Origin of the sequence: Pseudomonas sp. PDM01 (assembly GCF_014852325.1) — a bacterium.
Lineage (GTDB): Bacteria > Pseudomonadota > Gammaproteobacteria > Pseudomonadales > Pseudomonadaceae > Aquipseudomonas > Aquipseudomonas migulae.
On the sequence record NZ_JACVBK010000004.1, the window covers coordinates 56554 to 287239 of the forward strand.

Annotated in this window: 211 protein-coding genes, 5 tRNA genes, 3 pseudogenes and 1 riboswitch (2 of these 220 running past the window's edge); of the genes and pseudogenes, 90 read left to right on the forward strand and 129 right to left on the reverse strand. The window is 58.9% G+C overall.

The features are described from left to right. Together IB246_RS11075 and IB246_RS11080 are read right to left on the reverse strand one after the other, a co-directional pair. Window positions 1-336, reverse strand: partial view of a CaiB/BaiF CoA transferase family protein gene (locus tag IB246_RS11075; protein ID WP_008041751.1) — the beginning only. 846 nt of this gene lie to the left of the window's left edge; the window shows 336 of its 1182 coding nt (coding positions 1-336); the start codon lies at window positions 334-336; its stop codon lies beyond the left edge, outside the window. Between the two features lie 144 nt (window positions 337-480). Then, window positions 481-1815 carry a dicarboxylate/amino acid:cation symporter gene (locus IB246_RS11080; protein WP_008029353.1) on the reverse strand — a complete coding sequence of 445 codons (1335 nt, stop codon included), beginning with the start codon at window positions 1813-1815 and terminating at the stop codon, window positions 481-483. A gap of 338 nt (window positions 1816-2153) precedes the next feature. Here IB246_RS11080 and IB246_RS11085 point away from each other — a divergent pair, with 338 nt between their 5' ends. Then, window positions 2154-3152 (forward strand): AraC family transcriptional regulator, encoded by a 999-nt coding sequence (locus IB246_RS11085; RefSeq protein WP_008041753.1) that lies wholly within the window; start codon window positions 2154-2156, stop codon window positions 3150-3152. A gap of 122 nt (window positions 3153-3274) precedes the next feature. Here the strand turns inward: IB246_RS11085 and IB246_RS11090 are convergent, their stop codons facing one another. The 3 genes from IB246_RS11090 to IB246_RS11100 are packed head-to-tail and all read right to left on the reverse strand — an operon-like array spanning window position 3275 to window position 5649. Next, entirely contained in the window at window positions 3275-4621 is a 1347-nt protein-coding gene (locus IB246_RS11090) for an ATP-binding protein (RefSeq protein WP_008041754.1), read from the reverse strand. After that, a complete protein-coding gene (locus tag IB246_RS11095) occupies window positions 4618-5295 on the reverse strand; it encodes a response regulator (RefSeq protein ID WP_008029360.1) in 678 nt (225 codons plus the stop codon). The genes IB246_RS11090 and IB246_RS11095 overlap by 4 nt, the downstream gene beginning before the upstream one ends. Before the next feature lie 48 nt (window positions 5296-5343). Then, window positions 5344-5649, reverse strand: coding sequence for a hypothetical protein (locus IB246_RS11100; RefSeq protein ID WP_008029361.1), 306 nt, complete (start codon window positions 5647-5649; stop codon window positions 5344-5346). A 144-nt stretch (window positions 5650-5793) separates the two neighbouring features. Between IB246_RS11100 and IB246_RS11105 the strand changes: the two genes are divergently transcribed. Together IB246_RS11105 and IB246_RS11110 are read left to right on the forward strand one after the other, a co-directional pair. After that, window positions 5794-6585, forward strand: a complete 792-nt coding sequence (locus IB246_RS11105) for a dienelactone hydrolase family protein (protein ID WP_008041756.1) — start codon at window positions 5794-5796, stop codon at window positions 6583-6585. Between the two features lie 153 nt (window positions 6586-6738). Next, window positions 6739-7464, forward strand: a complete 726-nt coding sequence (locus IB246_RS11110) for a 4'-phosphopantetheinyl transferase family protein (protein WP_202949196.1) — start codon at window positions 6739-6741, stop codon at window positions 7462-7464. 127 nt (window positions 7465-7591) lie between these two features. Here IB246_RS11110 and IB246_RS11115 read toward each other — a convergent pair whose 3' ends face one another. Then, window positions 7592-9202 (reverse strand): ATP-binding protein, encoded by a 1611-nt coding sequence (locus tag IB246_RS11115; RefSeq protein WP_008041763.1) that lies wholly within the window; start codon window positions 9200-9202, stop codon window positions 7592-7594. Further along, a complete protein-coding gene (locus tag IB246_RS11120; protein ID WP_008041764.1) occupies window positions 9199-9921 on the reverse strand; it encodes a response regulator in 723 nt (240 codons plus the stop codon). The genes IB246_RS11115 and IB246_RS11120 overlap by 4 nt, the downstream gene beginning before the upstream one ends. Before the next feature lie 737 nt (window positions 9922-10658). On the opposite strand from IB246_RS11120, the gene IB246_RS11125 reads away from it, so the two are divergent. After that, window positions 10659-13553, forward strand: coding sequence for a ribonucleoside-diphosphate reductase subunit alpha (locus IB246_RS11125; RefSeq protein WP_008029373.1), 2895 nt, complete (start codon window positions 10659-10661; stop codon window positions 13551-13553). A gap of 267 nt (window positions 13554-13820) precedes the next feature. Here the strand turns inward: IB246_RS11125 and flgE are convergent, their stop codons facing one another. The 6 genes from flgE to IB246_RS11155 form a co-directional block, all read right to left on the reverse strand. Continuing rightward, window positions 13821-15140, reverse strand: coding sequence for a flagellar hook protein FlgE (flgE, locus tag IB246_RS11130; RefSeq protein ID WP_008041765.1), 1320 nt, complete (start codon window positions 15138-15140; stop codon window positions 13821-13823). 31 nt (window positions 15141-15171) lie between these two features. Continuing rightward, window positions 15172-15894: a flagellar hook assembly protein FlgD gene (gene flgD, locus IB246_RS11135; RefSeq protein ID WP_008041766.1), complete on the reverse strand. Its 723-nt coding sequence runs from the start codon at window positions 15892-15894 to the stop codon at window positions 15172-15174. 15 nt (window positions 15895-15909) lie between these two features. Continuing rightward, window positions 15910-16353, reverse strand: coding sequence for a flagellar basal body rod protein FlgC (flgC, locus tag IB246_RS11140; RefSeq protein ID WP_007937507.1), 444 nt, complete (start codon window positions 16351-16353; stop codon window positions 15910-15912). Between the two features lie 3 nt (window positions 16354-16356). After that, on the reverse strand, window positions 16357-16764 hold the full coding sequence (flgB, locus tag IB246_RS11145; RefSeq protein ID WP_008041767.1) for a flagellar basal body rod protein FlgB: 408 nt from the start codon (window positions 16762-16764) through the stop codon (window positions 16357-16359). 1292 nt (window positions 16765-18056) lie between these two features. Beyond that, entirely contained in the window at window positions 18057-18884 is an 828-nt protein-coding gene (gene cheR / locus IB246_RS11150) for a protein-glutamate O-methyltransferase CheR (RefSeq protein WP_008033047.1), read from the reverse strand. A gap of 46 nt (window positions 18885-18930) precedes the next feature. Further along, window positions 18931-19863, reverse strand: coding sequence for a chemotaxis protein CheV (locus IB246_RS11155; protein WP_008033048.1), 933 nt, complete (start codon window positions 19861-19863; stop codon window positions 18931-18933). 81 nt (window positions 19864-19944) lie between these two features. On the opposite strand from IB246_RS11155, the gene flgA reads away from it, so the two are divergent. The 4 genes from flgA to IB246_RS11175 all read left to right on the forward strand — a co-directional run bounded on the left by flgA (window position 19945) and on the right by IB246_RS11175 (window position 22555). Beyond that, on the forward strand, window positions 19945-20706 hold the full coding sequence (gene flgA, locus IB246_RS11160) for a flagellar basal body P-ring formation chaperone FlgA (protein ID WP_032832449.1): 762 nt from the start codon (window positions 19945-19947) through the stop codon (window positions 20704-20706). A 167-nt stretch (window positions 20707-20873) separates the two neighbouring features. Beyond that, window positions 20874-21200 carry a flagellar biosynthesis anti-sigma factor FlgM gene (gene flgM, locus IB246_RS11165; RefSeq protein ID WP_008033053.1) on the forward strand — a complete coding sequence of 109 codons (327 nt, stop codon included), beginning with the start codon at window positions 20874-20876 and terminating at the stop codon, window positions 21198-21200. A gap of 48 nt (window positions 21201-21248) precedes the next feature. Continuing rightward, window positions 21249-21716 (forward strand): flagella synthesis protein FlgN, encoded by a 468-nt coding sequence (locus IB246_RS11170; RefSeq protein WP_008038443.1) that lies wholly within the window; start codon window positions 21249-21251, stop codon window positions 21714-21716. A gap of 92 nt (window positions 21717-21808) precedes the next feature. Continuing rightward, window positions 21809-22555, forward strand: a complete 747-nt coding sequence (locus IB246_RS11175; RefSeq protein WP_008038444.1) for a flagellar brake protein — start codon at window positions 21809-21811, stop codon at window positions 22553-22555. 63 nt (window positions 22556-22618) lie between these two features. Here IB246_RS11175 and IB246_RS11180 read toward each other — a convergent pair whose 3' ends face one another. The 4 genes from IB246_RS11180 to IB246_RS11195 form a co-directional block, all read right to left on the reverse strand. Further along, entirely contained in the window at window positions 22619-23989 is a 1371-nt protein-coding gene (locus IB246_RS11180; RefSeq protein ID WP_008038445.1) for an MFS transporter, read from the reverse strand. Between the two features lie 69 nt (window positions 23990-24058). Then, on the reverse strand, window positions 24059-25300 hold the full coding sequence (locus IB246_RS11185) for a glutamine synthetase family protein (RefSeq protein ID WP_177318167.1): 1242 nt from the start codon (window positions 25298-25300) through the stop codon (window positions 24059-24061). 328 nt (window positions 25301-25628) lie between these two features. Further along, window positions 25629-26321 carry a sensor histidine kinase gene (locus IB246_RS11190; protein ID WP_008038447.1) on the reverse strand — a complete coding sequence of 231 codons (693 nt, stop codon included), beginning with the start codon at window positions 26319-26321 and terminating at the stop codon, window positions 25629-25631. Continuing rightward, complete coding sequence (locus IB246_RS11195; protein WP_008033066.1) at window positions 26318-27922, reverse strand: tetratricopeptide repeat-containing response regulator; 1605 nt, start codon at window positions 27920-27922, stop codon at window positions 26318-26320. The genes IB246_RS11190 and IB246_RS11195 overlap by 4 nt, the downstream gene beginning before the upstream one ends. Before the next feature lie 243 nt (window positions 27923-28165). Between IB246_RS11195 and IB246_RS11200 the strand changes: the two genes are divergently transcribed. Next, complete coding sequence (locus IB246_RS11200; RefSeq protein WP_008038448.1) at window positions 28166-32299, forward strand: CheR family methyltransferase; 4134 nt, start codon at window positions 28166-28168, stop codon at window positions 32297-32299. Window positions 32300-32306: 7 nt separating this feature from the next. Here the strand turns inward: IB246_RS11200 and IB246_RS11205 are convergent, their stop codons facing one another. Beyond that, window positions 32307-32846, reverse strand: coding sequence for a hypothetical protein (locus tag IB246_RS11205; protein WP_008038449.1), 540 nt, complete (start codon window positions 32844-32846; stop codon window positions 32307-32309). A 148-nt stretch (window positions 32847-32994) separates the two neighbouring features. Next, a tRNA-Arg gene (locus IB246_RS11210) sits at window positions 32995-33071 on the reverse strand. A 292-nt stretch (window positions 33072-33363) separates the two neighbouring features. Between IB246_RS11210 and IB246_RS11215 the strand changes: the two genes are divergently transcribed. Both IB246_RS11215 and IB246_RS11220 read left to right on the forward strand, forming a co-directional pair. After that, window positions 33364-33597, forward strand: a complete 234-nt coding sequence (locus IB246_RS11215; protein WP_008038450.1) for a hypothetical protein — start codon at window positions 33364-33366, stop codon at window positions 33595-33597. 21 nt (window positions 33598-33618) lie between these two features. After that, window positions 33619-33798 carry a PA3371 family protein gene (locus tag IB246_RS11220; protein WP_008038451.1) on the forward strand — a complete coding sequence of 60 codons (180 nt, stop codon included), beginning with the start codon at window positions 33619-33621 and terminating at the stop codon, window positions 33796-33798. Here the strand turns inward: IB246_RS11220 and phnN are convergent. Then, on the reverse strand, window positions 33773-34345 hold the full coding sequence (gene phnN, locus IB246_RS11225; RefSeq protein WP_008038452.1) for a phosphonate metabolism protein/1,5-bisphosphokinase (PRPP-forming) PhnN: 573 nt from the start codon (window positions 34343-34345) through the stop codon (window positions 33773-33775). The two genes, IB246_RS11220 and phnN, sit on opposite strands and share 26 nt — an antisense overlap. A 388-nt stretch (window positions 34346-34733) precedes the next feature. On the opposite strand from phnN, the gene IB246_RS11230 reads away from it, so the two are divergent. Continuing rightward, on the forward strand, window positions 34734-35060 hold the full coding sequence (locus IB246_RS11230) for an Arc family DNA-binding protein (RefSeq protein ID WP_003178899.1): 327 nt from the start codon (window positions 34734-34736) through the stop codon (window positions 35058-35060). 193 nt (window positions 35061-35253) lie between these two features. Here the strand turns inward: IB246_RS11230 and mgtE are convergent, their stop codons facing one another. Next, a complete protein-coding gene (gene mgtE / locus IB246_RS11235; protein ID WP_008033095.1) occupies window positions 35254-36696 on the reverse strand; it encodes a magnesium transporter in 1443 nt (480 codons plus the stop codon). A gap of 320 nt (window positions 36697-37016) precedes the next feature. Here mgtE and IB246_RS11240 point away from each other — a divergent pair, with 320 nt between their 5' ends. Beyond that, the gene (locus tag IB246_RS11240) at window positions 37017-37535 is read left to right on the forward strand and encodes a hypothetical protein (RefSeq protein WP_008038454.1); all 519 of its coding nucleotides are present in this window, start codon (window positions 37017-37019) and stop codon (window positions 37533-37535) included. Between the two features lie 19 nt (window positions 37536-37554). Here the strand turns inward: IB246_RS11240 and IB246_RS11245 are convergent. The 7 genes from IB246_RS11245 to ltaE all read right to left on the reverse strand — a co-directional run bounded on the left by IB246_RS11245 (window position 37555) and on the right by ltaE (window position 43520). Continuing rightward, window positions 37555-37631 (reverse strand) — tRNA-Arg (locus IB246_RS11245). 72 nt (window positions 37632-37703) lie between these two features. Beyond that, window positions 37704-37780 (reverse strand) — tRNA-Arg (locus tag IB246_RS11250). 108 nt (window positions 37781-37888) lie between these two features. Further along, a tRNA-Ser gene (locus tag IB246_RS11255) sits at window positions 37889-37979 on the reverse strand. A 62-nt stretch (window positions 37980-38041) separates the two neighbouring features. Next, window positions 38042-38230, reverse strand: coding sequence for a carbon storage regulator CsrA (gene csrA, locus IB246_RS11260; RefSeq protein WP_002554426.1), 189 nt, complete (start codon window positions 38228-38230; stop codon window positions 38042-38044). A 187-nt stretch (window positions 38231-38417) separates the two neighbouring features. Beyond that, window positions 38418-39659, reverse strand: a complete 1242-nt coding sequence (locus IB246_RS11265; protein ID WP_008033100.1) for an aspartate kinase — start codon at window positions 39657-39659, stop codon at window positions 38418-38420. Between the two features lie 91 nt (window positions 39660-39750). Beyond that, complete coding sequence (gene alaS / locus IB246_RS11270) at window positions 39751-42369, reverse strand: alanine--tRNA ligase (RefSeq protein ID WP_008038457.1); 2619 nt, start codon at window positions 42367-42369, stop codon at window positions 39751-39753. A 146-nt stretch (window positions 42370-42515) separates the two neighbouring features. Next, complete coding sequence (gene ltaE, locus IB246_RS11275; protein ID WP_008038459.1) at window positions 42516-43520, reverse strand: low-specificity L-threonine aldolase; 1005 nt, start codon at window positions 43518-43520, stop codon at window positions 42516-42518. Window positions 43521-43717: 197 nt separating this feature from the next. Beyond that, a riboswitch (FMN riboswitch) is annotated at window positions 43718-43889 on the forward strand. A gap of 102 nt (window positions 43890-43991) precedes the next feature. Here ltaE and IB246_RS11280 point away from each other — a divergent pair. Continuing rightward, window positions 43992-44501, forward strand: coding sequence for a 6,7-dimethyl-8-ribityllumazine synthase (locus tag IB246_RS11280; protein WP_008033105.1), 510 nt, complete (start codon window positions 43992-43994; stop codon window positions 44499-44501). Between the two features lie 121 nt (window positions 44502-44622). On the opposite strand, the gene astE is transcribed toward IB246_RS11280, so the two are convergent. From astE to IB246_RS11315, 7 genes are all read right to left on the reverse strand, one after another. Further along, complete coding sequence (gene astE, locus IB246_RS11285; protein ID WP_008038461.1) at window positions 44623-45633, reverse strand: succinylglutamate desuccinylase; 1011 nt, start codon at window positions 45631-45633, stop codon at window positions 44623-44625. 12 nt (window positions 45634-45645) lie between these two features. After that, the gene (locus tag IB246_RS11290; RefSeq protein ID WP_008033108.1) at window positions 45646-45933 is read right to left on the reverse strand and encodes a hypothetical protein; all 288 of its coding nucleotides are present in this window, start codon (window positions 45931-45933) and stop codon (window positions 45646-45648) included. 20 nt (window positions 45934-45953) lie between these two features. Further along, complete coding sequence (gene astB, locus IB246_RS11295; protein WP_008033110.1) at window positions 45954-47300, reverse strand: N-succinylarginine dihydrolase; 1347 nt, start codon at window positions 47298-47300, stop codon at window positions 45954-45956. Window positions 47301-47462: 162 nt separating this feature from the next. Further along, window positions 47463-48932, reverse strand: coding sequence for a succinylglutamate-semialdehyde dehydrogenase (gene astD / locus IB246_RS11300; protein ID WP_177318168.1), 1470 nt, complete (start codon window positions 48930-48932; stop codon window positions 47463-47465). Next, window positions 48929-49954, reverse strand: coding sequence for an arginine N-succinyltransferase (gene astA / locus IB246_RS11305; RefSeq protein ID WP_008033114.1), 1026 nt, complete (start codon window positions 49952-49954; stop codon window positions 48929-48931). The genes astD and astA overlap by 4 nt, the downstream gene beginning before the upstream one ends. Window positions 49955-50024: 70 nt before the next feature. Then, window positions 50025-51044 carry an arginine/ornithine succinyltransferase subunit alpha gene (aruF, locus tag IB246_RS11310; protein ID WP_008033116.1) on the reverse strand — a complete coding sequence of 340 codons (1020 nt, stop codon included), beginning with the start codon at window positions 51042-51044 and terminating at the stop codon, window positions 50025-50027. A 196-nt stretch (window positions 51045-51240) separates the two neighbouring features. Then, window positions 51241-52461 (reverse strand): aspartate aminotransferase family protein, encoded by a 1221-nt coding sequence (locus IB246_RS11315; protein ID WP_008033117.1) that lies wholly within the window; start codon window positions 52459-52461, stop codon window positions 51241-51243. A gap of 287 nt (window positions 52462-52748) precedes the next feature. On the opposite strand from IB246_RS11315, the gene IB246_RS11320 reads away from it, so the two are divergent. Next, on the forward strand, window positions 52749-57464 hold the full coding sequence (locus IB246_RS11320; RefSeq protein ID WP_008038468.1) for a dermonecrotic toxin domain-containing protein: 4716 nt from the start codon (window positions 52749-52751) through the stop codon (window positions 57462-57464). A 1-nt stretch (window position 57465) separates the two neighbouring features. Here IB246_RS11320 and argR read toward each other — a convergent pair whose 3' ends face one another. The 7 genes from argR to acs all read right to left on the reverse strand — a co-directional run bounded on the left by argR (window position 57466) and on the right by acs (window position 65483). Beyond that, entirely contained in the window at window positions 57466-58446 is a 981-nt protein-coding gene (argR, locus tag IB246_RS11325) for a transcriptional regulator ArgR (protein WP_008033121.1), read from the reverse strand. A gap of 246 nt (window positions 58447-58692) precedes the next feature. Further along, window positions 58693-59457: an ABC transporter ATP-binding protein gene (locus tag IB246_RS11330; RefSeq protein ID WP_008034888.1), complete on the reverse strand. Its 765-nt coding sequence runs from the start codon at window positions 59455-59457 to the stop codon at window positions 58693-58695. Window positions 59458-59484: 27 nt separating this feature from the next. Then, window positions 59485-60597, reverse strand: a complete 1113-nt coding sequence (locus IB246_RS11335; RefSeq protein ID WP_008038470.1) for a M14 family metallopeptidase — start codon at window positions 60595-60597, stop codon at window positions 59485-59487. Between the two features lies 1 nt (window position 60598). Continuing rightward, window positions 60599-61297, reverse strand: coding sequence for an ABC transporter permease (locus IB246_RS11340; RefSeq protein ID WP_008034884.1), 699 nt, complete (start codon window positions 61295-61297; stop codon window positions 60599-60601). Further along, window positions 61294-61983: an ABC transporter permease gene (locus IB246_RS11345; protein WP_007951063.1), complete on the reverse strand. Its 690-nt coding sequence runs from the start codon at window positions 61981-61983 to the stop codon at window positions 61294-61296. The genes IB246_RS11340 and IB246_RS11345 overlap by 4 nt, the downstream gene beginning before the upstream one ends. Window positions 61984-62073: 90 nt before the next feature. Beyond that, window positions 62074-62847, reverse strand: a complete 774-nt coding sequence (locus IB246_RS11350) for an ABC transporter substrate-binding protein (RefSeq protein ID WP_008034882.1) — start codon at window positions 62845-62847, stop codon at window positions 62074-62076. A gap of 680 nt (window positions 62848-63527) precedes the next feature. Further along, window positions 63528-65483, reverse strand: a complete 1956-nt coding sequence (gene acs / locus IB246_RS11355; protein ID WP_008034880.1) for an acetate--CoA ligase — start codon at window positions 65481-65483, stop codon at window positions 63528-63530. A gap of 487 nt (window positions 65484-65970) precedes the next feature. Here acs and IB246_RS11360 point away from each other — a divergent pair, with 487 nt between their 5' ends. The 9 genes from IB246_RS11360 to IB246_RS11395 all read left to right on the forward strand — a co-directional run bounded on the left by IB246_RS11360 (window position 65971) and on the right by IB246_RS11395 (window position 74831). Beyond that, window positions 65971-66234, forward strand: a complete 264-nt coding sequence (locus tag IB246_RS11360; RefSeq protein ID WP_008038474.1) for a DUF2790 domain-containing protein — start codon at window positions 65971-65973, stop codon at window positions 66232-66234. Between the two features lie 238 nt (window positions 66235-66472). Continuing rightward, entirely contained in the window at window positions 66473-66787 is a 315-nt protein-coding gene (locus tag IB246_RS11365; RefSeq protein ID WP_008038476.1) for a hypothetical protein, read from the forward strand. 516 nt (window positions 66788-67303) lie between these two features. Further along, window positions 67304-68554 carry a ribonucleotide-diphosphate reductase subunit beta gene (locus IB246_RS11370; RefSeq protein ID WP_008034875.1) on the forward strand — a complete coding sequence of 417 codons (1251 nt, stop codon included), beginning with the start codon at window positions 67304-67306 and terminating at the stop codon, window positions 68552-68554. 263 nt (window positions 68555-68817) lie between these two features. After that, window positions 68818-68982 (forward strand): hypothetical protein, encoded by a 165-nt coding sequence (locus IB246_RS29045; protein ID WP_008038478.1) that lies wholly within the window; start codon window positions 68818-68820, stop codon window positions 68980-68982. Further along, window positions 68979-70484, forward strand: coding sequence for a DNA cytosine methyltransferase (locus tag IB246_RS11375; RefSeq protein WP_008038480.1), 1506 nt, complete (start codon window positions 68979-68981; stop codon window positions 70482-70484). The genes IB246_RS29045 and IB246_RS11375 overlap by 4 nt, the downstream gene beginning before the upstream one ends. Beyond that, entirely contained in the window at window positions 70450-72129 is a 1680-nt protein-coding gene (locus IB246_RS11380; RefSeq protein WP_008038481.1) for an McrB family protein, read from the forward strand. The genes IB246_RS11375 and IB246_RS11380 overlap by 35 nt, the downstream gene beginning before the upstream one ends. 2 nt (window positions 72130-72131) lie before the next feature. Then, window positions 72132-73790 (forward strand): DUF2357 domain-containing protein, encoded by a 1659-nt coding sequence (locus IB246_RS11385; RefSeq protein WP_032832450.1) that lies wholly within the window; start codon window positions 72132-72134, stop codon window positions 73788-73790. Continuing rightward, complete coding sequence (locus tag IB246_RS11390; RefSeq protein WP_081500191.1) at window positions 73790-74272, forward strand: very short patch repair endonuclease; 483 nt, start codon at window positions 73790-73792, stop codon at window positions 74270-74272. The genes IB246_RS11385 and IB246_RS11390 overlap by 1 nt, the downstream gene beginning before the upstream one ends. Then, window positions 74253-74831, forward strand: a complete 579-nt coding sequence (locus tag IB246_RS11395; RefSeq protein WP_008038483.1) for a hypothetical protein — start codon at window positions 74253-74255, stop codon at window positions 74829-74831. The genes IB246_RS11390 and IB246_RS11395 overlap by 20 nt, the downstream gene beginning before the upstream one ends. 87 nt (window positions 74832-74918) lie before the next feature. On the opposite strand, the gene IB246_RS11400 is transcribed toward IB246_RS11395, so the two are convergent. The 4 genes from IB246_RS11400 to IB246_RS11415 are packed head-to-tail and all read right to left on the reverse strand — an operon-like array spanning window position 74919 to window position 78581. Then, complete coding sequence (locus tag IB246_RS11400) at window positions 74919-75662, reverse strand: hypothetical protein (protein ID WP_008038484.1); 744 nt, start codon at window positions 75660-75662, stop codon at window positions 74919-74921. Beyond that, window positions 75649-76407 (reverse strand): hypothetical protein, encoded by a 759-nt coding sequence (locus tag IB246_RS11405; protein WP_008038485.1) that lies wholly within the window; start codon window positions 76405-76407, stop codon window positions 75649-75651. Before IB246_RS11405 ends, IB246_RS11400 begins: the two co-directional genes overlap by 14 nt. Then, complete coding sequence (locus IB246_RS11410; RefSeq protein ID WP_008038487.1) at window positions 76382-78343, reverse strand: hypothetical protein; 1962 nt, start codon at window positions 78341-78343, stop codon at window positions 76382-76384. Before IB246_RS11410 ends, IB246_RS11405 begins: the two co-directional genes overlap by 26 nt. Continuing rightward, on the reverse strand, window positions 78318-78581 hold the full coding sequence (locus tag IB246_RS11415) for a hypothetical protein (protein WP_008038488.1): 264 nt from the start codon (window positions 78579-78581) through the stop codon (window positions 78318-78320). Before IB246_RS11415 ends, IB246_RS11410 begins: the two co-directional genes overlap by 26 nt. A gap of 421 nt (window positions 78582-79002) precedes the next feature. Between IB246_RS11415 and IB246_RS11420 the strand changes: the two genes are divergently transcribed. Together IB246_RS11420 and IB246_RS11425 are read left to right on the forward strand one after the other, a co-directional pair. After that, window positions 79003-79611, forward strand: coding sequence for a Bro-N domain-containing protein (locus IB246_RS11420; RefSeq protein ID WP_008038493.1), 609 nt, complete (start codon window positions 79003-79005; stop codon window positions 79609-79611). Between the two features lie 32 nt (window positions 79612-79643). Continuing rightward, entirely contained in the window at window positions 79644-80633 is a 990-nt protein-coding gene (locus IB246_RS11425) for a hypothetical protein (protein ID WP_008038500.1), read from the forward strand. 7 nt (window positions 80634-80640) lie between these two features. Here the strand turns inward: IB246_RS11425 and IB246_RS11430 are convergent, their stop codons facing one another. Together IB246_RS11430 and IB246_RS11435 are read right to left on the reverse strand one after the other, a co-directional pair. After that, window positions 80641-81813 carry a hypothetical protein gene (locus IB246_RS11430; protein ID WP_008038502.1) on the reverse strand — a complete coding sequence of 391 codons (1173 nt, stop codon included), beginning with the start codon at window positions 81811-81813 and terminating at the stop codon, window positions 80641-80643. A gap of 99 nt (window positions 81814-81912) precedes the next feature. Then, window positions 81913-82728 carry a sulfite exporter TauE/SafE family protein gene (locus IB246_RS11435; RefSeq protein WP_008038504.1) on the reverse strand — a complete coding sequence of 272 codons (816 nt, stop codon included), beginning with the start codon at window positions 82726-82728 and terminating at the stop codon, window positions 81913-81915. A 112-nt stretch (window positions 82729-82840) separates the two neighbouring features. On the opposite strand from IB246_RS11435, the gene IB246_RS11440 reads away from it, so the two are divergent. Then, complete coding sequence (locus IB246_RS11440) at window positions 82841-83608, forward strand: AraC family transcriptional regulator (RefSeq protein ID WP_008038505.1); 768 nt, start codon at window positions 82841-82843, stop codon at window positions 83606-83608. Between the two features lie 93 nt (window positions 83609-83701). Beyond that, window positions 83702-84019 carry a hypothetical protein gene (locus IB246_RS11445; protein ID WP_008038506.1) on the forward strand — a complete coding sequence of 106 codons (318 nt, stop codon included), beginning with the start codon at window positions 83702-83704 and terminating at the stop codon, window positions 84017-84019. A 48-nt stretch (window positions 84020-84067) separates the two neighbouring features. On the opposite strand, the gene IB246_RS11450 is transcribed toward IB246_RS11445, so the two are convergent. Then, complete coding sequence (locus IB246_RS11450; RefSeq protein ID WP_008038508.1) at window positions 84068-85114, reverse strand: MBL fold metallo-hydrolase; 1047 nt, start codon at window positions 85112-85114, stop codon at window positions 84068-84070. A 213-nt stretch (window positions 85115-85327) separates the two neighbouring features. On the opposite strand from IB246_RS11450, the gene IB246_RS11455 reads away from it, so the two are divergent. After that, the gene (locus tag IB246_RS11455) at window positions 85328-85936 is read left to right on the forward strand and encodes a TetR/AcrR family transcriptional regulator (protein WP_008038510.1); all 609 of its coding nucleotides are present in this window, start codon (window positions 85328-85330) and stop codon (window positions 85934-85936) included. Between the two features lie 18 nt (window positions 85937-85954). Here the strand turns inward: IB246_RS11455 and IB246_RS11460 are convergent, their stop codons facing one another. After that, entirely contained in the window at window positions 85955-86896 is a 942-nt protein-coding gene (locus IB246_RS11460) for a LysR family transcriptional regulator (protein ID WP_081500192.1), read from the reverse strand. A 15-nt stretch (window positions 86897-86911) separates the two neighbouring features. Between IB246_RS11460 and IB246_RS11465 the strand changes: the two genes are divergently transcribed. Together IB246_RS11465 and IB246_RS11470 are read left to right on the forward strand one after the other, a co-directional pair. Then, window positions 86912-87619, forward strand: a complete 708-nt coding sequence (locus tag IB246_RS11465; RefSeq protein ID WP_008038516.1) for a CTP synthase — start codon at window positions 86912-86914, stop codon at window positions 87617-87619. After that, window positions 87616-87939 carry an antibiotic biosynthesis monooxygenase family protein gene (locus tag IB246_RS11470; RefSeq protein WP_008038518.1) on the forward strand — a complete coding sequence of 108 codons (324 nt, stop codon included), beginning with the start codon at window positions 87616-87618 and terminating at the stop codon, window positions 87937-87939. Before IB246_RS11465 ends, IB246_RS11470 begins: the two co-directional genes overlap by 4 nt. A 125-nt stretch (window positions 87940-88064) precedes the next feature. On the opposite strand, the gene IB246_RS11475 is transcribed toward IB246_RS11470, so the two are convergent. After that, entirely contained in the window at window positions 88065-88391 is a 327-nt protein-coding gene (locus IB246_RS11475; protein ID WP_008032544.1) for a DUF2025 family protein, read from the reverse strand. A 221-nt stretch (window positions 88392-88612) separates the two neighbouring features. On the opposite strand from IB246_RS11475, the gene IB246_RS11480 reads away from it, so the two are divergent. Both IB246_RS11480 and IB246_RS11485 read left to right on the forward strand, forming a co-directional pair. Then, window positions 88613-89740 (forward strand): glycerophosphodiester phosphodiesterase, encoded by a 1128-nt coding sequence (locus IB246_RS11480; RefSeq protein WP_008038520.1) that lies wholly within the window; start codon window positions 88613-88615, stop codon window positions 89738-89740. 185 nt (window positions 89741-89925) lie between these two features. Continuing rightward, a complete protein-coding gene (locus IB246_RS11485) occupies window positions 89926-90231 on the forward strand; it encodes a PepSY domain-containing protein (RefSeq protein WP_008032547.1) in 306 nt (101 codons plus the stop codon). Window positions 90232-90289: 58 nt separating this feature from the next. Here IB246_RS11485 and IB246_RS11490 read toward each other — a convergent pair whose 3' ends face one another. Beyond that, the gene (locus tag IB246_RS11490) at window positions 90290-90721 is read right to left on the reverse strand and encodes a hypothetical protein (protein ID WP_008032550.1); all 432 of its coding nucleotides are present in this window, start codon (window positions 90719-90721) and stop codon (window positions 90290-90292) included. 111 nt (window positions 90722-90832) lie between these two features. Then, complete coding sequence (locus IB246_RS11495) at window positions 90833-92458, reverse strand: methyl-accepting chemotaxis protein (protein ID WP_192230037.1); 1626 nt, start codon at window positions 92456-92458, stop codon at window positions 90833-90835. A gap of 360 nt (window positions 92459-92818) precedes the next feature. On the opposite strand from IB246_RS11495, the gene IB246_RS11500 reads away from it, so the two are divergent. The 3 genes from IB246_RS11500 (at window position 92819) to IB246_RS11510 (ending at window position 95686) form a co-directional block, all read left to right on the forward strand. Next, window positions 92819-93841, forward strand: coding sequence for a transporter (locus tag IB246_RS11500; RefSeq protein ID WP_008032555.1), 1023 nt, complete (start codon window positions 92819-92821; stop codon window positions 93839-93841). A 259-nt stretch (window positions 93842-94100) separates the two neighbouring features. Further along, the gene (locus tag IB246_RS11505; protein ID WP_008038531.1) at window positions 94101-94967 is read left to right on the forward strand and encodes a hypothetical protein; all 867 of its coding nucleotides are present in this window, start codon (window positions 94101-94103) and stop codon (window positions 94965-94967) included. Continuing rightward, window positions 94964-95686: a TylF/MycF/NovP-related O-methyltransferase gene (locus IB246_RS11510; protein WP_008038533.1), complete on the forward strand. Its 723-nt coding sequence runs from the start codon at window positions 94964-94966 to the stop codon at window positions 95684-95686. Before IB246_RS11505 ends, IB246_RS11510 begins: the two co-directional genes overlap by 4 nt. 104 nt (window positions 95687-95790) lie before the next feature. Here the strand turns inward: IB246_RS11510 and IB246_RS11515 are convergent, their stop codons facing one another. Next, on the reverse strand, window positions 95791-96228 hold the full coding sequence (locus tag IB246_RS11515) for a multidrug/biocide efflux PACE transporter (protein WP_008038536.1): 438 nt from the start codon (window positions 96226-96228) through the stop codon (window positions 95791-95793). A 90-nt stretch (window positions 96229-96318) separates the two neighbouring features. Here IB246_RS11515 and IB246_RS11520 point away from each other — a divergent pair, with 90 nt between their 5' ends. Continuing rightward, window positions 96319-97173 (forward strand): LysR family transcriptional regulator, encoded by an 855-nt coding sequence (locus IB246_RS11520; RefSeq protein WP_008032563.1) that lies wholly within the window; start codon window positions 96319-96321, stop codon window positions 97171-97173. 118 nt (window positions 97174-97291) lie between these two features. Here the strand turns inward: IB246_RS11520 and IB246_RS11525 are convergent, their stop codons facing one another. The 3 genes from IB246_RS11525 to IB246_RS11535 all read right to left on the reverse strand — a co-directional run bounded on the left by IB246_RS11525 (window position 97292) and on the right by IB246_RS11535 (window position 99413). Continuing rightward, a complete protein-coding gene (locus tag IB246_RS11525) occupies window positions 97292-98527 on the reverse strand; it encodes an RNA polymerase sigma factor (RefSeq protein ID WP_008038539.1) in 1236 nt (411 codons plus the stop codon). Between the two features lie 48 nt (window positions 98528-98575). Further along, window positions 98576-98920 carry a YciI family protein gene (locus IB246_RS11530; protein ID WP_008032567.1) on the reverse strand — a complete coding sequence of 115 codons (345 nt, stop codon included), beginning with the start codon at window positions 98918-98920 and terminating at the stop codon, window positions 98576-98578. 67 nt (window positions 98921-98987) lie between these two features. Next, window positions 98988-99413 (reverse strand): YybH family protein, encoded by a 426-nt coding sequence (locus tag IB246_RS11535; RefSeq protein ID WP_008038540.1) that lies wholly within the window; start codon window positions 99411-99413, stop codon window positions 98988-98990. 141 nt (window positions 99414-99554) lie between these two features. Here IB246_RS11535 and IB246_RS11540 point away from each other — a divergent pair, with 141 nt between their 5' ends. Next, on the forward strand, window positions 99555-100040 hold the full coding sequence (locus IB246_RS11540) for a GNAT family N-acetyltransferase (protein WP_008038541.1): 486 nt from the start codon (window positions 99555-99557) through the stop codon (window positions 100038-100040). Window positions 100041-100047: 7 nt separating this feature from the next. Beyond that, entirely contained in the window at window positions 100048-100653 is a 606-nt protein-coding gene (locus tag IB246_RS11545) for a pyridoxamine 5'-phosphate oxidase family protein (RefSeq protein ID WP_008038543.1), read from the forward strand. A gap of 133 nt (window positions 100654-100786) precedes the next feature. On the opposite strand, the gene IB246_RS11550 is transcribed toward IB246_RS11545, so the two are convergent. The 3 genes from IB246_RS11550 to IB246_RS11560 form a co-directional block, all read right to left on the reverse strand. Further along, complete coding sequence (locus IB246_RS11550; protein ID WP_008038545.1) at window positions 100787-101275, reverse strand: GNAT family N-acetyltransferase; 489 nt, start codon at window positions 101273-101275, stop codon at window positions 100787-100789. Between the two features lie 96 nt (window positions 101276-101371). Next, entirely contained in the window at window positions 101372-101857 is a 486-nt protein-coding gene (locus IB246_RS11555) for a GyrI-like domain-containing protein (protein ID WP_008038547.1), read from the reverse strand. Between the two features lie 66 nt (window positions 101858-101923). Next, the gene (locus tag IB246_RS11560; RefSeq protein WP_008038549.1) at window positions 101924-102586 is read right to left on the reverse strand and encodes a LysE family translocator; all 663 of its coding nucleotides are present in this window, start codon (window positions 102584-102586) and stop codon (window positions 101924-101926) included. 140 nt (window positions 102587-102726) lie between these two features. On the opposite strand from IB246_RS11560, the gene alaC reads away from it, so the two are divergent. Further along, window positions 102727-103944 carry an alanine transaminase gene (alaC, locus tag IB246_RS11565; protein ID WP_008038550.1) on the forward strand — a complete coding sequence of 406 codons (1218 nt, stop codon included), beginning with the start codon at window positions 102727-102729 and terminating at the stop codon, window positions 103942-103944. Window positions 103945-104042: 98 nt separating this feature from the next. Here the strand turns inward: alaC and IB246_RS11570 are convergent, their stop codons facing one another. The 3 genes from IB246_RS11570 to IB246_RS11580 form a co-directional block, all read right to left on the reverse strand. Then, a complete protein-coding gene (locus tag IB246_RS11570) occupies window positions 104043-104330 on the reverse strand; it encodes an Ig-like domain-containing protein (protein ID WP_008038552.1) in 288 nt (95 codons plus the stop codon). Between the two features lie 352 nt (window positions 104331-104682). Next, window positions 104683-106035, reverse strand: coding sequence for a GntP family permease (locus IB246_RS11575; protein WP_008038555.1), 1353 nt, complete (start codon window positions 106033-106035; stop codon window positions 104683-104685). An 82-nt stretch (window positions 106036-106117) separates the two neighbouring features. Then, window positions 106118-106651 (reverse strand): gluconokinase, encoded by a 534-nt coding sequence (locus IB246_RS11580; RefSeq protein WP_008038557.1) that lies wholly within the window; start codon window positions 106649-106651, stop codon window positions 106118-106120. A gap of 215 nt (window positions 106652-106866) precedes the next feature. On the opposite strand from IB246_RS11580, the gene IB246_RS11585 reads away from it, so the two are divergent. The 3 genes from IB246_RS11585 (at window position 106867) to IB246_RS11595 (ending at window position 109410) form a co-directional block, all read left to right on the forward strand. Further along, window positions 106867-107898: a LacI family DNA-binding transcriptional regulator gene (locus IB246_RS11585; protein ID WP_008038559.1), complete on the forward strand. Its 1032-nt coding sequence runs from the start codon at window positions 106867-106869 to the stop codon at window positions 107896-107898. 157 nt (window positions 107899-108055) lie between these two features. Next, a complete protein-coding gene (locus tag IB246_RS11590) occupies window positions 108056-108688 on the forward strand; it encodes a glutathione S-transferase family protein (RefSeq protein ID WP_008038561.1) in 633 nt (210 codons plus the stop codon). 158 nt (window positions 108689-108846) lie between these two features. Then, window positions 108847-109410, forward strand: a complete 564-nt coding sequence (locus IB246_RS11595) for a hypothetical protein (protein ID WP_008038562.1) — start codon at window positions 108847-108849, stop codon at window positions 109408-109410. Between the two features lie 161 nt (window positions 109411-109571). Here IB246_RS11595 and IB246_RS29050 read toward each other — a convergent pair whose 3' ends face one another. The 3 genes and pseudogenes from IB246_RS29050 to IB246_RS11605 all read right to left on the reverse strand — a co-directional run bounded on the left by IB246_RS29050 (window position 109572) and on the right by IB246_RS11605 (window position 112171). Next, complete coding sequence (locus IB246_RS29050) at window positions 109572-110141, reverse strand: methyl-accepting chemotaxis protein (protein WP_268945229.1); 570 nt, start codon at window positions 110139-110141, stop codon at window positions 109572-109574. Continuing rightward, window positions 110115-110891, reverse strand: a pseudogene (locus IB246_RS29055) (PAS domain-containing protein); the annotation flags it as partial. The gene IB246_RS29050 and the pseudogene IB246_RS29055, both read right to left, overlap by 27 nt. A gap of 407 nt (window positions 110892-111298) precedes the next feature. Continuing rightward, window positions 111299-112171 (reverse strand): LysR family transcriptional regulator, encoded by an 873-nt coding sequence (locus IB246_RS11605; protein ID WP_008038570.1) that lies wholly within the window; start codon window positions 112169-112171, stop codon window positions 111299-111301. A gap of 99 nt (window positions 112172-112270) precedes the next feature. On the opposite strand from IB246_RS11605, the gene gstA reads away from it, so the two are divergent. Next, window positions 112271-112873 carry a glutathione transferase GstA gene (gstA, locus tag IB246_RS11610; RefSeq protein WP_008038572.1) on the forward strand — a complete coding sequence of 201 codons (603 nt, stop codon included), beginning with the start codon at window positions 112271-112273 and terminating at the stop codon, window positions 112871-112873. Window positions 112874-112976: 103 nt separating this feature from the next. Here the strand turns inward: gstA and IB246_RS11615 are convergent, their stop codons facing one another. The 4 genes from IB246_RS11615 to IB246_RS11630 form a co-directional block, all read right to left on the reverse strand. After that, window positions 112977-113990: an ABC transporter substrate-binding protein gene (locus tag IB246_RS11615; RefSeq protein ID WP_008038574.1), complete on the reverse strand. Its 1014-nt coding sequence runs from the start codon at window positions 113988-113990 to the stop codon at window positions 112977-112979. Continuing rightward, window positions 113987-114520 carry a sigma-70 family RNA polymerase sigma factor gene (locus IB246_RS11620; protein WP_008038576.1) on the reverse strand — a complete coding sequence of 178 codons (534 nt, stop codon included), beginning with the start codon at window positions 114518-114520 and terminating at the stop codon, window positions 113987-113989. Before IB246_RS11620 ends, IB246_RS11615 begins: the two co-directional genes overlap by 4 nt. 233 nt (window positions 114521-114753) lie before the next feature. Next, window positions 114754-115545, reverse strand: a complete 792-nt coding sequence (locus tag IB246_RS11625) for a phosphate/phosphite/phosphonate ABC transporter substrate-binding protein (RefSeq protein ID WP_032832457.1) — start codon at window positions 115543-115545, stop codon at window positions 114754-114756. A 135-nt stretch (window positions 115546-115680) separates the two neighbouring features. After that, window positions 115681-116622, reverse strand: a complete 942-nt coding sequence (locus tag IB246_RS11630) for a fatty acid desaturase (protein ID WP_008038579.1) — start codon at window positions 116620-116622, stop codon at window positions 115681-115683. Between the two features lie 405 nt (window positions 116623-117027). Between IB246_RS11630 and IB246_RS11635 the strand changes: the two genes are divergently transcribed. Continuing rightward, window positions 117028-117444, forward strand: a complete 417-nt coding sequence (locus IB246_RS11635) for a GNAT family N-acetyltransferase (RefSeq protein WP_008038582.1) — start codon at window positions 117028-117030, stop codon at window positions 117442-117444. Window positions 117445-117566: 122 nt separating this feature from the next. On the opposite strand, the gene def is transcribed toward IB246_RS11635, so the two are convergent. Next, entirely contained in the window at window positions 117567-118106 is a 540-nt protein-coding gene (gene def / locus IB246_RS11640) for a peptide deformylase (RefSeq protein ID WP_008032999.1), read from the reverse strand. Beyond that, window positions 118103-119065, reverse strand: a complete 963-nt coding sequence (locus IB246_RS11645) for a YihY/virulence factor BrkB family protein (RefSeq protein WP_008032998.1) — start codon at window positions 119063-119065, stop codon at window positions 118103-118105. The genes def and IB246_RS11645 overlap by 4 nt, the downstream gene beginning before the upstream one ends. Window positions 119066-119300: 235 nt before the next feature. Between IB246_RS11645 and IB246_RS11650 the strand changes: the two genes are divergently transcribed. Continuing rightward, window positions 119301-119678 (forward strand): hypothetical protein, encoded by a 378-nt coding sequence (locus IB246_RS11650; RefSeq protein ID WP_008032995.1) that lies wholly within the window; start codon window positions 119301-119303, stop codon window positions 119676-119678. Between the two features lie 146 nt (window positions 119679-119824). Here IB246_RS11650 and fadD1 read toward each other — a convergent pair whose 3' ends face one another. Together fadD1 and fadD2 are read right to left on the reverse strand one after the other, a co-directional pair. Beyond that, complete coding sequence (gene fadD1 / locus IB246_RS11655; RefSeq protein WP_008038583.1) at window positions 119825-121525, reverse strand: long-chain-fatty-acid--CoA ligase FadD1; 1701 nt, start codon at window positions 121523-121525, stop codon at window positions 119825-119827. A 383-nt stretch (window positions 121526-121908) separates the two neighbouring features. After that, window positions 121909-123597 (reverse strand): long-chain-fatty-acid--CoA ligase FadD2, encoded by a 1689-nt coding sequence (gene fadD2, locus IB246_RS11660; protein WP_008032992.1) that lies wholly within the window; start codon window positions 123595-123597, stop codon window positions 121909-121911. Between the two features lie 215 nt (window positions 123598-123812). Between fadD2 and IB246_RS11665 the strand changes: the two genes are divergently transcribed. Then, window positions 123813-124757 (forward strand): alpha/beta hydrolase, encoded by a 945-nt coding sequence (locus tag IB246_RS11665; protein WP_008038585.1) that lies wholly within the window; start codon window positions 123813-123815, stop codon window positions 124755-124757. A 41-nt stretch (window positions 124758-124798) separates the two neighbouring features. Further along, window positions 124799-125269 (forward strand): MaoC family dehydratase, encoded by a 471-nt coding sequence (locus tag IB246_RS11670; RefSeq protein ID WP_008032990.1) that lies wholly within the window; start codon window positions 124799-124801, stop codon window positions 125267-125269. A 115-nt stretch (window positions 125270-125384) separates the two neighbouring features. Here the strand turns inward: IB246_RS11670 and IB246_RS11675 are convergent, their stop codons facing one another. From IB246_RS11675 to IB246_RS11690, 4 genes are all read right to left on the reverse strand, one after another. Then, the gene (locus IB246_RS11675; protein ID WP_008038587.1) at window positions 125385-126248 is read right to left on the reverse strand and encodes an HlyD family secretion protein; all 864 of its coding nucleotides are present in this window, start codon (window positions 126246-126248) and stop codon (window positions 125385-125387) included. 10 nt (window positions 126249-126258) lie between these two features. Beyond that, on the reverse strand, window positions 126259-126465 hold the full coding sequence (locus IB246_RS11680) for a DUF1656 domain-containing protein (RefSeq protein WP_008032988.1): 207 nt from the start codon (window positions 126463-126465) through the stop codon (window positions 126259-126261). Beyond that, window positions 126452-128440 carry an FUSC family protein gene (locus tag IB246_RS11685; protein WP_008038589.1) on the reverse strand — a complete coding sequence of 663 codons (1989 nt, stop codon included), beginning with the start codon at window positions 128438-128440 and terminating at the stop codon, window positions 126452-126454. Before IB246_RS11685 ends, IB246_RS11680 begins: the two co-directional genes overlap by 14 nt. A 157-nt stretch (window positions 128441-128597) precedes the next feature. Further along, window positions 128598-129065 carry a ferritin-like domain-containing protein gene (locus IB246_RS11690; RefSeq protein ID WP_008038590.1) on the reverse strand — a complete coding sequence of 156 codons (468 nt, stop codon included), beginning with the start codon at window positions 129063-129065 and terminating at the stop codon, window positions 128598-128600. A gap of 204 nt (window positions 129066-129269) precedes the next feature. Between IB246_RS11690 and IB246_RS11695 the strand changes: the two genes are divergently transcribed. Both IB246_RS11695 and IB246_RS11700 read left to right on the forward strand, forming a co-directional pair. Further along, a complete protein-coding gene (locus IB246_RS11695; RefSeq protein WP_003213031.1) occupies window positions 129270-129506 on the forward strand; it encodes a DUF3820 family protein in 237 nt (78 codons plus the stop codon). Between the two features lie 9 nt (window positions 129507-129515). Then, complete coding sequence (locus IB246_RS11700) at window positions 129516-130697, forward strand: aminotransferase class V-fold PLP-dependent enzyme (RefSeq protein WP_008038591.1); 1182 nt, start codon at window positions 129516-129518, stop codon at window positions 130695-130697. A 2-nt stretch (window positions 130698-130699) separates the two neighbouring features. On the opposite strand, the gene IB246_RS11705 is transcribed toward IB246_RS11700, so the two are convergent. The 4 genes from IB246_RS11705 to zwf all read right to left on the reverse strand — a co-directional run bounded on the left by IB246_RS11705 (window position 130700) and on the right by zwf (window position 134543). Beyond that, window positions 130700-131425 (reverse strand): intradiol ring-cleavage dioxygenase, encoded by a 726-nt coding sequence (locus IB246_RS11705; protein WP_008038592.1) that lies wholly within the window; start codon window positions 131423-131425, stop codon window positions 130700-130702. A 265-nt stretch (window positions 131426-131690) separates the two neighbouring features. Further along, window positions 131691-132356: a bifunctional 4-hydroxy-2-oxoglutarate aldolase/2-dehydro-3-deoxy-phosphogluconate aldolase gene (locus tag IB246_RS11710; protein ID WP_008038593.1), complete on the reverse strand. Its 666-nt coding sequence runs from the start codon at window positions 132354-132356 to the stop codon at window positions 131691-131693. 17 nt (window positions 132357-132373) lie between these two features. Then, window positions 132374-133087: a 6-phosphogluconolactonase gene (pgl, locus tag IB246_RS11715; protein WP_008038595.1), complete on the reverse strand. Its 714-nt coding sequence runs from the start codon at window positions 133085-133087 to the stop codon at window positions 132374-132376. Next, a complete protein-coding gene (gene zwf, locus IB246_RS11720; protein ID WP_008032976.1) occupies window positions 133074-134543 on the reverse strand; it encodes a glucose-6-phosphate dehydrogenase in 1470 nt (489 codons plus the stop codon). The genes pgl and zwf overlap by 14 nt, the downstream gene beginning before the upstream one ends. A 242-nt stretch (window positions 134544-134785) precedes the next feature. Here zwf and IB246_RS11725 point away from each other — a divergent pair, with 242 nt between their 5' ends. Continuing rightward, complete coding sequence (locus IB246_RS11725) at window positions 134786-135646, forward strand: MurR/RpiR family transcriptional regulator (RefSeq protein ID WP_177318169.1); 861 nt, start codon at window positions 134786-134788, stop codon at window positions 135644-135646. A 130-nt stretch (window positions 135647-135776) separates the two neighbouring features. Here the strand turns inward: IB246_RS11725 and IB246_RS11730 are convergent, their stop codons facing one another. The 11 genes from IB246_RS11730 to edd form a co-directional block, all read right to left on the reverse strand. Beyond that, window positions 135777-136631 (reverse strand): D-hexose-6-phosphate mutarotase, encoded by an 855-nt coding sequence (locus IB246_RS11730; protein ID WP_008038602.1) that lies wholly within the window; start codon window positions 136629-136631, stop codon window positions 135777-135779. Window positions 136632-136745: 114 nt separating this feature from the next. Then, window positions 136746-138092, reverse strand: coding sequence for a carbohydrate porin (locus IB246_RS11735; RefSeq protein ID WP_008038605.1), 1347 nt, complete (start codon window positions 138090-138092; stop codon window positions 136746-136748). Window positions 138093-138265: 173 nt separating this feature from the next. Next, window positions 138266-139426 carry an ABC transporter ATP-binding protein gene (locus IB246_RS11740; protein WP_008038607.1) on the reverse strand — a complete coding sequence of 387 codons (1161 nt, stop codon included), beginning with the start codon at window positions 139424-139426 and terminating at the stop codon, window positions 138266-138268. Between the two features lie 4 nt (window positions 139427-139430). Further along, window positions 139431-140276, reverse strand: coding sequence for a carbohydrate ABC transporter permease (locus IB246_RS11745; RefSeq protein ID WP_008032971.1), 846 nt, complete (start codon window positions 140274-140276; stop codon window positions 139431-139433). Then, window positions 140269-141177 (reverse strand): carbohydrate ABC transporter permease, encoded by a 909-nt coding sequence (locus tag IB246_RS11750; protein WP_008032969.1) that lies wholly within the window; start codon window positions 141175-141177, stop codon window positions 140269-140271. Before IB246_RS11750 ends, IB246_RS11745 begins: the two co-directional genes overlap by 8 nt. Window positions 141178-141348: 171 nt before the next feature. Next, window positions 141349-142656, reverse strand: a complete 1308-nt coding sequence (locus tag IB246_RS11755) for an ABC transporter substrate-binding protein (RefSeq protein WP_008032967.1) — start codon at window positions 142654-142656, stop codon at window positions 141349-141351. 117 nt (window positions 142657-142773) lie between these two features. Next, window positions 142774-144033, reverse strand: a complete 1260-nt coding sequence (locus IB246_RS11760; RefSeq protein ID WP_008038609.1) for an AGE family epimerase/isomerase — start codon at window positions 144031-144033, stop codon at window positions 142774-142776. Between the two features lie 183 nt (window positions 144034-144216). Then, the gene (locus IB246_RS11765; protein ID WP_008038610.1) at window positions 144217-145686 is read right to left on the reverse strand and encodes an ATP-binding protein; all 1470 of its coding nucleotides are present in this window, start codon (window positions 145684-145686) and stop codon (window positions 144217-144219) included. Further along, on the reverse strand, window positions 145676-146407 hold the full coding sequence (locus IB246_RS11770) for a response regulator (RefSeq protein WP_008031015.1): 732 nt from the start codon (window positions 146405-146407) through the stop codon (window positions 145676-145678). The genes IB246_RS11765 and IB246_RS11770 overlap by 11 nt, the downstream gene beginning before the upstream one ends. Window positions 146408-146584: 177 nt before the next feature. Then, a complete protein-coding gene (locus IB246_RS11775; protein ID WP_008038611.1) occupies window positions 146585-147544 on the reverse strand; it encodes a glucokinase in 960 nt (319 codons plus the stop codon). Beyond that, entirely contained in the window at window positions 147541-149367 is a 1827-nt protein-coding gene (gene edd, locus IB246_RS11780) for a phosphogluconate dehydratase (RefSeq protein WP_008038612.1), read from the reverse strand. The genes IB246_RS11775 and edd overlap by 4 nt, the downstream gene beginning before the upstream one ends. 220 nt (window positions 149368-149587) lie before the next feature. Here edd and gap point away from each other — a divergent pair, with 220 nt between their 5' ends. From gap to IB246_RS11825, 10 genes and pseudogenes are all read left to right on the forward strand, one after another. Beyond that, window positions 149588-150589 (forward strand): type I glyceraldehyde-3-phosphate dehydrogenase, encoded by a 1002-nt coding sequence (gene gap / locus IB246_RS11785; protein ID WP_008031008.1) that lies wholly within the window; start codon window positions 149588-149590, stop codon window positions 150587-150589. Window positions 150590-150772: 183 nt separating this feature from the next. Beyond that, complete coding sequence (locus tag IB246_RS11790) at window positions 150773-151237, forward strand: methylglyoxal synthase (protein ID WP_008038633.1); 465 nt, start codon at window positions 150773-150775, stop codon at window positions 151235-151237. Window positions 151238-151314: 77 nt separating this feature from the next. Further along, on the forward strand, window positions 151315-151833 hold the full coding sequence (locus tag IB246_RS11795; protein WP_008038635.1) for an RNA polymerase sigma factor: 519 nt from the start codon (window positions 151315-151317) through the stop codon (window positions 151831-151833). 81 nt (window positions 151834-151914) lie between these two features. Beyond that, window positions 151915-152880, forward strand: coding sequence for a FecR family protein (locus tag IB246_RS11800; RefSeq protein WP_008038637.1), 966 nt, complete (start codon window positions 151915-151917; stop codon window positions 152878-152880). A gap of 122 nt (window positions 152881-153002) precedes the next feature. After that, entirely contained in the window at window positions 153003-155594 is a 2592-nt protein-coding gene (locus IB246_RS11805; RefSeq protein ID WP_008038639.1) for a TonB-dependent receptor, read from the forward strand. 114 nt (window positions 155595-155708) lie between these two features. Then, window positions 155709-156317 (forward strand): biliverdin-producing heme oxygenase, encoded by a 609-nt coding sequence (locus IB246_RS11810; RefSeq protein ID WP_008038642.1) that lies wholly within the window; start codon window positions 155709-155711, stop codon window positions 156315-156317. 119 nt (window positions 156318-156436) lie between these two features. Beyond that, window positions 156437-156829, forward strand: a complete 393-nt coding sequence (locus tag IB246_RS11815) for a YbaN family protein (RefSeq protein ID WP_008038644.1) — start codon at window positions 156437-156439, stop codon at window positions 156827-156829. A 465-nt stretch (window positions 156830-157294) separates the two neighbouring features. Continuing rightward, window positions 157295-158263: pseudogene (locus IB246_RS29060) on the forward strand (chemotaxis protein); the annotation flags it as partial. 378 nt (window positions 158264-158641) lie between these two features. Next, window positions 158642-159169 (forward strand): annotated as a pseudogene (locus tag IB246_RS29065) (methyl-accepting chemotaxis protein); the annotation flags it as partial. 166 nt (window positions 159170-159335) lie between these two features. Further along, window positions 159336-160667, forward strand: a complete 1332-nt coding sequence (locus IB246_RS11825) for a CoA transferase (protein WP_008038647.1) — start codon at window positions 159336-159338, stop codon at window positions 160665-160667. Between the two features lie 68 nt (window positions 160668-160735). Here IB246_RS11825 and IB246_RS11830 read toward each other — a convergent pair whose 3' ends face one another. Further along, window positions 160736-161599, reverse strand: a complete 864-nt coding sequence (locus IB246_RS11830; protein WP_008038649.1) for a DNA-3-methyladenine glycosylase family protein — start codon at window positions 161597-161599, stop codon at window positions 160736-160738. Next, on the reverse strand, window positions 161596-163023 hold the full coding sequence (gene arcD / locus IB246_RS11835; RefSeq protein WP_008027826.1) for an arginine-ornithine antiporter: 1428 nt from the start codon (window positions 163021-163023) through the stop codon (window positions 161596-161598). Before arcD (IB246_RS11835) ends, IB246_RS11830 begins: the two co-directional genes overlap by 4 nt. A 458-nt stretch (window positions 163024-163481) precedes the next feature. Between arcD (IB246_RS11835) and arcD (IB246_RS11840) the strand changes: the two genes are divergently transcribed. The 12 genes from arcD (IB246_RS11840) to IB246_RS11895 all read left to right on the forward strand — a co-directional run bounded on the left by arcD (IB246_RS11840) (window position 163482) and on the right by IB246_RS11895 (window position 178033). Further along, window positions 163482-164909: an arginine-ornithine antiporter gene (gene arcD, locus IB246_RS11840; protein ID WP_008038651.1), complete on the forward strand. Its 1428-nt coding sequence runs from the start codon at window positions 163482-163484 to the stop codon at window positions 164907-164909. A 35-nt stretch (window positions 164910-164944) separates the two neighbouring features. Continuing rightward, window positions 164945-166201, forward strand: coding sequence for an arginine deiminase (gene arcA / locus IB246_RS11845; RefSeq protein ID WP_008027822.1), 1257 nt, complete (start codon window positions 164945-164947; stop codon window positions 166199-166201). Window positions 166202-166270: 69 nt separating this feature from the next. Continuing rightward, window positions 166271-167281, forward strand: a complete 1011-nt coding sequence (locus IB246_RS11850; protein ID WP_008027820.1) for an ornithine carbamoyltransferase — start codon at window positions 166271-166273, stop codon at window positions 167279-167281. Window positions 167282-167424: 143 nt separating this feature from the next. Continuing rightward, a complete protein-coding gene (gene arcC / locus IB246_RS11855) occupies window positions 167425-168354 on the forward strand; it encodes a carbamate kinase (RefSeq protein WP_008027818.1) in 930 nt (309 codons plus the stop codon). 12 nt (window positions 168355-168366) lie between these two features. Next, window positions 168367-168729: a DUF5064 family protein gene (locus IB246_RS11860; RefSeq protein ID WP_008027817.1), complete on the forward strand. Its 363-nt coding sequence runs from the start codon at window positions 168367-168369 to the stop codon at window positions 168727-168729. Window positions 168730-168930: 201 nt separating this feature from the next. Further along, entirely contained in the window at window positions 168931-170439 is a 1509-nt protein-coding gene (locus IB246_RS11865) for a sigma-54-dependent transcriptional regulator (protein ID WP_008027814.1), read from the forward strand. A 452-nt stretch (window positions 170440-170891) separates the two neighbouring features. Then, window positions 170892-171275: a glycine cleavage system protein GcvH gene (gene gcvH / locus IB246_RS11870; protein WP_008027813.1), complete on the forward strand. Its 384-nt coding sequence runs from the start codon at window positions 170892-170894 to the stop codon at window positions 171273-171275. A gap of 11 nt (window positions 171276-171286) precedes the next feature. Then, a complete protein-coding gene (gene gcvP / locus IB246_RS11875) occupies window positions 171287-174139 on the forward strand; it encodes an aminomethyl-transferring glycine dehydrogenase (RefSeq protein ID WP_008038654.1) in 2853 nt (950 codons plus the stop codon). A 162-nt stretch (window positions 174140-174301) separates the two neighbouring features. Further along, window positions 174302-175678, forward strand: a complete 1377-nt coding sequence (locus IB246_RS11880) for an L-serine ammonia-lyase (protein ID WP_008038656.1) — start codon at window positions 174302-174304, stop codon at window positions 175676-175678. 41 nt (window positions 175679-175719) lie between these two features. Then, window positions 175720-176844 carry a glycine cleavage system aminomethyltransferase GcvT gene (gcvT, locus tag IB246_RS11885; RefSeq protein ID WP_008038659.1) on the forward strand — a complete coding sequence of 375 codons (1125 nt, stop codon included), beginning with the start codon at window positions 175720-175722 and terminating at the stop codon, window positions 176842-176844. A 391-nt stretch (window positions 176845-177235) separates the two neighbouring features. Further along, the gene (locus IB246_RS11890) at window positions 177236-177448 is read left to right on the forward strand and encodes a cold-shock protein (RefSeq protein ID WP_007977299.1); all 213 of its coding nucleotides are present in this window, start codon (window positions 177236-177238) and stop codon (window positions 177446-177448) included. Window positions 177449-177544: 96 nt separating this feature from the next. Next, on the forward strand, window positions 177545-178033 hold the full coding sequence (locus tag IB246_RS11895) for an RDD family protein (protein ID WP_008038661.1): 489 nt from the start codon (window positions 177545-177547) through the stop codon (window positions 178031-178033). Between the two features lie 134 nt (window positions 178034-178167). Here the strand turns inward: IB246_RS11895 and nadA are convergent, their stop codons facing one another. From nadA to IB246_RS12000, 21 genes are all read right to left on the reverse strand, one after another. Further along, window positions 178168-179226: a quinolinate synthase NadA gene (gene nadA, locus IB246_RS11900; RefSeq protein ID WP_008038662.1), complete on the reverse strand. Its 1059-nt coding sequence runs from the start codon at window positions 179224-179226 to the stop codon at window positions 178168-178170. Between the two features lie 285 nt (window positions 179227-179511). Beyond that, window positions 179512-181110, reverse strand: coding sequence for a hypothetical protein (locus IB246_RS11905; RefSeq protein WP_008038666.1), 1599 nt, complete (start codon window positions 181108-181110; stop codon window positions 179512-179514). A 142-nt stretch (window positions 181111-181252) separates the two neighbouring features. Continuing rightward, the gene (gene rffA, locus IB246_RS11910; RefSeq protein ID WP_008038669.1) at window positions 181253-182392 is read right to left on the reverse strand and encodes a dTDP-4-amino-4,6-dideoxygalactose transaminase; all 1140 of its coding nucleotides are present in this window, start codon (window positions 182390-182392) and stop codon (window positions 181253-181255) included. A gap of 358 nt (window positions 182393-182750) precedes the next feature. Then, window positions 182751-182826 (reverse strand) — tRNA-Lys (locus IB246_RS11915). A gap of 63 nt (window positions 182827-182889) precedes the next feature. Beyond that, window positions 182890-183582: a 7-cyano-7-deazaguanine synthase QueC gene (gene queC, locus IB246_RS11920; RefSeq protein ID WP_008038671.1), complete on the reverse strand. Its 693-nt coding sequence runs from the start codon at window positions 183580-183582 to the stop codon at window positions 182890-182892. A gap of 1 nt (window position 183583) precedes the next feature. Beyond that, window positions 183584-184231, reverse strand: coding sequence for a 7-carboxy-7-deazaguanine synthase QueE (gene queE, locus IB246_RS11925; RefSeq protein ID WP_008038673.1), 648 nt, complete (start codon window positions 184229-184231; stop codon window positions 183584-183586). Window positions 184232-184396: 165 nt separating this feature from the next. After that, window positions 184397-185230 carry a tol-pal system protein YbgF gene (gene ybgF / locus IB246_RS11930; RefSeq protein ID WP_008038675.1) on the reverse strand — a complete coding sequence of 278 codons (834 nt, stop codon included), beginning with the start codon at window positions 185228-185230 and terminating at the stop codon, window positions 184397-184399. Window positions 185231-185236: 6 nt separating this feature from the next. Then, a complete protein-coding gene (gene pal, locus IB246_RS11935) occupies window positions 185237-185734 on the reverse strand; it encodes a peptidoglycan-associated lipoprotein Pal (RefSeq protein ID WP_008027793.1) in 498 nt (165 codons plus the stop codon). A gap of 52 nt (window positions 185735-185786) precedes the next feature. Then, window positions 185787-187088, reverse strand: a complete 1302-nt coding sequence (tolB, locus tag IB246_RS11940) for a Tol-Pal system beta propeller repeat protein TolB (protein WP_032832453.1) — start codon at window positions 187086-187088, stop codon at window positions 185787-185789. Beyond that, window positions 187085-188164, reverse strand: a complete 1080-nt coding sequence (tolA, locus tag IB246_RS11945; RefSeq protein WP_008038679.1) for a cell envelope integrity protein TolA — start codon at window positions 188162-188164, stop codon at window positions 187085-187087. Before tolA ends, tolB begins: the two co-directional genes overlap by 4 nt. After that, window positions 188164-188616: a protein TolR gene (gene tolR, locus IB246_RS11950; protein WP_161806672.1), complete on the reverse strand. Its 453-nt coding sequence runs from the start codon at window positions 188614-188616 to the stop codon at window positions 188164-188166. The genes tolA and tolR overlap by 1 nt, the downstream gene beginning before the upstream one ends. A gap of 23 nt (window positions 188617-188639) precedes the next feature. Then, window positions 188640-189335 (reverse strand): protein TolQ, encoded by a 696-nt coding sequence (tolQ, locus tag IB246_RS11955; protein WP_008027789.1) that lies wholly within the window; start codon window positions 189333-189335, stop codon window positions 188640-188642. Continuing rightward, a complete protein-coding gene (gene ybgC / locus IB246_RS11960) occupies window positions 189325-189792 on the reverse strand; it encodes a tol-pal system-associated acyl-CoA thioesterase (RefSeq protein WP_008027788.1) in 468 nt (155 codons plus the stop codon). The genes tolQ and ybgC overlap by 11 nt, the downstream gene beginning before the upstream one ends. 127 nt (window positions 189793-189919) lie before the next feature. Further along, a complete protein-coding gene (gene ruvB, locus IB246_RS11965) occupies window positions 189920-190981 on the reverse strand; it encodes a Holliday junction branch migration DNA helicase RuvB (protein WP_008038681.1) in 1062 nt (353 codons plus the stop codon). Further along, complete coding sequence (gene ruvA, locus IB246_RS11970) at window positions 190982-191596, reverse strand: Holliday junction branch migration protein RuvA (RefSeq protein ID WP_008027783.1); 615 nt, start codon at window positions 191594-191596, stop codon at window positions 190982-190984. Between the two features lie 115 nt (window positions 191597-191711). Next, window positions 191712-192236 (reverse strand): crossover junction endodeoxyribonuclease RuvC, encoded by a 525-nt coding sequence (gene ruvC, locus IB246_RS11975; RefSeq protein WP_019693260.1) that lies wholly within the window; start codon window positions 192234-192236, stop codon window positions 191712-191714. Between the two features lie 155 nt (window positions 192237-192391). Beyond that, window positions 192392-193138, reverse strand: coding sequence for a YebC/PmpR family DNA-binding transcriptional regulator (locus IB246_RS11980; RefSeq protein ID WP_008043322.1), 747 nt, complete (start codon window positions 193136-193138; stop codon window positions 192392-192394). Between the two features lie 120 nt (window positions 193139-193258). Next, the gene (gene aspS / locus IB246_RS11985) at window positions 193259-195034 is read right to left on the reverse strand and encodes an aspartate--tRNA ligase (protein WP_008029229.1); all 1776 of its coding nucleotides are present in this window, start codon (window positions 195032-195034) and stop codon (window positions 193259-193261) included. Window positions 195035-195134: 100 nt separating this feature from the next. Further along, window positions 195135-195356 (reverse strand): FmdB family zinc ribbon protein, encoded by a 222-nt coding sequence (locus IB246_RS11990; protein WP_010457489.1) that lies wholly within the window; start codon window positions 195354-195356, stop codon window positions 195135-195137. A gap of 136 nt (window positions 195357-195492) precedes the next feature. Further along, window positions 195493-195831, reverse strand: coding sequence for a ribbon-helix-helix domain-containing protein (locus IB246_RS11995; protein WP_008043323.1), 339 nt, complete (start codon window positions 195829-195831; stop codon window positions 195493-195495). Between the two features lie 259 nt (window positions 195832-196090). Beyond that, window positions 196091-196561, reverse strand: coding sequence for a Dps family protein (locus tag IB246_RS12000; protein ID WP_008029233.1), 471 nt, complete (start codon window positions 196559-196561; stop codon window positions 196091-196093). Between the two features lie 308 nt (window positions 196562-196869). Between IB246_RS12000 and IB246_RS28910 the strand changes: the two genes are divergently transcribed. After that, a complete protein-coding gene (locus tag IB246_RS28910; protein ID WP_008029235.1) occupies window positions 196870-197472 on the forward strand; it encodes a cold-shock protein in 603 nt (200 codons plus the stop codon). Between the two features lie 61 nt (window positions 197473-197533). Here IB246_RS28910 and IB246_RS12010 read toward each other — a convergent pair whose 3' ends face one another. Further along, a complete protein-coding gene (locus IB246_RS12010) occupies window positions 197534-197740 on the reverse strand; it encodes a SlyX family protein (RefSeq protein ID WP_008029236.1) in 207 nt (68 codons plus the stop codon). 3 nt (window positions 197741-197743) lie between these two features. After that, window positions 197744-198169: an HIT domain-containing protein gene (locus IB246_RS12015; RefSeq protein ID WP_008029239.1), complete on the reverse strand. Its 426-nt coding sequence runs from the start codon at window positions 198167-198169 to the stop codon at window positions 197744-197746. 916 nt (window positions 198170-199085) lie between these two features. Between IB246_RS12015 and IB246_RS12020 the strand changes: the two genes are divergently transcribed. Next, window positions 199086-200432, forward strand: coding sequence for an OprD family porin (locus IB246_RS12020; RefSeq protein ID WP_008043324.1), 1347 nt, complete (start codon window positions 199086-199088; stop codon window positions 200430-200432). Window positions 200433-200508: 76 nt separating this feature from the next. Here the strand turns inward: IB246_RS12020 and IB246_RS12025 are convergent, their stop codons facing one another. Further along, window positions 200509-201351, reverse strand: coding sequence for a mechanosensitive ion channel family protein (locus IB246_RS12025; RefSeq protein WP_008043325.1), 843 nt, complete (start codon window positions 201349-201351; stop codon window positions 200509-200511). A gap of 138 nt (window positions 201352-201489) precedes the next feature. After that, entirely contained in the window at window positions 201490-201975 is a 486-nt protein-coding gene (locus tag IB246_RS12030) for a YajQ family cyclic di-GMP-binding protein (RefSeq protein ID WP_007906601.1), read from the reverse strand. Between the two features lie 140 nt (window positions 201976-202115). Between IB246_RS12030 and IB246_RS12035 the strand changes: the two genes are divergently transcribed. The 3 genes from IB246_RS12035 to IB246_RS12045 are packed head-to-tail and all read left to right on the forward strand — an operon-like array spanning window position 202116 to window position 205699. Further along, complete coding sequence (locus IB246_RS12035) at window positions 202116-203033, forward strand: putative 2-dehydropantoate 2-reductase (RefSeq protein WP_032832794.1); 918 nt, start codon at window positions 202116-202118, stop codon at window positions 203031-203033. Between the two features lie 45 nt (window positions 203034-203078). After that, window positions 203079-205115: an ATP-binding protein gene (locus tag IB246_RS12040; protein WP_008043327.1), complete on the forward strand. Its 2037-nt coding sequence runs from the start codon at window positions 203079-203081 to the stop codon at window positions 205113-205115. Window positions 205116-205117: 2 nt separating this feature from the next. Continuing rightward, entirely contained in the window at window positions 205118-205699 is a 582-nt protein-coding gene (locus tag IB246_RS12045; RefSeq protein WP_008043328.1) for a cob(I)yrinic acid a,c-diamide adenosyltransferase, read from the forward strand. A 97-nt stretch (window positions 205700-205796) separates the two neighbouring features. On the opposite strand, the gene IB246_RS12050 is transcribed toward IB246_RS12045, so the two are convergent. The 4 genes from IB246_RS12050 to secA form a co-directional block, all read right to left on the reverse strand. Further along, window positions 205797-206747, reverse strand: coding sequence for a Nudix family hydrolase (locus IB246_RS12050; protein WP_008043329.1), 951 nt, complete (start codon window positions 206745-206747; stop codon window positions 205797-205799). Next, complete coding sequence (locus IB246_RS12055) at window positions 206744-207376, reverse strand: glutathione S-transferase family protein (protein WP_008043330.1); 633 nt, start codon at window positions 207374-207376, stop codon at window positions 206744-206746. Before IB246_RS12055 ends, IB246_RS12050 begins: the two co-directional genes overlap by 4 nt. Window positions 207377-207512: 136 nt before the next feature. Further along, on the reverse strand, window positions 207513-208730 hold the full coding sequence (argJ, locus tag IB246_RS12060) for a bifunctional glutamate N-acetyltransferase/amino-acid acetyltransferase ArgJ (protein WP_008029257.1): 1218 nt from the start codon (window positions 208728-208730) through the stop codon (window positions 207513-207515). 122 nt (window positions 208731-208852) lie between these two features. Beyond that, on the reverse strand, window positions 208853-211588 hold the full coding sequence (secA, locus tag IB246_RS12065) for a preprotein translocase subunit SecA (protein ID WP_032832795.1): 2736 nt from the start codon (window positions 211586-211588) through the stop codon (window positions 208853-208855). Window positions 211589-211895: 307 nt separating this feature from the next. On the opposite strand from secA, the gene IB246_RS12070 reads away from it, so the two are divergent. After that, the gene (locus IB246_RS12070) at window positions 211896-212351 is read left to right on the forward strand and encodes a DUF721 domain-containing protein (RefSeq protein ID WP_008029261.1); all 456 of its coding nucleotides are present in this window, start codon (window positions 211896-211898) and stop codon (window positions 212349-212351) included. A 105-nt stretch (window positions 212352-212456) separates the two neighbouring features. Here the strand turns inward: IB246_RS12070 and IB246_RS12075 are convergent, their stop codons facing one another. Then, entirely contained in the window at window positions 212457-213944 is a 1488-nt protein-coding gene (locus IB246_RS12075) for a helicase HerA-like domain-containing protein (protein ID WP_032832797.1), read from the reverse strand. A 174-nt stretch (window positions 213945-214118) separates the two neighbouring features. Here IB246_RS12075 and IB246_RS12080 point away from each other — a divergent pair, with 174 nt between their 5' ends. From IB246_RS12080 to IB246_RS12095, 4 genes are all read left to right on the forward strand, one after another. Continuing rightward, window positions 214119-216008 (forward strand): methyl-accepting chemotaxis protein, encoded by a 1890-nt coding sequence (locus IB246_RS12080; protein ID WP_192230039.1) that lies wholly within the window; start codon window positions 214119-214121, stop codon window positions 216006-216008. 183 nt (window positions 216009-216191) lie between these two features. Further along, window positions 216192-217313 (forward strand): glycosyltransferase family 4 protein, encoded by a 1122-nt coding sequence (locus tag IB246_RS12085; protein ID WP_008043334.1) that lies wholly within the window; start codon window positions 216192-216194, stop codon window positions 217311-217313. Beyond that, window positions 217306-218082, forward strand: a complete 777-nt coding sequence (locus tag IB246_RS12090) for a DUF2334 domain-containing protein (protein WP_008043335.1) — start codon at window positions 217306-217308, stop codon at window positions 218080-218082. The genes IB246_RS12085 and IB246_RS12090 overlap by 8 nt, the downstream gene beginning before the upstream one ends. After that, window positions 218079-219074 (forward strand): lysylphosphatidylglycerol synthase transmembrane domain-containing protein, encoded by a 996-nt coding sequence (locus IB246_RS12095; RefSeq protein WP_008043336.1) that lies wholly within the window; start codon window positions 218079-218081, stop codon window positions 219072-219074. The genes IB246_RS12090 and IB246_RS12095 overlap by 4 nt, the downstream gene beginning before the upstream one ends. 953 nt (window positions 219075-220027) lie before the next feature. On the opposite strand, the gene IB246_RS12100 is transcribed toward IB246_RS12095, so the two are convergent. Then, window positions 220028-220219, reverse strand: coding sequence for a hypothetical protein (locus tag IB246_RS12100; RefSeq protein WP_008041931.1), 192 nt, complete (start codon window positions 220217-220219; stop codon window positions 220028-220030). An 86-nt stretch (window positions 220220-220305) separates the two neighbouring features. Beyond that, on the reverse strand, window positions 220306-221154 hold the full coding sequence (gene purU / locus IB246_RS12105; RefSeq protein ID WP_192230042.1) for a formyltetrahydrofolate deformylase: 849 nt from the start codon (window positions 221152-221154) through the stop codon (window positions 220306-220308). Between the two features lie 339 nt (window positions 221155-221493). On the opposite strand from purU, the gene mvaT reads away from it, so the two are divergent. Next, a complete protein-coding gene (gene mvaT, locus IB246_RS12110; protein WP_007933316.1) occupies window positions 221494-221871 on the forward strand; it encodes a histone-like nucleoid-structuring protein MvaT in 378 nt (125 codons plus the stop codon). 99 nt (window positions 221872-221970) lie between these two features. Here mvaT and sbcB read toward each other — a convergent pair whose 3' ends face one another. Then, window positions 221971-223401 (reverse strand): exodeoxyribonuclease I, encoded by a 1431-nt coding sequence (sbcB, locus tag IB246_RS12115; RefSeq protein WP_008041932.1) that lies wholly within the window; start codon window positions 223399-223401, stop codon window positions 221971-221973. Window positions 223402-223585: 184 nt separating this feature from the next. On the opposite strand from sbcB, the gene IB246_RS12120 reads away from it, so the two are divergent. The 6 genes from IB246_RS12120 to IB246_RS12145 are packed head-to-tail and all read left to right on the forward strand — an operon-like array spanning window position 223586 to window position 230305. Then, entirely contained in the window at window positions 223586-224311 is a 726-nt protein-coding gene (locus tag IB246_RS12120) for an RDD family protein (RefSeq protein ID WP_008041935.1), read from the forward strand. Then, entirely contained in the window at window positions 224308-225285 is a 978-nt protein-coding gene (locus IB246_RS12125) for a stage II sporulation protein M (RefSeq protein ID WP_008041937.1), read from the forward strand. The genes IB246_RS12120 and IB246_RS12125 overlap by 4 nt, the downstream gene beginning before the upstream one ends. Then, window positions 225272-226819, forward strand: coding sequence for a DUF4129 domain-containing protein (locus IB246_RS12130; RefSeq protein ID WP_008041939.1), 1548 nt, complete (start codon window positions 225272-225274; stop codon window positions 226817-226819). The genes IB246_RS12125 and IB246_RS12130 overlap by 14 nt, the downstream gene beginning before the upstream one ends. Further along, complete coding sequence (locus IB246_RS12135) at window positions 226816-227979, forward strand: DUF4350 domain-containing protein (RefSeq protein ID WP_008041950.1); 1164 nt, start codon at window positions 226816-226818, stop codon at window positions 227977-227979. The genes IB246_RS12130 and IB246_RS12135 overlap by 4 nt, the downstream gene beginning before the upstream one ends. Further along, window positions 227976-228977, forward strand: a complete 1002-nt coding sequence (locus tag IB246_RS12140) for an AAA family ATPase (protein ID WP_008041951.1) — start codon at window positions 227976-227978, stop codon at window positions 228975-228977. Before IB246_RS12135 ends, IB246_RS12140 begins: the two co-directional genes overlap by 4 nt. Continuing rightward, on the forward strand, window positions 228974-230305 hold the full coding sequence (locus IB246_RS12145) for a DUF58 domain-containing protein (protein WP_008041952.1): 1332 nt from the start codon (window positions 228974-228976) through the stop codon (window positions 230303-230305). Before IB246_RS12140 ends, IB246_RS12145 begins: the two co-directional genes overlap by 4 nt. 66 nt (window positions 230306-230371) lie before the next feature. Here the strand turns inward: IB246_RS12145 and IB246_RS12150 are convergent, their stop codons facing one another. Beyond that, window positions 230372-230686, reverse strand: partial view of a hypothetical protein gene (locus IB246_RS12150; RefSeq protein WP_008041953.1) — the 3' portion only. Its footprint extends 225 nt past the window's final position; only the last 315 of its 540 coding nucleotides appear in the window; its start codon lies beyond the right edge, outside the window; it ends in the stop codon at window positions 230372-230374.

The window sequence follows — 230686 nt, forward strand, 5'->3', positions numbered from 1 at the left end:
TTTCAACGCTTCATACCCCAGGCCCAATCGTTCCATGACACCAGGGCGGAATTGCTCCAGGACGATGTCGTAGTCCTGCACCAGTTGCTTGATCACCGCCAGCGCCTCGGGCTGCTTGAGGTCCAGCGCCAGGCTGCGCTTGTTGCGATTGAGGTATGCGTGGCTGGCCGACACGCCTTGGTCATGGGGCGGCAGCACGCGCAACAGGTCCATGCGGGTCGGCGATTCGATGCGCAAGACCTCGGCGCCCATGTCAGCCAATAACAGCGAGGCGAACGGCCCCGGCAACAGTGTCGAGAAATCCAGAACCTTGAGTGATGCCAATGGGCCGGGCATGAGCGATCTCCGTATTCGATGCCTCCAGCCTAGGCAGCCAATCGCGTTGCAGCAATCACCTGATGTGTCAGCAACTGTGACCGTTACGCTCAAATTCCAGGCATGAAAAAACCCGCGAAGCGGGTTTTTTCATGACAACGCGTGTTACTTGACGTTGCTTGGGGTTGGGCCTTCGGCCACACCCAGGTCGTCTACTTCACGTTCATCGGAGATACCGCGACCGCCGGAAGCCAGCTCGACTTGCAGCTTGTCTTCGTCCAGCTCTTTCACCCACTTGGCCACGACCAGGGTCGCAACAGCATTACCAACGAGGTTGGTCAGCGCACGGGCTTCGGACATGAAGCGGTCGATACCGAGGATCAGCGCCAGGCCGGCTACTGGCAGAGTACCCACGGCCGACAGGGTGGCTGCCAGCACGATGAAACCACTACCGGTCACACCTGCCGCACCTTTGGAGGACAACAGCAGCACCAGCAGCAAGGTGATCTGGTGAGTGAGGTCCATCGGCGTATCAGTCGCCTGAGCGATAAACACAGCCGCCATGGTCAGGTAGATCGAAGTACCGTCGAGGTTGAAGGAGTAACCAGTCGGGATCACCAGACCCACTACCGATTTATCCGCACCCAGGCGTTCCATTTTGATCAGCATGCGTGGCAGAGCCGATTCCGACGAGGAAGTGCCCAGTACGATCAGCAGTTCTTCACGGATGTAGCGGATCAGCTTGAGTACGCTGAAACCATGCGCGCGGCAGATGGCGCCCAATACCAGAACCACAAACAGGATGCAGGTGATGTAGAAGCAGATCATCAGCTGACCAAGCTGTACCAGCGAGCCAACACCGTAAGCACCAATGGTGAAGGCCATGGCACCGAAGGCACCGACAGGCGCGAGCTTCATGATCATGTTGATGATGTTGAACATCACGTGGGCGAAGCGATCGATAAAGTCCAGGACCGGCTTGCCGTACGCACCCAGGCGATGCAGGGCGAAACCGAAGATCACCGAGAACATCAGAACTTGCAGGATATCGCCGTTGGCGAAAGCGCCGACGATGGTGTTCGGGATCACATTGAGGATAAAGGCGACGATGCTCTGGTCTTTACCGGCCGAGATGAAGCCAGCGATTTTGCTGGTGTCCAGAGTCGTTACGTCGATGTGCATGCCGGCGCCCGGTTGCACGACGTTGACCACGACCAGACCGATCAGCAAGGCAATAGTGGAAACGATTTCGAAGTACAGCAGCGCATAACCGCCGGTCTTGCCGACCGATTTCATGTTCTGCATGCCGGCGATACCGCTGACGACCGTACAGAAGATGATTGGCGCGATGACCATTTTGATCAGTTTGATGAACCCGTCACCCAGCGGCTTGAGGGCCACACCGGTCTGCGGGTAGAAGTGACCAAGCAGGATGCCGATGGCGATGGCAACGATCACCTGGAAATACAGGGATTTGTACAGTGGCTGACGAGTCGTCATTGCAAAGTTCCTCAAGAGTGCGCGCTAACAACATCCATCTGTTGCCCACGACACCTGAATTGCGAACCCTCCTGCACTGGAGGGATTTGTTTTTTCGAGCTGCACGACGGCAGGCATCTGCTCGTTGTATCGCAAGCGGCGTGCCACTTTTGCAAAACCCGCTGCGAGCCTTTTGACATCAGGGGTTACAGGTTTAACGTGCCTTGGATGCGCTACAAAACAGTGGCGGATTTCCGCCCATCCGCCAAACCTCGTCCTGCAATTTGGCGGATATCCGCCTTGTCCATTGCCTGGCCCGACGACTACCATCCGTCGTTCAATAGACGGACCTGCCTTCTATGCGCGAACGTACCATCGCCAGCCATTTCGCCCGCGCCGCCCTCGGTGGCGCGCGTCGGCTGGGTCATGACTGTTCAAACCTGCTGCAACAACTCGGCATCAGCCCCGAGCTGCTGGAAGAACCGCGTGCGCGGATTGCGCCTGAGCAGTTCACCCGTTTGATCCAGGGATTGTGGCTGGCACTCGACGACGAGTACCTGGGCTTCGGGCCGGTCCCGAGTAAAACCGGCAGTTTCGCGATGATGTGCCACGCGGTGATTCACTGCCGCAATCTCGACAAGGCACTGCATCGCGGCTTGTTGTTTTATAGCCTGTTCCCCGGCGGCCCGCGCCTGACCCTGACCCGCGAAAACGAAATGATCCGCCTGAGCCTGGACGATTCGCAGTTTCAGGACCCGGACCATTTCCTCACCGAGAGCCAGTTGATGGTCTGGCATCGCCTCGGCAGTTGGCTGATCGGCCAGCGCATCCGCCTGGAACAAGCGACGTTCAGCTACCCGAGGCCCGAGCACGGCGCCGAATACGAGTTGCTGTTCCCCTGCCCGATGGAGTTTTCAGCGGCGCAGAGCAGCCTGCTGTTCCACAGTCGCTACCTGAACATGCCGTTGCTGCAGGACGAGCGGACCCTCAAGCATTTCCTCGAACACTCCCCCGCCGACCTGTTGTCGCGCCCGGATGACGGCGACAGCCTTAGCAGCCAGTTGCGCCGTTTGCTCAGCCGCGACAGTGCGCGCTGGCCGGACCTGGAAGCGGTGGCCGCGCACCTGCACATCAGCCCGCAGACACTACGCCGGCATTTGCGCGAAGAGGGTTCGAGTTTTCAGGAGTTGAAGGATCAGTTGCGCCGGGACATTGCGATTTATCACTTGGGGCGCGCGGACCTGTCGTTGCAACAGATTGCCGAGCAGCTGGGGTTTTCCGAGCCTTCGGCGTTTCATCGGGCGTTCAAGAAATGGACCGGGCTTACACCCGGTGCTTACCGCGCGCAGGAGAATTGATTGTTGCGGTGAATTCACCGGCCCCTTCGCGGGCAAGCCTCGCTCCTACAGGAAAGCGCTTTCCCTCGTAGGAGCGAGGCTTGCCCGCGAAGAGGCCCGATTGAGCACCTTCAAACTCCCGGTCAAACCACCGGAAAATGAATCCGGAACGCCGCGCCGCCCATCGGCGAATCGCCCAGCGTCAGTTTCGCGTTGTAACTCTCGATGATGTCCTTGACCACCGCCAACCCGATCCCCTGCCCCGGGTGCTGACGGTCCAGCCGTTCGCCGCGCTGCAGAATCCGCGCGCGCTGATCCGGTGGTACACCCGGCCCGTCGTCCTCGACGCACAATTCGACCCCGCTCAAGGTCTCGCGCACGCTGATGCGCACTTCGCCCAGGCACAGGCGATAGGCGTTTTCCAGCAGGTTGCCCATCATTTCCAGCAAGGCGCCCTGCTCGATCGGCACGTAGCATTGCTCCGGCAGATCGAAGGCCACCCGTACACGTTTGTCGCGGTAGACCTTGTCCAGCGTGTCGCAGAGGCTTTGCAGCACCGGCCGCAACCGCACCTGATGGCGCACCAGGCCGCTTTTGCGCAGGCTGGCGCGCTGCAATTGATAGCTGATCTGCTGGCTCATGCGCTCGATCTGGGTTTGCAGCACCCAGGCCTGATCGCGATCCGCCGGGCGTTGCGCCATGTCTTCGCTGACGCCTTGCAGCACGGTCAACGGGGTTTTCAGGCTGTGCGCCAGGTCGCCGAGAGAATCGCGATAGCGGCTGCGCTGTTCGCGCTCGCTGTGCAGCAAGCGGTTGAGCGAGCCGGTCAGGCGCAGCAATTCACGCGGGTGCTGTTCGCTGAGGCTTTCGCGGGTGCCGCTTTCGATTTCGTCGAGCTCCTGACTGAGTCGGCGCAACGCCTGCAAACCCCAGGTCAGGCCGATCCACAGCAACGCCAGCAGCACCAACAAAGCGGCGCCGAAACCCAGATAGAGATTTTCCCGCAGGCCTTCGAGGGTGTCTTCGTACTCGCGCACCGGTTGCAGCGCGACGATGCTGAACGCCGCGCTTTTGCCGCCAAGCAGTTTGACTTCGACGTCATAGACGAAGAATTCCTGGCCATTGGCTTCGCTGATCCTCGCGAACTCGTTACCGCGCCCGTCGTAACGCGGTTTGTAGTTGATGTCCTCTTCCTGAGTGCCCTTCGAGCGCCAGACCAGGTGACCTTCACGGTCATAGATGTAGCCGAGCAAACGGCTGTCGGTGAGGTTGAAACGCTCGTCCGGCAACTGCGCCGGCATCTGCAAGTGGTTGCCCTCGACCCGGGCGGCGGAAATCAGCGTGGTGACGTCCGACGCCAGGCGCTGCTCGATGGAATCCTGCAGCGCCAGGCTGAACGCGCCCTGCATCGCCGGCAGCAACGCCAGCATGAACAACACCGCCAGGATCGTGGCGGCGAGCATCAAACGGACACGAAGCGAACGAATCAAGTGCAGCGCTCATTGAACAGGTAGCCGAGGCCCCGCACGGTGTCGATCGGCTTGAAGCCAGCCGGGCCTTCGAGTTTGCGGCGCAAGCGGCCGACCAGCACTTCGATCACGTTCGGATCGCGCTCGTCGTCATCCGGGTAGAGCTGCTCCATCAAGCGGTCCTTGGCCACCACTTGCTGGTGATGGCGCATCAGGTATTCGAGGATCCGGTACTCGTAGGCAGTCAGCGCCAGCGGTTGTTCATCGAGGGACGCCTGCTTGCGATTGAGGTCGAGCAGCAGCGGCCCGGCGACGATGGTCGACTGGGTGAAACCGCTGGAGCGACGCAGCAAGGCATTCAGGCGCGCATCCAGCTCTTCGAACTGGAACGGCTTGACCACGTAATCGTCGGCGCCGGCAGCGAGGCCTTCGACCTTGTCCTGCCAGTTGCCGCGCGCGGTGAGGATCAGGATCGGGAAGGTCTTGCCCCGCGAGCGCAGCTGACGGATCAGGTCGAGCCCGCCCATGCCGGGCAGGCCGAGGTCGATCACCGCCAGGTCATGGTTGAATTGCTCGGTCTGGTACAGCGCCTCCTCGGCGTTGGCCACGGACTCGACCACGTGGCCACTGTCCGTCAGGCGGGTTTGCAGGTGATGGCGCAACAGCGCTTCATCTTCGACGACCAGCAATTTCATAACGCTCTCCCGGGCAATTCAACCTCTCCAGAGGTGCAACGGCGTATTTCAAGACAGATCATAGCGGCCCATGAGGTTCTCCTGACGGAGTTTAATGCCATTGTGAAAGACCGACACGTTCGCGTAAGCAGCGCAGTAATCGGCCTGAGGGTTCGGGCGGCCCAACTGCGCGCCCCAGGCACTGTCATGACTGACCACGCCGTTCGTGCCGATGCTGTGCAGGGTGAGGGACTTTTTGGGTCGCTCGCCGGTCTTCCCAAGAGCAAGGCTGGCGACATTATCGTCGGAAGCGAACGCCGCGGTGCTCGCGCTCAAAACGGTGAATGCCAGCAGCAGGTTTTTAAAGCCAGTCATAGGAAAATGTCCTCATGCGCAGATGCTTTGGGTACGGCGCTACATTACGCACCGGCCCCTGAACTCCCCCTGAACGCACTCTGAACCCGAGCTGAACCAGATCGACTAGTCTGTGTTGACGACTTTTTTGCAGGAGATCCGACCATGCGTATATTCCTTGCCCTGTTCTTGCTGGCCGTGAGCGGGCTCAGCCAGGCGGCCATCAAGACCCAGGAAATCCCCTATCAAAGCCCCGACGGCACCAAGCTGATCGGGTATTACGCTTACGACGACGCGGTTAAAGGCCCCCGCCCTGGCGTTGTGGTGGTTCACGAGTGGTGGGGGCTCAATGACTACGCCAAGCGCCGCGCCCGTGACCTCGCCGGCCTGGGCTACAGCGCCCTGGCCATCGACATGTATGGCGACGGCAAAAACACCGAACACCCCAAGGACGCCATGACGTTCATGCAAGCGGCGATCAAGGACAGCGCCGCTGCCAGTGCGCGGTTTCAGGCCGGGCTGGATCTGTTGAAGAAACAGCCGCAAACCGATCCGGATAAAATTGCTGCGATTGGCTACTGCTTCGGCGGCAGCGTGGTGCTGAATGCGGCACGTCAGGGCTTGCCGCTGGCGGGTGTGGTGAGTTTCCACGGGGCGCTGGCAACCAAAGCACCTGCAACACCGGGCAGCGTGAAGGCGAAAATCCTCGTGGAGCATGGCGCGCTGGACAGCATGGTGACGGCGGAAAACGTTGCGGCGTTCAAGGCGGAGATGGACAAGGCCGGGGCCGATTATCAATTCGTCAACCTTGAGGGCGCCAAGCATGGGTTCAGTAATCCGGACGCGGATCGCTTGAGCCATGGTGATCATGGCGGGCCGGATATTGGTTACAACAAGGCGGCGGATGAGAAATCGTGGGCGGATATGCAGGCATTCTTCAAGAAGATATTTGGTTGAGCAGGTAGACCGCGGCGCGGCCTTCGCGGGCAAGCCTCGCTCCTACAGGTTAGCGTTGTTCCCTGTAGGAGCGAGGCTTGCCCGCGAATGGCCGCACTCGGTTCTGAACCTTTGCACTACCCAGCATCAAGGCAACCCGGCAAAATGCCCGACATGAATCCCGTCCCCGCCCTGCCCGCCTGCTGCACCCCACTCGATGCCCATTGGCCGCTGCCGTTCGTGTTGCCCGATACGGTGCTGCTGAGCACGCACTTCAACACCTCGCAACTGGCCGCCGATGACTTTCAGCGCAGCGCCATCGAGCCGCCCGCGACCATCCAGCGTTCGGTGGCCAAGCGTCAGGCCGAGTTTCTCGCCGGCCGGGTTTGCGCTCGCGCCGCGTTGCAGCGCTTGGAAGGGCTGAATTTTACCCCGGCCATTGGCGAAGACCGGGCGCCGGTCTGGCCCGCGCACATCTGCGGCTCGATCACCCACAGCACCGGCCGCGCAGCGGCGATTGTCGCGCAGAAAACCCACTGGCGCGGCCTGGGAATGGACCTGGAAAACCTGCTCAACCCTGAACGGGCCGAGCGCCTGGCCGGGGAAATTCTCACCCCGCCGGAGTTACAACGCATGGCGGCAGGCCATCGCGATCAACTGGCGCTGCTGGTGACGCTGACGTTTTCGGTGAAGGAGAGTCTGTTCAAGGCGCTGTATCCGATTGTTCAGCAGCGCTTCTACTTCGAGCATGCCGAGGTGTTGGAGTGGTCCGAAGCGGGTGAGGTGCGGTTGCGATTGTTGACGGATCTTTCCAGTGAATGGCGCCATGGCACCGAGCTGGATGCGCAGTTCGGGGTTAAGGATGGGCAGTTGTTGAGTTTGGTGAGTATCAAGGCCTGAGGATTTACGGCGTCGGTTCGGGCCTCATCGCGAGCAGGCTCGCTCCCACACTGGATCTATGCCACACCGAAAATCCCCTGTGGGAGCGAGCCTGCTCGCGATGGCGGCAGATCATTCACCGCCATTCTCAACGCTTCTCCTGATTGCGCGGCCAACTCAAACTGAAACACGCCCCACCCAGGCTCTTGCTCTTGCTGATCAACGCTCGCCCGTCATGCCAATGGATGATCCGCCGCACGATCGACAGCCCCAACCCATGCCCGCCCGAAGCACGGGTTCGGCTGTCATCGAGACGCAGGAACGGCGTAAATATTTTCTCCCACGCGGATTCCGGCACACCCGGCCCGTCATCCTCGATGTCCACCCGACAACGCTGCTGCCCGACCTGATAGCTGACGGTCACCCGCGATGAGGCATGGCGCATGGCGTTGCTCACCAGGTTCTGGATCGCCCGGTGCAGGTAACGGGGTTCGGCCTCGACCCAGGCATCATCGCAATCGGCGGCCGAGAGGCACAGACCGCGCTGCACCGTGACGTCGGCGCGCAAGGGCGCCAATTCTTCGATCACTTGATTAACCAACGCATCCAGGTCGATCCGCTGGAAATTCAGCGCGGGCGAACCCTGTTCCAGCCGCGCGTAAGTGAGCATCTCGTCCACCAGCCGATCAAGGTCTTCAATGTCATGATCCATGCCCTCGCGGTACTTCTCCAGCGCCTGCGGCGTGGTGGCCGAGCCGATCATCTCCAGGCCGAAACGCAGCCGCGCCACCGGCGTGCGCAATTCGTGGGACACCGCGCGTACCAGTTCACGCTGGATCGCCAGCAACTGCTGCAAGTGCTCGGCCATGCCGTTGAACGCCGAGGCCAGGCGTCCCACCGAGTCGGCACCGCGCGCCGGCACGCGGGTTTCCAGGCTGCCTTTGGCGATGCGCGTGGCGGCCGCTTCGAGCCCGCGCAAACGACGCTCCAGTTGCCGCACCAAGAGATAGACGATCAACCCGATCAGGCTCAAGCCCAGCGCCGCGATCAGCACCAGCCACTCCGGCGGGTAAGGATTCATCTGATACAGCGGACCGATTTCCAGCACCCACGGCGTGCCGACCATGCCGGCAAACACCCGGATCGAATCGCCGCCCTTGCCCAGCGCCATTACCGTATCGCCTTCGGCCACCCGACGGCTCTGGTCTTCGTCCATGTCCGCTTCGCCGACCGTGACCAGCCGCAAGTCGAAACCAAACCCCTTGTCTTCTTTCAACTGCGCCAGTCGCTTGGGCTGCTCGGCCACCGGCACGCGCACCAGCTCATCGGCGAGCAGGTAAATAGTCGCGCGGGCCAGTTGCTCGCTGATCTGCTGCACCTCCCCCGTGAGCACCAACTGCTCCTTGTCGCTGATCAGCCGATAGACCTTCGCCGCATGCGGACCGGTCTGCTCCACCAGCGCCTGACCGCGCAGCACGCGGGTGCGCTGAGTCAGGTCGAGGTCGGTCTGGGCGAAGGTCTTCAGCGCCAACGGAATCCCGAGCAGGCGTTCCCACACCAGCAAGGCGCGGTGACGCTGGGTTTCGTTCATCGGTTGCAGGTTGTCGGCCATCAGCGAGAACGTGCCATGGGCCAGGCGCTCGCGGTATTGCTCGCTGCGCACCTGGTTGAGCATGTGCAACGCCAGCACGCCGAGCACCGCCACCAGAATCAGCGCCGCGCACATGCCGCCATAGATGCGCAGGAAGATCGAATTCACAGCGACGGGTCTACGCAGGCTTCCGGCACAAACAGGTAGCCCTTGCTGCGGATGGTTTTGATCAGGCGCGGATGATCCGGGTCATCGCCGATCTTCGGCCGGATGCGCGAAATGCGCACGTCGATGGAGCGGTCCTGGCCGTCATAGCCGATGCCGCGCAGTGCGGTGAAAATCTCTTCACGAGAGAGGATGCGCCCGGCATTGGCCACCAACAGCCACAACAGGTCGAACTCGGCGCTGGTCAGCTCGATGCCGTTGTCGTGCAGCCAGGCTTCACGCAAGGCGTTGTCCACCACCAGCGGGCCGAATTGCAGGCGCCGCTGTTTTTCCGGGACGGGTTCAGGCGCTTCACTGCGCCGCAACAAGGCCTGGATGCGGGCCAGCAGCAGGCGTGGGCGAACCGGTTTGCAGACGTAGTCGTCGGCGCCCAGGTCGAGGCCGAGGATTTGATCGGTGTCGTCGGTACGCGCGGTGAGCATCAGGATCGGCCCGTCGTACTTGTCGCGGACCTTGCGGCAAATACTCAGGCCGTCTTCGCCCGGCAGCATCAGGTCGAGGATCACCAGGTCCGGTTTCTCCTTGATGATGCGCGCGGCCGCCAGGGCGCCGTTGCCTTCGATCGACACACGCAGGCCATTGGCCTCCAGGTATTCGCGGGTCAGTTCGGCCAGACGCTGGTCGTCTTCCACTATCAATACCTGCCAGGCTTCTTGCTCCACGGTGACCTCTGCTTGCCAACAACACTAATAAGGAAGGATCCGCCCGTCTTTTTGTAATGATTGGGGAGGATAAGAATGCGTAACCATCGGCCGATTGTATAAACGTCGCCCGCCGAGAACACAAGCCGGCAAATGCGTTCGGACAACCCGGTTTTTTGTGATAGGGTTCGCGCCCTTAAAAATCCGAATGACTGTTTTCAATCGCTGAAAATCAGCGAAAAACAGTCCGCTCCAGCTAGGTCGCGGCCTACACGCTCGTTCCACCTTTCACACACAATTTACGCACAGGTTTATCCACAGGTAGTACGTTGCAACACCCTCCGAAACGCATTATCTTGTACCCCGGCGCGAAAAAAACCCTACATGTAGGGTTTTACGCCAAAAACCAAACACAAACCGGACACCGATTTCAAGCGCTTTTATTGCCTCTTTCCGGTTGAACCAAACGTATTTTCGAAAGACCAAACCGCGCGTGCGGATGGCTACTGTTTTTGAGCCGGAAACGGCGTTAACGGTACGGGTGTTGCAGTCGATTACTGTCACCCAAAAGGATCCTGGTGTCAGGCTCAAGGCCTGGGACCAAAGACTTCGGCATGGAAGCGGCGCCCCAACAGCCCCCTTCCTGATCTGTCCCGAAGTTGGTATGCCCGGCCCAGCCGGTTGTAGTGCTTCAGGACGGAACGGTGGGCACCGTGATGGTGCCCAAACAAACATAGAGAATGTGGAGACAACCCCCCATGCAAACCGACACAACTCGCGAGAACCCGCAGGGCACTTTGCCGCAGGCCGCTGATTCGACTTCGGATCTGTCCGCCACCGCGCCTGGCCAACTGCGCGTGATCAAGCGTAACGGCACTGTCGTTCCTTACACCGATGACAAGATCACCGTCGCGATCACCAAAGCGTTTCTCGCAGTTGAAGGCGGCACCGCTGCCGCTTCGTCGCGAATCCATGACACCGTGGCCCGCCTGACCGAACAGGTCACCGCGACCTTCAAGCGTCGCATGCCGTCGGGCGGCACCATCCACATCGAAGAAATCCAGGACCAGGTCGAACTGGCCCTGATGCGTGCCGGTGAGCAGAAAGTGGCTCGCGACTACGTGATCTACCGCGACGGTCGTTCGAAACAACGCGCTGCCCACGCTCCGGCAGAAGAAGCGGTCAACGCTCACCCGTCGATCCGCATCACCCGCGCCGACGGCACTTTTGCACCGCTGGACATGGGTCGCCTGAACACCATCGTCACCGAAGCGTGCGAAGGCCTGGAAGAAGTCGACGGCGACCTGATCCAGCGCGAAACCCTGAAAAACCTGTACGACGGCGTGGCCCTGACCGACGTCAACACCGCTCTGGTGATGACCGCTCGTACCCTGGTCGAGCGTGAGCCGAACTACTCGTTCGTGACCGCCCGCCTGCTGATGGACACCCTGCGTGCCGAAGGCCTGAGCTTCCTGAACGTTGCCGAAAGCGCGACCCACCACGAAATGGTCGACCTGTACGCCAAGGCATTGCCTGCGTACATCGCCAAGGGTATCGAATTCGAATTGCTGAACCCGGTCCTGGCCACCTTCGACCTGGAAAAACTCGGCAAGGCGATCAACCACGAGCGCGATCAGCAGTTCACCTACCTGGGCCTGCAAACCCTGTACGACCGTTACTTCATCCACAAGGACGGTATCCGCTTCGAACTGCCGCAAATCTTCTTCATGCGCGTGGCCATGGGCCTGGCGATCGAAGAGAAGCAGAAAGAAGACCGTGCGATCGAGTTCTACAACCTGTTGTCGTCCTTCGACTACATGTCGTCGACTCCGACCCTGTTCAACGCCGGTACCCTGCGTCCACAGCTGTCCAGCTGCTACCTGACCACCGTGCCGGATGACCTGTCGGGCATCTACCACGCGATCCACGACAACGCCATGTTGTCGAAATTCGCCGGTGGCCTGGGCAACGACTGGACCCCGGTTCGTGCACTCGGTTCGTACATCAAGGGCACCAACGGCAAATCCCAGGGCGTGGTTCCGTTCCTGAAAGTGGTGAACGACACCGCCGTTGCCGTTAACCAGGGTGGCAAGCGCAAAGGCGCTGTGTGTGCCTACCTGGAAACCTGGCACATGGACATCGAGGAGTTCATCGAACTCCGCAAGAACACCGGTGATGATCGTCGTCGTACCCACGACATGAACACCGCCAACTGGATCCCTGACCTGTTCATGAAGCGCGTCTTCGATGACGGCAAGTGGACCCTGTTCTCGCCGTCCGAAGTACCGGACCTGCACGACCTGACCGGCAAGGCTTTCGAAGAGCGTTACGAGTACTACGAAGCCCTGACCGAGTACCCGGGCAAGGTCAAGCTGTTCAAGACCATCCAGGCCAAAGACCTGTGGCGCAAAATGCTGTCCATGCTGTTTGAAACCGGCCACCCATGGCTGACCTTCAAAGACCCGTGCAACCTGCGCAGCCCGCAGCAGCACGTTGGCGTGGTCCACAGCTCGAACCTGTGCACCGAGATCACCTTGAACACCAACAAGGACGAGATCGCCGTTTGCAACCTGGGCTCGATCAACCTGCCGAACCACATCGTCAACGGCAAGCTGGACACCGCCAAGCTGGAACGCACCGTGAACACCGCTGTTCGCATGCTCGATAACGTTATCGACATCAACTACTACTCGGTGCCACAAGCGAAGAACTCCAACTTCAAGCACCGTCCGGTCGGCCTGGGCATCATGGGCTTCCAGGACGCTTTGTACCTGCAGCACATTCCTTACGGTTCCGACGCTGCCGTCGAGTTCGCCGACAAGTCGATGGAAGCGGTCAGCTACTACGCGATCCAGGCGTCCTGCGACCTGGCCGACGAGCGCGGCGCGTACGAGACGTTCCAGGGTTCGCTGTGGTCCAAAGGCATCCTGCCGCTGGATTCGCAACAGATCCTGATCGAGCAGCGCGGCCAGAAGTACATCGACGTTGACCTGAACGAATCCCTGGACTGGGCACCGGTTCGCGCCCGTGTACAGAAAGGCATTCGTAACTCCAACATCATGGCCATCGCACCGACCGCGACCATCGCCAACATCACTGGCGTCTCGCAGTCGATCGAACCGACCTACCAGAACCTCTACGTGAAATCGAACCTGTCGGGCGAATTCACCGTGATCAACCCGTACCTGGTTCGCGACCTGAAGGCTCGCGGTCTGTGGGACTCGGTCATGATCAACGACCTGAAGTACTACGACGGTTCGGTGCAGCAGATCGAGCGCATCCCGCAAGAACTCAAAGAGCTCTACGCGACTGCCTTCGAAGTGGACACCAAGTGGATCGTCGACGCGGCAAGCCGTCGTCAGAAGTGGATCGACCAGGCTCAGTCGCTGAACCTGTACATCGCTGGCGCCTCGGGCAAGAAGCTGGACGTGACCTACCGCATGGCCTGGTACCGTGGCCTGAAAACCACTTACTACCTCCGTGCCCTGGCCGCGACCAGCACCGAGAAGTCGACCATCAACACCGGCAAGCTGAACGCTGTTTCCAGCGGCGGCAACCATGGTGAAGATTCGGTCCTGGCAGCTCCTGCCGGTCCTGCTCCAGTGCCGAAGGCTTGCGCCATCGACGAGCCGGATTGCGAAGCTTGCCAATAAGCTGAGCCGGTAGGCGCTGAAAGGCGCTTACTCGACAACCCCCGATCGGTCCTCTGGATTGGTCGGGGGTTTTCTTTTGCCCATGGAAATGTGGTGACTGGTATGACGCCTTCGCGGGCAAGCCTCGCTCCTACAAGTTCGATGTTGTTCGCAATTAAACCTGTAGGAGCGAGGCTTGCCCGCGAAGAGGCCCTCCCTGACAACACAAAATCCCGGCCATAAAAAAACCCCTCTTACGAGGGGCTTTTTATGCAGCGCTATCCAGCATCAGGTCATCTGAATGATGGTCTGCATGATGGTGCTTTGAGTCGAGATGGTCTTGGCGTTCGCCTGGTAGTTGCTCTGCGCCTTGATCAGGTCGACCAGTTCGCTGGTCAGGTTGACGTTGGACTCTTCCAGGGAGTTGGAGTGGATCTCGCCCAAGGTGCCGGTGTTCGGCGCATCGTAGCCCGGGATACCCGACGCGTAGGTTTCTTTCCAGCTGGTGCCGCCTACTGGCTGCAGACCTTGCTCGTTGGTGAAGCTGGCGAGCGAGATCTGGCCGATGGCCTTGGTCTGGCTGTTGCTGAAGTTGGCCAGCATGATACCGCTACCATCGATGGTCAGGTTGGTGATCTGGCCGGTGGCGTAGCCGTTCTGCGTAGGAATCGAACGTGCGGTGTCAGCATTGTATTGCGAGGTTTTGGCCATGGAGACCGTAACGACGCCGGAAGTAGCGCCGTTGGCCGTCCACACGCCATTTTTCACGTCACCGGGAATCCAGCCGGTGACCCTCAGGTCAGGGCTGACGATCGGCGTCGGAACGGCCGGAGTGGTAACCGAAACCAGATTGCCCGAGGTATCGAACACCATGGTCGAAGCGACCGGCAGGTTCAACGGAACCGCGGTAGGACTAGGGTCGGTGCCATTCGGGTTGCGACCATCAATCAGGGTGTAGGTTTTCCAGGTGTTCGCCCCGGTCTTGACCATGTATTGGTCCATGACGTGCTTGTTACCCTGAGTGTCATAAATCGGGGTACTGAACTGTTTGGTGAAGGTGGCTTCTTTGGTCGAATCAAACGGGGTGGCAACCTGATCGATAACCGGTGCGGTGGAGTTCAGGTTGATCGTCGACGACACCGTGGAGGTGTTTTTTGGCGCCAGGTTCGAAGTATCGATACGCAGGTCGGTCAACACGCCGTTGATGATCTTGCCGTTGGCGTCCACGCCGTAACCTTGCAGACGCGAAGTGCCGTCGGTGTTGGTGACGTAACCGTCCTTGTCGACCTTGAACGTACCGGCACGGGTGTAGGACAGCGAGCCGTTGTCGTTCAGCACGAAGAAGCCGGAACCGTTGATGCCCATGTCCAGCACGTTGCCGGTGTTGTTGACGTCGCCCTGGGTGAACTGCTGGGAAACGTTGGCCAGGCGCACGCCGTTACCAATGGTTTTGCTACCGGAACCCAGCTTGGTGGCCGAGTAAACGTCCGAGAATTCCGCACGGGACGATTTGAAACCGGTGGTCGCGACGTTGGCGATGTTGTTGCCGGTCACGTCCAGTTGTTTGTTGGCTGCATAGAGACCGCTAAGGCCGATATTGAAAGACATATTCCACTCCTTTGTGCCGTGTTAGTCGGCTCTACATACCAATTGTTTGTACTTTGGACAGGGCGATGCTGCCCCCACCGGCGAGATTGAGCATCAACTCACCACCGGTCTGGCTGATGGTCACGCTGCTGACAGTCGCCGGCAGGTACGTCACCAGCGAAGTCGCCTTGCCGTCGTAAGTTGCGGTGGCGCCGAAGGTGTACGTACCCGCCTTGGCCACTTCGCCTGCATCGTTCTTGCCGTCCCAGATGAAACTGGCGCTGCCGGCTTTTTGGCTGCCCAGGTCGATGGTGCGGATGACCTTGCCATCGGCGTCGGTAATCTTCACTTTCACCGGGTCCACCGAGGCCGGAACCGCGACGGTCCCGTTGAAGCTCTTGGAGGTATCGACCACGGCCTTCTCGCTCGGCGCGATGACCGAACGCCCGACCAGCGACGAAGCCTGCAGGGCCTGGGACGAGTTGTAATTGCTGGCCAGGCCACTCACGGTGGTGTTGAGCGTGGTGATGCCTTCCAGGCTGCTGAACTGCGCCAGCTGGGCAACGAACTCGCCGTTGTCCTGCGGCTCCAGCGGGTTCTGGTTCTTCAGCTGTGTCACCAGCAACTGCAGGAACGCGTCCTTGCCCAGGGCCTTTTTGCCGGTGGCGCTGTTCGTGGCGGACGCCAGGCCGTCGGCACTGGTGTTGGTCTTGATCGAAGAGTTGGCCAGGATGTCTTTGAGGCTAATGCCGCTGGTGGTATCGGTAACACTCATCTGAGTCGCCCCTTATCACTGACCGAGGGTCAGGACCTTCTGCATCATGGTTTTGGCGGTGTTCATCATTTCGGCGTTGGTCTGGAACGAACGGCTCGCGGAAATCATGTCGGCCATTTCTTCAACCACGTTGACGTTCGGGTAGTAGACGTAGCCCTTGGCGTCGGCCGCCGGGTGGTTTGGCTCATAGCGCGCTTCCAGATTGCTCTGGTCTTCGACCACGCCCAGCACTTGCACGCCCTGACCGGCCGCGTCCTGGTTCTGGAACAACGAATCGCTGCCGCCGCTCTGCCCACCCTGGAACATGGTGGCGAACACTGGATGACGTGCGCGATAGGTCTGGTCGATGCTCGACGAGACGGTCTCGGCGTTGGCGATGTTCGAGGCCACGGTGTTCAAGCGCGTGGTTTGCGCGCTCATGCCGCTACCGGCAATGTTGAAAACACTGGATAGAGACATGACTTACTCTCCGCGAATGGCTGACATCAGCCCTTTGAATTTGCTGTTGAGCAGGGTGAAGCTGGCCTGGAAGTTGATCGCGTTTTCCGCGTAGTTCGACTGTTCCAGTTGGGCATCCACGGTGTTCTGGTCAATCGACGGTTGCATCGGCGTGCGATACAGCAGCGACTCGTCGCCATTGCCCATGCCTTCGGCTTCGATATGACGGTTGTTGGTCATGTTCAAGGCGAATGTGCCGCTCTTGGTTTTCTCGTTCTGCTCGGCGAGCACTTTCGAGAAGTCCAGATCCCGAGCCTTGTAGTTCGGGGTGTCGGCGTTGGCGATGTTGTTGGCCAGGACTTCGGCACGCTGGGCGCGGAAGCCCAGGGCTTGTTCGTGGATACCGAGCGCTTTATCGAAGCTGATGCTCATGTCGGGAAACCTTCGGGTGACCTGATTTTTCGTACGATGGATATAGCAAGCGGCGTGCCAATTCAAAAAAGCCCGTAAACCGGGGCTTTGCGGGCAGGGGGCGAAGCGGCAATGCCAGAAAAGCGGCAACGGGTTTCCGCCGTCTGCCGCTTTTCTGCCGCTTTCGGTTTTGGGCTCTTGGGTTGTGGGTTTGTGTACATATCCGTTTTGGGGGTAACGGCGGCTATTGGTTTCGCCCTTACGGCGAGTCACTTTGGAAAAGCCCCAAAGTAACCAAAGGGCTCTTGCCCCTTTCGTTCGGTGCCTCGCTAATGCTCGGCATGCCCTCGCTCCGGTCCTGCTCCGTGGGCCCGCCGCCATCGGCCATCCATGGCCGGGGGCGGCTAACCCGGCATCCATGCCGGGTTGCCCACTGCGCAGAACCTCCACTCGGCCTCTCGAGGGGGCGACCACCGCCACAGCCGCCGAGGCGGCCTGAAAGCCGACCTGGCTCTCAGTCGTGCGCGCTCTCCTTCTCTACTGCGCTCACTCGTTCCGGACTTGAACACCGACCCCCTGTAGGAGCCGGCTTGCTGGCGATGGCGTCCGTCCAGCCAATACATGCGTCGACTGATCCACCGCTATCGCCAGCAAGCCGGCTCCTACAATGGATTGGGTTCACACGATTCAAAACTGTAGGAGCTGGCTTGCCAGCGATGGAGGTTAACGATAACGCGGGCTGTCTGAATGAACGCGCTGCCCCGACGATTTTCGCCGGCAAGCCGGCTCCTACAGGGGATTGGGTTCACACGATTCAAAACTGTAGGAGCTGGCTTGCCAGCGATGGAGGTCAACGATAACGCGGGCTGTCTGAATGAACGCGGTGTCCAGACGATTTTCGCCGGCAAGCCGGCTCCTACAGGGGGCACGTACGCTTTTGATTCCCACCACTCATCAGGCCGAGCGTTAGCTCGCCTTCAGCTTTTGATCTGAGCGCCCCCTCGAGAGGCCGAGCGCAGGTTCTGCGCAGTGGGCAACCCGGCATGGATGCCGGGTTAGCCGCCCCCGGCCATGGATGGCCGATGGCGGCGGGCCCACGGAGCAGGACCGGAGCGAGGGCATGCCGAGCCACAGCGAGGCACCGAACGAAAGGGGCAAGAGCCCTTGGTTACTTGGGGCTCTTCCAAGTGACTCGCCGTAAGGGCGAAACCGCCAGCCGCCATAACCCCAGAAACGGATATACACACCAACACAGCAGACAAAAAAAACGGGAGCCCCTGAGGACTCCCGTCGTTCAAACCACCACCAACCCATCACTTAGCCTGGTAAATGATCCCCGGGCTGCACTGAACCATCTGGTAATGATCCGGCAACCCGTTCAGCGCTTCAGACGCGCCAAGGAACAGATAACCGCCAGGCTTCAACGTGCTGTGGATGCGCAACAGGATGTCTTTCTTCACCTCGGCGGAGAAGTAGATCAGCACGTTGCGGCAGAACACGATGTCGAATTTGCCGAGGCTCGCGTAGCTGTCCAGCAGGTTGAACGAGCGAAACTCCACCCGACTCTTGATCGGCGCCTTGATGGCCCAGCGCCCCGGCCCTTTCGGGTCGAAATAACGTTGAAGACGCTCGGGCGACAACCCGCGGCCGATGGCCAGGCTGTCGTACTCGCCAGTCTTGCAGTTGGTCAGCATGGAGCCGGACAGGTCAGTGGCAACGATCTGCACACCCATCTTCAACTGGCCCATGTTGACCCGCTCGAACTCGTCGATGGACATCGACAGCGAATACGGTTCCTGACCCGACGAGCAGGCCGCCGACCAGATTCGCAAGCGTTGCCCCGGAGCCGCCTTGATCGCTTCGGGCAGTACCTTGTTCTTCAAGACTTCAAACGGATAGGTGTCACGAAACCACAGGGTTTCGTTGGTCGTCATGGCATCGACCACCAACTCGCGCAAACCGCTGCGCGGCTGGGTCTGGATGCGCTGAACCAGCTCACCCAGGGACTTGATGCCTTGCTGTTCCATCAGTTTGTTGAGACGGCTCGAGACCAGGTACTGCTTGTTTTCACCGAGCAAAATGCCACAGGCTTTTTCCAGGAAGACCCGGAACTGTTCGAAATCCAAATTACCCGTAGACAAAGATGCCGCCTCTTAAATCGTGTTAACCACCAAGGGCAAAAGGCCCCTAGCTGATGTCTGCTGCTTTGATCCGGTCAACTACCCGGGATGCCAGGTCATCAGGACGGAATTTGGCCAGGAAGTCATCGGCACCGACTTTCTTGACCATCGCCTGATTGAACACACCCGACAACGAAGTATGCAGGATGATATGAAGCTTTTGCATGCGAGGGTCGTTGCGGATCTCGGCCGTCAGGGTGTACCCGTCCATCTCCGGCATCTCGATGTCGGAGATCATCATCAGGAACTCTTCTTCCGGCTTCTTACCCTCGTCGGCCAGTTTGCGCAGGTAATCCAGCGCTTGCCGTCCGTCGTTCAACGCCACCACTTCGACACCGACCGTTTGCAGGCAACGCGTGACCTGCTTACGCGCCACCGACGAGTCATCGACCGTCAGCACCCGCAGCGACAGCGCCTTGTGCTGGGTTTCGACATCGACCACGCCGACGGAAATCGCTTCCGGTGTCGGCGCCACTTCCGCCAGGATCTTCTCGACGTCGATGATTTCGACTAACTGATTGTCGACCCGAGTCACAGCCGTCAGGTAATGATCGCGTCCGGTGCCCTTGGGAGGCGGATGAATCTCCTCCCAGTTCATGTTGACGATGCGTTCCACCGAGCGCACCAGGAAACCCTGGGTCTTGGTGTTGTACTCCGTGATGATCACGAAAGGATTGCTTTGATCTTTAAGCGCCCCGGAACCGGTCGCCATTGCCAGATCAAGGATCGGAATGGTCGCCCCCCGGATATTTGCCACACCGCACACGACAGGACTGGACTTGGGCATCAGGGTCAGCTTGGGGCATTGCAGCACCTCGCGAACCTTGAACACGTTGATCCCGTACAGCTGCTGGCCGTCGAGACGGAACAACAACAGCTCCAGGCGATTCTGCCCTACCAGTTGCGTGCGCTGGTTTACCGAATCCATTACACCAGCCATGCCCAGACTCCTACACCAACGCTAAGTGTGTTGCGACGCACATTCATCACTAAACGGCACGGCGCTTGCTTTTTAACTTTTATGAACACAGAACCGACATTTTTCCGACGCCTGACATCACCTATCCGCAGATTGCTCTGTGCAGTGTCGGCCGTTTGCCTGTTCAACGCTGGCAGCCCTGCCTTTGCTGACGCAGTTACCTTGCCTGACATGCTTATCGGCGTCACCCAGGGCTTTCTTGAATTCACCGTAGAAGACTATCTGGCTACCAGTCAAACGGAAGGTCGCTACGAAATCCAGGTCAACCAGCTCGACCAGCGACTGCGCATGCCCATGTGCGACAAGGAATTGACAGCCAGCCTCGAGAGTCCGGCCAAGCCGCTGGGCCGGGTCACGGTCAAGGTTCGCTGCGAGGGGGCATCACCCTGGACAGTCTTCGTACCCGCTCAAGTCCGCCTGTTTCGCGACGTTGTGACCGTCACCCGGCCCCTGCGCCGCGCAGGGATTGTCGAGCCCGATGACGTGACGCTGCGCGAGCGTGACGTCAGTCTGATCGGCCAGGGCTACTTCACATCCGTAGACCAGGCGATCGGCCAGCGACTTACCCGACCAATGGTCACCGACCAGGTGATTACCCTGGTTCATCTCGAACAGGCGGAAGTCATTAGCAAAGGCGATCAGGTGGTGATTACCGCCCGCAGTGGTACGCTCAGCGTGCGAATGCCCGGCGAGGCCCTGTCCAACGGCGGCATGGCCGAGCAGATACGGGTGAAAAACCTCAATTCCAAACGGGTCATCAAGGCGCAGGTTACCGCGCCAGGTCAGGTGGAAGTGTCCATGTAGGATTCTCTGTTCGTGAAGATGTGGCGTTGCCCGAGGCTGTTCCCTAAACTGTGCCGCATGCAGGAGAAGTGCTGGCGCATGCGGGCCCATTTGATAAATGGGTCTAAAGTTTTCACAGGGAGAGCCGAAAACATGGCAAGCGTCCAAATACTCAGAGGTTTTTTACCATGGTCATCGATTTCAGCCGTTTGAACAGCTCCTCGCCACTTACGGGCAGTACACGTACCAGCGTTGCCAAGGAAACTGCCGATGCTGGCAAATCCGCGCCGCTGAATACCCCGGCCGAACAGGCCACTGCCATCAAAAGCGGGGAATCGGTACACCTCAGCAATGAGGCTCAACAGTTGCAACAGGTCACTGACAAGCTGCGCGATCAGCCTGCCGTCGACAACGCCCGTGTGGCCGAGTTGAAAGCAGCGATTGCCGATGGCAGCTATAAAGTCGACAGCAGCCGTGTAGCCAGCAAACTGCTCAACTTCGAAGCCCAGCGCTAGGCTACGGCCCGCGCCGGGCTTTTGGACGCTTAAAACCCAAGGCCAGCCATGCAAGACACTAATTTACTGCAACTGATCACCGACGACTTTGCTCCAGCGCAACACTTGCTTGAGTTACTGCAAACCGAGTCCCTCGCCTTGCACGGTCGGGACATGCCACTGCTCGAAGAGATTCTGGCGCAGAAACAGGCATTGATCATTCTGCTTGAACAGCATGGCCGCAAGCGCAGCGAAATCCTCGCCAGCCTCAACCTGCCGACCAATCGCAACGGCCTGGAGCAACTCGCCAGCCATTCGAGCATTGGCGAGCAGTTGCTGGCCCAGAGCGATGTGCTGACCGATCTACTGGCTCAATGCCAGGCGGCGAACGCCAATAATGGCCAGTCCATCCTGGTCCAGCAGGCCGCCACGGCCAATCAGCTGAAAATCCTGACCGGCGGTGAACCGCCAGCGCTTTATGACGCCCGCGGATCAACCGCCAAGCTTGCGAAGCCGCGCCCGCTCAGTCAGGCTTGAGCCCGCAAATGACCGCGCCCTATCAAGACTCGCAACATGCTGGCAATATACTGGCCAGCCGTAGTCATATTTTGTCTGGAGATTGATGAACCGTGTCCAATGCCTTAACCGCGGAAGATGCCCCGCAGCCACCCAAGGTGCTTACCACACCGTTGGAAATCTCCGGCAACCTGCGCCAACTGCAAGAAAGTCATGATCCGCTGATCATCACGTTCCATGAGCGCACCCAGCGCTTCCAGAGCTATCTGGTGGACGTGGACCGCGAGCGCGGGACCATCGCGCTCGACGAAATGATCCCGCGTGACGGTGAGCGCTTCATGCTGGCCGGCGAACCGTTCAAGGTCGAAGGCTTTCACGAAGGCGTGCGCATTGCCTGGGAAAGCAACGGTCAACTGACCATCGACGAGTCCGGTGACAGCCGCTGCTATCGTGGACCGCTGCCGGATGAAGTGGTTTATCACCAGCGCCGCAATGCCTTCCGCGCGGCCTTGAAACTGGCCCAACTGGTCAACGTCGATCTGGACGGTGAAAAGCTCAAGGCGCCGATCAGCGGCAAGCTGTTGGACATCTCCGCCACCGGCTGCAAGTTACGCTTTGAAGGCGACATCACCGGCAGCCTGCAATTGGGTCAGGTCTACGACCGCTTCGCCGCCGCCCTGCCCTTTGGCAAAATGACGGCACCGGTCGAACTGCGTTACCTGCACTTCGAAGAAAGAATCTCCACCACCTTCGCCGGCATCCGCTTTCATAACATGAGCGGCCTGGTGCAGCGCCAGGTCGAGCGCTTCGTCTATCAGCTTCAGCGCGAAGCACGACGTTTCGACAAAGACGACCTGTAATTCAAGCACCCATAAAAAACGGGCAGTCCCTTGCGGTGACTGCCCGTTTTTTTATGCCCGGGTTTAAGGCCTGGCCTCGGTGAAGCTTTGCTCACGACCTGTGTCAGGGTCCTCCGGAGGTGGAGTGGTGGGTGTCTCGGCCTCCGACTCAGGAGCCGGATCAGGATTGGCCGGGGTCTGCATCTGGTCCTGCACCACTTGTTCATCGACACGTGGATCAAGGCAAGCCACCAGCGGCGAACTCGACATGCTGTCCGGCATGGCGACGTGATGCAGCGGCGCGTCGTCGACCTGATGCAGGTTGGTCACCGCTTTCGGGCGGATCCGCCACACCAGCACCAACGCAAAGAAACTGAAGAAGGCGTAGAGCATCTGACTGCCGAACATCTTCATCAGTACCCCGGCGACCAACGGTCCGATACTCGCGCCGACACCGTAGGTCACCAGCAACATCGCCGTCAGTGACACCCGTCGATCAGCCTCGACGTGGTCATTGGAAAACGCGACCGCCAGCGGGTACAGGCAAAACTTCACCAGCGAGCAGATAAAACCGGTGATGAACAACACCTCCAGCGGCACCTGCTTCATGATCGCCAGCGGCAACGCGGCGAGGGCCAGTACCAGCGCAAAACAGCGGATCAACAGTGCACGGTCATAACGGTCGGACAACCAGCCCAACGGCCACTGCACCAACAGGCCGGCAAAAATGCAGCTACCCATGAACAGACCGACCTGCTCCGTGGACAACCCTTGCTGCGAGGCATACAGCGGCGCCAGACCGTAGAACGAGCCGATGATCAGCCCCGCCCCCAGCACCGTACTCAACGACTGCGGCACGCGCTTGATAAAGAAGCGCGGCTCCATCGGCGCCGGATGCAGCGGCGCCGGGTGAATCCGCCGTGTCAGGGCCACCGGCACCAGGCACAGGGCAAAGCACAGGGCGACCAGCATCAGCAGCTCCAGACCGAGGCCCGGGTGCATGACCAGAATCAGCTGCCCCAGCACCAGGCCAAGATAAGAAGCGATCATGTAACCGCTGAACACCGTGCCGCGCTGCGAGGCTTCGGCCTGCTCATTGAGCCAGCTTTCGATGACCATGTACTGGCACATCATGCCGAGACCGACGATGACCCGCAGGAATATCCACGCCGGCAGCCAGTCCACCAGACCATGGCCCAGCACCGCCGCGCCGACAATCCCGGCGCAGGCCGAATAAGCCCGGATATGCCCGACCCGGGCAATCAACCGGTGACCGATCTTGCCCCCCAGCACGAGGCCGAAATAGTTGGCCGCCATCAACGCACCGACCCACAGGCTGTCGACATGGTCGGCCGCCAGGCGCAAGCCCAGGTAAGTACTCAGCAAGCCGGAGCCGATCAACATCATCAGCGAGGCGAAATACAGCGCTCGAAAGGGTTTCCAGATTTGGCGCATCGGCGTTCCGAGCGGCTCCTTGCGGTAAGAAACGGGCTATCCGAAAGATAGCCCGAAGACGAAGGTTCGTCAGGCCTGGGCGGCTAAAACACGGCGCTCCCAGGGCGTAATTTCATCAAAGAAGCTGGTCAACTCCATGGTCTTCGAAGCGACGTAGCCTTCGATGAACTCCTTGCCGAACAGTTCCTTCGCCAATTGGCTACGTTTCAGACGCTCGAGCGCGGCATGCAAGGTACACGGCAACGAAAGATTATCCGGCACCTCGAATTCGCCCTGGATCGCTTCACTCGGCTCCAACCTGTTTTCAATGCCATACAACCCTGCCGCCAGGCTCGCTGCAATCGCCAGATACGGGTTGGCATCAGCCCCCGGCAGGCGATTTTCCACCCGACGCGCCACTGGCGAGCTGGCCGGGATGCGCAAACCGGCCGCCCGATTGTCGTGGGACCAGCAGGCATTATTCGGTGATGCGAACGGATGGCACAAGCGCTGATAGGAGTTAACGTTCGGTGCAAATAATGCCGTGAAATCCGCCATGCCGGCCTGCTGGCCACCGATGAAGTGACGGAAGGTCGCAGTCGGCTCACCGGCCTCGTCGCTGAAGACGTTACGCCCGGTGGCGATCTCGACGATGCTCTGGTGAATATGCATCGAACTGCCCGGCGTGTGCGCCAGTGGCTTGGCCATGCAGACCACCGTCAGCCCATGCTTGAGTGCCACTTCTTTAAGCAAATGCTTGAACAGCAATGTCTGGTCGGCCAGCAACAAGGGATCGCCGTGCAGCAGGTTGATCTCGAACTGACTGACGCCCATCTCGTGCATGAACGTATCGCGCGGCAAACTGAGGGCCGCCATGCACTCATAGACTTCACTGAAAAACGGCCGCAAGCCGTTATTGGAACTGACACTGAACGCCGAATGACCGTCCTCGCGCCGCCCGTCCAGGCCTACCGGCGGCTGGAACGGTTGCGTCGGGTCGGTGTTGGGCGCGAAGACGAAAAACTCAAGCTCGGTGGCCACCACCGGCGCCAGCCCAAGGGCCGCGTAACGGGCGATAACTGCTTTGAGTTGACCACGAGTCGACAGAGGGGAGCTTTCGCCGGTCAGTTCGTCCGCATCGCAAATGGCCAAGGCACGCGGCTGTTTGCTCCAGGGCAAGCGATGGATCTGCGCAGGGTCGGGCACCAGCGCCAGGTCGCCGTCATCGCTGCCGTAAAAACGCGCTGGCGGATATCCGCCCATGATGCATTGCAGCAGCACACCCCGCGCCATCTGCAAACGCCGCCCCTCGTGAAAGCCTTCGGCCGTCATGACCTTGCCACGAGGCACGCCGTTCAAATCCGGCGTAACACATTCAATCTCATCAATGCCCGTCAATCGCTGCGCGAGTGAGCGCTGGCCACCGGTTGTCATGACGCAATCCTTTGTAGTTGTGCAAGCCGCGAACGGCGACCGTACAAAATAGGCTCCGCGTGTTCGGAATATCAAGCAGCGACGTACAAATACACCCTCACGGATCACGCCCACTCCCTGTAGGAGCGAGGCTTGCCCGCGAAGGCGTTGTACCAGCCAATACTTGAATTAACTGACACATCGCCTTCGCGGGCAAGCCTCGCTCCTACAGGGGGATGCGGGGTATTCAGGGGAGATAGAGGCTGAACACTCCACCGCCCAACGGGCCGCCGTTGCTGATTTCTGTGCGCCCACCGATGCCGTTGCGCTGATGCAACGCGGCAATCCGTCCGGCGAAATACAGGCCCAGGCCGGTGCTGCCGCTGCTGTGGTTGATGCCCTGCACGTAATCGGCCTGACGCTCGATCATCTCGGCCGGATAACCCTCGCCATCGTCGTTGATGGTCAACACCAATTGCCCGGCCTCGTCGCTCACCGTGATCAACAATGCGTGACGGGCGTAACGGATGGCGTTGTTGATGCTGTTGGCCAGCACCGACGCAATCAGCTCACGGTCGAAAAAACCCAGCGGGCTCAGCGGATCCACTTCATAGGTCGCCATGATGCCGCGACTGGCGAACACGTCCTGATGGCAGGCCAGTTGCGCTTCGATGAAGTCATCCAGTTCGTGGTAAGCCGGCTGCAACGGCATCTGGTTGACCCCGAGCTTGTACAGCCCCAGCAACTGCACCAGCATGCCGTTGAGGTGGGCGAACTCGAACTCGATCACGCCCTGCTCCGGGGTGTGCCGCTCCGGGTCGGGCAAGCGCGCCAGCCATTGGCTGTGTGCCTGCATCAGCATCGCCAGAGAGTTCTTCATGTCGTGCACGGTGGAAGCAATCACCGTGGAGAAATCCAGTGCCGGGTTGTCTTGGTTCATCCGCTGAACGCCTTGATTTTCAGTTTCTGATAACGCGCATATCGCGCATCGGTGTCGGGCATCAGGCCGACCGTTTTCAGGCAGGCGCGACATTCTTCAAGCTCCGCCGATGGCGCGCTGGTGTCGGTGCCATGCAGCAGCGATTGCGCCATGTTCAACGCAATACTGATGTTCTTCGGTTGCAACGCCAGGGCTTTGCGGAACACCGCCCGCGCCTCCACCAGGTTGCCGGTCTTGTACACCCGCACGCCTTGACGGTTGAGTTCCGCCGCATCGTTGCCGGAGTTGAGGATGCTCGGGTCGTCGGTCAGCTTGGCGATACCCTGCATCACCGTCGGATCGTCACCGTAGATTTCTGCGCAGTTTTTCAGCATCGACTTACCGGCGTCAGCCTGCCCAAGCATTTGCAGTTGCTTGGCCACCAGCAGCGCGGCTTCGGCACTCATGAATTGCTCCATGCCATCGAGGCGCAACATCGCTTGCTCGGTGAGCTTTTCCGCGGTTTCGGCGTCGTTGAGCAACAGGCTGGTGGCCTTCATCAGCCGCGCACGAATCTGCAGGCCCGGGTCGGAAGGGTTTTCCTTGGCCACGGCACTCAGCGTGGTGTTGATTTCCAGCCGGGTCCGGGTGTCCAGGCCCTTTTCGCTGCCCTTGCTGATCAACGCATGGGCGAGGCCGAGGTTGCTTTCGGCGTCCTTGAAACGTGACTGGGCACCTTGGCTGACGGCCTGACGGTAAGCTTTGGACGCGGTATCGAAATCTTCGTTGGTCATCGCCAGCTTACCCAGCAGCGCTTGCCGGCGTACGGCCAGCGGCGACAAACGAATCGCCTCCTCCAACACCTGTTGCGCAGCCTTGGTGTCGCCCTCGGCGACCAGCACATCGGCCATGCCGTCATAGAGCGCCGGCATCATCGGAAACACTTTCAACGCTTTTTCGTAGATGCCCTTGGCCTGGCTGACCTGACCCCGCTTGAACAGCAACTGGCCCAGCCCGGCAAACGCCCATGGCAAAGGCCGGTCGGCAATGATGCTGTCGTAGAGTCGCTCCAGCGCTTCGTTCTGGTTCAAGTCGCGCAAGGCATCGGCGCGGTAGCGCAAACACAGCGGCGAGTAGCGGATGTCCTGCTTGCACAAGGCGATGCAGGCATTGAGCACTTCAACCGGTTTACCGCGATCGAGCGCCTGCAGGATCGGCTTGAGCAAGGTCTTGCGCTGCTCCAGACGCTCCAGGCGCTGGGCCAGGCCGGAACGGTTGAAGGGTTTGGTCAGGTAAGCATCGGGCTCGTGCTCCAGGGCGCTGAGCACCATCGCCTGGCTGGTCTCGGCGGTGACCATGACGAACACGGCTTCATGGCTGATCAGCTTCTCGACCATCAGGTCTTCGAGAACCTGCTGACCGTTCTTCTTGCCATCGCCGAGGTGGAAATCCTGGAGGATGAAATCGTAGGACTTCTGCGAACACATGCGCAGCGCCTGCTCGCCGGTGTCGGCGGTGTCCACGTCCTTGACGCCCAGCTCACGCAGCATGGACCTGACGGAACTGCGGAAATCCGAGAAATCATCGACGATCAAAAAACGCTTTTGGTGATACGACAGCATCGAAGATTTCCAGGCAATTTTAAGAAGAAGATCATGACTGTCCGGGTTATCGGCCAGCAGGGCCATTCACTTGAAGAATTGGAATGCATTTGCGCCGCTGGAGTCCAAATTTAAAAGGGCCGCGAATGCGGGCTAAATATTTGAAGGCGTTATTGAAAAACGGGATTATCCTGATTTATTGCAACGCGTCTGCTACCCCTCTTTCAGACCCAGACGCTCCCGTCGTCGGCACAGGCAAAAGTTATGACCACCACTCCCAATCGCTCAGCGAATTCCAATGAGCGAAAGACCCTGATCCCCAGTACCCTGGATTTTCCGGTGGTGGGAATTGGCGCGTCGGCGGGTGGGCTGCAAGCCATCAAGCTGTTCTTCGAAAACATGCCGCAGGACAACGGCATGGCGTTCGTGATCATTCTTCACCTCTCCCCCGATCACCAGAGCATTGCCGACAGGATCGTCCAGGAATCGACCGCGATGCCGGTTCTGCAAGTCACTGAAAGGGTGTCCATCGAGAAAAACCATGTGTACGTCATTTCACCGGCACAACGCCTGTCGATGAACGATGGTTTTCTTGAGGTCAGTACCAGCGATACACGGGAATCCCGGCACGCCTCGATCGATCTGTTCTTCCGCGACCTGGCCGATGTCCATCGGGAACGAGCGTTCTGCCTGGTGTTGTCGGGCACCGGCTCCGACGGTGCCGTCGGTCTTTCGCGCATCAAGGAACAGGGCGGCGTCACGCTGGCGCAGGCACCGGAAGACGCCGAGTTCGACGGCATGCCCCGCGCCGCCATCGATACCCGCATGGTTGACCTGGTTCTGCCGGTCGTTGAAATGCCGCAAAAACTGCTGGAGCTGTGGCGTAACTCTCAGGAAATCAGCTTGCCCATCGCCAACGACCCCGAACCGCAGACCATTGTCGCCATCTCCGAACGCGAAGCGCTGGTCGCGGAGCAAATGCTGCACGACATTCTGATCCAGCTGCGTACCGGCACCGGCCATGATTTCAAACACTACAAACGCGCCACCGTGTTGCGCCGGATCGAACGGCGGATGCAGGTCACGTCTCAACCGGATCTGGCGTCCTATTTCCATTACCTGCAAAACAATCCCGAAGAAACCAAGGCCCTGCTCGGCGACATGCTGATCGGCGTGACCAACTTCTTCCGCGATCGCGAGGCCTTCGAAGCGCTGGAGCGCGATGTCCTGCCGCAACTGGTCAGTGCCGCCGTGTCAGCGCAGCCCGAGAAAGAAGAAATTCGCGTCTGGTCTGCGGGTTGTTCCACCGGCGAAGAAGCCTACAGCCTGGCGATGTTGCTCAGCGATCAGTTGCAACTGGACGCCAGTGCGGCATCGCTGCAACTGTTTGCCACTGACATTGACGAGCGCGCCATCAGCGTCGGCCGGGCCGGGCTGTACCCGCAAGCCATCGTGACCGACGTGCCGCCGACGCGACTGCGACATTACTTCCTCAAGGAAGATGACCATTACCGGATTCGCAAGGAAATCCGCGAAAAAGTCCTGTTCGCCAAACACAGCCTGCTGTCCGATCCGCCGTTCTCGCAGATCGACCTGATCGTGTGCCGTAACCTGCTGATCTATCTCGATCGCGAAGTGCAGCGCGAAATCCTGCAAATGTTCCACTTTGCCCTGCGCCCCGGCGGGTTCCTGTTTCTCGGCTCCTCCGAGAGCGCGGACGCGTGCCACGAACTGTTCGCCCCGGTGGACAAACGCAACCGGATCTTCCGCGCCAAAACCGGTACGGCCAACAGCCGTCGCACGCCGACCATGCCGCGTGGAGGCTACGTGCGGACCAACATTTCCCAGCAGCCGACGCACAGCGGTGTACAGCGCAAAACCTCTTTCGCCGATATCCATCAACGCGCCCTCGAACAGTCGGCGCCACCGAGCGTGATCGTCGACGCCAACGCCGACATTCTGCACATGAGTGAAAGTGCCGGGCGTTTCCTGCGGCACGTCGGTGGTGAGATGTCGCGCAATTTACTGACATTGATCCTTCCAGAGCTGCGCCTGGAACTGCGCACCACGTTGTTCCAGGTTCAGCAGAGCAGCCTGTCGGTCAAATCCCGCGAGGTGTCGATCAAGCGTGATGAGCGGCGTTATCTGATTGATCTGGTCGCTCATCCCTACAAGGATGAAGGCTCGGACAGCGAGTACGTGCTGGTGATTTTCGAGGAGGTCGAAGTCGATCCTTCAGAACTGGCGGCGACCACCGTGCTGCAGAACGAAAACCAGGTGCTGTCCAACCTCGAACGCGAACTGCAACGCACCAAGCTGCATTTGCAGGACACCATCGAACAATCGGAAGTCTCCAGCGAAGAGCTCAAGGCCTCCAACGAAGAAATGCAGGCGATCAACGAAGAACTGCGCTCGGCCACCGAAGAGCTGGAGACCAGTAAAGAAGAGCTGCAATCCATCAACGAAGAGTTGCTGACGGTCAATTTCGAGCTGAAAACCAAGGTCGAAGAAACCGACAAGATCAACGACTACCTGACCAACCTGATCGCCTCCACCGACATCGCCACGGTGTTTGTCGACCGCAGCATGCGCATCAAGTGGTTCACCCCGCGCGCCACCGACATTTTCAGCATGCTGCCGGTGGACACCGGGCGCTCCCTGCTCGACATCACCCACCGCCTGCATTACGACAACCTGGCCGGTGATGCGGCGCTGGTGTTCGAATCGCTGAACATGATCGAGCGCGAAGTCAGCAGCACCGACAATCGCTGGTACATCGCCCGCCTGCTGCCCTACCGCTCCAGCGAAGACCACATCGACGGCACCGTGTTGACCTTCATCGACATCACCAAGCGCCGGGCGGCCGAAGAAGAGCTGCGCCTGGGCGAGGAGCGCATGCGCCTGGTCGCTGAAAGCACCCGCGACTACGCGATCATCACGCTCGATGAACAAGGTGTGATCACCACTTGGAACAAAGGCGCGGAGTTGATCTTCGGATACAGCAAGGCCGAGGCCGAGGGCGCCTACTATGACTTCATCTTCTCTGCGGAGGACCGCGCGGCGGGCGTGCCGGAAAACGAGCTGCTGACGGTGCGCAACCACGGCCGCAGCGACGATGAACGCTGGCATTTGCGCAAGGATGGCAGCCGCTTCTTTTGCAGCGGCGAAGTGACTCTGCTCAGCGGCGATAACCTGCAGGGCTACGTGAAAATTGCCCGTGACCTGACCGGCCATAAACGCCAGCACGAAGAACAGAGCCAGGAACTGGCCGAGACTCGTAACACCAACAACCTCAAGGACGAGTTCTTTGCGGTCATGTCCCACGAGCTCAAGCATCCGCTGAACCTGATCCAGCTCAACGCAGAATTGCTGCGGCGCTTGCCGGTGACCAAGTCGCTGGCACCGGCGGCCAGGGCGGTGAACACCATCTGCGACGCGGTCACCAGCCAGGCGCGGATCATCGACGATCTGCTGGATGTGGCCCGGGTCCGCACCGGCAAGCTCAAGCTGCAAACGGTCGCCGTCGACCTCGCCAGTGTGCTGCGCGATGTCCACACTGTCGTGCTCAATGACCAGCATGACGTCACCGTCGAACTGCTGGTGCCGTCCGATGCATTGATGGTCCAGGCCGACCCGACACGGCTGGAACAAATCATCTGGAACCTGGTGAACAATGCACTGAAATTCACCCCGACCAAGGGGCGTGTGCAATTGATCGCCAGCCAGGCCGGGGACATGGCGCGGCTCGACATCAAGGACAATGGCGTCGGCATTGCCCCGGAAAACCTCGATCACGTGTTCGACCTGTTCGGCCAGGCTGAAAAACAACATGCCACCCATAACCGTGAAGGGCTCGGGATTGGTTTGTCGCTGGTCCGTCAGTTGACCGAGGCGCAACGCGGTGCAGTCGAGGTGAGTTCTGCCGGTGTAGGCACAGGCTGCACGTTCACCGTCTATCTGCCATTGGCCAAAACCGCCGGCGAAGCGCAAGCCGCTGCCCAGACCGAAGAGGCCTGCGGCAGACTGAGCGGACTGACGATTCTGTTGGTGGACGATTCCGCGGACGTGCTGGAAACCCTGAAAATGCTGCTGGAGATGGAAGATGCGCAAGTGATTGCCTTTGACCGCCCGGTGGCGGCGCTGGACGCGGCAAAAAGCACTCGATTCGACCTGATCATTTCCGACCTCGGCATGCCAGTCATGAACGGCCACGAGTTGATGAGCGCACTGCGTGAATTGCCGCTCGCGAAGGATGTACCGGCCATCGCCCTGACCGGCTACGGGGCGCACAGCGACATTCAGAAATCACGACAGTCAGGCTTTGACCAGCATGTTGGCAAACCGGTGTCCTACGATGATCTGATCCTGACCATCGAGACGCTGCGCAACCAGCGCTGAAGCGCGCTCAGTTCAGATAGTCGCGCTGCACGCAGGCGCGCCGATCGATCGCCTGCCTGAGCCGCTCCTTGTGATCGGCCCAGACCATAGGGTCAACCTTGGTGGAGCGCATCAAGACGAGCATGGCCTCCTTGGCGTCCAGGTACTCTGACCAGGCATCGGCAGACCTGAGCTTCAAGCGTTCACGCTCAGTCATCTCCATCCGGCGCAACGCGACGACCGACTCATCGGTAATCACCGGACTCAACGTCAATTGCACCCGGTGCGGCGCGACGAACTCCTGAGTGTCCGCCACAATCTCCCTCGCCCGCTGGGTACCCCACTTCAATGCGGCGCAGTAATGCTCACCCGCCTTGAGGTCATGATGCTCCTCGCAAATCGGCCAGCCATCAGCGCCGTAGACACCTACAAAAATCTGGGTAACCCCTTCAACACTGATCCGCGCATGCACCTCGATTTGCACGCCACTGCCCAGCACTTCTTCGTGGGTGTGCAGAGGCAATCGCGTGTTGGTCCACAACCAGAATTGGGCGCCCCTGCGTCGCATCGATTTCGCTCCCTGTGTGGTCTTTGGAGTAAGGCACAGCAATGCGCGTCTATCAAATGTTGGTCGTCAGGTGATCGCACACGAAAAAGCCCCGCCGGATGCGAGATCCTGGCGGGGCTTTTTTGACAGCCACAGGGCTGGAAATTGATGGTGTCCCAGGGCAGGTTCGAACTGCCAACCTTCCCCTTAGGAGGGGGATGCTCTATCCAATTGAGCTACTGAGACACAAGTCGCACGCGAGAAATGCGATGCGATGGACGGCGTGCATGTTAACGGGCGGGTCTGATTTTGTCATGTCGTCCGTAGGCTTTTTAAGTGTAGGCAGACGCCCCTCTACAGCACGGGATTTGTTAACCGTGCAAATTGCATCACCGCAAAAAGCCATCATTGCAAATTGCAATGAGACCACCTTGCACGATTATCTTAATTCTTTGTTTTTAAAGGATTTAATAGCCGTTAGACTCTTGGCACGTCGGCTGCTTCAGCTGTTCTCAAAGAACAACGGAGGTCAGCCCTCATGAACCGCGCCCTTTTACTCTCGAACGCGATCGCTCTGGCGATTTTTTTGGGTTTTCATTTTGCCCCGCAGAGCGGTGCCGAGCCGGTTGCCCAACGAATGCCTCATTACCTCCAGGTACAGAAGGCACCTCAATTGGCGGTGTTGGGTAATCAGCAGGGTTTTGTCGGTCAAGAAGTGAGTCAGGAAAATGTCCTGCTGCCAGCGCAGTCTTCAGAACGCCTGGTATTTTGAACAACCCATCAGGAGCACAGCATGTCCAAATCAGCCGCAGGATTTTTCGTCCTCGCCCTGCTCAGCGGCATTCTTCATTTATCACTGGTAGAGGACGCAGTCGTCACCCTGCCGTTGATTGCCTGCGGCGTTTTCAGTGCTTTGTTTGTGCTGGCGCTGGTTGCTGGCCGCAAGATCAAGTTTGATCCGGTGTTGCGCTGACTTGTAGCAGCTTCAACAGCTCGGCCACTGTGTCCGAAAGTTCGCCTGAATTGTCGAGTTGGTGGATAAGCGTCTCACCGACTGAGGCGTCCGCCGTGAACAGTTCATTTCTGCGCAATCTCGCCTCAATCTCCGCCAGACTTTCACGCCCCCGCCGCAGCAAGCGCTCTCGCAGCACGTCCTCCTTGACCGTCAACAGAATCGGCACCAGCGCCGGATAACGGCGTAGCGCCTGGGCCAAGTGCCCGCGGGAGCCGTTGATCAGGACATCCCGGCCCTCCTTGAGCCATTGATCGATCACGACGGGAATACCGTAATCCAGGCCATTGGCATGCCAGCACAGCGCGAAGTCGCCCTCTTCTTTGCGGCGCGCGAACTCTTCACGGGAAACACCGATCGCATCCTCACCCAAGGATTCGGCTGAACGCGTAATGACCCGACGCACCACTTCGCAGTTGATTGTCTGCAAAGGCGCACGAGCGGCCTCGATGAGACTGTCCTTGCCGGACCCGGAAGGCCCCATCAGGTAAATCAGTCTGCCATCCATCCTGAATTAGCCCCCCATGTCGTGGTTGCCACTAGTAAATCGGCCAATTGCCACTATTCTGTACGAAGTAAGGAATCGTGATCGAAATCCGCACAGCATGCACCTTCAGGTGTCTCAGGACATCTCTTGTTGTGCAATAGGACGCGGCCAGCGATACGGACATGGGTAGTCTTTTCAAACCAGTCCGCATTTCTGATAATTGGTGCTGGCATAACGCCTTTATCCAGTTCAATATTTGTCACAGAATTGACGCCAATGATCTGGCTTCTTTGAGGCATGATGCGAGCCTCTATCAATTCAGGTTGAACATTTGGCCAGAGTCCTTGTCCTATCAGACATCGCGCGGCCAATCCCGAGAACCGCTCCCCTGAACTAACCGGTTAAATATATGCGCCCATTGAAACAGGCAATTTATTCCAGCCGTACGGCTGACAAGTTCGTCGTACGTCTGCCAGACGGAATGCGTGAACGCATTGCCGAGGTGGCTCGCAATCATCATCGCAGCATGAACTCCGAAATCATTGCGCGCCTTGAGCAGAGTCTCATTCAGGAAGGCGCACTGGGTGAAGAGTTGAGCATGCGACTGGACAGCCCGGAGCTGTCACTGCACGAACGCGAACTGCTGCAGCGCTTCCGCCAACTCTCCCACCGTCAGCAGAACGCACTCGTTTCGCTGATTGCCCACGACGCCGAAATGGCCGCAGACGCCTCCTGATTCATCCGAACGCTCAAGCCAGCTTAATCGCTGGCTTTTTTTTGCCTGAAATTCAGCCACAAAAAAACCCGCCGATTGGCGGGTTAATTGCTCTCGTAGGAGCCTGGCTTGCCGGCGAAGGCGGCCCTGAGATCGCCTTCGCCGGCAAGCCTGGCTCCTACGAGCTGATTCGCGGGTTGCAGGCAGATGGCAATCAAAGCAGGAAGATGGTCGCCAGCCCGAGGAAAATGAAGAAACCACCGCTGTCGGTCATGGCCGTAATCATCACGCTGGCGCCCATCGCCGGATCGCGACCCATCTTCGCCAGGGTCATGGGGATCAACACCCCCATCAACGCCGCGAGCAACAGGTTGAGCGTCATGGCAGCGGTCATCACCACACCAAGGGACCAACTGCCGTAAAGCAGGTAGGCGACCGCACCAATCACCCCACCCCACACCAAACCGTTGATCAAACCGACGGCCAGCTCCTTGCGCATCAGACGCGAAGTATTGCCGGTACTCACCTGGTCCAGCGCCATGGCGCGAACGATCATGGTGATGGTCTGGTTACCCGAGTTGCCACCGATGCCCGCCACGATCGGCATCAATGCCGCGAGCGCCACCAGCTTCTCGATCGAACCTTCGAACAATCCGATCACGCGAGAGGCAATAAAGGCGGTAATCAGGTTGATTGCCAGCCAGGCCCAGCGGTTGCGCAGGGATTTCCAGACTGACGCGAAAATATCTTCCTCTTCACGCAGACCCGCCATGTTGAGAACTTCGTTTTCGCTCTCTTCACGAATCAGGTCGACCATTTCATCGATGGTCAGACGGCCGATCAGCTTGCCGTTCTTGTCGACCACCGGGGCCGAGATCAAGTCGTAACGTTCGAACGCTTGTGCGGCATCGTAGGCGTCTTCGTCCGGGTGAAAACTCACCGGGTCGCTGGCCATGACTTCCGATACTTGTTTTTCCGGGTCGTTGACCAGCAAACGCTTGATCGGCAGCACGCCCTTGAGCACGCCGTCGTAATCGACCACAAACAGTTTGTCGGTATGGCCCGGTAGCTCCTTGAGCCGACGCAGGTAACGCAACACCACTTCAAGACTGACATCCTCACGGATCGTCACCATCTCGAAGTCCATCAGCGCACCGACCTGCTCCTCGTCATAGGACAACGCGGAGCGAACGCGCTCACGCTGTTGACCGTCGAGGGTTTCCATCAGCTCGTGGACGACGTCTCGCGGCAGCTCGGAGGCCAGGTCAGCCAGTTCGTCGGCATCCATGTCCTTGGCCGCTGCCAGGAGCTCGTGATCGTCCATGTCGGCGATCAGGGTTTCACGTACCGAGTCGGACACTTCGAGCAGGATGTCGCCGTCGCGGTCAGCCTTGACCAATTGCCAGAGCGTCAGACGGTCGTCCAGCGGCAAGGCTTCAAGGATGTAGGCAACGTCGGCGGAGTGCAGGTCGTCGAGCTTGCGCTGCAGCTCGACGAGGTTTTGCCGGTGAACCAGGTTTTCGACCCGGTCGTGATGCGGACCTTCCTGGCGATGAGTCAGGTCTTCGACCACCCGCTGACGCTGCAACAGCTCAATCACTTGAGCGAGGCGGTCCTGCAGGCTTTCTTGCGTTTTCTTTACTTCAACTTCGGACATAGGCGAACTCCACTCCCAGCAGCGGGGCACGCCGGAAGGATCAATCAGTCAATTCATGATTGGAAAAGCGGTTTACTGAATTACTACTGGGTAAGTCCATGGAGGTATTCCACAAGCCCCGGCGGGGCTGACGGGCGCAATGATACACCGCCCAACGGTTTTAAATGTTAAAAAATCGCGGCTGAAACAAGCGCTTGCGAGACAAACCTGAGCGCCGTCCTGATCCGTGAAAATGCGACGACTCATTCTGAAAAGAAAACACACCAGCGCTGAAAAATGTAGCGGCTACCCTTGAGTCAGACCGTCATGGAGGACGTTTGATGCCATTGAATGCCTGTTATTTTCTGCTGATCGCCCTGCTCTGCCTGCCGCCCGTGGCACTTGCCTCAACCGTTCACCGCTGCGAGGCAGCAAACGGCCGCATCACCTTCACCACGCTGAGTTGTACGGCCGGAGAAAGCCTTTCGCTCCAGGAAGTGCGCACGTTTACCCCCGGCAGCACGGTGTCACTGATGCCGGAAGCGGACTTTCGTGAAACATCACGTATGAATATCAAAAGGAGGGAGCCAACGGTCGTCGGCCAGACAGAAGACAACTGTGGAAACCAGATCGATGCCCGGGAACGCAGGGAAGCAATCATCAATCAACGGATTGTCGCCGGCATGACCCGGCAAGACGTCGAAAGCGCCCTCGGCAAGCCAGACAAGATCAGTATTCGGAATTCGGCCACGAGTTACCGATACGACACCAAGCGAGGTCGTAGCGCACACGTCGAATTCGATGAGAGAGGATGTACCAGAGGAAAAGCCAAATCCCAGACGGCAAAAAGCCCGCGTTAAACGCGGGCTTTTTGTTGTTTGGTGCACTCGACAGGATTCGAACCTGTGACCGCTCGGTTCGTAGCCGAGTACTCTATCCAGCTGAGCTACGAGTGCAATTTGTGTTTTTAGACCAGATCACAACTGGTTGAAACAGAGTAGCTCACATCACTGCAAACAACTCTTAAATGGTGCACTCGACAGGATTCGAACCTGTGACCGCTCGGTTCGTAGCCGAGTACTCTATCCAGCTGAGCTACGAGTGCATTTGTTGCCGCGCATTATAGGCCGTCGAATCTTTTTGTAAAGCGCTTTTTTCTAGTAATTTCAACAACTTACCGAAGAAGCCAGATTACAACGTACTACGCAAATAATGGCGGAGAACGGGGGATTCGAACCCCCGACACCCTTTTGAGGTGTACTCCCTTAGCAGGGGAGCGCCTTCGGCCACTCGGCCAGCTCTCCGCAACACGGGGCGTATATTAACCAGCTTCTTCCCCGTTTGCAAACATAAAAAACGATAAAAATTAATGGCTTGGTTCTTCGTCCTTCTCTTTCTTTATACGCAGGTAAATTTCCTCACGGTGGACCGCAACCTCTTTCGGGGCGTTGACACCGATACGCACTTGATTTCCTTTAACGCCGAGCACGGTCACGGTGATTTCTCCATCACCAATAATCAGGCTTTCTGCGCACCGACGAGTCAGAATCAGCATACCTTTCTCCTCACGCATTTCATTTCAGGGACAACAGTCTGCAAAAAAAAGGCACTCGACCTACAACCTGAAAGATCGCAGCCCTACATGCCTGAGTATTGACCAGCGCGGGCAAAAGAACAGCTTCGGGCCGCACCATTCAAAAAAACAAAAGGGCGCGGTCAGACCGCGCCCTTCGGCAAACGCATCACTCGCCCGTTCGGGCCGGCGCGTCCAGTTCGAAAGCCGTGTGCAGGGCGCGCACAGCCAGTTCCAGGTACTTCTCTTCGATCACCACGGAAACCTTGATTTCCGAAGTCGAGATCATCTGGATGTTGATGCTTTCTTTCGCCAGGGATTCGAACATGCGGCTGGCCACACCTGCGTGGGAGCGCATGCCGACACCAACGATCGAGACCTTGGCGATCTTGATGTCGCCAACGACTTCACGGGCACCGATCTCGCGAGCGGTGTTTTCCAGCACGGTTTGCGCGGCCTGGAAGTCGTTGCGGTGTACGGTGAAGGTGAAGTCGGTGGTGTTATCGTGCGCAACGTTCTGCACGATCATGTCGACTTCGATGTTCGCGGCGCTGATCGGGCCGAGAATCTTGAATGCAACGCCCGGGGTGTCTGGCACGCCACGGATGGTCAGCTTGGCTTCATCGCGGTTGAAAGCGATGCCGGAAATGATCGGCTGTTCCATGGTTTCCTCTTCATCAATAGTAATGAGGGTGCCCGGACCCTCCTTGAAGCTGTGCAGTACGCGCAGCGGAACGTTGTACTTGCCGGCGAATTCCACCGCACGGATCTGCAACACCTTGGAACCGAGGCTGGCCATTTCCAGCATCTCTTCGAAGGTAATCTTGTCCAGGCGCTGGGCCACGGACACCACACGCGGGTCGGTGGTGTAGACGCCGTCGACATCGGTGTAGATCTGGCATTCGTCAGCCTTCAAGGCTGCCGCCAGCGCCACGCCGGTGGTGTCGGAACCACCACGACCGAGGGTGGTGATGTTGCCGTGCTCGTCGACGCCCTGGAAACCGGCGACAACCACCACACGACCTGCTTTCAGATCACCGCGAATCTTCTGGTCATCAATCTGCAAGATACGCGCTTTATTGTGCGCGCTATCCGTCAGAATCCGTACCTGGTTGCCGGTGTAGGACACCGCTGGCACGCCGCGCTTGATCAGCGCCATGGCCAACAGGGCAATCGTCACCTGCTCACCGGTGGAGACGATCACATCCAGCTCACGCGGAACCGGCTGGCCGTCGCCACTGATTTGCTTGGCCAGATCGATCAGACGGTTGGTTTCGCCGCTCATTGCAGACAGCACAACCACCAGGTCATCGCCGGCATCGCGGAATTTCTTAACCTTGTCGGCGACCTGCTCGATTCTCTCGACAGTGCCGACCGAGGTGCCTCCAAATTTCTGTACGATCAAAGCCATTTCAAAGCCGCCTCTGCCCATGAAGGGCGCCCAAATAATCACTCAAACAGCGTTCCGGCCCACCACTAGACTGTGGGCCGGACACACTGCCTTATAAACCCTGCTCTACAAATGGAACAGTCAGGGCCAATGCCGCATCCAGTGCGCCAGCGTCAGTACCACCGCCCTGCGCCATGTCTGGACGACCACCGCCCTTCCCGCCCACTGCCGCAGCGGCTTGCTTCATCAAATCACCGGCTTTGAGTTGGCCAGTCAGGTCTTTGGTTACGCCTGCAACCAGAACGACCTTTTCCTCATGGACACTGCCGAGCAGGATCACTGCGCGGCCGAGTTTGTTTTTCAGTTGATCGACCAGCGCCAGCAGCGCCTTGCCATCCTGACCGTCCAGACGCACGGCCAGTACTTTCACGCCTTTGACGTCCAGGGCGGAAGCCGACAGATCGTCGCCCGCCGCGCTGGCAGCCTTGGCCTGCAACTGCTCGAGTTGCTTCTCCAGCAGACGGTTGCGCTCCAGCACAGCCGACAGCTTGTCGATCAGGTTGTCGCGGCTGCCCTTGACCAGGTTGGCCGCTTCCTTGAGTTGTTCTTCGGCAGCGTTCAAGTATGCCAGTGCCGCAGCGCCGGTGACCGCTTCGATACGACGCACACCGGAAGCCACACCGCCTTCGCTGATGATTTTCAGCAGGCCGATGTCGCCGGTACGGTTGGCGTGGATCCCGCCGCACAGCTCGACGGAGAAATCGCCGCCCATGCTCAGTACGCGCACGTTGTCGCCGTACTTCTCGCCAAACAGCGCCATGGCGCCTTTTTGCTTGGCGGTTTCGATATCGGTTTCTTCGGTTTCAACAGCCGTGTTCTTGCGAATCTCGGCGTTGACGATGTCTTCCAGCGCCTTCAGTTGCTCAGGCTTGATGGCTTCGAAGTGGCTGAAGTCAAAGCGCAGGCGCTGACTGTCGACCAACGAACCTTTCTGCTGAACGTGATCGCCCAGCACCTGACGCAATGCCGCGTGCAGCAAGTGAGTGGCCGAGTGGTTCAGCGAAGTCGCGTGGCGCACGTCGGCTTCGACGTGGGTCTCGACCGGCGAACCGATAGTCAGGCTGCCCAATGCCTGCACACCGTGGTGCAGGAACGCGCCACCGGTCTTGGTGGTGTCGCGCACGTCGAAACGGCCGATGTTCGATTGCAGGTAACCGCAGTCGCCAACCTGACCGCCGGATTCAGCGTAGAACGGGGTCTGATCGAGAACGATCACGCCCTCTTCGCCTTCACTCAAGACGTCGACGGACTTGCCTTCTTTATAGATGGCGACAATTTTCGCCGAACCACTGGTGGCCTTGTAGCCGGTGAATTCGGTGGCCACGTCAACCTTGACCAGCGTGTTGTAGTCCAGACCGAACGAACTGGCGGAACGGGCACGGACGCGCTGGGCTTCCATTTCGCGTTCGAAGCCGGCTTCGTCGACGGTCAGGTTGCGCTCGCGGGCGATGTCCGCGGTCAGGTCCATCGGGAAACCGTAGGTGTCGTAGAGTTTGAACACTACGTCGCCCGGCACCACGGTGCCTTTGAGTTCCAGCAGATCCTGCTCGAGAATCTTCAGGCCGTGCTCCAGGGTCTTGGAGAACTGCTCTTCTTCAGCCTTGAGCACGCGCTCGATGTTGGCTTGTTGCTTCTGCAGTTCCGGGAACGCTTCGCCCATCTCGGCAACCAGCGCCGCGACGATCTTGTAGAAGAAGCTGCCGGTCGCGCCCAGCTTGTTACCGTGACGGCACGCACGACGAATGATCCGGCGCAGCACGTAACCACGACCTTCGTTGGACGGCAGCACGCCGTCGGCAATCAGGAAACCGCACGAACGGATGTGATCGGACACAACCTTCAGCGAAGACTGATCGTCATTGGTGCAGCCAATGGCCTTGGCCGATGCGCTCAGCAGGTTCTTGAACAGGTCGATTTCATAGTTGGAATGAACGTGCTGCATCACCGCACTGATCCGCTCCAGGCCCATGCCGGTGTCGACCGACGGTGCTGGCAGCGGATGCAACACGCCATCGGCGGTGCGGTTGAACTGCATGAACACGTTGTTCCAGATCTCGATGTAACGGTCGCCGTCTTCTTCCGGCGAGCCCGGTGGGCCGCCCCAGATGTCGGCGCCGTGATCGTAGAAAATCTCGGTGCAAGGACCGCACGGGCCGGTATCGCCCATGGTCCAGAAGTTGTCGGAGGCGTACGGCGCGCCTTTGTTGTCGCCGATGCGGATCATGCGCTCGACCGGCACACCGATCTGCTGGGTCCAGATGTCATAGGCTTCGTCATCCGAGGCGTAGACCGTTACCCAGAGTTTTTCCTTGGGCAGCTTCAGGACGCCGGTCAGGAAGGTCCAGGCGTAGGTGATTGCGTCGTGCTTGAAATAGTCACCGAAGCTGAAGTTACCCAGCATTTCAAAGAAGGTGTGGTGACGAGCGGTATAACCGACGTTTTCCAGGTCACTGTTCTTGCCACCGGCACGCACGCATTTCTGGCTGCTGGTCGCACGGGTGTACGCACGTTTTTCCTGGCCCAGGAAACAGTCCTTGAACTGGTTCATCCCCGCGTTAGTGAACAGCAGGGTTGGGTCGTTGCCCGGAATCAAAGAGCTGGAGGCTACACGAGTGTGGCCTTGCTCTTCGAAGAAGCGAAGGAAGGCTTCACGGATTTCTGCGCTTTTCATTAGGTTCTTCCACGGAGGCTGCGGCCAAAGGCCTGTGCGAAACGTCAACAGACGAAGCGACGGCAAAGGGCCGCATTATATCGGCCCAGCGCGCGGGGTACAGCGTGTTTATACGATAGAAACGGTCAATTGGACGGCTAACGCTGTCAGTTGCGCGAAAACTCGACGAATGTCGCGATGACTTGCTCGATTTGCGCGCGGCTCACGTCCATGTGCGTGACCATTCTAAGACGACCGGCGGCACTGAGTTTGATCCCGCGCTCGGCGGCAAACGCCTTGATCGCCTCGGCCTTGTCGCCCATCTGCACATAAACCATGTTGGTCTGCACCGGTTCGACTTCGTAACCGGCTTTTCGCAGTCCGTCCGCGAGGAATTGCGCGTTGGCATGATCGTCCGCCAGACGCTGGACGTTGTTATCCAGTGCGTACAACCCCGCCGCCGCCAGAATCCCGGCCTGACGCATGCCGCCGCCGACCATCTTGCGCAGACGGCGCGCCTTGCCGATCAACTCGACCGAGCCGCACAACACCGAACCGATCGGCGCGCCCAGCCCCTTGGACAGGCAGACTGACACCGAATCGAAATGCTGGGTGATTTCCCGGGCATCAACACCCAATTTGACCGCCGCGTTGTACAGGCGAGCGCCGTCGAGGTGCAGTTGCAACCCGTGTTCGCGAGTGAAACTGCGCGCCCGGGCCAGATACTCCAGCGGCAGCACCTTGCCCTGCATGGTGTTTTCCAGCGCCAGCAAGCGGGTGCGGGCGAAATGGAAGTCGTCCGGTTTGATCGCGGCGGCCACCTGAGCCAGGTCCAGCGAGCCGTCGGCCTGCACTTCCAGCGGTTGCGGCTGGATCGAACCGAGCACCGCCGCGCCGCCACCTTCGTACTTATACGTGTGCGCCTGTTGGCCAACGATGTATTCGTCACCGCGCTCGCAGTGCGCCATCAGGCCCAGCAGGTTGCTCATGGTGCCGGTCGGCACGAACAGCGCCGCGGCAAAGCCCAAGCGTTTCGCCAACTCGGCTTCCAGACGATTGACCGTCGGATCTTCACCGTAGACGTCGTCACCGGTGGCCGCGTTGGCCATCGCGTCGAGCATCCCCGGAGTCGGCTGAGTGACGGTGTCGCTGCGAAGATCGATAACGCTCATGAATCTGGCCTCGGTAAGCAGGGGAAAATCCCTTTCGGAATGGAATTACTGCGGTCATGTCGACGAATAATCAACCCTTGGGCGAGGAAAAGACGCAGCAAGTGAGCGAAAAAGTCGATAGCAATCATCAGATAGCAGCAATGCACGGCTGAGAAATATGTGTTAAAAACGCTGCGCCGCCAGACAATCTGTCGGCAAAACGTTCTCAGGGCGGGGTGCAACTCCCCACCGGCGGTAATTGCGCGCAATGCGCATAGCCCGCGAGCGCTTGGCGACAGGCACGGCTTCGGCGGTGTTTGACGGCAAGGTCAGCAGACCCGGTGTGATCCCGGGGCCGACGGTCATAGTCCGGATGAAGAGAGAACGGGATTGGCGCCAAAGGGTCGTCCGCAGGCATTCTTGCGAGCGTGCGTACCCTTAAATCCCATTCGATTCATATGCCCTGTTTTATACATAAACAGGAGTCAGAACATGCAACCCACCGCAATCGACAGCAAAAGCAAACACCATCAGGGCGAGCGCGTTGCGTTCATCCAGGCCTGCTGGCACAAGGAAATCGTCGATCAGAGCCGTAAGGGCTTCGTCGCAGAAATGATTGCTCAGGGTTATCAGGAATCCGACATCGACTTCTTCGAAGTCGGCGGCGCCTTTGAAATGCCCCTGCACGCCAAGTTGCTGGCCAAGACCGGCCGTTATGCCGGCATTGTCGCGGCTGCCCTGGTGGTGGACGGCGGGATCTACCGTCACGAATTCGTCGCCCAGTCTGTGGTCAGCGGCTTGATGCAGGTTCAATTGGAAACCGAAGTGCCGGTGTTCTCGGTGTCCCTGACCCCGCACCACTTCCATGCCGGCGAAGAGCATCAGAAGTTCTTCTTCGAGCATTTCGTACACAAAGGCCAGGAAGCGGCGAAGACGTGTGCGGATACGCTGAGCAAGATTCGGGCGTTGCGTCGTACTGAGCCACGCGCAGTAGCCGTCTAAACACCGCTCCCCCTGTAGGAGCGAGGCTTGCCCGCGAAAGCGATTTAACATTCAACATCATCGCTGAATCTGGAATCGCTTTCGCGGGCAAGCCTCGCTCCTACAGAGTCAGCGTCGTCAGTTAGGCCAGGTTTTCGTCGGTGGTCGGCACGATCAGGATGCCGGCGCGCAGGCCGTTCTTGACCTTGGGGTTCGGGAAGATAATCCGCGCGCCCTCTTCTTCGATGATCCAGCGCGTCTGGGCGATGTCTTCGGCCAGCAGATAACCCACTTCCAGTTCCGAAAAATTCTCGATGTCCGCCGGCAGGTTCAAGCGGAAGCTATCGCTGTGCTTGATGATTTCCCGTGCCACGCTGAACAACTGCAACCCATTCAGCGCCTCTTCGGTCAGTTCCGGCTCGGTGCCTGCGATGATCTGTTTAAGGCGGGTTTCCAGCAGGGAGACGTTGACCCCGTCGTTCTGCCCGAACGGCCGCGCCTTGCCCAACTCCAGGGTGAAAGACTCGGCACCCAGCTTGTCGTAGGTGTAGGAACTGAAAACGATGGACGGCTTGTTTTGCAGCAACACCGCTTCCATACCGGCAGCGCGCAGGCGAGCCAGTTCCTGACGGGAATGCTGGCGATCCTCTTTCCACGGATACAACGCAAACTGCTCGATCTTCGAGCCACGAATCGCCGTGTGCAGGTCGTAATGCAGACGATCGCGATCCGGCAGGCTGAAGAAACTGGCCGCCAGACGCTCCAGTTCACACGCGCGCAGGGCTTCAGAGCCGCTGGTTTGTTCGTGACGGCCGTTGAACAGCCGATTGACGTCCTGCTCGATAAAGCGCTCGCCCTTGCGAATCGCTTCCGGGTTGCCGAACAGGAACAGAATACGTGCGCGCGGCTTCAAGTCGCCGCGAGCGATGTCATGCAACAGGCGATCAAGCAACTCGATCGGCGCTGTTTCGTTGCCATGGATCCCGGCTGACAGCAGCAGGTCCAGGCCATTGTCACGAGCTTCAGGTGGCCGGACTTCCAGCGCACCTTCGCTCAACCAGCGCATGCGTACGCCTTCGACAGTCAGTTGAGTCTTCTCCGCCGGTTCGCGGCCGGCGAGGGTCAGTTCAAGCAGTTTGCCGAGGGCGAGCATAGAGCGGTTTCCTTAGTGGTCGTGGGCGCAATCCGGGCCGTGCACGTGGTCTTCGTCGCCGACTTCAGCCGGTTCCATTTCCAGTTGCAGACTTACCAGATTAGTCGCCAATGGGCGCAGCAGCAGGTTGGCGTATTCAGCGTCACCTTCTTCGACGTCCACGCCGATCAGCAATTGGCCACGGCCATCGTGCTGAATCCACAGCTCTTTGCCTTGCCAAATGACAGCGACGCGGGTGCAGGAAGTTTCCAGTTGCGTGCCGTCGGTGTCTTCAAGGATCAGCTGCAGGGTATCGCTCATGTGTTTTACGCTCTCGACGTTCAATTGATCTGGAATGGATAAACCGCGCCCAGTTTAAGGATTTGCGTCAGTTCATCCAGTGCCGTCCGGCACTCAAGCAACAATTGCGGGTCCGCAAGGTCGGTTTCGGCCATGCGGTCGCGGTAGTGCTTTTCGACCCATTCGGTCAGCGTGCCGTACAACGGTGCCGTCATGATAACCCCTGGGTTGACGGCCGCCAGTTCGGTTTCATTCAGTGCCACGCGCAAACGCAGGCACGCCGGGCCACCGCCGTTCTGCATGCTTTGCTTCAGATCGAAGACTTTGACTTCGCGGATCAGGCCGCCAGAACTGGTCAGGCTTTGCAGGTACTGCCAGACGCGTTCGTTGCCACGGCACTCTTCCGGCACGATCAACAGCATCGAGCCGTCAGGACGCGACAGCAACTGGCTGTTGAACAGGTAGGAACGCACCGCGTCTTCCACGGTAACCGCCGAACGGGGTACGCACACCGACTGGAATTTGCCGCCGACCTTGGCGAGTTTGCTTTGCAGCTCGGCCAGCATCTGCTCGGTGTCGAGGAACGCGTCCTCGTGATAGAACAGCACCTCGCCGTTACCCACCGCGATCACGTCGTTGTGGAACACGCCCTGATCGATCACCGCAGGATTCTGCTGGGCGTAGACCACGCCGTCATCGCTCAAACCGTGCAGACGAGCGACAGCTTGCGAGGCTTCGAGGGTCTGGCGCGCCGGGTACTTCTGCGGTGCCGGGTAGCGGTTATCGAACGCGCTGCGACCGAACACAAAGAACTCGACGCCGGCTTCACCGTATTCGCGGCAGAAACGCGTGTGGTTGGCGGCGCCTTCGTCACCGAATTGCGCCACGGCCGGCAACGCCGCGTGGTGAGCGAAGTGCTTCTGATCAGCGAACATTGCACCCAGTACACGACTGGTGGTCGGGTGCTCGATGCTGCGGTGGTATTTGCAGTTGAGGTTGGCGGCGGTGAAATGCACGCGACCGTCGGCAGTGTCGGCGCTCGGGCTGACCGTGGCGGCGTTGGCCACCCACATGCTCGACGCCGAGCAACTGGCGACCAGCAACGGCATCGCGTCTTTCGCCGCTTGCTCGATCACTTGCGCGTCGGTGCCGCTGAAGCCCAGGCGACGCAGGGCGGCGACATCAGGACGCTCTTGCGGGGCCAGAACGCCTTGTTGAAAGCCCATTTCCATCAGCGCTTTCATTTTCGCCAGGCCTTGCAGCGCGGCTTCCTTCGGGTTCGAAGACTGCTGGCTGTTGCTCTGGGACGCGACGTTGCCGTAGGACAGGCCGCCGTAGTTATGGGTCGGCCCCACTAGACCGTCAAAATTGACTTCATAGGATTTCATCAGCGAGGCTCCACGAGAATCTGTTTTTATAGGCTTCAGTTACTGTTCAGTACGACCGCGTTGCGGTCATCGCCAGCAGGCTGGCTCCCACAGTGATTGGGTGGTACACAAAATGTGTGAACACCACTGAACCTGTGGGAGCCAGCTTGCTGGCGATGGGCATCACGCCATCTTCACGCCAGGCGTGAGGGCCGCTGGCAACGTCAGGCTCGGTGTTTCCAGCGAGGCCACCGGGTACGCGCAGTAATCTGCCGCGTAATAGGCGCTGGCGCGGTGGTTGCCCGAGGCGCCGACACCGCCGAACGGTGCGCTGCTCGCAGCACCGGTCAGCTGTTTGTTCCAGTTGACGATACCGGCACGGCTTTCCAGCCAGAACTGCTGATAACGCGCTTCGGAATCCGACAGCAAACCGGCCGCCAGGCCATAGTCGGTGTCGTTGGCTTCTGCGATCGCCGCTTCAAAATCAGCGTAGCGGATCACTTGCAGCAACGGGCCGAACAGCTCTTCGTCAGGACGATCGGCAACGGCGGTCACGTCCAGAATACCTGGGGTCAGCAACGCGGCTTGTGCCTGAGGCTGAGTCATTTCCAGCAACGCCACGGCGCCATTGGCCAGCAGATGTTCCTGCGCATCCATCAGCGCTTTCGCAGCGCCAAGGGAAATCACCGAGCCCATGAACGGCGCTGGCTGCTGATCAAACGCACCGACTTCAATCGTCGAGCTGACCGCCACCAGACGCGCCAGGAGCGTGTCGCCCCAGGCGCCCTGCGGCACCAGCAAGCGGCGGGCACAGGTGCAACGTTGACCGGCAGAAATGAAAGCGGACTGAATGATGGTGTACACCGCTGCATCCAGATCAGCGACCTCATCGACCACCAGCGGGTTATTACCCCCCATCTCCAGCGCGAGGATCTTGTCCGGACGACCGGCAAACTGCTGGTGCAGATGATTGCCGGTACGGCTCGAACCGGTGAAGAACAGACCGTCGATACCCGGGTTCGCCGCCAGGGCGATACCGGTTTCGCGAGCGCCTTGCAGCAGGTTCAACACACCGGCTGGCAGGCCGGCTTCGATCCAGCATTTGACCGTCAGTTCGGCGACTTTCGGGGTCAGCTCGCTCGGCTTGAACAGCACGCTGTTACCGGCCAGCAGCGCCGGCACGATATGACCGTTGGGCAAGTGCCCCGGGAAATTGTAAGGACCGAACACCGCGACCACGCCGTGTGGCTTGTGGCGCAATACGGCGGTGGCGTCGCCCAGCGGGCCGCTCTTCTCGCCGGTGCGTTCGCGGTAGCTCTGCACCGAAATCGCAATCTTGTTGACCATGCTGGTCACTTCAGTCGCCGCTTCCCACAGCGGTTTACCGGTTTCTTCACCGATGCAACGCGCCAGCTCGTCAGCGTTGTTTTTCAGCGCGCCAGCAAAGGCTTCAAGCACCGAAATACGTTCTTCCAAAGTACGACGGGCCCAACCCGGAAACGCCTGACGCGCGGCTTGCACGGCGGACTCAACCTGAGCGGCGGTAGCGCCCTCGCCGGCCCACAGCACTTGCTGGGTCACCGGGTTCAGCGATTGGAAGGCTTCACCCTGACCAGCCAGCCATTCACCTGCGATGTATAGCGAATTCATTATTTCGACTCCCGAGCAGCAGACAACGGAACGGCGCGCACTTGATCGCCGGCGTTGAGTTGAAGACGTTTGGCGGTCAGCGGATCGACTACCAGCGTACCGGCGGCAAGACGTGCGGGAGCGGCAGTGATCCGGCAGTCTTCGCGCTTGCGGTTGTGAATGATGAATGGCGTGGCGTCGTCACCCGGCGTGCCAACGGCCAACACCAGCGCCTGACTGTCTCGCACGGCGCGGATCTTGCCGGTTTCGCATTCGATGGCCGGGCCGGCGTCGAAAATGTCGACGTAGCCCTGATAGCTGAAACCTTCGCTCTTGAGCATGGCCAGCGCCGGCTCGGTGTCCGGGTGAACCTGACCGATCACGTTACGCGCATCCGGCGACAGGAAGCAGGTGTACAGCGGGAATTTCGGCATCAGTTCGGCGATGAACGCCTTGTTGCCCACGCCCGTCAGGTAATCGGCCTGGCTGAATTCCATTTTGAAGAAGTGTCGACCCAGGCTTTCCCAGAACGGCGAACGCCCTGCTTCGTCGGAGACGCCGCGCATTTCGGCAATGATCTTGTTGCCGAACAGTTGCGGGAACTCGGCGATGAACAGCATTCGCGCCTTGGACAGCATGCGGCCGTTGAGGCCGGTGCGGAAATCGGCGTGCAGGAACAACGAGCACAACTCCGAGTTGCCGGTCAGGTCGTTGGCCAGAAACAGCGTCGGGATTTCACGGTAGATGTTCAGCTCTTGCGAAGCGCTGACCGTCAGGCCGACCCGGAAGTTGTACCAGGGCTCACGCAGGCCGACGGCGCCGGCAATGGCGGAAATGCCCACCACACGAGCGTTGTCGTCTTCGAGGACGAACAGATAGTCCGCATCGCCGCGCCCGGCCTCGCCGCGAAAGGTCTTCTCGGCCCAGCCGACCCGATGGGCCAGACGCTCTTCGTTGGCCGGCAAGGTGGTCAGGCCGGTGCCGGTGCTACGGGCCAGGTCGATCAGAGCGGGTAAATCGCTGCTGCGTACGGGACGAACGATCATGCTATCTCCTCAAACGGGCCGCTTGCGCCACCCGCGAAACACTTGCTGCTTTCCAGGTTGAAAGCAGGCGTTAAACCGCCACCAGGCGCACGCTTGCACCTTCACCGACGCCCAGGGCTTCGGCCGCTTCCAGATCCAGGGTCACGGGTTTGCCCGGCGCGTAATCGAGCTCGAGCAACACGGCGCGGTAATCCTGCAACTGCGCATTGGCCACCAGGTACTGACGCCCTGCGCCTTTGACCGGCTCGCCGATTTTCACCGGCACTACACGGCTCTGGGCGATCGAGCGGATCCCCGAAACACGCGCATGCAACGTCGGGCCGCCGTCGAAAATGTCGATGTAGTGATCGGTCTCGAAGCCTTCGCGCATCAGGATGTCGAAAGTGATCTGCGCCCGTGGGTGCACCTGGCCCATCGCTTCTTGCGCGGAGTCCGGCAGCAACGGCACATAAATCGGGTAATGCGGCATCAGCTCGGCGAGGAACGTCCGGCTCTTCAGACCGCACAGACGCTCGGCTTCGGCGTAGTTGAGGTCGAAGAAGTTGCGACCGATGGCGTCCCAGAACGGCGAGTCGCCATTTTCATCGCTGTAACCGACGATCTCGGTCACCACAGAATCGGCAAAGCGCTCCGGATGGCTGGCCACGAACAGCAAACGGCCACGGGAGTTGAGCTCGGCCCACGGCGAACCCACCAACTCGCGCTGCACGTAGAAGCTGGTCAGCAAGCTGTTGCCGGTCAGGTCGTGGCACTGGGAGAGCACGTGAATCTTGTTATGAATCTTCAGCTCGCGGGAGGCGTGCACGAAGGTTTCATTGCGGAAGCTGTAGAACGGCTCGGAATAACCGGCCGAGGCGACGATGGCCGAGCAACCGGCCAGTTTGCCGGTGGCAGTGTCTTCGAGGACGAAGAAATAGCTCTCTTCACCGTTGAAGCTGACTTCGGCAGCAAACGAGGCTTCGCTCGCGGCGATCTTGTCGCTCAGGCGTTCAACGTCATCCGGCAAGGAAGTGACACCAATCGGGCTGTCCGCAGCCAGACGCTGTACCTCGCCCAGATCAGCCATTTGCGCGGGGCGCATCACCAGCATGGTGTCACTCCTTTCTCTAAACTCTTTGAGGAAAATAAACCGGCCCTTGTAGGAGCGAAGCTTGCTCGCGAAGGTGTGTCAGTCACAGTGATGTCGACTGACACACCTTCGCGAGCAAGCTTCGCTCCTACAGAAAAGCGGGGCCGGCATCAAAATTGGGTTCGACGCCTGAAATCATCAGGCGTCGAAGGGTCTATCAGGCTTGCGTCAGTTTTGCCGCAGCGCGCTCGAAACGATCCAGGCCGGCATCGATATCGGCGTCTTCAACCACCAGGCTTGGCGCAAAACGCACCACGTCCGGGCCGGCTTGCAGGACCATCAGGCCTTCGCGCTCGGCGGCGTTGAAGATGTCCTTCGCCTTGCCTTTCCAGGCCTCGCTCAGCACGCAACCGATCAACAGGCCCATGCCACGAACCTTGGTGAACAGGCCGTATTTCTCGCCGATCTGCTCCAGGCGAGCCTTGAACTTGTCGTGTTTGGCGTTGACGCCGGCCAGCACTTCAGGGGTGTTGATCACGTCGATTACCGCTTCGGCGACGGCGCACGCCAGCGGGTTGCCGCCGTAGGTGGTGCCGTGGGTGCCGACGACCAGGTGTTTGGCCAGGTCTTCGGTGGTCAGCATGGCTGCGATCGGGAAACCGCCGCCCAGGCTCTTCGCGCTGGTCAGGATGTCCGGGATCACGCCGTAATGCTGGTAGGCGAACAGATGGCCAGTACGGCCCATGCCCGTCTGCACTTCGTCGAAAATCAGCAGCGCGTTGTGCGCGGTGCACAGGTCACGGGCGCCTTGCAGGTATTCGAGTTCGGCCGGGATAACACCGCTCTCGCCCTGGATCGGCTCCAGAACCACAGCGCAAGTCTTGTCGGAAATGGCGGCTTTCAGCGCGGCCAGATCGTTGTACGGCACGTGGGTGATGCCGGTGATTTTCGGACCGAAACCGTCGGAATACTTCGACTGGCCACCGACGTTCACGGTGAACAGGGTACGGCCGTGGAAGCTGTTGAGCGCGGCGATGATTTCGTACTTCTCGCTGCCAAACCGATCATGGCCGACACGACGGGCCAGCTTGAAAGCGGCCTCGTTGGCTTCGGCGCCGGAGTTGCAGAAGAACGCACGCTCGGCAAAGGTTGCGTCGATCAGCTTGTGCGCCAGACGCAGGGCAGGCTCGTTGGTGAACACGTTGGACACGTGCCACAGCTTGTTCGCCTGCTCGGTCAAGGCACCGACCAGCGCCGGGTGCGCATGGCCCAATACGTTAACGGCAATCCCGCCGGCGAAGTCGATCAGCTCGCGGCCAGACTGGTCCCATACGCGGGAACCGGCGCCACGCACAGGAATGAAGGCGGCAGGCGCATAGTTGGGAACCATTACCTGGTCGAAATCGGCGCGTTCTACCGCAGCGTGCTCAACGGACATCGGAGTCTCCTGAAGAGGAACACTCGCCGGAAACTGGCGAGCGATGGGGGGATTGTAAGGACAGTTTTCAGCCCGGCCTTGCCGCCAAGCGACAACTTCTTATAGCGCAAACCCCGGTTTCAGCCGGGTTTACGGCAATGCGACATATAGCGTCGCAAAGGCGCAGTTTAAACCGGCGGCACAGGTTATAGGCAGGCTTGTCGAACGGTGCGGTAAATATGTACCGCACACCGTGCTTCATCGTTTGTTTTCCTTGGGTTCCATCCAAACGCTAACGGACTAGCGCCATGATTCAGCATGACCCCGAGCTTACGGCTCAGCCAGACGCGCATTTCCAGCATGCGTTCCACAATCTGCCCGACTGGCTATTAACAGCATCGCCCGCTACGCGCACTGCGCTGAAAAGCGCGCGGCTGGACCTCCCTGAATGGCACGCCCGGGCAACCCGCCAGCAGCACCAATCATTGAAAGCGGCCAGCACGCACTATCTGGCCCAGCGTAACCACCTGGAATCCATGCTGGATAAACTGCAGAACGCCCGGGACTTTGCCGAACCGCTTCTGCGTGACGCATTGAAAACCCGGTACGGCCTGGAACTGGACGTCAAGACGACCTTCCTGCGCCTGTACATCCCGCAGACCGTTCCGTGGTTCCCGATCAAGACCGGTGCCGCGCGCACCTGGACGGTCTCGCTGCTCGACGCCGCCCTGCACAACTTTCAGGATTCGGAAACCGAAGCGCAGGCTTATGAATCTGCCTCGACGTTCATCACCGAACCCTCGTCCACCGGGCAATTCGATACATTGCCGGCGATCAAGCGCCAACTCTCCATTCAGCACTTCACCCGGTTGTGCAGGGAACTGGATATCGGCGCTCGATACGAGGCCCACCTCAAGGAAAACCTGGGGTTTACCAACCCGGTCGCCGCTGCCGTGTTGAAGTCGAGCGTGATCAAGACGCACAAGGCCGCCCTGCTATCAGCCCTGCATCTGGCCCAGGTCCGTGGCGACCTGCCGCTGGATGCAGGGCAATCGATTCTCGACATGATCGAGAGCCGCGAAAACGTGGGGCTGGACAACTGGCGACTGCACTGTCACGACCTGAGCCTGATGTCTTCATTGCTGACCGGCATCGTCATTTTCGCGCCGCGACTTGACCTCACCGCCCAGAGGTCGAGGATCATCGTCTACATCCCCGACGACCCGGAACACCCGTTCAAACAATACCCCGACACCCTGGCGTTCATGACCGAGCTGACCCGCAAACTGCGTTCGCCTGCTTATCAGACGTTCTTCAGCCGGTTCATCGATCATCAGGAACGAGGCCACTTTTTCGCCGACCTCAACAGTCGCCTCCACGCCGTGACCTGGCATGAACACCTGCGCGGCGATCCGCTGCCGAGCTGGCGCGACACCCCCATCGACAAGCCCAACCTGCAGTTCTCGGTGAACCCGATCAGAAACGATCTGTGGACTCACCTCTACCAGCAGCAATTGAACAAACTGCTCAATGATGCACGCACCCTTGCGGTCTCTACCGCCAGTGCCGACCGAGCGGCGCGATGGGCGGCGTGGGACGCCTTCAGCAATGTCGCCAAAAAGATCCTTGAAGTGGCGTCGTTCGTGGCCCTGCCTTTTGTTCCGTTCCTGGGCGAATTGATGCTCGCCTACATGGCCTACCAAGTGCTCGACGACACGTTCGAAGGCATCATCGACTGGGCTGAAGGCCTGAAAACCGAAGCGTTCGGACACTTGATGACGATCGCCGAAACGGTGGTTGAACTCGGGACGTTCGCGGTGGGCGGCGTCATGGCGGCCGGTGCGTTCAATGGCCTTATGTCTCGCGAGGCGGTGACGCTGATTTCCCCGCTCAAACCCATCAAGACAGCCACAGGCAAAACCCGATACTGGAAACCGGATCTCGCGCCTTACGAACAGTCCGTTGATCTGCCGGACGCTGCCAGCCCCGACCCTCTTGGTTTGTATCAGCATGAGGGCAAAACGCTGGTGCGCATTGAAGGCAAGGTCTACTCGGTAACACCGAACAGCAAGACTGGCCGTTTTCAGATTCAGCACCCGCGCCGGGCCGACGCCTATCAGCCGGCTCTGCGACACAACAACCACGGTGCCTGGCAGACCATACTGGAGCGACCGCTGACGTGGGACAGGGAAACCGTGCTGCGCCGCCTCGGCCAGAGCGTCGAGTCGTTCAATACTGCCGAGCGTGAGCAACTCCTGCAGATCAGCGGTTTTCACGACAACGTGTTGCGCGAGATCCATGTCGAGAATCAGCGCCCACCTTCGCTGCTGACCGACACGATCAAGCGCTTCAAGATCGACCGCGACATTCAGGCGCTGGTCGAGCAGACCGGCAGTGACCATCCCGACCGCTATCAGGCGCTGAACCAGCGCAGATCGCTGTTCCAGTCTCGCTACCGTGAACTTGAAAAAACCGCCGATCGCCACGTTCTGCTACTGCAAGGCGAAGTACAGGGACTGCCCACGGACATCGCACAAGAACTGGTGAGCAACGCAAGCGGCACCGAACTGAAGCAAATGCACAGCGGCCGCTTGCCCCAGCGCCTCAAGGATGTAGCGCTGAAAGCCATGGACGCGGTGCGTGTCGCCAGAGCCTATGAGGGGTTTTATCTGGAGGGCATGGAAACGGCGGACACTCATCGCCTGGCCCTGCACAGCCTTGAAACATTGCCTGGCTGGCCTGCTCGCCTGCGCATCGAAGTCAGGGAGTTCTCCCCTGAGGGGACATTGCGCGACAGCATTGGCCAGCCCGACGCACCGCTCCTCAAGACATTGGTGCACGCCGAGGACGGCACGTATCGGGTCCATGAAAACACGGCTCTGCCGGGCGACTTTTATCAGGCCATCCTGCAGGCACTGCCCGACGCTGAGCGCACGGCATTGGGTCTTTCCGCCGAAGACGGTCAGCTACTCAAACAACGCATTGCCGAGCATGCGCAGAACAAACCCGCGTTGCGCACGCTACTGGTGAAGCATCCCAACCGAAAACCCTTCTATGACCCGGCGACCATGCGCCTGCCCGGCGGATCGGAGGGTTACAAGCGAACAGGTCGTCCCATCCCCACACTGGATGACAGGGTTCGCGAGGTGTATCCAGGCCTGCCCCAGGATGAACTACGCGCCGTCGTCGCCCGCCTGCAAAGCCACCCCGATGGCGCTCGCGTGGAGCTTTCACGCCTGAGTAATGAACTCGAACGGCTGCATGAAGACCTGGATACCTGGATAAAGGAAGCCCCCACCGCCCACCCCGAAACCGGACAGCCATTGAGCGAGCTGGAACAACAGGCCCAGCAGCACAACCGCCGGTTGCTGGCACAGGAAATCCAGCAGAGCTGGCGTCGGCAAACGCAACGGGACCTCGAATCGACAGAGCACAGTGACCGCTATGTATTGCGGTTTGCCGAGCCGATTCTGGGTGAGCTGCCGGTGCTGACGGCGGACTTCAGTCACGTATCGCTGGTCGCCCTCGAAGGCAGTCACGCGGAACAAGGTGTTCACGGTTTCCTGCAAAATTTCAGCGACCTTCGTCGCCTCGACTTGCGGCGCTTCTCCCTGACCACCCTGCCCGACGCCATCCCACGGATGACCAACCTCGACACATTGGTGCTGAACGAATGCGCGATCAGGATTGATGCCGACGCGTGGTCGAAACTGTCCTCATTGAACAAACTGGTGATGCTGGACCTGTTCCGTAATCCGATTGACGTGGCTCCCGATGTAGGCGCATTTACCGAACTCGTGCACCTGGACCTGAGCGCAACCGGGCTGACTGAAATCCCCGTCAGCGCTATCACGCACCCCAGACTCGATACGCTCATGCTGATCAATAACCGGATCACCGAGCTGCCCGAAGGGGTGTTCGACAGCGTGGTCTACGACAAGCGCGGCGTGCACCTGTCGGACAACCCGCTCGTCGACAGCGCTCGGCAACTCGTCAAGCTGCACTACCTCGAAACCTCATACGATCTGGGCGTCTATGCCCCCGAGGCGGATATCGAACGAGCCAGGGCGCTCTACCCGAACATGGAAGTCGAGCAGGCCAGCGATTTCGTCTACGAACTGCCCGGCACACTGGAAGAGGGCCGAGCAGCGTTGACCCAACTGGAGGAAGAACTGGCTCAATTGAGCAACGATCTGACGACATGGACAGCCGATCTGCCACCGCACCATCCGCTAACGGGTGAACCCTTCAGTGACATGCAACAGTTTGTCGAACACGCCAATCGCGATGAATTCAAAGAGGCACTGCAACGTTGCTGGCAGCATGACGCAGACCTGGATGATTTCAATGAGTCGCTTGAGCCGTCGTATGAACTCTCCATCCGCCCGGTCATCACCGGGGAACTGCCGACCCTCAGCGCTGACTTCAGCCATGTCTCGGCGCTGGAGCTGCAAAGTGTCGATGGCGTGACGCGTATCGGGCGTTTTCTGGAATCCTTCCCGAACCTGAGAAGCCTGAGGCTGCGCGACTGCAACCTCGGTGACATTCCCAATGCAGTGTTCAAGATGGGGCAACTCAGGTCACTGTCGATTCCCAACTGCCGCGTCGGCCTGTCCGTGCAGTCGGTCGGCGCATTGGCGGGAATGGAACAGCTCGAATACCTCGATCTGGGCCTCAACCCCTTGGGGCTGACACCCGACCTGAGTCAGATGCCGGACCTGGCAACCATTCTGCTCAACGACACCGGCATCACCGACATACCCGATGGCCTGCTACAACTGGCCGAACTGGACTGGGCAGACTTGAGCGGCAATGCAATCACCAACATGCCCAGCGACCTGTTGGAGTTGCCCGTGGAAGTGGCTGAGAACATTACGCTGAGGGGCAATCCGTTTACGGAGGAAAGCCTGTTGCGGCTGATCAGTTACTTCGAACGCACACGTGCCGACTTTGGCGTGGAAGAGGTGATCAATCGAGGTGAAATGAACGTATCCACCTCTGAGGGTTCCGAGATCGACGAATAGATCAGCCGCGCTCGGACGGCACTGACGACAACTCGAACGGGCTGCTGCTGCGCCGCTGGTTGCGATCTTCCCGCGGCGTGGCGCCGAAGAAGTTGCGGTAGGCGCTGGAGAAATGTGGCCCCGAGGAGAAGCCGCACGACAGGCCGATCTGGATGATCGACTTGCTGGTTTGCATCAACATCTGCCGGGCCTTGTTCAGGCGCAGTTCCAGGTAGTACTGGCTCGGCACGCGGTTGAGGTATTGCTTGAAGATCCGCTCCAACTGCCGACGGGACACGCACACGTGCTGGGCGATTTCGTCGGTGGTCAGCGGCTCTTCGATGTTGGCTTCCATCAGCAACACCGCCTGGGTGAGCTTCGGATGACTGGAACCGAGGCGGTTCTGCAGCGGAATGCGTTGGCGCTCGCCGCCTTCGCGGATGCGCTCGACCACCAGCTCTTCGGATACGGCGCCAGCGAGTTCGGCGCCGTGATCACGGGCCAGCACTGCCAGCAACAAGTCGAGTACCGACAGGCCACCGCACGCCGTCAGGCGATCGCGATCCCAGTCGAACAGATGACTGGTGGCGATGACTTTCGGGAAACGCTCGGCGAAATCGTCCTGCCAGCGCCAGTGCACGGCAGCGCGATAACCGTCGAGCAAACCGAGTTGCGCCAACGGATAAACACCGGCGGACAAACCACCGATCACGCAACCGGCACGCACCAGTTGTTTCAGCGCACTGCTGAGCGCCGGCGCGAGGGTGGTCGGCGGCTCATCGGCGAGCAGGAACAGTTTCTGCAGGTTTTCGAGCTTGCCGGCCCAGGGTTCACCCGGCAATTGCCAGGCGCCTTCGGTCGACGGTTCGGCCTGCAGGAACGACAGTTCGTAGACCACGTCCGGATGCACACGCTGGGCAACACGCAAGGCCTCCTCAGCCAGCGCAAGCGTCAGTGCTTTAGTGCTGGGCCAAATCAGGAAACCAATTCGATGGGCAGTCATGGCGGGCAATCCGAAACGAAACAGTGATGAAGGCATGGGCCAATGCTAGCCCGTAAATGAACGCAAATCTCAAACCAACAGCGATCCCTTGTAGGAGCGAGGCTTGCCCGCGAAAGCGGTGTATCAGTCAACATCATTGCTGTCTGAGCCACCGCTTTCGCGGGCAAGCCTCGCTCCTACAGGGGATCGGGGCCGGCCTCTAAATTGCGAAGCATGCACTATCCCGGTGCACAACGGCAGTCTTGATTATTTCAGGCTGCCCGAGAGGAATTGTTGCAGACGTTCGGACTGTGGATTGACCAGTACCTCACGCGGGTTGCCGCTTTCTTCGACGACACCTTTGTGCAGGAACACCAGCTGGTTCGACACTTCACGGGCGAAGCCCATTTCGTGGGTCACCACCACCATGGTCCGGCCTTCCTGGGCCAGGGCCTGCATCACCTTCAGCACGTCGCCGACCAGCTCCGGGTCGAGGGCCGAGGTCGGTTCGTCGAACAGCATCACCTCAGGTTCCATCGCCAGTGCACGGGCAATCGCCACGCGCTGCTGCTCGCCACCGGACATGTGGCCAGGGTAAGCGTCTTTACGATGTGCCACACCGACCTTGTTCAGGTAGTGCTCGGCTTTCTCGCGGGCTTCGGCCTTGGACATGCCGAGCACGTGGACCGGCGCTTCCATGATGTTTTCCATCGCGGTCATGTGCGACCACAGGTTGAAATGCTGGAACACCATCGACAGACGCGAACGCATGCGTTGCAACTGTTTCGGGTCAGCGGCTTTCAGCGCGCCGTCCTTGTTGGCAACCAGTTTCAGCTCTTCGTTGTTGAGCAGGATCTTGCCCGCGTGCGGCTGCTCCAGCAGGTTGATGCAGCGCAGGAAGGTACTTTTGCCGGAGCCACTGGAGCCGATGATGCTGATCACATCGCCAGCCGCCGCTTTCAGGGACACGCCCTTGAGCACTTCGTGACTGCCATAGCGTTTATGCAGGTCTTGGACTTCAAGTTTGTACATGCGGTCGGTTCTCACAAAAACAGTCAGTCAGTCGTTGAGCAAGCGCCCGTGACGCAGCGCTTCGCGCCCCGCCACCTTGGCCAGCCAGAAACCGGGTTGGGCATAACGCAGCCGTTCAATGGCAAACAGCACCCCGGACGTACCAGCACACACCGTGCTGACCCGATCCGATAACGGATCGATCACTTCAAAAATCTCGTCGCCGGCTTCGATCCACTCACCGGGTTTACGCAGAAAACTGATCACGCCCGGATGCGGCGCGAACAGCAATTCGGTGCCTTCGAACGGCATGCCTTCACACGCGTCCTGCGCAGGTTTCGGCCATTCGCCGCTGATCAAGCCTTGCTCGGCGAGGAACGCAAGAATGCCTTCGGCATAAGCCTCGGCGTCAGCGCGAGCGGTATCGGCCTGCCCCCCTAATTCAATAGTAGTCGCCAGGCACGCCAGTGGAATCTGCGCTTCAGGAAACTGACGGGACAGACGCAACCATGGCAGCGAGCAGGCTTCGTCGAAGGAGCTGCCGCCGGAATCTTCCGCCAGCAGGCCCACTTTCACATTCAGGTGCGCGGCGAGCGAACGCCATTGCGGCCAGTGTTGCGGCAACGCGTACATGTGCAGCGCGGCTTCGGCATCGCAGTGCAAATCCAGCACGACGTCGGCAGTGCAGGCATGGCTGAGCAACACGCGCTGCATGCCTTGCAACTGGCTGCTCGCCTCCGGCAATGCCGCCAGGTGATCGCTCATGGCCTGACGGATCAAGCGGATGTTGGCGTGCGGATCGTCACCCAGATGCCCTTCGAGTTGGGCGGCCACTGGCGCGCTCAGCTCGACGAAATCGCGGTTGAAGTTCTTGCCGCTGCCCGCTTCGAAACGCCCTTGATGACTGCCTTGCAACAGCTGACCGAGGCCCAGCGGGTTGGCTACCGGCACCAGTTCGACCACACCGTTGAGCAGGCCTTGGGCTTCGAGTTCGGTCAGGCGCTTTTTCAGCTCCCAGGCCGTGCGCATGCCCGGCAATTCATCGGCGTGCAGGCTGGCCTGGATGTAGGCCTTGCGCTCGCCGCTACCAAAGCGGAACACCGAAATCTGGCGTTCGCTGCCCAGGTGGCTCCACGGCAATGAATGATCGATGCGTTCCATATCAGTGCTTCCGCGGGGCCAGGTAGCCCAGCCAGCGACGCTCGGCCAGTTTGAACAGTTTCACCAGAATGAAGGTCAGGCACAGGTAGAACACACCCGCAGTGATGTACGCTTCGAACGGCAAGTAGAACTGAGCGTTGACCGTGCGCGCGGCACCGGTGATGTCGATCAGGGTCACGATGGACGCCAGACTGGTGGTCTGCAGCATCATGATCACTTCGTTGCTGTATTGCGGCAGCGCCCGGCGCAGGGCCGATGGCAGCAGAATCCGCTTGTACATCTTGAAGCGCGACATGCCCATGGCCTTGGCTGCTTCGATCTCACCGTTCGGCGTAGCGCGCAGGCTGCCGGCGATGATTTCTGCGGTGTAGGCGCTGGTGTTGATCGCGAAGGCCAGGCACGCACAGAACGTCGCGCTGGACAGCCACGGCCACAGGAAGCTTTCCCGCACCGCCTGGAATTGCGCCAGACCGTAGTAGATCAAAAACAGCTGCACCAGCATCGGCGTGCCGCGGATCACGTAGGTGAAGAGCCAGGCAGTCATGTTGACGGCCGCGTTCTTCGAGACGCGCATCAGCCCCAGCGGCAAGGCCGCCAGCAGACCGAAAAACAGCGACAGTGCGAGCAATTTGAGGGTGGTCACCAGGCCGCCGAGGTACAGCGGCAGGGCCTCCCAAATGACGTTGTAGTCGAAGATCATAGATCAGCCGCCCTTACGCCTACCGAGTAGCGCTTCTCAAGGTGACGCAATGCCAGCAACGAGACACTGGTGATCACCAGGTACATCGCGGCCACTGCGAGGAAGAAGGTGAAAGGCTCGCGGGTGGCATCTGCCGCCTGCTTGGCCTTGAACATCATGTCTTGCAGACCCACCACCGAAATCAGCGCGGTAGCCTTGGTCAGTACCAGCCAGTTGTTGGTGAAACCCGGAATCGCCAGGCGAATCATCTGCGGCACCAACACCCGGAAGAACACCTGAAAACTGCTCATGCCGTACGCCATACCGGCTTCGGCCTGACCCTTCGGAATCGCCATGAAGGCGCCACGGAAGGTTTCCGACAGGTACGCACCGAAGATGAAACCCAGGGTGCCGATACCGGCGGCCAACGGGTTCAGGTCGATGTAATCGTCATAGCCGAGCATCGGTGCGACGCGGTTGAGCAGGTCCTGACCGCCGTAGAAAATCAGCAGGATCAGCACCAGATCGGGAATCCCGCGGATCACCGTGGAATACAGATCGCCCAGCCAGGCCAGCCAACGCACCGGCGACAGACGCAGCGCAACGCCGATCAGCCCCAGGACGATGGCCAGGGCCATGGACGACAAGGCGAGCTGAAGCGTCAGCCATGCGCCATCGAGGATGACAGCCCCGTAGCCTTTCAACATGATTCAGATCCTCGAAAGTTGGGATGAAAAAATGGCGCAAACCTCAGAGATTCTGCTGCTTGCGCCATTCGGACTTGTCGCCGGGACGTGTTACTTGCCGTAGATATCGAAGTCGAAGTACTTGTCCTGGATCTGCTTGTACTTGCCGTTCTCGCGAATGGCAGTGATCGCGGTGTTGACCTTGTCTTTCAGCGCATCACCCTTGCGAACAGCAATACCTACGCCGTCGCCGAAGTATTTGACGTCGGTGAAGGCCGGGCCCACGAAAGCAAAACCTTTGCCGGCGTCGGTTTTCAGGAAACCGTCATTCAGCAGCGTAGCGTCTGCCACGGTGCCGTCGAGGCGACCGGCAGCGACGTCGAGGTAAATTTCGTTCTGCGAACCGTACGGCTTGACCTCGGCACCCAGCGGGGCCAGGACTTCGCGGGCGAAACGCTCGTGGATCGAACCACGCTGCACGCCGATGTTCTTGCCCTTCAGCTCGGTCAGGCCTTCGCTGACTTGAGTGCCGGCCTTCATGACCAGGCGAGCCGGAGTGTTGTAGTACTTGTTGGTGAAGTCCACGGACTTCTTGCGGTCTTCAGTGATCGACATGGACGACAGGATGGCGTCGATTTTGCGCACTTTGAGTGCCGGGATCAGACCGTCGAACTCTTGCTCGACCCAGACGCACTTGACCTTCATTTCTTCGCACAGTGCGTTGCCGATGTCGTAGTCGAAACCAACGATGCTGCCGTCCGGTGCTTTGGAAGCAAACGGAGGGTAAGCCGCTTCGATGCCAATTTTCAGAGGCTTTTCATCGGCGAAAGTTGGCAGGGACAGCACGGACAGTGCCAGGGCGCCAAGCAGCACGAGTTTCTTCATCTTGGGACTCCATCGGTAAAGGGCTAAAACGGCAGAGTGAGCAACAGCCCATTATGCGAATGAGTAAAACCGGAAAGCGGTTGCTGCGTCCTGGGAAACCGGCGTTGTTTTCAACGCGAGCAACGACGAGCGAGTGATCGGCATTCTAACGACAGGCCCGAAGCCGATATTTCTTCAATGCGACAACAAATTACAGAAGCACCGAGAAAGCCGTTTAGGCACGTTGACAGCCTTGCAATTTCATGCAAGAGCAAAAGACAGTGAACCGATCTATATTGCAAATTGCGGGCCTATTATTCGCAAAGCCTTCTAATCCGGCAAGCGCAGCGTGGGTTCTTATTTTTTTGCGGGGTTGAAATGCACGGATGCGGGGTTATGGCGTTTCGCAATGCCCCGCATCGGCGCGGGCGGTTACACATTCAGTTACTTGAAGGGTGGCGGGTAACAGTGGGAAATGGACTACGGGGGAAGCCGATAATTATTGGCTGGTGTTTATTCGGTGCCTGATAGATTGCCTTCGCGGGCAAGCCTCGCTCCTACAGGATTCAGGTACACCTCAACCCCTGTAGGAGCGAGGCTTGCTCGCGAAGGGGCCAGCCCAGCCAACACAAAACCTTCAGGCAATAAAAAGCCCCACCAGACTCAACACCTGGCAGGGCTCCAATGACGCCAAACGCTACTTACGCAACATTCATCGTCTTGTGCGTATCAATCAAATGCTGCACCACACCCGGATCCGCCAGGGTCGAAATATCCCCCAACCCATCATATTCAGCGGTCGCAATCTTGCGCAGAATCCGGCGCATGATCTTGCCCGAACGCGTCTTCGGCAGCCCCGGCGCCCACTGGATCACATCCGGCGAAGCAATCGGGCCAATCTCTTTACGCACCCAGTTCTTCAGCTCCAGACGCAATTGCTCGCTCGTCTCTTCGCCAGCGATCAACGTGACGTAGACATAAATGCCCTGCCCCTTGATGTCGTGCGGCACACCGACCACGGCGGCTTCAGCGACTTTCGGGTGCGCAACCATCGCGCTCTCGATCTCGGCGGTACCCATGCGGTGACCAGACACGTTGAGCACGTCGTCCACACGGCCGGTGATCCAGTAGTAACCGTCCTCGTCACGACGCGCACCGTCACCGGTGAAGTACATGCCGCGGAAGGTCTTGAAGTAGGTGTCGACGAAACGGTCATGGTCGCCATACAGCGTGCGCGCCTGGCCTGGCCACGAATCGAGAATCACCAGGTTGCCCTCGGCGACGCCTTCGATGATGTTGCCCAGGTTGTCCACCAACGCCGGTACCACGCCGAAGAACGGACGTGCCGCCGAGCCTGGCTTCAGCGCATGAGCGCCTGGCAACGGGCTCATCATGTTGCCGCCGGTTTCGGTCTGCCACCAGGTATCGACGATCGGGCAACGGGATTGGCCGACGTTTTTGTAGTACCAGTCCCACGCTTCCGGGTTGATCGGCTCACCGACCGAACCCAGCAGACGCAAGCTGCTGCCGTCAGCACCTTCAACAGCGGCCTTGCCCGACGCCATCATCGCGCGGATCGCGGTCGGCGCGGTGTAGAGGATGTTGACCTTGTGCTTGTCGACGATCTTCGCCACCCGGGTGATGTCCGGGTAGTTCGGCACGCCTTCGAACAGCAGCGTGGTCGCGCCGTTGGCCAGCGGGCCGTAGACGATATAACTGTGGCCGGTGACCCAGCCGACGTCGGCTGTGCACCAGTAGATTTCGCCCGGGCGGTAGTCGAACACGCGCTCATGGGTCATGGCCGCGTACAGCAAGTAGCCGCCAGTGGTGTGTTGCACGCCCTTCGGCTTGCCGGTGGAGCCGGAGGTGTAAAGGATGAACAGCGCTTCTTCGGCGCCCATCTCTTTCGGCGCGCAGACACTGCCCGCCACTTTCATCAGGTCTTCAAACCAGATGTCGCGATGCTGGTTCCACTTGATGTCGCCACCGGTGCGCTTGCACACGATGACTTTCTGGATGCTGCTGGTTTCCGGGTTGGTCAGCGCGTCGTCGACGTTGGACTTGAGCGGGATTTTCTTGCCGGCACGAATGCCTTCGTCCGCAGTGATCACCACTTTCGAGCGGCAGTCGATGATGCGACCGGCCAGGGCTTCCGGCGAGAAACCGCCGAACACCACCGAGTGAATCGCGCCGATCCGGGTGCAGGCCAGCATGGCGACCACGGCTTCGGGAATCATCGGCATATAGATAGTCACCACGTCGCCGCGGTGCACATCCTGGCCGCGCAAGGCGTTGGCGAACTTGCAGACTTGTTCGTGCAACTCGCGGTAGGTGATGTTGCGGCTTTCGGAAGGATCGTCCCCTTCCCAAATGATCGCGACTTGATCGCCGCGCTCGGCCAGATGACGGTCGAGGCAGTTGTAGGAAACGTTCAGGGTGCCATCGGCGAACCATTTGATGTCGACATGGTGATCGTCGAAGGACGTCTGCTTCACCGTGGTGAAAGGCTTGATCCAGTCGAGGCGCTTGGCTTGCTCGCGCCAGAAACCGTCAGGGTTGACGACCGACTGCTGGTACATGGCTTTGTAGGTTGCCTCGTCGGTCAGCGTGTTGGCTGCTACCTCGGGACGAACGGGATACAGAGAAGCCGCACTCATCTTTCTTACCTCGGTGGAATAGTTGTTTTTGTATGGCCCTGTTGTAGCCCGGGCCGGGCCTATAGAACCATTCGACGATGGTAGTAACAAGCCCCTACAAATTATCGTGATAACCCCGCACAGATGTACGCAACACCCTGTAGGAGCCGGCTTGCCGGCGATGGTCGTCAACGATAACGCGCCAATCCTGACACCCCGAAGCGCTCTCGGGTTTATCGCCAGCAAGCTGGCTCCTACAAGGAATGATCGATTCCCCAACAACGTTATCCGGTGATTGTTACGAAATCTGTCAAAGGTGTTTATCAAAACCCCACCTATATGAATGCCACCCCCACGCCTAAAATCCACCTCGCCAACAAGGCAAACCCTGATTAACCAAGTTGCAGCCCCCACGAAGGCAGTTAATCAAAAACCCGGTAACCAAGTTCCACACGCAACCCCAAAAAGGTTGCGTGACCCCACTCGACCTCTAAAAGGTAAAACCGAAATGAAAGCTTTATTAGTTCTGGCCCTCTCCAGCCTGTGCGCAACCGCCATGGCAGACGAGGTCCCGACTGATGTCGCACAGCAACAACCGGCCATCGAGGAATACACTTACTCCACTCACCTCGATATCGCCAAAGTTGTCTCCATGAGTGAAATCCCCAATGTGTGCGAAGTTGTCCCCATGAAAATGGAATACGACGACTCCAAAGGCCAACGCCACATTCTGCGCTACAGCATCATGGGTAACGGCTGCTCCAACGGCTGATCACCCGCACTCCCCCTAAACGGTTCGACCCAATGCCCGATCATCACACCGACCTGTAGGAGCCAGCTTGCTGGCGAAAGCAGTCGACGCAATGTTCCAGGCAGTCAAAGCGCCGAACCGTATAGATCGATTTATACGATAACTTTAAGCATTTATTTGCGCTTTTTAATCGAATCCATCGGCGTAGTATGAATTCCACACCAAGGCACACAACGCCAACGAACCTGGAGCAACGACCATGAAAACCAAACTGATCCTCGCCCTGACCCTGTCTGTACTGGCCGCCAACACCTTCGCCGCCGACGGTTACGACCGCACAGGTTCTGCCACTTTCACCAGCGAAGCCGCTCTCGCTTCTGACGGCTACGACCACACCGGTTCGGCCAAAGTCGCCGCCGATGGTGCCGATCACGTTGGTGCAGGCAAACTCGCTTCCGATGGTTTTGATCACACCGGCGCCGCCAAAGTCGCTGCCGATGGTGCCGATCACGTCGGTGCAGGCAAACTCGCCGCCGATGGCGCAGACCACGTCGGTGCTGCTCGCCTGAGCTGATCATCGAGCGTGACTGACAGCCCGACTTCGGTCGGGCTTAGTTGTGTCTGAGGCCAGCGAAAACCGACTCAAAACACAAGATGTAGTGAAAAACCCGATTTTTTGTCTATTTTTTGAACAAAAAAGTAGCACGTCAAAATTTAAGAAAAAAAATCTGCACCCGCGATCTCCAGCCAAAGCCCTGTAAACCCTCGCTCCGACCGAAAAACCCTCCTTCTCGACCGCTCCATGCGCGGATTCGCCCCACCACGGCCGCAAAAATTTCCCTATAATGCCGGCTTAAACGGGCCTGCAATATTCCCTTACAGGGATGACAGCCAGTCCGAAGCCCAGGCCGACGTCGTCAACGACTGCAGCGCCATCAGCGGCTCTCGGAACCCCGTACAAAATTATGTTTATTTGCCTGCGTGTACCGCTGCAAAAAACGCTATCAAACGCGGCCAGACCGGTCGTGTGAAAAACCAACCAATCAGTTTTCACACGGGCATCTGGCCCTCACGCAGGAGACGACACGTCATGCTGAGCTGGGACGAATTCGACAAAGAAGACAGCGGCGAGACCGTGGTAAAAGGCGCCAACGCCGGCCACGCGACTGAAGCCAACATGGACCGCCTCGACACCGCCGGTGGTGTTGCCGCTCAAGAAGCTCGCGCTGTAACCGCGTCCGACTCCGCCGCCATCGCTCGCGCCAAGGCTGCCCTCGACAACCTCGACATCGCCGAAGGCCTCGCCGAACTCGAAGGCGCCTCCGCCCGTGTCGCCGTTGACGAAAAGCGCATGATCAACTGCCGCGCCGACCTCAACCAACTCGTACCTTTCAAGTACGACTGGGCCTGGCAAAAGTATCTGGACGGTTGCGCAAACCACTGGATGCCGCAAGAAGTCAACATGACCGCCGACATCGCCCTCTGGAAAGACCCGGAAGGCCTGACCGACGACGAACGCCGCATCGTCATGCGCAACCTCGGCTTCTTCTCCACCGCCGACTCCCTGGTTGCCAACAACCTGGTCCTGGCCGTGTACCGCCTGATCACCAACCCGGAATGCCGCCAGTACATCCTGCGCCAGGCTTTCGAAGAAGCGATCCACACCCACGCCTACCAGTACTGCATCGAATCGCTGGCCATGGATGAAGGCGAGATCTTCAACATGTACCACGAGATCCCATCGGTCGCGAAAAAAGCCACCTGGGGCCTGAAGTACACCCGTTCGATCTCCGATCCGAAGTTCGAAACCGGCACCGTCGAAACCGACAAAGAACTGCTGCGCAACCTGATCGCCTACTACTGCGTTCTGGAAGGCATCTTCTTCTACTGCGGCTTCACCCAAATCCTCTCCATGGGCCGCCGCAACAAAATGACCGGCGTCGCCGAGCAGTTCCAATACATCCTGCGCGACGAATCCATGCACCTGAACTTCGGCATCGACGTGATCAACCAGATCAAAATCGAAAACCCGCACTTGTGGGATGCTGAAATGAAGGAAGAGGCTTCGCAGATGATTCTGCAGGGGACTCAGCTGGAGATCGAATATGCGCGTGACACCATGCCTCGTGGGGTGTTGGGCATGAATGCGGCGATGATGGAGGACTACCTGAAGTTCATCGCTAACCGTCGTTTGTCGCAGATTGGGTTGAAGGAAGAGTATCCAGGGACGACTAACCCGTTCCCTTGGATGAGCGAGATTATGGACTTGAAGAAAGAGAAGAATTTCTTTGAGACGAGAGTTATTGAGTATCAGACTGGTGGGGCGTTGAGCTGGGATTGATTTTTAAACTCAGTATCCACTAAGCCAAAAAAAAGGCCTGGAACGCGTAGCGCGTTCCGGGCCTTTTTTGGTCACGCTGAAAAAGAAACACTTTGGTGCTAAGCAGTTAGGGTTGCGTCGGGGTTACCTCATGAAACAGCCGGTCAGGGGCTGGTGCAAGGGTATGCATTATGGTGCACAATGGCACCACTATTACCACTGGTCCCAAGCTTATGGCTCGCTCCCCCATCGCTCCTGATCGAAAGACCGTCAGGACTTCAGTCATGTTGCCCGAGGACGTCCACTTCCAAGTGCAAGCTCTTGCCGACGCAAATCACGTTTCGTCCGCCTGGGTCATCCGCATGGCGGTGCAGCGCTTCCTGGACGAACACCAGGGCCAGCTGGAACTGCCTCTTCGCCTGTCTTCGCGACAAGGATCTGATTCATGAGTAAAGATGTCTTTCTTCGTAAGCTAGCGCGCCTCCAAACTTCTGCGAAGCCCCGCGTACTGGATCTATTTTCCGGCTGTGGCGGAATCTCACTAGGCTTCGAGTCCGCAGGCTTCGAGATGCGGGGCTCCGTTGAATTTGATCCCGATGCGGCCAGATCGCATGGCCTGAACTTCCATGACGGCGCCGAGGCCCACAGCCAGCCGATTGACATTACAAAGACCTCTCCGGCTGATCTGTGCCTCAAGCTTAATTTAGGTAATGTTGCAGATGCCTTCGACATAGTAGTGGGTGGCCCTCCCTGCCAAGCATTTGCTCGCGTGGGCAGGTCCAAACTCCGCGAGATTGAGGAGCATCCCGAAGCGTTCATGCATGATCCGCGTGCGCAGCTCTACAAGAAGTATCTGGAGTATGTAGACGCGTTCCAGCCACTTGCCGTGCTTATGGAGAATGTACCCGACATTCTGAACCATGGCGGCCAAAACATTGCCGAAGAAACCTGCGAGGTCCTGGAAGCCAAAGGCTACATATGCGGCTATACCTTGCTCAACGCTGCGTTTTATGGCGTCCCGCAGATGCGGGAACGGATGTTCCTGATTGCATACCGACGAGAGCTGGGGGCAAGCGTTTCGTTCCCCTCTCCCAGCAACTGGCTGATATTGCCGCCTGGATATGAGGGCTCTCGCTCCGTCGCGCTCAAGTCATTGCGCAATTTGACCGATCAGGCTCACTCTTATATAGAACCGCCCGCGGCAACCCCTGACCTCCCGCCCGCAGTAACTGCCGAAGACGCACTAGGCGATCTTCCAGCAATCAATGCTCGTGAGCTGCTTGCTGCCGGGAAAATCACCCGTGGTGCGCGCCGCTTTGACAATCCGGTCAGCTACAGCCGCAGAAAGCCTTCTGCATATGCAGAGCTGATACGCACATGGCCAGGCCACGAAGCTCCCCAAAACGGGCTGGTGGATCATGTTATCCGCTATCTGCCACGGGACTATGAGTTGTTTGCCCGTATGAACCCAGGTGATCAATATCCGGAGGCATATGCGCATGCTATGGACATGTTCCAGGAGCACTTGGCGGTGGCTCGGGCCAGCGGAGAGAACCTCGCTGACGATTCATCAGAGTACAAAGCTCTGAAGGATTCGATTGTGCCCCCATATGACGCAAGCAAGTTTCCAAATAAATGGCGGAAGATGTGGCGTGACCAGCCAGCACGCACACTCCTGGCACATCTGGGCAAAGATGGCTATAGCCACATCCATTACGACAGCAAACAAGCCCGGACCATATCGGTGCGCGAGGCTGCACGCCTGCAGTCTTTCCCGGATGGTTTCCGTTTCAGCGGAACTATGAACCCCGCCTTCAAACAGATCGGCAATGCGGTTCCGCCCCTGATGGCCAAGGCTCTGGCCACTCATATGATGCAAACAATTAAGCAGGCAATCACACAAAAGGATATGGCAGATGAGCCTCGTCGAGCGGCAACAGCAGTTTCTTGAAGCCGCCCAGAAACAATTCGGCACATCAAAGGTAGTTCGCCCACGAGAACTGTTCGGCGTCTCGAACAGTGCCAAGATTGTTGAGGGTGGCATCCAGCTTGGTGTAGTCAACCTGGATAACGTCAGAGAAGACACCGAGGCCATGATATTTGGCTGCGTTCTCCGATTCCCGCCAGAAGATGAGGTTTACTTTGCCGTGCTGGTTCGCAAAGACAAAGCGAACTTTCTTGAGCGCCTAGCCGAGATGAAACGCCTCGGCGTTGTTGCAAAGAGTGCCGGAGAAGACACGGAGTTTGCGCTGGAATCTGCTGGCGATAGCGAAGCGCCGTCGGAACCCCCTGGAGCCACTATCAAGTACAGCGCCAGGAATAACCTAGTGCCGATCTATCTGGCTAGGGATGGGCGGCTTTGGCTACGCAATGCCAAATTCTGGGACAGCCTAGCTTTCGATCTTTCACCTTTCGGGCCCTCAACAGAACCGGACGAGATCGTTGTTGCAATGTATCCGCCGACAGCGTCCGCAAGGCGCAGCCTGCTTGCCCGTGAATTCATCGGATGGCTAGGCAGTTTGGTCGGCAGGGAAAAAATTCACGAACTCCTCGTTTGGACTGATACGGCGACGCTCAGTCCAGACATGCTACGCATGCCTCCAACCCTTCCAATTGAAGAAATAGAGAAAGCCATCAAGACTCTGGGTGGTCATTATCCAAATGGAGAGGTTCGGAGGTTTCATGCTGCGCTGAACTTCCTAGACCATAAGCACTTCGTGATCCTCTCCGGACTTTCAGGTACAGGAAAGACGCAACTGGCATTGAAATATGCACGAGCAGTACACGGCTTGACCTCGAATACAACCGCCGATCCATTGCTTTTCGAGTGCCCGGTACGCCCTGAATGGACTGACCCTACTGGGCTTACGGGATACTACGACGTACTAACGAACCGCTACGTCGTGCCGACCTTTCTGGAAGCCGTTCTGGTCGCGACAGCTCACCGGGACTCTCCGGTATTTGTAATCCTCGACGAAATGAACCTCGCGCGGATTGAGTACTACCTCTCTGACATATTGTCAGCCATCGAAACCCAGGGAGCTCTGCAACTGCACTCAAACGGTGTGCCTCTGGAGGGAACCACCGGTGCCAGTGTCAGGGCGGAAATCCCCTTACCCTCTAACCTCTTCATCATCGGCACAATTAACATCGATGAGACAACTAACCCTGTCAGTGACAAAGTACTTGATCGGGCATCGGTGATTGATATGTCTGCGGTGGATGTCTCGGGTTTCATGGCCTCACTTACTGACCGCTACCCCGAACTGCAGAATGCGAAGGATGCATCCGAACCGAAACTAACCGAAATCCACAGGCTCTTGGAGCACTACGGACTAGGGTTTGGTTACCGGGTGATTGAGGAGTTTGTGCGATACCACGCCTTCGACGCCAAGCATCTGCAAAACTCGGCTGACAGTGTCACAGACCAATTACTGGTACAAAAAGTCCTGGTCAAGCTGCGTGGCTCCGAGCGCCAACGTCCACTGTTGAATGCTCTGGACAAAGTCTGCAATAGCCTCCCCAGCGCGCAGAAGTATGTCCGTAGACTACTGAGTGATCTAGATGAGTTCGGCTCCTTCCAGGCGATGCGTTGATAATGACAACGCTACACGTTCAGAGCGAAAACGGAGGGCCTACATGGCAAGTCTGGCCGACACAGGAAGTAATTCCCAGCGGTTCGATCAAGGAGGCTTCTTCTTATCTATTTGAACTACGCGATAGCGACGATGCACTAAATGCCGATCTTCTGATCGACGATGTACCTGTCGAGGCTTTGCGCTCTCGCCAGCCCCGCGTTGCACGCTGGCGATGGACACCTGGTTTCCACGCCGGCTCTGTAGAGGTAGCTCTGCGCCTCCCTGGCACGGGAATACGCCGCTTCGAAATCACTACTGATCCTGATCTTCGCAAGCTTACTCGTAATGACTTTGACGCTATGGTGCGTGAGGTTTTGGAAGATACCTTCGCACTTTTCTCACTTAGTGCTTTTCGCAAGGGCATCGCACGCCAGTCAGGTAGTAAACCACCACCATTGGCCCGGCTAGAATTTCTTCGCTCGCGGGCCGAGGAAATTACGCAAACGATTGAGGCAATCAACCGCTCACCTAGACACTTCCTTCGCGCCGAACAGATAACCTTACCCTTTCATCGCGCTGTGCGTGCGACAGGACCGGAAATCATAAAGTCGCTCCGGTCCGGACTTATCCGAACGGAAACCAACAGTCCATCCCGGTTACCTGCTGCGCTCGGCGGACGCCTGCCAGCACAGATCACAATACGCCAACGTCGCAACAGCGTAGACATTCCGGAGCACCGACAGATCAAGGCATGCCTCCGGTCTTGGGCAGCTTGGTTGTCAGGCGTCGCCGATGTGCTTGCCAAGACAAGTCGTAGCAACGACTCGGATACACTTTCTACAGCCGGCAGTTGGGCTGTTCGTACAAGGCGAATTGCACGTAAGCTCAACGACGCTGCCGGCTCAGGCTTTATGACAGAAGTCACCGACAGCCCGCCCATGCTGCAAATGTCTTCGCTGTTTCGCAACGACCCTGTTTACCACCGCTTCTACCGACTCTGGCAAGACATGAATCTGGGCCTTGCCGCTCTGTTCGGCGACTTTTTGCAAATGCCGCTGGCCAGAACATACGAACTGTATGAGCTATGGTGTTATCTACGCCTCCTTCGCGCGGCCGTTCAAGAGTACGGTTCGACCGGTGTAGACCTGAGCAATCTGTTCGTAACCAATGGGGCCGGTGGTGTAACGATTTCCGCAGGTGCCGTTATCGTTTCAGTCAGCCCTGACAAGGTCTTGTGCTTCCAGCGTCAGTACCGTGAGTATTGGTTAGAACCAAGTGGCGAAGGCAGCTTCAGCCGGGTCATGGTGCCCGATGTGGTTCTTGCAGGTACCGGTTTTGGCAGCCCCGGGAAGCAGGTCATTGTCCTGGATGCGAAGTACCGCATTAATGACGGTCTGAATGATGCGTTGAATTCCATTCACATGTATCGCGACGCACTAGTGCAAGAGGCTGACAGCGGGGAGATTGAGGGTATTGTCACAGCCGCCTATTTGCTAACACCGCACACTCCTGCCCTCAATGCCGACTTCAAAGATACGCCTGTACCAGGACGGCTTTTCCACCCTCAGTACCGGGACAAGTTTCGCTTCGGTGCTATTACCCTGCGCCCAGGAATGAGTAGTGACGATCTGCGAAACAGCTTAAAAACCATTGTCGCAGATGCTACCGGAGAGCTTTGATGGTTGATGTACTCACCCCGGAGCAACGAAAGCTCAATATGAGCCGGATCCGTGGCCGAGACACTAAGCCGGAAATGCTTATCCGGAGGGGGCTGCATGCCCGAGGTTTTCGATATCGATTGCATGATCGCAAATTGCCAGGGCGTCCAGACCTTGTGTTTCCTCGCTACCACGCCGTAGTCTTCGTCCATGGTTGTTTCTGGCACGGACATAATTGTCCTATGTTCAAACTCCCGGTAACCCGCCAGGTATTCTGGGCCACAAAAATTGCGTCTAATCGTGCCCGAGATGCGCGAGTCATTGGAGCACTGCTAAAACTCGGATGGCGGGTCGTGAATGTGTGGGAGTGCAGTATCAGAGGCCCTGCTAAAATTACCGACGAGGAAGTTATTAAACGATGCCAGAAATTCCTGCTTTCCGACGAAGTCACTCTGCTAGATATTACCGGAGCCGCAAGAACACATGAAAAAAATGAACAATAAATCCGACGAAAGCTTAATAGATCTGTCAATTCTTAACGATCTAAAGCTCCTGGCACTACGTGCAGCAATCGACCGGGAGGCCAGAAGTCGTGGTTTGAATTTTAGTGTTGGCGAAGTCGGTGAGAAACTGGTGATCGACATCTTTAAAGAACGCCCTGACCTGCCTGTGCTGGTTCCCGCCCCTCGAGGCACAAAAAATATAGATGCGATCTCCCGAGAAGGAAACCGTTACTCGATCAAAACACTCCAGAGAGCGAAAAAATCCGGGACAATTTACCCGGACCAACTTAATAACGAGCGGCAGCTCTTCGAATTCATACTCATTGTTTTAATCCATGAAGACTTTACATTAGATCGAATCATCGAGCTCGACTGGCATCAATTCTGCGCCGTCCGAAGCTGGGATATCAGAATGAATGCTTGGTACGTAGCCCGCTCCAACCGAGCGTTAAGTGCAGGTCGCCAGATTTACCCCAAGCCTTTAAGCTCAACTGCCTTGTCCTCAAAAACCAGTTTTCTAGGGGAAAACCCAAGCACTTCAATCACACCCACTATTTAAACCGTGAAGCCTTCGGACATACTACTTTAACTTTTCGCCCCCATAATATTTAACCACCCCCCAAGCAGTTATCAGCACCGTGGGCTATCACTTGGGCGATGTCTTAGCAATAAAGTTTGCAAACTCCCTAGGCAGCAATTCCATCATCTGCGATGGCTGCAAAATGTGGGTATCATAAGTTCGACTCAGTCTTCTCACTGCCAACGCAAGTCGGCCCACACCACCTTTACCCGTCGTATCGCCGCGCTTGCGCTTCTTCATTGTCTTAACGCGACTTGCCGCCCCCGTCAGAGGTTCCCCCTCTTTCATATACATCGCATTAGCAGTTTGAATATAAGCGCGGTGATACACAATATTCTGTCGAGACGTAAGCTGTTCAGAAAGATCTCCCCAAGTTGGCATTTCAGCACTAAGCATTACTAAAGCTTCGGCACCATGCCTCCAATACATCTCAAATGATGTCCGGGCGAGATGACGATACGCGAGTGACCCGGAATGACCTTTCCTCTCGACACGATAGTGCCAGTACTTGCTCATTTTTCTTCCAAACTGAGAAAAATAAGCAATTGTCAACCACTCCCACACACCGTCATTTTTTTTACTGAGCAACAACTTTGCGTCAACGTTCTCACACAACAGATCATGAATGTACTTACCGAACTCAAAGCGATTTTTGAATTTCTTACAAAGATCAATCTCAACATCAAAGGCCACCGACGTACTTGAAGGTTCATCGAACAATTCCTTAGGCGGTAACTCACCTGGAGTGCGTTGATCCAACCATTCACGGTAGATTTTTCGTCCACTATCAGTCAAATTATGAATCTTCATAACTTTCCTCCTTCTTGCGCGCGTCGAGCAATTGCGTCGCTATCTTGAAGCGATTACAAAACGCTGCTGTCACTCGTGTACTCCAATCCGCCTGCTCTTCCTCATTGTCTTCGCTAGGCTCATCAGTGATTCCATGTAGAAGAAGCCAAGTTTTGAATTCCTCCCAAGTCGGCTCAGATAATTTGGCCGGATCTCTCGCAAGCCACCCTGCTAACTTACGAACCACCTCAGGAAGAACCAGCCCGATAAAGAATCTATCGGCTTCAGCTTCAACTGAAGAATGATAAATATCTTTATTAAAGCGCAAGATGGCTCTTCCGTCGCTTTCGAGAATATTAATTTCCCAAGGGCACTGCCCCAGCTCCGCAGGTTCAAGCGCAATGAAACTCGTGCTATCCCCATGTCCATCAGGCCGAATATTTTCTGCCGCGGCAACAAGCAACGACCCTACTGGCTGGACAAGCAAGACTCGAAACAACCATGTCCCTTCATCAGCTATTTCACTGAGAACAACGAACCCTTTGTTCCAATCTGATACCTCACCAAGACTTACTCGCTCTTCTGAGTTTCCTCGCTTCACAATTACAACTACGCTCACTGCGGGGTGTATTCCAATCCCCGAAAGGTCAAGGCGTGCAAGACTGAAAGCCAAGCGTTTCGCACTCTCATCAAGAATTATCGTAATACGATTCTTCTCAATGTCGATAAGCCCCGTTGGATTACTGAGCGCTGATAAGCGTGGCATCTACGGCCTCCTCATATTTCAACCGCATACGCAGTCGAAGGTTTTTATCAAATCCAATCAGTGCTAAATCAAAATCCCTACTTTCAATAGAAAAACTCAAATTATTCAAGTCAGTCTCAAGCATTGAGTATCCAAAGCCCGTCACTGCAAAAGTCTTGTCCTTAAGATCAAAATCTAATGGGTCGTACTCACTGAAGGCATCTTTATCCAGCCCCTCATATGCAAATTCGACATTCACGGTAAGTGGTAAGCGCGCACTTTCAAGCACCCCAGCAAAGGCCGGGCGAATCCTACAACCTTCGATCAATGGCTCGATCACAAGGAGCTTGGGATTTGGCGAAGGAATATCATTCGGCAGCTTAGTTTGAGTTCCATTTGGCGACTTCCTACCTTTCGTCCGCTCTGTGGAAGTAATGCCGGGAGCAGAAAAATATTTCGCCAACAATTTAAAGTCTCGCTTTTGATCGCCTTCGGTGAGTACGTCTAGCAGCTTAACCATCGCGTTGCGCACGATCGCTACGACTGTGTCCCCAGAGCGATAGTATTCGGTCAATCTTGGCAATCTACTGTTCCATCGTAGATGAGTGGCCTCTTCCGCGCTTAACAATAACTTGGAAAGTTCTAAGTCGTTGATGAGGGTCAGTCCACGGGCTCGAAAACGCAACTTGCCACCCCCTAACGGCTCTTCACCAATTAACAGGTCGCGTCGAATCACAGCTTGCTCCGGCATTTCCAAGTCGCCGGGATGACACAAGTGAACATCGAAAGCGCACTCAATAGCCCCTCCTTTTCGCGGTTTGATCATCAATGGGAATCGGACTGCAATCGACTCTTCAGAATTGAACGCAGATCGCATTCCCTCCAATTGATCGGAGCTAAAATTGGCCTCTGTGATCTTACTTGCAGATTCCACAATCTTTGCGGCGACGACTTCATTTTTTGACGATCTATCGATCGCCTGAACAAGAAAGTCACGGTATCCCTTGGTTGTGCAGGTATGTAGTTCCCGAGCGAGTTTGTCCGAGAGATACTGGTCTGCTAATGTGATAATCGTTGCACGAGCGATGGTTACGCCATCGATGTTCACAACAAGCTTACCTTGATAAATTGGAACGAAAAACTCGGCAATGGTGATCTGAATTGCATATGCTGTTTTCACAACCTTCGGTGCAGGAATCGCCAGTGAAAGGCCCGGCTGAGTAGATGTTCGTTGAATACCTAGCTGTTCGCGAAACCTCTCGATCGAAGGCCCTACTTGGACAGGTAAGACGCGCTGGTCGAGCCCTTCTTCTTGCCATATTCCCCAGTATGCATCCCGCTTCCATTTATGATTGCAGTAGTCGTAATCGCGAAGGAAGGAGCTTGCACCAAATAGCGCTTCATCCTTACCATCGTTGCGCACGGTATAACCGAAGATCGTTCTAATGCCACTGGTACTGAAGTAAGTAATCTTCCCTTGCCCCGCACCTCCGTTTCCAGAACCGTGTTCTTTACCGCCCTCCCCCTCACGGAACCAGAATGCGTTCCAGTTCTGCCCTTCACCATCAAGTTCCGGATTGTCAATTTTTCCCGTAAGTCCGGATGTTCCAAAATCCTCCACGACCAAACAGTTGGTAACCTTCATCATATTGATCTGCTGCAGGTGCGGAACCGACTGATTGAACCGATTGAGGTGCTCATCCGGCAGGAGTTCACTGAGGAAACTATTGTTATCGATGATTGGATGATTTCGTAGCGTTACCTCAACTCGTTCTGCAGAAATGTCGCGCGCGTCCAGCGCGTTTTGGAAGATCTCCCTCAGAAGGATGGACAGCCACTCCCGCCGCTCCTTGGCAAAGTTGTTCTCTGAAAGGCTGCGGCCGGTACGACCCAGCCCGGGTCTGATGTAACCCCAACGTGCAGTATTTACACTAGAGACGGAAGATGGTTGATTCACTCTTTTCTTCTCCTTTGAACTTTTCTTTCAATTCGTCCAACTCACGCTGAAGGGCGCGAATGATCTTCAGGGCATCCTCCGATTCGTATTGGTAATTTTTCTTGTTTGCGAGGTTGCCCACCAACCGAATCTGCTTGATGGCAGCTGTGACCCTGCTGTTCGCCAGACTGACAAAACGCTCGCGCGGGTCACGCGCCACTGATTTGGGATCAGAATCCCGAGTCTTCTGTTCGCTCATATGCATCTCCTACACTTCCAAGGATTAATCACACCTCATGAAAATGCCAATTCTTTAGCGGAATATGTATTTAGCTACATATCGCTTTTGTAGCTGATCATTGCTACGTGATCAGGTCTGCATTACTGGTGATTTGCTAGGCAGCTTGGGAAAATGCCTACACGATCCATCCTTGACCTTCCAAGCGGTGCCTCATACCCTGACAGCGCGCCTAAGAAACGCGTCAAGTAGCGGCCCGACCGCTCCCGAAATATGCGGCTTTTTTGTACCTGCGGCTCCCGGCTGCGCGTCTTAAAATCTCTGCTATGTCGGGAGTGGACTAATACAAGACCCGAAAGGGAAATATGTCCGGCCTTCTACTTGAGGTTTCTTAACTCCCGACGCCTTAGCCCTAAGAAAGCTACAAGTAGAGGTAATGGAAATGCCTACCCCACTCCGCCATTCGACTCGAAGGCAGACTGAATCACCATCAATACACACCGCATCAGCGACAGTTACAGCCGCCACTAGCACTAATTTCACCCCCATCGTCTTCACCCGCCACAACCGACCGCTCCACGCCATCTGGCTCGAATCCCAAGCATGGTTCTGTGCTCGCGACCTAGGCCGTTTGCTTGGCCGCCATCTCGAATCCCATGCTCTTCGTAAGCTCGACGCCGACCAAACTAGAAACCTAACGCTCCTGCGCGATGGCACTTATCAGCCAACTGTGCTGATCAACGAATCAGCGGCTTACACCACGTTGGTGCACCACTACACTCCGGAAAACCGTAACCTTCGCCAATGGCTGACCAATGAGGTCATTGCAGTAATGCGCGATGAGCATGCCAATCTAGGCATCCACATTCCTAGCCTCAGCTTACTGAAATGGGCAGAACTGTCTGTGAGCATGCTGCAGTGGCAGAACGAGCCATGGATCAGATTGCGGGACTTACCTGAAGTTTTAGCTCATCCGCACATGGGTAAATTCAGATCGAGTGAGCGCAAACGATCTTGGTGGGATGCATCCTCTCGCTTTTTTCGTTTCTAATACCCTTCCCCACTCAAGGACCCGAGCCCACCATGAAATTCGACCTCGCCTACTGCCTCAGCCTCGACGACAAACTGTCGATCTATGACGTGCGCGATTTGAATTTCGACGAGACCATGGAGTTCGATTCCGCCAAGGAACATTTCCAATGCCCCAATGACGCCTGTAGAGCGGCCTTCGATGCGGCAAACGTGCTGACAACGTTCAACGCCAAAAATGTGAATTACGTCCGCACCCCGCACTTCAAGAACACGCCGAGCACCCGGCATGTGGCGGATTGTCCTTATGTCAGTCTCAAGGCGCCGGCGTCGGGTGTGGACGCGGACGGTGCGGAAACGGATGACAGTCGCGAGGAGCATTTTCCGTCGGAGTTATTGCTGACTCGGCGTCAGTATGTGCGTAAGCCGGCGAACCCGGCGGTGGCGGCGGATGTGGTGCGGGACGATCCGAAACCTCTTACACAGTCCAGCGATACCGAGCACCCAAGCCACGAATCAGCGCCGGACAAGACCAGTGTCTTCGCCCACCCGGTGGAGTGTTTTGTGTCGAACTTCGAGGACAAGGAGCTGCTCAAGCGCGTGCCGCTGAAGATTGGCGAGCACACGGCGCCTTATGGGTCGTTCTTCAAGAAGATCGAATACCTGACGGACAACAAGGGGCTGATTTACTGGGGCAAGATCAAGGAAATCAAGGATTACACTCAGAGTTTCCGGATCGATTTCGAGCAGAAGGTCTGGTTCAAGCAAGCGGATGAGGCGAAGAAAAAGCCTTATTCGGTCAACGTTTACTTGAGCAAGAAGTTGATCGAGAACTACCGCAAGCGCAAAGCGTTTCTGGAAGAGATCAAGCATGCCATCGACAGTGAAGCGCAGTTGTATTGCTTCTTTTATGGTGTGACGCCGGAGTTGAAGCAGGTGCCGAGCAAGAAAAACCCCGAGCAGACGTTCGGGGTGTTCAGTGCGAATATCGAGAACCTGGATCACTTCATTATTCGTGAGGCGCCGGGGTTGGCTGATAAGTAAATTCGTCTCAGGGCAGTTGCAGCGCTACGCCACCGGGGTGTTGTTTGACGAGGTTGTAAGGCAGGACGCCCCAACCAATGTTTCGGCACACGGCCGCCACGTGAGGGAAGGATGGCTCTAACTTGATGCCTTTTTCGGTGAAGTACCAACCCGGATAGTGCCACGGGTAATCATCGTTGTAGCCGCAGTCGTTCTCCCCCTCTGGCGTTGTCGTCATTTCAGTGGGATAGAGCTTAAGCAGTTGTGCCACCAGCCACGGCGCCAGCTCTTTATTGCGGTAATCAGAATAAGCAGTGGATGACTCGGACGAAGAGTTATAGACGTCGTAGTCTTCCTCGTAATGCAGTGGTTTGCCCTGCCCCACCCACAGCACATCTTCAAGCGTCAGGGATTTGCCCGTTTTGGTATCGAAGTTGATTGAGTCATTGACCTGATCCGGATAAGCACCGCCACAAAAGTACTCGGTTGACACCCGAACGCTCATCACGGACGGCGTCATCCACAGAGGCTGACTGATCTGTGAGTAATAGGCATCAGCGTAATTGGCGAAACATCCGTAATACCCCACGACTTCTCGCCACAAACGGCCCATCAATTGCTGGTTGATTTGCTGACGCTCTTCGGCGCTGTAACCCGAAATCACTTCAAATAGCTCGGCGTTTGATTGTGGCTCGCTCCACCATTGCAGCGTGTATCCCATGAAGGTTTCGGTCTTGCCTGGGATGAGCTTCATACCTTGTAAGCGCAGGTATTCGTAAGGCGCCTTGTCGTGAAGTCTGACGAGATAGGGCAAGGTATCAGCGGGAACCGGAGGAAGGTTTGCTGGCTGCAACTGGACCTTCAAAACCTTCCCTTTAGGGCTGACCCATTCACCGGACCAACCGTTGGATTCGGGCTGTAAGCGAATTGTCGGAAGAGGTTTGTACTCTCCATAACGCTGGTCACCTTCTTCGAGCACCAGCGTTTCCCCTTCCTTGGTGCCACTGAGCACTAAGTCCTTGCGGTACTTTTGGTAAAAGTAACGACCCTCGCTGCCGTCGGCGCTCACCTCCAACACAATCGGCATTTTGCCCAGCATTCCGGTGTAGGTCTGCTTGCCGCTTTCGGCCCACAACACTGTTGGAAACGTTGAGCACACCAACACGAAAATGCCCGTGAGACGAAACAATCCTTTGAACATCAAATCATCCTTGAATACGGCGAGCGTTGGCTCGCAAGAAGTGGGCGGATTATGGAGAACCCGCTTGCGAGAATCGATAAAAAGCTGACTTGATAGCCATCAACTCAGGCACATGCTAATCATCACCAATACCAGCAAACCGATGTACACCCGCGCATGGATCCGATCCGGAATCCGCCCAATCCACGGCGTGGCCAATCGAATCCCCACCAACGACCCCATCGTCAAAACCACAAACGCCAGCAAATCCACATAACCAACAAACCACGCTCCCAAATCAAAATCGGTAACCCCCGCCATCGCCATGTAAGTCACCGTCCCGGCCAACGCCACGGGCAGGCTTAGTGGATTAGCCATGGATGTTGCCTGCGACATGCTCAACCCGCATCGACGCAACAACGGCACGGTCATAACACTGCCGCCTACGCCGAGAAACGTGGCGATGGTGCCGATTCCTACGCCGCCACCGGACACTTCCGCCCTCCCCAATCGCCGTGGGATTCCGTTATCTGCGTGTGTAAGAAAACCGCGTCTGAACAGGCAATCCACAATGGTCACGCCCAGGTAGGCAATGAACGCATACCGAATCACCTCGCCACTCACCCACATCGCCGCCACGGCACCGACCACCGCGCCCAACCCAATAAACCCGCCCAACGGCCACAGGTAATGGAGAATCAGATTACCGGCGCGGTGATGTTTTCCGGTGGCGACCAAGGCGTTGACGATCATCACGCAGGTCGAGGTGGCGACGGCGATGTGCATCGCCGATTGACCGATGGGGTCGTCGGCACCATGGCTGGCCATGAGCATGCGGTAAAGCAATGGCACGACGACGAAGCCGCCGCCGAAGCCGAACAGCACGGCGGTGACGCCGGTCATGCAGCCGAAGAGTGTCAGCAGGAGGTAGAACATTGTGCGTCGTCCGTTGGTTGAGAGTGGTCGACGATAGAGCGATGTGGCTTGGCCTGCTTCAGCAAGTCAGCCAATAATGTTTGTGTTTACGCCAACTTCTGGAAGCCGCTTGATGCGCAATGTTTCGATTAATGTGCTGGATGACACGCCACGGTCGGTGGTGGCGATCGGTACGGATTATTCCTACGGGCATGTGCTGCCTAGTCATACACACCGACGGGCGCAGTTGTTGTACGGCGCGACCGGGGTGATGCAGGTCGGCACGCACGATGGCAACTGGGTGGTGCCGCCGCAGCGGGCGGTGTGGATTCCGGCGGGGGTGGCGCATGAGGTGTTGATGCTGGGGGTGAGCACTCGCAGCTTGTACATCGAGCCGGGTGCTGTGGACTTGGGCGAGCGTTGTCAGGTGATCAGTGTTTCGCCGTTGATGCGGCATTTGCTGATGGAGGCGGTGGAGGTTCCGCTGGCGTACGACGAGGCCGGGCGCGATGGCGCGTTGATCGAGTTGCTGCTGCATGAGCTGGCGCGCAGTGCTCACTTGCCGTTGCACATTCCGTTGCCGGTGGATGCGCGGCTCCTTGGGTTGTGCCAAGGCTTTTTGCAGCGGCCTGATGTTCATCAGTCACCGCAGCAATGGGCGGATCAGTTGCACATCAGTCTGCGCACGTTCAATCGGCTGTTCCGCCAGCAGACCGACCTGAGTTTCAGCCAGTGGCGGCAGCGCGCCTGCGTGGTGCTGGCCTTGGCGCGATTGGCGGTGGGTGAGCCGGTGACGCGGATTGCGCTGGATTTCGGTTATGACAGCCCGGCGGCGTTTTCGACGATGTTTCGTCGTGTGTTGGGTCAGGCGCCGTCCGTCTGGTTGGCAGGGGCGAAATAGCAGAATTCAAAAAATGAGTTTGATCCGGGCGCAAAACAACTGTACAAAAACACAGTACATTTTGAATCAGCACTCTCGAGCCCGGAGAACACCATGGCCTCTTATGCGATGAAAATCACCCTGGAACGTATCGCCCTCTTCCAATTCACCCCCGCCCATTGCGCCCAGGCCCGGGCGATGTTGGGTTGGAGCGTTGATGAGCTGTCTCGGGAGTCTGGCGTTTTGGTTGATGTGATTGAGCGATTTGAGGCCAAACGTGAGGTGCCGGATGCTGATCGACTGGCACTGGCGTATCGGTTTGAGTCGCAGGGGTTGGTGTTCTTCCCGGGGTTTGCGCCGGGGCGGGGGATGAGTGTTAGAGGGACTGAGTCGAATTCGGTGGGGCGAGCGGATTTTGCGATGGTTGAGTGAGGTGTCGGCACGAGCCGCTTGCATCACAAGCGGCCGGGCTTCAATACGTCATGCGCTCTGGATTTCCACCTGATCGCCGAGGTTTTCCACCACCAACCACCAAGCACTCCCCCGCTGCGGATACATCACGTTAAACGCCTCACCCATCTGCGGCGTGGTAATCGAAACACTGCGCTCCCAGGCCAATGCCAGTATCCGGTCAAACGGTTCGAACCAGGCGTGCATCGACAGATCGAAGGTGCCGTTATGAATCGGCAGTAACCAGCGGCCTTTCAGGTCGATGTGCGCTTGCAGGGTTTGCTCGGGTTGCATGTGCACATGCGGCCACTCGACGTTGTAGGCGCCGGTTTCCATCAGCGTCAGGTCGAATGGGCCGTACTGTTCGCCGATGCGTTTGAAGCCATCGAAGTAGCCGCTGTCGCCGCTGAAGAAGATTCGTGTGTCGGCGTCGATCATCACCCACGAGGCCCACAGTGTGCTGTTGCCATCGAACAGCCCACGGCCGGAAAAGTGTTGCGACGGGGTGGCGACGAATTGGATGCCGTCGACTTCGGTGCCTTGCCACCAGTCGAGCTGGCGCACTTTGCTGGCGTCGATGCCCCACTTGATCAGGGTGTCGCCGACGCCCAGCGGCGTGAGGAAGTATTTGGTTTTGTCCGCCAGTTTGAGCACAGCCTGATAATCGAGGTGGTCGTAGTGATCGTGGGACAGGATTACCGCTTCAATTGGCGGTAGTTCTTCGAGGCTGATCGGTGGTTGGTGAAAGCGTTTCGGGCCGGCCCATTGCACCGGTGAAGCGCGTTCGGCGAAGACCGGATCGGTGATCCAGAATTTGTCCCGCAGTTTCAGCAATACCGTGGAATGACCGAGGCGATAGACGCTGTGGTTGGGCGCGGCGATCAACGCGTCGTGGGTCAGGCGTTGCACCGGAACGGCCGCCGTCGGGCGGGTGTTGCGCGGTTTGTGGAAGATCATGTTCCACATGATGCGCACCATTTTGCGCAAGCCTTCTCGTTGCACGGGCGCATGGTTGCGGAAGTGCCCTTCGGCCTGACGGGACGCTTCAGGTGCAGAAACGTTAGTGGAATTGGCCATGACTGAATGACTCCAGGAAACCGCACGATGTGCAGTTTCTACGGTGGGACGATAAATGGCCAAGGCACGCACGCATCAGCCGAACACTCTATTTTTGGCTGCGCAGGATTAACGAAACATTACACTGCACAGTGTAGTTTCTAGGTTGCATCAAAGCTGATCACAAGTAAACTGCCAAGTGTAATTCTTATTTTCTTCTGCCGAAGCGTACTTATGACAGCTCCACAGCGCCTGACCGACCGAAAACGCGAAGCGATCATTCAAGCGGCGATTGCCGAATTCCGGGCCAACGGTTTCGACATCACCAGCATGGACAAGATCGCCGCCACCGCTGGCGTGTCGAAGCGCACGGTGTACAACCACTTCCCCAGCAAGGAAGAGTTGTTCGCCGAAATCCTCAATCAATTATGGGCCAGGGTGACGGCCGAACAAGAAACGGCCTACCGCCCTGACTTGCCGCTGCGCGAGCAGATGCGCCGCATGCTGATGGCGAAATTGCAGATGCTGGGCGATGACAATTTTCTCGACCTGGCGCGGGTCGCCATCGCGGCCACCATCCATTCCCCCGAGCGCGCACAGAACATGGTCGAGAGAATGGGCAAGCGCGAAGAAGGCCTGACCGTGTGGATTCGCGCCGCTCAGGCCGATGGGCGATTGAAGCCGGTCGACCCGGAGTTTGCCGCTCAACAGATTCAGGGGATGCTCAAATCCTTTGCATTCTGGCCGCAGATTTCCATGGGGCTACCCGGCCTGTCGCCTGAGATGCAGGCCACCGTCGTGGACTCTGCGCTGGACATGTTCCTCGCCTGCTACCAGCTCTGAATCCAGCGCCTACAAGCATTACAGCAATTTCAACGCACGCCCCAACTCATCGAACAACGTCACCACCGAACGCAAGGCGCGACAGTCCGGGCGAGTCAGCAACCACAGCGCGGTGTCGTAACCGTGCAACGGCTCACTCAACGGTTGCAGCCCGTCATCGATCAGAAAGTCTGGCAATGCCGCGACACCGAGCCCGGCTCGCACCAGCTCAGTCACCGACAACATGCTGTTGCAACGATAACCCGGTGTGACGCCGGGCAATTGCTGACGACGCCACGCGACGGTGGGGTGATCGGGGAGGAAGTCGTCCGGGGCGATCCATGTCAGCGCGGCCAAGTCTTCGGTATCGACCGTTTTCAGATACGCCGTGCTCGCACAGACGCGATACGACACCTGCGCCAGGCATCGGCCCACCAAGTGTTCCGGCGGATTCCGGGTCAGGCGCAAGGCGATGTCCGCGTCCCGCCGGCTGAGATTGGCGAAGTCGTTGGACGTGCTCAACTCGATCGTCAGCGCCGGATAGCCGGGCATGAACTGCGCCAGCGCCGGCAGCAACAAACCTTGTAAAACCGAATCGGTGCAGGTCAGGCGTACGGTGCCGCTGATGACTTCACCGCCCTGCTCCACGCCGATGCGCGCAGCCTCCAGCGCTTGTTCGGCGCGCTCAGCCTGTTCGGCCAAGGTTTGCGCAAGACTGGTGGGCAAGTAGCCGGCGCGGCTTTTTTCGAACAGTTGCTGGCCCAGTGCGGCTTCCAGTCGGCGCACGGCGCGGAACACGGTCGAAACGTCGACCTTCAGCAGTGCCGAAGCCCGGGCCAGCGAGCCGCCGCGCACGAGGGCGAGAATCAGGGACAGGTCGGGGTAGTCCAGTCGATAGTGCGCTGTTGCATTGATCACTTGGGATAACGCCAATATTGAGTGCGTGAACGCCAATCTATAGTGGGCTCCAGGAATCAACAAGCGTCGAGAGCCCTCATGGAAAACAGCGCCATCCACATCGCCCTGATCGGCGATTACGACCCGCAAGTCACCGCCCACCAGGCAATTCCCGTCGCCCTCGGCATGGCTGCCGAACACGCCGGACTGGATGTGCAGTTCCAGTGGCTGGCCACCGACGGCATCAACGACGACTCGTCGCTGCAAGACTTCGACGGCTTTTGGTGCGTACCCGCCAGCCCTTACCGCAATGAAGACGGTGCGCTGCGAGCGATTCGCTTTGCCCGCGAACAACAGCGACCTTTCCTCGGTACGTGTGGCGGTTTTCAGCACGCGGTACTCGAATACGCCCGCAACGTTCTGGGATGGGGAGATGCCGAGCACGGCGAGACATCACCCGATGCCACGCGAGCGTTGCTCACGCCGCTGACGTGCTCGCTAGTGGAAGCCATCGACAGCATTCATCTGGTTGAAGGCTCGTTGATCGCCAAGGCGTACGAAAGCACGGTGATTCGTGAAGGCTATCGCTGCCGTTATGGTGTGAATCCGCAGTTTGAGCGGGATTTGCTAAGCCAGGAATTATCCGCAGAGGGACACGATTCGACGGGGGATTTGCGAGCGGTGGAATTACGCGGGCATCCGTTTTTTGTCGCCACGTTGTTTCAACCTGAACGTGCCGCGCTCAAAGGAATTCTGCCGCCGCTGGTGAGTGCATTGATCGACGCGTGTGTGAGGCAGAAATCATGATTGCCCAGACACCGGAACCGCCCTACTACGCGGTGATTTTTACTTCGCTGCGCACCGACGGCGATCAGGGTTACGCCGAGGCTGCCGAGCGCATGGTTGAGCTGGCGCGTGAGCAGCCGGGGTTTCTCGGTGTGGAGTCGGCGCGGGGTGAGGATGGGCTCGGGATTACGGTTTCCTATTGGGCCAGTGAGGCGGCGATTGTGGCGTGGAAACATCATCCCGAGCACAGCGCGATTCGTGAGCGTGGGCGCTCGACCTGGTATGCGGCGTGCAGTACGCGGGTGTGCAGGGTTGAGCGGGCCTATCAGTTCAAGCGGTAACAGTTGCAGTGATCTTTAGGCCTTCATCGCGAGCAGGCTCGCTCCCACAGGGGATAGGTGTCGTACACAAAACCAGTGTGGGAGCGAGCCTGCTCGCGATGAGGCCATCACAAACACCGCAAAACTCAGCCCCGCACCAAACTCCGCACCGCCGAAATCTCCGGCACTTCCCGCCGATTCATGTACACCCGCAACGGCTCGGTAATGTTGATCCGGTCATCGATGTTCTGGTCCAGCAACAACTGAATCAACTCGCGCTTCAGCGTCATGACCTGCTCCGGCCCCGACGCCCAGACGAATTCACTTACAGGAATGATGCCGTCATCCGCCACGTCCATGCCGAAGGAATCTTCGCTGAAACGCACGATGTATTGGCCGGTCTTGCGATTGAGACCGACGAAGCCTTTGAGTTGGTCGGCGGCCTGGCAGATGAGTTCGGAAGTGATGCGCATATAAACCTCACACAAGTGATCGATGGTTTACACGCAGGGCAAGATGAAGGGCGTTCCCTCTGCCGGGGAAGCTGCCGGGGCCAAGAGTACTGCAAAGAACCGCACAAATGCGCTGAAAAAATCCGCTTTAAACACGTTTATGTCGGTCTCGCGATAGCGCAAGCGGCGTTCAGTTGTTAAAAGGGACGTCTTTGAAAACACTCTGCGAAAGGATCTCGACCATGCCTGTAACTTTCACCAAGAGCGCCCTGCTGCTGAGCATGCTGCTCGGCCTCGGCCAGGCGCAGGCCGCCAGCGAGCCAAGCCCTACTTCACTGGCCACCCATGCAGGCATTCCGCACCCGGCGGTGATCGCCCACCGTGGCGCGTCCTTCGATGCACCGGAATCCACCGCCGCCGCCTACAAACTGGCGCGCGACCTGGGTGCCGATTACCTCGAACTCGACCTGCAACGCAGCAAGGACGGCGTGCTGTTTGCCCTGCACGACAACAACCTGCAACGCACCACCGACGTCGCCAGCAAGTTCCCTGAACGCAAGGACAGCCCGGCCAACGCGTTCACCATCGCCGAGCTGAAAACCCTCGACGCCGGCAGCTGGTTCAACACGGCTTACCCGGATCGCGCCCGTCCTTCCTTTGCCGGCCTGAAAATCCTGACCCTCGACGAAATCATCGACATCGCCCAAGGCAATCCGCTGCACAAGCCCGGCCTGTACATCGAAACCAAGGAGCCGAAGCAATTCCCCGGCCTCGAGCGCGACCTCAAGGATAAATTGCAGGATCGCGGATGGCTGAGCCCGGCCGGTTCGAAACTGGCGAAAAGCGAACTCGCCGTCGGCCAGGGCAAAGGTAAGGTGGTGCTGCAAACCTTCGAGAAGAGCAGCCTCGAACTGCTGGAAAAGGAAATGCCGCAAGTGCCGAAGATCCTGCTGTTGTGGGTCGGCGAAGGCAGCATCGAGCCCAAGTCCAAGGTGACGTTCGCCGAGTCCGGCGACAAGGACAAAGCCACGTACTACGCCAAACAGGAACCGAAGGACAAAGCCGAATTCCAGCAATGGGTCGAGTACGCCAAGGCTCAAGGCGCGATCGGCACCGGCCCTTCTGCCGCGCTGACCAAGGGTGGCGATCAGAGCTACTCGGACCTGGTCAAACCATGGATGAACCAGTACACCCACGATCAGGGTTTGCTGGTGCACGTTTACACCATCGATGATGCGGTGGATTACCAGAAAGTCATGGACGCCGGGGTTGATGGCATCTTCACCAACCGCGCCAGCGAGTTGTTGAAGTTCTACAAACGTCCGGCGGCGGGTACGGTTGCGCAGTTGTTGCAGAACAACGGGTATTGATCCAGAACCGAGGTGACGCCATCGCCGGCAAGCCGGCTCCTACAAGACCGTGTCATTCGCAAATTGTGTGAACGACTCAATCCTGTAGGAGCCGGCTTGCCGGCGATGCTCCTGGAATTAAGGGTGAATTAAGTTGCCCCAGTTAATCTGGCCCCACTTAAACAGCTCACCAAGGAAAGAACCTCATGAAGACTTTGACTGCCCTGTTCACCGCTGCCGCCCTGACCCTCACCGCTGGCCTGGCACAAGCTGATGTTCGCGTCGACCAGATCCCTGAGCTGGTCAAGAGCGGCAAGATCAAGCCGCTGGAAGAAATGAACCAGGCTGCCCTGAAACTGCACCCGGGTGCGACCATCACCGACACCGACCTGGACAACCACTTCAATGGCTTCGAGTACGAAGTGGAACTGAAAACCGCTGATGGCAAAGAATTTGACGTGGATTTCGATGCCACCACTGGCAAAGTCCTGAGCAACAAACAAGACACCTGATACGCGCATAAAAAAAGCCGCACGATTTTCGGATCGTGCGGCTTTTTTGTGTTTCGAATCAGGCCGATGTACTGACCATCGATCCCGCAGTGCTGCTGCCTTCTTCCTGCAACGCCGCCAACAACGCCGCAGTTGCGGTCTGCAACGAACCTGAGGTCGTCGCAATCTGCGACTGAGCCGCCGCCACATCGGCAGCCTTGGCGTCTGCACTTTCCTGTTTGGCCTGGGCCGCTTGCAGTTGTTGCTGTTGTTCCTGCAATTGCTTTTGCAGCTCGGCGATCTGCTTGCGCAGGGCTTTCACCGAATCCGATTCTTCGCTGCTGCTGGAACTGCCGCCACTCGCTGCCGGTGCGCCGTCGGCGGACACTTTGGTGGTGTCGCTGGACGCCTCGGCGCTTGCGGTGACAGACGTGTCGTCAGTGCTTGCTGTGGCGTTGGCCGAAGCAGTGGCGACGGGCTGGATGATCGAAACAGACGAGATGCTAACCATGGCGTTTTCCATTGAGGTGATGGGAATACGCTCATCATCGACATCGGGTCAGCTGACTTGAGATCGACTGTGTACCCACTCGGTAAGCAAGCCGGTACACAGCCATTTTCCTTAGGCGCTCAAGCGCGCCGTCACCTCGTTCAACTGCCCCGACAACCCGTGCAGGTTATGGCTGGCAGCTTCGGTACGTTGCACATTGTCGAGGTTGGTACTGGCGATGCTGGTGATCTCGGTGAGGTTGCGCGAGATGTCTTCGGCGACCGAGGTCTGCTCTTCGGCGGCGGTGGCGATCTGGCGGTTCATGTCGCGAATCGCTTCCACGGCATGCGTGATGCGCTCCAGCATGGCGCCGGCCTCGGTCACTTGCTGAACGCTTTCCTCGCTGCGCGACTGGCCGCTTTCTATCGCCTGAGCCGCGTCCACCGCACCGGTTTGCACGGTCTGGATGATCTGGTTGATCTCGATGATCGACGCCGCCGTGCGCTGGGCCAGGCTGCGTACTTCATCGGCCACCACGGCAAAACCGCGCCCCGCCTCACCGGCACGCGCCGCTTCGATGGCGGCGTTGAGTGCCAGCAGGTTGGTTTGCTCGGCGATGCCGCGAATCACTTCCAGCACCTTGCCGATGCGGCCGCTGTCAGTTTCCAGTTGGCGGATGACCGTGGCGGTGTTGGCGATTTCGCCGCGCATGCGAGTGATGGTGTGGATGGTGCCCTGCATGACTTTTTCGCCCTGCTGGGCGGACTGGTCGGCATCGTCGGCGGCACGTGCCGCATCGGCGGCGTGGCGCGCGACTTCTTGCGCGGTGGCAGACATTTCGTTCATCGCCGTGGCCACCTGATCAGTGCGGTTGAACTGTTCGTTGGTACCACTGGCCATGAGGCTGGCGATCGAATTCAACTCACTGCTGGCGCCGTCCAGATCCTTGGCACTGACCTGCAAGCGGCTGAAGGTTTCGGCGAGGAAATCGCGCAGCGTATTGGCCGCGATCGCCAGTTTGCCCAGCTCATCCTGACGGGTGCTGGCCACGCGCTCGGCAAACTTGCCCTGGCTGAGTTGCGCCACGTAGTCGATCAATTTGCGGATCGGTTCAACCAGGTTGCGATTCACCAGCCACAGGCTCAACAGCCCGATCAACAGGCCCGAAGCGAGCATCACAATGATGCCCAACAACACGGTGCGATCGGCGCTGGCGCTGATCAGCTTCGACTGCTCGACGCCCTGTTTGCGCAATTCGCTGACCAGTTCACTCATCTGATCGCTGGCTGCCCGGTCCACGCCCTTGACCGCGGTGTCGCCCGCCGTTGGATCGGCACCGGCCGCCACGTAAGCATCGCGACCTTTCTGGTATGCCGCGCCCAACTGACGATGCTCGTCACGCAGGCGTTCGATGCGGATCTTGAGTTGCGGCTCGATGCCCTTCTGCCCGGCCAGTTCGCCGAGGATGCCCTGCACCTCGCGCTGACGGTCTTCGAATTGCTTCCAGTATTTGTCCAGGTCTGCCGGTTGCTTGCCACGCAGCAGGACGTTTTTCCATTCCTGCACCTGCACCTTGAATTGCAGGTTGGCTTCATCGATCAATTGAGAGGTGTGCAGCGGGCCGTCAATGAGATTCGCGTAGCTTTGAACGCCATTCGACAGAAAGTGAAAACAGGCCAGGGCGATCAACAGCATCGCAAACAGGCTGCCGCTCAACAGGGCGAGAATTTGCGCTCTCAAGGACTTTTGCAAAGACATCGGAAGGTACTCGTGACAGGAATGAGGCACGCCCTTGGGAGGCGTGAAAATAATCCGGACATTCCCTGTCTACAACGTCGAACGCATGCTCTTTGTAGGAGCCAGCTTGCTGGCGATAGCGTCCGGTCAGTCGGGAAATCTATTGACTGGCAGCACGCTATCGTCGGAACGCCGCCCGCAGCAAGCCGGCTCCTACGAGATCGGCGTTTCAGGGCCGTTCTTGAGCGGTTCCGACCGCCGGTAGAAGGCACTTGGCCAGCTCCGCGAAGCTGTCACAAAACTGTCAAGACGCCTTGCGATGATGCGGCTCAAGTGAACCTGTGAAACCCGCGACAGGCCGCCTCCTCACAGCGAGACCTCATGAACCACAGCATCGACCAAAGCCATCGCGACCCGGACCTGTTTGGTCTGCTGTACGGTTTCAGTTTTCGTCCCGGCGAACGCGGTCGGGAAATCGATTCGGCCATGGCGTTGCGGTCCCTGCAACAACCGGACGACAGCGACGAATTTCTCTGGCTGCACCTGAACCTCGCTCATGCCGCGTGCGAGCGCTGGATGAAAAGTCATCTGGAATTGCCCGACGAGTTTTTCGAAGCCTTGCATGAAGGCTCACGTTCGACGCGCATCGAGCATGTCGATTCGGCGTTGCTGGCGGTAGTCAACGACGTGGTGTTCAACCTCAGCAGCATGGTCTCCTCGGACGTGTCGACGCTGTGGGTGTGTGCGCGTAGTCGGCTGATTATCAGCGCGCGCCTGCAACCGCTGCACTCGGTAGACAAGTTGCGTTCCTCGGTGAAGGCCGGTGAGCGTTTTCGCTCGCCGCTGGAATTGCTCGTGCATTTGCTGCGCGACCAGGGCGAAGTGCTGACGCAGATCGTGCGCAAGACCAGCCTCAGCGTCGATCAGATCGAAGATGAATTGCTGTCCTCGCGGCTGTCGACCAACCGCGCAGAGCTGGGCGCCAATCGCCGGGTGCTGGTGCGCTTGCAACGGCTGCTGGCGCTGGAGCCGGGCTCGTTGCTGCGCCTGCTCAATCGCCCGCCGCAATGGTTGCAGAAGGAAGACGTGAAGGAGCTGCGCAAATCCACCGAGGAGTTTGCGCTGATCATCAACGACCTCACGGCGCTGGGTGAGCGGATCAAGCTGTTGCAGGAAGAGATTGCCGCCAACCTCAACGAGCAAAGCAACCGCACGCTGTTCACCTTGACCGTGGTCACGGTGTTGGCGTTGCCGATCAACATCATTGCCGGTTTTTTTGGCATGAACGTGGGGGGCGTGCCGCTATCGCAGGATCCGGAGGGGTTCTGGATCCTGGTGGCCTTGGTCGCGACGTTTACGGTGATTGCAGGGCGTTGGGCATTCAAAAAACGCGAGGATTATTAAGCCCCCCTGTAGGAGCGAGGCTTGCCCGCGAAGGCGGTGTGTCAGTCGACAACATTTGTTGAATGACACACCGCCTTCGCGGGCAAGTCGGAATGCCGCACCACTCGCTCCTACAGGGTTTTTTTTTTGTCTGGAGAATGCTTTTCGTCGCAAATTCAGGGGATTGCGTTTTTATTGGTCCTCCGCCCACCGGATTGCACTTCAGTTTGCTAACGTGTGGCCGACTCTTAAGAGACTCGATGTATTCAGGAGAGGAACCGTGAATCTGTACATCAATCAGCTTCAACACAAAGCTGACTTCAAAGAAGCCATCTATGGCGGCGACATCTTCCTGAACACACAACTGCGCGCCGCCAAAGAGCTGTGCGCGTTCGCCCAGGAAAGCATCACCGCTGCCTTCGACGGCGAGACCAACCACCAGGCGCTGCACACGCTGATGCCGGTGGAAGAATTCGTCGTACTGGTGACGCGCCTCAAGGGCCAGTTCACCAACAGCCTGCGTGCCAAAGAACTGATTCGCAGCTTCACCGAAGAGATCGGTGCCGCCCCCGAAGAATTCATCTTCGACGTACCGCGTATCCGCGTCGTGCCCAACTACGACTACCTGCATGCGGGCGTCAGCTATGCCTACAAGCCGCATCGCGATACCTGGTACGGCGGCGTCGATTGCCAGATCAATACCTGGATGCCGGTCTACACGATCCAGCCTGACCAGACCATGATGATCAACCCGGCCTACTTCGATGCCCCGGTGAAAAACACCTCGGCGCAATGGAGCCTGTCGGACTGGATTGGCGTACAACGTCAACGCGCCAAGGACAACGTCAAGGAAGAGGCACGCCAACACCCGGTGCCCACCGAAGCGATCAACACCGCGTCCGAAATTCGCATCGCCGGCAACACCGCCGAGATGCTGGTTTTCTCGGGCTCACACCTGCACGGCACGGTGCCCAACTACACGCAACAAACCCGTTTCAGCGTGGATTTCCGCCTGATGCACCTCGACGACCTCAAGCACAAGCGCGGCGCGATCAACGTCGACAGCGCCTGCCCTGACGTCGGCGCAGGTTTCAAAGACTATTTCCACGCCCACGACTTTTCTAATTTCCAAGGAATCGAAGCATGACCAAGCGTCGCATCACGCCTGCCGAGGCCCAGTACAACGAAACCCGTGCCAACGTTCTGAAACGGGTCGATGCCGAGTACGTGGCCGACGCACCGTTCGTCTTCGCCAACCGCATCGGCGTGACCGCTGCACTGTCGCGTATGGAACTGTTCAAGAAAGTCGCTGAAGTACCGGGTGCGATCATCGAGTGCGGCGTGTACAAGGGCAACTCGCTGATGCTGTACATGCACTTGTCGATGATCCTGGAACCGTACGCGATCAACCGTTCGATCGTGGGCTTCGACACCTTCGAAGGCTTCCAGAGCATCGACAAGAAAGAAGACCCGGCCGACGTCAACGAGACCATGTTCGCCGACACCGACCAGTCGCTGATCCAGGACATGATCGACGCCAACGACTTGCTGCGTCCGGTCAACCGCATCCCGCGTTGCGAACTGGTCAAGGGCGACATCGTCAAGACCGTACCGGAGTGGGTCAAGACCCGTCCGGACCTGGTCGTGGCCATGCTGATCCTCGACACCGACCTGTACGAATCGACCAAAGTCGCGCTGGAAACCTTCCTGCCGTACATGCCAAAAGGCGCCATCGTGGTGCTGGACGAAGTCGCTTACCGCAACTTCCCGGGCGAAACCAAGGCCCTGCGTGAAGTGCTGGACCTGAACAAGATCGAGCTCAAGCGTCTGCCGTTTGACAGCTGCGTAGGCTACTTCCACGTCTAACGCATACCCCCTGTAGGAGCCAGCTTGCTGGCGATGGTGTGTCAGTCGATACCACTCTGACTGACACACCATCGCCAGCAAGCTGGCTCCTACAGGGTTTGTTTTCAGGTTTCGCAAGACTCTCGCATCACAAGCCGTTCGCGCACTACGTCATACACCCAGTGGTAAACGTAGGTGTACGGCAGGAAAAACAGCAACACCCCGATATCCAGCAAGAACGCCTGCCACAGGCTGACGTTGAGCCACCAGGCAATCAGCGGCACGCCGACCGCCACCAACCCGCCTTCAAACAGCAGCGCATGAACGACTCGCGTCCAGGCGTTGTGCGCAATCTCGAATCGCGTCAGCACGCGGTCAAAAATCCCGTTGAAGATCACGTTCCAGGCCAGGGCCAGCGCCGCAATGACAACGGTGACGACGCCCATGTCGAGCATCGGCTTGTCCATGATCCACGCCAGCAACGGGGTGCAGATCACGATGGCCAGCAGTTCAAAGCCGATGGCCTGGAAAATACGTTCAGTGATGGATTTGTTGGCGTTCATGAGCAGAACTCCCTGAGTGACTGTGGTTGCCATGATCCATCCTCACGCCGATACTTCATAACCAATAACCATCGATCAAGGCGATAGTTCATGGCCTCTCAGGAAGTGTTGCAGGCGTTTGTGCAAGCGGCGACCCAAGGCTCGTTTTCCGCGGCGGCGCGCAAACTGGGGCGCAGTCAGTCGACCATCAGTGCTGCGGTGGCGAGCCTGGAGATCGATCTGAATCTGGTGTTGTTCGACCGCAGCAGCCGCAAGCCCACGCTGACGCCGGCCGGGCACGTGATGCTGCAACGGGCCGAGGAAATCCTCGCGGCCACCAGCCGCCTGGAAATGACCGCCAGCCAACTCTCTCAGGGTGTCGAGCCGAAGCTGACCGTGGCGATTTCCGACACCTATCAGTCCGACCGTTTCGAAGCGGCGCTCAGTGCGTTCGAGCAGCGCTACCCGGACCTGGAACTCGAATGCCTGATCGCCGAATGCGATGACCTGGTGGCGCTGGTGCAAAGCGGTCGGGCGCATGTGGCGTTCGCCGAGCAGCAGGACAGTTACCCGCCGGACCTGGTCAGTTCGACGGTGCAGGAGCGAACGGAAATCGCTTTGTTCGTGTCCCGTGAGCATCCGCTGGCGACCCTGACCGGAATCGATCAGGAGCTGTTGCAGCAGCACCGGGAGCTGCGTCTGGCGACCATCGTCAATCCGTATGAAAGCCGGGCGAAGGGGCGCGTCTGGTCGGCACCGAGTTACTTGATGCTGCTGGAAATGGCTCAGGGTGGATTCGGCTGGGCGCCGTTGCCGCGATGGCTGGTGGGGCGGTTTGATGCCGGGACGTTGCAGGAGTTGAACGTGCGAGGGTGGCCGAAGCCGCTGTTCGTCGATGCGCTGTGGTCGCGGCTGCATCCGCCGGGGCCGGCGGGGAGCTGGTTGTTGGGCAAGATGTTGGAATAGCGGTGCGGCCATCGCGAGCAGGCTCACTCCCACAGTTGATCGCGTCGGTCACAAATTTGTGGACACCACCGATCCCTGTGGGAGCGAGCCTGCTCGCGATGGGGCCGGCAAATTCACCTCACTTTAACGCTCTGATCCGCGCCTCGATAAACCGCCGCTCCGGCACCTGCTGCGTCAATTCCAACGCCCGCTCATACGCCGCCCGCGCCTCCTCCACCCTGCCCAACTGCCGACAAAACTCCGCCCGCGCCGAATGCGCCAGGTGGTAATCCAGCAATTCGCCGCGATTCAGAATCCCTTCAACCAACGTCAACCCCGCCAACGGTCCATCCCGTTTGGCGATCGCCGCCGCGCGATTCAGCTCAATCACCGGTGAAGGCACCGCCGCCAACAGCACATCATACAAACCCGCAATCTGCGCCCAGTCCGTCTCCCCCGCCGTCGGCGCTTCGGCATGCACCGCCGCAATCGCCGCTTGCAGGCAGTAAGGCCCGAATCGCCGCGAGGTCAACGCCTGCGCAATCAGCGCGCACCCTTCGGCAATCAACCCGGCATCCCACAGCGAACGGTCCTGCTCATCCAGCACAATCAGCTCACCACTCGCCGACGTTCGCGCCGGGCGTCGTGACTCATGCAACAGCATCAGCGCCAGCAGGCCCATCACTTCGGGTTCGGGCAGCAATTCCATGACCAATCGGCCGAGCCGGATGGCCTCGCGGGTCAGATCCTCGCGAGTCAGTTCAGCACCGATGGACGCCGAGTAACCTTCGTTGAACACCAGGTAAATCACCCGCAGCACGCTGTCGAGACGCTCAGGCAATTCCGCCAGGGTCGGCACCTGATAAGGGATTTTCGCGTCGCGGATTTTCGCCTTGGCGCGCACGATGCGCTGGGCAATGGTGGCCGGTGCCGAGAGAAACGCCCGGGCGATTTCTTCGGTAGTCAGGTCGCAGACTTCGCGCAACGTCAGCGGCACTTGAGCATCCGCCGCGAGTGCCGGGTGACAACAGGTGAAGATCAAACGCAGACGATCGTCTTCCACGTCTTCGTCACTCCAGTCGGCCTGCTCCAGCGCTTCCAGTTGCGCGATCAGCATCGGCCGGGACGCGGCAAACCGCGCGCGCCGACGCAAGCCGTCGATGGCCTTGAAGCGCCCGGTGGACACCAGCCAGGCACGCGGATTGTCCGGCACACCGTCACGCTGCCAACGCTCGACCGCGATGAAAAAAGCCTCGTGCAGGGCCTCCTCGGCAAGATCGAAATCACCGAGCAAACGAATCAGGGTCGCGAGGATTCGCCGCGAATCTTCGCGGTAAACCTGCTCGACCCGAGCCTTGACCGACACGTCAGCCATCAGTGCCGATGGCCTTCAATCACCCACATCACCACGCAAACCTCCTTATCAGGGATTCAATTGACGAACCGGTCGCACCTCGACACAGCCGACCCGGGCCGCCGGAATGTTGCCGGCGACCTGAAGGGCTTCATTGAGGTCCTTGGCGTCGATCAGGTAGAAGCCGGCCAACTGCTCCTTGGTTTCGGCGAACGGGCCGTCGGTGATCGACACTTTGCCGTTGCGCATGCGCACGGTGGTCGCGGTCTGCACCGACTCCAGCGCTTCGGCGGCGAGCATGCGGCCGCTGCCCTGGATCGATTCGGCGTAGGCCATGCACTCGGCGTCGTTGGGACTTTCGGGCAGCGAGTGCAACTCCTGTTCGTTGCTGTAGACCAGGCATAAATACTTCATGGGGCTCTCCGGATCGAACTGATCAACTATGGCTGCAGTTTGGCGCGTGGGGGGCACTTCCCGACGATCAGGGCTGCAGACCGAACAGCGCGGTGCCGCTCGTCATGTCGAACGGCGCCGACCAGTGTTCATGGACGATGCGCCATTGCCCGGCCTCGCGCCGATAGCAGCCGGTCACGCGCATCCAGCAGGCCTGGGTTTCGCCCTTCTCGTTGGTGCCGCCGCAATGGGCCAGCCAATGGGCGAAGGCGATGTGTTCGTCGGCCACGATGTTCATCTGGTCAAAATCAAAGGTGTGCGGGCCCTGGCACATTTCCATGCATTCCAGCCAATGCGCGCGGTAGGCCGCCTTGCCGCGAAACTGCAGTGCCTTGACCGCGTCGTAGGAGACGATGTCCTCGGCATACAACGCCATGATTTTCTCGAGATCCTTGGTGATGACCGCCTGACGATAACTGTCGATCAGGGCCTGGATTTCGTGGGTAGCGTTCATGGTGGTTCTCCGTGTTTTTTGTTGTGAAGACACCCTTAGTCGCCTGGCAAAACGCCAAATCGACAGTCAAATTAAAAATAATCCATGGGCGCAAACTCGCTAGAATCCGAGGCTCATTTCTGTTGGAAAAAGGACACTCCAGTGACAACCCGACTCGTGCCTTACGAAAGCCTGAACGCGAAGCAGCGCCAAGAGGTGGAGGCCATCGAAGTTCATCAGGAACAGATCAAGTTCTCCGGCGACATCCACGGTGCGTTGCACACCCTGCTGTCCAAACCCGGCCCCGGCGTCAAAGGATTCGCCCTGCTGGTCGAGGATGTCCCGGTGGCTTTCCTGCTGCTCAAACGCCCGCCGGTGCTGCCGGCCTGGGCCGACGAACACAGCGCCACCCTGCATGCGTTGCAAGTCGATCAGCGTCATCAAGGCAAAGGTTATGGCAAGGCCTGCCTGCAAGCCTTGCCGGAGGTCGCGCGTCAGGCGTTTCCGGAAATACGGGGGCTGGAGTTGTCGGTGGATGCGGACAACGAAGCGGCCATCGCGCTGTATGCAAAATTCGGCTGGGTCGACAGCGGCGAGGCCTACAAGGGCCGGATCGGTTACGAACGGCGGATGGGGCTGATTTTCTGAGGTGGTTATGCTCGACAGCATCGAAGCACTGGAAGCAATTTACGGCCAACCCCACGAACGCGCGGTACGCAAGCAAATCGCCTTTCTGAACGAGGATTATCAAGCGATGGTCCGCGCCTCGCCGCTGGTGATCATCAGCTCGGTCGGCCCCGACGGCCTGGACGGCTCGCCGCGCGGCGACACACCGGGTTTCGTGCGAATCATCGATGAGCGCACCCTGGCGATCCCGGATCGCCCGGGCAACAACCGCATCGACACGCTACGCAATGTGGTGTTCGATCCGCGGGTGTCGCTGTTGTTCATCATCCCGGGGATCGGCGAAACCTTGCGGGTCAACGGCGCAGCGCAGATCAGCAATGAGCCGGCCTTGCTGGAAAGCTTCGCGGTCAACGGTAAACCCGCGCGCACGGTGATGCTGGTGACGGTGGAGGCGGCGTTTTTTCACTGTTCGAAAGCGATTGTGCGTTCGGATTTGTGGAACCCCGAGAAGCACCTGGATCGCTCGGCGCTGCCGACGGCGGGGGCGTTTCACAAGCGGTTGAATGATGGGCAGTTTGATGCAGAGACATATGACCGGGAAGCGCCGGTGAGGGTGCGGGACAGTCTTTATTAGATCGATGTGGCGACTTTTGGATTGCCTTCGCGGGCAAGCCTCGCTCCTACAGGTTCATGGTGAATTCAGGAGCACACCAAACCTGTAGGAGCGAGGCTTGCCCGCGAAAGCATTTCACACCACACCGCATCAATCAGAGCGCCAACACCATCTCATGCCACGCCATTCCGCCATGGTCCGACGCGGAAGGTTTGATGTAGGCAAATCCGAACCCGGCGTACAGCGGAATGTGCCGCTCCTTGCACATCAGGTTGATGCTGGTCTTGCCCAGCGCACGCATGCGCTCGATGAACTCGCCCATCAGACGTTTCGCCAAACCCCGCCCCTGATAATCCGGATGCACCACCACCGACATGATCACCACGTGCGGGCCGGCCGGGTCGTGGCCGATCAGTTCCTTGAACGCTTCGTCCGACATTTCCACCTGAAACGCCGCACCGGAGTTGATGAAACCGGCTACAACGCCGTCCACTTCGGCGACGATGAAACCTTCAGGCCAGGTGGCGATGCGCGTGGCGATTTTTTCTCGGGTGGCAGCTTCGTCACCTTCGTAGGCAACGGTTTCGATGGCGTAGCAGCGGTCCAGGTCAGCGGGGGTGACGTGGCGGATGACGGTGTTCATGGCGGCTCGGAATCAGCGGGGAAAGGCTGGGGATCATAAATCAGCCTGGGCATGACATCGAGAGGCGCATCGTTGATCCGCCTCCCGACGTACGCCTCACGCTTTGATCGGCACCCAGATTTCCAGTTTCCCGGTGTTGAGCTTCGGGTTGAAGTCTTCGCTGTAGCGCTCATATTCCGGAGCATCCAACACTTCATGCCCGGACTGCGGTTGCCAGGTGCCGAAGATGTGCTGAAACAGCTGCGGCAATGCATCCAGCGGCCCTTTATGCTCGAACACCGCGTAATACTGAGGCTGGACCTCTACCCAACGGTACTGGTCCGGCAAGTCGTCGAGCTTGCTGATCTCGACGCCGGCGATGTAGTCGAAGCCGCCCTTGCCATCGAAATTGCAACACACGCCGTAGGTCACTTCGCCCTTCTGGCCCGGAACGTTTCCGATGTGCGGAATGAATTTTTCCCAGAGCGCAGGAATGCCCTGGGTGGTTTGCTGAGTAAACCGTCCACCAAGCCCTGCAATGAGCAGGAAGTGCCCATGTTCGAAGCGTGGTTCCGGGATTTCGACGCTTTTTTTATCATCCATGACTCGGCTCCTGGTACAAAAAGTGGGTTCGGCTAGGAGTATAGAAGCCAAACCCGATTCGCCCAATTACAGCGTATGCAACGCCTCGGCGGCGCCAGCGCCAACAAACTCGTTGTACCCCGATAGGATCACGTACACCGCGAAATAGCAGAAGATCGCCGCCGATGCCATGTACGAATAACGCAGCAGCTTGTCGCCCAGTAACTTGCCGCCATGGCTCGCGGCAAAGCACAGACCTGCCGACCACAACAGTCCGGCACAGAGAAATCCGCCGAGGAACAATGCCGAGCTGAGCGCCCCGCCACCGCCAGACCGCGCGATCAGCGTGCCGCCCACCGCCGCGAACCAGAGAATGGCGCTGGGTGACGACATCGCCAGGAAGATCCCGCGAAAGAACTCCTTGCGGTGCGAGTTGTGGCCCACGTCGGCGGTCTCGGCCAACAGCGCCTCATGGTGGATCGCCGAATAGATCATCTTCGCCGCGAAATAGATCAGCAACGCCGAACCACCAATCCACAACACCCAGCGCACGGTTTCGTATTGCAGCAAAACGGTCATGCCGGCCAAGGCCAGCACGGCGTAGATCAGGTCGCCGACACAGGTGCCCAACCCCAGCGCAAAGCCTTGAAAATAGCCGCGCTGCATGGCCAGCGTGATCATCGCGATATTGGCTACGCCGATGTCCAGGCACAGAGAAAGGCTCAGCAGAAAGCCGCTGCTAAATTCCATCGACCGATTTCCTTCGGAAAAAAATTATTTACGTGGAGGCTGGACAGTCTGCCACAGCTGCCCTTACATTCCGCCACAGGTCACCGCAGTGACCAGCGTCGCTCGGACGGTTCCGGGCGCTTACGTTATCCGAGGCAACAATGGCCGAACAAGGTTCGCCGCGCCGCTTTGCGCGCATAGATCGACTCCCCCCTTACGTATTCAACATCACCGCCGAGCTGAAGATGGCCGCCCGTCGCCGTGGCGAAGACATCATCGACTTGAGCATGGGCAATCCCGACGGCCCGACGCCGCCGCACATTGTCGAAAAACTCGTCACCGTCGCCCAGCGCGAAGACACCCACGGTTATTCCACGTCCAAGGGCATTCCGCGTCTGCGCCGGGCGATTTCCAACTGGTACAAGGAACGCTACGAGGTCGACATCGACCCGGAAAGCGAAGCCATCGTGACCATCGGTTCCAAGGAAGGCCTGGCGCACTTGATGCTCGCCACCCTGGACCAGGGCGACACCGTGCTGGTGCCGAACCCGAGCTACCCGATTCACATCTACGGTGCCGTGATTGCCGGCGCCCAGGTGCGTTCGGTGCCGTTGATTCCGGGCGTGGACTTCTTCGCCGAACTGGAACGGGCGATTCGCGGCTCGATCCCGAAACCGAAAATGATGATCCTCGGCTTCCCGTCCAACCCCACCGCGCAGTGCGTTGAGCTGGATTTCTTCGAACGCGTCATCGCCCTCGCCAAACAGTACGACGTACTGGTGGTGCATGACCTGGCCTACGCCGACATCGTCTACGACGGCTGGAAAGCCCCGTCGATCATGCAAGTACCGGGCGCCAAGGACATTGCGGTGGAGTTTTTCACCCTGTCCAAGAGCTACAACATGGCGGGCTGGCGCATCGGTTTCATGGTCGGCAACCCGGAACTGGTCAACGCCCTGGCGCGGATCAAGAGCTACCACGACTACGGCACCTTCACACCGCTGCAAGTCGCGGCGATTGCGGCGCTGGAAGGCGATCAGCAGTGCGTGAAAGACATCGCCGAGCAGTATCGGCAGCGGCGCAACGTGCTGGTCAAAGGCCTGCATGAACTGGGCTGGATGGTGGAAAACCCGAAAGCGTCGATGTACGTCTGGGCGAAGATTCCCGAAGCGTATGCGCACCTTGGCTCGTTGGAATTCGCCAAGAAACTGCTCGCCGAGGCCAAGGTCTGCGTCTCGCCGGGTGTCGGGTTCGGGGAATACGGGGATGATCATGTGCGCTTCGCGCTGATCGAAAACCAGGACCGGATTCGTCAGGCGGTGCGCGGGATTCGCGGGATGTTCAGGGCGGATGGTTTGGTCAGCAAAACCACCGGCTAGAGAAACAAACTCGGGAGCGGCCACGTCCGTGTCCGCTCCCGATTCGAATCAATTGTCTTCAGGCGTTATTGGAAAAACCTGTCCCTGAAAGCAAACGGCTAGCCGACAACAGTAAAGGTCCGCAATTCTGTCCACTCCGAATCGACGCCCCCCACGTTTTGTCTAGCCTTGACTTTGTATTTCCCTTTTTCCCACGAAGAAAGTGAAGGCACTTGCCATTGACCTGAAGACATCACGTCAACCGAACCCAGCACCGTTCCGTCATGTAGCGCAACAGTTACCTTCCCCCCGATGATCGCCGTCCCAATAAACGTTGGTCTTAGACTTTCCTCAGCACCTTCAGTGGGAAGGATAATTTCGGGTTTATCAACAATAGGCGTGCTCATAGAGTCTGCTCCTCATCCATGGTTCGACGATCAAACAGGAACCCGTGACTGGCGCTCCTTTCAAGGAGGGATGTTCGACGTGTCCATGCAAGTCGTCTACCTGTGAGAAATGACAGTTCCGACAAGTGGTTGTGTCGTCAGTACCCAAAAGATTTGGCTTGTCGCAGATTCCTGCCCATAAAAAAAACCGCAAAAATGCGGTTTTTTGTTATCGGTAATGATCGAAACCAGCGTCTACGGGGGTTCGACAATCCATGTAGGAGCCGGATTGCTGGCGATGCAGGCGACTCGGTTTAACTTCTTGACCGGGTCGATGCCATCGCCGGCAAGCCGGCTCCTACAAAAGTGTTGCTTAAACGAACAACGACAGCAGCAGGATAAAGCCCAGGCCAACCACGGACAGGATGGTTTCCATCGCCGTCCAGGTCTTGAAGGTTTCCGCTACGGTCATGTTGAAGTACTGCTTCACCAGCCAGAAACCCGCGTCGTTGACGTGAGACAGGATCAACGAACCGGCGCCGGTCGCCAGCACCAGCAGCTCACGGTTCACACCCGGAATCATCCCCACCACCGGCACCACGATGCCTGCGCCAGTAATGGTCGCCACGGTCGCCGAACCGGTCGCGATACGGATCACCGCCGCCACCAGCCAGGCCAGCAGGATCGGCGAGATTTGTGCGGCCACCGCCATGTTGCCGATGACATTACCCACGCCACTGGTCACCAGCATCTGCTTGAAGCCACCACCGGCACCGATGATCAGGATGATCGCGGCAGTTGGCGCGAGGCTCGCATCCAGCCATTTGAGCATCTGGTTGGAGCCAATGCCCTGCTTGTAACCGAAGGTGTACAGCGACAGCAGCAACGCCAGCAGCAGGGCCGAGATCGGGTGACCGATCAGGTCCATGAAGGTGCGGAAGAAGTTGCCGTCCGGCAGCACCACGTCGGCGAAGGTCTTGAGCAGCATCAGGAACACCGGCGACAGCACGGTGATCAAGGTGATGGAGAAGCTCGGGAGATCGGCAGAATCGTTCTCACGCGCCAGTTGATCCACCAGCTCCTGGTTGGGATGGCCGGGAATGTACTTGGCAATGAAGGTGCCGTAGATCGGGCCGGCGATGATGGCCGTCGGCAGAGCAACGATCAGGCCGTAGAGAATGGTTTTACCAATGTCGGCACCGAACACGCCGATGGCCAGCAATGGACCCGGGTGCGGCGGAACGAGCCCGTGCACGGCAGACAGACCGGCCAGCAGCGGGATACCGATCTTGATGATCGACACGCCGGTACGCCGGGCGACGATGAACACCAGCGGGATCAGCAGCACAAAACCGATTTCGAAGAACAGCGGAATGCCGACCAGGAACGCGGCGAACATCATTGCCCACTGCACTTTGTCCTTGCCGAACGCGCGAATCAGCGTCTGGGCAATCTGATCCGCCCCGCCCGACTCGGCCATCATTTTGCCGAGCATCGTGCCCAGCGCGAGGATGATGCCGACGAAACCGAGCACGCCACCGAAGCCGTCCTGGAACGCCTTGATGATGGTGCCGATCGGCATGCCGGAAGTCAGCCCGAGAAAGGCTGCCGCAATGATCAGGGCAATGAACGGGTGAAATTTGAACTTGGTGATCAGGACGATAAGCCCGATCACCGTGACCACTGCATCGAGCAGCAGGAACGTCTCGTGGGACATGCCAAACATTAGGGGTGTCTCCTGGTTGTTGTTGTTATTAAAACGGGTAATTCGAAAGCCATAAGGACAGCGCTATCTCTTCAAGCAAAATTTAACCGGCGCGTTTCAGGCCGTGTTCCAGCCACCAGGCGTGGGCTTGCTTCGCCAACTGGTCGACGCTGTGGTTCGAGGCGTCGAGGGCCAGGGTCAGCGGCTCGCCAACCGGGGATTCAAGGGTGGCGAACTGGCTGTCGATCAGGGTCGACGGCATGAAATGGCCCGGCCGATGGGAGACACGATCGGCCGCCACTTCAGGCGTGAGCTCAAGGAACACAAAGCCCAGGCCCGGCAAGGCGCTGCGCAAAACTTCGCGGTAACTGTGTTTGAGGGCCGAGCAGGTCAACACCGGGCGCTGGCCCGTGGCGTCGACGCGGCGCAGTTCTTCGCACAGGCTGTCGAGCCAACCGGCACGGTCGTCGTCGTTCAGGGGGATACCCGCGCTCATCTTTTCGATATTGGCGGCAGGGTGAAAAGTATCGCCTTCAATGGCAGTCGCGCCGCTGAGCTGGCACAAGGCTTCGCTGACGCAGGTCTTGCCGCAACCGGCAACGCCCATGATGACCAGGGCGGTGATGGGATGATTCATGTAACACCTCAGCGCGCAGACAGCGCTACCTTTGCCAGTTATGACACTAGACGAAAAGTAGAAGTTGCCGACGCCTTCTTGTCATTTTTGTGGGTTGCAGCATGTTCGTTCCGGACGCCGAAAAGCGAGGTTCAGGCAAAACTCGCTTACGCATTTGCAGCTGCATCGGGACAGCGCTACCTTAGTGCCTTGAATTTTGTTTGGCAAGCCGCCCGATGACCTCTCCTAAAAACGATAAAAATACGCGAACCACTGGCCGTCCTACCCTCAATGAAGTAGCCCGACTGGCCGGCGTCAGCCCGATTACCGCCTCCCGCGCCTTGCGCGGCGTGAGCACGGTGGCCACCGAACTGGTGGAAAAAGTCCAGAAAGCCGCGCTTGAACTCAACTACGTGGTCAACCCCGCCGCCCGAGCGTTAGCCTCGGCCCAGAGCCATTCCGTGGTGGTTTTGGTGCCGTCGCTGTCCAACTTGCTGTTCATCGACACCCTGGAAGCCATTCATCAGGTTTTACGACCGAAGGGCTTCGAAGTGCTGATCGGCAACTTCCATTACTCGCGTGATGAAGAAGAAAACCTGCTGCGCAATTACATGGCCTATCAGCCACGCGGTTTGCTGCTGACCGGGTTTGATCGCACCGAAAGTTCGCGGCGGATGATCGAGGCGAGCAATATTCCCTGCGTGTACATGATGGAACTCGACAGCGCTGCGGGCCTCAATTGCGTGGGTTTCTCGCAACTGGCGGCCGGCGAAACGGCGGCGGAGCATTTGCTGTCCCGCGGTCGCAAGCGTCTGGCGTACATCGGTGCGCAACTGGATCAGCGCACGTTGCTGCGCGGCGAAGGGTTTCGCAAAGCCCTGCAAAAGGCTGGTCGCTATGACCCAGACCTGGAAGTGCTGACGCCCCGCGCCTCCTCCGTCGGCCTGGGTGGCGAGCTGTTCCTGCAACTGCTCGCCAGTCATCCCGATGTCGACGCGATCTTCTTCGGCAACGACGACCTGGCCCAGGGCGCGCTGCTGGAAGCGATGCGCTGCGGAATCAAAATCCCCGAACAAGTGGCGGTCCTCGGTTTCAACGACCTGCCGGCCTCGGCGCACATGGTCCCGCGCCTGAGCAGCATCAACACCCCGCGCGAGGCAATTGGCCGTCGCGCGGCAGAGCAGATGCTGACGTTGATGGCGGGCAACACCGTGGCGAAACCGGTTCAGGACATGGGGTTCGAATTGAAGGTGCGCGAAAGCACGTAACACCTGTAGGAGCCGGCTTGCTGCGGGCGGCGTTCCGACGATGGCATCACCGCGTTGTATCTGACGGGCCGAGGTGATGCGATCGCCAGCAAGCTGGCTCCTACAGGGGGTGTATTCTGATCTTCCGGAAGCATCGAATCGCTAAAGGAGCCGTTCCATGGAACATGCACTGAAGATTCTCGGCAAAGCCTCGTCCATCAACGTCAGAAAAGTCCTGTGGACCTGCGACGAGCTGGGCCTTTCCTACGAACGCGAGGACTGGGGCAGCGGGTATGCGTCGACCCACAGTCCCGAATTTGTCCGGCTCAACCCCAACGCACAGGTGCCGGTGATCATCGATGAGGCCGGCGTGCTGTGGGAGTCCAATACCATCTGCCGTTACCTGGCCGGCAAACACCCACACGCCGAATTGCTGCCGCACGAACCGGCGGCGCGCGCCCGGGTGGAGCAGTGGATGGATTGGCAAGCCACCGATCTCAATTCGTCCTGGAGCTACGCGTTCACGGCACTGGTACGCAAAGACCCGGAGTTCCAGGACGCGCACCGGATTGCCACGGGCTTGCGCGGCTGGAATCAAAAGATGGGTATCCTCGAGCATCAGCTCGCGACCACCAAAGCCTATGTTGCCGGACCACGGTTCACACTGGCCGATATCGTCATCGGGCTGTCAGTCAACCGTTGGCTGATGACGCCGATGGATCGACCGGACTTCCCGGCCATCGACGAATATTTCCAACGCCTGGCGCAACGCCCCGGTTTCCTCAAACACGGCTGCAACGGCCTGCCTTGATCGGTCGACCTCTGCCGTCGGGCGGCAAAGGTTGACCGCAACGCTTTCGTTTTCTGCTCAAGCAAAAACATAACCAATTGAAAATAATAGGTTTTATTTCCTGGGCACGCTAATTGCTCAAGTCGCTGCACCGCAAACACCTACAAGGTCTACTCATCATGTTGGTCAGTGCAAAACAAAACCTAGTGACGCCGCTTCCCAAAAAGCCGGGCGACGAACCGACTGCGGACGCCGCCGCGGGTCTTCAAGGTGGCCTGCAAGCCGTGTTGATGCAGAGCGTGCAAAACAATATCCAGCTGCAAAACGTAAAGAACGATGGGAAGGTCCTGGCGTCTGCCTCCAAGCTCGCCACGGAACAGGTCAGCGCCGCCAATAAAATCAGCGACAACGTCGATGAAGCGTTCGCCAAGACCCGCGTCGCGCTGCAAGCCACCGATGCTTCGACAGTGCCAAAGGCCGGTGAAAGCACCGCCATGGCCGACTTCAAGGACTACATGAGCAAAACCCCGGAACAGCGGTTGCGCGACAGTATTCTGAAGGAGATGGGGATTACCGAAGAAGACCTGAAAGCCATGCCGCCGGAGAAACAACTGGCGGTCGGTAAAGAGATTGCCGAGCGTCTGCAAGACAAGATAAAACTGGCTCAGGCCGAGAAAGAAAACGGCAGCAGCAGTGAAAAAAGCGGCGCCCAGGTGGTCGACAAGTTCCTCGCATCGCTCTGACCACGCGGATGCTTCTGTAGGAGCGAGGCTTGCCCGCGAAGAGGCCGTCACATTCAACATTAATGTCGACTGACGCACCGCTTTCGCGGGCAAGCCTCGCTCCTACAGTTCATGGGTGAACCCACAATCCAGAATCCGTTACGATTCCCTGTAGGGGCGTTTCAATTCAATTGCAGCGTTGAATTGAACTGGCTGATCGCATCCACCACATGCCGCGAGCCTTGCTGGATTTCCAGGATCACCTCCCCCGCCTCGTTCGCCAGTTCCACCCCAAGGCCGGTGCGGCTCAAACTCGACTGCATGCTCGACACCGCGCTCAACGACAAATCGTGGTTTTTGCGCACCACGTCGACAATCTCCAGCGTCGCTTGGCTCGTGCGTGCCGCGAGACTGCGAACCTCATCCGCCACCACGGCAAACCCTCGGCCGTGCTCCCCGGCCCGCGCCGCCTCGATGGCCGCGTTGAGCGCCAGCAGGTTGGTCTGGTCGGCAATGCCGCGAATGGTCTGAACGATGGTGCCGATGATGTCGGACTGTTTGCTCACCGCATCAATGCTCAGCGCCGCTTCGTTCAAGTCCCTGGAAATGTCCTGGATGATCTGCACCGTCTGCTGCACCACCTGAGATCCCTTCTGCGCGCAGGCATCGTTCTGCACCGAAGTGCTGTGGGCCGACTCCGCAGCCGTTTGCAGCGTGGTCACTTGCTGCGTGATGTCGCTGGCGAACTTCACCACTTTGTACAAACGGCCCTTGGCGTCGAACAACGGGTTGTAGGACGCTTCGAGAAAAATCGTATGACCATGCTTGTCTCTGCGCTCGAAACGGTGCGAGTGATATTCGCCGCGATTCAGTGAAGCCCAAAACCCTTTGTAAGACGGCGATTCGGCTTCGGCGCGGTGGCAAAACAGGCTGTGATGCTGCCCGACAATTTCGTTGAGCGCGTAATGCGTGGTCTTCAGGAAGTTTTCATTGGCGGTGATCACATTGCCAGCGGGGGTGAATTCGATCACCGCCATCGAACGACCGATTGCCGCGAGCATGCTTTCGTTTTCGTGTTCCTTGTTCACCCTGTCCGTAATGTCGGTGGCGACTTTGATCACACTGCTGACTTGCCGGTCGGGACCGATAACCGGCATGTAACTGGCTTCGAGCCAGATCTCCTTGCCGCCCTTGTTCAAGCGCAGGAAAGTCCCGCTGAGCGACTCGCCACGGGCCAGGTCACGCCACAATTTGGCGTAGGCTTCGCTGCGATAAAACGTTTCCTCGCAAAAGATCCGGTGATGTTTGCCGCGCACTTCTTCGGCGCTGTAACCCATGGCTTTGCAAAAGTTGTCGTTGGCATCGAGCACGATGCCGTCAGGGGTGAACTCAATCATCGCCATCGAACGACTGACGGCCGCCAACTTGGCGTTGGCCTCGGTCAGCGCACAGCTGTAGCGCTCGATTTCCTGCAGGTCAGCCTTGTGATGTAGGTTAAACATGGTCGTATCACCCTAAGCGCGGTCGTTTGATTGATGAAAGTTCTTCGGTCTTTCAACGTATCCACCACAACGTTCCATGGAACAGGCACACGCATTCCTCCACGGGAGGAACTGTCAGGTGATCAATGATGTTGAATCGGAGAGTCCATGTGGCAACGCTCTTATCAAGACATCCGTCTCTTGATAGCCCGGGACCGGGCCAGCCCTAACGTTTTCATAAGTAACTCCCTTTATCGTAAAACTCCTTGCCGCTCGCATCGGTGCCTTGGGGTGCGCACTCTGAAGCGTGCATGCCGGCCTTCACATGGCGACCGACATGGTTCGTCAGGACTGAGCATAGCCAGCCGCAATAGGCTTGCAAGGCCACTAGTCGGCCAGTATTGAGGACAAAAACGGTTCAGCTTGATTCAGTGTTCAGCCAGCATGCTCAACAACGCCTGCACCGCTGCCGAGGGTTGTTTGTTTGCGGCGACCACCAAGGCAAACTCACGATCGATACGCGGTTTGACCGGCACCACACGCAGCCCCTGGAGATGGGTGGGCAAGGTCATTTCCGGCACCAGGGTGACTCCGATGTTTTCGCGCACCAGCGTGAACGCACTGCTCCACTCGCGGACCTCGACCCGAACGTCGCGCAATTGCAGACCGGCATCGGCGGCCAGGCTGCGGGCGTTGGTCGAACAGCCACCCGTGGCCAGCACAAACGGCTGGTCTGCCAACTCCGCGAGGGTGACGCCTTGTTCAATCGAGCGGCGCGCCAAGGGATGGCCGCCGGGCAACACCGCGACCCAGGCATCGCGTCCCAAACGCCCGGCATTGCGCTCCGGCGCCGGGTTCAGCACCACACCCACATCCACTAGGCCGGCGCCGAGCAGTGCTTCCACTTCATCGTCGCTGACTTCCAGCGCGACCACCTGAATGCCGGGGTAAAGCCGGCTGAATGTGCGCAGCAGCGGCGGCAGAAAGGTTGCCAGCACCATGGGAAAACTCGCCAGGCGAATCGTCCCGCGCTGGATGTCTTTCGCGGCATCGACGGTGCTGCGGATGTTTTCCAGGGCGCCGAGCATGGTCCGGGCCTGCTCGATGACCGGCAGGCCGATAGCGGTCGGCAGCGTTTGGCGATTCTCCCGAGTGAACAGCTGAACGCCGAGGGTTTCTTCGATCAGCGCCAACGCTTGGCTCGCGCCTGACTGGGTCATGCCGACCCGTTCGGCTGCGCGGGTAATGTTGCCCGTATCGGCCACTGCCACCACCATTCGCCAGTGCATCAGATTCATCATGGCAGTAGCTTTCCTTATGGCAGTTTTCTTAAAGATTAATTTTACCGAGGGCGCCGCGCACTATGACACTGGCGCAAATCCCCAACCAGAGCCCTGCCGATGAAGTTGTATTACGCCCCTCAAGCCTGCTCGCTGGCACCGCACATTGTGCTGCGTGAACTGGACCTGCCGTTCGAGTTGATCCGCGTCGATAACCGCACCAAACGGACCGCGATTGATGCCGATTTCCTCGCCATCAACCCGAAGGGTTACGTCGCGGCGCTGCAACTCGACAACGGTGACGTGCTGACTGAAGGCCCGGCGATCCTGCAATACCTGGCGGACCTGCGACCCGAGGCGAACCTGACGCCCGTGAACGGGACATTCGAGCGAGTGCGGTTGCAGGAGTGGCTGAATTTCGTTTCGACGGAGATTCATGGCGGGCTGGGTTGGCTGTTCAACGCGCAGCTCCCCGAGGAGGTGAAAGCGCTGATCAGGGAGAAGTTGTTCAAGCGCTTTGCGGTGTTGTGTCAGACGCTGGAGCGCCAGGATTATCTGCTGGCGGGTGGGTTCAGCGTGGCGGATGCTTACTTGTTTACGGTGTTGCGGTGGGCGCCGTTGTTTGCGATAGATTTGGATCAGTGGCCGGTGTTGGCACGGTTTCAGGCGCGGGTTGATTTGCGCCCGGCGGTGCAAGCGGCGTTGGCCGTGGAGTTGGTGTAAGGTTTTAGATTGATTCGCGGGCAAGCCTCGCTCCTACAGGATTAACGATACCTTTGTAGGAGCGAGGCTTGCCCGCGAAATCGATGTAACAGACGCCGAAAAATTACAAACTTGCACTCACCTTGGTCGCCACCTCACCCGGCACCCAACCCTTCCAGATCTGCGGCTGATCGCGCAAAAACGCTTCCGCCACCTGACGCGGTTGCTGGCGTTTTTCGCTCATCTGCGCCAGCGTCTGGTTCAGCAGATCGATCGGGAAATCGACTTTCTCGAAGAACGACACCAAGTCCGGATACTGCGTCTTGAACGGTGCAGACACGCCGATCGCCAGGCTCGCCGGCATCGAGCGCGTGCCTTTGGGGTTTGGGTTGTTGGCATCGGCCAGGGTCTTCCAGGCCTCGGCGTCGAACGGCGGCTCTTCGAGTTTCACCAGTTTGAAGCGCCCCAATAGCGGCGTCGGCGACCAGTAGTAGAACAACACCGGTTTGCCGCGACGGATCGACGAGGCCACTTCGGCATCCAGCGCCGCGCCGGAGCCGGTGCGGAAGTTGACGAAGCTGGTGGTCAGGTCGTAGGCCTTGAGTTTCTGACTGTTGACGATCTCCGAAGTCCAGCCGGTCGGGCTGTTGAGGAAGCGTCCGCGACTCGGGTCTTCGGGGTCGCGGAACACGTCTTTGTAGCGCGCCAGATCGGCGACGGATTTCAGCTCCGGCGCCAGCGGTTTGATCCCGCGTTCCGGGTCGCCCTTGATCACGTATTCCGGCACCCACCAGCCTTCGGTGGCGCCTTTGACGGTGTCACCCAGCCCGAACACTTTGCCTTCCGACGCCGCCTTGACCCACGCCGGACTGCGCCCGGCCCACTCTTCGCCGATCACTTGAATGTCGTTCTTGGCCAATGCCGCTTCGAGGCTGACGGTGCTGCCCGGCAAAGTGTCGGTCGGATAGCCGTAACCTTTTTCGACGATCAACCGCAGGATCTCGGTGATCAGGCTGCCGCTTTCCCAGGTGATGTCACCGAAGTGGATCGGCTTGGTTTGTTCCGCGGCGGGAACGTGGTTCGCTACAAGGCTCAGGGCCAGCAGCGAACTGCCGAGCAGGGTTTTGATCGATTTCATGCGGACCTCTGGTGCAAGGGTTCATTGGCGCTGTGCTGGGCGCACAACGCTTGGGAGCGGGTCATGTAGACGCTGACCGAGCGCTGGGAAATGCCCAGTTCGGCAGCGATTTGCGGGTACGTCAGGCCATCGATGCGCGACAACAGGAACGTCGCCCGGACTTTGCCCGGCAAACGCTCAAGCGTTCGGTCGAGGCGGTGCAACGCCTGGGTCAGTTGCAGCAATTCCTCGGGCGAGGACGCTTGGGGCTGATCGAGGTGTTGCAGTTGATCGAGGTGCTGACGCTCCAGATCGCGGCGGCGCCAGAGCTGATAAATCAACCGGCGGGCGATGGTGGTGAGCAAGGCGCGGGGCTCGCGGATCGGGGTCAGACCCGGCGATTCGAGCAGTTGCGCGAAGGTCTCGGCGGCGATGTCTTCGACGCTGGAACTGGCCCCGAGAAACTGGCGCAACCGAGCGCACAGCCAGGGGTAATGGGCGCGGAACAATCCGCCCACATCGTTTCGATGGGATACGTCGGTGCCGGACATAGAGGCTCCAAGGGTTAGGGTCGCTGAATGTCCGGTGGTCCGGTGAGGAGAATCCTAGCAAGGAGCCTTATTCTTTAATAATACTTAAAATGCATTTTTATATTCCATCAAGGAATTAACGTTGTGTTTGATAGATTGCCTTCGCGGGCAAGCCTCGCTCCTACAGGTGCAGCGCTAGACCTGTAGGAGCGAGCGGTGCGGCGATCCGACTTGCCCGCGAAGGCGATCTCTACTCAACGCAACCGCCCAAACCCCAACGCCTCGGCTTCTTGTTGATAGTCGAGAACGATTTGATAGTCACTCTCGCTGGCCGGCAACACCTCGTGCAACCCAAGGACTTCGACGACATCGGGCAATTCCCGCAACGTCTCGTTCATCACCTGCCGCAGCGTCTCTACCTGTTCATCGGTCGCCGTCGCAGCGGTGATATACGGCAAGGTCGGGCTGAACGCGCTACGCACCACCACGCGCAATCCCGCCACTTCCTCTTCGGCGTGCCGCGCCAGGTAGGCGAAGGTCACGCTGTCGATGGCGGCGAGGTCGGCTTGATCTTCACGCAGCCAGCGCAGGCTCTCGCGGTGGCTGCCGCTGATGCCGACGCTGGCGAAGAACTGACCGTCGCGGTGCAACGGCGCGAGTCGTTGACGCAGCAGGTTCATGCCGCTGTTGGAGTCTTCGCCGTTGATCACGCCACGGCTGCCGAAAAACGCGGGCAAGGTCCGGCGTGAATCATCGGCACGGCTCAACAGCAGGCTGCAATGGTTGCCGCCGCTGCTGTCCGGCAGTTCGTAACGAGGCCGGCCGATGACCCGAACCTGGCCGCGCAATGCGGTCATCAGCGGATAGCCGCAGGTTTGGGTCAGCAGCAACTGCGGGGACAGCCACAGGTCCATCAGCGACAGCCCTTCGGCGTTGCGGCGGGTGGCGCCCAGACGTTCGAGGATTCGCGTCAGCCAACGCTCGTTGGCCTGGCGGATGGGTTCGGGGGCGACGTACATCAGTAATTCGGCGAGGTGTTGAGTCATCAAAAATTTCCCATTCAACAAACATCTACTGTAGGAGCCGGCTTGCTGGCGATAGCGGTGTGTCATGTTGCATTGATGGGACTGATACACCGCCATCGCCAGCAAGCCGGCTCCTACAAGGGGATGCGTTGGCAATCAGTGAAAGGGGTGTTTCGGGCTGTCGATCGCCTTTATCCCGTTCTCACGCCACAACTGAGCATAACCCTGCACCAGAAACCCGCCGCTGCGCGCCACCCATTGCTCGCGGCGTGCGTGGTAGGCGCGGGGCAAGTCGTACCAGGGCAGACCCGGCAAGTCGTGATGCACCAGATGAAAATTCAGGTTCAGGAACAGCCAGCGCCATGGCCAGCCGGCTTCATTGAGCACGGTGCGTTGCTCGGGTTGCGCATGGGGACGGTGCTCATAGTAGGAGCGGATCATTGCAATCGACAGCGCCGGCACGCTGATCAGCAACAGGTAATGCCACACCGGCACCGCGCTGTAATGGGCGATGAACAGCAACATCGACACGGTCAGTGCGCCGTGGGTCAGCCACATCAACCAGGCCTGTCGATCACCCGATCTCAAGCGCTGCAGTTCTTCGCGCGCCAGCGCCAGCAAGGCCAGCGGCGCACCGATGATGAAGCGTCCGAGTACGGTTTTGTTCAGCCAGTGCAGGCTCTGTTCGAACACGGAACTGCCCTGCCACCGCTCGGCACTCAGGTAACGGCTTTCCGGATCGATGCCCGGCAAGGTCAAGTCTTCGTCGCGGTGATGCAGCAGATGACTGTCGCGATACAACGTGTAGGGGTACCAGACGGCGAACGGTGCGTAACCGAGGATTTTGTTCAGCGTGGTCCAGCGGGTGGGATGACCGTGGAGCAATTCGTGCTGCACCGACAACCACAGCACCACCAGCGGAATCAGCAGCAACGTGCTCCACCAGACGCCCAATCGATTGCTGGCCAGCATGATGCCGAACCAGCCGCCGTACACGCCGATCAGCAGCAACCAGGTCGGCCACTCGGTGCGAGCGGTCAGGCGCTGGCGCAGGGTTTCAATTTCTTCTCGGTGGGCATTATCGAAGTAATGGGGCATGGCGTTGCTCAGATCGGGGACCAGTCCCCTTCTGTGCAATGGCATCGGGAAATCTTGCAGATTATTTTTTCGCTGTCTGTAGGAGCCGGCTTGCTGGCGATTCAGGCAACGCGGTCTGCCTGACACACCGAGTGGTCTGAATCGCCAGCAAGCCGGCTCCTACAGGGGGGCGTGCGTTTCATGCTTACCGCTTAATGGCCGAACACACCCACCTTCTTGGCCTTCTTGTCCGCGCGTTTTTCATCGGCGGTTTTCGCCGGTTTCTTCTTCGCTGCTTTTTTTGAATCCATGCCTTTGGCCATGATACGTACTCCACTCATACGGGATGTGAGATCAGGTATACACCTATCCCCGGCCGCCCGTTCTTTTATAATCGCCCGCTTTGCGCACACACAGACCCGCCCCATGACCGACACTCAATACACCTTGCTCGACGAGCCGTTATGGCCCCTGATGAACAAGTTTTATCGCGCCCACCAATCGTCGATGAAAGCGGTCCGCGACGCTCAATTGTGGGTGGCCCGGCGCAACGAGATCATTGCGGCGCTGTGCTTGCGTCCGGTCTCGGGCGGGCATTGGTTGACTGGTTTGTTTGTCGACCCGGCCTGTCGTGAACAAGGGATCGCAGCGGCGCTGATTGCCGAAGCGGTGAACGGTCTCGACCAACCGGTGTGGCTGTTCTGCCACCCGGACTTGCGGGGTTTTTATGAGCGTCGCGGGTTTACCTTCGATCCGTCCATGCCTTACGCCATGGTCGAACGCTTGAGCCGTTATGCGCGCAGCAAACCGATGATAGCGATGGGCCTGGAGCCGGTTGGGTAGACGTATGGAGATCAAATGTGGGAGTGAGCCTGCTCGCGATAGCGGAGTGTCGGCCAACATTGATGTCGACTGACACTCCGCTATCGCGAGCAGGCTCACTCCCACAGGGTTTTGGGGTGGCTTTAGTCGTCGGCGTTGGGATCTAGATCCGGAAACATCACTTCGGTAAACCCGAATTTGCTGAAGTCGGTAATCCGTGACGGGTACAACCGGCCGATCAGGTGATCACATTCGTGCTGCACCACACGGGCGTGAAACCCTGAAGCGATGCGCACGATTGGCTCGCCTTTCGGGTCAAAACCTTCATAGCGAATTTGCTGGTAACGACTCACCGCGCCGCGTAATCCAGGCACCGACAGGCAGCCTTCAAACCCCTCTTCCATCACCGGGCTCAACGGCGTGATCAGCGGATTGATCAGGATCGTCTGCGGCACCGCTTCAGCGTCCGGATAACGCTCGCTGTGCTCAAAGCCGAAAATCACCAGTTGCAGGTCAACGCCGATCTGCGGCGCGGCCAGGCCCACCCCGCCGACGCTTTCCATGGTCTGGAACATGTCGTCGATCAGTTGCCACAGCTCGGGGCTGTCGAACATCTCGGCGGGGACCGGCGGCGCAATGCGCAGCAGGCGCTCGTCGCCCATTTTCAGGATTTCACGGATCATTTGATGACTTCGTCAGTGGGTGGTTTCACCGAGTGATCCCGGCCCAGTCCGGAAACGTGATGTTTCTCTTCGTGGACAGGACCGTGCTCGCCGGGGACCTTTTCGCCAGGGTCCTTGCCTTCGGTCGACATGTGTTCGATCACCGCATTCATTTCTGCGCCAAGCAGCAGCACTGCCGCGGAAATGTAGAAGTACAGCAACAGCACGATGATCGCGCCGATACTGCCATACATGGCGTTGTAGTTGGCGAAGGTCTTGACGTAAAACGCAAAGCCCAACGACGCGATGATCCACACCACCACCGCCAGCACCGAGCCTGGGGTGATGAAACGAAACTCCTGTTTGACGTCGGGCATGACGTAATAGATCAGCGCCACGGCAATCATCATCAGGATCACGATGACCGGCCAGCGAGCGATGGTCCAGACCGTGACAATAAAGTCTTCAAGGCCGACCTGCGCGGCGATCCAGCCCATCACTTGCGGCCCGAGCACCATCAGCGCGGCGGCAATCAGCAACATCCCGGCAATGCCGATCGTGTAGAAAACCGACAGCGGAAAACGCTTCCAGAACGGCCGGCCTTCGACCACGTCATACGCGGCGTTCATCGCGCTCATCATCAGTCGCACGCCGGCCGAGGCCGTATACAGCGCGATGACGATACCGACCGAGAGCAAGCCGCCCTTGGATTGCTGGAGCTGGTCGATCACCGGGTTCACCTGCTCCAGCGCCTGGGGCGGCAGGACCAGTTCCGATTGCAGGCGCAGCCAGGAAAAGAAGTCCGGCAGGTGCAGGAAACCGATCAGGGCAATCAGGAAAAGAATGAAGGGAAACAACGAAAACAGCATTTGATAGGCCAACGCCGAGGCATAGGTCGACATCTCGTCGGCGACGAACTCGGTGACCGTGCGCACCATCACGCGATGGAGGGGCACACCTTTCATGTCCGGGAAAATCATTAGCGTCTCCTTTCGCCGCAATGGGGTTGAAGTCGTGGCGACTCAGGGGCCGTTTTCTACATCAAAGTAGCCTACTTGGCGACTTTGAAACAATTTCCGTGTGCAAGTTCAGACTGACACAAAAACGACATTTCATCGTTCCGTGCAGGTTGGGCTTTATGTTTGCCGACCAACCCCCGAGAATGCGCAACGTATTCAGGCCACGGCCCTGAAGATCCAACCCCGTAGGAATGTTATGAAACTCGATAAAAAGCAGGCCATTGCCCGCAGAAACCAGGAACTCGGCGGTGCTGTGCTTGGCGTCAACAACTGCCATTTCGCCGAATTGAACCGTAACCGCAACATCTGGTGGTTCGATCTCCCGGTGGCGCGCCTGGCCATTGGTCAGTACGAATGGATTCACCTGCTGATGCACACGCCGGACACCGACGAACTGCTGCACCTGAAAGTGCCGACGGTGTTCCTGCGCGAGAAGCTCGAAGGGCTGGTGGTGCGTAACCAGGGCAAGCGCAAGGCTGCGCTGAGCCTGGAACTGAGTGCGGACAAGGATTCGTACCTGCAGGACATGCGCCCGGCGGGCACCAACGTCAATTTCGCGCCGTTCCGCCAATAACATTGTAGGAGCCGGCTTGCTGCGGGCGGCGTTCCGACGATGGCGGTACATCTGGCACATCAATATTTACTGACACACCGCTATCGCCGGCAAGCCGGCTCCTACAGGTCCAACAAAAAGCCCCGCATCTGCGGGGCTTTTGTTTGTTACGCGCCTACTTTCTTCGCGTTGATCTTCTTCAGCTCTTCATCACGCAATTCCCGACGCAGGATCTTGCCAACGTTGGTCGTCGGCAGCGCATCGCGGAACTCGACGGCTTTCGGCACTTTGTAGCCGGTGACGTTCGCACGCATGTGCTCCATCACTTGCTCCTTAGTGAGGGTCACGCCCGGTTTGGCGACGATGAAAATCTTGATCGCCTCGCCCGACTTCTCGTCCGGCACGCCGATGGCCGCGCATTGCAGCACGCCCGGCAGGGTCGCGAGCACGTCTTCGAGCTCATTCGGGTACACGTTGAAACCGGACACCAGGATCATGTCTTTCTTGCGATCGACAATGCGCATGTAGCCGTCAGGCTGGATCAGCGCGATGTCACCGGTCTTCAACCAGCCTTCGCTGTCGAGCATTTCGTCGGTGGCTTCCTGACGCTGCCAGTAGCCCTTCATCACCTGCGGACCTTTCACACACAGCTCGCCGATTTCGCCCAACGGCTGTTCAACGCCGGCATCGTCGATGACTTTGCACAGGGTCGACGGCACCGGAATGCCGATGGTGCCGATCTGGATGTTCTGGATCGGGTTCACGGTGGCCACCGGGCTGGTTTCGGTCATGCCGTAACCTTCGCAGATGGCGCAACCGGTGACCGCTTTCCAGCGTTCGGCCGCGGCCAGTTGCAGGGCCATGCCGCCCGACAGGGTGACTTTCAGCGCCGAGAAATCCAGCTTGCGGAAGCCTTCGTTGTTGCACAGGGCCACGAACAGCGTGTTCAGGCCGACGAAGCCGCTGAACTTCCACTTCGACAGTTCCTTGACCATCGCCGTCAGGTCGCGCGGGTTGCTGATCAGGATGTTGTGGTTGCCGATCAGCATCATCGCCATGCAATGGAAGGTGAAGGCATAGATGTGGTACAGCGGCAGCGGCGTGATCAGGATCTCGCAACCTTCATTCAGGTTGGAACCCATCAGCGCCTTGCACTGCAACATGTTGGCGACGAGGTTGCGATGGGTCAGCATTGCGCCCTTGGCCACGCCGGTGGTGCCGCCGGTGTATTGCAGCACTGCCACGTCGCTGCTGGCCGGGTTGGCTTCAGCCACTGGCTGGCCATGGCCCTTGCTCAACACGTCGTTGAACTTGATGGCTTTGGGCAAGTGATACGCCGGGACCATCTTCTTCACGTACTTGATGACGCTGTTGATCAGCAGGCGCTTGAGCGGCGGCAGCAGGTCGGCGACTTCGGTGACGATGACGTGCTTGACGCCGGTTTTCGGCACGACGGCCTCGGCCAGATGCGCCATGTTGGCCAGGCAGACCAGGGCTTTGGCACCGGAGTCGTTGAACTGGTGTTCCATTTCCCGCGCGGTGTACAGCGGGTTGGTGTTGACCACGATCAGCCCGGCGCGGATAGCACCGAACACAGCGACCGGGTACTGCAAGACGTTGGGCAGTTGCACGGCGATTCGATCGCCCGGCTGCAAGTCGGTATGCTGTTGCAGGTAAGCGGCAAAGGCACCGGACAATTCGTACAGTTCACCGTAGGTGATTGTCTTGCCCAGGTTACTGAATGCCGGCTTGTCGGCGAAGCGTTGGCAGGACTGTTTCAACACTGCCTGAATATTCGGATACTCGTCCGGATTGATGTCGGCAGCAATCCCGGCAGGGTACTTATCCTTCCAGAAGTCTTCGATCATGGAAGCCCACTCCTCAGCAACGCGAATTCAAATACCGCATTTGATGCGATTATTATTGGTGTTTGATTATTGGTGAGTCTGGGCTTTTTACAGAGGCCGAGAGGTCACAAAGCGCGCCGAGAGTAGCAGCTTTGCCAAGGGCCGACTAGAGCCAAAAGCGGCCTCTACAGTCACATTAGTGACTCAAGAATGACAAGCGGTCATTTTAGAGCAAAAAACCTATATGTCGCTGAAAGCCCCGAAAATCGGGGCCTCCGCCTTAAAAGCATCGCGGGCAAGCCTCGCTCCTACAGGTTTTGTGTCGTTCATGACCTTATGAACAACACTGACCTTGTAGGAGCGAGGCTTGCCCGCGAACTGTGCGAAGCGCGGCCATTTATCGGTTACGCGATATCCCGCAACTCCCGCCGCAGAATCTTGCCCACCGGCGTCATCGGCAACGATTCACGCAACACGATGTGCTTGGGCACTTTGTACGCGGTGAAGTTTTCCTTGCAGTAAGCCTTCAACTCTTCAAGGCTGACCCCCGATTCACGCGCCACCACAAACAACTTCACCGCCTCGCCCGAACGTTCGTCCGGCACACCGATAACGGCGCAGTTGGCGACTTTCGGGTGAGCCATCACCACGTCTTCGATCTCGTTCGGGTACACGTTGAAACCCGAGACGATGATCATGTCTTTCTTGCGATCGACGATGCGCACAAAACCGTCCGGGTCGATCACCGCGATGTCGCCGGACTTGAACCAGCCTTCGGCATCCAGCACTTCGGCGGTGGCTTCGGGTTTCTGCCAGTAGCCCTTCATGATCTGCGGGCCCTTGATGCACAGTTCGCCGCGCTCGCCCAACGGTTGCTCGACGCCTTCGTCGTTGATGACTTTCAACGTGGTGCCCGGCACCGGCAGGCCGACCGTGCCGATCCGCGATTTGTCGCCGTACGGGTTGGTGCACGCCACCGGCGAGGTTTCGGTCAGGCCGTAACCTTCGGTGATGCGGCAACCGGTCAGTTGCTCCCAGCGCTCGGCGGTGGCCTTGACCAGCGCGGTGCCGCCGGAGTTGGTGAGCTTGAGGCTGGAGAAATCCAGGGTCTTGAAGTCCGGGTGGTCCATCAACGCGACGAACAGCGTGTTGAGCCCCAGCAACGCCGAGAACCGCCAGTTTTTCAGCTCCTTGATGAAACCCTTGATGTCTCGTGGATTGGTGATCAGCACGTTGTGGTTGCCGGTCACCATCATGCACATGCAATTCGCCGTGAATGCATAGATGTGGTACAGCGGCAGCGGCGCGATCATCACTTCCTGCCCTTCGCGCAACAACGGCTGACCGTCAGCGCCGAACTGGCCGAGGCAGGCGCGTGCCTGCTGCATGTTCGCCACCAGGTTGCCGTGGGTCAGCATCGCGCCCTTGGCCAACCCGGTGGTGCCGCCGGTGTATTGCAGCACGGCGATATCGTTGAGGCCGGCGTTCAACGGCTTGATGCCCAGGCCCCGGCCCAGACGCAGCGCGCTCCTGAAGGAGATCGCCTGCGGCAAGGCGTAGTCCGGGACCATTTTCTTGACCTTGCTGACCAGCGTGTTGACCAGCCAGCCCTTGGCGGCGGGCATCAGGTCACCCATCTTCGCTTCGATCAGGTACTGGATGTCGGTGTCGGCCAGCACTTCCTGGACCTTCTGCCCGAATACGTTCAGGTAAACCAGTGCCCGGGCACCGGAATCCTTGAACTGATGACGCATTTCCCGCGCGGTGTACAGCGGGTTGGTGTTGACCACGATCAGCCCGGCGCGCAACGCACCGAACACGGCAATCGGGTAATGCAGGACGTTGGGCATCTGCACCGCGATGCGATCGCCGGGCTCCAGGTCGGTGTGGGCTTGCAGGTAACCGGCGAACGCGGCGCTGTAGCGTTCCAGTTCGGCGTAGGTCAGGGTGACGCCCATGTTGCTGAAGGCCGGGCGGTCAGCAAATTTTTTGCAGGAACGCTCGAACACCTCGATCACCGACTTGTAAGCCCCTTGTTCGATGTCCAGGGGTACGCCGGCCGGGCGTTTGTCATTCCAGAAATCAGGTTGCATTGTTCTTGTCCTCTTTACCTGAACCTATCCGGGGCCGCTTTTGTGTCACCTTTGAAAAAGCGGAGCTTCACGGACACTAGCAGCTATGGCGAATCAGGCAAATATGCCAACAACCGTCATTGACCGTGTGAATCTCGGTGCCGTGGTGCGGCCTGATCAGACGGCAAGCGCAGGATGCGCTATACAATGGGCCGAGCCCATGCAAAGGAATCGCCATGATCCACGACACCTTCTGGCTGACCGCGAGTGACCGCAGCCGCCTCTTCGTCAACCAGTGGCTGCCCGCAGCGCCGTTGAAAGCGGTGATCCTGCTGGCCCACGGCATGGCCGAACACAGCGGTCGCTATGCGCGCCTGGCAGAAAAGTGCTGCGCACAGGACTACGGTGTGTACGCGCCGGACCTGCGTGGACATGGCAAAACTGCCGAAAACGGGACACTCGGTCATTTCGCCGACGACGATGGCTGGTGCAAGGTGGTCGGCGACCTCGCCAGCCTCAATCAGCACATTGGCCAGCATCATCCCGGCGTGCCGATCGTGCTGCTCGGCCACAGCATGGGCAGCTACATCGCCCAGGCTTATCTGCTGCATCACAGCGCCAGCCTGCACGGCGCGGTGCTCAGCGGTTCGAACTTCCAGCCCGTGGCGCTTTATCGCGCGGCGCGGCAGATTGCCCGCCTGGAACGACTGCGCCAAGGGCCGAAGGGCCGTAGTGCGCTGATCGAATGGCTGTCGTTCGGCTCGTTCAACAAGGCCTTCAAACCGGCCCGCACCCGGTTCGACTGGCTCAGCCGCGACCCGGCGGAGGTCGATCTGTACGCCAACGACCCGCTCTGCGGCTTCCGCTGCACCAACCAACTGTGGATCGATTTGCTCGGCGGCTTGCAGCAAATCAGCAAAGCGTCCAATCTCGCTCAGATCGATCCGGGCCTGCCGTTGCTGGTGATAGGCGGTGAATGTGATCCGGTGAGCGAAGGCAAGCGTCTGAAAGATCTGGCCGATGCGCTACGCGCCGCGGGCAGCCAGAGCCTGCAACTGACGATTTACCCGCAGGCACGGCACGAACTGTTCAACGAGAGCAACCGCGATGAGGTGACGGCCGATGTGCTGGACTGGATCGCACAAGCCCTGAGCCACCGCCGCCCGCCCCGATCCGAATAGTTTTTTTGTGGTTTTTTTATTTGTCACAGGAATTGAAACAGATGACCCAGGTTACCAACACCCCGTACGAAGCCCTCGAAGTCGGCCAGACCGCCAGCTACAGCAAGACGGTCGAAGAGCGTGACATTCAGCTGTTCGCCGCCATGTCGGGTGACCACAACCCGGTGCATCTGGACGCCGAATTCGCCGCCGGCACCATGTTCAAGGAACGCATCGCGCACGGCATGTTCAGTGGCGCGTTGATCAGCGCTGCAGTTGCCTGCGAGTTGCCTGGGCCGGGGACTATTTATATCGGTCAGCAGATGAGCTTTCAGAAGCCGGTGAAGCTTGGCGATACGCTGACGGTGCGCCTGGAGATTCTGGAGAAGTTGCCGAAATTCCGTGTGCGCATTGCCACCCGCGTGTTCAACCAGCGCGATGAGTTGGTGGTGGATGGCGAGGCGGAGATTCTGGCACCGCGCAAACAGCAGACCGTGACGTTGACTAGTCTGCCGGCGATCAGCATCGGCTGAGTCCTGCGGACACCTGTAGGAGCGAGCCTGCTCGCGAAGGACGTTAACGATAACGCGTTCATCCTGAATAAACGCGTTGCTCTCTAGTCCTTCGCGAGCAGGCTCGCTCCTACAGTTACTTCGGCCCCTCCTGCACCTGCACACTCGCTGTCATCCCCGAACTCAAATTGATCCCCTCGGGCACCTTGTCCAGTTTGATTCGCACCGGAATCCGCTGCGCCAACCTTACCCAGTTGAATGTCGGTTCCACCTCCGCCAACAACTGTCCATCCGGCGTGGTGTTGCGATCGGTAATCCCGCGACTGATGCTTTCCACCTGCCCTTCCAGCGCCTCGCCCGCGCTCATCAACCAGACCTTCACCGGATCGCCGACGCGAATCCGCGGCAGTTTGGTTTCTTCGAAATACGCCTGCACATAAAACGTTGAATCATCGATCAACGCCATCACCGGTTGCCCGGCATTCACGTAATTGCCCTGGGCCAGGCGCAGGTTGGTGATGTGGCCGCTGCGGGGCGCGTGGACCTGACTGCGGGCGAGGTTGAGTTCGGCGACCTTGGCTTCGGCCTGGGCTTCACGCAGTTCGCCACGAGCGATGCCGGCGTTGATTTGCGCATTCTCGCGCAGCTCGGCACTGATCGCTTGCGGGCCGAGGCTGGCGCGACGGCTGGCTTCGCGCTCGCGCAGGTTGAGTTGCTGCTGACGGGTCTGCACCACCGCTTGCGCCTTCTCCAGCGCCGCTTCGAAACGGTCGCGGTCAATGCTCAGCAACAGATCGCCGGCCTTCACCGGTTGGTTGTCGAAGGCCTTGAGTTCACGCACCCAGCCCGACACATCCGGGGCGATGACCACCACGTCGGCGCGAATCCGCGCGTCCCGGGTCCACGGCGTGAGCATGTAGTACTGCCACAAATGGAAACCGGCAAAAATCGCCAGCGCCACCAGGCACAGGGTTACCGCGACACGCACGGGTGTACGCATGTTCAACTCCTTATAAAGGTCCGAGGACGACGGTGATCAGGGTCAATACACAGACGTACAAGGCGCAATCGAATAACGCTTCGTGCCAGATCCAGCGACCGGCCGGGGTCAGGCGCAGCAGCAGGCGCAAGACCCCGGTGACCAGCAGCGCCAGCACCACATAAATCAGAAACGGGCTGAGCAGCACGCCGCCCACCGACCATTCACGCAAGCCCATGGCTTTGCTCCTGTTGATGGCACCAGGCGCGCCAGCTGCTCTGCAATTGCAGCACCGCGCCCTGGGCCAGTTTCACCGGATCGCTGGGTGGCAACGCGTACAAGGTTTTCAGGAATTCTTCGCTGGGTTGTTCCAGCGCATCCGCGCAGTGGCCGGCTGGGCCTTGTTCGAGGATGTTTTCCAGTTGTTCGAGATAACGCCGCTGCGCTGCATTGACCGGTGCCTGCGCCGCCGCCAGGCTCAAGCGCAAATGCAGCAGCTCGTCGCCGATGTCGAGACCGAGCAAGCCGTCGTCCCAGCGGCTGCGCGCCGGTTCCGGCAGTTCCGGGTAGTGCCGCGCCAGTTGCAGCAAGCGGTCGGCCATGCGTCCGCCGAACCAGCTTTCGGCACCGCGCAGGTTGCGTCGGGTCAGGCGCACCAGGTCGTCGAGGGTCGCCGACAGCAAACGCCGACCGTGCCACGTCGGGTTGCGCAGGATCAGCAAGTGGAAGGCCAACACCGCCGCCCCGACGCCCACCACCATGGCTTGAGCGCTGTTGAAGAACGTCGCGACATCAAACTTCATCGCGTTGAGCGGTGACACCAGCACAATGAAATGCAGACAGAACGACGTGGCCGTGGCGCCGATCTGCGGCCTGGCCATGCCCAGCGCACCGAAAAACAACGGCACGCCCATGCCCATGCAGAGCAGCGCAAAACCACTCCATTGCGGCAGCAGAATCTGCCCGACGAAAAACGCCGCCGGGATCGCCAGAAAAATCCCGCGCATGAAACTCATGCCGATTTGCGCGCCGTTTTCGCGACTGGCGAACAGGCTGCACACCACACACGTCAGCACCAATGCGCCCGAAGCGGCGGGCCATGCAGTGGCCAGCCAGAAACACGACACCACCAGAAATGCCAAGGCACTGCGCGCGCCGAACACCAGCGCCAACGACAGGTCGCGGTGAGGTGTCAGGGTACGCGGCGGGTCGACGGTTTCCTTGCCCTCCTCCACCGCCGTCAATGCCGCGCTCGCCGCCATCGCGGTATCCATCAGCAAGGTGAAACGGACCAGACAGTAACTCTGCGCAGAGCTGATCTGCGGGTCATGGCTGGCGTCGAGCAAGCGCGGGCGCAAGGCTTGCAGCGTCGCGGTGTCCGGGCTGGCGAGCGCTTGCTGAACCTCGCTCATCCACGGCATCAATTGCTCGGCTTCCTGCGGTTCAAGCTGCTTCCACTGCCGGCGCACCGAGCGCGCAATGCGCAGCAACATCAACAGTTTCTGGCTCAATCCGCTGATGGCCCGCGCACGCTGCCGGCCCAGCCCGCCTTCGAACCAGGCATGTTCGCGCTGGGCATCCACCGCGACGATGCGGCCAAGGATTTCCAGCAGCCCCTTGCGCGCCTGACCGTCGCCGGCCAGGGTTGCGCGTGCGGCGTTCATCCCACTCTGCCACGCCGTTCGCGCCTGATCCGCCAGTTGCCGTTCGACGCGCAACGGCCATAGCAGCGCGCTGGCGGCGGTGGCGCAGAGAATGCCCAGACAGATTTCCGTGCAGCGCGCCACGGCTTGGTCGAACACCGTCAGCGGATGGCTGATGGCGGGTAATGCGATGATCGCCACCGTGTAACCGGCCAGCACAAACGAATAGGACCAGGCACTGCGCAGCAGCGTCGAACTCGCCGTACACAACCCGAGCCACAACGCCAATGCCAGCAAAAACAGCCACGGCGTCTGGGCGAACAGGCCCATGAACACCACCGACATGAACGTCCCGATCAGCGTCCCCAGCAGCCGCGCCAACCCCTTTTGCACCACCATCCCGGACAACGGCTGAGCGACGATGAACGCTGTCATCAACGCCCAGGCCGGTTGCTCCAGGCCCCAGCGCAATGCCAGCCACAATGCCAGGCCGCCACCGAGTAACGTCTTGATCGCGAACTGCAAGGCGCGGCGGTCAGGCGCGAATAAAGCCTGCAAAGTGATAGGCACGTAAAGCACTCTTGAAAGGACGATTTAACGATAGTCGGGTTCATCGAAGTGACCGGTAAATCAAATTATTAGCTGGCTATCTATCAGGCGTCCAGCGCTAAAACCCAGGCACAAAAAAACGCCAGGCTGGCTGGCGTTTTTGACAGGCTTTGCGTGCTTACGAGCGTGCGCGAGCCTGGTTGCGCAGGGCTTTCACCTGATCGTGATTGCGTTGCACGCCGTGATACTGACGTTCAACCAGGTCACGAATACCCACCAGGTTGTGCTTGTTGATTTTCTCGATGGCTTCTCGGTAAGCCTTCAGTGCATGGTCTTCACCGCGTTCGGCTTCGTTCAGCACGGCTTCTTCATCCTTGCCGGTGAACACCGCTTTCACGTCGACCCAACGGCGGTGCAGGTCACCACTGACGCTGGTGGAAGTTTCCGGATCGCCGCCCATCGAACGCACCGCCGCCTGCAGTTCGGAAGCCGCAGTGGCGCAGTCGGCGGAGCGAGAGATGAACAGTGTTTTCAGTTCTGGATGCTTGATGTCTTCAGCGCAAGTCTTGAACCCTTCCTGACCGTCTTTGCTGGTTTCAATCAGGTCGTTGAGTACAGAGATCGCTTCTTTATTAATGTCGGTCATTTTTCAATTCCTTGCGGGTTGATGAAAGATGCAATAGGTATTGCACCCTGCATGCCAGCCTTGAACTGATAATTTATTTGTTAATTTTCAACAACTTAGTTTTAAAGAGAAAATCTGTATCCGTTTTTTTTGCATGATCTGTCAATTGGCCTGCATGCAGAATGCCTGTATTTTCCAAGGCTGTTGAATCAAGACGATCGATTGATGAACCCTGAAAAACTCGAACTGCTGATTACCCGCGAAATGCCCTTCGGCAAATACAAGGGCCGCATCATTGCCGACCTGCCCGGCCCCTACCTGAACTGGTTTGCCCGGGAAGGTTTCCCCCATGGCGAACTGGGCGGACTGCTGGCCCTGATGCAGGAAATCGATCACAACGGCTTGTCGGAACTGCTTGAACCGCTGCGCGCCAAACACGGCAAACCCGCCCCTCGCCACTGAGCCGTCCCCATGCCCGATAACACCCGCCGTGCCCGTGATGAAATGTTCTGGCAAACCTTTGCCGACCGCTATGCCGTCGAACCCGGCCCGATCAACCTCGAGAACGGTTACTTCGGCCGCATGTCGCGCACGGTGATCGAGGAATACCAGCGCAACATCGAACTCATCAACCGCGGCAACTCGGTGCATGTGCGCCAGCGTTTCGAACAGGGCGAAAACCTCGCGATCGTGAAACGTCTCGCCGACCTGATGGGCGTAACAAGCGAATCCGTCGCCTTCACCCGCAACGCCTCGGACGGTTTGCAATCGCTGATCCGCAATTACAATCGCCTGCAACCCGGTGATCAGGTGCTGATCTGCGACCTGGAATACGACACGGTCAAAGGCGCCATGCGTTGGCTGGCCCGGCATCGCGGCGTGGAAGTGATCGAGATCGAACACGCCCACCCCGCCAGTTTCGACAGCCTGCTGGCGACTTACCGCGACGCCTTCGTGCGTTACCCAAAGCTCAAATTGATGGCCCTGACTCACGTCACTCACCGCACCGGCCTGGTGATGCCGGTGCAGGCTATTGCGGCCGCCGCCAGGGAACACGGGATCGACGTGATCCTCGACGGCGCCCATGCGCTCGGCCAGATCGAGTTCAGCCTCGATGACCTCGGCATCGCGTTCGCCGGTTTCAACCTGCACAAGTGGATCGGTGCGCCGCTGACCCTGGGCTTCATCTACATCGCCCCGGAGCGCCTCGCCGACATCGACCCGGACATGGGCGAGATGCATTTCCCGATCACCGACATTCGCGCCCGTACGCCGTACAGCACACCCAACATCCCGGCGTTACTGACCCTGCCACTGGTGTTCGAAGAACATCGGGCGATGGGCGGTTCTGCCGCCAAGGGCGCCCGGCTCAACTACCTGCGCAACCGCTGGGTCAACGCCGTACGTGACTTGCCGGGCATCGACGTCATGACCCCGGACGATCCGCGACTGTATTGCGGCATCACGTCGATGCGCTTTACCCGGCATGCCGACCAACAAGCAATGGCCGGGCGGCTGCTCAAGGACTTCAACCTGTTTACCGTGGTGCGCAGCGGTGCAGCGAGTGGCCCGTGTATCCGCATCACGCCGGGGCTGACCACCACTGCAGCAGACATGGATGCGCTGAGCGAGGCACTGAACGAGCTGCGCTGACGTCACACGGTGTACTTGTCAAAGTCCTCCGGCTTGAGCTGTGATGAAATCGCGAACGTGTCGATGCCAATGGTCATCTGCCCGAAAAAACCGTCTTCTTTCGAATCTCGACCGAGGGTGTGAATGTTCAGGGTCGAGGCTTCGCCACCCATGGTGGTGTAGAAATGGTCCTCGTCGTTGGTCAGCGCGGTGACGGTTCGGCCGCTGTATTCCCTGGCATTGAGCACCGAACGCGAAGCCACTTCGGGGAAGTACAGCTGGCCGACCCAGGCAACGTGGCGCTCTTCGAGATAGTTGTTGCCGGCGGTCACGCGAATCGCGACGTGTATGTGCAGCGCGCGACCGGCATAAAACCCCGGATAGATCGTGGTGAATCGCACGATGCCCTTCTGGTCGGTGAATTGCCCGCCGCGCAGATACGTGTCGTCGTCGGTACGCGGGATCGCGCCGATATCGCCGACATCGACTTCCTTGTCCGGGTTGACTTTGCTCCACCCCGAATAGGCGCCTCTGGCATTGCAATGCCAGATATCGACGATGGCCCCGTTGACGGGCTCACGGGTCATCGCATCGATGATCGTCAACCTCAGCACCAGCGGAATACCGTCCAGGCCTTCGCTGATGTTTCGTCTGATCAGTTTCGGGTTGCGAAAATACGGACCGACGATCTGTTCGGGTGACAGCAGGTAAGCCGGTTGTGCGGATGTAACTGAGGTGGTGTCGTCCATGACGTTCTCTCTTCCATAAGATGAACGCAGGTTAACGCGGGACCGGCGGCGAGATGCGGTAACTATGTATCGCGTGATGTCTTTGTAGGAGCAAAGCTTGCCCGCGAAGGCGTCGATACAGTCAGCATCGGATGTGACTGGACTGACGCCTTCGCAAGCAAGCTTTGCTCCTACGGGGGCTTTCTTTGGGCAAAAAAAAACGGTGCACCGACCAAGCGCACCGTAAAGCCGTAGAACACACAACGAAGTGTTGGGTAAAAGCAGGTCAGTCCAGCAGCGCCAAGGCCTCGGCGGTGCATTCCTGAATGCGGGCCCAGTCGCCGTTCTTGATCCACTCCGGATCAAGCATCCAGCTACCGCCCACGCACATCACGTTTTTCAACGCCATGTAGCTCTTGATATTGGCCGGGCCGACGCCGCCAGTCGGGCAGAATTTCACTTCGCCAAACGGGCCGCCCAAGGCTTTGATTGCCGCAACGCCGCCGCTGACTTCCGCCGGGAACAGCTTGAAGCGGCGATAGCCCAGACCGTAGCCTTCCATGATGCCCGAGGCGTTGCTGATGCCTGGCAGCAGTGGAATCGGGCTGGCGACACTGGCTTCGAGCAGGTCACGGGTGATGCCCGGCGTCACGATGAATTGCGAACCGGCGGCTTCGGCAGCGGCCAGCATCTGGCGATCGAGCACGGTACCGGCACCGGTCACCAGTTCCGGACGCTGCTCGCGCAGGATCTGGATGGCCTTGAGGCCGAACTGCGAACGCAGGGTCACTTCCAGGCCTGTAAGACCACCGGCAGCCAGGGCGTCGGCCAATGGCAGCACGTCCTGTTCGCGAGCGATGGTGATCACCGGCAGAATCCGCGCCTTGGCGCAGAGGCTGTCGATCAGGGCAACTTTGTCCGCCATGGAAACGGTCGGGGATGGGGTTGTCATAGCGGCTGTTCCTTGGCTCATGGGCACCAGTAAATCTCTAACGTGGGTTGCAGAAACGCGCGGATCGGCATTTCGGCGACATCGTCACCGGCCAGCGCGAAACTCAGGGTGGTCAGCTTGGACTGACCGGAAATCGACAGAATCTTGTGTTTGGCCGAGGCCAGCAGCGCACGACTCATGGTCAGGCGCTGATGCGGCACGGTTGGCGCCAGCATCGGGTAGCAACGACGCTTGCCGTCGGTTTTCAAGGCGTCGGCCAGGTTCGGGCTGTTCGGGAACAGCGACGCGGTGTGGCCGTCATCGCCCATGCCCAGCACCAACACGTCAATCGTCGGCAGCTCGGCGAGCAGGCGATCAGCCTGTTCGGCCGCTTGCTCCAGGTTCGCGGTGGCGCTGTACAGGCTCAGGAACTGAGCCTTGGCCGCCGGGCCTTGCAACAGGTAACGCTTGAGCAGACCGGCATTGCTGTCGGCATGTTCAACCGGTACCCAGCGCTCGTCCGCCAGGCTGACCACCACGTTCGACCAGTCCAGCGTCTGCTTGGCCAGGTGCTGGAAAAACGCCACCGGACTGCGCCCGCCGGACACCACCAGCGTGGCCGTGCCTCGAGCATCGATCGCCTCGCTCAGTTGCCTGGCCACCTGCAGTGCCAAGCCTTCGGCCAGCAACACCGGGCTTTTGAACGCATGGGCGCTGACGCCCTGCGGCAATTGCAAATTAGATATCGCCATACCACGACCTCCCGTCCCGCGTGATCAGAGCAATGGAGCTCATTGGTCCCCAGGACCCGGCCGCGTACGGCTTGGGCGCATCACCGGATTTTTTCCACCCGGCGATCAACTGGTCACACCACTTCCACGCGGCTTCGATTTCATCTTTACGGACAAACAGGTTCTGATTGCCACGCATCACTTCCAGCAACAACCGCTCGTAGGCATCGGGGATCCGTGCGCTGCGCCAGGTGTCGGAAAAATTCAGCTGCAACGGACCGCTGCGCAGCTGCATGCCCTTGTCCAGGCCTTGTTCTTTGGTCATCACACGCAAGGAAATGCCTTCGTCCGGTTGCAGGCGGATAATCAGCTTGTTGCTAATCTGCAAGCGCTGCTCCGGGGCGAAGATGTAGTGCGACGGTTCCTTGAAGTGGATGACGATCTGCGACAGCTTTTGCGGCATGCGCTTGCCGGTACGCAGGTAGAACGGCACGCCGGCCCAACGCCAGTTGCGGATGTCGGCACGCAGGGCGACGAAGGTTTCGGTGTCGCTCTGGGTGTTGGAATTCGGTTCTTCCAGGTAGCCAGGAACTGATTTGCCTTCGCTGTAACCAGCGATGTACTGGCCGCGCACCACTTGCGTGGTCAGGCCTTCCGGACTGATCGGCGCCAGCGCCTTGAGCACTTTGACTTTCTCGTCACGGATGCTGTCGGCGGACAGGTCGGCCGGCGGGTCCATGGCGATCAGGCAGAGCAGTTGCAGCAGGTGATTCTGGATCATGTCCCGCAGCTGACCGGCCTTGTCGAAGTAGCCCCAGCGGCCTTCGATCCCGACCTTCTCGGCCACGGTGATTTCCACGTGGGAAATGTAATTCTGGTTCCACTGGGTTTCGAACAGGCTGTTGGCGAAACGCAGGGCGATGAGGTTTTGAACGGTCTCTTTGCCCAGGTAGTGGTCGATGCGGTAGGTGCGGTTCTCCGGGAAGAACTGCGCCACGGCGTCGTTGACCTTGCGCGAGGATTCGAGGTCCGAACCGATCGGCTTTTCCAGCACTACGCGGGTGTTCTCGGCCAGACCGACCTTCGCCAGGTTCTCGCAGATCGCGCCGTAAACGGCGGCCGGCGTGGCGAAATAGGCAATCACCCGCTGGGCGCTGCCGGCCAGTTCGGCCAGGGCGAGGTAATCGTCAGCCTTGAGGAAATCGACGTGCAGGTAGCTCAAACGAGACAGGAAGCGCTCGACCACCGCCTCGTCCAGCTCTTTGGCACCGACGTAGCGGCGCAGCTCGGACGCGATGAACGCCAGATGCTCCTGTTCGCTACCGGGCTCACGGGCCAGCGCGATGATGCGCGTGTCCTCATGCAGCAGGCCTGCGCCATCGAGTTGATAGAGGGCAGGAAACAGCTTGCGCAGGGCCAGATCGCCAAGCGCGCCGAACAAGGCAAAGGTGCACGGTTCAACCGTAATCGAAGGCATGATGTTTGTTCTTTTATCAAGTTAAGCTACAAATACCTTTTTTCAAGGCATCGCTCAAGAGAAAATGTAGTAATAACCACAACATTTTCGCAAAATACAGATTCCGAGTGGTGGTCGGTTGGTGCCATCAGTAGGATAGGCCACCGCTTGGGGCCCTATCAAAGGCCCAATTTGCATAGCAACACCCTTATTTGCATCGCAGTGCACTCGTGTAGGTGCACCAAGGAAATCATATGGACCGCGTGCGAAATTTACTGGAACAGATCCAGAATCGCCTTGAAGACCTGAACAAGGCGGAACGCAAAGTCGCCGAAGTGATCCTGCTCAACCCACAGCAGGCCACCCGGTTCAGCATCGCCGCCCTCGCCCAGGCCTCCAAGGTCAGCGAGCCGACGGTCAACCGTTTCTGCCGTTCGTTCGGCGTCAGCGGTTACCCGGAACTCAAGCTTCAGCTCGCCCAGAGCCTGGCCAGTGGCGCGGCGTATGTCAGCCGTGCGGTCGAGGCCGACGACAATCCGGAAGCCTATACCAAGAAGATTTTCGGCAGCGCCATCGCGTCGCTGGACAGTGCCTTGCAGGCGCTGGACCCGAACCTGATCAGCCGCGCCGTCGACTTGCTGATCCAGGCCCGGCAGATCCACTTCTTCGGCCTCGGCGCCTCAGCCCCGGTGGCGCTGGATGCGCAGCACAAATTCTTCCGCTTCAACCTGGCCGTCACTGCCCATGCGGACGTGCTGATGCAGCGCATGATTGCCTCGGTGGCCCACACCGGCGAGTTGTTCGTGATCATTTCCTATACCGGTCGCACCCGCGAGCTGGTGGAAGTGGCGCGTATCGCCCGGGAAAACGGTGCATCGGTGCTCGGCTTGACCGCTGAAGGTTCGCCGCTGGCCAAGGCCAGTACCTTGAGCCTGAACATTCCGCTGCCGGAAGACACCGACATCTACATGCCGATGACTTCGCGGATCATTCAGCTCACCGTGCTGGACGTGCTCGCGACCGGTATGACCTTGCGCCGTGGCGTGGATTTCCAACCGCATTTGCGCAAGATCAAAGAGAGTTTGAATGCGAGTCGGTATCCGATTGGGGATGAGTTTAATTAATCAGGTTTGAGTAGTTTGTCGGCTGATAGTCCGTCTTCGCGGGCAAGCCTCGCTCCTACAGGTTCAGGGTGACCTGTAGGAGCGAGGCTTGCCCGCGAAGAGGCCCGCCGATCCACCGCAACCCCCTGAGCTAAACCCCCACCCGCGCCTGCAAACTCAAATGCGCTTTCTGCCCCGGCGCCAGGCTCAGGCTATCGGTCCCGCCGCTCGCCGCTTCCACACACACAAACTCGGAAATCTCGTTCCAGCTCACGCCCAATAGCGGACGCGTCCCCGGATGCCAGACCACCGTGTCCGCATCATCCCCGGTATCGATGCACAATTGCCGCTGCCAGGCGTGGTCCTTGAGCTGCAATTCGCCGTCATGCTGGAACACCCGCTGACAGCCACCCTCTACCCGCAACTCGCCTTCCTGCTGACAAACCTGGCGGTTCAGCTGGTCGTAACCTTGCGCCCCGTCGAGCCCAGACAGCGCTATCTCACCAACATCACCAATACGCCAATAGGCGTGCAATGCCTGACTCAATTGGCACGGCAGGCTGTCCTGATGCTCGGTGCTCAGGCGCAACTCCATGCGTTCGCCAAGGTGGGCATGCAGGTCCACTTGCCAGTCGCACAACTGCAATTGCCAGTGCAGCCGCACGCCGTCATCGTCGTGACGGCTGTCGAGCAGCTTCCAGTCCAGCAAGCGTGCCCAACCATGGGACGGCCAGGCGTTTTCGCTCGGATGGCGGCCATACCACGGCCAGCACACCGGCACGCCGCCGCGAATCGCACCGACATGCGGCCACTTCGCCGCGCACCAGAGCCAGGGCTTCTGGCCCTTGGGCTGAAAGTGCAGCAACTGCGCGCCCTGACGACTGAACACCGCCTGACACAGCGGGTGATCGATCACCAGAACGTCGCGCATCTGATAGCGCTCCCACGCAAACACCGGACGTTCGCGCAAGGATTTGAAGAAGCGTTGTAGCGGATGCTCATGCATGTGCCACGGTCCTGAAAATCAGCTGTCACCGGGGTGCGCCGCCCCCAAAAAAAAGCGGACAGCCTGGGCTGTCCGCAAAAATGCGCACATAGAGAGGAGCTTATCGCAACAGCGTTAGAACACCGACTGAATTTTCAGGCCGGCGACCAGCGCGTTATCGACTTCATCCACACCGCCCGGGTGAGTGATGTATTGCAGGTTGGGACGCACGGTCAGCCAGTTGGTAACGTGGAAGCCGTAGTTGATCTCGTAGTTGTACTCGGTGGTACGCAGTGGCGAGAACCGTGGATCGTTGTAGTCCGTGACATTGTTGGCGGCGTTGACCAGCTCGGCGTTTTTCTTCACGTCATCGTTGACATGGATACGCGCAAAACCGATACCGACGTCATCTTTCGGACGAGCATCGAACGGGCCTTTGTACACAAACATCAACGACTGGTAGTTGTCGACGAAGTTGGTGTCCTTGTCGTGGAACGTGGCGTTGGCCGAAACGGTCAGGCCGCGGCTCTTGTCACCGTTGTGGTCGGTCAGCTGTTGCTGCGCCACGAACCAGTAGCCGGACTTGCTGTCGTGGCTGCGGTAAGCGTTGCCGCTGGTGGCAGCATCAGCACCGTTGTCGTCTTCACGAACGTCATCGGCATCGGCCGTGCTTTTGTAGTAACCGACACGGTATTCGCCCGGCAGGTTGTTAGGGTTAGGCAACCAGACCAGTTCGACCGGCAGGACGGTGCCGTTGGTACCACTGCCGCTGAGCTTGAAGCCGTTACCGTGCTCCAGTTGCGACGTGTTCTGGTTGTACGCGCCGATCTGCGCATAGAACTCAGGCGAGATGTTGTACTTCACGCGGACCGCAGCCTGCATGACCGGCCAGTTGTACCAGATGTTGGTCGCCCAGTTACCCACCTGGGAACCGCAGAACGCCAGGTTCTGGAACTCGCAAGGGAAGGTGTTGAAGTCTTCGCCTTCGCCGAAGTAACCGGCCTTGACGTCCAGTTTGCCGTCGAGGAACTGGTGCTTGATCCACAACTGGGTCAGACGGACCATATGGCCGCGACCGTAGACTTCCTGGGAGGAACTCAAGGTGCCGGCACGCGGGTCGCCGACACGGTCATTGGAGATGTTTTCGCCGTTACGGTTGGTCAACTGGATCTTCGCCTGGGTGTTATCCCAGCCCCACAATTTTTGCAGGTCCAGTGCCACGCCCAAACCAAACTGGTCGGCATAACGCGCTGTCTTGTCGTCGTTGAAGCCGCCGTGAAGGTTGCTGCCCACTTCACCGACGTAGTCCATCTTGATGTCGATGCCTTGCTCGATCAGCTTGGTCCGCTCACCACCCCAATCACCGGTCATCCATTCGGAATCAGCGCTGAACGCGTCAGCCGCGTGCACACTACCGGCCAACATCATTGCCGCAATTGCCGACAACTGGCAGATAAGCTGAGCGTTGTTGTTCTTCTTCATCCCTACATCCTCGTTTTATTGTTATTAACTGTTTTTATCTAACGCGGTTACATCGGTTGCGATGCGCGACAGGCCGCCCACCGCATATCCCCCCTGTAGGAGCCAGGCTTGCCGGCGAAGGCGTCACTGAAATCGCTTTCGCCGGCAAGCCTGGCTCCTACAGTTTTTGATCTTCAGCGGTTTTTGAACTGGGTGACGTTGGCGCTGTGAACTTCGGTTTTTGGCAGACCGGCCACCCCCAGGCGCTCCCCGGTCTTGGCATCGAACAGCAGCACTTTCGATGGATCGAATTGCAGGGTCAGTGTCTCGCCCACGGCCGGCGCAACGTCCGGCGCCAGGCGGCAGCAGACTTTGGTGTCGTTGAGATTGACGAACACCAGCGTGTCCGGACCGGTCGGTTCGGTGACCTGCACTTCGGCGCGAATAGTCGGCAAACCATTCGGCTCGCTGCCCGCCAGCACGATCTGCTCAGGGCGCATGCCGAGGATCACTTCGCGATCTTCCAGACCGGCGTCCTGCATGCCCAACGGCAATTCGCAGCGCGCCTGACCGCTGTCGAGCAGCGCCAACAGACGACCGTCCTTGCGTTGCAAACGCAGGGGGATGAAGTTCATCGGCGGCGAACCGATGAAGCTCGCCACGAACAGGTTGGCCGGGTTGTTGTAGATGTCTTTCGGCGTGCCGAACTGCTGAATGATCCCGTCCTTCATCACCGCCACTTTGTCGCCCAGCGTCATCGCTTCGATCTGGTCGTGGGTCACGTAGACCGTGGTGGTTTTCAGGCGCTGGTGCATCAGTTTCATTTCGGTGCGCATCTCGACGCGCAGCTTGGCGTCGAGGTTGGACAGCGGTTCGTCGAACAGGTAAATCTTCGGCCGCCGCGCCAGGGCACGGCCCATCGCCACACGCTGTTGCTGACCGCCGGAGAGCTGGCCAGGCTTGCGGCTCAGCAGGTGTTCGATCTGCAACAGCTTGGAGACGCGAGCGACTTCTTCGTCGATTTCCGCGGCGGGCATTTTGCGAATCTTCAGGCCAAAAGCGATGTTGTCGCGCACGCTCATGGTCGGGTACAGCGCGTAGGACTGGAACACCATGGCGATGTCGCGATCCTTGGGGCTCATGCCGCTGATGTCGGCGTCATCCACCAGGATCGCGCCGCCGCTGATGGTTTCCAGGCCGGCGATGCAGTTCATCAGCGTGGATTTACCGCAGCCCGACGGGCCGACCAGGATCAGGAATTCCCCGTCATCGATCTTCAGTTCGATGTTTTTCAGGGTGTCCGGCAAACCGGCGCCGTAGGTCTTGTTGACGTTGCGTAATTCGAGAGTTGCCATGTTTCTACCCCTTGACCGCGCCGGACGTCAGCCCACGCAGGAAATACTTGCCAGCGAATATGTAGACCAGCAGTGTCGGCAGCCCGGCGATCATCGCGGCGGCCATATCAACGTTGTATTCCTTGGCCCCGGTGCTGGTGTTGACCAGGTTGTTCAGGGCCACGGTAATTGGCTGGGCATCGCCACTGGCGAAGACCACGCCGAACAGGAAGTCATTCCAGATCTGGGTGAACTGCCAGATCAGGCAGACCATCACGATCGGGATCGACATCGGCAGCAGGATCTTCCAGAAAATCGTGAAGAAGCCTGCGCCATCCAGGCGTGCAGCCTTGACCAGCGCATCCGGGATGCTCACGTAGTAGTTACGGAAGAACAGCGTGGTGAACGCCAGCCCGTAGACCACGTGCACCAGCACCAGACCGGTGGTGGTGTTGGCCAGGCCGAACTTGCCGAGGGTGAACGAAGCCGGCAGCAGCACGGTCTGGAACGGCAGGAAGCAGCCGAACAGCAGCAGGCCGAAGAACAACTGCGAGCCACGGAAGCGCCACATCGACAGCACGTAGCCGTTCATGGCACCGATGAAGGTCGAGATAAAAACCGCCGGCACGGTGATTTTCACCGAGTTCCAGAAGTACCCGCCGACCACGTCCCAGGCCTTGATCCAGCCGATGCCGTCAATGACGGTCGGCCAGCTCAGCAGGTTGCCGGTACGGATGTCTTCCGGAGATTTGAAGCTGGTCAGCAGCATCACGATCAGCGGAATCAGGTACACCGCAGCGGCCAGCAGAAGCGTGGCGTAAATCGCGATGCGGCTGAAACTCAGCGTTGGTTTTCCGAGTTGATTAGTCATGGCGTTTGCCTCGCAGCTCGGAGTACAGGTACGGCACGAGGATGGTCAGCACGGCACCGAGCATCAGCATGGCGCTGGCCGAACCGATGCCCATCTGGCCACGGCTGAAGGTGAAGGAATACATGAACATCGCCGGCAGGTCGGACGAGTAGCCGGGACCGCCCGCCGTCATCGCCGCCACCAGGTCGAAGCTCTTGATTGCGATGTGCGCGAGGATCATGAAGGCGCTGAAAAACACCGGGCGCAGGCTCGGCAGGACGATCTTCAAATAGATGGTCGGCAGGCTCGCACCGTCGACTTGCGCGGCACGGATGATCGATTGATCGACACCGCGCAGACCGGCCAGGAACATCGCCATCACAAACCCGGAGGCTTGCCACACGGCAGCGATCACCAGGCAGTACACCACGCGATCCTGATCCACCAGCCAGTCGAGACGGAAGCCTTCCCAGCCCCAGTCACGCAGCATCTTGTCCAGGCCCAGGCCAGGGTTGAGCAGCCATTTCCAGGCGGTACCGGTGACGATCATCGACAGCGCCATCGGGTACAGGTAAACGGTGCGAATGAAGCCTTCCTTGCGAATGCGCTGGTCCAGCAGCACCGCGAGGAACACGCCCAATACCAGGCTGATGCCGATGAACATGCCGCCGAAGAGCGCGAGGTTCTTGCTCGCGACCCACCAGCGATCGTTGTCCATCAGGCGCATGTATTGCTGCAGGCCGACCCATTTGTAGCTCGGCATGAAGCTGGAATTGGTGAAGGACAGTATGAATGTCCAAATGATGTAACCGTAGAAACCAACCAACACGATGAGCATGCTTGGCGCGAGTACCAACTTGGGTAACCAGCGTTGCAGCGCATCGAACGGTGAGGCTTTGCTGAAAACCGCCACAGAGCTCATCGGGATAATCCATTGGAGAAGTGAGTATCTGTAGGAGCGAGGCTTGCCCGCGAAGGCGGCGTAACTGTCGACAACTCTGTTGAATGTCAGACTGCTTTCGCGGGCAAGCCTCGCTCCTACAAGGGGAACGGTCCCAGAAAATTGCCGCAGGCGAGCCTGCGGCCTCAGGGATTACTGGGCGGCTTTGACAGCCGATGCCAGTTGGGCGCTGGCCTTGGCCGGGTCAGCGTCCTTGTCGTTCATGAAGTTGGTGACCACGTCGAAGATCGCGCCTTGCACGGCCAGGGAAGTGGCCATGTTGTGCGCCATGCTTGGTTGCAGGCCGCCGGTTTTCTCGTCCGCCAGGAAGTCCTTGGCGGCGGTTTGAGCGCAGGCGTCGAAACCGAGCTTGTCCATCTCGTTCAGCATGTCGGTACGGACCGGGATCGAGCCTTTGTTGATGCTGAAGACTTTCTGGAAGTCGGTCCCCAGAGCAACCTTGGCCAGGTCTTGCTGGGCGGCGATGTCACCCTTGCGATCAGCTTTCAACTTGAATACAGCCATCGAGTCGATGTTGTAGGTGAAGGCTTTTTCGGTGCCCGGGAACGGCACGCACTGGTAGTCCTTGCCGGCGACTTTCTTCGCCGCAGTCCATTCGCTTTTCGCCCAGTCGCCCATCATCTGCATACCGGCCTTGCCGTTGATGACCTCGGCGGCAGCGATGTTCCAGTCACGACCGGCGCGGTTCGGGTCCATGTAGCCGGTGAGTTTTTTCAGCTCGGTGAACGACTTGGTCATTTCCGGTCCGGACAGGGTTTTCTGATCCAGGTCTACCAACGCTTTTTTGTAACCATCGGCGCCCATGACCGAGAGCACCACGTCTTCAAACACGGTGCTGTCTTGCCAAGGCTGACCACCGTGGGCGAGCGCGATGAAGCCGGCGGCTTTGAGCTTGTCGCCGGCGGCGTAGAATTCTTCGAGGGTGGTCGGGGCTTTGTCGATCCCAGCTTTCTTGAACACTTCCGGGTTGATCCACAGCCAGTTCACACGGTGAATGTTCACCGGAACGGCCACGTAGTCGCCTTCGTATTTGACGGTGTCGGAGACTTTCTTGATCAGCAGGTTATCCCAGCCTTCGGACTTGGAAACGTCTTTCAGGGTGTCGGTGCTGAGCAGGCCAGTGCTGCCCCACTCCTGGATGTCCGGACCCTTGATCTGGGCAACGCCCGGCGGGTTACCGGCGACTGCGCGGCTTTTCAGTACGGTCATGGCCGTGGAACCGCCACCACCGGCGACTGCGCCGTCCTTCCAGGTGAAGCCGTCTTTTTCGACTTGAGCCTTGAGGACATCGACCGCTGCTTTTTCACCACCCGACGTCCACCAGTGAACAACTTCCACCGAACCTTTGGAATCGGCGGCAAGGCCACTGAGAGGAAATGCACTGAGGGGAAGCAGCGACGCGAGAGAAATGACAGTAGCGAGGCGAGAAATCGCATTCATCTGGAAGTACCTTTCTTGTTGTTATGCATGCAAGTCTGGTGCTTGCGCTGCATAGGATTTTAAACAGGAGTCATCCCCTCGCAGGTAACGAAGGGACGCGTGAATGTCACCGCATGGTTACATAGAACCGCTCTGGGACAGACTCGCCAAGGCACTGGCCATGCTCGGCGCCAGCGGCAGGCGCGGAATCAACACGGCTTGCCAGGCGTGATAGAGATCGGGTTTGCCGGCCCAGATATCGGCGCTCGGACGGTTCTGCGGATCGAGCTCGTGATACCAACTGCCCTCGCAGCGGTCGATGAAATGACTGTCACAAAATTCCCAGAACAGTCGGTACCAGGTTTCATATTGCTCATCGCCCGTGCGTTTAAGCAGCGCGCTGGCGGCGGCGCTGGCTTCGCAATGGGTCCAGTGCAAACGATGGCGAACCACCGCGCGATTATCCCAATCGAGGGTGTAGACAATCCCGGGCAGCCCATCGACATCCCAGCCGTGGCGGCAGTTGTGCTCGAAGAGTTTTTGCGCGTCGGTGGCGAGCCAACCGGGCGTCAGCATCCCGGCCTGTACTCGCGCAGCTTCGAGGTGCAGCAACAGCCGGGCCCATTCGAAGCCGTGGCCCGGCGTGGTGCCGTAAGGACGGAAACCGTCGGCCGGGTTGTCGTGGTTGTAGTCGCGCAACGGCTGCCAGTCGCGATCGAAATGTTCGACCACCAGGTAATCGTTGGCGGCGGCGTGACCATGAATCACGCGCTCGACGATCCGTTGCGCGCGGCACAACCAGCGATTGTCTTGCGTGACATCGGCCAGGGCGAGGAAGGCTTCGGTGGCGTGCATGTTGCTGTTGGCGCCGCGATAACTTTCCTCTTCACGCCAGTCGCGATTGAAGGATTCGCGCATTGCGCCCTCCTCCTCACTCCAGAAATACGTGTCGATGATGTTAATCGCGTCATCGAGCAAGGCCTGTGCGCCGGGACGCCGCGCCACCACGGCGGAACTGGCGGCCAGGGCAACGAAAGCGTGCAGGTAAGCGGCCTTGCCGGTGTTGTCGTCAAGGGGATGCGCGGTGGCGAACCAGCCACCATGCTCGGCATCGCGCAACGGCCCGCGAAGGGCATTGATGCCGTGATCCACCAGCTCGGCGAAACCCGGCAGGCCCTGGATGTGCGCCATGGCGAAGCTGTGGGTCATGCGCGCGGTGTTCATGGTTTCGGCATGGGCGTTGGCCGGCAGACAGCCCTTTACGTCGAGATTGCCGAAGCCCTCGGGGAGCTTCGAAGCCTTGGCGAATGCCAGCAGGCGCAAGCCTTCGGCGGCGAGCCATTGCTGATGGGCCGGTGCGTTCAGCCAACTGCTGAAGGCGGGTTGGAAGGTGTCCATGGGGTGCCTTTTTTTGTTGTTATGACTGCGGGCAGTCTAAACAACGGGCGGTGGCGGGCTTGTAACGAAGGGGGCGAGTTATGTCACCGAATGGTGACATTTTGTAGGAGCCAGCTTGCTGGCGATGGCGTTTTCAATGACGCTATCGCCAGCAAGCTGGCTCCTACAGGGATTTGTGTTTTTTCAGTCGATTGATCGAGGCAATTGGAGCGTCACCCGCAACCCACCTTCACGCAGGTTTTGCAGGCTGACTTCCCCGCCATGGCTATGGGCAATGTTGCGCGCAATGCCCAACCCCAACCCATAACCCTGCTGCTGCCCGGCCAGACGAAAGTGCGGCTCGAACACCTGCTCCAGCCGCTGCTCCGGCACACCCGGCCCTTCGTCATCGACATGCAGGACAAACGCGTTCTCGTCGTCATCGATGTGCAGGTGCGCGTTCTGACCGTACTTCAAGGCGTTGTCGATCAGGTTGCCGATGCAGCGCTTGAGCGCCAGCGGTTTACCCGGATACGCCGCCAGCGCCCGCCCCTGCTGGGTCACGCGACCATTGCCGTTAGGCGCCAGATACGGCTCCACCAGGCAATCGAGCACATGGTTGAGGTCCACCTGCTCGATGTTTTCGTGGATGTCAGTGTCTTTCACGCATTGCAGCGCGCCTTTGACCAGCAGCTCCAATTCATCGAGATCACGACCGAATTTGGCTTGCAGCTTTTCGTCTTCCAGCAATTCGACACGCAGGCGCAAGCGGGTAATAGGCGTGCGCAAATCATGGGAAATCGCACTGAACAACTGGCTGCGTTCAGTCAGGTAACGGCTGATACGTTCGCGCATCGCATTGAAGGCGCGCCCCACTTCGACCACTTCACTGCCGCCACCCTCCGCCACCGGCTCGACTTCCGCCCCGAGGGACATGTCCCGCGCCGCCCGTGCCAAACGCTTGAGCGGTCGGCTCTGCCAATGCACCAGCAAGCCGATGAACAACAGCAAAAAGCCGCTGGTGAGGACGATGAACCAGACTTGCTGCGCCGGCAGGCCTTGCTCTTCAAGGCTGGTGTACGGCTCGGGCAACAGCGAGGCGATGTACAGCCACTCGCCCGGCGCCATCTGGATTTGCGTGACCAGCACCGGTGGATTCACCGGCTCCAGGGTCAGTGCGTAATGCGCCCAGGAACGCGGTAGCTCATCCAGTTTCAGGCCACCGTTGAAGATCCGCAGGTCTTCGGGGCTGACAAAGGTCACCGAGATATCGGTGTCCTGGCCGAGCGACTGACGCAGCACTTCGTCCACCGCTTTGAGCACCGCTGCTTTGCGCGGGGTGATCGGCAGCACTTCCATGCCCAGCGGTTTGTCGTTGAGGGTCACCACAAAACGGGTGCCGCCCATGCTGCGCAACTGGTCGAGTACCAGCGGCCTGAACGCCACCGGCAACGAGCGAAAATAACTGACGCTGGCGGTCATCGAATGGGCAAGGCTGCGGGCGCTGGTGACCAGGCCTTCCAGCTGCGTGGCACGCAATTGCGAGACCCAGATCACGCTCGACAACGTCTGCGCAAACAACACGGCCAGCAAGGTCAGCAGCAACATCCGCCCGAGCAGCGAACGCGGGACCGGAATCTTTGCCGCGAGCTTGCGCAACACCTCAGTGACCATTGCTGGCAACCACATTGGCTGCCAACTGATAACCGCTGCCGCGCACGGTGCGAATCAGTCGCGGCGGTTTTTCGGTATCGCGCAGGCGTTGGCGTAAACGGCTGACCGCCATGTCGACGATCCGGTCCAGCGGCATCAGGTCGCGGCCACGGGTGGCGTTGCCGATGGTGTCGCGGTCGAGGATTTCCTGGGGGTGATCGAGGAACAGTTTCAGCAGGGCGAAATCGGCGCCGGAGAGAATCACCTCTTCGCCATCGATGTGGAACAGCCGATGGCTGACCATGTCCAGCCGCCAGTCATCGAAGGCCAGCACTTCACTGCCGGAACGTTCCTGACCGAATTGCGCACGACGCAACAAGGCTTTGATCCGCGCCTGCAATTCACGAGGGCTGAAGGGTTTGCCAAGGTAGTCGTCGGCGCCCAGTTCCAGGCCGATGACGCGGTCGGCTTCATCGGAGCTGGCGGTGAGCATGATGATCGGCACCTGCGCCTGCCGCGGATGCTGGCGAATCCAGCGGCAGAGGCTGAAACCGTCTTCGTCGGGCAGCATCACGTCGAGGATCACCAGATCGCTCGGCGCGTCGTTCAACGCCTGGCGAAAACCGGCGCCGTCGGGCGTGGTACGTACCTGGAAACCCGCGCGGGTCAGGTAGGTGTCCAGCAACTCGCGTATCTCTTGATCGTCATCGACCAACAAAATCGACTTGTTGACTGAGCTCACGGGGCGGCGTCCTTGTTGTTTGAATTGGGCGGATTATGCCTTAAGCACCGATTTTACAAACACCACAAAACCACTGTAGGAGTGAGCCTGCTCGCGATTGCGGTTTCACATTCAACATTTCTGTCGATTGATACGCCGTCATCGCGAGCAGGCTCACTCCTACATTTTGATTGCATTTCAAGCGGGGATTGATTGATCCAGCGCCACACCCGCACCCACCAACCCGGAATACGGCGCCGTCACCAGCCACACCGGAATTCCCTTGAAGTAATCGCTCATGCAACCCTTGTCGGCAAAGCACCGCGCAAAACCGCTTTCGAGGAAGAAATCGGCAAACCGTGGGATCACCCCACCGACGATAAACACGCCACCGCGCGCGCCCGTGGTGAGCACGTTGTTGCCCGCCACGCGACCGAGCCAGCAGCAGAACTGTTCCAGCACTTCCAGCGCAATCGGATCACCCGCCAGGCCGGCGGCGGTAATCGCTTCCGGCGTTTCGAGCACAGGCGTATGCCCGTCCACCGCGCAAATCGCCCGATAGACGCGCGGCAAGCCGCTGCCACTCAACGCCGTTTCCGCGCTGACATGCCCAATCTCGTTGAAGATGTGCTGCCACAACTGAGTTTCACGCGGGCTGCTCAACGGCAAATCGACGTGGCCACCCTCGCCCGGCAATGCAGCAAAACGCCCTTCGCCGAGATCGAGCAAAGTACCGACGCCCAACCCCGTGCCCGGACCAATCACCACCGCCGGGCGCAACGGCTCCGGCGTGCCTTCGCAAACCACGCGGAATTCGCCCGGCTGCAAACGGGTCATGCCCAGCGCCATCGCCGAGAAGTCGTTGACCAACAGCAGTTGCTCGACTTGCAAGGTCTGGCAGAACGCCTTGCGACTGAGGCGCCAGTGATTGTTGGTGAACTTGAATTCATCACCGCTCACCGGGCCGGCCACTGACAGACACACGGAACCAATCGAACCTGGCGCCAACCCCTGCCCGTTCAGATAGACGCTGATCGCCTCTTCCGGGCTGGGAAAATCTGCCGTTGCCAGCACCTGGACCGATTCCAGCTGCTGGTTTTTCCACAACGCGAAACGTGCGTTGGTCCCACCGATGTCACCGACCAAAGCCAGTTTCAATTAAGCGTCTCCAGGGCAGAAGTAAAGGCGCTGGCGCCCTGCTCTGCGGAGCTGAAGGCCATGCGCATGAAACCAAACAGCTCGCGACCGGTGCCAATGTTGTTGCCCAACAGGCCTTTGGCCGGCGTGCGCGCTGCGAATTCTTCGGCGTCAACCTTAAGCTCCAGAGTGCCTTTGACGCCATCGACGCGGATGATATCGCCCTCTTGGACTCGCGCCAAAGCGCCGCCCACGTAAGCTTCGGGGCTGACGTGAATCGCCGCCGGGATTTTCCCCGAGGCGCCGGACATGCGTCCGTCGGTGACCAGCGCGACTTTGAAGCCGCGATCCTGCAGCACGCCGAGGAACGGCGTCATTTTGTGCAGTTCCGGCATGCCGTTGGAGCGCGGGCCCTGGAAGCGCATCACCGCGACAAAGTCCTTCTCCAGTAAACCGGCCTTGAACGCATCGGCCAGATCCTGTTGATCCTGGAACACCATTGCCGGTGCTTCGACGATCTGGTTTTCCAAGGCGACTGCCGAGACTTTCATCACGCCACGACCGAGGTTGCCTTCCATCACGCGCAAGCCGCCCTCGGGCGAAAACGCACGCGCCACCGGGCGCAGGATGGTTTCATCGAGGCTGTCGGTGACGCCTTCGCGCCATACCAGCTCACCGTTATCGAGGAACGGTTCCTTGGTGTAGCGGCTCAGGCCGTGGCCCAGAACCGTGTTGACGTTTTCGTGGAGCAGGCCGGCTTCCAGCAGTTCGCGGATCAGGAACGACATGCCGCCCGCCGCCTGGAAGTGGTTGATGTCGGCTTTGCCGTTCGGGTAGACGTGGCTCAGGGTCGGCACGACTTCGGAGAGGTCGGCCATGTCCTGCCAGGTCAGTTGAATGCCCGCCGCCATGGCAATCGCCGGCATGTGCAAAGTGTGGTTGGTCGAACCGCCGGTGGCGTGCAGCGCCACGATGGAGTTGACCAACGAACGCTCATCGACGATTTCGCCGATCGGCATGAAGTTGCCATTCTGCTTGGTCAGGCGCGTGACCTGATGCGCCGCTTCGCGGGTCAGGGCATCGCGCAACGGCGTGTTCGGGTTGACGAAAGAAGCGCCCGGCAAGTGCAGGCCCATGACTTCCATCAGCAACTGGTTGGTGTTGGCGGTGCCGTAGAAGGTGCAGGTGCCGGGGCTGTGGTAGGAATTCATTTCCGATTCCAGCAGCTCTTCGCGAGAGGCCTTGCCTTCGGCATAGCGCTGACGCACATCGGCTTTCTGCTTGTTGGAAATGCCCGAGACCATCGGCCCGCCCGGTACGAAAATCATCGGCAGATGACCGAAGCGCAACGCGCCCATCATCAGGCCCGGCACGATTTTGTCGCAGATGCCGAGCATCAGCGCGCCATCGAACATGTTGTGGGAAAGGGCAACAGCGGTGGACAGCGCGATCACTTCACGGCTTGGCAGGCTCAGTTCCATGCCCGGCTCGCCTTGGGTCACGCCATCGCACATCGCCGGGGTGCCGCCGGCGAACTGGCCGACGGAGCCGATTTCGCGCAGGGCTTTTTTGATCAGTTCAGGAAAGACTTCGTACGGCTGATGCGCCGAGAGCATGTCGTTATATGACGAAACAATCGCGATGTTCGCGGAGTTCATCATTCGCAGGCTGTTCTTGTCTTCGGTGCCGCAACCGGCCACGCCATGGGCGAAGTTGGCGCATTGCAGCTTGCCGCGCATCGGACCGTCGCTGGCCGCACCGCGAATGAGCGCAAGGTAAGCCTCGCGGGTTGCGCGGCTGCGGGCGATAAGCCGTTCGGTGACCTCAAGGACGCGGGGATGCATGTGTAGAACTCCAGGCTAACGGATGTGGCGACCTGATTGTCTATGCTGAACAAGAGCCGTTGTTGATGGGATGACAAACGGCTTTCTTGATCATTCGGACCAGTTGATTCAGGTCACTCGTTGTAGATTGAACAAAATATTGCCACTAAAAAGGCTTGTTTTCTATTTTTATGCGAATAATCTTGTAATTCCAACAACAAAACGACGGCGGCCCTGTTAAATGACTCTTCGAATCGCAATCAATGGTTTTGGCCGTATCGGCCGCAACGTCCTTCGCGCACTGTATACCCAAGGCTACCGTCAGGATTTGCAGATCGTTGCAATCAATGACCTGGGCGACAGCGCGATGAACGCTCATCTGCTCAAGTACGACACTGTTCACGGCACGTTCGACGCCGATGTCCAGCATGATCAGGAAAGCCTGACCGTCAATGGCGACCGGATTTCCGTCAGCGCCATTCGTAACCCGGCCGAGCTGCCTTGGGCTGCGGAAAAGATTGATGTGGTGTTCGAATGCACCGGTTTGTTCACCGACCGGGCCAAAGCCGCCGCGCATATTACGGCCGGCGCGCGCAAAGTGATCATCTCTGCACCGGCCAAAGGCGCCGACGCCACCGTGGTGTATGGGGTGAACCACGACATTCTGCGCCAATCGCACCAGATTATTTCCAACGCGTCGTGCACCACCAACTGCCTGGCCCCGGTGGCCCAGGTGCTGCACCGCGAACTGGGCATCGAAAGCGGTTTGATGACCACCATCCACGCCTACACCAACGATCAAAACCTGACCGACGTCTACCACACCGACCCGTACCGCGCCCGTTCGGCCACCCAGAACATGATCCCGAGCAAGACCGGTGCGGCCGAAGCGGTCGGCCTGGTGCTGCCGGAACTGGCGGGCAAACTGACCGGCATGGCCGTGCGTGTGCCGGTGATCAACGTGTCACTGGTGGACCTGACCGTGCAACTGAAGCGCGAAGCGTCGGCCGATGAAGTGAATGCACTGCTCAAGGAAGCCAGCCAGCATTCGAAGATTCTGGGCTACAACACGTTGCCGCTGGTCTCGAGCGACTTCAACCACAACCCCCTGTCGTCGATCTTCGACGCCAACCACACCAAGTCCAGCGGCAAGCTGCTGAAGGTTCTGGCCTGGTACGACAACGAATGGGGCTTCTCCAACCGCATGCTCGATAACTGCCTGGCGCTGTGCAACGCTGAGTAACTCTGTGCCTGTTGCGCCGTACCCGACTCTGTAGGAGCCAGGCTTGCCGGCGAAGAACGATGACGCGGTCTAACAGATACATCGCGCCGCTCGGTTCGCGGGCAAGTCGGGTCGCCGCACCGCTCGCGCCTACAGGCGATGGCGTACTCAACCATCGTCGGTAACCTGCCTACGGAACACCCCATGATCGGTATCAGCTTCACGCAAAAAACCGTCGCCGCGCGCAAACGCATCGCCCTGGTCGCCCATGACCACTGCAAGGTGTTCCTGCTGGACTGGGCCGAGCGGCACAAAGACAAGCTCGCGCAACATGAACTGGTCGCCACCGGCACCACGGGTTTGTTATTGCAACAACGCCTCGACCTGCCCGTGGAAAGCATGATCAGCGGCCCCTTGGGCGGCGACCAGCAACTCGGCGCACAAATCGCCGAGCAGCGGGTCGACATGCTGGTGTTCTTCTGGGACCCGTTCGAACCGCAACCCCATGACCCGGACATCAAGGCATTGCTGCGGGTCGCGGCAGTCTGGAACATTCCCGTCGCCTGCAATGAATGCAGCGCCGACTACCTGCTCAGCAGCCCGTTGATGGATCAGGCGCATTCCCATCGCATTCCCGATTACGCGACCTATTTGCTGGGCCGCGCATAAACCTTCACAAATCAGGACTTGACCATCGTAGCGGATGATAAGCATTATCATTTGATCAAAATGGATCAGGTCCTCCCGTGAGTCAATCGCGCTTCAATCACGTCTTCATCGCCCAGCGCGTCTCTCTGCTGCGCACGCTGGAGCGGATGGTCAACAATCACAGCACCGCCGAAGACCTCTTGCAGGAGACCTACCTGCGCGTAACCCGTGCGCTCAGCGAACGGGCCATCGACCACCTTGAACCCTTTGTTTTCCAGACCGCCCGCAACCTGGCGCTGGACCATTTGCGTGCTCGGCGCATTCAGTCCCGGACGATGCTCGACGACGTGCCGATGGACGTGGTGGAAAGCATTGCCGCACCGGCCAGCAGTGCCGAGGACGCCGCCCATGCCAAACAATTGCTGGAGCGTTTGAACGTGAGCCTCAGTGAACTCAGCGCCCGTCAGCAGCAGATTTTCATTCTCAGCCGTTTGCACGGGCACAGCTATCTGGAGATTTCCGAGAAGCTCGGCGTGTCATTGAGCACGGTGCAAAAGGAGTTGAAGCTGATCATGGCCATCTGCATCGGTGTCGCCGAACGGTTAAACGGCGACTGAGCAAGCAAGGCTTTGCTACCCTTGCCCACTTTCAAGCTCCACTAAAAAACAGCCGTGCACAGACACTGCCAAGGAAACACCGTGACGGACACCCACCGCTCCCCTCCGCCCTCCCCGGCGCGGGACTCCGCAAGTGCGATGGACCAGGCCCTGGACTGGCTGATCGTGCTGGGCAGTCCGAGCGAAGAACAGTCTCGCCAGTTCCAGGCATGGCTGGACGCCGACCCTTTGCATGCGCAAGCGTTCGCCAAGGCCCAGGCCATCTGGGACGGCCCGCAAGTCGTGCAATGCGCGCAGCACCTGGCCGCGCAACCACCCAAAGTCACCGTGTTGTCGCGCCTGCGCCCGCACTGGAAACCATTGGCCACCGCTGCCGTGTTGATCCTCGGCCTGTTCAGTTTCAGCAACCTGCCCCTGCGTCTCCAGGCCGATCACCTGACGGTGGTCGGTGAGCGTCAGCGCCTGCAACTGGAGGACGGCTCGAAAGTCCTGCTCAATACCAATTCAGCGTTTTCCAGCACCATCAACGATCAGCAGCGCGTCGCCCGCCTTTATCAGGGCGAAGCGTTTTTCGAAGTGCCGGCCCATCGCGGCCAGCCGCTGGAAATCGACGCCGGACCGGTGAAGGCCAGCGTGCACGACACCGCATTTGCGGTGCGCTACCTCGATGGCGTGACGCAGGTTCAAGTGCAGCGTGGCGATGTCGACTTGCGGGCGACCCGCGACGACGCACGGATTCGCCTGTCTGCTGGCGAAAGCATCCGCATCGGCCCCAACGGTTTCGACCGGCCGGCCAGGCTCGACGCCGCGACTGACCTGGCCTGGGTCCAGGGCCGACTGGTGTTTGAAAACTGCCCGATGAGCCAAGTGCTGGCGGAACTGCGTCGCTACTACCCAGGCTGGATCATCAACAACAACGAGCAGTTGGCCGACGTCGCCGTGACCGGCAATTACCGTCTCGACCAGCCGCTGGACGTGGTCCGCTCGCTGGCGCACATCACCTCGGCGCGGCTCCAGGAATATCCGGCGCTGGTGATCCTGAACTAAATGAGAGTTATTTTTACTCGATAGCTGAAGCTCGTACGTCTCGTTATAGCCAATGCAATTGATTCGCATCTTCATATGCCAATCAGCACCTATAAAGATTCGTGCGACTCGGAGCGCTATCGATGTCCTCTCGCCTTACCCGCCACTCCTCTTCACCGTCCCGCGTGCTCTCGCTGCTGACCGCCGCCATCCTCATGGCTGGTAGCGCGCCGCTGATGGCCGCCACCGCCGCCGAGCAACCAACGCGCAACATGGGCGATTACGCGTTTGCGATCCCGCAACAGTCGCTGGTCTCGGCACTCAATGCCTTTACCGCGGTGACGGGCTGGCAGGTCGGCTTGCCGGCAGAACTTGGGCAAGGCGTGGCCTCGCCGGGTGTGCGCGGGTCCTTGTCGCCGGAGAAAGCCCTGGATCGCCTGTTGGTGGGGACCAACCTGAGCTATCGCAAACTGGGCAACAACAACATCGTCCTGGAAAAGCGCCCGAGCAGCAGCGCGCTCAATCTGCAACAGGTGACCATCAGCGCCACCCGCCAGGAACAAACCGTGGAAAGCGTGCCGGGCATCGTCACCGTTCACACCCGCGAAGAGCTGGACCGCAACAACGTCAACACCATCAAGAACCTCGTGCGTTACGAACCGGGCGTTTCGGTCGGTGGTGCGGGCCAGCGCGGCGGGATCAGCGGCTACAACATCCGCGGCATCGACGGCGACCGGATCCTGACCCAGGTCGACGGCGTCGAAGTGCCCAACGATTTCTTCAACGGTCCCTATGCCAAGACCCAGCGCAACTACGTCGACCCGGAGATCATCAAACGCGTCGAAATCCTCCGCGGGCCGGCCTCGGTGCTGTACGGCAGCAACGCCATCGGCGGCGCGGTCAGCTATTTCACCCTCGACCCGGACGACATCATCAAACCCGGCAAAGACGTCGGCGCCCGCCTGAAAACCGGCTACAGCTCCGCCGACGAGAGCTGGTTGAAGTCCGCGACCGTGGCTGGCCGCGCCGAGCAGTTCGATGGCTTGCTGCATTACAGCCAGCGCGACGGTCATGAAACCGAATCCTACGGCAGCAACAACGGCACCGGCCTGGCGCGCACTGCGGCCAACCCGGAGGACGTGCGAACCTACAACGTGCTGGCCAAGATCGGCTGGAACTACAACGAAGATTCGCGCCTGGGCCTGACGTATGAAAAGTACAAGGACGACCGCGACACCGATCAGAAAAGCGCCTACGGCGGTCCGTTCGACAAAGGCCAACCGGCGATTCCGGCCAGCGTCCTGCCGGGCGGCATGTACCAGTGGCGCACCGGTAACGACACCGTCACCCGCGAGCGTTTCGGCCTGGAACACAGCTTCGCCCTCGACAGTCTGCTGGCAGACAACGTCAAGTGGAGCCTGAACCACCAGGTCGCCAAGACCGACCAGAGCACCGAAGAGTTCTACTACCCGATCTCACGCAAAGTGCTGCGCACCCGCGAAACCCTTTATGAAGAAAAGCAGTGGGTATTTGACGCGCAACTGGACAAGGCTTTCAGTCTTGCCGACACCGAGCACCTGCTGACCTACGGCACCACGATCAAGCAGCAGAAAGTCACCGGTTCGCGCAGCGGCAACGGCACCTGCCTCGCGGTCTTTGGCTCCTGCCGAACCCTCGGCGCCGTCAGCACCGCAGACGTGCTGAAAAAATCCAGCGACTTCCCCGACCCGACCGTCAACACCTACAGCCTGTTCGCCCAGGATCAGATCAGCTGGGACAAATGGACCTTCCTGCCGGGGCTGCGCTACGACTACACCGAGCTCAAGCCGCACATCACCCAGGAGTTCTTGAACACCGTGGCGGCCGATGGCCGCGGCACCGTCAGCAACGACTCAAAAACCTGGCATCGCGTGTCGCCGAAATTCGGCCTGACCTACGCCCTGACCGACCAGTACACCTGGTATGGCCAGTACGCCGAAGGTTTCCGCACACCGACCGCCAAGGCGTTGTACGGACGCTTCGAGAACACCACCACCGGTTATCGCGTGGAACCCAACCCGAACCTCGACCCGGAAACCAGCAAAGGTTTTGAAACCGGTCTGCGCGGTCAATTCGAATCGGGCTCCTTCGATGTGGCTGTGTTCTACAACAAGTACCGCGACTTCATCGAAGAGGATGCCATCTCCCCCGGTTACAACGAGCTGACCTTCCAGAGCGCCAACATCAAGCGCGCCACGATCAAGGGCGCAGAGGTCAAGGGACGTCTGAACCTCGACGTCTTCGGCGCGCCACAAGGTCTGTACACCCAGGGCTCGGTGGCCTACGCCTACGGTCGCAACAATGACAACGGCGAACCGATCAACAGCGTCAACCCGCTGACCGGCGTGTTCGGCCTCGGTTACGACCAGGACAACTACGGTGGTTTGCTCAGCTGGACGCTGGTGAAAAAGAAGGATCGCGTCGACGACACCAAATTCAAGTCGCCGGACGGCGTCAGCAGCCAGTTCAAATCGCCGGGCTTCGGCGTGCTGGACCTGACCGGTTTCTACAAAGTGACGGACGACGTGACTGTCAGCGCCGGGGTCTACAACCTGACCGACAAGAAGTACTGGCTGTGGGATGACGTGCGCGGTTACGACGGCGTCGGCGAGGCTTCGGTCCTCAGCCCGGCCAACCTTGATCGCCTGACTCAGCCGGGTCGCAACTTCGCGGTCAATCTGGTCTGGGACATCTGATCCTGCACGCTCACTGCGCGGCTTTTTATAGCGCCGCACAGTGAGGTTTTTTTACTGTCAGGCGTCTTCTTGTTCGTCTCGTTACCAAGCGCCTCTTTTCTTCAAGGATTTCTCATGACTAACCAGGACACTGCTCAACGCCCGGTTTTGCGTTCGCAACGCTTGAACCAGATCACCCATGAGCCCCACACCAAACTCGATGCGCTGGTCAAAGCCCATGCGCCGTTCGAAACCCAGGCCAATTTCGCCCGTTTCGTGGTGGCGCAATATCTGTTCCAGTCGGAGCTGGTGGCGCTGTACAACGATGCCGAACTGATCACCATCGTTCCCGATCTGGCGGCGCGCTGCCGTGCCGAGGCGGCCAAGGCTGACCTGGCCGATCTGGACACCGAAGTGCCGGCGCCTGTCGCGGGCGCAGTGAACACCCCGAGCAAAGCCGAAGCGCTGGGTTGGTTGTTTGTGTCCGAAGGCTCGAAGCTCGGTGCAGCGTTCCTGATCAAACGGGCTGTCGGCCTGGGCCTGAGCGAAACCTTCGGTGCCCGTCACCTCGGCGAACCGGCCGGTGGCCGCGCTGAAGGCTGGAAAAGCTTCGTCAAGACGCTGGACGGTCTGGAACTCACCGAACAGGAAGAAGCCGAGCTGGATAAAGGCGCAATTAATGCGTTCAACCGCTTCACCGTGTTGCTGGAACACGCCTACGCCACCATCCCCGAACTCGCCTGATAACCCCGCCCTTGTAGGAGCGAGGCTTGCCCGCGAAGAACGATAACGCGGTCTATCTGAAAAACCGCGGCGCATTCTTCGCGGGCAAGCCTCGCTCCTACAGGTCATAAATCGATCTTATGACTCGCTCCTCCTCCAAACTCGCCCGTTTCCTGTTCGGTCTCTTGGCCTACATCAGCCTAGCCATCGGCCTGATCGCCATCGTCGTGCCAGGCCTGCCGACCACCGAGTTCGTCCTGCTCGCCGCCTGGGCCGCGACCAAGAGTTCGCCGCGCCTGAGTGCCTGGCTGGAAAACCATCGGCTGTTCGGTCCGATCCTCTGCAACTGGCGCAACGGCAAAATCGTTGCGCGTCGAGCCAAGGTCAGTGCCACCGTGAGCATGTTGCTGTGCGCCGGGTTGATGCTGGTCATGCTCGATCACGGTTGGCCGGTTTACCTCGCCATCGCCGGCATGAGCCTGGGCAATCTGTGGATCTGGTCACGACCGGAATCACTGCCGCAAACCACCTGACACACTCCGCGATTTATCCCCGTTTTAAAGCGCTTTTCGGCACTTTTTCCCGCGCAAACGTTCAACCATGACCGTTCGTCGGGGTCACCTTCATGCATCCTCGCACCACGCCGATGCGCAGAGATTGGCGCTGAATGGATTTGGCGAACCGGGTCGGCCTCGACTCGCAGCCAACACTTCATCCCTTCGCGAGTTCGTCCTATGTTCGACTCTCTGTCCATCCGCCTGAAAATCGTTCTGCTCTCCGGTCTATGCCTGCTGGGCGTGGTCGTCCTGATCGTCAGCATGAACTTCTACCAGACCAACCAGAACGATGAGCTGGTCAGCGCCTCCAGCAGCAAAATGCTCACCAACAGCGTGCAAGACCTGCTTCAGGCCAAGGCTGCCGAGCAAGCGGTGCGTGTGCAGAAAACCTTTGGCGAAAGCCTGCTGGTGGTGACCGCCCTGGCGGACCAGATCAAGGACATGCGCACCCTGGCTGCCAAGCGTTCGCTTGAGGCCGGCGCCCTGCGTGAAGAGCTGAACCAGAGCCTGAAAACCGCCTTCGAGCGCAACAGCAAAGTGCTGGGGATCTGGCTGGCGTTCGAACCCAACGGGCTGGACGGCAAGGACAGCGAGTTCGCCAATGACGCCGCTCGCCAGTCCAACGAAGCCGGTCGTTTCGCCAGTTACTGGAGCCGCGCCGGTGGTACCGCGCTCAACACGATCATGGTCGAAGACGACATGACCAAAACCACCTTGAGCCTCAGCGGCACGCCTTACAACAGCTGGTACACCTGCCCTCGCGACAACAAGCGCACCTGCTTGCTGGACCCGTACGCCGACACCGTCGGCGGCAAGGAAATGCTGATGACCACCATTTCCGTTCCGCTGCTGGTGGACGGCAAATCCATCGGTGTAGTCGGTGTGGACATCGCCCTCGACGCCCTTCAGGCAGCGGCTGTCGATTCCCAGCGTGATCTGTTCAACAGCGCCGGGCACATGCTGATTGTCTCTGGCAGCGGCGTGCTCGCCGCTTACAGCGTCGACGCGAGCAAGGTCGGCAAAAGCATCGGTGAAACCCTGGGCGCAGAGGGCAAGGATGTCCTGCAATTGCTCAGCGGCGGCGCACCGAAAATCCTCGAACAAGGTGATTTGATTCGTGCGGTGTACCCGGTCAGTCCGATCAGTGATTCCAAAGCCTGGGGCGTGGTGATCGACCTGCCCAAGCAAGTGCTGCTGGCCGATTCGGTGAAGCTGCAAACGGTGCTCGATGATGCCCAGCAAAGCGGCACGATCAAAGCCGTGCTGGTGGCGGTCGCTGCCGGCCTCGTCGGCCTGCTGCTGATCTGGCTCACCGCGTCGGGCGTGACCCGGCCGATCAACAGCGTCGCCGAGATGCTCAAGGCCATTGCCAGCGGCGACGGCGACCTGACCCAGCGCCTGCATTACAGCAAGCAGGACGAACTGGGCGAACTGGTGAGTTGGTTCAACCGCTTCCTCGACAAGCTGCAACCGACCATCGCGCAGATCAAACAGAGCATCACCGATGCCCGTGGCACCGCCGACCAGTCTTCGGAAATCGCCCGCCAGACCAGCGAAGGCATGCAGGTGCAGTTCCGCGAAATCGACCAGGTCGCCACCGCGTCCAACGAAATGAGTGCCACGGCCCATGACGTCGCCAACAGTGCGTCGAACGCGGCAAACGCGGCCAAGGGCGCTGACCAGTCGGCTCGCGATGGCATGTCGATCATCGAACGCAGTACCCGCGACATCAATCAACTGGCCGACGAAGTCAGCAAGGCGGTGACCGAAGTCGAAGCGCTGGCGGTCAACAGCGAGCAGATCGGTTCGGTGCTGGAAGTCATCCGCAGCATCGCCGAGCAGACCAACCTGCTGGCGCTCAACGCCGCCATCGAAGCCGCCCGTGCCGGCGAGAGCGGTCGCGGTTTTGCGGTGGTGGCCGATGAAGTGCGCAACCTGGCCAAACGCACGCAGGATTCGGTGGAAGAGATTCGTATCGTCATTGAGCGCATCCAGACCGGCACCCGCGGCGTGGTCGCCACCATGCATTCGAGCCAGACCCAGGCGCACAGCAACGCCGGGCAGATTCAACAAGCGGTGCAAGCCTTGAGCAAAATCAGCGACGCGGTCACGGTGATCAGCGACATGAACCTGCAAATCGCCAGCGCCGCCGAACAACAAAGCGCCGTGGCCGAAGAGGTCAACCGCAACGTCTCGGCGATCCGCACCGTCACCGAAACCCTGACCGGCCAGGCCACCGAATCGGCGCAGATCAGCAGCCAGCTCAACTCCCTGACCACCCACCAGATGAAATTGATGGATCAGTTCCGCGTGTAGCTGCCACGGCCCCTGTAGGAGCGAGGCTTGCCCGCGAAGAACGATGACGCGATCTGCCAGGTAGACCGCATCATCGTTCTTCGCGGGCAAGCCTCGCTCCTACAGGTTTCACCCGCATCATCAGCTGTTTGATCTATGCTCGGCCTCTCGTTCCGGAGGGCCTTCGATGACTGATTTACTCACGTCCATTCAAGCCGCACTCGGCTTGCCCCACACCCCGATTCCGTTCACCTCGAAGGGCGCCCTGCCCTCGGCGTTCGCCGTCACTGACCTGGCGAGCGCCAGCATTGCCGCTGCCGGCCAGGCGGTCAGCGAGTTACTGCACCAGCACACCGGTCATTTGCCCGGCCTTGAAGTCGACTCTCGCCTCGCGTCTTTCTGGTTCGCGACGTCGATCCGTCCCGTCGGCTGGAGCGTTCCTCCACTCTGGGACCCGGTGGCCGGAGACTACCCGACCAGCGACGGCTGGATCCGCCTGCACACCAACGCGCCACATCACCGTGCGGCGGCCGAAAAAGTGCTCGGTGCTTGTGCCGACCGCGCCACCGTAGCGAGCAAGGTTGCGCAATGGGCGAAAACCGATCTGGAACACGCCGTGGTCGAGGCCGGTGGCTGTGCCGCCGAAATGCGCAGTTGGGCGCAATGGCAGGCGCATCCCCAGGGCCAGACGGTGAACTCTGAGCCACTGATTCAGTTCAGCGCCGGCGACCCTGAATCGTCGCCATCGTGGCAAGGATCGGTGGCACGACCACTGGCCGGAATCAAGGTGCTGGATTTGACCCGCGTGCTTGCAGGCCCGGTCGCCAGTCGCTTTCTTGCCGGCCTCGGCGCCGACGTTTTGCGCATCGACCCACCGACCTGGAACGAGCCCGGCGTGGTGCCGGAAGTCACCTTGGGCAAACGCTGCGCACGCCTGGACTTGCATGACCCGGCAGATCGCATCCTGTTCGAAAGCCTGCTCAAGGACGCCGACATTCTGCTCCACGGCTACCGCGCCGATGCCCTGGAACAGCTGGGTTATGGCGTCGCCGAACGACAGGCACTCGCGCCCGGCCTGATCGACGTTTGCCTGAACGCCTACGGCTGGAGCGGACCATGGCAGAACCGCCGCGGCTTCGACAGCCTGGTGCAGATGAGCAGCGGGATTGCTGAAGCGGGGATGCAATGGAAGAAGGCGGACAAGCCGACGCCGTTGCCGGTGCAGGCGCTGGATCATGCCACTGGGTATTTGATGGCGGCTGCGGCGATCACGTTATTGGGACGGGGTGGGTCGGCACGGCTGTCGCTGGCGCGGACGGCGAAGTTGTTGATTGAACAGGGTACGGGGACGAGTGAGCTGCTGCGGGCAGAGGATGAAAACGATCAGGACTTGCTGGTTGAACAGACGCCCTGGGGGCCGGCGCATCGGCTTCATGTGCCACTGAAAATCACCGGGACGCCGTTGCAGTGGGCGATTCCGGCGTCTGAATTGGGTTCACATCGCGCGCAGTGGTGGTGACTTTCAAATAGCTATCGCCGGCAAGCCGGCGATAGCGGTCGAACAGTCACTAAAAATCCCGGATCAGCTCAGTCCGCCCGACTCAGTGATGTCCACAAAAGCTGCGCCGCATACCCTCGACAAGGCCGCCAACCCTCGGCCCGCGCCAACAACTCCCGAGCCGTCACCCGCGCCCCCTCAAGCGCTGACAACGCATTGATCAACCCCACATCCCCATTCGGAAATGCATCCATCTCGCGCAATTGTCGCAAGGCAATGTACTGCGCCGTCCAGTCGCCAATCCCGTGCAACGCCTGCAACCGCGCCACACCACCCTCACGCCCCGGTTCAAACAATAACGGATCATCAAGCAACGCCTGGGCCACACCCGACAACGTCCGGCCCCGGCTTTTCGGCATGCCCAGCGCCGCCAGATCCGCCTGCGCCAATACGCCAGCCACCGGGAACACCTGCGTGATACCGGGCAAAACCGACGCCAAAGGCGGCCCATATTGCACCACCAGCTTCCCCGCCAACCTGATCGCCGCAACCACGCTGATCTGCTGCCCCAAAACCGCACGAATCGCCAGCTCCAGACCGTCCCACGTCCCCGGAACCCGCAATCCCGGCCGCTCGGCAATCAACCGCGCCATCAACGGGTCAGCCTCCAGCGACCGATGAATCGCCGCTAAATCCGCATCCAGATCAAACATCCGTCGCAACCGCACAACGATCTCCGGCACCGCCGCCGGGTCAGGAAAATCCAGCGTCACTTCCAGCGCATCGCCCGCCACCGGCCTTATCGAAAACGTGCCGTGAGCGCCGTCCAGGCCGATGCTGCGCGAATACACGCCATCCACCACCGTTTCCATACCCGCCACGGCCCGCGCCGACAAGAAGCCCAGCATCGCCGGCCAGTCATAGGGCGGCTGATAGGCCAGCCGCAACCTCACAACGACAGAAATCCGCTGTACAAACCGTACGCCGCCAACCCGGCGCCGCTGATGACCGCGGTAAATATCCCTTTCTCGATCGCTGTAAACAGCGGCTCACCCTGCTCACGTTTGGCCTTGGCGAACAGAATCACCCCCGGCGCATACAACAACGCCGACAGCAGCAAATACTTGACCCCGCCGGCGTACAACAGCCACACCGCATAACTCAGCGCGATGCCGCCGATCAGCAAGTCCTTGGTGCGTTCCGCCGACGCGTGCTCGTACGTTTCGCCGCGCCCGCTCAGCAACACCGCATACGCTGCCGACCACAGATACGGCACCAGAATCATCGACGACGCGAGGTAGATCAGGCTGGTGTAAGTCCCGGCGGAAAACAGCGTGATCAGCAGGAAAAGCTGGATCATCACGTTGGTCAGCCACAGCGCATTGACCGGCACATGGTTGGCGTTTTCCTTTTTCAGGAAGGCCGGCATGGTCTTGTCCTTGGCCGTGGCAAAGAGGATTTCGGCACAGAGCAGCGCCCAAGAGAGCAACGCGCCGAGCAGCGAAATCGCCAGGCCAATGCTGATCAACAACGCGCCCCAGGGCCCGACGATATGTTCCAGCACCGCCGCCAGTGACGGGTTCTGCAGGTTGGCCAGTTCCGGTTGGCTCATGATCCCCAACGACAACACGTTCACCAGCACCAACAGCGCCAGCACGCCAATAAAACCGATGACCGTCGCCCGGCCGACATCCGAACGTTTTTCCGCCCGCGCCGAATACACACTGGCGCCCTCGATGCCGATGAACACAAACACGGTGACCAGCATCATGTTGCGCACCTGATCCATCACGCCGCCGAAATTCGGGTTGCTGCGGCCCCAGATGTCACGGGTAAAGATGTCAGCCTTGAACGCCACGGCGGCGATGACGATGAACATGATCAGCGGCACGATCTTGGCCACGGTGGTCAACTGATTGATGAACGTCGCCTCCTTGATCCCGCGCAGCACCAGAAAATGTACGGCCCACAGCAGGACCGAGGCGCAACCGATGGCGATGGGCGTGTTGCCCTGGCCAAACACCGGAAAGAAGTACCCGAGAGTGCTGAACAGCAGAACGAAGTAACCGACGTTGCCCAGCCAGGCGCTGATCCAGTACCCCCACGCGGACGAGAAACCCATGTAGTCGCCGAACCCTGCCTTCGCGTAGGCGTACACCCCGGAATCCAGCTCGGGTTTGCGATTGGCCAGCGTCTGAAACACGAAGGCCAGCGTCAGCATTCCGACGGCGGTGATGGCCCAACCGATCAATATCGCGCCGGCATCGGCACGGGCGGCCATGTTCTGCGGCAAGGAAAAGATCCCGCCGCCAATCATCGATCCAACCACCAGCGCGATCAGTGCGCTCAGGCGAAGTTTTTGCGTCGGTTGCGACATGCCTGCGTCTCCATTTTTCCCGATGTGACCGGGGAATGACCACGGCCGGGAAACCGTCACATGGTTGGTTTTAACTAAATAGGTACAGCGTAATAACGTTTATTAGAAAACGCCAAGTCATGTCCGTTATTTATAGCGGATGATTCTATTAGCGTCTTGGCAAAGAGCGAATTTGTGGGTCAATCTTAATTAATCGATTCCATACCTGAAACCGGCGTCAAAAATTTGCGGAACGCAGAAAACGAACTAGCGTAAAAGTTCCAAGCAATTGGAGTTATTCCTTTTGTATGAGTCGAGGCCTCTGGACCGGGCTTTTCCGGAAATACCGTTATGCCCGGAAAAGGTTCATAAGTCTTTCATTAACAATGGAATGTAGCCATGCACTGATCTAAGTCAGCTGACTGAATTGCTAACAGAACTACTCTGTTGTCTCTCTTCTCCTGCATTGGAGTCATGCAATGTCTGAATCCCCCGGAAAACTGAAACTCGGTGCACTTGTTGCGTTGGTTGTCGGCTCTATGATCGGTGGCGGGATCTTTTCTTTGCCCCAGAACATGGCCGCCAGTGCCGACGTCGGCGCGGTGCTGATCGGTTGGGCCATCACTGCCGTAGGCATGCTGACACTCGCCTTCGTGTTCCAGACACTCGCCAATCGCAAACCTGACCTGGACGGCGGGGTCTACGCCTACGCCAAGGCCGGATTCGGCGACTACATGGGTTTCTCCTCCGCGTGGGGTTACTGGATCAGTGCCTGGCTCGGTAACGTCGGTTACTTCGTCCTGCTGTTCAGCACTCTCGGCTACTTCTTCCCGATCTTCGGCGAAGGCAATACCGTTGCCGCTGTGATTGGTGCGTCGCTGCTGCTTTGGGGCGTGCACTTCCTCGTGCTGCGCGGGATCAAGGAAGCGGCGTTCATCAACCTGGTGACCACCGTCGCCAAGGTCGTGCCGCTGCTGCTGTTTGTGCTGATCGCGATCTTCGCCTTCAAGCTCGACATCTTCACCGCTGACATCTGGGGCGTGAAAAACCCCGACCTGGGCAGCGTGATGAACCAGGTGCGCAAAATGATGCTGGTCACCGTCTGGGTGTTCATCGGCATCGAAGGCGCGAGCATCTTCTCGGCGCGGGCGGAAAAGCGCAGCGACGTCGGTAAAGCCACCGTGATCGGCTTCATCACCGTGCTGTTGTTCCTGGTGCTGGTGAACGTGCTGTCGCTGGGCATCATGACCCAACCGGAACTGGCAAAACTGCAGAACCCGTCGATGGCCGCGGTGCTGGAGCACGTGGTCGGTCACTGGGGCGCGGTGCTGATCAGCGTCGGCCTGATCATTTCCCTGCTCGGTGCGTTGCTGTCATGGGTGCTGTTGTGTGCGGAGATCATGTTCGCCGCCGCCAAGGACCACACCATGCCGGAATTCCTGCGCAAGGAGAACGCCAACCATGTGCCGGTCAATGCCTTGTGGCTGACCAACGCGATGGTGCAGCTGTTCCTGATCATCACGTTGTTTTCCGCCAGTACTTACCTGTCGCTGATCTACCTCGCCACTTCAATGATTCTGGTGCCGTATCTGTGGTCCGCGGCTTATGCACTGCTGCTGGCGGTGCGCGGCGAGAGTTATGAAAACGACTCGGGCGAACGCTCGAAGGATTTGCTCATCGGTGCCATCGCGGTGATCTACGCGGTCTGGCTGGTCTACGCAGGGGGCACCAAATACTTGCTGTTGTCTGCCCTGCTCTATGCGCCCGGGGTCATCCTGTTCGCCAAGGCCAAGCGAGAACTCGGCAAACCGATTTTCACCAACGTCGAGAAGCTGATTTTTGCAGCCGTCATCGTGGGCGCCCTGGTGGCAGCTTACGGGCTGTATGACGGCTTCCTGACCCTGTAATACCCGATTGTTTTGTCATCTGGAGGATCACTGTAATGACCACGGAAAAAGTTAAGTACGGCGTACATTCCGAAGCCGGCAAACTGCGCAAAGTCATGGTTTGCTCCCCCGGCCTGGCCCACCAGCGGCTGACCCCGAACAACTGCGACGAACTGCTTTTCGATGATGTGCTGTGGGTCGCCCAGGCCAAGCGTGACCATTTCGATTTCGTCACCAAGATGCGTGAACGCGGGGTCGACGTGCTGGAAATGCACAACCTGCTGACCGACATCGTCGCGATTCCTGAAGCCCTCGACTGGATTCTGGAACGCAAGGTCACCGCCAATTCGGTCGGTTTGGGGTTGATCGATGAAACGAAGTCATGGCTGCGCAGCCTGGAGCCGCGCAAGATCGCTGAGTTCCTGATTGGCGGCGTCTCCGCCGATGACCTGCCGGACAGTTTCGGCGGCAAGACCATCCAGATGTTCCGCGATTTCCTCGGCCACTCCAGCTTCATTCTGCCGCCGCTGCCCAACACCCAGTTCACCCGCGACACCACGTGCTGGATCTACGGCGGCGTGACGCTGAACCCGATGTACTGGCCGGCGCGCCGTCAGGAAACCTTGCTGACCACCGCCATCTACAAATTCCACCCGCAGTTCACCAACGCCGACTTCGAAATCTGGTACGGCGATCCGGACCAGGAACACGGCAGTTCCACCCTTGAAGGCGGCGACGTCATGCCGATCGGCAACGGCGTGGTGTTGATCGGCATGGGCGAACGCTCATCCCGTCAGGCCATCGGCCTGTTGGCCCTGAACCTGTTCAAGAACAAGGCCGTCGAAAAAGTCATCGTCGCTGGTCTGCCGAAGTCCCGCGCAGCCATGCACCTGGACACCGTGTTCAGCTTCTGCGACCGCGACCTGGTGACGATCTTCCCGGAAGTGGTGAACCAGATCGTCGGCTTCACCCTGCGCCCGGATGAAGGCAAACAAGGGGGCATCGACATCCGTCGCGAAGAAGGCAACTTCCTCGATGTGGTGGCCAAGGCATTGAACCTCAAAGCGTTGCGCGTGGTGGAAACCGGCGGCAACAGCTTCGCCGCCGAACGCGAGCAGTGGGACGACGGCAACAACGTGGTGGCCGTGGAACCCGGCGTGGTCATCGGTTATGACCGCAACACCTACACCAACACCCTGCTGCGCAAGGCCGGTGTGGAAGTCATCACCATCAGCGCCGGTGAACTGGGACGCGGCCGTGGCGGCGGCCACTGCATGACTTGCCCGATCATCCGCGACCCAATCGACTACTAAACGACCATCCCCCCGGCCGCACTGACCCGGTAGCGGCCGGGCCGATTACCGAACTCAAGGAGAATCATCATGGCGTTCAACATCCACAACCGTAACCTGCTCAGCCTGGAGCACCACACGCCCCGTGAGCTGCGTTACCTGCTCGACCTGTCCCGTGACCTCAAACGCGCGAAGTACACCGGCACCGAGCAACAACACCTCAAAGGCAACAACATCGCGCTGATCTTCGAAAAAACCTCGACCCGCACCCGTTGCGCCTTCGAAGTCGCGGCCTATGATCAGGGCGCCAACGTCACCTACATCGACCCGAATTCCTCGCAAATCGGCCACAAGGAAAGCATGAAGGACACCGCCCGAGTACTGGGGCGCATGTACGACGCTATCGAATACCGTGGCTTCAAGCAGGAAATCGTCGAGGAGCTGGCCAAGTTCGCCGGCGTGCCGGTGTTCAACGGGCTGACCGACGAGTACCACCCGACGCAAATGATCGCCGACGTGCTGACCATGCGTGAACACGCGGACAAGCCGATCCACGAAATCAGCTACGCCTACCTGGGCGACGCGCGCAACAACATGGGCAACTCGCTGCTGCTGATCGGCGCCAAGCTGGGGATGGACGTGCGCATCTGCGCGCCAAAAGCCCTGTGGCCCCTTGATGATCTGGTCTCGCGCTGCAAGAAATACGCGGAAGAAAGCGGCGCCCGCATCACCTTGACCGAAGACCCGAAAGCAGCGGTCAAGGGCGTGGACTTCATCCACACCGACGTTTGGGTGTCGATGGGCGAGCCGGTCGAAGCCTGGGCCGAACGCATCCAGCAACTGTTGCCCTACCAGGTCAACGCGGAACTGATGAAAGCCACCGGCAACCCGCGCACCAAGTTCATGCACTGTCTGCCGGCGTTCCATAACAGCGACACCAAGGTCGGTAAACAGATTGCCGAGCAGTATCCGCACCTGTCCAACGGCATCGAGGTCACCGATGACGTGTTCGAGTCGCCAGCGTGCATCGCCTTCGAGCAAGCGGAAAACCGCATGCACACGATCAAGGCGATCCTGGTGTCGACCCTGGCTGACCTGTAACGGCTGACCCGGCCTCCTGTAGGAGCCGGCTTGCCGGCGATGGCATCTCCTCGGTCTGTCAGATTCACCGCGGTGATGTCATCGCCGGCAAGCCGGCTCCTACAAGGACATCCGCAACTTCTCTGCTTTAGAAGGACTGAATCATGCGTATCGTCGTTGCTCTGGGCGGTAACGCCCTGCTCCGCCGTGGTGAACCCATGACCGCGGACAACCAACGCGCCAACATCCGGATCGCCACCGAACAGATCGCCAAGATCCATGCCGGCAACGAACTGGTCATCGCCCACGGCAACGGCCCGCAGGTCGGCCTGCTGTCGTTGCAGGCGGCGGCCTACACCTCGGTGTCGCCTTACCCGCTGGACGTGCTCGGCGCCGAAACCGAAGGCATGATCGGCTACATCATCGAACAGGAACTGGGCAACCTGCTGGACTTCGAAGTGCCCTTCGCCACGCTCCTGACCCAGGTCGAAGTCGACGCCAACGACCCGGCCTTCCAGAACCCGACCAAACCCATCGGCCCGGTGTACGCCAAGGCCGAAGCAGAAAAACTCGCCGCCGAAAAAGGCTGGGCGATTGCCCCGGACGGCGACAAATTCCGCCGCGTGGTGGCCAGCCCGAGACCGAAACGCATCTTCGAAATCCGCCCGATCAAGTGGCTGCTGGAAAAAGGCAGCATCGTGATTTGCGCCGGCGGTGGCGGCATTCCGACCATGTACGGCGCTCATGGCAAGCTGCAAGGCGTGGAAGCGGTGATCGACAAAGACCTGTGCTCGGCGCTGCTGGCCGAACAGCTGGACAGCGATTTGCTGGTGATTGCCACCGACGTCAGCGCGGCCTTCATCGACTACGGTAAACCCACGCAAAAGGCCATCGGCCAGGCGCACCCGGACGAAATGGAAAAACTCGGCTTCGCCGCCGGCTCCATGGGACCCAAGGTTCAGGCAGCCTGCGAGTTCGCGCGCCATACTGGAAAGGTCGCGGTGATCGGTTCACTCTCGGACATCGAGGCGATCGTCCAGGGCACGGCCGGCACCCGCATCAGCACGGCAAAACCTGGCATTACTTATTTATAAGGAGAACCGTCAATGGCACAGTTCGAGCCCGGTCACCTGCACATTGAGCGCCATGCACTGACACCGGACGATGTCAGCTACAACGTGCACCTCGACTATGAAGTCAGCAAGAATCCCAAGGGGGAGAAAGGAATTCAGTTCACCCTGCATGGCAGTATTCAAGGAAAGGACGTGAAGGAGCCCTTCTTTCTGCGCAAGGAGGAAGCCTACAACTTCGCCAACAACGTAACGAAAATCGCCGAGAAGTACGGGATTCCGAAGACCCACAGCCAGATCGGCTCGGTCCACAAGCATTACGATCTGATGTTCGAAGACATCCGCAAGCAGCTGGATATGAAATCCGGCGACCCGGTGAACATCGAACACTTCGAATAACCCACGCCCCTGCACAACACAAAACCTGTAGGAGCCAGCTTGCTGGCGATAGCATCGCCTCGGTGAATCAGACAAACCGAGGCGATGCGATCGCCAGCAAGCCGGCTCCTACAGGTGGCGATCCCATCAGCGGATTTCACCTGAACCCCTCCTCCAAGGCATACTTGCCACCCTCCGCACTCCAGAACCCAATACCGCCCCATGCGTATCCACGTCAGCTTCATCGACCGCGTCGGCATTACCCAGGAAGTCCTGGCCCTGCTCGGTGGGCGCAATCTCAATCTGGATGCGGTGGAAATGGTTCCGCCCAACGTCTACATCGACGCCCCGACCCTGAGCCCGGACGTGCTCGAAGAGCTGCACGACGCCTTGCTCAGCGTGCGCGGCGTGCAAGCGATGACGGTGGTCGACATCCTTCCCGGCCAACGTCGGCACTTGCAACTCGATGCGCTGCTCGCGGCCATGACCGACCCGGTACTGGCCCTGGACAGCGCCGGCAAGGTGCTGCTGGCCAACCCGGCATTGATTGCCTTGTACGGTCGCGAACCGGCCGGTGAAAGTGTCGCTGACCTGTTTGCCGATCCCGCATTGCTCGACGCCTTGCTGGAACACGGCTTTCGCCTGCCGCTGCGGGAGATCACCGTCAACGGCCAGACTTTGTTGCTGGACGCCACGCCGATCACCGACGCCGGCGCCCTGCTGACGCTGTATCAACCGAACCGCATCGGCGAACGCCTCTCGGCGCTGCACCACGACCATGCCGAAGGGTTCGATGCGCTGCTCGGCGAATCCCCGGCGATTCGTACGCTCAAGGCCCGCGCGCAGCGGGTTGCAGCCCTCGATGCGCCGCTGTTGATCCAGGGCGAAACCGGCACTGGCAAAGAACTCGTCGCCCGGGCCTGTCACGCCATCAGCGCGCGGCACAGTTCACCGTTCCTGGCACTGAACTGCGCGGCATTGCCAGAGAACCTCGCCGAAAGCGAGCTGTTCGGCTACGCCCCCGGCGCCTTCACCGGCGCGCAACGGGGCGGCAAGCCGGGGCTGATGGAATTGGCCAACCAGGGCACGGTGTTTCTCGATGAGATCGGCGAGATGTCGCCGTACTTGCAGGCGAAACTGCTGCGTTTCCTCAACGACGGCAGTTTCCGTCGGGTGGGCGGTGATCGTGAAGTGAAGGTCAACGTGCGGATCCTCAGCGCCACGCACCGCGATCTGGAAAAAATGGTCAGCGAAGGCTCGTTCCGCGAAGACCTGTTCTATCGCCTCAACGTGCTCAACGTCGAAGTCCCGCCGCTGCGCGAACGCGGCCAGGACATTCTGCTGCTGGCGCGCTATTTCATGCAGCAGGCCTGCGCGCAGATTCAGCGACCGGTGTGTCGCCTGGCACCGGGCACTTACCCGGCGTTGCTGGGCAACCGCTGGCCGGGCAACGTGCGGCAATTGCAGAACGTGATCTTTCGCGCCGCGGCGATTTGCGAAAGCAGCCTGGTGGACATCGGCGACCTCGACATCGCCGGCACCTCCGTGGCGCGCCAGAGCGACACAGAAGTCGACAGCCTGGAGCAGGCGATGGAAGAGTTCGAAAAGACCCTGCTGGAAAAACTCTACGTCAGCTACCCCTCGACCCGGCAACTGGCCAGCCGCCTGCAAACCTCCCACACCGCAATTGCCCATCGGTTGCGCAAGTACGGGATTCCCAACAAGCCGTGAGGCTGAGAATACGATCTCGTTCTCAACACAAAACCACTGTAGGAGCGAGCCTGCTCGCGATAGCGGAGTATCAGTCGATACAAATGGTGACTGACCCTCCGCTATCGCGAGCAGGCTCGCTCCCACAGGTTTTGTGTCCAGCCTGAAAGGCTCTTCAAAAACGACCTCCATCTGTACTGAAAGCGCTACAGCGGAACGATATCGATACACCCTCATCGGATCACCGCTGCACAAGGCTTTGATCCACCTATACTTTTTTGTTCGCACTCGACTGTAGCGATTTCGCTACACCGATCAAAAAGCCATCTTCAAAACAAACTCCTAACCATTTGATTTATAACAATAAAATCAAACTGGCCGCGAAATTGCTTAGTAACCACTCATAAATCAGGGCTTACGCCCAAGCATTCAATCGCGTCCACCAGACGAGTCTGGCCCCCTTAGGAGTTTCCATGAGCGAGTTGCGTTTTACTGAAGATCACGAATGGCTGCGTACCGAAGCTGATGGCTCTGTCACCGTCGGCATCACCGCTTTCGCGCAGAACGCTTTGGGCGACGTGGTTTTCGTACAACTGCCTGAGCTGCAGTCCTACGACAAAGGCGCAGAAGCCGCCACCGTGGAATCGGTAAAAGCCGCCAGCGGCGTGTACATGCCACTCGACGGTGAAGTGCTTGAAGTAAACCCGGCGCTGGACAGCAGCCCGGAACTGGTCAACGAAGATCCGCTGGGCGAAGGCTGGTTCTTCCGCTTCCAGCCAACTGACGCCTCGGCTGTCGCCAAACTGCTGGATCAGGACGCCTACGACCGTCTGATCAAAGCCAACGCCGAAGCCTGAGGAGCACGCACATGACTCAAATCAATCTGAGCACTGCCAACGAATTCATCGCGCGCCACATCGGCCCGCGTTCCGGCGATGAGCAAGCGATGCTCAACAGCCTCGGTTTCGACTCGCTGGAAGCCCTGAGCGCCAGCGTCATTCCGGACAGCATCAAAGGCACCAGCGTGCTCGGCCTCGAAGACGGCCTGAGCGAAGCCGACGCCCTGGCGTTGATCAAAGGCATCGCTGCCAAGAACCAGCTGTTCAAGACTTACATCGGCCAGGGCTACTACGGCACCCACACACCGTCGCCGATCCTGCGCAACCTGCTGGAAAACCCGGCCTGGTACACCGCCTACACCCCGTACCAGCCAGAAATCTCCCAGGGCCGTCTCGAAGCGCTGTTGAACTTCCAGACCCTGATCAGCGACCTGACCGGCCTGCCGATCGCCAACGCCTCGCTGCTCGACGAAGCCACTGCCGCCGCCGAAGCCATGACCTTCTGCAAGCGCCTGAGCAAGAACAAAGGCAGCCACGCGTTCTTCGCCTCCGTGCATTGCCACCCGCAGACCCTCGACGTGCTGCGCACCCGTGCCGAGCCATTGGGCATCGACGTGGTTGTCGGCGACGAGCTTGAACTGACTGACGTGACGCCGTTCTTCGGCGCCCTGCTGCAATACCCGGCCAGCAACGGTGACGTCTTCGATTACCGTGCACTGACCGAGCGCTTCCACGCCGCCAACGCACTGGTTGCCGTCGCTGCCGACCTGCTGGCCCTGACCGTGCTGACCCCGCCGGGCGAGTTCGGTGCCGACGTGGCCATCGGCAGCGCACAACGCTTCGGCGTGCCGCTGGGCTTCGGTGGCCCGCACGCGGCTTACTTCTCCACCAAAGATGCGTTCAAGCGCGACATGCCGGGCCGTCTGGTCGGTGTCTCCGTGGACCGTTTCGGCAAGCCGGCCCTGCGCCTGGCCATGCAGACCCGCGAGCAACACATCCGTCGCGAGAAGGCCACCAGCAACATCTGCACCGCGCAGGTTCTACTGGCCAACATCGCCAGCATGTACGCCGTGTATCACGGCCCGAAAGGCCTGACGCAAATTGCCAACCGCATTCATCACCTGACCGCGATCCTCGCCAAGGGCTTGAGCGCACTGGGCCTGACCGTCGAGCAAGCCAGCTTCTTCGACACCCTGACCCTGAACACCGGCGCCAACACCGCCAAACTGCATGACAAGGCGCGTGCGCAGCAGATCAACCTGCGCGTAGTCGATGGCGAGCGTCTGGGCCTGTCCCTCGACGAAACCACTTCGCAAGCTGACGTCGAAACCCTGTGGGCCTTGTTCGCCGACGGCAAAGCACTGCCGGACTTCGCTGCCATCGCAGCGGCAGTGGTTAGCGCGATCCCGGCTGCACTGGTTCGCCAATCGCCGATCCTCAGCCACCCGGTGTTCAACCGTTATCACTCGGAAACCGAGCTGATGCGCTACCTGCGCAAGCTCGCCGACAAGGACCTGGCCCTGGATCGCACCATGATCCCGCTGGGTTCGTGCACCATGAAACTCAACGCCGCCAGCGAAATGATCCCGGTGACCTGGGCTGAGTTCGGTGCCCTGCACCCGTTCGCCCCAGCCGAACAAAGCGCCGGTTACCAGCAACTGACCGACGAACTGGAAGCGATGCTCTGCGCCGCCACCGGTTACGACTCGATCTCGCTGCAACCGAACGCCGGTTCGCAAGGTGAATACGCCGGTCTGCTGGCCATTCGTGCTTACCACCAGAGCCGTGGCGAAGACCGTCGCGACATCTGCCTGATCCCGTCGTCCGCCCACGGCACCAACCCGGCCACCGCCAACATGGCTGGCATGCGCGTGGTCGTGACCGCCTGCGACGCCCGTGGCAACGTCGACATCGAAGACCTGCGCGCCAAGGCCATCGAGCACCGCGAACACCTCGCTGCGCTGATGATCACTTACCCGTCGACCCACGGCGTGTTCGAAGAAGGCATCCGCGAAATCTGCGGCATCATTCATGACAACGGCGGCCAGGTGTACATCGACGGCGCCAACATGAACGCGATGGTCGGCCTCTGCGCGCCGGGCAAGTTCGGCGGCGACGTGTCCCACCTGAACCTGCACAAAACCTTCTGCATTCCTCACGGTGGTGGCGGCCCGGGCGTCGGCCCGATCGGCGTGAAATCGCACCTGACCCCGTTCCTGCCGGGCCACGCCCAGATGGATCGCAAGGAAGGCGCGGTCTGCGCGGCACCGTTCGGCAGCGCGAGCATTCTGCCGATCACCTGGATGTACATTCGGATGATGGGTGGCGCGGGTCTCAAGCGCGCTTCGCAACTGGCGATCCTCAATGCCAACTACATTTCCCGTCGCCTCGAAGAGCACTATCCAGTGCTGTACACCGGCAGCAACGGCCTGGTTGCGCACGAATGCATCCTCGACCTGCGTCCGTTGAAAGACAGCAGTGGCATCAGCGTCGATGACGTTGCCAAGCGCCTGATCGATTTCGGCTTCCACGCCCCGACCATGTCGTTCCCGGTCGCCGGCACGCTGATGATCGAGCCGACCGAAAGCGAATCCAAGGAAGAACTGGACCGCTTCTGCGACGCCATGATCCGCATCCGCGAAGAAATCCGCGCAGTGGAAAACGGCACCCTGGACAAGGACGACAACCCGCTGAAAAACGCCCCGCACACTGCGGCGGAACTGGTCGGCGAGTGGTCCCATCCGTACAGCCGTGAGCAAGCGGTGTACCCGGTCGCGTCGTTGATCGAAGGCAAATACTGGCCGCCGGTCGGTCGCGTCGACAACGTCTTCGGTGATCGCAACCTGGTTTGCGCTTGCCCGTCGATCGAAAGCTACGCTTGATCTATAGGGGGCGGACTCTCTCGCCCCACTAGGACGCCACAAAACCCCGTAGGAGCGAGGCTTGCCCGCGAAGAGGCCATCAAGGTCGCCAAAAGCTTCGCGGGCAAGCCTCGCTCCTACGGGGTCGCGGTGCTCCTCATAACAAGAAACCGGAGAACAACCATGTCGTTAAGCGTGTTCGACCTGTTCAAGATTGGCATCGGCCCCTCCAGCTCCCATACCGTCGGCCCGATGCGCGCTGCTGCGCGTTTCGTCGAAGGTTTGCGCCGTGAAGGGCTGCTGGCCGCCACCACCTGCGTCAAAGTCGAGCTCTACGGCTCGCTCGGCGCCACCGGCAAGGGCCACGGCAGCGACAAGGCTGTGCTGCTCGGTCTGGAAGGTGAACACCCGGACACCGTGAACACCGAAACCGTCGCCGCCCGTCTGCAAGACATTCGTGGCAACGGTCGCTTGAACCTGCTCGGCGAACACAGCATTGCGTTCAACGAGAAAGAACACCTGGCGATGATCCGCAAACCGCTGGCCTATCACCCCAACGGCATGATCTTCCGCGCATTCGACGCGGCGGGCCTGCAGATCCGCAGCCGCGAGTACTACTCGGTCGGCGGCGGTTTCGTCGTCGATGAAGACGCCGCCGGCGCCGACCGTATCGTCGAAGACGCCACCCCCCTGACCTTCCCGTTCAAAAGCGCAAAGGATCTGCTCACTCATTGCACCACTTACGGCCTGTCCATCAGCCAGGTGATGCTGACCAACGAAAGCGCCTGGCGCCCGGAAGCGGAAACCCGCGCCGGCCTGCTGAAAATCTGGCAAGTGATGCAGGATTGCGTCGACGCCGGTTGCCGTAACGAAGGCATCCTGCCCGGCGGTTTGAAGGTCAAGCGGCGGGCGGCAGCGCTGCATCGGCAACTGTGCAAAAACCCCGAATCGTCGCTGCGCGATCCGTTGTCGGTGCTGGACTGGGTCAACCTGTACGCCCTGGCGGTCAACGAAGAAAACGCCAATGGCGGGCGCGTGGTCACCGCGCCTACCAACGGTGCAGCGGGCATCGTCCCGGCAGTTTTGCACTACTACATGCGCTTCATCCCCGGCGCCAACGAAGACGGCGTCGTACGTTTTCTGCTGACGGCTGCCGCCATCGGCATTCTCTATAAAGAAAACGCGTCGATCTCCGGCGCTGAAGTCGGCTGTCAGGGTGAAGTCGGCGTGGCCTGTTCGATGGCGGCCGGCGCGTTGTGCGAAGTGCTTGGCGGCACCGTGCAGCAAGTGGAAAACGCCGCCGAAATCGGCATGGAACACAACCTCGGCCTGACCTGCGACCCGATCGGCGGGCTGGTGCAAGTGCCTTGCATCGAGCGCAACGCCATGGGCTCGGTGAAAGCCATCAATGCCGTGCGCATGGCCCTGCGTGGCGACGGTCAGCACTTCGTCTCCCTCGACAAAGTCATCCGCACCATGCGCCAGACCGGCGCCGACATGAAAAGCAAATACAAGGAAACCGCCCGTGGCGGTTTGGCGGTCAACATTATCGAGTGCTGATGCGCGCTCACTGCATCTGCACACTTTTTCAGGAGCTGGATATGTCCACCGAACAACTGTTGAAAACCCCGTTGCACGCACTGCACATCGAACTCGGCGCCCGCATGGTGCCGTTTGCCGGCTATGACATGCCGGTGCAGTACCCGCTGGGCGTCATGAAGGAACACCAGCACACCCGTGATCAGGCCGGGCTGTTCGATGTTTCGCACATGGGCCAGATCCGCCTGACCGGCGCCAATGCCGCCAAGGCCCTGGAAACCCTGGTGCCGGTGGACATTATCGACCTGCCGGTGGGCATGCAGCGCTACGCCATGTTCACTAACGAGACGGGCGGCATCCTCGATGACCTGATGGTCGCCAACCTCGGTAACGACGAACTGTTCCTGGTGGTCAACGCCGCCTGCAAGGATCAGGACCTCGCGCACCTGCGCAAACACATCGGCGACCAATGCACCATCGAGCCGCTGTTCGAAGAGCGCGCACTGCTGGCCCTGCAAGGTCCGGCCGCCGTCACGGTGCTCGCGCGCCTGGCGCCGGAAGTGGCGAAAATGACGTTCATGCAGTTCGCCCGCGTGAAGTTGCTGGGCGTGGACTGCTTTGTCAGCCGCTCGGGTTACACCGGCGAAGACGGTTTCGAAATCTCCGTGCCGGCTGCCAACGCCGAAGCGTTGGCCCGCGCCCTGTTGGCTGAACCGGAAGTTGCGGCCATTGGCCTGGGCGCTCGTGATTCGCTGCGTCTGGAAGCCGGCCTGTGCCTCTACGGCCACGATATGAACACCGACACCACTCCGATTGAAGCGAGCCTGCTGTGGGCCATCTCCAAGCCTCGACGTGCCGATGGCGCGCGGGCCGGCGGCTTCCCTGGCGCTGAAACCGTGTTCGCCCAGCAGCAAGCCGGTGTCAGCCGCAAGCGCGTAGGCCTGTTACCGCAGGAACGCACACCCGTGCGCGAGGGTGCAGAGATCGTCAACGAAGCAGGCGAGATCATCGGTAGCGTTTGCAGCGGCGGTTTCGGTCCGACCTTGAGCGGTCCTTTGGCCATGGGTTACCTCGACAGCGCATACATCGCCATCGACACACCTGTGTTCGCAATTGTTCGTGGGAAAAAGGTGCCTTTGCTTGTAAGCAAAATGCCATTCGTTGCACAACGCTACTATCGTGGTTGATTGACTGTTTCTATAAGTAACGCGGTTGCGTTAACAGTGCACTAATGTGTAACGCAACCGCCATAAAACAGTGCAAGCTTTCGTTTATGAACGCTGCTTATAACAATCGAAAACAATTGAACCGCCGCATCGAATAAGCCGGAACTAGTGAAACACTAATGGCCAGCAACCTGAGTAAAACCGGGCCTCTCACAGGGCTTGTTTTTTCTCCCGTAGTTGGCGTAGAGTTTGTTCACTGTGTTTGCATGGGTCGCTTGGAATCGTGACCTGGGCAGTAGCCTACAAGTTAGCTACATCCCGTTCGACGTCTTCTTACTCTCCTGCAACCAGCCCCAGTACTCTTTCATGAGAAGGAGACTGTCATTAATTTTTGCGTCAAAGGAAATAAGAAATGTCCCAACGTCAGAGCGGTACCGTCAAGTGGTTTAACGACGAGAAAGGTTTTGGTTTTATCACTCCAGAAAGCGGTCCGGATCTGTTCGTGCATTTCCGCGCTATTCAGGGCAACGGCTTCAAGAGCCTGAAAGAAGGCCAGAAAGTGACCTTCATCGCCGTGCAAGGCCAGAAAGGCATGCAGGCTGACGAAGTACAAGCAGAAGCCTAACCTTCTGTTACGAAAAAGCCCCTGATGCTGACATCAGGGGCTTTTTTGTGCGCGTAAATCCGTAAAATGGCTTCTTTTTCCGTCGAGAGCCCTGCCATGTCGAAACACCTGCTCAACCCTCAGGGCGACTTTCCCGCCGCGACCCTGGGCCGTCGCCTGGCAGCGATGTTCTATGACTTTCTGTTGTGCACTGCCCTGCTGATCGTCACCAGCGGCCTCTACAAGATGATCCAGATGGCGATCATCGGCGAAGACAAAATGCGCACCCTGACCGAAGCCGGCGCGCTGGACGGTGACCCGTTGCTCTCGACGGTGTTGCTGTTCGTGCTGTTCGGCTTCTTCGCCAAGTTCTGGACCTGGTCCGGGCAGACCCTGGGCATGCAGGTTTGGTGCATCCGCGTGCAGAACGCCGATGGCTCATCCATCAGCCTGTGGCAGGCACTGCTGCGTTTTGTCGTGTCGATCGCATCCTTGCTGTGCGTCGGCCTTGGATTCATCTGGTCATTGTTCGACAAACAGAAACGTAGCTGGCATGACATCTATTCGGGCACCCAGCTGGTGCGGATCCCGAAGAAGACCAAATAATCGGATAGCGTAAAACCATTGTGGGAGCGAGCCTGCTCGCGAAGACGGAGTGTCAGCCGACATTAATGTTTGCTGACATTCCGCCATCGCGAGCAGGCTCGCTCCCACAGGTTTTTCAATTTGCCTGACAGCTATCAGGCGTTCCCGGCCAGCTTCATCCGCGCAGCCTGAGTGAAGTCGAGCATCCGCTTCAACGGGCGAATCGCCTGAGGGATCAACGCCGGATCGACAAAGATCTCGTTCGCCCCTTCCTTCAAGGCCTTCAGCGTGCGCTCAAGCGTATTCATCGCCATCCACGGGCAGTGCGCGCAACTGCGGCACGCCGCGCCGTTACCCGCTGTTGGCGCCTCGATGAACACCTTGTCCGGGCACAACTGCTGCATCTTGTAGAAGATGCCACGGTCGGTGGCAACGATAAGCGTCTTGTTCGGCAGGCTCTGCGCCGCTGCGATCAACTGACTGGTGGAACCGACAGCGTCCGCCAGCTCGATCACCGAGGTCGGTGATTCCGGGTGCACCAGAATCGCCGCGTCCGGGTACAGCACTTTCATGTCTTCGAGCTGCTTGGACTTGAACTCTTCGTGAACGATGCAGGCCCCGTCCCACAGCAACATGTCCGCACCGGTCTGGCGCTGAATGTAGGTGCCCAGGTGCTTGTCCGGGCCCCAGATGATCGTTTCGCCGTTATCCATCAGGCTTTCAACGATCTCCAGCGCACAACTTGAGGTCACAACCCAGTCCGCCCGGGCCTTGACCGCTGCCGAGGTGTTGGCATACACCACCACGGTACGTTCCGGGTGCTGATCGCAGAACGCCGAGAACTCGTCCACCGGGCAACCCAGGTCCAGCGAACAGGTCGCTTCCAGGGTCGGCATCAGCACACGTTTTTCAGGATTGAGGATCTTGGCGGTTTCGCCCATGAATTTCACACCGGCGACCACAACGGTCTTGGCCGGGTGAGCATTGCCGAAACGGGCCATCTCCAGCGAGTCGGAGACACAGCCACCGGTTTCTTCAGCCAGGGCTTGAATAACCGGATCACAATAGAAGTGTGCAACCAGCACCGCGTCCTGAGCCTTGAGCTCGGCAGCAATGGCAGCGCGATAATAGGCCTCTTCCTCGACCGTCAGCGGCTTGGGCTGCTTGGCGTCGAGGTGGGCTTGAACCAGAAGGCGTTCGGAAATCTGCGTCATGTTCGCAAGACCTGCAAGCGCTTACGCGCGAAAGTCGAGTATACACCCGGCTCCGGACCCTTCAGGGGTACCGCCGGGAAAGTGAGTATTCATCAGGCATGGACAGCGTTGAAGCTGCGCAAGGCTACAGAATATCCCCTGGAGACAAAAGACCATTTCAAGCTGATTCCGATACACAACGCCTTGCCGGTCATGATTCTTGAAGCGAGAAATCTGCCAGTACTAAGAGATTGAGTGGTGGCGGACGATTAAAAACCCGGCCACCACCGCTTTTCGGTGCACGAATCAAAATAACTTGATGGTGATCCAGCCGTTATCCTTGAATTGAGCATCTAGCACTTTGACATCCCCATCCATGGGCAGTTTTTTGCAAATCACGTTTGCGGGGAAATCCCTTTGCTTTTCAAGCGGCACATACTTCTGTCCCGAAAACGCTTTGATCGAAGCGTCAAAATAGTCAACTTTCAACGATGAATCGCCTTGTGAACGGCTCTTCAAAGTATCGGCAACTGTTTCCATTCGTTCAAGAACAGCACGACATCCGTTAGCAACCAAAGGAAAGTTGTACTGATAGGAGAATAGTGGCACCGCCATCATCGAAACCGAGTAAGGCAGCTTGGCAGACAAATCACTGTCTTGAATAACGATCGACATCGGATCGTCTGAGGCCGCCTTATATTCTTCAACCGATTTGAACTGCAAACCACGGAAATACGTGTACTCCAGTTCACTGAAGTTGAACCCATAAGCCTTGAACGTAAGATATAAAATAATCGAGGCGACAGCAAAACAAGCAAGCCTCGCACCTTTGATCGCATGACACCTTAGAAAATCAAGAAAAATAATTATTGCCACCCCAGCCACAAGACTGGTGGAGTAATCAATATAATTCTTGTACGACAGCATAACCCCAGAGACAACGTGCACATTACAAACAAGGAACAACGAAAGAGCAATAAAAAACTGGCTATATAGATGCCAAGTGTCTTTTATCGCGTATCGACGGGAAAGAGCAATCTGAACCAAGAAAAAACCAAGCGCTACAAGGCCGGAAACTGGCAACATCGGCACATGGCTTTTTATATAACCATCCGACATCGCGGAAATAAATGGATCTTTTGACAAAAACAGAAAATCAAAAAACATAAAACCGAAAGACATAGCCAAATAAGACGCCACGCAGGCGATACCTATTCGCAAATAGCTCAGGCTCTTATTATAGAACCATGAATGCAGCAAGATAAAACCACAGACGAGGAAGTACGCATAAGATACCCCCACATAGAAATATAACAACGGCAACAACACAACCAAACAAAGCAAGCGCCCGGTTTTTAAAAAAGCCGAAACCGCCAGCACAACAAAAAAATATGACAACTGTGGCTCCGGCGTTCTCAACGCCGATTGGTAATATTCCCAGCCGTAACCGAATACACCATAATCCCTGGTCAGATGCGCTATAAGCGGATTACCGAAATTAAAAATAATGGGAGAAAACAAAACTATCGCTGCGTATATTAACGCCCGCCCATAGTTGACATTCAACCGATGAAGAATAAATACAAGCAAGAAAAATGTGGCTGGGGTCAAGAGACAATCAAACAGAATATTGATTTCTCCCCCACTCAACCCCAGATTTTGTAGGGTATAAACGATCGCCCCGGATGCCCAATACCCTGGTACTGTCAAAGAACCCAATGCGCCTTGATAGCTTAGATAAGTCTCCTCATCCCAGGCGTTTACATAGATGAAATTGACAGATTCAAAGTAGGCGTAAATCATGGGAAAGGCGTAAGACAAATATGCCAGCACCACAAAAACTATCTTCAGAGCCAAACTGGCCGAAATTCTTTCAGATACCTGCTTTAGCACCGCAAAAAACATAATGTCTAAATCTCTGTTATGAAAACGAACTTCAATATGCCTGTTCCGGAGATATTAACCTCACGCACCATAGGCACGGATGCCACGAATGGCACCCTGTTCGCCATTGAATCTCACTGCAACTCTTCACAAAACACGTAGATTAACTAATAGCCCGCGCCAAGACGTCCACGACTTTATCTTGCTGCTCTGGTGCCAAGCCGACCCAAAGAGGTAGTCGCAATAGAGACTCTGAAAGTGCATCCGTATTGTCCATGGAACCATGAACTCGTCCGTAGCGCAGGCCGCCTGGTGACGAATGAAGAGGAACATAATGGAATACTGCGGATATATCGTTTTGCTTCAACGCTTCCAGGACAGCCTGTCGATCAACACCTGGCGCCAGCAACACGTAGTACATATGCGCATTGTGCTGACAGTCTTCCGGCACAATTGGACGACGCAACAAGCCCTTTTGCTCCAAAGGAGCAAGGGCAGCATGATAGTAGTCCCAGACTGCCAATCGTCGATCGGTGATACTTTTGGCCTCTTCCAGTTGAGCCCAAAGAAATGCGGCAATCAACTCTCCTGGCAAAAATGAAGAACCTACTTCCTGCCAGGTATATTTATCTACCAGCCCACGAAAGAAGCGACTGCGATCAGTGCCTTTCTCACGAATAATTTCAGCGCGCAACGAAAGCTGAGGTTCGTTAACTAAAAGCGCACCGCCCTCACCCGAAATCACATTCTTTGTTTCGTGAAAGCTGAATGCACCGAGATCACCAATACTCCCAAGTGCACGCCCCTTATAGCTGGACATTACACCCTGGGCAGCATCCTCCACTACTTTGAGACCATGCTTACGAGCAATATGCATGATCGTATCCATCTCACAGGACACGCCCGCATAATGAACAGGAACAATAGCTTTGGTCCGGGGAGTAATGGCTGCTTCAATCAGCTTCTCATCCAGATTCAATGTATCTTTACGAATATCCACAAATACAGGGATCGCACCGCGCAGTACAAAGGCATTGGCGGTTGAAACGAACGTATAGGACGGCAAGATCACTTCATCGCCAGGCTGTATATCCAGCAACAATGCAGCCATTTCAAGTGCGGCGGTGCATGAATGAGTGAGGAGCGCGGTATTACAGCCCGTGCTTTGTTCAATCCATTGATGACAACGCTTGGTGAAGGAGCCATCACCCGCCAGCATATTCCCAAACTTGGCTTCTGCGATGTAGTACAGCTCTTTACCCGTCATGTATGGACGATTGAAGAGTATTTTTTCAGTGCTCATGCCTGCTCCGACTGGGTAAGTTTTGGCCTTGGCTCATTAGGTTTTCGGAGTTTCAATGAAAACCACGGTGAGAAAAAGTTGAAACCCTATTGCCTGGACGGCAGAAGGAGAGCCCCGATCCGGGCTTTCATCTCTTTATGTCTCTGCCAATTCCACTTTGTCACAGTATGTCAGATGAGCCTGTCATTCTGAACATCCATGTCGAAAATGGCGCCTGCCATGGCCCTTACGAAGTCACACGCCTACGAAAGCCATACACCTCTGCTCCGTCCGCGCCGCGCACTTTCTTCCAGGCAAAAAAAAATCCGGAAATCCTCACTTTCGTGGGCCTTCCAGACTTTTAAAACTGCTATAAAAATGGTGGGTCGTGTGGGATTCGAACCTACGACCAATTGGTTAAAAGCCAACTGCTCTACCAACTGAGCTAACGACCCGCTGTGTGGTGGCGCGTATAATACTGATTTTTAAGGACTATTCAACACCTAATTTGAAATAAATCAAAAATAAGGTGTTGGATCGCTGATTCCGGCGGCTGCGAAGCCTTCTGCACGCAGTCGGCAGCTGTCGCATTTGCCGCACGCGTAGCCTTTATCGTCCGCCTGATAGCAGGAAACGGTCAGACCGTAATCGACGCCGAGCTTCACGCCCGCCTGGACGATCTGCGCCTTGCTCAGGTTTTGCAGGGGCGCCTGAATGCGGAAGCCATTGCCTTCGACACCGGCCTTGGTCGCCAGATTGGCCATGCGCTCGAAGGACTCGATGAACTCAGGACGGCAATCCGGATAGCCGGAGTAATCGACAGCGTTAACGCCAATGAAGATGTCGCGCGCCCCGAGCACTTCGGCCCAGCCTAGCGCCAGGGACAGAAACACGGTGTTGCGAGCAGGCACGTAAGTCACAGGGATGCCTTCACCTGCCTCTTCCGGCACATCAATGCTGCTGTCGGTCAGTGCCGAGCCACCGATGCCGTTCAGGTTCAAACCGATGACCTTGTGCTCGACCACACCCAAGTCCCGGGCAACACGTTCAGCGGCGTGTAATTCAGCGTGAGACCGCTGACCGTAATCGAAGCTCATCGTGTAGCAGCTATAGCCTTCAGCGCGAGCCATGGCCACGACCGTCGCCGAGTCGAGGCCGCCGGACAGCAGGATGACCGCACGTTTTTCAGCAGTATTCGTTTGTTCAGTCATATCAGCGCCCCGGCTCGTCATTCCAAAGATATTTATGCAGCTGCAGTTGCAGACGTACTGGCAGGTTGTCCGCCACCACCCAGTCAGCCAGATCCCGAGCATTCAGGTCATGGTGGCTTGGCGAGAACAGCACTTCACCGGCTCGGCGATCCAGACCGTACTGAATCAGCTTCGACACGGCCCAGTCGTAGTCTTCCCGCGAGCAGATGACAAACTTCACCTGGTCGTTGGGGGTGAGCAGCTCGATGTTCTCATAGCGGTTGCGATGCGCTTCCTTCGAACCCGGGGTTTTCAGGTCGACAACGCGACTGACGCGTGAATCTACCGCCGAGATATCAAGTGCACCACTGGTTTCCAGTGACACTTCGTAACCGGCGTCGCACAACTGCTTGAGCAATAGGATGGCATTGGGTTGCGCCAGCGGCTCTCCGCCGGTGACACACACATAACGCGGGCGGAAACCGGCCACTTGCTCGAGGATGTCGTCGAGCGTTCGGACAGTACCGCCAGTGAACGCATAGGCGCTGTCGCAGTATTGGCAACGCAATGGGCAACCGGTCAGGCGCACAAATACTGTGGGCAGCCCGGCAGTCCGCGTTTCCCCCTGCAACGAGTAGAAAACTTCGGTGATTCTCAATGTGTCTTGCATAGTCGCCACGGGCGTAACAGCTAAACAGGCTGTCCGCCTCCGTCAGCACTTCAAGGAACCTCGCCAACGCGCAGGCCCCAAAAAGCGTATTTCATAAAAAGGGCGTGAATTCTAACGAAAAAACCCGCGACAAGCGCGGGTTTCTTCGAAATGGGTCAAGCAGGCTTACATGCGTTGCAGATCACGTTGGGCCAGCTGAGCGGCGGAAGTGCCCGGATATTGGGACACGACCTGTTGCAGAATGCCTTTTACCTTGTCGGGATGACCGAGGCGGCGTTCTACATCAGCCAGCTTGTACAGCGAATCAGGCACTTTGTTGTGCTTTGGGTACAGCTGCGAAACCTTGGCAAATGCCTGACCTGCACCTTGCAGATCGCCTTTGGCCAGGTTTACTTCGCCCAACCAGTACTGGGCATTGCCCGCGTATTGGCTGTTCGGGTATTTGCGCAGGAAAGCGGAGAAAGCCTGACTGGCTTTGTCGAAATCCTTGGCCTTGATCAAGTCGAAGGCTGCATCGTAATACAGTTTTTCCTTCGCTGGATCCGCCGGTTCGCTACCCGCGGCCGGAGCCTGAGCGGCTGCCGCCCCTGCACCCGCTGCTGCGCCGGGGGCATTCAGATCGCCACCGGTAGAAGAATTCTCAGGAGTCGCGGCTGGTGCAACGCCGGTTCCTATGCGCCGATCAAGATCCTGGTATCGCTCCAGGTTTTCCTGCTTCATGCGCGCTACATCATTTTGCAGAACTTCAATCACACCTTGTTGGCGCGAGATCTGCTCCTGCATCGATTGCAGTTGGTTGAACAGCTCGCCCTGTGCCGAGACAGGGGCCGAAACCCCTCCCCCGGCATAGGCGCCGTTCGTACCGTAACCCGCAGGCGGATAACTACTCCCGCTATTGTTATAGCCGGAGTCATTATCGACCACAGGAACCGCAGCCCACACCGCAAGCGGTGCGAGGCTGAGAGCCAAAACAGTTACAGCACGACGGCACGTTCGCATGACGAATTACTTACGCAGTTCGACGCGACGGTTTTGAGCCCAGGACTGCTCGTCGTTGCCGGTAGCAACTGGACGCTCTTCGCCGTAGGAAACCAGTTCCAGCTGAGCTGGGGAAACACCTTGCAGTACCAGGTAGCGTTGAACGGCTTTCGCACGACGCTCGCCCAGTGCCAGGTTGTACTCACGAGTACCACGTTCGTCGGTGTTGCCTTCCAGAACAACGCGAGCGCCGTTTGCTTTCAGGTCTTTGGCGTGAACGTCCAGAGCGCGCATGGCTTCTGGCTTCAGGTCCGAGCTATCGTATTCGAAGTAGAAGGTGGTGATTGCGCGCAGAGCAGCTTCTTCGCTCAGGGAGCCATCAACGGCACCAGTGTTAGCGCCGTAACCAGCGTTTGGATCAACAGCGCCTTCACCGGCGTTGTCGCCGCCTTTGGACGAGCAACCTACAGCTACAGCCATGGCCAGAGCCAGCGCAGCAAATTTACCAAACTTCAGCATTTCCATCGTGAAACTCCTAATGAACCCCAGTGTGTTAAGTACAACGTGTAGCGCCGCGTCAGTTCAGGTAAGGGGACCAGGAAGGTTCTCTGACTTCGCCTTGTGCGGTAGGAAGCGGGAGCCTTACGCGTCCATTAATGGACACGAGCATCAAGACTCCCCGGCCCTGCTGGCGGGTGGCGTAGATTACCATGGTGCCGTTGGGCGCAACAGTAGGCGACTCGTCCAGAGTGCTATCAGTGAGGATTTTTACGCTTCCGCGCTGCAAATCCTGGGCCGCCACCTTGAAATTAGTGAAGCCATCCTGGCGGTGAATCATCACCAGGGTCTTTTCATCAGCCGAAAGCTTCGGATTGGCGTTGTAGTTGCCGATGAAAGTCACACGCTCCGCACCACCGCCACTGGCGCTGGTTTTGTAGATTTGTGGCTTGCCGCCACGGTCGGAGGTGAAGTAAAGGGTATTACCATCCTTGCCCCAGAACGGCTCGGTGTTGATGCCAGGACCGTTGGTAACACGGGTCAGCTGACGCGAACCCAGGTTCATCACATAGATATCCGGGTTACCGTCTTTCGACAGAACCAACGCCAGGCGATTGCCATCCGGCGACCAGGCTGGCGCGCCATTCAGGCCTTCGAAGTTGGTGATCTGCTCACGGCGACCGGTATCGATGTTCTGCATGAAGATGCGCGGACGCTTCTGCTCGAACGACACATAAGCGATGCGCTTGCCATCCGGTGCAAAACGTGGCGACAGGATCGGCTCGCGCGATTGCAGCAGGGTCACGGCACGGGCACCGTCATAGTCAGAACGTTGCAGCGTGTAGCGCGTGTTCTTCTCGGAGAAACGCTCTGCAGTCACGTACAACAGACGTGTCGAGAACGCACCTTTGATACCGGTGAGTTTTTCGAACGACTGGTCCGCGATGTAGTGCGACATGTCACGCAGTTGATCAACGCTGCCCGACACGCTACCGGTCAGCACTTGCTGTTCGGTGGCGACGTTGAACAGAGCGTATTGAACCTGCAGGCGACCGCCCGCCGGAGCAATGCTGCCGACCATGACGTACTGGGCACCGAGCGCCTTGAAGTCACGGAAGATGATTTCGCTGGCCTGGCTCGGCTGGCTGATCATGTTCTGCTTTGGAATCGGCGAGTAGTAACCCGAGTTGCGCAGGTCGTTACCGATGATTTCGGCCATGTCGTCCGGCAACACGCTGCCGCCCTGGTTGCCAAACGGTACGACGGCGATCGGAGTAGCCCGATCGCTGCCGCTGGTGACCAGAATGTTTTTTTCATCTGCCGTCGCAATCCCTGCCAGGCAGCAGATCACGACAAGCATTCCTCGAAGAAGGTTTCTCACAAGGCTAGATCCTCAGGTGTGAATGTCATCTTGAATGAACGATACGGAGCGAAATCACTCGGCTTCATTCCCTGCATTTCTGTCAAACGTCCAATATTCTTGACCGCAGCAACTGCCGACGCGTCAAACGGACCGTCACCACTGGACTTGGACACGCTGACCGAAGTCACCGTACCGTCCGGCAACATGCCGATTTGCAACACGACCGTCATGCCTTTGCGTGCCGAAGGTGGACGAGCCCAGCCTTCCGCTGCACGAGCACGAATCAGGTCATCGAAACTGCCGGCGACTTCGTCACCCTGCTCATCCGCCAAGGCCTGCTGACGCTGAGGCGTGTCGGAAAGCAAATCTGCCAGGGCCTGAGCCTTTTTCTCTTCGGCGGATTTACGTGCCGCTTCCTGCGATTTCTTTTTCGCAGCATCGGCAGCAGCTTTCTTCTTCGCATCTTCGGCGACTTTCTTCTTCGCCTCTTCAGCTTCAGATTTCTTCTTGGCGTCTTCCGCGGCTTTCTTCTTCGCGTCTTCGACGATCTTCTTCTTGGCCTCTTCCGCGGCCGCTTTCTTGGCCTCTTCTTCAGCCGCTTTCTTGGCTTCTTCTTCGGACTTCTTCTTGGCTATATCAGCCAATTGTTTCTCTTCAGCCTTTTTGGCCTCGGCGGTCTTCTTCGCTTCATCGGCTTTTTTGGCTTCATCAGCCTTTTTAGCCTCTTCCGCTTTCTTGGTCTCGTCGGCCTTCTTGGATTCTTCGGCTTTTTGAGCCGCGTCTTCCTTCTTTTGTTCCGCAGCCTTGATCGCTTCCTGCTCGATCAACTTCTGTTCCATCTGCTCGACTTCGGTCTGGCGCGCGGCGGATTTCTTCGCCTCACCCGCAATCTTCTGATTGGTCTGGGTGGTCGCCTGGCTTTTCGACTTCAGTTGGTACAGGGTCGCCTGGACAATCGGCTTGGCCGGCGGCAGCTCCGGTGTGAAGGCAAAACTGACGAACAGCATGCCGAAAACCAGCACGTGCAAGACAATCGCCAGGACACTAGGCCAGAAGTAGCTTTCCGAGGCGGATGGCTCTCGCATTTGCTGCATCAGGGTGCCTCGGTAATCAAGCCAACATTACCGACCCCGGCCTTCTGCAATCCGCCCATGGCACCCATGACGGAACCGTAATCGACGGTTTTGTCGCCTCGGATGAACACTTGGGTACGTTTGCCGCCTTCAGTCCCGGCGCGAATGATCTTGGTCACCGCATCAGTCATCTGAGGCAAGGTCATTGCCCTGTCCTGCTGCTTTTCAGTGTCGACTTCGCTGCCAAGGTTCCAGTAGTAGGTCTTGTCAGCCTTGATCGAAATGGTCAGGACCTGGGTGTTGTTGTCCTGCGGCAAGGCTTCGCTGGAAACCTTGGGCAGATCAACTTTCACGCCCTGATTGAGCATCGGCGCGGTCACCATGAAGATGACCAGCAGTACCAGCATCACGTCGATGTAAGGCACTACGTTCATCTCGGCAACCGGCTTGCGCTTTTTGCGAGCTCGAGCGATTAAAGCCATTGGAAATTACCTGCTTATTCTTCGCTGGTGTGCACTTTGCGGTGCAGGATCGCCTGGAATTCATCGGCGAAGGTGTAGTAACGGCCGATCAGCGTTTCGCTGCGAGCGGCAAAACGGTTGTAAGCGATAACGGCAGGGATGGCGGCGAACAGGCCGATCGCAGTTGCAATCAGTGCCTCGGCGATACCTGGAGCCACAGTGGCCAGGGTCGCTTGCTGGGCAGTTGCCAGGCCACGGAAGGAGTTCATGATGCCCCAGACCGTACCGAACAGACCGATGTAAGGGCTGACGGAACCGACAGTGGCGAGGAACGGCAGGCTCTGCTCGAGCTTTTCTTCTTCGCGGGAGATGGCGACGCGCATGGCGCGGGCCACACCTTCCATGACCGCTTCCGGGTCAACGCCTGGCTGCTGACGCAGACGGGAGAATTCCTTGAAGCCGGCACGGAAGATCTGCTCGACGCCCGAATCCGGGTCCGGGTTGCTGCCGGCCTGACGGTACAGTTTGGACAGGTCGATACCCGACCAGAAGCGCTCTTCGAAGCTCTCCAGGGCGCGTCGACCGGCGCGCAGCAAGTTGCTGCGCTGAAAGATCATGATCCATGAGGTCACCGATGCGGCTACCAGGATCAGCATTACCAGTTGCACCACGATACTGGCATTGCTGACCAGGCTCCACATGGAGGAATGGTCGACGACGTTAGCTTCCACGCTTTATCTCCTGCTTTGAGTGTGTACCCGCGCCGCTCACGTCGGCAAAGGCCGCACGTAGAGCTTCGGGAATGGCCCGGGGTTTTAAACTTTCAGTGCGCACACAGGCCACCAAAAACTGCCCTTCACAGAGCAGCGCATTATCCGTGGCTCGCCTGACCTGCTGTTTAAAGCGCAGGCTGACACGGTTCAATTCGATTACTTCAGCGCTTACCAGTAGCTCATCGTCCAGTCGCGCCGGCGCGTGGTAACGCGCTTCGCTGGAATGCACGACAAACAACAGGTCCTCCCCTGCCAGCTGGGATTGGGCAAAGCCCAGCTCCCGGAGCCGCTCGGTTCGAGCCCGTTCCATAAACTTGAGGTAATTAACGTAATACACGATGCCGCCCGCATCGGTGTCCTCGTAATAAACGCGACAACGATGTGCGAAAGGCTCAAGCCCGTTTTGCGCGCGCATACTCTAGTGCTTACTCCTCAGGTTGCCAATCCGGCCAGGCAACTGTTTTTCATTGATCTGCGGCTTTCTCGCGAAAGTACGGTCCTGGGACAGCACAATGCCCGAAAAATAAGCGCGCAAAGATTAATTAATCGTCCACTGCATCAAGGAACTCGTCTACCACGGGCATCTCGCCCAATCGTGACGGAATGTTTAAACCAAAGTGCAGGTACGCATGCCGGGTGACCACCCGCCCCCGCGGCGTGCGCATGATGTAGCCCTGCTGGATCAGGTACGGTTCCAGCACGTCTTCAATGGTGTGCCGTTCTTCGCTGATCGCGGCGGCCAGACTGTCGACGCCCACCGGTCCACCGTCGAACTTCTCGATCATGGTCAGCAGCAGACGCCGGTCCTGGTGATCGAAGCCACGCTCGTCGACATCCAGCAGATTCAAGGCGAGATCGGCAATCGGTTTGGTGATGTGGCCCTTGGCCCGGACTTCGGCGAAATCACGCACCCGGCGCAACAGCCGGTTGGCGATCCGCGGAGTGCCACGAGCCCGGCGGGCGATTTCGAACGCGCCTTCGGGATCCAGTGGCAAGCCAAGAATGTTCGCCGAACGGCTGACAATCGTCGCCAGGTCGGCGGAGCTATAGAACTCAAGACGCTGGACGATGCCGAAGCGGTCGCGCAGCGGGTTGGTCAGCATGCCGGCGCGCGTCGTCGCCCCCACCAGCGTGAACGGCGGCAGATCCAGCTTGATCGAACGGGCAGCCGGGCCTTCGCCGATCATGATGTCGAGCTGGAAATCTTCCATGGCCGGGTACAGCACTTCTTCGACAATCGGCGACAGCCGATGGATTTCGTCGATAAACAGCACGTCGTGCGGCTCGAGGTTGGTCAGCAGCGCAGCCAGGTCACCCGGACGCTCCAGAACCGGGCCCGAGGTGCTTTTGATCGACACACCCATTTCCTGGGCGATGATGTTGGCCAGGGTGGTTTTACCCAGGCCCGGTGGGCCGAAGATCAAAGTGTGGTCCAGGGATTCGTTACGCCCACGGGCCGCCTGGATGAACAGCTCCATTTGCTCGCGAACGGTCGGCTGGCCAATGTATTCGGCCAGACTGACAGGACGAATCGCCCGATCCTGGACTTCCTCGCGGTCGCGCGGGCCCGGCGTGGCGGCTATCAGACGATCAGCTTCAATCACTTAGATCATTCCCTTCAGGGCACGGCGAATCATGTCTTCACTGCTCAAACCTTTCTCCTTGATCGCGGAAATCGCCTTGCTGGCTTCCTGCGGCTTGTAGCCCAGGGAAATCAGCGCGCTGACGGCGTCATTTTCCGCGGTGGCGACCGGCGCAATATCCGGCCCGCCTGGCTGGTTTGGCACCAGGGCAAACATCGCCGGCACAGTTTCCCACGCCTTGAAGCGATCCTTGAGTTCCACCAGCAAACGCTCGGCGGTCTTCTTGCCCACGCCCGGCACCTTGGTCAGGGCCGAGGTGTCCTGGGACTGCACGCAACGTACCAGTTCATCGACTTCCAGACTCGACATCAACGCCAGGGCCAATTTCGGCCCTACACCATTGAGACGGATCAACTCGCGAAAAAAGTCTCGCTCACGTTTGCTGGCAAAACCATAGAGTAACTGCGCGTCTTCGCGTACGACCAAATGGGTGTGCAACGTCAGCGGTTCACCGACCGACGGCAAGCGATACAGCGTGGTCATGGGCACTTCAAGCTCATACCCCAGACCGTTTACATCCAGAATCAGGTGCGGCGGCTGTTTCTCAGCCAGTGTGCCGCGCAAGCGTCCAATCACGTTTCAGATCCTTGAGCGTTGGCCAGTTCGGTGGCTGGCGACTGACAGAACAAGGGTGTTGCGCCGACAACACAGGCACAAAACCCTCATTCCGTAAAAATGACTGCTGATGCTATCAGAGACGCAGGCGCCCGCCACGACTGCGTGCCGTGCCCAGACCATGAGGCAACAGGCTGGAACGGGTGTGAGCATGGCAAATGGCAATGGCCAGGGCGTCCGAGGCATCGATTTGCGGTTTGCTGGTGAGTTTCAACATGTGCATCACCATCATCTGCACCTGCTCTTTATTCGCCGCGCCGGTCCCGGTTACTGCCTGTTTGACCTGGGTGGCCGTGTATTCGGCGATTTCCAGATTCTCTTCGGCGCCGGCAACGATTGCCGCGCCTCGGGCCTGACCGAGTTTCAGCGCAGAATCGGCGTTGCGCGCCATGAACACCTTTTCGATGCCCATGGTCACGGGGCCGTAGGTCTGAATGACTTCACGCACGCCGCGATAGACGATTTGCAAACGCTCATGCAACTCGCCGGAACCGGTACGAATACAGCCCGACGCCACGTACACGCAGCCACGCCCGGTATCGCGTACCACGCCATAGCCGGTGATGCGCGAACCGGGGTCGATACCAAGAATTAAAGTCATAACGCCTGCGGGTTGTAATGAATGTGCGTGGCGAACCCACAACACTGTAGGAGCGAGCCTGCTCGCGATGGACGTTAACGATAACGCGCTACACCTGAATTGGCGCGGCGCTCTCAGGTTTTTCGCGAGCAGGCTCGCTCCTACAGGGGACGCCCTTAACCGAGCTGTGCGGCCACCGACTCGGGGATATCCGCGTTGGAATAGACGTTCTGCACGTCATCCAGGTCTTCGAGCATGTCGATCAGCTTGAGGACTTTCTCGGCGCCTTCCAGGTCCAGTTCGGCACTGGTGGTCGGCAGCATGACGATTTCCGCGTCATCACCTTTGAAACCGGCGGCTTCCAGAGCGTTACGCACGGAGTAGAAACCGGCGAACGAGGTGAACACGTCAATGGAGCCGTCTTCGTTCGTGACCACGTCATCGGCGTCGGCTTCCATCGCCGCTTCCATCAAGGCGTCTTCATCCACGCCCGGCGCGAAGGAAATCTGCCCTTTGCGCTCGAACAGATAAGCCACGGAACCGTCGGTACCCAGGTTACCGCCGCACTTGCTGAACGCATGGCGAACAGCCGCTGCGGTGCGGTTGCGGTTGTCGGTCATGCACTCGACCATCACCGCCACGCCACCCGGGCCGTAGCCTTCGTAGGTCAGCTCGACCATGTCATCAGTGTCGGCTGCACCGGCACCGCGAGCCACCGCGCGATCGATGATGTCGCGGCTCATGTTCGCGCCCAGCGCCTTGTCCAGGGCCAGTCGCAGACGCGGGTTGGAGCCCGGATCACTGCCGCCCTGACGGGCAGCAACGGTCAGTTCACGTATCCACTTGGTGAAAATCTTGCCCTTCTTGGCATCCTGACGTTCTTTGCGGTGCTTGATGTTCGCCCACTTGGAATGACCCGCCATAACTCGCTCCGAATTCTCTTTGAAACATTGCCCGCCACACACGAAGTGCCGGCCAGCAAACAAAAAATCTCGACCTGAAGAAAAGGCGCATCCCATGAGGATGCGCCTTCAGGGTCAGCCTTACTCAGCTTTTGGCGTTTCGCGCAGACGAATGTGCAGTTCGCGCAATGCCTTGGCATCGACCACACCCGGTGCTTGCGTCATCACGTCGGCAGCACTCTGAGTTTTCGGGAAGGCGATCACTTCACGGATCGACTGGGCGCCGGTCATCAGCATCACCAGACGGTCCAGACCGAAGGCCAGACCACCGTGCGGCGGCGCGCCGTATTTCAGGGCGTCGAGCAGGAAGCCGAATTTCTCTTCCTGTTCCGCTTCATTGATACCCAGCAGGCGGAATACCGTCTGTTGCATTTCCTTGCGGTGGATACGGATCGAACCGCCACCCAGCTCGGTGCCGTTCAGAACCATGTCGTAGGCACGGGACAGGGCGGTCGCCGGATTGGCTTCCAGCTCTTCCGGGGTGCATTTCGGCGCGGTGAACGGGTGGTGCAAGGCAGTGAAGCTGCCGTCGTCGTTTTCTTCGAACATCGGGAAGTCGACGACCCACATTGGTGCCCACTTGCAGGTCAGCAGGTCCAGGTCGTTACCGACCTTGATCCGCAGTGCACCCAAGGCTTCGCTGACGATCTTGGCTTTGTCGGCACCGAAGAACACGATGTCGCCATCCACTGCGCCAACGCGATCGAGGATCACGTTGAGGTTGGCTTCAGGGATGTTCTTGACGATTGGCGACTGCAGGCCTTCAACGCCTTTGGCGCGCTCGTTGACCTTGATGTACGCCAGGCCCTTGGCACCGTAGATGCCGACGAACTTGGTGTAGTCGTCGATCTGCTTGCGCGGCATGCTCGCTGCGCCAGGAACACGCAGGGCAGCGATACGGCATTTCGGATCGTTGGCCGGGCCACTGAAGACCTTGAAGTCGACTTCTTTCAGTTGATCGGCAACGTCCACCAGTTCCAGCGGGTTACGCAGGTCCGGTTTGTCGGAACCGTAACGACGCATGGCCTCTTCGAAGGTCATGTGCGGGAATTCACCGAATTCAAGATCCAGCACTTCCTTGAACAGGTTGCGGATCATGCCTTCGGTGAGGCCCATGATGTCTTTTTCATCGAGGAAGCTGGTTTCGATGTCGATCTGGGTGAATTCAGGCTGACGGTCGGCACGCAGGTCTTCGTCGCGGAAGCACTTGGCGATCTGGTAGTAACGGTCGAAGCCGGCCACCATCAGCAGCTGCTTGAACAGCTGTGGCGATTGCGGCAAGGCGAAGAACGAACCGGCGTGAGTACGGCTCGGCACCAGGTAGTCACGTGCGCCTTCAGGGGTGGCACGGGTCAGGATCGGCGTTTCGACGTCGAGGAAACCGTTCTCGTCGAGGTAACGACGGATGCTGGTGGTCATGCGCGAACGCAGACGCAGCTTCTCGGCCATTTCCGGGCGACGCAGGTCAAGGAAGCGATAGCGCAGACGGGTTTCTTCGCCCACTTCGGAATATTCGTTGAGCGGGAACGGCGGGGTTTCCGATTCGTTCAGTACTTCCAGCTCGTAGCCCAGCACTTCGATCATGCCCGACGCCATGTTGGCGTTGCCGGCACCGGCCGGACGCAGGCGGACCTTGCCGGTCACTTTAACCACGTATTCGCTGCGCACGCGGTCGGCGGCGGCGAAGGTTTCAGCGCGGTCCGGGTCGAACACCACCTGGGCCAGACCGTCACGATCACGGATATCGAGGAAAATCACCCCACCGTGGTCACGGCGACGGTGAACCCATCCGCAAAGGGTAATTTCCTGGCCTTCCAGGCTTTCGTTCAGTTGGCCGCAATAATGGCTGCGCATCATGGTAGTGGTTTCACTTCTCGTAATTCGAAATTCGGTTAGAGGCCTTGCACACGGGATGGTGCAAGAGCTCGCACGTGTCGTTCAACTCAGGTTCCAGACCCTAGTCGGCTTTATCGCCGCCGGCCAGGTTCTTCTTGGAACCGGTCTTGAAATCGGTTTCGTACCAGCCGGTGCCGCTAAGGCGGAAGCCCGGCATGGACAGCATCTTCTTGAGCTCTGGCGCCTGGCAGGCAGGGCAGTCGACCAGCGGTGCTGCGCTGATCTTTTGAATGGCTTCCAACTGATGACCACAGGAAGCACATTGATAGTCGTACATCGGCATGGGGGTTGTCTCGGCGATCAGATTGCTACCGCGCACGCTGGGTTTTGCGGCAAAGAGCGGGATTATATCCATTAAATGCAGCCTGTGCAGCCGTAAGACTGCACAGACTGACACACGATGCATTCCGCCATCACGACTAGGCCATGACGACGCAACTCCCTTCCTTCAGGCTGTGCACAACGCAGACAACCCGCACCAGCCCGCTGAAATTCTTGACCCCGCCGTGGCGCAAATGCACTTCTCGATCCACGTGAGACAACAACGCACTGACCGAACAGCAATTGATCCTGGCCATTTCCCCCAAAATATCCCAATACACCTGCTCAAGCCGCAAGCAGGTGGCAAAGCCATTCAAGCGTACGGATCGGGATAATGGCTGGGCCAGGCCCATATCGAACTCACTGACAAACGGATCGATCCTTACATCCTTGAATGAACCGTTCCTCCCATCGCTTCGCCTGTCTTCATAAACCATACCGTTGACACTCCTTTGCCATCCCTGGTTCTTATAAGAGTCATGCTGTGATTCTTATAAAAGCGCAGGCGCAAAGTTATATCCAGATGACTTTTTGACCATCCACGTAGGATAAGCCAACAACTGAAGGCGGATCATGGAGACCGTCCTAGTCCGGACAATCTCCTACACATACTGACGTAAGATCATTCAACGAAGAGAGGCCGAAACGACAGCGCGCGGACAACGCCTGCAAGGCACCATCCGCGCACTGAACGCGTTACTCATCCAGCAAAGCGCGCAACATCCATGCGGTTTTCTCGTGAACCTGCATACGTTGGGTCAGCAAATCCGCCGTGGGCTCGTCGCTGACCTTGTCGAGCAGGGGAAAGATCCCCCGCGCCGTACGCGTGACGGCCTCCTGCCCTTCGACCAGTTGTTTGATCATGCCTTCAGCGCTGGGCACGCCCGGCTCCTCCTTGATAGAAGAAAGGCGCGCATAAATGGAATAGGCACCCGGAGCAGGAAAGCCCAGCGCGCGAATGCGCTCGGCAATCGAATCGACCGCCAGGGCCAACTCGTTATATTGCTCCTCGAACATCAGGTGCAGGGTCCGAAACATGGGACCGGTGACATTCCAGTGGAAGTTATGGGTTTTCAAATAAAGTACATAAGTGTCCGACAGCAGACGCGAAAGTCCGTCGACGATGGACTTGCGATCCTCTTCACTGATACCGATATCGATTGCCATGCTTTTCCCCTAAAGGTGATCAAATTCATCCGACAGGTGCAGGACCACTCTAGCAAGCCTGTCGCCACACCGCAGGCGGGAATGCCCCCGCTCCCTGCGACATATCGCCCCCGATGCACCGCCGGACTCCCTGATTTGAGTAGCCGCAAGCTTTGCTGTTAAATAGGCAGTGTGTCGCAAAGCCCTATTTTTCCGGGCGTTGCGCATAGGCTGATAACGAGTACGTGCCCAACGCCTCTTATTGTTCTGAAGCGAACCGTGCTCCATCAGCTCTTCCTTGTGATCCGTCTTAACGTGAGTTAATCAAAATGTTGAAAATCGTCCACCTGCTAATGGGCGCAGCGGCCCTGCTGCTGTCCTTCATCCCTAGCCTGCGATCCGAAGCTGTTCCTTACCTGCAACAACCCGATGCGCTTTACCTGGCCTTTTTCGGCCTGCTCAACCTTACCCTCGCACCTGTAATCCCTTACTGGAACAAAGGCCCGCGTCATCAACTGCAAAACCTGGTCAGCGCCCTGCTGGTTCTGACTGTCGTATTGCAAACCCTGACGCTGCTCGCGCCGATGCCTGTCATCGCCGGTCAACCTGCCGTACTGTTCAGCCTGGTGGCGGCCCTGATCGCCGTGCTTCTTCATCTGGCCATCAGCTTCTACAAATCTTCACCGGCCACCGCTTCGCCAAGCTATGACATGACCAACCGCGATACCGGCACCGTGAAGTGGTTCAACACTTCCAAAGGTTTCGGGTTTATTTCCCGTGATTCCGGCGATGATATTTTCGTGCATTTCCGGGCCATTCGTGGCGAAGGTCATCGCGTCCTGGTCGAAGGCCAGCGCGTGGAGTTCTCCGTCATGAATCGTGACAAGGGCCTGCAAGCCGAAGACGTGATCGCCGCTCTTCCGCGACGCTGATTCAAGGCTAAAAAAAACCGCGAACAGCCAGGCTGCTCGCGGTTTTTTTACGCCTGCATGTTCAGTAATGCGGCGGTGGCGCTTCTTCTTCGAACGTTTCGAACTGGCCGGCCATTTCCTCCTGGCGCTTGAGCAAGGCCGCCATTTGCAGTTGCAGACGCTCAACGGCACGCTGCTGCGTCGCCAGCACATCGCTCAATGCCTGGATGGTGTCATCCTGAAAGGCCAGCTGGCTCTCCAGATCGGTAACGCGTTCTTCCAGGCTCATGATTCAACCCTCCAGAAACGTAAAATCATCGGTCAACACCAGGCGCAGCCGCTCGCGAATCACCGCGATCTGCTCTGCACTGTAAGGCTTCGCCGGGTGCTTGCCCCAGACCGGGGCTGGCCAGGCGGCATCCTCACGCTTGCGCACAATCACATGCATGTGTAACTGACTGACGACGTTACCCAGGGCCGCGACGTTCAATTTATCCGCGTCGAACGAGTCCTTGAGCATTTCCGCCAGCGCAGTCGTTTCCTTCCAGAGCTGCACCTGATCAGCGACATCCAACTGAAATATCTCGCTGATATCGTCGCGACGAGGTACCAGGATGAACCACGGGTAGTTCGAATCATTGGACAACAGCAACCGGCTGAGCGGGAAATCCCCGATCGGTAACGTGTCTTGTTGAAGTCGTGGATCTAAAGCGAACACTGCGCGCACTCCCGTCTAGTCATCATTTTCAGCTTAGCGCCCCTCCACGCAGGACGACGCACCAAGCGACAGGACGGCAGCATACCTGTGAACACCACCGCCTTCACGACGAACCACGGCCGAAGGCCCATCGAAATTCGAGCGACCTGCAGAATGCGCGCCCCGACATGAGACATTTTTCGCAAGGGCGCACCATTACAGAACCGATGATCATGCAAAAAACGCTGAAATGACTGACAGACAACGACCTGTTCGCAATCACTCAGCAGTCATGCTGTATGAATTCAGTACAGCGATTAAAATTTTTTGCACCAAAACCGCACAGTGCGTCTACGCTGAGTGCGTCGGGTATCCGCCAATTACCCACTGGCGGGGTGAACCGGTAACGTTTTTGTTTGTCACGCAGTCGGCCAGGAGGGCGCAACACGATGCAAACCGTGGCGTCAAGCCCCATTAAAAGGTGCTTGTAACCCCCGGTTTTATGAGGTTTTTACGGTAACACGCAGGCGTTCAGAAAAAAAAACAGCAGTTTTCTGATTTGTGCACGCTTGTTGCATTCACACTCACATCGCCTGCAATGCAACCGCTGGAAGTGGAAGCCTTCAGGCAAATAAAAACAGTGGCAGGGTTGCCCGATGGAGATTCAAACGTTTCACCAGGGACTCTTTTTACCGATGCTCACGCCTTGGAAAACAGCGATGACGTTGTCATTCCGGTTGCATTGGGGCTGTAAATTTGCGACATCTACCAAGCTGTTTGCGACGGGGTCGTAAAGAAGCTGAAAGGATAGATACGCAAGTATCGCCAACATGGTCGGCGTGATATAAGTTTGCGCCGACACAAAAAGAAAGAGCCGCCCAGATAATAAAACAGGTGGGACGGCAGTACTCTTCTAAAACCAAAGGAGCAAATCACGATGCGCGTGATGAAGTGGAGCATGATCGCACTGGCAGTTGCAGCAGCAGCCAGTACTCAAGTGGCTACGGCCGCACCTTTCGTAAGTGACCAGGCTGAAGCCAAAGGTTTTGTTGAAGACAGCTCGTTGAACTTGCTGGTCCGCAACTACTACTTCAACCGTGACAACAAAGACGGCGCCCGCGACGTCAAAGACTGGACCCAAGGTCTCTGGGGCACCTACAACTCCGGCTACACCCAAGGTACTGTCGGCGTTGGTGTTGATGCATTCGGTTACCTGGCCATCAAACTGGATGGCGGCGATGGCACTTCCGGTTCGGGCAACATGAGCCGTAGCGACGTCGTAAACGCCAACGGTGGCCGCAACGTCAACGACAGCCAGGGTAAAGCAGGCGCGGCCATTAAATTCCGCGTTTCCAAAACCGAGCTGAAAATCGGCGACATGTCGCCAAGCACTGCTCCAGTGTTTGCTGTTGGCGGTTCCCGTATCCTTCCTCAAGTTGCCAGCGGTATCCAACTGCAGAGCAGCGAAGTCAAAGACCTTGACCTCGAAGCCGGCCACTTCTACTCGGGTTCCAGCCAGGACAAAAACTCCCGCGACGGCGACCTGTTTGCAAACTATGCTGGCGTGAAAGCCAAAAGCATGGACTACTTCGGTGGCAAGTACGGCATTACCGACAACCTGTCCGCATCGCTGTATGGCGCCCAGCTGGAAGACATCTGGAACCAGTACTACGCCAACGTGAACCTCACCACTCCATTTGGTGGTGACACGTCGCTGAACACTGACTTCAACATCTATCGCACCACCGATACCGGTGATTCGAAAGCTGGTGACATCAGCAACACCGCATTCTCGCTGGCAACTGCTCTCTCGTTCCTGAAAGCGCACACCATCACCCTGGCCTTCCAAAAGGTTAATGGCGATACCCCGTTCGACTACGTCGGTATCGGCAAGAACAACCGCGGTGGCGACTCGATCTTCCTCGCCAACTCCATCCAGTACTCTGACTTCAACGCCCCTGGCGAGAAGTCTGCCCAGATCCGTTACGATCTGAAAATGGCTGAGTACGGCGTTCCAGGTCTGAGCTTCATGACCCGTTACGTGAAAGGTTGGGACATCGACGGTACCAACACCCCAGCAGGCAGCGCTTACACCGGCCTGTACGGTGAAGATGGCAAGCACAACGAAACCAACTTCGAAGCCAAGTACGTTGTTCAGTCTGGCCCGGCAAAAGATCTGTCCGTTCGCTTCCGTCAAGCCTGGCACTTTGCTAACGCCGACGAAGGTGAAGGCGACGTGAAAGAGTTCCGTGTGATCGTCGACTACCCACTGTCGATTTTGTAATCGCATCCAGTTAGTTTGCGGTAACAAATAAAAAAGGCCCATCTTCGGATGGGCCTTTTTGTTGCCTGCGTGTTGCTTACTGCACCGCAGATTCCTGCACCACACGAATCACCCGCTGTGGAAACGGGATATCGATACCGGCCGTTTTCAACCGGTCACGGGACTGTTCGTTAAACATGAACATCACATCCCAATAATCCGCCGTCTTTACCCACACTCGCAGGGAAACAGTGATCGAACTGTCGCCCAGGGTAGAAATGACAGCTTGCGGAGCCGGCTCAGCCAGGATGCGATCATCCTTGGCCAGATCCAGCAATACTTCACGGGCTTTCTGCAAGTCCGCTTCGTAATCCACGCCCACATCAAACACAACCTTGCGGGTGGGTTGACGGTTAGTGTTGGTGATAATGCCGTTCGACAAGTTGCCGTTCGGGACGATGATGGTCTTGTTATCGCCAGTGCGCAGTACGGTGTGGAAAATCTGAATGCTGTCGACCGTACCGGCAACACCTTGAGCTTCGATCCAGTCACCAATACGGAACGGACGGAACAACAGAATCAGCACGCCACCGGCGAAGTTCGCCAGACTGCCCTGCAACGCCAGACCGATGGCCAGACCGGCCGCACCGATTGCAGCAACGAAGGAGGTGGTTTCGACACCGATCATCGACGCCACGCTGACGATCAGCAAGATCTTCAGAATAATGTTCGCCAGGCTGCTGATGAAGCCTTGCAGCGCCAGGTCAGCGTTACGCAACGCTATCAGGCCGCCCAGTTTCTGCGTCACTTTGTTGATCAACCACCAGCCGATGGCCAGGGTGATGATTGCCAGCAGCACCCGACTGCCGTATTCCATGATCATCGGAATCCAGGCTTGGGACGCCTTGACCAGGTTGTCCACTTCAGCATTCAAGTCCATCTACATTCTCCTGATTTCCGGCCACACGGCACGCGAAAAAAATAAGCGGCAGAAAGGCTGCTCCCGTTCGGGGGCAGCCTTTCTGCCGCTGCTTGGGCCTCGGACGCCGAAAACGCCGAGAGGTTCCCGCCTGAGAAATCAGTCGCGGAAGTTGTTGAACTGCAACGGCATGTCGAACGTCTTGGCGCGCAGGGCTGCGATGGCTTCCTGCAGATCGTCACGTTTCTTGCCGGTAATGCGCACTTGCTCGCCCTGAATGGCGGCCTGCACCTTGAGCTTGGCGTCCTTGACGTGAGCGACGATTTTCTTCGCCAGCTCTTTGTCGATGCCTTCCTTGAGAACGGCTTCCTGCTTCATCAGCTTGCCCGACGCATAGGCATCCTTGACTTCAAGGCACTGCACGTCGATCTTGCGCTTGACCAGCGCCAGCTTGAGGATCTCAATCATTGCTTCGAGCTGGAAATCGGCTTCAGCGGTCAGGTTGACGGTCAGGTCCTTTTCCTTGAACTCGAAGGTGCCCTTGCCTTTCAGGTCATAACGACGATCGAGTTCCTTGACGGCGTTCTCGACCGCGTTGGTGACTTCGTGTTTGTCCAGTTCGGATACCACGTCGAACGACGGCATGTAATCTCTCCAATAAAGGGCGCGCTCGATCAAGATGGAGCACGCCTGGCTTGCGGTTAAAATCCGCGCTGATTATAACGGGTCTTTCCCATCATTCACTGCGAGCGTCCGATGCGCGCCTCAAACAGAGCAAAAAGCTGATGTCCACCACCTGGCATGTTCTGGGCGCCGGCAGCCTCGGCACTTTATGGGCCACGCGTCTGGCGCGGGCCGGAGTGCCGGTCCGGCTGATCGTGCGGGATGCGCCGCGCTTGCAGGCTTATCAGGCTGCGGGCGGCTTGACGCTGGTGGAGCACGGCGAAGCAACAACGTATGCCATCCCCGGCGAAACTACCGACAGCGATGAGCCGATCAATCGCCTGCTGGTGGCCTGCAAAGCCTACGATGCCGAGCAAGCCGTGGCCCGACTGGCGCCGCGCCTCACGTCCGGTGCCGAATTGATCCTGTTGCAGAACGGCCTTGGCAGTCAGGACGCCGTTGCGGCGCAGGTGCCGCAAGCGCGCTGCATTTTTGCTTCGAGCACCGAAGGCGCGTTTCGCGACGGTGACTGGCGCGTGGTATTCGCCGGTCACGGTTACACCTGGCTGGGGGATGCCGGTCATCCCGTGGCGCCGATATGGCTGGATGACGTGAGCGCCGCCGGGATTCCCCACGAGTGGAGCACCGACATTCTGACCCGGCTTTGGCGGAAACTGGCACTCAACTGCGCGATCAATCCACTGACGGTGTTGCACGATTGCCGCAATGGCGGCTTGCAGGACCACCATTGCGAAGTCGCGACCCTCTGCGGCGAACTGACCGAGCTGCTTGAACGCTGTGGCCAGCCGGCCGCCGCCGAAAACCTCCAGCCGGAAGTGGAACGGGTGATTCACGCCACTGCAGCCAATTTCTCGTCGATGTATCAGGACGTTGCGAATCAACGCCGTACCGAAATCAGCTACCTGTTGGGCTATGTCTGCAAAGTGGCTTCGCGGCACCAACTGAACCTGCCGCACCTCAATCAGCTTGAATCACGCTTGATCGCCCATCTGCACAGCCTTGGATTGCCCAGCGACTGAGCAGCGGCTACGCTGGCCACTTGTTCCTTTTCAGCGATAAACCTGATGCCATTGCGCCAGCGCCTTGAAAACCTTCCCGTCGGCCAGAAACTGCTGGCCGCCTTGCTGGTGCTGTTGACCACCGTTTTGCTGGTCGCCAACCTGACCTTTATCAGCGCCGCGTACTACATTTCCCAGGAAAGCATGGCGCCCCAGGCCTTGCAGACCATCGGCCGACTGGTATCCAACCCGAGCCTGGTGGCTGAAGCGCTGCAGTCACCACAAAATGCCGAGCGACTGCTCAATGAGCTCAACAGCTATTCACCGCTGCGCGCGGCAGCCCTGTATGACGGCAAGGGCGAAAGGCTGGCGCAGTTGCAACGTGGCGATCATTTGGGCCTGCCAGCGCGTTACCGCCACATCGAATCCTGGCAAGCCACCGAATTTCGCAGCAACCAAGTGATCACCCTGCCCCGCCCCGGCACCGCGCCCGGCCATCTGCTGCTGGTCGCCAGCAGCGAACTGCCGATGGCCTTCTACACCGGGACCCTGACGGCCAGCCTCGGCATTCTGATCTTCAGCGTGCTGTTATGGCTGGTGATCGCCCGGCAGATCAAACGCCTGATTACCCGGCCGATCCATCAACTCGAAGAGCTGTCCCGGCAAGTGACCCGGGAGGAGAACTACGCCCTGCGCGCCTCACGCGGCAACCATGACGAAATCGGCAGCCTGGCCGAGGCGTTCAACACCATGCTCTCGCGCATCGAGGCACGGGAGCAGCAACTCAAACGGGCACGGGACGAATCCCAGGCCGCTTACGATCAGGCCCAGGGCCTGGCCGAAGAAACCCGCCACACCAACCGCAAACTGGAACTCGAGGTCCAGGTGCGAAGCAAGATCGAGAAGAAACTCACCGGGTTCCAGAATTACCTCAACAGCATCATCGACTCCATGCCGTCGGCGCTGATCGCCCTCGACGAGCAGCTCTACGTGACGCAGTGGAATCAGGAGGCCAGCGCCCTCTCCGGCACACGCCTGGATGAAGCGCTGAATCAGCCGATCTTCCTTGCGTTCGAACCGCTCAAACCGTTTTTGCCTCAGCTCAAGCAAACCGTCGAGCAGCACACGGTGGCGAAGATCGAGCGCGTGACCTGGCTCAAGGACGATGAACCCAAGCATTACGCCCTGACCTTTTACCCGCTGATGGGCGGTGCCGGTCGTGGCGTGGTGATCCGCATCGACGACATCACCCAGCGCCTGTCGCTGGAGGAAATGATGGTGCAGTCAGAAAAAATGCTCTCGGTTGGCGGCCTCGCCGCCGGCATGGCCCACGAAATCAACAACCCGCTTGGCGCGATCCTGCACAACGTGCAGAACATTCGTCGACGCCTGTCCCCGGACTTGCCAAAAAACCTCGAACAGGCCGAACAAGTCGGCGTTGAGCTGGATACGGTCAACGAGTACCTGAAAGTACGTGAGGTGCCGCAGTTGCTCGACGGCATTCAACAGGCTGGCGCCCGGGCGGCGAAAATCGTCACCCACATGCTCAGCTTCAGCCGCCGCAGCACCCGGCAAATGGCGCCGTGCGATTTGCCGGCGCTGATCGATCAAGCCGTGGAAATCGCCGGCAACGACTTTGACCTGGCGATTGGCTTTGACTTCAAGGGTCAGGCGATCATTCGTCAGTTCGACCCCGCTCTGGGCCCCGTGCCCGGCACCGCCAACGAACTTGAGCAAGTGCTGCTCAACCTGCTGAAAAACGCCGCGCAAGCCATTCACCAGCGCGAGGACGGCTGCGAGCCGGGACGGATCATCCTGCGGACCAAACTCAATCCACCGTGGGCGGAAATCCAGGTCGAGGACAATGGCATAGGCATGAGCGAGAGCGTGCGCAAACGCACCTTCGAACCCTTCTTCACCACCAAGGAAATCGGTCAGGGCACCGGGCTTGGCTTGTCGGTTTCGTATTTCATCATCACCAACAACCACAAGGGTCAGATGGAAGTGCAATCGACCCTGGGCCAGGGCACGTGTTTCACCTTGCGCCTGCCGTTGACGAGCACCCCGCTCGTTTCTCAAGAACTCAATCAGCTTTCGAGGTAACCATGGGCTTTCGCTTGTCGAAGATCTACACCCGCACCGGCGACAAAGGCGAAACGGGGCTGGGCGACGGCCGCCGCGTGCCCAAGGACCACCCGCGGATCGAGGCCATTGGCGAAGTCGATTCATTGAACAGCCAGGTCGGCGTGCTGTTGGCCGGGCTCGAAGCGGAACTTGGAAAGTTTCCCGGATTAAACGAAGTGATCGAGGTATTGGCGCCTTGCCAGCATCGGTTGTTCGATCTCGGTGGCGAACTGGCCATGCCGGAATATCAGGCGTTGAAGGCGGCAGAAATCGAACGCCTGGAAGCGGCGATCGATGTGTGGAATGAAGAGCTGGGGCCGCTGGAGAATTTCATTCTGCCGGGCGGTTCGGCACTGATTGCGCAAGCGCATGTGTGCCGAAGCCTGGCGCGCAGTGCCGAGCGCCGGTGTCAGCATTTGAATGCGCTTGAACCGTTGGCCGGGGTTGGCCTGGCGTACATCAATCGGTTGTCGGATCTGTTGTTTGTGGTGGCGCGGGTGATTGCCAGGCGCCAGGGGGTTGCGGAGATTTTGTGGCAGCCTGCTGCGAAACCCGGGGTTTAAGCGGCACTCTTAAGGACGCCTTCGCGGGCAAGCCTCGCTCCTACTGAAGAATGCAAATCCCTGTAGGAGCGAGGCTTGCCCGCGAATAGGCCGGCAGCTACACCAAAGAATCCGGCCAGAACGCCCGAATCCCCGCCACACCTTGGGCGCCTGCCGCCCAAGCCTGATCAACTTGCGCCGGTCCAACACCACCGAGCAAGAACACCGGCTTGCTGAAACCTTCGATCAACGTTGCAGCCTGCTCCCAACCCAGCGGCTGAGCCCCCGGATGCGTCAGGGTCGGCTGCACCGGCGACAGGGTCACAAAGTCCACGCCCATCTGCTCGGCCAGCGCCAGTTCCTCGGCGTTGTGGCAGGACGCCGCCAACCAGCGCGACGCCGGCAGCGGACGACCGGCCGCTGCGTATTTGCGCAGCTGTGCCGAGGTGATGTGCCAACCGGCCGACGGGAAATCGCCCAACCATTCGAACGGCCCCTTGATCATCAACTGCGCCTTGCCGGCACACAGTCCGGCCGCGTCCACCGCCAGATCACGGTATTTCGGGTCGTAGCCGTTGGGCGCCCGCAGCTGGATCAACTTGATGCCGTTGGCGATGGCTTTCTGAATACCGCGCAGCAGCGCAGGGGTTTCCAGATCTTCAGGCGTAATCAGGTAAGCCGAAGGCAATCGCGCCGCCGCAACGATTGGCTGGTTGGCGGCCGGAAACTCATAGCCCGGCAGATCACGCGGCGCCACCCACTCCAAAGGCTGGCCTTCGGCACCATGAGGTTCGCCGGAAAAGTCCGAGACCTCCCAGACATCCAGCAGCACTTGTTTGTCCGGGTAGTCATGGCGGACCTTGATCAGCGGTCGAGCGGCATTGACCACAATCCCCAGCTCTTCGTGAAGCTCACGGGCCAGCGCAGTTTCCACGGATTCGTCGGCCTCGACCTTGCCACCCGGGAATTCCCAAAGACCGCCCTGATGCTGAGTGTCGGCGCGCCGGGCGATAAGGATCTTGCCGCTGCTATCGCGGATAACCGCGGCGGCTACGTGTACTCGTTTCACTGCCCGACCTCCTCCAGACCCGCCTTTTGCCAGGCCTTGAAGGCTGGCCATTGGTAGATCGTTTCGACGTAGGCCTCGTCCGCCACCGGCAATTTCACCTGGTAGGTGCGAAGGCGCACGGCAATGGGTGCGAAGAAGGCATCGGCCAGGGTCGCGCGGCCAAACAGGTATGGACCGGTTTCGGTCGCGGCTGCGCGGCACTCGGCCCACAACGCCAGCATGCGTTCGATGTCCGCCTGGACGTCAGCCGGGACCGGCGACAAAGGTGCGTCGCGGCTCAGGTCAAACGGCATGTTGCCGCGCATGGCGAAGAAGCCGGCGTGCATCTGTGCACAGGCTGAACGTGCCTGGGCGCGGACCGCGACGTCTTTGGGCCAGAGGCCGGAGTGAGGGAATTGTTCGGCCAGGTACTCGGCAATCGCCAGGGAATCGGCGATGGTGCCGTGCTCGGTTTTCAGCAACGGGACTTTGGCGGTCGGCGAATGCTTGAGCAACTGCTCGCGAGTGTCCGGCTGGTTCAGTTTGATCAATTCTTCGGTGTACGGGGCACCGGCCAGGTCAAGGGCCAGGGCGCCGCGCAGGGACCAGGAGGAATGCAATTTGTCGCCGATGATCAGGTGGAGGCTCATGTTCGGGACCTTTTGATGAGGGGGGACAGGCCAGAATCTTTGGTGTCTGATCGGACCTCTTCGCGGGCAAGCCTCGCTCCTACAGGGATTGCGCGATCCTTGTAGGAGCGAGGCTTGCCCGCGAAAGCGATCTGTCTTACGTACGGTACTCGGCGTTGATCTTCACGTATTCGTGGGACAGGTCCGTGGTCCAGATGGTTTCGCTGCAATCGCCGCGACCCAGTTCGATACGGATGGTGATTTCTTCCTGCTGCATCACCGCTGCGCCCTGGGCTTCGGTGTAAGTCGATGCGCGGGCGCCACGGCTGGCGATACAGACTTCGCCGAGGAACACGTCGATCTTGCTCACGTCCAGATTCGGTACGCCGGCACGGCCAACGGCAGCCAGGATGCGGCCCCAGTTAGGGTCGGATGCGAACAGCGCGGTCTTGATCAGCGGCGAGTGCGCCACGGTGTAGCCGACGTCCAGGCATTCCTGGTGATTGCCACCGCCGTTGACTTCAACGGTGACGAACTTGGTCGCGCCTTCGCCGTCACGCACGATGGCCTGGGCCACGTCCATGCACACTTCGAACACAGCCTGTTTCAGCTTGGCGAACAGTTCACCACTGGCGGAGGTGATTTCCGGCAGTGCCGCCTGACCGGTAGCGATCAGCATGCAGCAGTCGTTGGTCGAGGTGTCGCCGTCGATGGTGATGCGGTTGAACGACTTGTTGGCGCCGTCCAGCAACAGGTTTTGCAGCACGTCGCGGGAGACTTTGGCGTCGGTGGCGATGTAGCCGAGCATGGTCGCCATGTTCGGACGGATCATGCCTGCGCCTTTGCTGATGCCGGTAACGGTGATGGTCACGCCGTCATGCTGGAACTGGCGGCTGGCGCCCTTCGGCAGGGTATCGGTGGTCATGATGCCGGTGGCGGCAGCTTCCCAGTTGTTCACCGACAGGTCGTCGAGAGCGGCTTGCAGCGCGCCTTCGATTTTCTCGACCGGCAGCGGTTCGCCGATCACACCGGTGGAGTACGGCAGCACCAGGCTGGCATCGACGCCAGTCAGCTCAGCCAGTTTCGCGCAGGTGCGCTCGGCGGCCGCCAGACCCGGTTCGCCGGTGCCGGCGTTGGCGTTGCCGGTGTTGGTCAGCAGGTAACGCACCGGACCTTGCACACGCTGCTTGGCCAGGATCACCGGAGCGGCGCAAAAGGCGTTCAGGGTAAACACGCCTGCCACGGTGGAGCCTTCGGCGCAGCGCATGACCACGACATCCTTGCGTCCAGGACGCTTGATGCCGGCCGAGGCGATACCGAGTTCAAAACCGGCAACCGGGTGCAACGTTGGCAAAGGACCAAGACCAACAGCCATGAATGCGCTCCTTAATAAATGATGTCTGCACCGCTTTCAGGAAGAACGGTGGTGTAAATGGCAAAACGCCGCGACGGCTGATGCCGGTCGCGGCGCGGGTATTTCAGCGTATGAAACGGGTTTTACTGGATCTGCCCGTGGCAATGCTTGAACTTCTTGCCCGAACCGCAGTAGCACAGTTCGTTACGGCCCAGCTTCTGTTCGTTGCGAACCGGTGCGGTGGCGAGGGCTACATCGAGCTCTTCACCCAGCTGTTCCGGTTGATCAAGACCAGGTGCTTCAGCGTGCTCGAACTGCATGCGCGCCGCCAGTGCTTCGGCTTCCTGGCGCAGGCGTTGCTCTTCTTCGATCGGATCTTCGCGGCGGACCTGAACGTGCGACAACACACGGATCGAGTCGCGCTTGATCGAATCCAGCAGCTCGGAGAACAGCGTGAACGACTCGCGCTTGTACTCTTGCTTCGGGTTCTTCTGCGCATAGCCACGCAAGTGAATGCCGTGACGCAGGTGGTCCATGGTCGACAGGTGGTCTTTCCACAAGTCGTCCAGCACGCGCAGCACGATTTGCTTCTCGAAGGTGCGCAGCGCGTCGGCGCCCGCCTGGTCTTCTTTCTCGTTGTACGCCGCAATCAGCTCCTGCATCAGCTTCTCGCGCAGGGTTTCTTCGTACAGGTGATCGTCTTCGTCGAGCCATTGCTGGATCGGCAGCGCCACACCGAAGTCGCTCTGCAACGCCGCTTCCAGACCCGCCACGTCCCACTGCTCAGGCAGCGACTGCGGTGGAATGTGGGCGCTGACAGTCGCGTTGAGTACGTCCTGACGGAAGTCGGCGATGGTTTCACCGATGTTGTCGGCGGCCAGCAACGTGTTGCGCATGTGATAGATCACTTTACGCTGTTCGTTGTTGACGTCATCGAACTCGAGCAGTTGTTTACGAATGTCGAAGTTGCGGCCTTCAACCTTGCGCTGAGCCTTCTCGATGGCGTTGGTCACCATGCGGTGCTCGATCGCTTCACCGGACTGCATGCCCAATGCTTTCATGAAGTTCTTCACCCGGTCAGAGGCGAAGATGCGCATCAGGCTGTCTTCCAGCGACAGGTAGAAACGGCTGGAACCGGCGTCACCCTGACGACCTGCACGACCACGCAACTGGTTGTCGATACGGCGCGATTCGTGACGTTCGGACGCAATCACCTGCAAGCCACCCGACTCCAGCACTTGCTGGTGACGCTTCTGCCAGTCGGCCTTGATCTGGGCAATCTGCTCCGGCGTCGGGTCTTCCAGAGACGCGACTTCCACTTCCCAGTTGCCGCCCAACAGAATGTCGGTACCACGACCGGCCATGTTGGTAGCGATGGTCAGTGCGCCTGGACGACCGGCCTGGGCAATGATTTCGGCTTCTTTTTCGTGGAACTTGGCGTTCAGGACCTTGTGTTCGATGCCTTCCTTCTGCAGCAGCGCAGACATGTGTTCGGAAGTTTCGATGGTTGCAGTACCCACCAGCACCGGACGGCCGTGAGTCATGCATTCCTTGATGTCGTTGATGATCGCCGCGTATTTCTCTTCGGCGGTCAGGAACACCAGGTCGTTGTAGTCTTTACGCGCCAAAGGCTTGTTCGGCGGGATCACCATGACCTGCAGGCCGTAGATCTGGTGGAATTCGAACGCTTCGGTGTCTGCGGTACCGGTCATGCCGGACAACTTGTTGTACAGACGGAAGTAGTTCTGGAACGTGGTCGACGCCAATGTCTGGCTTTCAGCCTGGATGTTCAGGTTTTCCTTGGCTTCGATAGCCTGGTGCAGGCCTTCGGACAAACGGCGACCCGGCATGGTACGACCGGTGTGTTCGTCGACCAGGACAACCTGACCGTCCTGCACGATGTATTCAACGTTGCGGTTGAACAGCTTGTGCGCACGCAGGCCGGCATAGACGTGGGTCAGCAGGCCCAGGTTATGCGCCGAATACAGACTCTCGCCTTCAGCCAGCAGGCCGACGCGGGTCAGCATGTCTTCGATGAACTGGTGACCGGCTTCGTTGAGTTCGACCTGACGGGTCTTCTCGTCGACGGTGTAATGGCCGGCCTTGGTGACTTCGCCTTCGACTTCTTCGACGTGCAATTGCAGCTGCGGGATCAGTTTGTTGATCTCGATGTACAGCTTCGAGCTGTCCTCGGCCTGACCGGAAATGATCAGCGGGGTACGGGCTTCGTCGATGAGGATGGAGTCGACTTCGTCGATCACGGCAAAGTTGAGTTCGCGCTGGAATTTTTCTTCCATGCTGAACGCCATGTTGTCGCGCAGGTAGTCGAAACCGAATTCGTTGTTGGTGCCGTAGGTGATGTCGGCGGCGTAGGCCTGACGTTTCTCTTCCGGCGGCTGGAAAGGTGTAACCACACCGACCGTCATGCCGAGGAATTCGTAGAGCGGACGCATCCAGTTGGCGTCACGGCGGGCCAGATAGTCGTTCACGGTAACAACGTGCACGCCTTTGCCGGACAACGCGTTGAGGTAAACGCCCAGTGTGGCCACCAGGGTCTTGCCTTCACCGGTACGCATTTCCGCGATCATGCCTTCATGCAAGGTCATGCCGCCGATCAGCTGGACATCGAAGTGGCGCATACCCATGACGCGCTTGCCGGCTTCGCGGGCGACCGCAAAGGCTTCTGGCAGCAGCTTGTCGAGGGTTTCCCCTTTGGCGATGCGGGCCTTGAACTCATCCGTCTTGGCACGCAATTGATCGTCCGAAAGGGCCACCATTTGCTCTTCGAAGGCATTGACGAGTTGCACCGTCTTGAGCATGCGTTTGACTTCACGCTCGTTCTTGCTTCCAAAAAGTTTCTTTAACAAAGGCGCAAACATATCGGCAGGATCTTCCACACTAAAGGGATGGAGGGCGGCCCCGTGAGTCGCCCGTGCAGCCCTCATGGCCGCATGCGAACGAGCATTCTACCCGGAAACGATGGTGAGGAAAGTGGCGTTGTTCCACGATGCATGCACTGCGCTGTTACGGGGCTCACTTAAAATAAGGGCTTTTTGCTGAACTTCAAGCCACTGACGGCAGAAGTTACTTGTTGATTTAATGGGTAAAGCGCGCGCAAAGCAATGGGTCGGGCGCATCCAGTGCTTTCTGCTACCATGGCGGCTCTGTTACTTCAGGTGTCTGATCATGGCATTTCGCCCTCTTACGGCCAGAGCACCCGCCGTTCTGCTTCGCGAAGCCAAACCGCTGAAAGCCATTTTTGGCCATGCTCAACGCCTGGGTCATTTACAACGCCTGCTCGAAAGCCAATTGCAGCCCGCTGCGCGCGAACATTGCCATGTGGCGTCGTGGCGCGAAGGCAGCTTGTTGCTGATTGTCACTGACGGACATTGGGCAACGCGTCTGCGCTATCAACAGAAGCGTCTGCAACGGCAGTTGCAGATGTTTGATGAGTTCGCCAGCCTGACGCGGATTCTGTTCAAGGTGCAGCCGCCGACCGTTCAGCAAGGAGCGGCCGGGCATACCATCAGTTTGTCGACGGATGCGGGGGCGACCATACAAGCGACGGCTGAGGGGATCAGTGATCCGAACCTGCGGGCGGCGCTGGAGCGATTGGCGGCTCACGCCAAACCAAAAGACTGACACGGCCCCTGTAGGAGCGAGGCTTGCCCGCGAAGCTTTGGGCGCCCTCAAGGGCCCCTTCGCGGGCAAGCCTCGCTCCTACAAGGGGATGCATACGCCAGAAAATTAGCGGCGTTTGCTGCCGCCGAGCAGTGACCCCATCAACCCGCGCACCAGTTGCCGGCCAAGCTGATTGGCCGCCTGTCGCATCGCCGACTTCAGCGCCTGCCCTGCGGCCGTGCCGAGAAGCTCCCCGGCCTTGTCGGTGAAGCTCGGTTCTTCTGGCGCAGGTTTGCCCGGTGCCGCTTCGGGTTCCGGCGCCAGGCCTTTGCGCCCCATCAGCACTTCATAGGCTGATTCGCGATCCACCGGTTTGTCGTACCGCCCCTTGAACGGCGAGCCGGCGATCAGCAGCGTGCGCTCGGTTTCGCTCAGCGGCCCGATCCGTGATTGCGGCGGTGCCACCAGGACGCGCTGGACCATCTCTGGCGTGCCTTTGTCCTGCAATGTGCCGACCAGCGCCTCGCCGATCCCCAGTTCGGTCAGCACCGACAAGGCATCGAACGCCGGGTTCGGCCGGAAGCCCTCGGCCACCGCACGCAGGGACTTCTGCTCCTTGGCGGTGAACGCACGCAAACCATGCTGGATACGCAGACCGAGCTGCGCCAGCACGTCATCCGGCAAGTCGCCCGGCGATTGGGTGACGAAATACACGCCCACGCCTTTCGAGCGAATCAGCCGCACCACTTGCTCCAGACGTTCCTGCAACGCCTTGGGCGTATCGGCAAACAATAAATGGGCTTCGTCGAAAAACAGCGCCAGCAGCGGTTTGTCGGCATCGCCGCGCTCCGGCAGTTGCTCGAACAGTTCAGCCAGCAGCCACAACAGGAACGTCGCGTAGACCTTCGGCGCTTCGTGCACCAGACGACTGGCATCGAGCAAGTGAATGCGCCCGCGCCCCTCGGCGGTCGGTTGCAGAATGTCTTCGAGTTGCAGCGCCGGCTCGCCGAACAAGGCTTCAGCACCTTGTTGTTCCAGGGTCGCCAATCGGCGCAACAAGGCCTGGCTGGAACCGGTGGTCATCAACGCGGCGTCGTCGCCCAGCAATTCGGGGTGGTCGCGCAGGTGATTGAGCAGCGCCTTCAGGTCCTTCAAGTCCAGCAGCAACAGGCCTTCGCGGTCCGCCACTTTGAACGCGGCGTACAGCGCCGATTGCTGGCTGTCGGTCAACTCCAGCAGGGCGCCAATCAACAGCGGGCCCATTTCGCTCAAGGTTGTGCGCAAGGGATGACCGGACTGGCCGTGAATGTCCCACAAAGTGACCGGGTACGCCTGCGGCGTGTGATTCAGCCAGGGCATCCCGGCGATTCGCTCGGCGATCTTGCCCTGCGGGTTGCCGGCGGCACCGAGGCCGCAGAGGTCACCTTTGATGTCCGCCGCGAACACCGCCACGCCGGCATCGCTGAACGCTTCGGCCAGTCGTTGCAAGGTGACGGTCTTGCCGGTCCCGGTAGCGCCCGCGACCAGACCGTGACGGTTCGCCAGGCGCATGGCCTGGGCGATCGGTTGCCCCGCGAGATCGGCACCGATAACGAGTTGCGATGAATCAGGCATTTGGTCACCCATGGTTAATCTTTAATCCTGCACGGCCGATATAAAAGACTGAAAAGCTTCGGTAATCCCCCCAAGGAGAGGACGGAAATATCAGCTTGTTTTCATGACCGCCCACTGCGCGCTTCCTTATAAAAGCACGCCTTGGGCATTAAGACCTTAGCGGAACCCCAAGCCATGAACAAAAATCTGCGCTTCAGCCATAAAATCCTGCTTGCCGCCGCCCTCATCGTCATTGCCGCGTTCGCCTCGTTCACCCTGTACAACGACTATCTACAGCGCAACGCCATTCGCGAGGACCTGGACAAGAATCTGCAAAAAATGGGCAGCGTGACTGCCAACAATATCCAGACCTGGCTGACCGGGCGCAGTCTGCTGATCGAAAACCTCGCACAAAACGCCGCGCTGAACCCGGACATCGGCAACGTCGCCAAGCTGCTGGAGCAGAAGGCGGTGACGTCGACCTTCATGGGTGCTTACATTGGCAACAAGGATGGCACCTTCATCATCCGCCCGGACAGCAAAATGCCGGATGGCTATGATCCGCGCGCCCGCCCTTGGTACAAAAGCGCCCAAAGCACCAGCGGCTCGGCGCTGACCGAACCCTACATCGATCTGGCCTCTGGCCAACTGGTCATCTCCATCGTCAACAGTGTGCTCAAGGACGGCCAGAACATTGGCGTGGTCGGTGGTGACCTGAGCCTGCAAGTGATCGCCGACAGCCTGAATGCGCTGGACTTCGATGGCATGGGTTATGCGTTCCTGGTCAGCGCCGACGGCAAGATCCTGGTGCACCCGGACAAAGCGCTGGTGATGAAATCCCTGGCTGAGTCGTATCCGAAAAACACACCGCGCATCAGCAGCGATTTCAGTGAAGTGGAAGTCGATGGCAAAACCCGCATCGTCACTTTCACCCCGATCAAAGGCCTGTCTTCCGTCAACTGGTACATCGGTCTGTCGGTGGATAAGGACAAAGCCTTCGCGAAACTCAGCGATTTCCGCGCCTCGGCGGTCGTTGCGACCGTCATCGCAGTTGCGATCATCATTGCCTTGCTGGGCATGCTGATCCGCATCCTGATCCAGCCGCTGCACGTCATGACCCGCGCCATGGCCGACATTGCCGACGGCGAGGGCGACCTGACCAAACGCCTCACTATCCAGAACAACGATGAATTCGGCCTCCTGGGCACCGCGTTCAACCGTTTCGTGGAGCGCATTCACGGTTCGATCCGCGAAGTGTCTTCGGCCACCGGCCAGGTCAACGAAGTGGCGCTGCGCGTAGTCGCGGCTTCCAACTCGTCGATGTACAACTCCGACCAGCAAGCTTCGCGCACCAGCAGCGTCGCCGCCGCGATCAATCAGCTCGGTGCCGCGGCCCAGGAAATCGCGCGCAACGCCGCCCAGGCGTCGAGCCAGGCCAGCGATGCCCGAAACCTCGCCGAAGACGGCCAACAGGTGGTGGATCGCAGCATTGTCGCGATGAACCAACTGTCGAGCATGCTCAGCGCTTCGAGCACCAACATCGAATCGCTGAACAGCAAAACCGTGAACATCGGGCAGATTCTCGAAGTGATCACCAGCATTTCCCAGCAAACCAACCTGCTGGCGCTGAACGCCGCGATCGAAGCGGCCCGTGCCGGTGAAGCCGGGCGTGGTTTTGCCGTGGTGGCCGATGAAGTGCGCAACCTGGCACACCGCACGCAGGAATCGGCGCAGCAGGTGCAGACCATGATCGAGGAGCTGCAAATCGGCGCCCGCGAATCCGTCAGCACCATGAGCGACAGCCAGCGCCACAGTCAGGACAGCGTGGAAATCGCCAACCTGGCGGGCGAACGCCTGAACAGCGTGACGTTGCGCATTGGTGAGATCGACGGGATGAACCAGTCCGTGGCGACGGCAACCGAGGAACAGACGGCGGTGGTGGAATCGATCAACGTCGACATTACCGAGATCAATACGCTCAACCAGGAAGGTGTGGAAAACCTGCAATCGACGTTGCGGGCGTGTTCGGACCTGGAGCAGCAGGCGGCGCGTCTCAAGCAGTTGGTCGGTAGTTTCCGGATCTAATGCGCTTCTGAGGGCCCCTTCGCGGGCAAGCCTCGCTCCTACAAGGTTTTACGTGAACCTGTAGGAGCGAGCGGTGCGGCGATCCGACTTGCCCGCGAAGACGGTCTGTAACACACCACAAAACCCCAGCCGAACATCTATTCTTCATTAAGGTCAACCAAGGGAGTACAACGGACCGGAGGGATGTTCATCGTGCACATCGCGGACATAACCATGTTCTACGCCCCTGCCAGCGGTGGCGTGCGCACGTATCTGGATGCAAAACACCGTCGCCTGGGCGTCAAACCCGGCATTCGCCACAGCCTGCTGATCCCCGGTTCACACTTGAGCGAACAGGACGGCGTTTACACGGTTCCGGCCCCTGCCCTGCCCTTCGGCAAGGGTTATCGTTTCCCTCTCCGTCTCGCCCCTTGGCGAAATGTCCTGCAGGATTTGCAGCCCGATCTGATCGAAGTCGGCGACCCGTACCTCACAGCCTGGGCGGCGCTCGATGCCCGCCGCCAACTCGACGTGCCGGTGATCGGCTTCTATCACTCGGACTTGCCGCTGCTGGTCAGCAATCGCATGGGCAATTGGGTCACAACCAACGTCGAAGCGTATGTCAAAAAGCTCTACGGCAACTTCGACCGGGTCTTGGCGCCGAGCCGGATCATGGCCGACAAACTGACCAGCCTGGGCGTGAACAACGTTTTCGTCCAAACCCTGGGCGTCGACCTGCAAACCTTTCATCCCGATGCCCGGGATCCAAGCCTGCGCACGCAACTGGGCATCAATGAAAACACGCACCTGCTGATTTTTGCCGGGCGTGGTTCCAAGGAAAAAAACCTGCCGGTGTTGCTGGAATGCATGCGACGCCTGGGGCGGCGTTATCACCTGTTGCTGGTGGGGTCGTCGATGCCGGTCGTGGTCCCGGACAACGTCACCGTCATCCATGAGTTCTGCCCCGTCACGCAGGTGGCGAAGTTGATGGCCAGCGCCGATGCGCTGCTGCATGCTGGTGACCAGGAAACGTTTGGCCTGGTGATCCTCGAAGCCATGGCCAGCGGCATTCCGGTCGTAGCCGTGGCGGCGGGAGCCTTTGAAGAAATCATCAGCGCAGAATGCGGGCTGCTGTGCGCGCCGAACGACCCGGTGGCGATGGCCAATGCGGTGCGGGAGCTGTTCAGTTCAGGCAGTGCCGCGCTCGGCCAACAAGCACGCCTCCATGTCGAACGGCATTACTCGTGGGACGCGGTGGTCGACAGCCTGCTGGGCCACTATCACGCCGTCCTCGGCAATCAATGGCCGCTGGCCGCCAATGGTTGAGCCCATGAACGCGCCCTGCCTGTTACTCGTACTGCATGACGTCGCGCCGCACACCTGGGCCGATTACCAACCTTTTGTCGAAGCCGTCGACGCCTTGGGTGAAGTGCCGATGACCTGGCTGGTGGTGCCGGATTACCACAGACACAACGATCTGGAGGCACACCCGGGTTTGCGCCGCCTGCTGGCCGGTCGTGTCGCCCGAGGTGACGAACTGGCGCTGCACGGCTATTTTCATTGTGATGACGAGCCGCCGCCCAACACGCCACGAGACTGGTTCATGCGCCGCATTTATACCCGTGAAGGCGAGTTCTACACGCTGTCGCAGGACGCGGCCCTCACGCGTCTGCGCGCAGGTATCGAGCTGTTTCATCGCTATCACTGGCCGCTCGAAGGGTTCGTCGCTCCGGCCTGGTTGATGAGTGAAGGTACGCGCCAGGCCTTGCGCCAGTTACCCCTGAGTTACACCAGCGATCCACAGCATCTGTTTCGTCTACCGGACTTCACCCCGGTCGATGCGCCGGGACTGGTCTGGAGTGCGCGCAGCGCATGGCGGCGAGGTTTGTCGAAGCTCGTCAGCGATCAGCGCGAGCAACGCTTGCGCCAGGCGCCGGTGATTCGTCTGGGCCTGCACCCGGTGGACATGCGTCATCGGTTCGCGCGCGATTACTGGCTGCACACCCTCAAGCGATTACTCGACCAAGGCCGCCTGCCGATGACCAAGGCTCGTTGGCTGGCGCTGCACAGCGACCGCATCGGTCGCGCCGCATGAGCCGGGGGATTCTGCTGTTTGTCGCACTGCTCGCGGCGGTGCTGATTCCGCTGCTGCTGGGTGGCAACCAGACCTGGTCGCGATTGCAAAGCTTTCCACTGAGCTGGTTGCTGATCATGTTCGGCATGATCCTGCTGTGCTGGGTGGTGAACACGATGCGCTTGCGCCTGTTGCTGGGTGATGAGCGCGACAAGGTCAGCCCGGTCAAAAGCCTCGGCGTGGTGATGGCTGCCGAGTTCGCCTACTGCGCCACACCGGGCGGCAGCGGTGGACCGCTGACCATCATGGCGCTGCTGGCCCGCAACGGGGTGCGTCCGGCACGGGGCAGTGCGGTTTTCGCCATGGACCAACTCAGCGATCTGCTGTTCTTTCTCTGTGCGTTAAGCGGGATTCTGATTTATGCGCTGTTCCAGCACCTCAGTGAACGCATGGAGTGGCTATTGACCGTCAGTGCGATATCGATGTTCGGCGGGCTGCTCAGTTGTGTGGTGATCGCGCGCTACCATCGGCTGCTGATTCGCCTCAGCGGGCGGCTGCTCGCACGTCTCAATGTCAAAGGCACCACGCGCCTGCGCTGGGCGCGAAAACTCCTGCACTTTCTTGCGGCGTTCACTGACACGCTGAAGTTGCCCTTTCGGACTTTGATCAAGGTGTTTGCCCTGACCTGTGTGCATTGGGTGTTGCGCTATAGCGTGTTGTACCTGGCGTTGCGCGGGCTTGGCGCGGACTTGCAGTGGGCCTGGAGCTTTTTGATTCAGATGCTTTCGCTGAGTGCGGGGCAGTTCAGCCTGTTGCCGGGGGGCGCCGGGGCGGCGGAACTGACCTCGGCTGCATTGCTGGCGCCCATGGTGGGGAAATCCACTGCGGCGGCGGCGATTTTGATTTGGCGGGCGGTGACTTATTACTTTTATCTGGTGGTGGGGGGGCCGGTGTTTTTGTTGATGGTTGGGCGGCCGTTGTTGAAGAAGTTGATGAGGTTTAGGCAGGCTTAGTTTTTTGATTGTGTGTATATCCGTTGATGCGGTAACGGCGGCTTATGGTTTCGCTTTTACAGCGAGTCACTTTCGAAAAGCGCGAAAGTAACCAAAGCGCTTCTGCCCCTTTCGTTCGGTGCCTCGCCTAGGCTCGGCATACCCTCGCTCCGGTCCTGCTCCGTGGGCCCGCCGCCATCGGCCATCCATGGCCGGGGGCGGCTAACCCGGCATCCATGCCGGGTTGCCCACTGCGCAGAACCTCCACTCGGCCTCTCGAGGGGGCGACTACCGCCACAGCCGCCGAGGCGGCCTGAAAGCCGACCTGGCTCTTCAGTTGTCCGCGTTGTTCTTCTCTACTGCGTTCACTCATTCCGGACATGTGCACCAATCCCCTGTAGGAGCCGGCTTGCTGGCGATGGCATCCTTTCAGGCGATAGGTGTGTCGACTGACCCACCGCTATCGCCAGCAAGCCGGCTCCTACACGGGGATTGGGTTCACACGACTCAAAATTGTAGGAGCTGGCTTGCCGGCGATGGACGTCAACGATAACGCGGGCTGCCTGAATGAACGCGGTGTCCGGGCGTTTTTCGCCGGCAAGCCGGCTCCTACAGGGAACCCCATACGCTTTTGATTTTCACCACTCATCAGGCCGAGCGTTAGCTCGCCTTCAGCTTTTGATCTGGACGCACCGCCCCCTCGAGAGGCCGAGCGCAGGTTCTGCGCAGTGGGCAACCCGGCATGGATGCCGGGTTAGCCGCGCACGGCCAAGGATGGCCGATCGCGGCGGGCCCACGGAGCAGGACCGGAGCGAGGGCATGCCGAGCCTTAGCGAGGCACCGAACGAAAGGGGCAAGAGCCTTTTGGTTACTTTGGGGCTTTTCCAAAGTGACTCGCCGTAAGGGCGAAACCAATTGCCGCCGTTACCGCAGAAACGGATATGTACACAATCAAAACGAGCAAACGCCAGACCTCAAGACCGCTTCGCCGGCAAACCAGCGCCTACAAGGTCAGGCTCAGGATTCAACTGCTCCCACAACTCCGCCGCACCGGGAAATTCCGTGCCGTCTTCAGCGCTCATATCATCCGGATCATAACGACTCAAACACCCCTCCCCCAATGTCGCGGGAGCCTTGGAAGTAGCTTTGTCCAGTGGATCAGCCATGGTCATGTCCTCAGTGCAGAAACGGCGAAGGGCCTGGAACGATTGAACGCCCAGGCCCTTCGAATTTCAACCGCGTCGTGTGACGGTCAGAACACTACAGTCTTATTACCGTGCACCAGCACCCGATCTTCCAAGTGATAACGCAGACCGCGGGCCAACACCATTTTCTCGATATCACGACCGAAACGCACCATGTCTTCGATGCTGTCACTGTGGCTGACGCGCACAACGTCTTGCTCGATGATCGGGCCGGCGTCCAGCTCTTCGGTCACGTAGTGGCACGTCGCACCGATCAACTTCACCCCACGCATGGAAGCCTGGTGATACGGCTTGGCGCCAACGAACGACGGCAGGAAGCTGTGGTGAATGTTGATGACCTTGTGCGCATACTCGCTGCACAACTCGGGCGGCAGGATTTGCATGTAGCGGGCAAGTACCACCACTTCGGCATCGTGCTGTTTGACCAGGCGCGAGACTTCGGCGAACGCCGGCTCTTTATCCTGCGGATTGACCGGTACGTGGTAGTAAGGAATGCCGTGCCACTCGACCATGCTGCGCAAATCATCATGGTTGGAAATCACGCAGGAGATTTCGCAATCCAGTTCATCGCTGTGCCAGCGGTGCAGCAAGTCGGCCAGGCAATGAGATTCACGGCTTGCCATCAACACCACGCGCTTCTTCTGCGCGGTATCGGTAATGCGCCAGTTCATCGAGAACTCTTCGGCAATCGGCGCGAACGCCTCGCGGAAAGCCTCGATACCAAAAGGCAGCGAGTCGGCACGAATTTCGTGACGCATGAAAAACCAGCCACTGAGATTGTCCGAGTGGTGGCTCGCTTCAGTGATCCAGCCGTTATGTGACGCCAGAAAGTTACTGACTTTAGCAACGATGCCGACGCGGTCCGGGCAAGCAATCACCAGCCGAAAAGTGCGCATGAGGGGGAAACTCCAGAACTTCGCAAAGGCCGCCATTCTAGCGATTGCGCAAAAAAACTGCAGTATAGATGACACCTCGCGTTGCACGAAGGCCGGTGGCACAAGCGTTGAGGGCTGTCGGTTACCTGCGCGATGGTGATCCTGTCAGCATTCTTCAAGCATTCAATTGTGAATATCTGTGATACCTGCGTCACACTATTTAACTGTACATCCAATTTGCGCCCTATTCATCGCAACTAATTTAAATAAACCCCGGTTAAATGTTTACTTGATGAAACACCCTGACTATTATTGCCGCACTGTCCCCTGCCATCCAGCGCACAACATAAGGTAGTCCCCATGTCCTTGATCAACGAATATCGTGCCACCGAAGAAGCTATCAAAGAGCTGCAAGCCCGTTTGAAGAACCTGTCCCAAGACGACAAACTGCAAACCGAGCTGGAATTCGAAGGCAAACTGCGCACCCTGATGGGCGAATACTCCAAGTCCCTGCGTGACATCATTGCGCTGTTGGATCCAGAATCCAAAACCAAAGCACCACGCGGCGGCGCAGTAAAAACTACTGGCACCAAGCGTGCTCGCAAAGTTAAACAATACAAAAACCCGCACAACGGCGAAGTCATCGAAACCAAAGGTGGCAACCACAAAACTCTGAAAGAGTGGAAAGCCAAGTGGGGCGGCGACGTGGTTGAAGGCTGGGCTACCCTGCTGGGCTAAGCCGCAAAGCTTGTCGCAGACCCATCCGCGACAAAAAAGAACGCCAGCAATCGCTGGCGTTTTTTTATGCCCGAGATTCAGGCCCGTGCATTTTCATTTTCAAAGATTCAAACGTTTGCGCAATGCCTGGACATAATTGTTCCACTCATTGAGCACCTCTTGCTGGAATGGCGTCGCAGTAATGTTCAATTGGGCTGCAGCTTCTACAAATGCTTCCAGGGTATTGGGTGCCCCGCACTCGGGCGCTGACAAACGTTGCTGACAGAATACTCGCCAGCGTTCTTGCTCTTCGAAACTCAACGTTTCGGGAAAGTTACGTGCGCGATATCGAAACAATAATTCAGGCAAACGTTCATCATCGAAAGGCCATTGCTCTTGCGCTAATTGCGCCGGGTCAGCCGCCCGGACTTGCTCACAAAGACGCCGGTCCCGATCACCGATAAAACCATCGTATAACTGTTGTTCAGGGTCTTGGCTCTGGGCGAAATCCTCTCGGGCATAAATGGCCTGAACTTTATCTCGCCAAATTGTTTGTGCGGCACTTAGTCGCAGCGTGCGTTCCTGATAAAGCGCCATATCCAGCCCCAGTCGTTGCTGATCATCGGGACGAAGCACCGACAACGGCGCCACCACCGGGCATTTGTTGATGTGGATGAGTTTGAGCGGCACCGGCAGTTCGCCTTCGGCCAGTTCATCGCGACGGGTATACAAACGCTGGCGCAAGGTCTCGGCATCCAGGTCGAGCAATCCTTGGGGATCCAAGTGCAGGTCACAAACAATTAGCGCGTTCTTGTTGCGCGGATGCCAGGCCAGCGGCAACACCACGCCGACATAACTGCGTGCCGCCGAAAAGCGCCCGGAAATGTGCACCATCGGCTGTAACAGCCGAATCTGATCCATCACCTTTTGTTTGCTGCGCAACTGAAAAAGCCAGTCGTAGAGCTTCGGCTGTTTTTCCCGGATCAGCCGTGCCAGTGCGATGGTCGCGCGAACGTCCGACAGCGCCTCGTGAGCATTGCCGTGATCGATGCCGTTGGCGGCGGTCAGGCGTTCGAGTTTGAGCGTCACCCGTCCTTCGTCGTCCGTCGGCCAAACCAGGCCATCGGGCCGCAAGGCATACGCCGCACGCACCACATCGATCAGGTCCCAGCGACTGTTACCGCCCTGCCACTCGCGGGCATAGGGGTCGAAGAAATTTCGGTACAGGCTGTAACGAGTCATCTCGTCGTCGAAACGCAAGGTGTTGTAACCCGCGCCACAAGTGCCCGGTGCCGCCAGTTGCGCGTGAACCCGCGTCATGAAATCGGCTTCGCTCAAACCGTGTTCGGTCAGTTGGCCCGGCGTGATGCCGGTGATCGCGCAGGCCGCCGGATGCGGCAGGATGTCTTCACTGGGCTGGCAATAAAGATTGACCGGCTCGTCTATGACATTGAGATCAAAGTCAGTGCGCAGCCCCGCCACTTGCAGTGGACGGTCGCAACGCGGGTTGATGCCGGTGGTTTCATAGTCGTACCAGAAGATCGAGGTCACGGGCTATTCCTGAACTGAAGATCGGCGAAGTCTAGGCGTTCACATCCCGCCCCGGCCAGTAATCTTGCATTCAATCACCTCTGACCACGCACCGTGCAATACATAGTTATGTCGTTTCCCCCCGTGAGGCTGCTAGCATCGGACGCACAGAGAATCCCGATCAGGCCACATCATCAGGTTGCCCATGCTCGAGACCACAGCACTGCAAAGGAAAGCGACGCTGTCCCCGCCACTGGATACGCGGTATCAGGTTGAAACGCCGGAAGGCATCGACTTGCCACTGCGCCCGGCCGGGTTGATGGTCCGTGCGCTGGCGTTCTCCATCGACCTCGGGCTTCGCGGGCTGATTCTGGGTCTGCTGTTTATCGTCCTCGCGTTTCTGGGGAAACTCGGCGCCGGGCTGGGCTCGATCCTGCTGTTCGCAGTGAGCTGGTGGTACATGGTGTTGTTCGAAGTGCTCAATCAGGGACGCTCGCCGGGCAAGCAATGGATGGGCCTGCGGGTGGTGCAGGATGACGGCACGCCGATCGGCTGGTCCGCTTCGCTGTTGCGCAACCTGCTGCGATTTGTCGATTTGTTGCCGTTCGGCTACTTCCTCGGCGCCATCAGTTGCCTGCAACACCCCAGCTTCAAACGCCTCGGCGACCTGGCCGCCGGCACGCTGGTCATCTACCGCGAACAGCCGCTCACCCGACCGCAAGTGCCCGACGCCGAACCGCGACGTCCGGCCTTCGCCATGACGCTGACCGAGCAACGCGCCATCCTAGGGTTTGCCGAACGCCAGGGTGAACTCTCCGAAGCGCGGGTCAATGAACTTGCCTCTATCCTCGCCCAACCGTTGAACGTCCCAGCGCCACGGGCGGTGTCGGAACTCAACGGCATCGCCCGCGGCTTGTTGGGCCCCGCATGAAGCAAAGTCTTTTCGAGAATCGCCACAAGGCTGAATGGGCGCAGTTTTCCCTCATGCTCGACAGGCTGGAGCGCAACAAAGACACCTCACGTGTCGCCAGTTTTGCGAAAGACTATCGTCGGCTATGCCAGCACCTGGCGCTGGCTCAGGAACGTGGATACAGCAGTTTCCTGATCGACTCGTTGCAGCAACAGGTCCTGCGCGGCCATCAACAACTTTATCGACATCGCAGCCGCCTGGGTGCCAATGTGCTCGGCTTCATCCTCGCGGATTTTCCGCGGCTGGTGCGCGAACAGTGGCGCTTCGTGCTGGCCGCCAGCCTGATGTTTTTCGGCAGCCTGATCGGCTTCGCACTGTTGGTGTATCTGTTCCCGGACCTGGTCTACAACCTGATCCCGGCGCAACAGGTCAGCGACATGCAAAGCATGTACGACCCCAACGCCGGACACCTGGGTCGCTCGGCGGAACGGGCGGCCAGTGAAGACTGGATGATGTTCGGCTTCTACATCATGCACAACATCGGCATCGCTTTTCAGACGTTCGCCAGCGGTTTGCTGTTTGGCCTGGGCAGCGCGTTTTTCCTGTTCTTCAATGGCTTGATGATCGGCGCGGTGGCCGGGCACCTGACACAGATCGGCTACGGGCAAACCTTCTGGTCGTTCGTGATCGGCCACGGTGCTTTCGAACTCAGCGCCATTGCCCTGGCGGGTGCCGCCGGCCTGCAACTGGGCTGGGCATTGATCGCACCGGGGCGCCTGCCACGCGCCGAAGCGTTGCGAGTCGCGGCGCGCAAAAGCGTATTACTGATTTGCGGGGTCATGCTGTTTCTGTTGATCGCTGCATTTATCGAAGCCTACTGGTCATCCATGACCGGGCCGGCGCCGATGACCAAGTATCTGGTCGGCGCGATGCTGTGGTTTTTGGTAGCAATGTATCTGCTGTTTGCCGGACGGACTCGTCATGCGCCTGAGTGACGCGACCGTGGTGATCCGCCCTCGAACAACCTGGGAAGCCATGGACCTCGGCGTCCTGCTGAGCCAGCGGCACCGACGCCTGTTGATGACCAGTTGGGCCATGGTGACCTTGCCGGTTTTCGCCTTGCTCACCTTGTTGTTGTGGGATTCACCGTCCCTCGCCGCCTTCATTTTCTGGTGGCTGAAACCGGCGTTCGAACGCCTGCCGCTGTACATCCTGTCCAAAGCCATGTTCGGTGAAACACCCACCTTGAAACAGGCGCTGCGCCAATGGCCGCGACTGCTCAAGCCACAATTGCTCGCCAGCCTCACCTGGCGACGCTTGAGTCTGAGTCGCAGTTTCCTGATGCCGGTGGTGCAACTCGAAGGCCTGAGTGGGCAAGCGCGGCAACAGCGCTTGCAGGTGCTGTTGCAACGCGACGGCGGCGCAGCGCGCTGGCTGACGATCATCGGCGTACATCTGGAAAGTGCACTGTGGGTCGGCTTGATGGTGCTGTTTTATCTGTTCCTGCCGCAACAGGTTGAATTGGACTGGAGCTGGCAAACGCTGCTGTCCGCCGCCACACAAGACTGGCGCTGGCTGGAACACCTGACCAACGTGTTTTACGTGTTGGTGCTCGTGGTGTGGGAACCGGTTTACGTGGCCTGCGGCTTCAGCCTTTATCTGAACCGGCGCACGGTGCTGGAGGCCTGGGATATCGAGCTGGTGTTCCGTCGTCTGCGCCAACGCTTGAGCAGTACCGCCGTCACCCTGCTGCTGGCGGCATTTTTGCTGATGCCAGCGGCGCAAACCGTGTGGGCCGCCGAGCCCGCGATCTCACCGGACAGCCCGCGTCTGCTGGACCAGCCTCTGACCAGCCAGGCGTCCCGGGACAGCATCAAGGCGATCCTCGATCAGCCACCATTCAAGAACAAGGAAACGGTCACCCGCTATCGTTTTGGCGGCGAAGACAAACCCGCCGCCGAAACACCGGACGATGGCAAGGCCCCCGAGTGGCTGAAGGCGCTGCTCAAGTTGCTGGATAACCAGCGTTTCGGTGCATTGGCCACCCTGATTGAAGTGCTGCTGTGGGGTACGGTGATCGGGGTCATCAGTTTGTTGATCTGGCGTTACCGCGACTGGTTGCAGGCGTTCGTCAGTCGCCGACCGAGGTTGCCGCGCAAAGTTGCACGGCCGCTGCCACAGCAAGCATTCGGCCTGGATCTCAACCGTGAAACCCTGCCTGCCGACATCGCCGCCAGTGCGGAAAGCCTCTGGCAAACCAACCCGCGTGAAGCTCTCGGATTGCTTTATCGCGCCCTGCTCAGTCACTTGCTGCACGACTACAACATGGCGCTGAAACCGGCCGACACCGAGGGCGAGGTGCTGGAGCGCGTTGAACACCTGCAGCAACCCGCGCTGCTGACTTTCAGCAAAAAACTGACGGGGCACTGGCAGAACATGGCCTACGGGCATCGCCTGCCCCCCGCGCAGGTGCAACAGGAACTCTGTGATGGCTGGCGGGCGCTGTTCGGCCCGGGAGCGGCGCATTGAACCGGCGTCTCTGGCTGGCGGTCGGCGTGTTCATCGCGGTGCTATTGGCTGCGCTGAGTGTTTATCTGTTTTTCAAGGCAACGCCCTATCAGGCAGACATCGATCACGGCCCTTCGCCCGAAGCCCAGGCCAACCCTTATCTGGCCGCCGAACACTTCCTGCGCAAACAGGGCCTTACCGTCGGCCATGCCAACAGCCTCGACGTGCTGCCGACGCTGGACCCGCGCCAGCACAGCCTTTTGTTGCTCGGCGACCGGCAAAACATGACGCCACGGCAGATTGACCAAGTGATGAACTGGACCCGCGCCGGTGGGCGCCTGTTGTTCATCGCCGAATCACTGTGGGATGAAAAAACCGGCCAAAGCAATGACCTGCTGCTCGACCGGGTGCAGGTGCACCAGTCACTGAGTAAAGACCTCAAGGACCCGCCACCCGCTACCGGTGAGGATCCTTACCCCAACCTGACCAAACTGTATCTTGAGGATGAAGACGCCCCGGCCTACGCCACCTTCGATACCGCGTTCCATCTCGAAGACCCGAACAATCTCGCGCAAGCCTGGGCCAACAGCGGCAAGGCCACGCACATGATGCAGCTCAACCAAGGGCTCGGCTCGATCATTGTGGTCACCGACGCCGACCTGTGGAAAACCCCGGCCATCGACGAGTACGACAATGCCTGGCTGCTCTGGTACCTGACCGCGGACACCCAGGTGACGCTGCTGTTCAACACCGATCACGACAGCTTGCTGACCTTGTTGCTGCGTTATTTCCCCCAGGCATTGGTCGCGCTCATTGCCCTGATCGGCCTTGGCCTCTGGCATGTCGGTGTGCGCCACGGTCCATTGATTGAACCGGCGCCGAGAGCCCGTCGACAACTTCAGGAACACCTGCGTGCCAGCGCCGATTTCATCTTGCGCCGCAGCGGTCAGGACAGTCTGCTGCAAGCCTTGCAGCAAGACATCCTGCGCCGGGTACGGCGCCGTCATCCCGGTTTTGATCAACTCGGCGTCGCCGAACAATGGCTGGTGCTCGCACACCTGACCGGCCAACCCACACGCGCTATCAGCCAGGCCATGAGCCCGCGACCGAAGCAACGGCTGTCCAGCGTTGAATTCAGCCGTCAGGTCGCCCACCTGCAAACCTTGAGGAACGCCTTATGAGTGAACAGATCGAGCCCGGCGCGCCTAGCCATGCCGAGCAGCAACGCCAGCGCGCCAGTTATCTGGCCCAAGCGATAAGAGTTGAATTGCAAAAAGCCGTGATCGGCCAGAACACGGTGATCGATGACGTACTCACCGCGTTGATTGCCGGCGGTCATGTGCTGCTCGAAGGCGTGCCGGGGCTGGGCAAGACCTTGTTGGTGCGCGCCCTCGCCCGCTGCTTCGGTGGCGAATTCGCGCGCATTCAGTTCACCCCGGACCTGATGCCCAGCGATGTCACCGGCCACGCGGTGTACGACCTGCAAACCGAGCAATTCAAACTGCGCAAAGGGCCATTGTTCACCAACCTGTTGCTCGCCGACGAAATCAACCGCGCCCCGGCGAAAACCCAGGCGGCGCTGCTCGAAGCCATGCAGGAACGACAAGTCACCCTCGAAGGCCGCGCCCTGCCCATCGCGCAACCGTTCATGGTGCTCGCCACGCAAAACCCCATCGAACAGGAAGGCACTTATCCGCTGCCGGAAGCCGAGCTCGACCGTTTCATGCTCAAGGTACGCATGGACTACCCCGACGCCGAGCAAGAGCTGAACATGGTGCGTCAGGTCAGCCGTTCTACCCGGGCCGACATGCTCGATGTGCAACCACTGCGCACCGTGTTGCAAGCCAAGGACGTGCTGGCCTTGCAACGCATCGCCAGTGATTTGCCCCTGGACGATCAGGTCCTCGACTATGCCGTACGCCTGGCCCGCACCACCCGCAGCTGGCCCGGCCTGACCCTCGGCGCCGGGCCTCGGGCCTCCATCGCGCTGGTGCGCTGCGCTCGGGCACGGGCCTTGTTGCGCGGCGGTGAGTTCGTGATTCCGGATGACATCAAGGGCTGCGCGCTGGCGGTGTTGCGCCATCGCGTACGCATTGCGCCAGAGCTGGATATCGAAGGGCTGGAGGTCGATCACGTGCTGCGGCAACTGCTCGATCAAGTGCCGGCGCCACGTCTGTGAAACCCTCGCGTTTGTTGCTGATCTGGCTCGCAATCCTGCTGGCCATCGGCATCGTGCTGGGCACCTTGCGCGCACTGGACATTGCGCTGCCCTCAAGCCTGTTGTCGATCCAGTGGGGTTTATTGCTGGCGCTACTGGCCCTGGCAATACTCGATGCTGCCCGCCTCACACGCCTGCACTCGCCCCGGATAACACGACAAATGCCCGGCAGCCTGGCCCTCGGTCGCTGGAGCGAAGTCCGACTGGACGTTGAGCACAACTTTCCCCAACCACTGACGGTCCAGATTTTCGACCACGTCCCCGACGGCCTGAACTTCGAAAACCTCCCCCTGTCAGTCGAACTTCAGCCCGGCCAGCACAGCCAGGTCGGCTATCGCCTGCGCCCGCTCAAACGTGGCCACTTCAGCTTCGATCACTGCGAAATCAACCTGCCCAGCCCATTGGGCCTGTGGTCCGGCAAACGGCTTCTGAGCGTCACCGACCACACCCGCGTCTACCCCGACTTCGCCCGCCTCTACGGCGGCCAACTGCTGGCGGTGGACAACTGGCTCAGCCAGCTCGGCGTACGCCAACGACAACGACGTGGCCTGGGTATGGAGTTTCATCAGTTACGGGAATTTCGCGAAGGCGACAGCCTGCGCCAGATCGACTGGAAAGCCACCGCCCGGCAACGCACACCGATTGCCCGGGAGTATCAGGACGAGCGCGATCAGCAGATTATCTTCATGCTCGATTGCGGAAGGCATATGCGCAGTCATGATGGCGAACTGGCGCATTTCGATCATGCGCTGAATGCGTGTTTGCTGTTGAGTTACGTGGCGTTGCGTCAGGGTGATGCGGTGGGTCTGAGTACCTTTGCCAGCGATCAACCGCGTTATCTCGCACCGGTTAAAGGTGCCGGTCAGCTCAACGTATTGCTCAACACGGTCTACGACCTGAACAGCACTCAACGCAGCGCTGACTATCAGGCCGCTGCTACTCAACTGCTGGCCCGACAGAAACGCCGAGGATTGGTGATTTTGGTCACTAACCTGCGGGATGAAGACGATGAGGAGCTGATAAGCGCTGTTCAACAGCTGAGCAAGCAGCACCGCGTATTAATAGCAAGCATGCGCGAAGAGGTGCTCGACACCGCACGACAAATGACAGTGCAAACCTTGTCAGAAGCGCTGAACTACAGCGGAACAGTTGACTATTTGAATTCACGAGCAGAGCTCCATGAGCGCTTGGTCGCCCATGGAGTTCCAGTAAAAGATGTCCGCCCCAGAGAGCTGGGACCAGAATTGGTGACACATTACCTGGCCTGGAAACGCAGTGGAGCTCCTTGACTGCTGCCAATTCGGTAATGACATTTTCGCTTGGGCAAATGGGCGAATATCACTCATATCGATATATCAGTCCAGTCTCCGATACTCAACGTTATCTACGGTGAGACTCTTTAACTCCAATGGAGGCAGCTCGATTTGAATATCAAAATCGGTAGTCCGCAATCCTCTTGCCCCCGTAATGTCGGCACCATGAATCTGAAGATCAACAGATTGATCAGACTGAAGTACAGTGAGGGTGTGCCTTAGATAAGGATTCCAGCTTTCGTCATCCAACAAGTTTTTTTTCTTCCCACTTAAATCAATCGGATCCTCTGTACCGTTACTGAACATTAGAATAACTTTCGAGCCTGGACCATCACCCTTGTTTTCATATTGAAAGCC

What these genes read in the sequence shown, in the direction of transcription:
- IB246_RS11580 (WP_008038557.1), bottom strand. Translation starts at nt 106,651, where the DNA reads ATGAATCATCCCATCACCGCCCTGGTCATCATGGGCGTTGCCGGTTGC.
- IB246_RS11455 (WP_008038510.1), top strand. Translation starts at nt 85,328, where the DNA reads ATGACAGCTCCACAGCGCCTGACCGACCGAAAACGCGAAGCGATCATT.
- IB246_RS11095 (WP_008029360.1), bottom strand. Translation starts at nt 5,295, where the DNA reads ATGAAATTGCTGGTCGTCGAAGATGAAGCGCTGTTGCGCCATCACCTG.
- IB246_RS11790 (WP_008038633.1), top strand. Translation starts at nt 150,773, where the DNA reads ATGATCGGTATCAGCTTCACGCAAAAAACCGTCGCCGCGCGCAAACGC.
- IB246_RS11730 (WP_008038602.1), bottom strand. Translation starts at nt 136,631, where the DNA reads ATGCATGAGCATCCGCTACAACGCTTCTTCAAATCCTTGCGCGAACGT.
- IB246_RS11385 (WP_032832450.1), top strand. Translation starts at nt 72,132, where the DNA reads ATGACAACGCTACACGTTCAGAGCGAAAACGGAGGGCCTACATGGCAA.
- IB246_RS12000 (WP_008029233.1), bottom strand. Translation starts at nt 196,561, where the DNA reads ATGGCAATCGATATCGGTATCAGTGAAGAGGATCGCAAGTCCATCGTC.
- gap (WP_008031008.1), top strand. Translation starts at nt 149,588, where the DNA reads ATGACTCTTCGAATCGCAATCAATGGTTTTGGCCGTATCGGCCGCAAC.
- IB246_RS11690 (WP_008038590.1), bottom strand. Translation starts at nt 129,065, where the DNA reads ATGACCGACATTAATAAAGAAGCGATCTCTGTACTCAACGACCTGATT.
- IB246_RS11085 (WP_008041753.1), top strand. Translation starts at nt 2,154, where the DNA reads ATGCGCGAACGTACCATCGCCAGCCATTTCGCCCGCGCCGCCCTCGGT.
- IB246_RS11570 (WP_008038552.1), bottom strand. Translation starts at nt 104,330, where the DNA reads ATGAGCACGCCTATTGTTGATAAACCCGAAATTATCCTTCCCACTGAA.
- IB246_RS12130 (WP_008041939.1), top strand. Translation starts at nt 225,272, where the DNA reads ATGCGCCTGAGTGACGCGACCGTGGTGATCCGCCCTCGAACAACCTGG.
- IB246_RS11680 (WP_008032988.1), bottom strand. Translation starts at nt 126,465, where the DNA reads ATGGGCTTGCGTGAATGGTCGGTGGGCGGCGTGCTGCTCAGCCCGTTT.
- IB246_RS11700 (WP_008038591.1), top strand. Translation starts at nt 129,516, where the DNA reads ATGCCCGATAACACCCGCCGTGCCCGTGATGAAATGTTCTGGCAAACC.
- IB246_RS11890 (WP_007977299.1), top strand. Translation starts at nt 177,236, where the DNA reads ATGTCCCAACGTCAGAGCGGTACCGTCAAGTGGTTTAACGACGAGAAA.
- IB246_RS11390 (WP_081500191.1), top strand. Translation starts at nt 73,790, where the DNA reads ATGGTTGATGTACTCACCCCGGAGCAACGAAAGCTCAATATGAGCCGG.
- IB246_RS12040 (WP_008043327.1), top strand. Translation starts at nt 203,079, where the DNA reads ATGCCATTGCGCCAGCGCCTTGAAAACCTTCCCGTCGGCCAGAAACTG.
- IB246_RS11980 (WP_008043322.1), bottom strand. Translation starts at nt 193,138, where the DNA reads ATGGCGGGTCATTCCAAGTGGGCGAACATCAAGCACCGCAAAGAACGT.
- IB246_RS11815 (WP_008038644.1), top strand. Translation starts at nt 156,437, where the DNA reads ATGACTCGCTCCTCCTCCAAACTCGCCCGTTTCCTGTTCGGTCTCTTG.
- IB246_RS11585 (WP_008038559.1), top strand. Translation starts at nt 106,867, where the DNA reads ATGACCTCTCCTAAAAACGATAAAAATACGCGAACCACTGGCCGTCCT.
- IB246_RS11695 (WP_003213031.1), top strand. Translation starts at nt 129,270, where the DNA reads ATGAACCCTGAAAAACTCGAACTGCTGATTACCCGCGAAATGCCCTTC.
- IB246_RS11740 (WP_008038607.1), bottom strand. Translation starts at nt 139,426, where the DNA reads ATGGCAACTCTCGAATTACGCAACGTCAACAAGACCTACGGCGCCGGT.
- IB246_RS11240 (WP_008038454.1), top strand. Translation starts at nt 37,017, where the DNA reads ATGCCATTGAATGCCTGTTATTTTCTGCTGATCGCCCTGCTCTGCCTG.
- IB246_RS12080 (WP_192230039.1), top strand. Translation starts at nt 214,119, where the DNA reads ATGAACAAAAATCTGCGCTTCAGCCATAAAATCCTGCTTGCCGCCGCC.
- IB246_RS11450 (WP_008038508.1), bottom strand. Translation starts at nt 85,114, where the DNA reads ATGGCCAATTCCACTAACGTTTCTGCACCTGAAGCGTCCCGTCAGGCC.
- IB246_RS11500 (WP_008032555.1), top strand. Translation starts at nt 92,819, where the DNA reads ATGAACCACAGCATCGACCAAAGCCATCGCGACCCGGACCTGTTTGGT.
- fadD2 (WP_008032992.1), bottom strand. Translation starts at nt 123,597, where the DNA reads ATGCAACCTGATTTCTGGAATGACAAACGCCCGGCCGGCGTACCCCTG.
- zwf (WP_008032976.1), bottom strand. Translation starts at nt 134,543, where the DNA reads ATGCCTTCGATTACGGTTGAACCGTGCACCTTTGCCTTGTTCGGCGCG.
- IB246_RS11360 (WP_008038474.1), top strand. Translation starts at nt 65,971, where the DNA reads ATGAAAGCTTTATTAGTTCTGGCCCTCTCCAGCCTGTGCGCAACCGCC.
- IB246_RS11805 (WP_008038639.1), top strand. Translation starts at nt 153,003, where the DNA reads ATGTCCTCTCGCCTTACCCGCCACTCCTCTTCACCGTCCCGCGTGCTC.
- IB246_RS11750 (WP_008032969.1), bottom strand. Translation starts at nt 141,177, where the DNA reads ATGAGCTCTGTGGCGGTTTTCAGCAAAGCCTCACCGTTCGATGCGCTG.
- flgB (WP_008041767.1), bottom strand. Translation starts at nt 16,764, where the DNA reads ATGAGCATCAGCTTCGATAAAGCGCTCGGTATCCACGAACAAGCCCTG.
- IB246_RS11605 (WP_008038570.1), bottom strand. Translation starts at nt 112,171, where the DNA reads ATGATGAATCTGATGCACTGGCGAATGGTGGTGGCAGTGGCCGATACG.
- IB246_RS11100 (WP_008029361.1), bottom strand. Translation starts at nt 5,649, where the DNA reads ATGACTGGCTTTAAAAACCTGCTGCTGGCATTCACCGTTTTGAGCGCG.
- arcA (WP_008027822.1), top strand. Translation starts at nt 164,945, where the DNA reads ATGACCACGGAAAAAGTTAAGTACGGCGTACATTCCGAAGCCGGCAAA.
- IB246_RS11345 (WP_007951063.1), bottom strand. Translation starts at nt 61,983, where the DNA reads ATGTTGAAAGGCTACGGGGCTGTCATCCTCGATGGCGCATGGCTGACG.
- mgtE (WP_008033095.1), bottom strand. Translation starts at nt 36,696, where the DNA reads ATGTCCGAAGTTGAAGTAAAGAAAACGCAAGAAAGCCTGCAGGACCGC.
- IB246_RS12030 (WP_007906601.1), bottom strand. Translation starts at nt 201,975, where the DNA reads ATGCCGTCGTTCGACGTGGTATCCGAACTGGACAAACACGAAGTCACC.
- arcD (WP_008027826.1), bottom strand. Translation starts at nt 163,023, where the DNA reads ATGTCGCAACCGACGCAAAAACTTCGCCTGAGCGCACTGATCGCGCTG.
- IB246_RS12035 (WP_032832794.1), top strand. Translation starts at nt 202,116, where the DNA reads ATGTCCACCACCTGGCATGTTCTGGGCGCCGGCAGCCTCGGCACTTTA.
- IB246_RS11535 (WP_008038540.1), bottom strand. Translation starts at nt 99,413, where the DNA reads ATGAACGCTACCCACGAAATCCAGGCCCTGATCGACAGTTATCGTCAG.
- gcvH (WP_008027813.1), top strand. Translation starts at nt 170,892, where the DNA reads ATGAGCGAGTTGCGTTTTACTGAAGATCACGAATGGCTGCGTACCGAA.
- IB246_RS11105 (WP_008041756.1), top strand. Translation starts at nt 5,794, where the DNA reads ATGCGTATATTCCTTGCCCTGTTCTTGCTGGCCGTGAGCGGGCTCAGC.
- IB246_RS11420 (WP_008038493.1), top strand. Translation starts at nt 79,003, where the DNA reads ATGCCTACCCCACTCCGCCATTCGACTCGAAGGCAGACTGAATCACCA.
- IB246_RS11905 (WP_008038666.1), bottom strand. Translation starts at nt 181,110, where the DNA reads ATGTTTTTTGCGGTGCTAAAGCAGGTATCTGAAAGAATTTCGGCCAGT.
- csrA (WP_002554426.1), bottom strand. Translation starts at nt 38,230, where the DNA reads ATGCTGATTCTGACTCGTCGGTGCGCAGAAAGCCTGATTATTGGTGAT.
- IB246_RS11515 (WP_008038536.1), bottom strand. Translation starts at nt 96,228, where the DNA reads ATGAACGCCAACAAATCCATCACTGAACGTATTTTCCAGGCCATCGGC.
- IB246_RS11765 (WP_008038610.1), bottom strand. Translation starts at nt 145,686, where the DNA reads ATGGTCACTGAGGTGTTGCGCAAGCTCGCGGCAAAGATTCCGGTCCCG.
- IB246_RS11445 (WP_008038506.1), top strand. Translation starts at nt 83,702, where the DNA reads ATGGCCTCTTATGCGATGAAAATCACCCTGGAACGTATCGCCCTCTTC.
- IB246_RS11485 (WP_008032547.1), top strand. Translation starts at nt 89,926, where the DNA reads ATGAAGACTTTGACTGCCCTGTTCACCGCTGCCGCCCTGACCCTCACC.
- IB246_RS11465 (WP_008038516.1), top strand. Translation starts at nt 86,912, where the DNA reads ATGGAAAACAGCGCCATCCACATCGCCCTGATCGGCGATTACGACCCG.
- IB246_RS11615 (WP_008038574.1), bottom strand. Translation starts at nt 113,990, where the DNA reads ATGAAATCGATCAAAACCCTGCTCGGCAGTTCGCTGCTGGCCCTGAGC.
- queC (WP_008038671.1), bottom strand. Translation starts at nt 183,582, where the DNA reads ATGACTGAACAAACGAATACTGCTGAAAAACGTGCGGTCATCCTGCTG.
- purU (WP_192230042.1), bottom strand. Translation starts at nt 221,154, where the DNA reads ATGCGCACTTTTCGGCTGGTGATTGCTTGCCCGGACCGCGTCGGCATC.
- IB246_RS11755 (WP_008032967.1), bottom strand. Translation starts at nt 142,656, where the DNA reads ATGAATGCGATTTCTCGCCTCGCTACTGTCATTTCTCTCGCGTCGCTG.
- IB246_RS12010 (WP_008029236.1), bottom strand. Translation starts at nt 197,740, where the DNA reads ATGAGCCTGGAAGAACGCGTTACCGATCTGGAGAGCCAGCTGGCCTTT.
- IB246_RS11400 (WP_008038484.1), bottom strand. Translation starts at nt 75,662, where the DNA reads ATGAAGATTCATAATTTGACTGATAGTGGACGAAAAATCTACCGTGAA.
- IB246_RS11195 (WP_008033066.1), bottom strand. Translation starts at nt 27,922, where the DNA reads ATGCTGTCGTATCACCAAAAGCGTTTTTTGATCGTCGATGATTTCTCG.
- IB246_RS11675 (WP_008038587.1), bottom strand. Translation starts at nt 126,248, where the DNA reads ATGCGTACACCCGTGCGTGTCGCGGTAACCCTGTGCCTGGTGGCGCTG.
- IB246_RS11340 (WP_008034884.1), bottom strand. Translation starts at nt 61,297, where the DNA reads ATGATCTTCGACTACAACGTCATTTGGGAGGCCCTGCCGCTGTACCTC.
- queE (WP_008038673.1), bottom strand. Translation starts at nt 184,231, where the DNA reads ATGCAAGACACATTGAGAATCACCGAAGTTTTCTACTCGTTGCAGGGG.
- fadD1 (WP_008038583.1), bottom strand. Translation starts at nt 121,525, where the DNA reads ATGATCGAAGACTTCTGGAAGGATAAGTACCCTGCCGGGATTGCTGCC.
- IB246_RS11280 (WP_008033105.1), top strand. Translation starts at nt 43,992, where the DNA reads ATGCAACCCACCGCAATCGACAGCAAAAGCAAACACCATCAGGGCGAG.
- alaS (WP_008038457.1), bottom strand. Translation starts at nt 42,369, where the DNA reads ATGAAAAGCGCAGAAATCCGTGAAGCCTTCCTTCGCTTCTTCGAAGAG.
- IB246_RS12125 (WP_008041937.1), top strand. Translation starts at nt 224,308, where the DNA reads ATGAAGCAAAGTCTTTTCGAGAATCGCCACAAGGCTGAATGGGCGCAG.
- IB246_RS11080 (WP_008029353.1), bottom strand. Translation starts at nt 1,815, where the DNA reads ATGACGACTCGTCAGCCACTGTACAAATCCCTGTATTTCCAGGTGATC.
- IB246_RS11555 (WP_008038547.1), bottom strand. Translation starts at nt 101,857, where the DNA reads ATGGATGATAAAAAAAGCGTCGAAATCCCGGAACCACGCTTCGAACAT.
- IB246_RS11670 (WP_008032990.1), top strand. Translation starts at nt 124,799, where the DNA reads ATGACCCAGGTTACCAACACCCCGTACGAAGCCCTCGAAGTCGGCCAG.
- arcC (WP_008027818.1), top strand. Translation starts at nt 167,425, where the DNA reads ATGCGTATCGTCGTTGCTCTGGGCGGTAACGCCCTGCTCCGCCGTGGT.
- pal (WP_008027793.1), bottom strand. Translation starts at nt 185,734, where the DNA reads ATGGAAATGCTGAAGTTTGGTAAATTTGCTGCGCTGGCTCTGGCCATG.
- IB246_RS11155 (WP_008033048.1), bottom strand. Translation starts at nt 19,863, where the DNA reads ATGGCTGGTGTAATGGATTCGGTAAACCAGCGCACGCAACTGGTAGGG.
- IB246_RS11495 (WP_192230037.1), bottom strand. Translation starts at nt 92,458, where the DNA reads ATGTCTTTGCAAAAGTCCTTGAGAGCGCAAATTCTCGCCCTGTTGAGC.
- gstA (WP_008038572.1), top strand. Translation starts at nt 112,271, where the DNA reads ATGAAGTTGTATTACGCCCCTCAAGCCTGCTCGCTGGCACCGCACATT.
- IB246_RS11650 (WP_008032995.1), top strand. Translation starts at nt 119,301, where the DNA reads ATGAAACTCGATAAAAAGCAGGCCATTGCCCGCAGAAACCAGGAACTC.
- IB246_RS11865 (WP_008027814.1), top strand. Translation starts at nt 168,931, where the DNA reads ATGCGTATCCACGTCAGCTTCATCGACCGCGTCGGCATTACCCAGGAA.
- IB246_RS11350 (WP_008034882.1), bottom strand. Translation starts at nt 62,847, where the DNA reads ATGAAGAAACTCGTGCTGCTTGGCGCCCTGGCACTGTCCGTGCTGTCC.
- IB246_RS11525 (WP_008038539.1), bottom strand. Translation starts at nt 98,527, where the DNA reads ATGGCTGACGTGTCGGTCAAGGCTCGGGTCGAGCAGGTTTACCGCGAA.
- IB246_RS11645 (WP_008032998.1), bottom strand. Translation starts at nt 119,065, where the DNA reads ATGATTTTCCCGGACATGAAAGGTGTGCCCCTCCATCGCGTGATGGTG.
- IB246_RS12100 (WP_008041931.1), bottom strand. Translation starts at nt 220,219, where the DNA reads ATGGCTGATCCACTGGACAAAGCTACTTCCAAGGCTCCCGCGACATTG.
- pgl (WP_008038595.1), bottom strand. Translation starts at nt 133,087, where the DNA reads ATGGCGATATCTAATTTGCAATTGCCGCAGGGCGTCAGCGCCCATGCG.
- IB246_RS11530 (WP_008032567.1), bottom strand. Translation starts at nt 98,920, where the DNA reads ATGAAGTATTTATGCCTGGTCTACAGCAACGAACAGGAGTTGCACTCG.
- IB246_RS11475 (WP_008032544.1), bottom strand. Translation starts at nt 88,391, where the DNA reads ATGCGCATCACTTCCGAACTCATCTGCCAGGCCGCCGACCAACTCAAA.
- ybgC (WP_008027788.1), bottom strand. Translation starts at nt 189,792, where the DNA reads ATGCGCGCGCAAAACGGGCTTGAGCCTTTCGCACATCGTTGTCGCGTT.
- arcD (WP_008038651.1), top strand. Translation starts at nt 163,482, where the DNA reads ATGTCTGAATCCCCCGGAAAACTGAAACTCGGTGCACTTGTTGCGTTG.
- IB246_RS11320 (WP_008038468.1), top strand. Translation starts at nt 52,749, where the DNA reads ATGATTCAGCATGACCCCGAGCTTACGGCTCAGCCAGACGCGCATTTC.
- IB246_RS11745 (WP_008032971.1), bottom strand. Translation starts at nt 140,276, where the DNA reads ATGACTAATCAACTCGGAAAACCAACGCTGAGTTTCAGCCGCATCGCG.
- argR (WP_008033121.1), bottom strand. Translation starts at nt 58,446, where the DNA reads ATGACTGCCCATCGAATTGGTTTCCTGATTTGGCCCAGCACTAAAGCA.
- IB246_RS12055 (WP_008043330.1), bottom strand. Translation starts at nt 207,376, where the DNA reads ATGAGCCTCCACCTGATCATCGGCGACAAATTGCATTCCTCCTGGTCC.
- IB246_RS11315 (WP_008033117.1), bottom strand. Translation starts at nt 52,461, where the DNA reads ATGTCCGTTGAGCACGCTGCGGTAGAACGCGCCGATTTCGACCAGGTA.
- nadA (WP_008038662.1), bottom strand. Translation starts at nt 179,226, where the DNA reads ATGACGCAGATTTCCGAACGCCTTCTGGTTCAAGCCCACCTCGACGCC.
- IB246_RS11520 (WP_008032563.1), top strand. Translation starts at nt 96,319, where the DNA reads ATGGCCTCTCAGGAAGTGTTGCAGGCGTTTGTGCAAGCGGCGACCCAA.
- IB246_RS11860 (WP_008027817.1), top strand. Translation starts at nt 168,367, where the DNA reads ATGGCACAGTTCGAGCCCGGTCACCTGCACATTGAGCGCCATGCACTG.
- flgA (WP_032832449.1), top strand. Translation starts at nt 19,945, where the DNA reads ATGAACACAGAACCGACATTTTTCCGACGCCTGACATCACCTATCCGC.
- IB246_RS11575 (WP_008038555.1), bottom strand. Translation starts at nt 106,035, where the DNA reads ATGTTTGGCATGTCCCACGAGACGTTCCTGCTGCTCGATGCAGTGGTC.
- IB246_RS11850 (WP_008027820.1), top strand. Translation starts at nt 166,271, where the DNA reads ATGGCGTTCAACATCCACAACCGTAACCTGCTCAGCCTGGAGCACCAC.
- IB246_RS11510 (WP_008038533.1), top strand. Translation starts at nt 94,964, where the DNA reads ATGACCAAGCGTCGCATCACGCCTGCCGAGGCCCAGTACAACGAAACC.
- IB246_RS11635 (WP_008038582.1), top strand. Translation starts at nt 117,028, where the DNA reads ATGACCGACACTCAATACACCTTGCTCGACGAGCCGTTATGGCCCCTG.
- IB246_RS11825 (WP_008038647.1), top strand. Translation starts at nt 159,336, where the DNA reads ATGACTGATTTACTCACGTCCATTCAAGCCGCACTCGGCTTGCCCCAC.
- rffA (WP_008038669.1), bottom strand. Translation starts at nt 182,392, where the DNA reads ATGAGCACTGAAAAAATACTCTTCAATCGTCCATACATGACGGGTAAA.
- alaC (WP_008038550.1), top strand. Translation starts at nt 102,727, where the DNA reads ATGGCCGAACAAGGTTCGCCGCGCCGCTTTGCGCGCATAGATCGACTC.
- astB (WP_008033110.1), bottom strand. Translation starts at nt 47,300, where the DNA reads ATGAAATCCTATGAAGTCAATTTTGACGGTCTAGTGGGGCCGACCCAT.
- tolA (WP_008038679.1), bottom strand. Translation starts at nt 188,164, where the DNA reads ATGCAGCAAATGCGAGAGCCATCCGCCTCGGAAAGCTACTTCTGGCCT.
- IB246_RS11595 (WP_008038562.1), top strand. Translation starts at nt 108,847, where the DNA reads ATGTTGGTCAGTGCAAAACAAAACCTAGTGACGCCGCTTCCCAAAAAG.
- IB246_RS12025 (WP_008043325.1), bottom strand. Translation starts at nt 201,351, where the DNA reads ATGGACTTGAATGCTGAAGTGGACAACCTGGTCAAGGCGTCCCAAGCC.
- IB246_RS12070 (WP_008029261.1), top strand. Translation starts at nt 211,896, where the DNA reads ATGGCATTTCGCCCTCTTACGGCCAGAGCACCCGCCGTTCTGCTTCGC.
- IB246_RS11230 (WP_003178899.1), top strand. Translation starts at nt 34,734, where the DNA reads ATGCGCCCATTGAAACAGGCAATTTATTCCAGCCGTACGGCTGACAAG.
- flgD (WP_008041766.1), bottom strand. Translation starts at nt 15,894, where the DNA reads ATGAGTGTTACCGATACCACCAGCGGCATTAGCCTCAAAGACATCCTG.
- phnN (WP_008038452.1), bottom strand. Translation starts at nt 34,345, where the DNA reads ATGGATGGCAGACTGATTTACCTGATGGGGCCTTCCGGGTCCGGCAAG.
- IB246_RS12090 (WP_008043335.1), top strand. Translation starts at nt 217,306, where the DNA reads ATGGTTGAGCCCATGAACGCGCCCTGCCTGTTACTCGTACTGCATGAC.
- IB246_RS11990 (WP_010457489.1), bottom strand. Translation starts at nt 195,356, where the DNA reads ATGCCGATGTACGACTATCAATGTGCTTCCTGTGGTCATCAGTTGGAA.
- IB246_RS11395 (WP_008038483.1), top strand. Translation starts at nt 74,253, where the DNA reads ATGAAAAAAATGAACAATAAATCCGACGAAAGCTTAATAGATCTGTCA.
- def (WP_008032999.1), bottom strand. Translation starts at nt 118,106, where the DNA reads ATGATCCGTGAAATCCTGAAAATGGGCGACGAGCGCCTGCTGCGCATT.
- IB246_RS11710 (WP_008038593.1), bottom strand. Translation starts at nt 132,356, where the DNA reads ATGACAACCCCATCCCCGACCGTTTCCATGGCGGACAAAGTTGCCCTG.
- secA (WP_032832795.1), bottom strand. Translation starts at nt 211,588, where the DNA reads ATGTTTGCGCCTTTGTTAAAGAAACTTTTTGGAAGCAAGAACGAGCGT.
- IB246_RS11880 (WP_008038656.1), top strand. Translation starts at nt 174,302, where the DNA reads ATGTCGTTAAGCGTGTTCGACCTGTTCAAGATTGGCATCGGCCCCTCC.
- IB246_RS11415 (WP_008038488.1), bottom strand. Translation starts at nt 78,581, where the DNA reads ATGAGCGAACAGAAGACTCGGGATTCTGATCCCAAATCAGTGGCGCGT.
- aspS (WP_008029229.1), bottom strand. Translation starts at nt 195,034, where the DNA reads ATGATGCGCAGCCATTATTGCGGCCAACTGAACGAAAGCCTGGAAGGC.
- IB246_RS11735 (WP_008038605.1), bottom strand. Translation starts at nt 138,092, where the DNA reads ATGAAGAAGAACAACAACGCTCAGCTTATCTGCCAGTTGTCGGCAATT.
- IB246_RS11425 (WP_008038500.1), top strand. Translation starts at nt 79,644, where the DNA reads ATGAAATTCGACCTCGCCTACTGCCTCAGCCTCGACGACAAACTGTCG.
- gcvT (WP_008038659.1), top strand. Translation starts at nt 175,720, where the DNA reads ATGTCCACCGAACAACTGTTGAAAACCCCGTTGCACGCACTGCACATC.
- IB246_RS11335 (WP_008038470.1), bottom strand. Translation starts at nt 60,597, where the DNA reads ATGGAACGCATCGATCATTCATTGCCGTGGAGCCACCTGGGCAGCGAA.
- IB246_RS11220 (WP_008038451.1), top strand. Translation starts at nt 33,619, where the DNA reads ATGTCCAAATCAGCCGCAGGATTTTTCGTCCTCGCCCTGCTCAGCGGC.
- IB246_RS12140 (WP_008041951.1), top strand. Translation starts at nt 227,976, where the DNA reads ATGAGTGAACAGATCGAGCCCGGCGCGCCTAGCCATGCCGAGCAGCAA.
- flgM (WP_008033053.1), top strand. Translation starts at nt 20,874, where the DNA reads ATGGTCATCGATTTCAGCCGTTTGAACAGCTCCTCGCCACTTACGGGC.
- IB246_RS11365 (WP_008038476.1), top strand. Translation starts at nt 66,473, where the DNA reads ATGAAAACCAAACTGATCCTCGCCCTGACCCTGTCTGTACTGGCCGCC.
- IB246_RS11705 (WP_008038592.1), bottom strand. Translation starts at nt 131,425, where the DNA reads ATGGACGACACCACCTCAGTTACATCCGCACAACCGGCTTACCTGCTG.
- IB246_RS11665 (WP_008038585.1), top strand. Translation starts at nt 123,813, where the DNA reads ATGATCCACGACACCTTCTGGCTGACCGCGAGTGACCGCAGCCGCCTC.
- IB246_RS11405 (WP_008038485.1), bottom strand. Translation starts at nt 76,407, where the DNA reads ATGCCACGCTTATCAGCGCTCAGTAATCCAACGGGGCTTATCGACATT.
- IB246_RS11435 (WP_008038504.1), bottom strand. Translation starts at nt 82,728, where the DNA reads ATGTTCTACCTCCTGCTGACACTCTTCGGCTGCATGACCGGCGTCACC.
- IB246_RS11995 (WP_008043323.1), bottom strand. Translation starts at nt 195,831, where the DNA reads ATGGTTTATGAAGACAGGCGAAGCGATGGGAGGAACGGTTCATTCAAG.
- IB246_RS11630 (WP_008038579.1), bottom strand. Translation starts at nt 116,622, where the DNA reads ATGCCCCATTACTTCGATAATGCCCACCGAGAAGAAATTGAAACCCTG.
- astA (WP_008033114.1), bottom strand. Translation starts at nt 49,954, where the DNA reads ATGATCGTTCGTCCCGTACGCAGCAGCGATTTACCCGCTCTGATCGAC.
- mvaT (WP_007933316.1), top strand. Translation starts at nt 221,494, where the DNA reads ATGTCCTTGATCAACGAATATCGTGCCACCGAAGAAGCTATCAAAGAG.
- IB246_RS11440 (WP_008038505.1), top strand. Translation starts at nt 82,841, where the DNA reads ATGCGCAATGTTTCGATTAATGTGCTGGATGACACGCCACGGTCGGTG.
- IB246_RS11375 (WP_008038480.1), top strand. Translation starts at nt 68,979, where the DNA reads ATGAGTAAAGATGTCTTTCTTCGTAAGCTAGCGCGCCTCCAAACTTCT.
- astE (WP_008038461.1), bottom strand. Translation starts at nt 45,633, where the DNA reads ATGCTCGCCCTCGGCAAACTGCTTGAACTGACCCTCGCCGGCCGCGAA.
- IB246_RS11490 (WP_008032550.1), bottom strand. Translation starts at nt 90,721, where the DNA reads ATGGTTAGCATCTCGTCTGTTTCGATCATCCAGCCCGTCGCCACTGCT.
- IB246_RS11810 (WP_008038642.1), top strand. Translation starts at nt 155,709, where the DNA reads ATGACTAACCAGGACACTGCTCAACGCCCGGTTTTGCGTTCGCAACGC.
- IB246_RS11110 (WP_202949196.1), top strand. Translation starts at nt 6,739, where the DNA reads ATGAATCCCGTCCCCGCCCTGCCCGCCTGCTGCACCCCACTCGATGCC.
- IB246_RS11265 (WP_008033100.1), bottom strand. Translation starts at nt 39,659, where the DNA reads ATGGCTTTGATCGTACAGAAATTTGGAGGCACCTCGGTCGGCACTGTC.
- IB246_RS11205 (WP_008038449.1), bottom strand. Translation starts at nt 32,846, where the DNA reads ATGCGACGCAGGGGCGCCCAATTCTGGTTGTGGACCAACACGCGATTG.
- IB246_RS12120 (WP_008041935.1), top strand. Translation starts at nt 223,586, where the DNA reads ATGCTCGAGACCACAGCACTGCAAAGGAAAGCGACGCTGTCCCCGCCA.
- IB246_RS11430 (WP_008038502.1), bottom strand. Translation starts at nt 81,813, where the DNA reads ATGTTCAAAGGATTGTTTCGTCTCACGGGCATTTTCGTGTTGGTGTGC.
- IB246_RS11590 (WP_008038561.1), top strand. Translation starts at nt 108,056, where the DNA reads ATGGAACATGCACTGAAGATTCTCGGCAAAGCCTCGTCCATCAACGTC.
- acs (WP_008034880.1), bottom strand. Translation starts at nt 65,483, where the DNA reads ATGAGTGCGGCTTCTCTGTATCCCGTTCGTCCCGAGGTAGCAGCCAAC.
- flgC (WP_007937507.1), bottom strand. Translation starts at nt 16,353, where the DNA reads ATGTCTCTATCCAGTGTTTTCAACATTGCCGGTAGCGGCATGAGCGCG.
- IB246_RS11545 (WP_008038543.1), top strand. Translation starts at nt 100,048, where the DNA reads ATGCTCGACAGCATCGAAGCACTGGAAGCAATTTACGGCCAACCCCAC.
- IB246_RS11180 (WP_008038445.1), bottom strand. Translation starts at nt 23,989, where the DNA reads ATGCGCCAAATCTGGAAACCCTTTCGAGCGCTGTATTTCGCCTCGCTG.
- IB246_RS11185 (WP_177318167.1), bottom strand. Translation starts at nt 25,300, where the DNA reads ATGACGGCCGAAGGCTTTCACGAGGGGCGGCGTTTGCAGATGGCGCGG.
- IB246_RS29045 (WP_008038478.1), top strand. Translation starts at nt 68,818, where the DNA reads ATGTTGCCCGAGGACGTCCACTTCCAAGTGCAAGCTCTTGCCGACGCA.
- IB246_RS12045 (WP_008043328.1), top strand. Translation starts at nt 205,118, where the DNA reads ATGGGCTTTCGCTTGTCGAAGATCTACACCCGCACCGGCGACAAAGGC.
- ruvC (WP_019693260.1), bottom strand. Translation starts at nt 192,236, where the DNA reads ATGACTTTAATTCTTGGTATCGACCCCGGTTCGCGCATCACCGGCTAT.
- IB246_RS11215 (WP_008038450.1), top strand. Translation starts at nt 33,364, where the DNA reads ATGAACCGCGCCCTTTTACTCTCGAACGCGATCGCTCTGGCGATTTTT.
- aruF (WP_008033116.1), bottom strand. Translation starts at nt 51,044, where the DNA reads ATGCTGGTGATGCGCCCCGCGCAAATGGCTGATCTGGGCGAGGTACAG.
- flgE (WP_008041765.1), bottom strand. Translation starts at nt 15,140, where the DNA reads ATGTCTTTCAATATCGGCCTTAGCGGTCTCTATGCAGCCAACAAACAA.
- IB246_RS11290 (WP_008033108.1), bottom strand. Translation starts at nt 45,933, where the DNA reads ATGAGCGATACCCTGCAGCTGATCCTTGAAGACACCGACGGCACGCAA.
- IB246_RS11480 (WP_008038520.1), top strand. Translation starts at nt 88,613, where the DNA reads ATGCCTGTAACTTTCACCAAGAGCGCCCTGCTGCTGAGCATGCTGCTC.
- IB246_RS11125 (WP_008029373.1), top strand. Translation starts at nt 10,659, where the DNA reads ATGCAAACCGACACAACTCGCGAGAACCCGCAGGGCACTTTGCCGCAG.
- IB246_RS11560 (WP_008038549.1), bottom strand. Translation starts at nt 102,586, where the DNA reads ATGGAATTTAGCAGCGGCTTTCTGCTGAGCCTTTCTCTGTGCCTGGAC.
- IB246_RS11550 (WP_008038545.1), bottom strand. Translation starts at nt 101,275, where the DNA reads ATGAACACCGTCATCCGCCACGTCACCCCCGCTGACCTGGACCGCTGC.
- IB246_RS12085 (WP_008043334.1), top strand. Translation starts at nt 216,192, where the DNA reads ATGTTCATCGTGCACATCGCGGACATAACCATGTTCTACGCCCCTGCC.
- IB246_RS11170 (WP_008038443.1), top strand. Translation starts at nt 21,249, where the DNA reads ATGCAAGACACTAATTTACTGCAACTGATCACCGACGACTTTGCTCCA.
- IB246_RS11200 (WP_008038448.1), top strand. Translation starts at nt 28,166, where the DNA reads ATGACCACCACTCCCAATCGCTCAGCGAATTCCAATGAGCGAAAGACC.
- IB246_RS12095 (WP_008043336.1), top strand. Translation starts at nt 218,079, where the DNA reads ATGAGCCGGGGGATTCTGCTGTTTGTCGCACTGCTCGCGGCGGTGCTG.
- IB246_RS12020 (WP_008043324.1), top strand. Translation starts at nt 199,086, where the DNA reads ATGCGCGTGATGAAGTGGAGCATGATCGCACTGGCAGTTGCAGCAGCA.
- IB246_RS11625 (WP_032832457.1), bottom strand. Translation starts at nt 115,545, where the DNA reads ATGACTCAACACCTCGCCGAATTACTGATGTACGTCGCCCCCGAACCC.
- IB246_RS11190 (WP_008038447.1), bottom strand. Translation starts at nt 26,321, where the DNA reads ATGAACCAAGACAACCCGGCACTGGATTTCTCCACGGTGATTGCTTCC.
- gcvP (WP_008038654.1), top strand. Translation starts at nt 171,287, where the DNA reads ATGACTCAAATCAATCTGAGCACTGCCAACGAATTCATCGCGCGCCAC.
- ybgF (WP_008038675.1), bottom strand. Translation starts at nt 185,230, where the DNA reads ATGCGAACGTGCCGTCGTGCTGTAACTGTTTTGGCTCTCAGCCTCGCA.
- IB246_RS11620 (WP_008038576.1), bottom strand. Translation starts at nt 114,520, where the DNA reads ATGTCCGGCACCGACGTATCCCATCGAAACGATGTGGGCGGATTGTTC.
- IB246_RS11760 (WP_008038609.1), bottom strand. Translation starts at nt 144,033, where the DNA reads ATGGACACCTTCCAACCCGCCTTCAGCAGTTGGCTGAACGCACCGGCC.
- argJ (WP_008029257.1), bottom strand. Translation starts at nt 208,730, where the DNA reads ATGGCTGTTGGTCTTGGTCCTTTGCCAACGTTGCACCCGGTTGCCGGT.
- ltaE (WP_008038459.1), bottom strand. Translation starts at nt 43,520, where the DNA reads ATGAGCGTTATCGATCTTCGCAGCGACACCGTCACTCAGCCGACTCCG.
- IB246_RS28910 (WP_008029235.1), top strand. Translation starts at nt 196,870, where the DNA reads ATGTTGAAAATCGTCCACCTGCTAATGGGCGCAGCGGCCCTGCTGCTG.
- edd (WP_008038612.1), bottom strand. Translation starts at nt 149,367, where the DNA reads ATGCATCCCCGCGTCCTTGAGGTCACCGAACGGCTTATCGCCCGCAGC.
- IB246_RS11470 (WP_008038518.1), top strand. Translation starts at nt 87,616, where the DNA reads ATGATTGCCCAGACACCGGAACCGCCCTACTACGCGGTGATTTTTACT.
- IB246_RS11330 (WP_008034888.1), bottom strand. Translation starts at nt 59,457, where the DNA reads ATGTACAAACTTGAAGTCCAAGACCTGCATAAACGCTATGGCAGTCAC.
- IB246_RS11895 (WP_008038661.1), top strand. Translation starts at nt 177,545, where the DNA reads ATGTCGAAACACCTGCTCAACCCTCAGGGCGACTTTCCCGCCGCGACC.
- IB246_RS11380 (WP_008038481.1), top strand. Translation starts at nt 70,450, where the DNA reads ATGAGCCTCGTCGAGCGGCAACAGCAGTTTCTTGAAGCCGCCCAGAAA.
- IB246_RS12075 (WP_032832797.1), bottom strand. Translation starts at nt 213,944, where the DNA reads ATGCCTGATTCATCGCAACTCGTTATCGGTGCCGATCTCGCGGGGCAA.
- IB246_RS11370 (WP_008034875.1), top strand. Translation starts at nt 67,304, where the DNA reads ATGCTGAGCTGGGACGAATTCGACAAAGAAGACAGCGGCGAGACCGTG.